The organism is Streptomyces sp. NPDC059169 (genome assembly GCF_042755225.1).
GTDB lineage: Bacteria > Actinomycetota > Actinomycetes > Streptomycetales > Streptomycetaceae > Streptomyces.
On the sequence record NZ_JBHZCF010000005.1, the window covers coordinates 310,221 to 475,681 of the forward strand.

At 71.6% G+C, this 165,461-nt stretch carries 141 protein-coding genes, 2 pseudogenes and 1 riboswitch; of the genes and pseudogenes, 106 read left to right on the forward strand and 37 right to left on the reverse strand.

The window, feature by feature from the left end:
- Window positions 1–202 precede the first annotated feature (202 nt).
- Window positions 203–931 (reverse strand): 3'-5' exonuclease, encoded by a 729-nt coding sequence (locus ACFXOM_RS12110; protein ID WP_384938134.1) that lies wholly within the window; start codon window positions 929–931, stop codon window positions 203–205.
- A 171-nt stretch (window positions 932–1,102) separates the two neighbouring features.
- Between ACFXOM_RS12110 and ACFXOM_RS12115 the strand changes: the two genes are divergently transcribed.
- The 3 genes from ACFXOM_RS12115 to thrS all read left to right on the forward strand — a co-directional run bounded on the left by ACFXOM_RS12115 (window position 1,103) and on the right by thrS (window position 5,211).
- Window positions 1,103–1,666 carry a DUF4365 domain-containing protein gene (locus ACFXOM_RS12115; protein ID WP_384938131.1) on the forward strand — a complete coding sequence of 188 codons (564 nt, stop codon included), beginning with the start codon at window positions 1,103–1,105 and terminating at the stop codon, window positions 1,664–1,666.
- Window positions 1,666–2,934, forward strand: a complete 1,269-nt coding sequence (locus ACFXOM_RS12120; protein WP_384943826.1) for a hypothetical protein — start codon at window positions 1,666–1,668, stop codon at window positions 2,932–2,934. Before ACFXOM_RS12115 ends, ACFXOM_RS12120 begins: the two co-directional genes overlap by 1 nt.
- A gap of 300 nt (window positions 2,935–3,234) precedes the next feature.
- Window positions 3,235–5,211: a threonine--tRNA ligase gene (gene thrS / locus ACFXOM_RS12125; RefSeq protein ID WP_384938126.1), complete on the forward strand. Its 1,977-nt coding sequence runs from the start codon at window positions 3,235–3,237 to the stop codon at window positions 5,209–5,211.
- Between the two features lie 14 nt (window positions 5,212–5,225).
- Here thrS and ACFXOM_RS12130 read toward each other — a convergent pair whose 3' ends face one another.
- Window positions 5,226–5,918, reverse strand: coding sequence for a potassium channel family protein (locus ACFXOM_RS12130; protein WP_384943822.1), 693 nt, complete (start codon window positions 5,916–5,918; stop codon window positions 5,226–5,228).
- Window positions 5,919–5,985: 67 nt separating this feature from the next.
- Here ACFXOM_RS12130 and ACFXOM_RS12135 point away from each other — a divergent pair, with 67 nt between their 5' ends.
- A complete protein-coding gene (locus ACFXOM_RS12135) occupies window positions 5,986–6,546 on the forward strand; it encodes an HIT family protein (RefSeq protein WP_384938120.1) in 561 nt (186 codons plus the stop codon).
- A gap of 42 nt (window positions 6,547–6,588) precedes the next feature.
- On the opposite strand, the gene ACFXOM_RS12140 is transcribed toward ACFXOM_RS12135, so the two are convergent.
- The gene (locus ACFXOM_RS12140; RefSeq protein ID WP_384938118.1) at window positions 6,589–8,244 is read right to left on the reverse strand and encodes a hypothetical protein; all 1,656 of its coding nucleotides are present in this window, start codon (window positions 8,242–8,244) and stop codon (window positions 6,589–6,591) included.
- A 167-nt stretch (window positions 8,245–8,411) separates the two neighbouring features.
- Window positions 8,412–10,619: an elongation factor G-like protein EF-G2 gene (locus ACFXOM_RS12145; protein ID WP_384938115.1), complete on the reverse strand. Its 2,208-nt coding sequence runs from the start codon at window positions 10,617–10,619 to the stop codon at window positions 8,412–8,414.
- A gap of 251 nt (window positions 10,620–10,870) precedes the next feature.
- Between ACFXOM_RS12145 and pgsA the strand changes: the two genes are divergently transcribed.
- From pgsA to ACFXOM_RS12220, 15 genes are all read left to right on the forward strand, one after another.
- Entirely contained in the window at window positions 10,871–11,542 is a 672-nt protein-coding gene (gene pgsA, locus ACFXOM_RS12150; protein ID WP_384938112.1) for a phosphatidylinositol phosphate synthase, read from the forward strand.
- A complete protein-coding gene (locus ACFXOM_RS12155; RefSeq protein WP_384938110.1) occupies window positions 11,539–12,444 on the forward strand; it encodes a phosphatidylinositol mannoside acyltransferase in 906 nt (301 codons plus the stop codon). Before pgsA ends, ACFXOM_RS12155 begins: the two co-directional genes overlap by 4 nt.
- A complete protein-coding gene (locus tag ACFXOM_RS12160; RefSeq protein WP_384938107.1) occupies window positions 12,441–13,601 on the forward strand; it encodes a glycosyltransferase family 4 protein in 1,161 nt (386 codons plus the stop codon). The genes ACFXOM_RS12155 and ACFXOM_RS12160 overlap by 4 nt, the downstream gene beginning before the upstream one ends.
- A gap of 122 nt (window positions 13,602–13,723) precedes the next feature.
- Window positions 13,724–14,269 carry a hypothetical protein gene (locus ACFXOM_RS12165; protein WP_384938103.1) on the forward strand — a complete coding sequence of 182 codons (546 nt, stop codon included), beginning with the start codon at window positions 13,724–13,726 and terminating at the stop codon, window positions 14,267–14,269.
- Window positions 14,270–14,310: 41 nt separating this feature from the next.
- Window positions 14,311–15,285 (forward strand): pyridoxal 5'-phosphate synthase lyase subunit PdxS, encoded by a 975-nt coding sequence (pdxS, locus tag ACFXOM_RS12170; RefSeq protein ID WP_384938100.1) that lies wholly within the window; start codon window positions 14,311–14,313, stop codon window positions 15,283–15,285.
- A 6-nt stretch (window positions 15,286–15,291) separates the two neighbouring features.
- A complete protein-coding gene (pdxT, locus tag ACFXOM_RS12175) occupies window positions 15,292–15,912 on the forward strand; it encodes a pyridoxal 5'-phosphate synthase glutaminase subunit PdxT (RefSeq protein WP_384938097.1) in 621 nt (206 codons plus the stop codon).
- 63 nt (window positions 15,913–15,975) lie between these two features.
- Window positions 15,976–16,728 carry a YebC/PmpR family DNA-binding transcriptional regulator gene (locus ACFXOM_RS12180; RefSeq protein ID WP_384938094.1) on the forward strand — a complete coding sequence of 251 codons (753 nt, stop codon included), beginning with the start codon at window positions 15,976–15,978 and terminating at the stop codon, window positions 16,726–16,728.
- Between the two features lie 140 nt (window positions 16,729–16,868).
- Window positions 16,869–17,399, forward strand: a complete 531-nt coding sequence (gene ruvC, locus ACFXOM_RS12185) for a crossover junction endodeoxyribonuclease RuvC (protein WP_384938092.1) — start codon at window positions 16,869–16,871, stop codon at window positions 17,397–17,399.
- Window positions 17,396–18,004 carry a Holliday junction branch migration protein RuvA gene (gene ruvA, locus ACFXOM_RS12190; protein WP_384938089.1) on the forward strand — a complete coding sequence of 203 codons (609 nt, stop codon included), beginning with the start codon at window positions 17,396–17,398 and terminating at the stop codon, window positions 18,002–18,004. Before ruvC ends, ruvA begins: the two co-directional genes overlap by 4 nt.
- A gap of 133 nt (window positions 18,005–18,137) precedes the next feature.
- Window positions 18,138–19,211, forward strand: coding sequence for a Holliday junction branch migration DNA helicase RuvB (gene ruvB, locus ACFXOM_RS12195; protein ID WP_384938239.1), 1,074 nt, complete (start codon window positions 18,138–18,140; stop codon window positions 19,209–19,211).
- A gap of 176 nt (window positions 19,212–19,387) precedes the next feature.
- Window positions 19,388–19,861: a preprotein translocase subunit YajC gene (yajC, locus tag ACFXOM_RS12200; protein ID WP_385037875.1), complete on the forward strand. Its 474-nt coding sequence runs from the start codon at window positions 19,388–19,390 to the stop codon at window positions 19,859–19,861.
- A gap of 147 nt (window positions 19,862–20,008) precedes the next feature.
- A complete protein-coding gene (secD, locus tag ACFXOM_RS12205; protein WP_385037805.1) occupies window positions 20,009–21,763 on the forward strand; it encodes a protein translocase subunit SecD in 1,755 nt (584 codons plus the stop codon).
- Between the two features lies 1 nt (window position 21,764).
- Window positions 21,765–22,895, forward strand: coding sequence for a protein translocase subunit SecF (secF, locus tag ACFXOM_RS12210; protein WP_384938083.1), 1,131 nt, complete (start codon window positions 21,765–21,767; stop codon window positions 22,893–22,895).
- Entirely contained in the window at window positions 22,892–23,434 is a 543-nt protein-coding gene (locus ACFXOM_RS12215; RefSeq protein ID WP_384938080.1) for an adenine phosphoribosyltransferase, read from the forward strand. The genes secF and ACFXOM_RS12215 overlap by 4 nt, the downstream gene beginning before the upstream one ends.
- Before the next feature lie 159 nt (window positions 23,435–23,593).
- A complete protein-coding gene (locus ACFXOM_RS12220; protein WP_384938077.1) occupies window positions 23,594–26,101 on the forward strand; it encodes a RelA/SpoT family protein in 2,508 nt (835 codons plus the stop codon).
- A gap of 65 nt (window positions 26,102–26,166) precedes the next feature.
- Here the strand turns inward: ACFXOM_RS12220 and ACFXOM_RS12225 are convergent, their stop codons facing one another.
- Together ACFXOM_RS12225 and ACFXOM_RS12230 are read right to left on the reverse strand one after the other, a co-directional pair.
- Window positions 26,167–27,396, reverse strand: a complete 1,230-nt coding sequence (locus ACFXOM_RS12225) for a DUF349 domain-containing protein (protein ID WP_384938075.1) — start codon at window positions 27,394–27,396, stop codon at window positions 26,167–26,169.
- 148 nt (window positions 27,397–27,544) lie between these two features.
- Window positions 27,545–28,333, reverse strand: a complete 789-nt coding sequence (locus ACFXOM_RS12230; protein WP_384938073.1) for a peptidylprolyl isomerase — start codon at window positions 28,331–28,333, stop codon at window positions 27,545–27,547.
- A 178-nt stretch (window positions 28,334–28,511) separates the two neighbouring features.
- Between ACFXOM_RS12230 and ACFXOM_RS12235 the strand changes: the two genes are divergently transcribed.
- The 4 genes from ACFXOM_RS12235 to ACFXOM_RS12250 all read left to right on the forward strand — a co-directional run bounded on the left by ACFXOM_RS12235 (window position 28,512) and on the right by ACFXOM_RS12250 (window position 33,173).
- A complete protein-coding gene (locus ACFXOM_RS12235) occupies window positions 28,512–29,219 on the forward strand; it encodes an MBL fold metallo-hydrolase (protein WP_384938070.1) in 708 nt (235 codons plus the stop codon).
- An 11-nt stretch (window positions 29,220–29,230) separates the two neighbouring features.
- Complete coding sequence (gene hisS, locus ACFXOM_RS12240; protein ID WP_385037808.1) at window positions 29,231–30,493, forward strand: histidine--tRNA ligase; 1,263 nt, start codon at window positions 29,231–29,233, stop codon at window positions 30,491–30,493.
- 603 nt (window positions 30,494–31,096) lie between these two features.
- A complete protein-coding gene (locus ACFXOM_RS12245) occupies window positions 31,097–31,753 on the forward strand; it encodes a vitamin K epoxide reductase family protein (protein ID WP_384947147.1) in 657 nt (218 codons plus the stop codon).
- Between the two features lie 52 nt (window positions 31,754–31,805).
- A complete protein-coding gene (locus ACFXOM_RS12250; protein WP_385037811.1) occupies window positions 31,806–33,173 on the forward strand; it encodes a replication-associated recombination protein A in 1,368 nt (455 codons plus the stop codon).
- Window positions 33,174–33,251: 78 nt separating this feature from the next.
- On the opposite strand, the gene ACFXOM_RS12255 is transcribed toward ACFXOM_RS12250, so the two are convergent.
- Window positions 33,252–34,142 carry a DUF2470 domain-containing protein gene (locus ACFXOM_RS12255; RefSeq protein ID WP_384938058.1) on the reverse strand — a complete coding sequence of 297 codons (891 nt, stop codon included), beginning with the start codon at window positions 34,140–34,142 and terminating at the stop codon, window positions 33,252–33,254.
- 56 nt (window positions 34,143–34,198) lie between these two features.
- Here ACFXOM_RS12255 and rpsD point away from each other — a divergent pair, with 56 nt between their 5' ends.
- Window positions 34,199–34,810, forward strand: coding sequence for a 30S ribosomal protein S4 (gene rpsD, locus ACFXOM_RS12260; protein WP_384938055.1), 612 nt, complete (start codon window positions 34,199–34,201; stop codon window positions 34,808–34,810).
- A gap of 138 nt (window positions 34,811–34,948) precedes the next feature.
- Here rpsD and ACFXOM_RS12265 read toward each other — a convergent pair whose 3' ends face one another.
- On the reverse strand, window positions 34,949–37,024 hold the full coding sequence (locus tag ACFXOM_RS12265; protein WP_385037814.1) for an ATP-binding protein: 2,076 nt from the start codon (window positions 37,022–37,024) through the stop codon (window positions 34,949–34,951).
- Between the two features lie 158 nt (window positions 37,025–37,182).
- Here ACFXOM_RS12265 and ACFXOM_RS12270 point away from each other — a divergent pair, with 158 nt between their 5' ends.
- From ACFXOM_RS12270 to nusB, 15 genes are all read left to right on the forward strand, one after another.
- On the forward strand, window positions 37,183–37,614 hold the full coding sequence (locus tag ACFXOM_RS12270) for a DUF948 domain-containing protein (RefSeq protein ID WP_384938050.1): 432 nt from the start codon (window positions 37,183–37,185) through the stop codon (window positions 37,612–37,614).
- A 6-nt stretch (window positions 37,615–37,620) separates the two neighbouring features.
- Entirely contained in the window at window positions 37,621–37,968 is a 348-nt protein-coding gene (locus ACFXOM_RS12275) for a DUF6167 family protein (protein WP_384938047.1), read from the forward strand.
- Window positions 37,968–40,652, forward strand: a complete 2,685-nt coding sequence (gene alaS, locus ACFXOM_RS12280) for an alanine--tRNA ligase (protein ID WP_384947134.1) — start codon at window positions 37,968–37,970, stop codon at window positions 40,650–40,652. Before ACFXOM_RS12275 ends, alaS begins: the two co-directional genes overlap by 1 nt.
- Window positions 40,652–41,116 carry a Holliday junction resolvase RuvX gene (ruvX, locus tag ACFXOM_RS12285; protein WP_384938042.1) on the forward strand — a complete coding sequence of 155 codons (465 nt, stop codon included), beginning with the start codon at window positions 40,652–40,654 and terminating at the stop codon, window positions 41,114–41,116. Before alaS ends, ruvX begins: the two co-directional genes overlap by 1 nt.
- Before the next feature lie 173 nt (window positions 41,117–41,289).
- On the forward strand, window positions 41,290–42,162 hold the full coding sequence (locus tag ACFXOM_RS12290) for a pentapeptide repeat-containing protein (RefSeq protein ID WP_385037878.1): 873 nt from the start codon (window positions 41,290–41,292) through the stop codon (window positions 42,160–42,162).
- A complete protein-coding gene (mltG, locus tag ACFXOM_RS12295; RefSeq protein WP_384938230.1) occupies window positions 42,047–42,979 on the forward strand; it encodes an endolytic transglycosylase MltG in 933 nt (310 codons plus the stop codon). Before ACFXOM_RS12290 ends, mltG begins: the two co-directional genes overlap by 116 nt.
- Window positions 42,957–43,799 carry a shikimate dehydrogenase gene (locus tag ACFXOM_RS12300; RefSeq protein WP_385037817.1) on the forward strand — a complete coding sequence of 281 codons (843 nt, stop codon included), beginning with the start codon at window positions 42,957–42,959 and terminating at the stop codon, window positions 43,797–43,799. The genes mltG and ACFXOM_RS12300 overlap by 23 nt, the downstream gene beginning before the upstream one ends.
- Window positions 43,800–43,986: 187 nt before the next feature.
- Window positions 43,987–45,171, forward strand: coding sequence for a chorismate synthase (aroC, locus tag ACFXOM_RS12305; RefSeq protein WP_385037820.1), 1,185 nt, complete (start codon window positions 43,987–43,989; stop codon window positions 45,169–45,171).
- 263 nt (window positions 45,172–45,434) lie between these two features.
- The gene (locus ACFXOM_RS12310; RefSeq protein ID WP_384938227.1) at window positions 45,435–45,917 is read left to right on the forward strand and encodes a shikimate kinase; all 483 of its coding nucleotides are present in this window, start codon (window positions 45,435–45,437) and stop codon (window positions 45,915–45,917) included.
- A complete protein-coding gene (gene aroB, locus ACFXOM_RS12315; protein ID WP_384947131.1) occupies window positions 45,914–47,008 on the forward strand; it encodes a 3-dehydroquinate synthase in 1,095 nt (364 codons plus the stop codon). The genes ACFXOM_RS12310 and aroB overlap by 4 nt, the downstream gene beginning before the upstream one ends.
- Window positions 47,005–47,445 (forward strand): type II 3-dehydroquinate dehydratase, encoded by a 441-nt coding sequence (gene aroQ / locus ACFXOM_RS12320; protein WP_384938032.1) that lies wholly within the window; start codon window positions 47,005–47,007, stop codon window positions 47,443–47,445. Before aroB ends, aroQ begins: the two co-directional genes overlap by 4 nt.
- Window positions 47,446–47,568: 123 nt before the next feature.
- Entirely contained in the window at window positions 47,569–48,384 is an 816-nt protein-coding gene (locus ACFXOM_RS12325) for an AAA family ATPase (protein WP_384947128.1), read from the forward strand.
- 153 nt (window positions 48,385–48,537) lie between these two features.
- Entirely contained in the window at window positions 48,538–49,653 is a 1,116-nt protein-coding gene (locus ACFXOM_RS12330; protein WP_384947126.1) for an aminopeptidase P family protein, read from the forward strand.
- Between the two features lie 57 nt (window positions 49,654–49,710).
- Window positions 49,711–50,277, forward strand: a complete 567-nt coding sequence (gene efp, locus ACFXOM_RS12335) for an elongation factor P (RefSeq protein ID WP_384938024.1) — start codon at window positions 49,711–49,713, stop codon at window positions 50,275–50,277.
- A gap of 2 nt (window positions 50,278–50,279) precedes the next feature.
- The gene (nusB, locus tag ACFXOM_RS12340; protein WP_384938021.1) at window positions 50,280–50,708 is read left to right on the forward strand and encodes a transcription antitermination factor NusB; all 429 of its coding nucleotides are present in this window, start codon (window positions 50,280–50,282) and stop codon (window positions 50,706–50,708) included.
- Between the two features lie 436 nt (window positions 50,709–51,144).
- Here the strand turns inward: nusB and bldD are convergent, their stop codons facing one another.
- Complete coding sequence (gene bldD, locus ACFXOM_RS12345) at window positions 51,145–51,645, reverse strand: transcriptional regulator BldD (protein ID WP_017945577.1); 501 nt, start codon at window positions 51,643–51,645, stop codon at window positions 51,145–51,147.
- A gap of 253 nt (window positions 51,646–51,898) precedes the next feature.
- On the opposite strand from bldD, the gene pyrR reads away from it, so the two are divergent.
- The 14 genes from pyrR (at window position 51,899) to ACFXOM_RS12415 (ending at window position 68,596) form a co-directional block, all read left to right on the forward strand.
- Complete coding sequence (gene pyrR / locus ACFXOM_RS12350) at window positions 51,899–52,513, forward strand: bifunctional pyr operon transcriptional regulator/uracil phosphoribosyltransferase PyrR (RefSeq protein ID WP_384938018.1); 615 nt, start codon at window positions 51,899–51,901, stop codon at window positions 52,511–52,513.
- 85 nt (window positions 52,514–52,598) lie between these two features.
- Window positions 52,599–53,585 carry an aspartate carbamoyltransferase catalytic subunit gene (locus ACFXOM_RS12355; protein WP_384938015.1) on the forward strand — a complete coding sequence of 329 codons (987 nt, stop codon included), beginning with the start codon at window positions 52,599–52,601 and terminating at the stop codon, window positions 53,583–53,585.
- Between the two features lie 3 nt (window positions 53,586–53,588).
- A complete protein-coding gene (locus tag ACFXOM_RS12360; protein ID WP_384938013.1) occupies window positions 53,589–54,884 on the forward strand; it encodes a dihydroorotase in 1,296 nt (431 codons plus the stop codon).
- Complete coding sequence (locus ACFXOM_RS12365; protein WP_384938011.1) at window positions 54,881–55,459, forward strand: hypothetical protein; 579 nt, start codon at window positions 54,881–54,883, stop codon at window positions 55,457–55,459. The genes ACFXOM_RS12360 and ACFXOM_RS12365 overlap by 4 nt, the downstream gene beginning before the upstream one ends.
- Window positions 55,456–56,634: a glutamine-hydrolyzing carbamoyl-phosphate synthase small subunit gene (gene carA / locus ACFXOM_RS12370; RefSeq protein WP_384938008.1), complete on the forward strand. Its 1,179-nt coding sequence runs from the start codon at window positions 55,456–55,458 to the stop codon at window positions 56,632–56,634. Before ACFXOM_RS12365 ends, carA begins: the two co-directional genes overlap by 4 nt.
- Window positions 56,627–59,935 (forward strand): carbamoyl-phosphate synthase large subunit, encoded by a 3,309-nt coding sequence (gene carB, locus ACFXOM_RS12375; protein WP_385037823.1) that lies wholly within the window; start codon window positions 56,627–56,629, stop codon window positions 59,933–59,935. The genes carA and carB overlap by 8 nt, the downstream gene beginning before the upstream one ends.
- Before the next feature lie 57 nt (window positions 59,936–59,992).
- A complete protein-coding gene (locus tag ACFXOM_RS12380) occupies window positions 59,993–61,105 on the forward strand; it encodes a quinone-dependent dihydroorotate dehydrogenase (protein WP_384938003.1) in 1,113 nt (370 codons plus the stop codon).
- Window positions 61,102–61,953, forward strand: a complete 852-nt coding sequence (gene pyrF, locus ACFXOM_RS12385; RefSeq protein ID WP_384938000.1) for an orotidine-5'-phosphate decarboxylase — start codon at window positions 61,102–61,104, stop codon at window positions 61,951–61,953. The genes ACFXOM_RS12380 and pyrF overlap by 4 nt, the downstream gene beginning before the upstream one ends.
- Before the next feature lie 309 nt (window positions 61,954–62,262).
- Window positions 62,263–62,586 (forward strand): integration host factor, encoded by a 324-nt coding sequence (locus tag ACFXOM_RS12390; protein WP_005319887.1) that lies wholly within the window; start codon window positions 62,263–62,265, stop codon window positions 62,584–62,586.
- A 38-nt stretch (window positions 62,587–62,624) separates the two neighbouring features.
- On the forward strand, window positions 62,625–63,188 hold the full coding sequence (gene gmk / locus ACFXOM_RS12395) for a guanylate kinase (RefSeq protein WP_384937997.1): 564 nt from the start codon (window positions 62,625–62,627) through the stop codon (window positions 63,186–63,188).
- 40 nt (window positions 63,189–63,228) lie between these two features.
- The gene (gene rpoZ / locus ACFXOM_RS12400) at window positions 63,229–63,501 is read left to right on the forward strand and encodes a DNA-directed RNA polymerase subunit omega (RefSeq protein WP_030810584.1); all 273 of its coding nucleotides are present in this window, start codon (window positions 63,229–63,231) and stop codon (window positions 63,499–63,501) included.
- Between the two features lie 111 nt (window positions 63,502–63,612).
- Window positions 63,613–64,815, forward strand: a complete 1,203-nt coding sequence (gene coaBC, locus ACFXOM_RS12405; protein WP_384937994.1) for a bifunctional phosphopantothenoylcysteine decarboxylase/phosphopantothenate--cysteine ligase CoaBC — start codon at window positions 63,613–63,615, stop codon at window positions 64,813–64,815.
- Between the two features lie 299 nt (window positions 64,816–65,114).
- Window positions 65,115–66,338: a methionine adenosyltransferase gene (gene metK, locus ACFXOM_RS12410; RefSeq protein WP_384937991.1), complete on the forward strand. Its 1,224-nt coding sequence runs from the start codon at window positions 65,115–65,117 to the stop codon at window positions 66,336–66,338.
- 113 nt (window positions 66,339–66,451) lie between these two features.
- Window positions 66,452–68,596 (forward strand): primosomal protein N', encoded by a 2,145-nt coding sequence (locus tag ACFXOM_RS12415; RefSeq protein ID WP_384937988.1) that lies wholly within the window; start codon window positions 66,452–66,454, stop codon window positions 68,594–68,596.
- A 183-nt stretch (window positions 68,597–68,779) separates the two neighbouring features.
- Here the strand turns inward: ACFXOM_RS12415 and ACFXOM_RS12420 are convergent, their stop codons facing one another.
- On the reverse strand, window positions 68,780–69,307 hold the full coding sequence (locus ACFXOM_RS12420) for a hypothetical protein (protein ID WP_384937985.1): 528 nt from the start codon (window positions 69,305–69,307) through the stop codon (window positions 68,780–68,782).
- 120 nt (window positions 69,308–69,427) lie between these two features.
- Here ACFXOM_RS12420 and ACFXOM_RS12425 point away from each other — a divergent pair, with 120 nt between their 5' ends.
- From ACFXOM_RS12425 to ACFXOM_RS12450, 6 genes are all read left to right on the forward strand, one after another.
- On the forward strand, window positions 69,428–69,589 hold the full coding sequence (locus ACFXOM_RS12425) for a hypothetical protein (RefSeq protein ID WP_384937982.1): 162 nt from the start codon (window positions 69,428–69,430) through the stop codon (window positions 69,587–69,589).
- The gene (locus tag ACFXOM_RS12430) at window positions 69,586–70,458 is read left to right on the forward strand and encodes an RNA-guided endonuclease InsQ/TnpB family protein (RefSeq protein WP_384937979.1); all 873 of its coding nucleotides are present in this window, start codon (window positions 69,586–69,588) and stop codon (window positions 70,456–70,458) included. Before ACFXOM_RS12425 ends, ACFXOM_RS12430 begins: the two co-directional genes overlap by 4 nt.
- 265 nt (window positions 70,459–70,723) lie before the next feature.
- Window positions 70,724–71,656, forward strand: coding sequence for a methionyl-tRNA formyltransferase (fmt, locus tag ACFXOM_RS12435; RefSeq protein WP_384937976.1), 933 nt, complete (start codon window positions 70,724–70,726; stop codon window positions 71,654–71,656).
- Window positions 71,657–71,814: 158 nt separating this feature from the next.
- A complete protein-coding gene (locus ACFXOM_RS12440; RefSeq protein ID WP_384937974.1) occupies window positions 71,815–73,248 on the forward strand; it encodes an RsmB/NOP family class I SAM-dependent RNA methyltransferase in 1,434 nt (477 codons plus the stop codon).
- 571 nt (window positions 73,249–73,819) lie between these two features.
- Window positions 73,820–74,503 (forward strand): ribulose-phosphate 3-epimerase, encoded by a 684-nt coding sequence (rpe, locus tag ACFXOM_RS12445; protein WP_384937971.1) that lies wholly within the window; start codon window positions 73,820–73,822, stop codon window positions 74,501–74,503.
- A gap of 75 nt (window positions 74,504–74,578) precedes the next feature.
- Window positions 74,579–75,625: a sugar-binding transcriptional regulator gene (locus ACFXOM_RS12450; RefSeq protein WP_384937969.1), complete on the forward strand. Its 1,047-nt coding sequence runs from the start codon at window positions 74,579–74,581 to the stop codon at window positions 75,623–75,625.
- 100 nt (window positions 75,626–75,725) lie between these two features.
- Here the strand turns inward: ACFXOM_RS12450 and ACFXOM_RS12455 are convergent, their stop codons facing one another.
- Together ACFXOM_RS12455 and ACFXOM_RS12460 are read right to left on the reverse strand one after the other, a co-directional pair.
- On the reverse strand, window positions 75,726–76,850 hold the full coding sequence (locus ACFXOM_RS12455) for an amidohydrolase family protein (protein ID WP_384947117.1): 1,125 nt from the start codon (window positions 76,848–76,850) through the stop codon (window positions 75,726–75,728).
- Window positions 76,851–78,197: a glutamine synthetase gene (locus tag ACFXOM_RS12460; RefSeq protein ID WP_385037826.1), complete on the reverse strand. Its 1,347-nt coding sequence runs from the start codon at window positions 78,195–78,197 to the stop codon at window positions 76,851–76,853. It abuts the gene before it with no gap.
- 141 nt (window positions 78,198–78,338) lie between these two features.
- On the opposite strand from ACFXOM_RS12460, the gene ACFXOM_RS12465 reads away from it, so the two are divergent.
- Entirely contained in the window at window positions 78,339–78,701 is a 363-nt protein-coding gene (locus tag ACFXOM_RS12465) for a barstar family protein (protein WP_384937961.1), read from the forward strand.
- A 105-nt stretch (window positions 78,702–78,806) separates the two neighbouring features.
- Complete coding sequence (locus ACFXOM_RS12470; protein WP_385037881.1) at window positions 78,807–80,249, forward strand: GuaB1 family IMP dehydrogenase-related protein; 1,443 nt, start codon at window positions 78,807–78,809, stop codon at window positions 80,247–80,249.
- 494 nt (window positions 80,250–80,743) lie between these two features.
- Here the strand turns inward: ACFXOM_RS12470 and ACFXOM_RS12475 are convergent, their stop codons facing one another.
- The gene (locus ACFXOM_RS12475) at window positions 80,744–81,769 is read right to left on the reverse strand and encodes a GDSL-type esterase/lipase family protein (protein WP_384947114.1); all 1,026 of its coding nucleotides are present in this window, start codon (window positions 81,767–81,769) and stop codon (window positions 80,744–80,746) included.
- A 559-nt stretch (window positions 81,770–82,328) separates the two neighbouring features.
- Between ACFXOM_RS12475 and ACFXOM_RS12480 the strand changes: the two genes are divergently transcribed.
- The 5 genes from ACFXOM_RS12480 (at window position 82,329) to ACFXOM_RS12500 (ending at window position 88,087) form a co-directional block, all read left to right on the forward strand.
- Window positions 82,329–85,085 carry a nitrate- and nitrite sensing domain-containing protein gene (locus ACFXOM_RS12480; protein ID WP_385037829.1) on the forward strand — a complete coding sequence of 919 codons (2,757 nt, stop codon included), beginning with the start codon at window positions 82,329–82,331 and terminating at the stop codon, window positions 85,083–85,085.
- On the forward strand, window positions 85,078–85,539 hold the full coding sequence (locus ACFXOM_RS12485; RefSeq protein ID WP_384937953.1) for a roadblock/LC7 domain-containing protein: 462 nt from the start codon (window positions 85,078–85,080) through the stop codon (window positions 85,537–85,539). Before ACFXOM_RS12480 ends, ACFXOM_RS12485 begins: the two co-directional genes overlap by 8 nt.
- A complete protein-coding gene (locus ACFXOM_RS12490; protein ID WP_384937950.1) occupies window positions 85,536–85,904 on the forward strand; it encodes a DUF742 domain-containing protein in 369 nt (122 codons plus the stop codon). Before ACFXOM_RS12485 ends, ACFXOM_RS12490 begins: the two co-directional genes overlap by 4 nt.
- A gap of 244 nt (window positions 85,905–86,148) precedes the next feature.
- Window positions 86,149–87,621 carry an amino acid permease gene (locus ACFXOM_RS12495; RefSeq protein ID WP_384937947.1) on the forward strand — a complete coding sequence of 491 codons (1,473 nt, stop codon included), beginning with the start codon at window positions 86,149–86,151 and terminating at the stop codon, window positions 87,619–87,621.
- Window positions 87,622–87,631: 10 nt separating this feature from the next.
- The gene (locus ACFXOM_RS12500) at window positions 87,632–88,087 is read left to right on the forward strand and encodes an Lrp/AsnC family transcriptional regulator (protein WP_384937945.1); all 456 of its coding nucleotides are present in this window, start codon (window positions 87,632–87,634) and stop codon (window positions 88,085–88,087) included.
- A 3-nt stretch (window positions 88,088–88,090) separates the two neighbouring features.
- Here ACFXOM_RS12500 and ACFXOM_RS12505 read toward each other — a convergent pair whose 3' ends face one another.
- Window positions 88,091–88,633: a Repetin gene (locus ACFXOM_RS12505; protein WP_384937942.1), complete on the reverse strand. Its 543-nt coding sequence runs from the start codon at window positions 88,631–88,633 to the stop codon at window positions 88,091–88,093.
- A gap of 276 nt (window positions 88,634–88,909) precedes the next feature.
- Here ACFXOM_RS12505 and ACFXOM_RS12510 point away from each other — a divergent pair, with 276 nt between their 5' ends.
- Both ACFXOM_RS12510 and ACFXOM_RS12515 read left to right on the forward strand, forming a co-directional pair.
- Complete coding sequence (locus ACFXOM_RS12510; protein ID WP_384937939.1) at window positions 88,910–89,722, forward strand: carbon-nitrogen hydrolase family protein; 813 nt, start codon at window positions 88,910–88,912, stop codon at window positions 89,720–89,722.
- A 35-nt stretch (window positions 89,723–89,757) separates the two neighbouring features.
- Window positions 89,758–91,464 (forward strand): flavin monoamine oxidase family protein, encoded by a 1,707-nt coding sequence (locus ACFXOM_RS12515; protein ID WP_384937936.1) that lies wholly within the window; start codon window positions 89,758–89,760, stop codon window positions 91,462–91,464.
- 288 nt (window positions 91,465–91,752) lie between these two features.
- Here ACFXOM_RS12515 and ACFXOM_RS12520 read toward each other — a convergent pair whose 3' ends face one another.
- On the reverse strand, window positions 91,753–92,457 hold the full coding sequence (locus ACFXOM_RS12520; protein ID WP_384937933.1) for a DUF5995 family protein: 705 nt from the start codon (window positions 92,455–92,457) through the stop codon (window positions 91,753–91,755).
- A 105-nt stretch (window positions 92,458–92,562) separates the two neighbouring features.
- On the opposite strand from ACFXOM_RS12520, the gene ACFXOM_RS12525 reads away from it, so the two are divergent.
- From ACFXOM_RS12525 to ACFXOM_RS12575, 11 genes are all read left to right on the forward strand, one after another.
- A complete protein-coding gene (locus tag ACFXOM_RS12525) occupies window positions 92,563–93,753 on the forward strand; it encodes a glycoside hydrolase family 6 protein (RefSeq protein ID WP_384937930.1) in 1,191 nt (396 codons plus the stop codon).
- Window positions 93,754–94,475: 722 nt separating this feature from the next.
- A riboswitch (FMN riboswitch) is annotated at window positions 94,476–94,606 on the forward strand.
- A gap of 151 nt (window positions 94,607–94,757) precedes the next feature.
- The gene (gene ribD, locus ACFXOM_RS12530) at window positions 94,758–95,846 is read left to right on the forward strand and encodes a bifunctional diaminohydroxyphosphoribosylaminopyrimidine deaminase/5-amino-6-(5-phosphoribosylamino)uracil reductase RibD (RefSeq protein WP_385037832.1); all 1,089 of its coding nucleotides are present in this window, start codon (window positions 94,758–94,760) and stop codon (window positions 95,844–95,846) included.
- A complete protein-coding gene (locus ACFXOM_RS12535) occupies window positions 95,847–96,458 on the forward strand; it encodes a riboflavin synthase (RefSeq protein WP_385037835.1) in 612 nt (203 codons plus the stop codon).
- Complete coding sequence (locus ACFXOM_RS12540) at window positions 96,455–97,105, forward strand: nicotinamide riboside transporter PnuC (RefSeq protein ID WP_384937923.1); 651 nt, start codon at window positions 96,455–96,457, stop codon at window positions 97,103–97,105. Before ACFXOM_RS12535 ends, ACFXOM_RS12540 begins: the two co-directional genes overlap by 4 nt.
- On the forward strand, window positions 97,102–98,436 hold the full coding sequence (locus ACFXOM_RS12545) for a bifunctional 3,4-dihydroxy-2-butanone-4-phosphate synthase/GTP cyclohydrolase II (protein ID WP_384937921.1): 1,335 nt from the start codon (window positions 97,102–97,104) through the stop codon (window positions 98,434–98,436). The genes ACFXOM_RS12540 and ACFXOM_RS12545 overlap by 4 nt, the downstream gene beginning before the upstream one ends.
- Window positions 98,437–98,456: 20 nt before the next feature.
- Window positions 98,457–98,942, forward strand: a complete 486-nt coding sequence (ribH, locus tag ACFXOM_RS12550) for a 6,7-dimethyl-8-ribityllumazine synthase (protein ID WP_384937918.1) — start codon at window positions 98,457–98,459, stop codon at window positions 98,940–98,942.
- Between the two features lie 33 nt (window positions 98,943–98,975).
- Window positions 98,976–99,248: a phosphoribosyl-ATP diphosphatase gene (locus ACFXOM_RS12555; RefSeq protein WP_011027788.1), complete on the forward strand. Its 273-nt coding sequence runs from the start codon at window positions 98,976–98,978 to the stop codon at window positions 99,246–99,248.
- Between the two features lie 52 nt (window positions 99,249–99,300).
- Complete coding sequence (gene hisG, locus ACFXOM_RS12560) at window positions 99,301–100,149, forward strand: ATP phosphoribosyltransferase (protein ID WP_384937914.1); 849 nt, start codon at window positions 99,301–99,303, stop codon at window positions 100,147–100,149.
- A gap of 25 nt (window positions 100,150–100,174) precedes the next feature.
- A complete protein-coding gene (locus tag ACFXOM_RS12565) occupies window positions 100,175–100,636 on the forward strand; it encodes a PH domain-containing protein (RefSeq protein WP_384937911.1) in 462 nt (153 codons plus the stop codon).
- A 182-nt stretch (window positions 100,637–100,818) separates the two neighbouring features.
- Window positions 100,819–102,159 carry a hemolysin family protein gene (locus ACFXOM_RS12570; protein ID WP_385037838.1) on the forward strand — a complete coding sequence of 447 codons (1,341 nt, stop codon included), beginning with the start codon at window positions 100,819–100,821 and terminating at the stop codon, window positions 102,157–102,159.
- On the forward strand, window positions 102,156–103,247 hold the full coding sequence (locus ACFXOM_RS12575) for a hemolysin family protein (RefSeq protein ID WP_384937907.1): 1,092 nt from the start codon (window positions 102,156–102,158) through the stop codon (window positions 103,245–103,247). The genes ACFXOM_RS12570 and ACFXOM_RS12575 overlap by 4 nt, the downstream gene beginning before the upstream one ends.
- Window positions 103,248–103,449: 202 nt before the next feature.
- Here the strand turns inward: ACFXOM_RS12575 and ACFXOM_RS12580 are convergent, their stop codons facing one another.
- The gene (locus tag ACFXOM_RS12580; protein ID WP_384947105.1) at window positions 103,450–105,345 is read right to left on the reverse strand and encodes an AAA family ATPase; all 1,896 of its coding nucleotides are present in this window, start codon (window positions 105,343–105,345) and stop codon (window positions 103,450–103,452) included.
- 359 nt (window positions 105,346–105,704) lie between these two features.
- Complete coding sequence (locus ACFXOM_RS12585; RefSeq protein ID WP_384937902.1) at window positions 105,705–106,343, reverse strand: uridine kinase; 639 nt, start codon at window positions 106,341–106,343, stop codon at window positions 105,705–105,707.
- A 205-nt stretch (window positions 106,344–106,548) separates the two neighbouring features.
- Between ACFXOM_RS12585 and ACFXOM_RS12590 the strand changes: the two genes are divergently transcribed.
- From ACFXOM_RS12590 to ACFXOM_RS12600, 3 genes are all read left to right on the forward strand, one after another.
- Complete coding sequence (locus tag ACFXOM_RS12590; protein ID WP_384937899.1) at window positions 106,549–107,898, forward strand: peptidase C39 family protein; 1,350 nt, start codon at window positions 106,549–106,551, stop codon at window positions 107,896–107,898.
- Window positions 107,899–108,019: 121 nt separating this feature from the next.
- On the forward strand, window positions 108,020–108,169 hold the full coding sequence (locus ACFXOM_RS12595) for an SCO1431 family membrane protein (RefSeq protein WP_385037841.1): 150 nt from the start codon (window positions 108,020–108,022) through the stop codon (window positions 108,167–108,169).
- A gap of 218 nt (window positions 108,170–108,387) precedes the next feature.
- Entirely contained in the window at window positions 108,388–109,560 is a 1,173-nt protein-coding gene (locus ACFXOM_RS12600) for an acyl-CoA dehydrogenase family protein (RefSeq protein ID WP_384937894.1), read from the forward strand.
- Window positions 109,561–110,231: 671 nt separating this feature from the next.
- On the opposite strand, the gene ACFXOM_RS12605 is transcribed toward ACFXOM_RS12600, so the two are convergent.
- Entirely contained in the window at window positions 110,232–110,633 is a 402-nt protein-coding gene (locus ACFXOM_RS12605; RefSeq protein WP_384937891.1) for a hypothetical protein, read from the reverse strand.
- A gap of 206 nt (window positions 110,634–110,839) precedes the next feature.
- Here ACFXOM_RS12605 and ACFXOM_RS12610 point away from each other — a divergent pair, with 206 nt between their 5' ends.
- The 4 genes from ACFXOM_RS12610 (at window position 110,840) to fxsA (ending at window position 114,878) form a co-directional block, all read left to right on the forward strand.
- A complete protein-coding gene (locus tag ACFXOM_RS12610) occupies window positions 110,840–111,280 on the forward strand; it encodes an Lrp/AsnC family transcriptional regulator (protein ID WP_384937888.1) in 441 nt (146 codons plus the stop codon).
- Window positions 111,281–111,290: 10 nt separating this feature from the next.
- On the forward strand, window positions 111,291–112,913 hold the full coding sequence (locus ACFXOM_RS12615) for an amidohydrolase (protein ID WP_384937885.1): 1,623 nt from the start codon (window positions 111,291–111,293) through the stop codon (window positions 112,911–112,913).
- Between the two features lie 545 nt (window positions 112,914–113,458).
- Window positions 113,459–114,250, forward strand: a complete 792-nt coding sequence (locus ACFXOM_RS12620; RefSeq protein WP_384947095.1) for a polyprenol monophosphomannose synthase — start codon at window positions 113,459–113,461, stop codon at window positions 114,248–114,250.
- 46 nt (window positions 114,251–114,296) lie between these two features.
- A complete protein-coding gene (fxsA, locus tag ACFXOM_RS12625; protein WP_384937879.1) occupies window positions 114,297–114,878 on the forward strand; it encodes an FxsA family membrane protein in 582 nt (193 codons plus the stop codon).
- Window positions 114,879–115,228: 350 nt separating this feature from the next.
- Here the strand turns inward: fxsA and ACFXOM_RS12630 are convergent, their stop codons facing one another.
- The 4 genes from ACFXOM_RS12630 to ACFXOM_RS12645 form a co-directional block, all read right to left on the reverse strand.
- Complete coding sequence (locus tag ACFXOM_RS12630) at window positions 115,229–115,603, reverse strand: RNA polymerase-binding protein RbpA (protein ID WP_003959706.1); 375 nt, start codon at window positions 115,601–115,603, stop codon at window positions 115,229–115,231.
- 267 nt (window positions 115,604–115,870) lie between these two features.
- A complete protein-coding gene (locus ACFXOM_RS12635) occupies window positions 115,871–117,241 on the reverse strand; it encodes an MFS transporter (protein WP_385037844.1) in 1,371 nt (456 codons plus the stop codon).
- Window positions 117,242–117,284: 43 nt separating this feature from the next.
- Entirely contained in the window at window positions 117,285–118,058 is a 774-nt protein-coding gene (locus ACFXOM_RS12640) for a glycerophosphodiester phosphodiesterase (protein ID WP_384942793.1), read from the reverse strand.
- Window positions 118,055–118,723, reverse strand: coding sequence for a YitT family protein (locus ACFXOM_RS12645; protein ID WP_384942791.1), 669 nt, complete (start codon window positions 118,721–118,723; stop codon window positions 118,055–118,057). Before ACFXOM_RS12645 ends, ACFXOM_RS12640 begins: the two co-directional genes overlap by 4 nt.
- A 101-nt stretch (window positions 118,724–118,824) precedes the next feature.
- On the opposite strand from ACFXOM_RS12645, the gene ACFXOM_RS12650 reads away from it, so the two are divergent.
- On the forward strand, window positions 118,825–120,324 hold the full coding sequence (locus ACFXOM_RS12650) for a PLP-dependent aminotransferase family protein (protein ID WP_384942789.1): 1,500 nt from the start codon (window positions 118,825–118,827) through the stop codon (window positions 120,322–120,324).
- Between the two features lie 91 nt (window positions 120,325–120,415).
- Here the strand turns inward: ACFXOM_RS12650 and ACFXOM_RS12655 are convergent, their stop codons facing one another.
- Complete coding sequence (locus tag ACFXOM_RS12655; RefSeq protein ID WP_384942787.1) at window positions 120,416–122,086, reverse strand: hypothetical protein; 1,671 nt, start codon at window positions 122,084–122,086, stop codon at window positions 120,416–120,418.
- Between the two features lie 55 nt (window positions 122,087–122,141).
- Window positions 122,142–122,336 carry a hypothetical protein gene (locus ACFXOM_RS12660; protein WP_351224353.1) on the reverse strand — a complete coding sequence of 65 codons (195 nt, stop codon included), beginning with the start codon at window positions 122,334–122,336 and terminating at the stop codon, window positions 122,142–122,144.
- Window positions 122,337–122,624: 288 nt separating this feature from the next.
- Here ACFXOM_RS12660 and ACFXOM_RS12665 point away from each other — a divergent pair, with 288 nt between their 5' ends.
- From ACFXOM_RS12665 to ACFXOM_RS12690, 6 genes are all read left to right on the forward strand, one after another.
- Window positions 122,625–123,017, forward strand: a complete 393-nt coding sequence (locus ACFXOM_RS12665; RefSeq protein WP_384942785.1) for an ankyrin repeat domain-containing protein — start codon at window positions 122,625–122,627, stop codon at window positions 123,015–123,017.
- A 219-nt stretch (window positions 123,018–123,236) separates the two neighbouring features.
- Entirely contained in the window at window positions 123,237–124,655 is a 1,419-nt protein-coding gene (locus ACFXOM_RS12670) for a HEAT repeat domain-containing protein (protein WP_384942784.1), read from the forward strand.
- A gap of 256 nt (window positions 124,656–124,911) precedes the next feature.
- Window positions 124,912–126,027 carry a glycosyltransferase family 4 protein gene (locus tag ACFXOM_RS12675; RefSeq protein WP_384942782.1) on the forward strand — a complete coding sequence of 372 codons (1,116 nt, stop codon included), beginning with the start codon at window positions 124,912–124,914 and terminating at the stop codon, window positions 126,025–126,027.
- Window positions 126,024–127,178, forward strand: a complete 1,155-nt coding sequence (locus ACFXOM_RS12680; RefSeq protein ID WP_385037847.1) for a glycosyltransferase — start codon at window positions 126,024–126,026, stop codon at window positions 127,176–127,178. Before ACFXOM_RS12675 ends, ACFXOM_RS12680 begins: the two co-directional genes overlap by 4 nt.
- Window positions 127,175–128,173 (forward strand): SGNH/GDSL hydrolase family protein, encoded by a 999-nt coding sequence (locus tag ACFXOM_RS12685; protein WP_384942778.1) that lies wholly within the window; start codon window positions 127,175–127,177, stop codon window positions 128,171–128,173. The genes ACFXOM_RS12680 and ACFXOM_RS12685 overlap by 4 nt, the downstream gene beginning before the upstream one ends.
- Window positions 128,170–131,790: a hydantoinase B/oxoprolinase family protein gene (locus ACFXOM_RS12690; RefSeq protein ID WP_385037849.1), complete on the forward strand. Its 3,621-nt coding sequence runs from the start codon at window positions 128,170–128,172 to the stop codon at window positions 131,788–131,790. Before ACFXOM_RS12685 ends, ACFXOM_RS12690 begins: the two co-directional genes overlap by 4 nt.
- Window positions 131,791–131,881: 91 nt before the next feature.
- Here the strand turns inward: ACFXOM_RS12690 and ACFXOM_RS12695 are convergent, their stop codons facing one another.
- The 4 genes from ACFXOM_RS12695 to ACFXOM_RS12710 are packed head-to-tail and all read right to left on the reverse strand — an operon-like array spanning window position 131,882 to window position 135,451.
- Window positions 131,882–132,775: a biotin-dependent carboxyltransferase family protein gene (locus ACFXOM_RS12695; RefSeq protein WP_385037852.1), complete on the reverse strand. Its 894-nt coding sequence runs from the start codon at window positions 132,773–132,775 to the stop codon at window positions 131,882–131,884.
- Complete coding sequence (gene pxpB / locus ACFXOM_RS12700) at window positions 132,772–133,398, reverse strand: 5-oxoprolinase subunit PxpB (RefSeq protein WP_384942773.1); 627 nt, start codon at window positions 133,396–133,398, stop codon at window positions 132,772–132,774. The genes ACFXOM_RS12695 and pxpB overlap by 4 nt, the downstream gene beginning before the upstream one ends.
- Window positions 133,395–134,159: a LamB/YcsF family protein gene (locus tag ACFXOM_RS12705; RefSeq protein ID WP_385037855.1), complete on the reverse strand. Its 765-nt coding sequence runs from the start codon at window positions 134,157–134,159 to the stop codon at window positions 133,395–133,397. Before ACFXOM_RS12705 ends, pxpB begins: the two co-directional genes overlap by 4 nt.
- A gap of 14 nt (window positions 134,160–134,173) precedes the next feature.
- The gene (locus ACFXOM_RS12710) at window positions 134,174–135,451 is read right to left on the reverse strand and encodes an MFS transporter (RefSeq protein WP_384942769.1); all 1,278 of its coding nucleotides are present in this window, start codon (window positions 135,449–135,451) and stop codon (window positions 134,174–134,176) included.
- A 209-nt stretch (window positions 135,452–135,660) separates the two neighbouring features.
- Between ACFXOM_RS12710 and ACFXOM_RS12715 the strand changes: the two genes are divergently transcribed.
- The 4 genes from ACFXOM_RS12715 (at window position 135,661) to ACFXOM_RS12730 (ending at window position 144,169) form a co-directional block, all read left to right on the forward strand.
- The gene (locus tag ACFXOM_RS12715) at window positions 135,661–136,371 is read left to right on the forward strand and encodes a GntR family transcriptional regulator (protein WP_384942767.1); all 711 of its coding nucleotides are present in this window, start codon (window positions 135,661–135,663) and stop codon (window positions 136,369–136,371) included.
- Window positions 136,372–136,455: 84 nt separating this feature from the next.
- The gene (locus ACFXOM_RS12720; protein WP_384942765.1) at window positions 136,456–137,982 is read left to right on the forward strand and encodes a hypothetical protein; all 1,527 of its coding nucleotides are present in this window, start codon (window positions 136,456–136,458) and stop codon (window positions 137,980–137,982) included.
- A 337-nt stretch (window positions 137,983–138,319) separates the two neighbouring features.
- Window positions 138,320–139,234: a hypothetical protein gene (locus tag ACFXOM_RS12725; protein WP_384949100.1), complete on the forward strand. Its 915-nt coding sequence runs from the start codon at window positions 138,320–138,322 to the stop codon at window positions 139,232–139,234.
- A 30-nt stretch (window positions 139,235–139,264) separates the two neighbouring features.
- Entirely contained in the window at window positions 139,265–144,169 is a 4,905-nt protein-coding gene (locus ACFXOM_RS12730) for a hypothetical protein (RefSeq protein ID WP_384949103.1), read from the forward strand.
- 71 nt (window positions 144,170–144,240) lie between these two features.
- On the opposite strand, the gene ACFXOM_RS12735 is transcribed toward ACFXOM_RS12730, so the two are convergent.
- Window positions 144,241–144,657: a hypothetical protein gene (locus tag ACFXOM_RS12735; RefSeq protein WP_384942757.1), complete on the reverse strand. Its 417-nt coding sequence runs from the start codon at window positions 144,655–144,657 to the stop codon at window positions 144,241–144,243.
- 422 nt (window positions 144,658–145,079) lie between these two features.
- Here ACFXOM_RS12735 and ACFXOM_RS12740 point away from each other — a divergent pair, with 422 nt between their 5' ends.
- The 4 genes from ACFXOM_RS12740 to ACFXOM_RS12755 are packed head-to-tail and all read left to right on the forward strand — an operon-like array spanning window position 145,080 to window position 149,263.
- Complete coding sequence (locus tag ACFXOM_RS12740) at window positions 145,080–147,839, forward strand: nitrate- and nitrite sensing domain-containing protein (protein WP_384942756.1); 2,760 nt, start codon at window positions 145,080–145,082, stop codon at window positions 147,837–147,839.
- Entirely contained in the window at window positions 147,836–148,267 is a 432-nt protein-coding gene (locus ACFXOM_RS12745; protein WP_384942754.1) for a roadblock/LC7 domain-containing protein, read from the forward strand. The genes ACFXOM_RS12740 and ACFXOM_RS12745 overlap by 4 nt, the downstream gene beginning before the upstream one ends.
- A gap of 5 nt (window positions 148,268–148,272) precedes the next feature.
- The gene (locus tag ACFXOM_RS12750; RefSeq protein ID WP_384942752.1) at window positions 148,273–148,677 is read left to right on the forward strand and encodes a DUF742 domain-containing protein; all 405 of its coding nucleotides are present in this window, start codon (window positions 148,273–148,275) and stop codon (window positions 148,675–148,677) included.
- Window positions 148,658–149,263: an ATP/GTP-binding protein gene (locus ACFXOM_RS12755; protein WP_384942750.1), complete on the forward strand. Its 606-nt coding sequence runs from the start codon at window positions 148,658–148,660 to the stop codon at window positions 149,261–149,263. The genes ACFXOM_RS12750 and ACFXOM_RS12755 overlap by 20 nt, the downstream gene beginning before the upstream one ends.
- A 209-nt stretch (window positions 149,264–149,472) precedes the next feature.
- Here ACFXOM_RS12755 and tnpA read toward each other — a convergent pair.
- Window positions 149,473–149,891, reverse strand: a pseudogene (tnpA, locus tag ACFXOM_RS12760) (IS200/IS605 family transposase).
- Between the two features lie 25 nt (window positions 149,892–149,916).
- Between tnpA and ACFXOM_RS12765 the strand changes: the two are divergent.
- Window positions 149,917–151,124: pseudogene (locus tag ACFXOM_RS12765) on the forward strand (RNA-guided endonuclease InsQ/TnpB family protein).
- A gap of 34 nt (window positions 151,125–151,158) precedes the next feature.
- On the opposite strand, the gene glpK reads toward ACFXOM_RS12765, so the two are convergent.
- The 4 genes from glpK to ACFXOM_RS12785 all read right to left on the reverse strand — a co-directional run bounded on the left by glpK (window position 151,159) and on the right by ACFXOM_RS12785 (window position 155,423).
- Entirely contained in the window at window positions 151,159–152,679 is a 1,521-nt protein-coding gene (gene glpK, locus ACFXOM_RS12770; protein WP_384943086.1) for a glycerol kinase GlpK, read from the reverse strand.
- Window positions 152,680–152,734: 55 nt separating this feature from the next.
- The gene (locus ACFXOM_RS12775) at window positions 152,735–153,496 is read right to left on the reverse strand and encodes an MIP/aquaporin family protein (RefSeq protein WP_385037858.1); all 762 of its coding nucleotides are present in this window, start codon (window positions 153,494–153,496) and stop codon (window positions 152,735–152,737) included.
- A 290-nt stretch (window positions 153,497–153,786) separates the two neighbouring features.
- The gene (locus ACFXOM_RS12780) at window positions 153,787–155,013 is read right to left on the reverse strand and encodes a lipid-transfer protein (protein WP_384949239.1); all 1,227 of its coding nucleotides are present in this window, start codon (window positions 155,011–155,013) and stop codon (window positions 153,787–153,789) included.
- Window positions 154,971–155,423, reverse strand: coding sequence for a Zn-ribbon domain-containing OB-fold protein (locus ACFXOM_RS12785; RefSeq protein ID WP_384949236.1), 453 nt, complete (start codon window positions 155,421–155,423; stop codon window positions 154,971–154,973). The genes ACFXOM_RS12780 and ACFXOM_RS12785 overlap by 43 nt, the downstream gene beginning before the upstream one ends.
- 227 nt (window positions 155,424–155,650) lie before the next feature.
- Here ACFXOM_RS12785 and ACFXOM_RS12790 point away from each other — a divergent pair, with 227 nt between their 5' ends.
- Both ACFXOM_RS12790 and ACFXOM_RS12795 read left to right on the forward strand, forming a co-directional pair.
- The gene (locus ACFXOM_RS12790; RefSeq protein WP_384943094.1) at window positions 155,651–156,493 is read left to right on the forward strand and encodes a M15 family metallopeptidase; all 843 of its coding nucleotides are present in this window, start codon (window positions 155,651–155,653) and stop codon (window positions 156,491–156,493) included.
- Complete coding sequence (locus tag ACFXOM_RS12795; RefSeq protein ID WP_384943096.1) at window positions 156,490–157,059, forward strand: NUDIX domain-containing protein; 570 nt, start codon at window positions 156,490–156,492, stop codon at window positions 157,057–157,059. Before ACFXOM_RS12790 ends, ACFXOM_RS12795 begins: the two co-directional genes overlap by 4 nt.
- Here ACFXOM_RS12795 and ACFXOM_RS12800 read toward each other — a convergent pair.
- Window positions 157,056–159,425 carry a TIM-barrel domain-containing protein gene (locus ACFXOM_RS12800; RefSeq protein ID WP_385037861.1) on the reverse strand — a complete coding sequence of 790 codons (2,370 nt, stop codon included), beginning with the start codon at window positions 159,423–159,425 and terminating at the stop codon, window positions 157,056–157,058. The genes ACFXOM_RS12795 and ACFXOM_RS12800 overlap by 4 nt on opposite strands.
- 255 nt (window positions 159,426–159,680) lie before the next feature.
- Between ACFXOM_RS12800 and ACFXOM_RS12805 the strand changes: the two genes are divergently transcribed.
- Both ACFXOM_RS12805 and ACFXOM_RS12810 read left to right on the forward strand, forming a co-directional pair.
- The gene (locus ACFXOM_RS12805; protein ID WP_385037864.1) at window positions 159,681–161,657 is read left to right on the forward strand and encodes an acetoacetate--CoA ligase; all 1,977 of its coding nucleotides are present in this window, start codon (window positions 159,681–159,683) and stop codon (window positions 161,655–161,657) included.
- Window positions 161,658–161,741: 84 nt separating this feature from the next.
- Complete coding sequence (locus tag ACFXOM_RS12810) at window positions 161,742–162,614, forward strand: hypothetical protein (protein ID WP_384943102.1); 873 nt, start codon at window positions 161,742–161,744, stop codon at window positions 162,612–162,614.
- A 192-nt stretch (window positions 162,615–162,806) separates the two neighbouring features.
- On the opposite strand, the gene ptsP is transcribed toward ACFXOM_RS12810, so the two are convergent.
- Both ptsP and ACFXOM_RS12820 read right to left on the reverse strand, forming a co-directional pair.
- Complete coding sequence (gene ptsP, locus ACFXOM_RS12815) at window positions 162,807–164,477, reverse strand: phosphoenolpyruvate--protein phosphotransferase (RefSeq protein WP_384943103.1); 1,671 nt, start codon at window positions 164,475–164,477, stop codon at window positions 162,807–162,809.
- A 77-nt stretch (window positions 164,478–164,554) separates the two neighbouring features.
- Entirely contained in the window at window positions 164,555–165,004 is a 450-nt protein-coding gene (locus ACFXOM_RS12820) for a PTS glucose transporter subunit IIA (protein ID WP_385037867.1), read from the reverse strand.
- Window positions 165,005–165,461 lie beyond the last annotated feature (457 nt).

The following is a 165,461-nucleotide window of genomic DNA, read 5'->3' on the forward strand; positions in this document are numbered from 1 at the left end:
GGTGACACGGGGGGTGGTGTTGGTGCGAACCAGTTAGCGCCCAAGGGGGGGGTCGGGTCCGTCAGCTGACGGACCGGCCCCACACGTATGTCCCCGCCCGCCGGCCCGTCCGGTTCCGCCGTCGGGTCCGACCGCCGCACGGTCCTCGTCCGCTGGGGACCGCGCACGGACCGGTGCGCACCGGCGGGCGTGCGGGCCCGGCTCAGGCGGCTCGTGCCGACAGGCCCGGCCGCACCGGCCACGCCGGGTCCACCGACTCCTCCGAGCCGTTGCGCGCGAACCACGCCTGCAGCCCGCGGGCCTGGGCGGCGTGCCACCCGGCCTGCCGCGTGTGCAACTCCGGCGGTGCCAACCGTTCCAGACGTGCGGCGAAGCGCCGCCCGACGGCGCGTACGACCTCCAGCGCAGCGGTCGCGTCCGCAGCGGCGTCGTGCGCTCCGTCGAGGGGGACCTCGTAGTGCGTACAGAGGTCAGTCAGCGTGCGGCGACCCTTGCGGTACCGGTCCAGATGCTTGTCGAGGACCCTCGGGTCCAACACGCACAAGGGCACGTTCTCCACGTAGTGCGCGAGCGACGAGGCACGGTGCCGGCGTAGTTCGCGGTCCAGGAGCGTCAGGTCGAACGGTGCGTTCATCACCACGATCGGCCTGCCCGCCGCGCACTGCTCGGCCAGTGCCCGGCCTATCTCCTCCATCACCGGTGAAGGCCAGCGGCCGTGGCGCTGCAGGTGGTCCTCCGTGAGGCCGTGCACGGCGGTCGACTCGGCCGGCACCGGTACGCCCGGATTGACCAGCCAGGAGGTGATCCGCGGACGACCCCCGGCGGAATCCTGGACGACCATCGCGGCAGATACGATCCGGTCCTGTTCCACGTCCACGCCCGTCGTCTCGGTGTCAAATGCGGCCAGGGGCCCTTCATACCAATGCGTCATCCCCGAACTCCTCGCCCATTTCTGGCAGATGGTGTGATCCGACTGCCCGGATCGGTGATACCCGCCCTGTTTGCGCACTACGCAGAGGGGTGACAACACAGTTGACGGACCGTAGAACCGACGGGCCGTCGTCCACCACTCACCGGCACACCCCGGAAGGCGGACGCAGCCATGGCGCTCGCGCAGCCCGAACCGGGTGCGCTGCCCGAGCGGGCCGAACCGCTGCGCGGAGCACTCGCCACCACCGCCTGCATGGAGACCCTCCAGGTGGGGTACTTGCACGCGGTCGCAGCCGCCGCGGGCTGCTCGCTGTCCCAGCCGTTCCCGGACAACGGGATCGACTGGCACGTCAGCCACAGCGCTCCCGGACACACCGTCGACGACGAGGTCACCATCAAGGTGCAGCTGAAGGCCACCTACCAGATCCCGCCGCACCCACCCGGTCCTGCGTTCTCCTTCATGCTCGACAACGACCACTTGGCGAAGCTCGCCCGCACCCCCGTGTCGGTGCACAAGATCCTCGTCGTCATGATCGTGCCGCGGGCCCGCGACGAGTGGCTGCGCGCCGGGCACGACCGGCTCGACCTGCGGCACTGCTGCTACTGGACCAACCTGGCCGGCCACCCGGTGACGGGCCGGCGCAGGACCACCGTGCGGATCCCGACCTCGCGCATCTTCGACGACCGGGCGCTCTGCGAGATCATGACCCGCGTCGGGACGGGAGGGAAACCGTGATGCACCGCCCAAGCGACGAACCCGCACCGCCGCGCTCCGGCGCACGCCCGTTTCCACCCGCGCGCAGCGTTCCGCTCCCGCTGACGGACGACGCGCCCGCGCTCTGGTACGACAGCGGGGGACCCGACCCCGCGCACGTCGACCCAGCCGTTCTGAGCGCACTCCTCGACCGGCACGGCTGGCGCCGGCGCGGGGGCGCCGCGGGAAGGTACGCACGCTGGACCCCGCCCGGACCCGGCAGCGGCGGCACGAGCCTCCTCGTCCCCGAGGACCGGGCCTTCCCCGACTGCGAGGACCTGCTGGGCGAGGCACTGACCGCCCTCGCCCGCTCGGCGGCTCCCTCGGCCAGGGAGGTGCTCGTCGGGCTCGCCGTACCGAGCGACGAGATCCGCTGGTGGCGCGACGTACCGCAAGGCCCGTCCGGTGCGGCTGCCTGGACGGCGCAGGATCAGTTGAGGTCCGCTGCGCGGCGGCTGCTGCTCGCCGCCGCGCTCGCCGTCCGCGGCCGCGCCGGGTACCACGGGGCGAGGCACCGGCGGCAGGCCCAAGCCGCGCTGGAGGGCGTCCTCGTCGGACCCGCGCCGGGCGGGCGCGCACTCACCGCCTTCGTGCCGGTGGACCCCGGCCGCTCCCTCGTCGTACGGCTGCACCACGCACTGCACGCCACCCGCGAAGCCGTCGACTACCGCCGGGCCACCGGCGGGATGGAGGCCTTCGACACCGCCGTCGCAGCCGGGGTCAGCCGTGAACTGACCGAGGCGGTCGTCGCGCTGGTGCGCGGCTCCGAAGGCGCGCGCATCGCGCTGGCCTGGGCGCCGGCGGGCGGCGTCCCCGAGGGGTGCGCCGCCCGTCCCGAGCCCGTCGAGTTCTCCCCGGGAGACCTGCCGGTGCTGCGCGAGGCGGGCGCGCGGTACCTGCGGGCCGAACCGTCCGTACCGGTCCGGATCACCGGAGCGGTGGTGCGGATGCGGCGGTCCGGTCCGCGCGGTGAGGGGACGGTGCGGCTACGGGTCCTCGCGGGTGCGGACGTGCCCCACGTACGCGCCGTGCTCGACGAGGAGGCCTACCGCACCGCGGGCCACGCGCACCTCGTGGGACTGCCGATCCGGGTCGTCGGGAGGCTGGAGAGCCGTGGCGGTTTCCGCCGTCTCAGCGATGCGTCCGGCGTGGTGCCGGTCCAGGTGGACGACGCGGAGCGGGACCGGCTGATGAAGGCGCTCCACGAGAACCTGGACTTCTTCGGGGAGGCGTGCGGCGCGGACGGCTGACGGGGCTGGGTGGTCACGGCGCCAGGAGGTACGGCGGTGCGCCGTGCCGGCGGGGAAGGCTGCCGCGTGGCGAGTACCCGGCCGGTGCACGACCCGGGTGTGCCGGGGCGCACCGACCCGCGCCCGTGCGGTTGCCGCGCGGTGCGCCACGGTGTGGGCAGTCGGAGGGGCGAGACGGCGGCCGCCGCCGACGGGGAACGGCGCGGGAACCGTTTCGCGGACAGCCTCCCCGGCTCGGTAGCATGGCGTACTGCGCGCGCACCACCGTCAGCGCGCTTCCCCACCAGGCAGGAGAGACCGGTGTCAGACGTCCGTGTGATCATCCAACGCGATTCCGAGCGGGAAGAGCGCGTGGTCACCACGGGCACCACGGCGGCCGAACTCTTCGCCGGTGAGCGCACGATCATCGCCGCCCGGGTCGGCGGGGAGCTGAAGGACCTGACCTACCAGGTGCAGGACGGCGAGGCGGTCGAGCCCGTCGAGATCTCCTCGGAGGACGGCCTCAACATCCTGCGCCACTCCACGGCGCACGTGATGGCGCAGGCCGTGCAGGAGCTCTTCCCGGAGGCCAAGCTGGGCATCGGTCCCCCGGTCCGTGACGGCTTCTACTACGACTTCGACGTCGAGAAGCCGTTCACGCCCGAGGACCTCAAGGCCGTCGAGAAGAAGATGCAGGAGATCCAGAAGCGTGGCCAGCGCTTCTCGCGGCGCGTGGTCACCGACGAGGCCGCCCGCGAGGAGCTGGCGGACGAGCCGTACAAGCTGGAGCTCATCGGCATCAAGGGATCAGCGTCCTCCGACGACGGTGCGGACGTCGAGGTGGGCGGCGGCGAGCTGACCATCTACGACAACCTGGACGCCAAGACCGGCGAGCTGTGCTGGAAGGACCTCTGCCGCGGTCCCCACCTGCCCACCACCCGCAACATCCCGGCGTTCAAGCTGATGCGCAACGCGGCGGCGTACTGGCGCGGCAGCGAGAAGAACCCGATGCTGCAGCGCATCTACGGCACCGCCTGGCCGTCCAAGGAAGAGCTGAAGGCACACCTGGACTTCCTCGCCGAGGCCGAGAAGCGCGACCACCGCAAGCTCGGCAACGAGCTGGACCTCTTCTCCTTCCCCGACGAGGTCGGCTCGGGCCTCGCCGTCTTCCACCCCAAGGGCGGTGTCATCCGCCGGGTGATGGAGGACTACTCCCGCAAGCGCCACGAGGAGCACGGCTACGAGTTCGTGTACTCGCCGCACGCGACCAAGGGCAAGCTGTTCGAGAAGTCGGGCCACCTGGACTGGTACGCCGAGGGCATGTACCCGCCCATGCAGCTCGACGAGGGCGTGGACTACTACCTCAAGCCCATGAACTGCCCGATGCACAACCTGATCTTCGATGCGCGCGGTCGCTCCTACCGCGAACTGCCGCTGCGTCTCTTCGAGTTCGGCACGGTGTACCGCTACGAGAAGTCGGGCGTCGTGCACGGCCTGACCCGGGCCCGCGGATTCACCCAGGACGACGCGCACATCTACTGCACCAGGGAGCAGATGGCGGAGGAGCTCGACAAGACGCTCACCTTCGTCCTCGACCTGCTGCGCGACTACGGCCTCACCGACTTCTACCTGGAGTTGTCCACCAAGGACCCGAACAAGTTCGTCGGCTCCGACGAGGTCTGGGAGGAGGCCACCGAGGTCCTGCGCCAGGTGGCCGAGAAGCAGGGACTTCCGCTGACTCCCGACCCGGGCGGCGCTGCCTTCTACGGCCCGAAGATCTCCGTCCAGGCGAAGGACGCGATCGGCCGCACCTGGCAGATGTCGACCGTCCAGCTCGACTTCAACCTGCCCGAGCGCTTCAACCTGGAGTACACCGGACCCGACGGCTCCAAGCAGCGCCCGGTCATGATCCACCGAGCGCTGTTCGGCTCCATCGAGCGTTTCTTCGCCGTGCTGCTGGAACACTACGCGGGTGCGTTCCCGGCCTGGCTGGCGCCCGTGCAGGCGCTGGGCATCCCGATCGGTGACGCCCATGTGCCGTACCTCCAGGAGTTCGCCGCCAAGGCCCGCAGGCAGGGACTGCGCGTCGAGGTCGACGCCTCCTCGGACCGCATGCAGAAGAAGATCCGCAACGCCCAGAAGCAGAAGGTGCCCTTCATGGTCATCGCGGGCGACGAGGACATGGAGAACGGCGCGGTCTCCTTCCGCTACCGGGACGGTTCGCAGGAGAACGGCATTCCGGTCGACGAGGCCATCGCCAAGATCGCGAAGGTCGTCGAGGAACGCACCCAGCTCTGATCGGGCGCGCGGCCCTAGGAAGACGCCCCCGGAGGACGCCCGTCCTCCGGGGGCTCCTTCTCGTCCTCCCGGGTGAAGACCTGGACCAGCCAGGACGAGAACGAGCCGGTCACCGCGCCCAGCAGGGCCAGCCCGCAGATCATCATCCCGACGGCGATCAGCCGACCCAGCCGCGTCACCGGCGTCACGTCCCCGTACCCGACGGTCGTCAGCGTCGCGCTCGCCCACCACAGGGAGTCGCCGAAGGTCCGGATCGTCGCACCGGGTACCGAGCGCTCCACCTGGTAGACGGTGAGCGCTCCCGAGTAGCCCAGCAGGACCGCCGTCACGCCCGCGTACGCGATCACCCGCGCGTGCAGACTGAGCCGCGGCTGTTCATGGCGTCGCTGCACCGCGGTGTAGACCTTGAGCAGACGCAGCGGACGCAGCAGCGGGAGCACCAGCACCAACGTGTCCAGCCAGTGCGTCCGCAGGAAACGGGGCAGCCGTTGTCCACTGATCCGGAGCCGCACCAGGTAGTCCGCTGCGAAGACCAGCCACATCAGCAGCATCACCGCGAGTGCGATCTCCCTCCACGCCCGATCGACGTGGTCGGCCAGGATGCGCACCGAGTACGCCGCGAGAAAGACCAGCGAAGCCCAGAACAGCGGCAGCTCGACCCGCCCCTCCCAGCGCTGGAGCGGGGACTCCCCTTCGTCGACGTCCATCGGCCCAGCATCGCGGGCCGTCCCCCGGGTCCGCCCCCGACGACACGTTCCGTACGGGCGAAGTCATATGCTGCACCACATGACGAGTGAGCCGGAGCAGCAGATCGGAGTCGGTATCCAGGACGCGTTCCAGCGTCTGTGGACGCCCCACCGGATGGCGTACATCCAGGGCGAGAACAAGCCGACCGGACCGGGGGCCGGGGACGGCTGCCCCTTCTGCTCCATCCCCACCGCGTCCGATGAGGACGGCCTGGTCATCGCGCGTGGCGAGAGCGTCTACGCGGTACTCAACCTGTACCCGTACAACGGCGGTCACCTGATGGTCGTCCCCTACCGGCACGTGGCCGACTACACGGACCTCGACGAGGCGGAGACCGTCGAGCTCGCCGCGTTCACCAAGCGGGCCATGACGGCACTGCGCACGGCCTCCGGGGCGCACGGCTTCAACATCGGTATGAACCAGGGCACGGACGCCGGCGCAGGCATCGCCGCGCACCTCCACCAGCACGTCGTACCGCGCTGGGGCGGCGACACCAACTTCATGCCGGTCATCGGTCACACCCGGGTGCTGCCCCAACTCCTCGCCGACACCCGGAAGATGCTCGCCGAGGCCTGGCCGCAGGCATGACCACGGGGCGCCGCCCACGCGTCGCGGGCGGCGCTGTGCCGCCTAGGCGTCGTACACGTCCGCCTTGCGGGGCGACGGGTCCTGCACCATACCGCTGACCACCATGGAGCGGTTGCTGAAGCGCTCCGTGTCCACGCCGTGCTCCTCGAGGACGCGCATCGCGGCCGTGTGCGTCACCCTCAGCACGGGAGTCGCCGCGCGCATGGCGTCGTCGGCCATGAACCGGTGCCGCCAGGGGGGCTCCGTCCAGACGTGCCGCAGTCCGAACGGCTCCGGAAGCACCAGCTTCCCCCCGAGGAAATCGAGCAGCGGCGGGTACCACGTGAAGGGTGCGCGGACGGCCAGCCGTACCACCTCGGGCGCATCCACCAGCGGCAGGTGCCGCTGGGTGGTCTCCCAGAACCGCAGGGTCTTGGCGACCTCGACCGTCTTGGGAGCGGGCTTGCCGCTGAACAGGGAGTGGACGGGACCGAGCGCGTGCCCGGTCACCTCGATGCGCAGGGTTTCGTAGAGCACCGTCACCGTGATCATCATGGTGATCACCAGCTGCCCGTCCCAGAGCGTGAACTGCACGCCCAGGTAGTGGCGGTTCCCGCTGCCGAACTGCTGGTGGTCGCAGATGCGCTGTATCTCGTGGCGCTTGACCTGGAACGTTTCCACGTCCTGGCCCGCGGGCCGGGCGACCTCGCCCGCGTTCTCCCCGACCGGCACCACGATCCAGTGCTTCACGGTGGGTGCGGGAAACCCCCCCGAGTTCAGCGGACCGCGCTGCAGGAGGGTCAGCTGGTCGTGGATGACCTTGATGACGTCCCAGCTGCGGAACTGGTGGAACTCCTTGTTGGGAGCCTTCGGCACCAGTTCCTCGGCGAGCTGCCAGCTGCCCCAGCGGGTGCCCATGCCGAGTATCGCCTTGGGGCCGGCGTAGAACACCGTGTTGGACTGCTGCTCGGCGGTGAGCTTCTCCAGGCCCTGCCGCAGTTGCTCGGCCGCGGTCTCGTTCGGATGACCCGGCACGGCCTCCGGCACCTTGGCGCCGATGCCGCCTCCCGAGAGGAGGTTGTTCCAGCGCTCGCGCAGGTCCTTCGCCGTGGACTCGCAGACCCGCTTCGCCACCAGCCATCCGATGGCCGGGGCGACGACCATCGCCCGGAGGTAGTACCCCCAGAAGCCGGTGAACGGCAGCTTCAGCAGGAAGATCACACCGAGGACGCCGACGGCGGCCAGCAACGCGGTGGCCAGTGCCCCCGCCTTCTTGTCCTTCGCCCCTGCGATCGTGCGGCGCAGCTGGAACACACCGACCCACAGCAGCGCCCCGGGCAGGAACAGCAGGCCGAACAGCACCGAGATCGCCGTCAGTTTGGCGTCCCGCTCCTTGCGGATCCGGGTCGCCGCGAGCGCGTGCTCGACCACGACCTGCGGCTCGGTGCCGAACGACTGGATGAGCGGCTTGCGGGCCCCGCCGAGCATCCGGACCTGGACCGCCCGGGAGAACGCCTCGCCCAGGTTCGGCTCGAAGAGCGTGAACTTGCCCTTCTTCACCTTCGATTCGTGCCACTCGCTGTTGGCCTTCAGGATCTCCTCGATCGAGCTGTCCCGGTAGGCAGCCGAAGCGAGGGCGTTCGTCGCGGCCGTCTGGCCGGCCGCGCCCTGCAACGGGACCTGTGCCCCGGGAGAGAAATCGAATGCCTGGTCCGCCACCGCACCGCCCCCATCGCCGCAACCGTCCGCACTGCGGCTGTTCCCGACTCCTGCGCCCCGCACACGTCGTCAGCAGGGCACTACAGCCTATCGGGCAGATGGTTCACCCGTCAGTACCGCCTCGGGTGCCGCCCGCCGCACGCGCGTACGACGGGCGGCACCGCCAACTAGGAGCCGGAGTCGGCCTGTTCGCGGATCTTGTCGGCCAGTTGGGGAGGCATCGGCTCGTGCCGTGCGAACGAGCGGTCGAAGTTCCCGGTCCCGTGCGAGATCGACCTCAGGTCCACCGCGTACCGTCCTATCTCCAGCTCCGGCACCTCGGCCCGGACCACGGTCCGCCCCGGGCCCGCCTGTTCCGTGCCGACAACCCGGCCGCGCCGTCCCGACAGATCGCTCATCACGGGACCCACGTACTCGTCCGGCACCATCACCTGCACCTCGGCGACCGGTTCCAGCAGATGGATCCGCGCCTCGGTCGCCGCCTCGCGCAGGGCCAACGCACCCGCCGTCTGGAAGGCCGCGTCGGACGAGTCCACCGAGTGCGCCTTGCCGTCGACCAGCGTCACCCGTACGTCGACGAGGGGATAGCCGGCAGCGACCCCGCGGGCCGCCTGGGCCCGGACCCCCTTCTCCACGGACGGGATGAACTGCCGTGGCACGGCACCGCCGACGACCTTGTCGACGAACTCGACGCCGGACCCCGGTGGCAGCGGCTCCACCTCGATCTCGCAGATCGCGTACTGCCCGTGTCCGCCGGACTGCTTCACGTGCCGGCCGCGGCCCGCCGAGCGGTCACCGAAGGTCTCCCGCAGCGACACCTTGTGCGGCACCACGTCGACCTGCACCCCGTACCGGCTGCGCAGCCGCTCCAGGGCCACGTCCCGGTGGGCCTCGCCCAAGCACCACAGCACCACCTGGTGGGTGTCCTGGTTCTGTTCGAGCCGCATCGTCGGGTCCTCGGCGACCAGTCGTGCGAGACCCTGGGACAGTCGGTCCTCGTCGGCCTTGCTGTGCGCCTGGATGGCCACCGGCAGCAGCGGGTCCGGCATCCGCCAGGGCTCCATCAGCAGCGGGTCGTCCTTCGAGGAGATCGTGTCCCCGGTCTCGGCCCGCCCCAGCTTCGCGACGGACGCGAGGTCGCCGGCGATGCACATGCCGACCGTGCGCTGTTGTTTGCCGAAGGGGGAGGAGAGCGCGCCGATCCGCTCGTCGACGTCGTGGTCCTCGTGGCCGCGGTCCGCGAGACCGTGCCCCGACACGTGCACCGTCTCGTCGGGGCGCAGCGTCCCGGAGAAGACCCGGACGAGCGAGAGCCGTCCGACGTACGGGTCGGAGGCGGTCCTGACCACCTCGGCGACCAGCGGGCCTTCCGGGTCGCAGGTGATCGCGGGGCGGGTCCGGCCCTCAGGGGTGGCGACCGCCGGGGCCGGCCGCTCCAGCGGGGTCGGGAACCCGCCGGTGATGAGTTCCAGCAGCTCCAGCGTGCCCAGGCCCTGCTTCGCGCCGTCCGCGGCCGGTGCCGCGGCCAGCACCGGGTGGAAGGAGCCCCGGGCGACCGCCTTCTCCAGATCGTCGATCAGCGTCTTGATGTCGATGTCCTCGCCGCCGAGGTAGCGGTCCATCAGGGTCTCGTCCTCGCTCTCCGCGATGATCCCCTCGATGAGCCGGTTGCGGGCCTCCTCGATCACCGGCAGCTGGTCGGGCGTCGGCGTCGTCTCCTTGCGTTCCCCGGACGAGTAGTCGAAGACCTTCTGCGACAGCAGTCCGATCAGACCCGTGACCGGCGCGTGGCCGTCCGCCGCCTCCGCCCCGTGCAGCGGCAGGTAGAGCGGCAGCACGGCGTCGGGGTCGTCACCGCCGAACAGCTGCCCGCAGACCCCGGTCAGCTCCTCGTAGCCGGTGCGGGCCGTTTCCAGATGGGTCACCACGATCGCCCGGGGCATGCCGACGGCGGCGCACTCCTCCCACACCATGCGCGTCGAGGCAGGCACCGCGTCGGCCTCCTGCGCTGCCGAGACGACGAAGAGGGCCGCGTCCGCGGCTCGCAGACCGGCCCTGAGCTCCCCCACGAAGTCGGCGTACCCCGGGGTGTCCAGAAGGTTGATCTTGTACCCGCTCCATTCGATCGGTACGAGGCTGAGCTGCACGGAACGCTGCTGGCGGTGTTCGATCTCGTCGTAGTCCGAGACCGTGCCGCCGTCCTCCACGCGACCTGCCCGGTTGACCGCTCCCGCCGCCAACGCCAGGGCCTCGACCAGGGTCGTCTTCCCCGATCCGCTGTGGCCGACCAGCACCACATTCCGTACGGATGTCGGCCGGTCGGCCGTCGTAGCCCTGCCGGCGGCCCCGGATTGTGCATTCGCCTTGTCGCCCATGGTGTTCCTCCCGACTGGTTGCACGGTGAGGTGAGGGCGCGGACCCGGGGGCCGAGATGGGGAGACCCCCGGCCGGAGGCCGAGAGGCTCCGGCGATGCCCGCGGTTGTCTTTCGAGCTTTCCACTCCCGTCACGGTGCGTCCATACGTCGTACGCGACCGGGGGAGGCCGCTGGCGCACCGACCGCCTGGCTACGATGGGGCCGCCGGTGGCCATCGGGGCCGCGCGGCCCACCGACCCTCGGGAAGGCCATGCTGAACAAGTACGCGCGTGCGTTTTTCACGCGTGTCCTCACACCGTTCGCCGCGTTTCTGCTCCGCCGCGGGGTGAGCCCGGACGCGGTGACCCTCGTCGGCACGGCAGGGGTCGTGGCGGGCGCGCTGGTCTTCTTCCCTCGCGGAGAGTTCTTCTGGGGCACGATCGTCATCACCCTGTTCGTCTTCTCGGACCTCGTCGACGGCAACATGGCCCGCCAGGCGGGGGTCTCCAGCCGGTGGGGCGCGTTCCTCGACTCCACCCTGGACCGGGTCGCGGACGGGGCGATCTTCGGCGGCTTCGCCCTCTGGTATGCGGGCAAGGGCGACGACAATGTGTTGTGTGCCGTGGCCATCTTCTGCTTGGCGAGCGGCCAGGTCGTCTCGTACACCAAGGCGCGGGGCGAGTCGATCGGCCTTCCGGTCGCCGTGAACGGCCTGGTGGAGCGGGCCGAGCGGCTGGTGATCTCACTGGTGGCAGCGGGACTCGCAGGACTGCACGCCTTCGGGGTGCCCGGTGTCGAGGTCCTTCTGCCGATCGCCCTGTGGATCGTGGCGGCCGGCTCGCTGGTGACGCTGGGGCAGCGGGTCGTCACGGTACGCCGGGAGGCGGTGGAGGCGGACGCGCAGACCTCCCCGCACGGGACCTCGCAGGGGAGTGGGGCATGAGCGGTGCCAGGGGGCGACTGACGGACGCGCTGTACGCACTGGGCTGGGGAGCGGTCAAGAAGCTTCCGGAGCCGGTGGCGACCGCGCTGGGCCGCACGATCGCCGACGCGGCGTGGCGCCGGCGGGGCAAGGGCGTGCTGAGGCTGGAGGCCAATCTGGCCCGGGTGGTACCGGACGCCGGGCCCGACCGCCTCGCCGAACTCTCCAGGGCCGGCATGCGCTCGTACATGCGGTACTGGATGGAGTCCTTCCGCCTGCCCACCTGGACCGCCGAACGTGCGAAGCAGAGTTTCGAGGTCGCCGACATCCACCGCCTGACCGAGGGTCTGGCCGAGGGCCGGGGCGTCGTCCTCGCGCTGCCGCACATGGCCAACTACGACCTGGCGGGGATCTGGGTCACCCGTGCCCTGGGCGTGCCCTTCACGACGGTCGCCGAACGACTCGAACCGGAGACGCTGTACGACCGTTTCGTCGCCTACCGGGAGGGCCTCGGGATGGAGGTGCTGCCCCACACCGGCGGCGCCGCCTTCGGCACCCTGGCGCGGCGGCTGCGCTCCGGCGGGCTCGTCTGCCTCGTTGCCGACCGGGACCTCTCGGCGAGCGGCGTCGAGGTGAAGTTCTTCGGCGACACCGCACGGATGCCCGCCGGTCCGGCGATGCTCGCGCAGCAGACCGGGGCGCTGCTGCTGCCGGTGACGCTCTGGTACGACGGCTCACCGGTGATGAGGGGGCGGGTGCATCCCCCGGTCGACGTACCGGAGACAGGTACGCGCGAGGAAAAGACGTCTGTGATGACACAGGCGCTGGCGGACGCCTTCGCCACCGGAATCGCCGACCACCCGGAGGACTGGCACATGCTGCAACGGTTGTGGCTCGCAGACCTGGAGGAGCACCGGACGTGAGGATCGGGATCGTCTGCCCCTACTCGTGGGACGTGCCCGGCGGCGTCCAGTTCCACATCAGGGACCTCGCCGAGCACCTGATCCGGCTCGGCCACCAGGTCTCCGTGCTCGCCCCCGCGGATGACGACACCCCGCTTCCGCCGTACGTCGTGTCGGCGGGTCGGGCCGTGCCCGTGCCGTACAACGGCTCGGTGGCCCGGCTGAACTTCGGCTTCCTGTCCGCCGCCCGGGTGCGCCGGTGGCTGCACGACGGCACGTTCGACGTCATCCACATCCACGAGCCCGCCTCGCCCTCCCTGGGACTGCTGTCGTGCTGGGCGGCGCAGGGGCCCATCGTCGCGACCTTCCACACGTCCAATCCCCGGTCGAGGGCGATGATCGCCGCGTACCCGATCCTCCAGCCCGCCCTGGAGAAGATCAGCGCACGGATCGCCGTCAGCGAGTACGCGCGCCGGACGCTCGTGGAGCACCTGGGCGGTGACGCGGTGGTCATCCCCAACGGGGTGGACGTCGACTTCTTCGCCGACGCCGAGCCGAAGGCGGAGTGGCAGGGCGGCACGCTGGGGTTCATCGGGCGGATCGACGAACCGCGCAAGGGCCTGCCGGTGCTGATGAAGGCCCTGCCCAGGATCCTCGCGGAGCGGCCGGAGACCCGGCTGCTCGTCGCGGGACGGGGCGACGAGCACGAAGCCGTCGCCTCGCTGCCCGTCGAGATGCGTTCCCGCGTCGAGTTCCTCGGGATGGTGAGCGACGAGGACAAGGCACGGTTGCTGCGGAGCGTCGACGTGTACGTCGCGCCCAACACGGGCGGCGAGAGCTTCGGGATCATCCTGGTCGAGGCGATGTCGGCGGGTGCGCCGGTGCTCGCGTCCGATCTGGACGCGTTCGCGCAGGTCCTGGACCAGGGTGCGGCCGGCGAGCTGTTCGCCAACGAGGATGCCGATGCGCTGGCCGCGGCCGCGGTCCGGCTGCTGGGTTCGCCGGAGCGGCGCGCGGAGCTCAGCGCGCGGGGGAGCGCGCACGTGCGGCGCTTCGACTGGGCGACGGTGGGTGCGGACATCCTCGCGGTGTACGAGACGGTGACGGACGGCGCGGCGTCGGTCGCGGCGGACGAACGGCCCGGGCTGCGGGCGAGGTTCGGGCTGGCTCGCGACTGAGCCCCGGGAGGTGACGACGGCCTCCCGGAGGGGACGACGGACCCCCCGGGGGGACCCGCCGGGCTCCGGGGCCGCGCCCCGTACCCCTGCACCGCCGGAGGCGCCCGGTAGCCTTGCCGCCCGTGATCGCAACCCTGATCTGGACCCTCGTCGCGCTGGTCGTGATCGGCCTCTACCTGAGTTGGACCGCCGGACGGCTCGACCGGTTGCACGCGCGGATCGACGCCGCCCGTGCCGCCCTGGACGCGCAACTCGTGCGACGCGCCTCGGTCACCCAGGAGGTCGCCACCTCGGGCGTGCTCGATCCCGCCGCCTCGATCGTCCTGTACGAGGCGGCGCACGCGGCACGGCAGGCGGACGAGGACCACCGCGAGGTCGCCGAGAGCGAGCTCAGCCAGGCACTGCGCGCCGTCTTCGCCGACCAGGCGCAGGTCGACGCGGTCCGCGAGGCACCCGGCGGCGAGGATGCGGCCGGTGAACTCGCGGCGGCCGTACGGCGCGTGCCCATGGCGCGGCGGTTCCACAACGACGCCGTGCGTGCCGCGAGGGCCCTGCGCAGGCACAGGACGGTGCGCTGGTTCCGGCTGGCCGGACACGCCCCCTTCCCGCTGGCGTTCGAGATGGACGACGAGCCCCCCGCCGCCCTCGCCGACCGCCCGGGCTCCTGAAAACGAGCCACGGGCTCCCCATTGGCCCTTGCAGTGGCCTGATGCCGGGGGGTTTCCTCGGCTCAGCACTACCCGTCTGTCGTCTTCGAGTGAGGTCATTCGTGTCCAGCACGCTTCCCACCACCCCCCAGGCCCCCGAGACCGGCACCGCGCGCGTCAAGCGCGGTATGGCCGAGCAGCTCAAGGGCGGCGTGATCATGGACGTGGTCACGCCGGAGCAGGCGAAGATCGCCGAGGACGCGGGCGCCGTCGCCGTCATGGCTCTGGAGCGGGTACCGGCCGACATCCGCAAGGACGGCGGCGTGGCCCGCATGTCCGACCCCGACATGATCGAGGGCATCATCGAGGCCGTCTCGATCCCGGTCATGGCCAAGTCCCGGATCGGTCACTTCGTCGAGGCCCAGGTCCTGCAGTCCCTCGGCGTCGACTACATCGACGAGTCCGAGGTACTGACCCCGGCCGACGAGGTCAACCACTCCGACAAGTGGGCGTTCACCACGCCGTTCGTGTGCGGCGCCACCAACCTGGGCGAGGCCCTGCGCCGGATCGCCGAGGGTGCTGCCATGATCCGCTCGAAGGGCGAGGCGGGTACCGGCAACGTCGTCGAGGCCGTCCGCCACCTGCGCCAGATCAAGAACGAGATCGCCAAGCTGCGCGGCTTTGACAACCACGAGCTGTACGCGGCCGCCAAGGAGCTGCGTGCCCCGTACGAGCTGGTCAAGGAGGTCGCCGAGCTCGGCAAGCTGCCGGTCGTGCTGTTCTCCGCCGGTGGTGTGGCCACCCCGGCCGACGCCGCGCTGATGCGCCAGCTCGGCGCCGAGGGCGTCTTCGTCGGCTCCGGCATCTTCAAGTCCGGCGACCCGGCCAAGCGTGCCGCCGCCATCGTGAAGGCCACCACCTTCTACGACGACCCGAAGATCATCGCGGACGCCTCCCGCAACCTGGGCGAGGCCATGGTCGGCATCAACTGCGACACCCTGCCCGAGACCGAGCGCTACGCGAACCGGGGCTGGTAAGCCCCGATGGGCAACACCCTCCTCCCGCCTGCGGCGGGGGCACCCCCACTGATCGGCGTTCTGGCCCTCCAGGGCGACGTGCGGGAGCATGTGACCGCCCTGGCCGCGGCCGACGCCGTGGCCAGGGCGGTCCGCCGCCCCGAGGAGCTCGCCGAGGTCGACGGTCTGGTCATTCCCGGCGGCGAGTCCACCACGATCTCCAAGCTCGCCCACCTCTTCGGGGTGATGGAGCCGCTGCGCGAGCGGGTACGTGCGGGCATGCCGGTGTACGGCACGTGCGCGGGCCTGATCATGCTCGCGGACAAGATCCTCGACCCGCGTTCCGGCCAGGAGACCGTCGGCGGCATCGACATGATCGTGCGCCGCAACGCCTTCGGCCGCCAGAACGAGTCCTTCGAATCCGCCGTCGACGTCAAGGGCGTAGCGGGCGACCCCGTCGAGGGCGTCTTCATCCGGGCCCCGTGGGTCGAGTCCGTGGGCGCCGCGGTCGAGGTGCTCGCCGAGCACGAGGGCCACATCGTCGCCGTACGGCAGGGCAACGCGCTGGCCACGTCGTTCCACCCGGAACTGACTGGCGACCACCGCGTGCACGCACTGTTCGTCGACATGGTGCGCTCCGCGCACTGACCTCGTCCCGGTAGGATCACAGGCGAACGCAGCAGGGATTGGTTACGCGAAGGAGACAGGCAGATGTCCGGCCACTCTAAATGGGCCACGACGAAGCACAAGAAGGCCGTGATCGACGCCAAGCGCGGCAAGCTCTTCGCGAAGCTGATCAAGAACATCGAGGTCGCGGCCCGTACCGGTGGCGCCGATGTGGACGGCAACCCCACGCTCTTCGACGCCATCCAGAAGGCGAAGAAGCAGTCGGTCCCGAACAAGAACATCGAGTCCGCGGTCAAGCGCGGAGCCGGTCTCGAGGCGGGTGGCGCCGAATACGAGACGATCATGTACGAGGGCTACGGTCCGAACGGCGTCGCGGTGCTCATCGAGTGCCTCACCGACAACCGCAACCGCGCGGCCTCCGACGTACGCGTCGCCATGACCCGCAACGGCGGTTCCATGGCCGACCCCGGTTCGGTGTCCTACCTGTTCAACCGCAAGGGCGTCGTCGTGCTCCCCAAGGGGGAGCTGACCGAGGACGACGTGCTGGGTGCGGTGCTGGACGCCGGCGCCGAGGAGGTCAATGACCTCGGAGAGAACTTCGAGGTCATCAGCGAGGCCACCGACCTCGTCGCGGTGCGTTCCGCGCTCCAGGAGGCCGGCATCGACTACGACTCGGCCGAGGCCAACTTCGTCCCGACCATGCAGGTCGAGCTGGACGAGGAGGGTGCGCGCAAGATCTTCAAGCTGATCGACGCGCTGGAGGACAGCGACGACGTGCAGAACGTCTTCGCCAACTTCGACGTCTCGGACGACGTCATGGAGAAGGTCGACGCCTGATCCCGCTCCGCAGACGGGCCGACGGGGACACGCCCCCGTCGGCCCGTCGCGTTCTCGGGCGTTGTCAGTGCGAGCCGATAGCCTGCACGGGCTGGGGGTGAGCTCCGGTGGTGGCCGGGGGAGAGCGAAGGAGGGTGGGCGTGCGCGTGCTGGGGGTGGATCCAGGGCTGACCCGGTGTGGCATAGGGGTGGTCGAAGGCGTCGCAGGCCGCCCGCTGACGATGATCGGTGTCGGGGTCGTCCGGACGCCGGCCGATGCCGACACGGGGCAGCGCCTGGTCGCCATCGAGCGCGGCATCGAGGAGTGGCTGGATGCCCACCGGCCCGAACTGGTCGCGGTCGAGCGGGTGTTCAGTCAGCACAACGTGCGAACGGTCATGGGCACGGCCCAAGCGAGCGCCGTCGCGATGCTCTGTGCCGCCCGCCGCGGACTGCCCGTGGCCCTGCACACCCCCAGTGAGGTCAAGGCCGCCGTCACCGGCAGCGGCCGTGCCGACAAATCCCAGGTCGGGGCGATGGTGACCCGGCTGTTGCGGCTCGATTCCCCTCCCAAGCCCGCCGATGCCGCCGACGCGTTGGCCCTCGCGATCTGCCACATCTGGCGGGCCCCTGCCCAGAACAGGCTCCAGCAGGCCGTGGCCCTGCACGCATCGAAAGGCCGCACGACATGATCGCCTTTGTGAGCGGCCCGGTCGCCGCCCTCGCCCCGACCACCGCCGTCATCGAGGTCGGTGGAGTCGGCATGGCCGTCCAGTGCACCCCCGGCACGCTGGCCGAGTTGAGGATCGGTCAGGAGGCCAAGCTGGCCACCTCCTTGGTGGTGCGCGAGGATTCACTGACCCTCTACGGCTTCGCCGACGAGGACGAACGCCAGGTGTTCGAGATGCTCCAGACCGCCAGCGGCGTCGGTCCCCGCCTGGCCCAGGCGATGCTCGCCGTGCACAGTCCGGACGCCTTGCGCCGCGCGGTGGCCACCGCCGACGAGAAGGCGCTCACGGCCGTTCCCGGCATCGGCAAGAAGGGCGCCCAGAAGCTGCTGCTGGAGCTCAAGGACCGGCTCGGCGAGCCGAGGGGAACCGCCCCGGCCGTGGGTGCACCGATCAGCCAGGCCTGGCGGGACCAACTGCACGCGGCGCTGATCGGCCTCGGCTACGCGACCCGTGAGGCCGACGAAGCCGTCACCGCCGTCACCCCGCAGGCCGAGGCCGCGGGCGGCGAGCCCCAGGTCGGGCAGCTGCTCAAGGCGGCGCTGCAGTCGCTCAACCGCACCCGCTGACGACCCCCGCCCCGCTGGGCGTCCCCGTACCCGAGACCGACCCCCTACGGTCCCTGCCCCCGCGCCGCGCCAAGTGCCGCGCGGGGCCGGGACCCGGCACGAGAAGAGCGCAGAGGCAGACCGCATGGACCCGATGGAGTGGGACGAAGCCAGCCACGAGACGCCGGCCGGCGCTGGGGCCGAGCGGCTCGTCGGCTCGTCGGCTGACGGCGAGGACCAGGCCGTCGAGGCGGCACTACGCCCCAAGTCGCTGGACGAGTTCGTCGGACAGGAACGCGTCCGGGAGCAGCTCGACCTGGTGCTCAAGGCGGCCCTCGCACGGGGAGCCACCGCCGACCACGTGCTGCTCTCCGGTGCGCCCGGGCTCGGCAAGACCACCCTGTCCATGATCATCGCCGCGGAGATGGGCGCTCCGATCCGCATCACCTCGGGCCCCGCCATCCAGCACGCCGGGGACCTCGCGGCCATCCTGTCCTCCCTTCAGGAAGGCGAGGTGCTCTTCCTCGACGAGATCCACCGGATGTCCCGGCCTGCCGAGGAGATGCTCTACATGGCGATGGAGGACTTCCGGGTCGACGTCATCGTCGGCAAGGGCCCGGGCGCCACTGCCATCCCGCTGGAGCTTCCGCCGTTCACGCTGGTCGGAGCAACGACCCGGGCGGGGTTGCTGCCGCCGCCGCTGCGCGACCGCTTCGGCTTCACCGCGCACATGGAGTTCTACGAGCCCGCCGAGTTGGAGCGCGTGGTGCACCGGTCCGCCCAGCTCCTCGATGTGGCCATCGACACGGACGGTGCCGCGGAGATCGCGGGCCGCTCCCGCGGTACCCCGCGCATCGCCAACCGGCTGCTGCGGCGCGTCCGGGACTACGCGCAGGTCAAGGCGGACGGTCGGATCAACCGGGAGATCGCCGCGGTGGCCCTCGGTGTGTACGAGGTGGACGGACGCGGTCTGGACCGGCTCGACCGGGCCGTGCTGCAGGCGCTGCTCAAGCTCTTCGGAGGCGGACCGGTGGGTCTGTCCACCCTCGCGGTGGCCGTGGGGGAGGAGCGCGAGACCGTCGAGGAGGTCGCCGAGCCGTTCCTGGTACGGGAGGGGCTGCTCGCCCGTACTCCCCGTGGTCGGGTGGCCACGCCCGCGGCATGGGCGCATCTCGGCCTCGTACCGCCCCAGGGCGGGGGTGCACAGCCGGGCCTGTTCGGCGCGTGACGGCGCGGACGGTCGCCCGGTCGGGAACCGGGGTGCCATGCTGGGCGTTGTTCCATCGATGCGGACTCGCTTAGACTCCGCCGATGCCGCCCGTCCAGGTCGGCACCCCACCCCCGTAGATCAGGCCGCGTCTCTCGCGGTCGTGCGAAGGACTCCGTCCCGTGAATAACATCGGCATGCTCCTCCCGTTCATCGTGCTCATCGGGGCCATGTTCCTCATGACCCGCTCCGCCAAGAAGAAGCAGCAACAGGCGGTGAACATGCGGAACCAGATGCAGCCCGGAACAGGTGTGCGGACCATCGGCGGCCTCTACGCCACCGTCAAGGAGGTCAACGACGACACCGTCCTCCTCGAGGCTGCTCCCGGTGTCCACCTGGTGTTCGCCAAGAACGCCATCGGCGCGGTCCTCGACGACGCGGAGTACAACCGGATCGTGCACGGCGACGAAGACGAGGGCGACCTCACGAGCCACATCGTTCCCGATGACGCCTCCTCGCTCACCGGTGCGGGGGCCGGCGATGACGCGGACGCCAAGGATGCCAAGATCGACCTGGGCAAGCCGGACGAGGCGGCCGACGCCGACGCCGCGCCTGAGGCCAAGGACGCCAAGGGCGGCGACAAGACGAACGGCGACACCGACGCGAAGTAGCCGCGACCGGGGACCGCGGGCGCCTGAGGGCGTGCCGCGGTCCCCGGTGCGTGCCCACTTCCTCCGCGGGGGCAGGTCCCCACAACACATCGTGGCCGCTCCGTCGCACACCCGGCGCGGGGCGGTTGGACAGGGAGAATCGAGAAGGTGGCAGCACCGAAGAAGGGCCGACGGGCCCCGGCGGGTCAGGGCAGGCCAGGGCGCACCCTGGCACTGATGCTGATCGTCATGGCCGGGCTGATCGGCGGGATGTTCTGGTCCGGGGACACCACCCCGCGCCTCGGCATCGACCTCGCGGGCGGTACGACGATCACGCTCAAGGCCGAGGCCGAGCCCGGCAAGGAAAGTGCGGTCAACGAGACCAATATGAACACGGCGGTCGGCATCATCGAGCGCCGCGTGAACGGTCTCGGCGTCTCCGAGTCCGAGGTCCAGACCCAGGGCCGCGAGAACATCATCGTGAACATCCCCAAGGGGACGAACTCGGAGCAGGCCCGCAAGCAGGTGGGCACCACCGCCCAGCTCTTCTTCCGCCCGGTCCTCAACGTGGCGCCCGCCGGTCCGGCGACGCCCCAGCCGTCCGGCAGCCCCCAGCCCAGTGCCTCGCCGTCCGGCAAGCCCGGAACCAAGCCCAACGACGGCAAGAGCGAGGTGACCGCACCGAGCCCCAGCGCAACGACGCAGGGCCGGGCCGTCACCGAGGCGCTGAAGGCCCCGTCCCCCGCACCGAGCGCCAGCCAGCCGAAGGCCTCCACGCCGCCGGCCCCGACGCCGCCGCCCACGGGTGACGCCGGCACGGCCGCGCTGGACAAGCAGTTCGCCACGCTGAACTGCCTCGACAAGACCGTCCGTGCCAACGTCGGGAAGGGCGCCAAGCCCGAGGCACCGACCGTCGCCTGTGGACAGAACTCGATCGGCCAGTGGGAGAAGTACCTCCTCGGTCCGGCCGAGGTCAACGGCCAGGACGTGGACGAAGCCCAGGGCGTGCTGGACCCGCAGCGCGGTCAGTGGATCGTCCAGATGGAGTTCACCGACGGCGGCTCCAAGAAGTTCCAGAAGATCACCAGCAAGCTGTCGCAGCAGCAGCCGCCGATGAACCAGTTCGCGATCGTGCTCGACGGCGAGGTCGTCTCCGCGCCCTCCGTCAACACGACCCTGAGCGCGAACGCCGAGATCACCGGCAACTTCACCCAGCAGTCCGCGCAGGACCTCGGCAACATCCTGAGCTACGGCGCGTTGCCGCTCACCTTCCACGAGCAGAGCGCCACCACCGTGACCGCCGCACTCGGCGGTGACCAGCTCCGGGCCGGCCTGATCGCCGGTGCCATCGGCCTCGCGCTGGTCGTGATCTACCTGGTCGTCTACTACCGCGGCCTGTCGATGGTGGCCCTGCTGAGCCTCCTGGTCTCGGCGATCCTCACGTACACCCTGATGTCCCTGCTCGGCCCGGCCATCGGCTTCGCGCTGAACCTGCCGGCGGTCTGCGGTGCGATCGTCGCGATCGGCATCACCGCGGACTCCTTCATCGTGTACTTCGAGCGCATCCGCGACGAGATCCGCGAGGGCCGCACGCTCCGCCCGGCCGTCGAGCGGGCCTGGCCGCGCGCCCGGCGCACCATCCTGGTCTCCGACTTCGTGTCCTTCCTCGCCGCGGCGGTGCTGTTCATCGTCACCGTGGGCAAGGTCCAGGGCTTCGCGTTCACGCTCGGCCTGACCACCCTGCTCGACGTCGTCGTGGTCTTCTTCTTCACGAAGCCGCTCATGACGATCCTCGCCCGCCGGAAGTTCTACGCGAGCGGCCACCCGTGGTCCGGACTCGACCCGAAGCGCCTGGGCGCCAAGCCCCCGCTGCGTCGCACCCGTCGTACCTCAGCCCCCGTCGACCACCCGAAGGAGGCGTGAGGTGTCGCGTCTCGGCAACATCGGTGCCAAGCTCTACCGCGGCGAGGTCGGCTACGACTTCGTCGGCAAGCGGAAGATCTGGTACGGCATCTCGATCCTGATCACCATCACGGCCATCGTCGGCCTGGCGGTGCGGGGTCTCAACATGGGCATCGAGTTCAAGGGCGGTGCCGTCTTCACCACACCGAAGACGAGTGTGTCCGTCACGCAGGCCCAGGAGTACGCGCAGGATGCCTCCGGCCACCCTGCCATCGTCCAGAAGCTCGGCAACGGCACGTTGCGCATCCAGGTCAGCGAGCTGGACACGAGCGAGGCCGACAAGGTGGGCGCCCAGCTCGCCGAGGACATGAACATCCCCAAGGCCAAGATCGCCAGCGAGCTCGTCGGCCCCAGCTGGGGTGAGCAGATCGCCAACAAGGCATGGACCGGTCTCGGCGTCTTCATGATCCTCGTGGTGATCTACCTCGCGATCGCCTTCGAGTGGCGCATGGCGCTCGCAGCACTGATCGCACTGATCCACGACCTCACCATCACCGTCGGTGTGTACGCACTCGTCGGTTTCGAGGTCACCCCGGGCACCGTGATCGGTCTGCTGACGATCCTCGGTTACTCGCTGTACGACACCGTCGTCGTCTTCGACTCCCTCAAGGAACAGTCGAAGGGCATCACCAAGCAGACGCGTTGGACGTACGGCGAGATCGCCAACCGGTCGATCAACAGCACGCTGGTCCGTTCGATCAACACCACCGTCGTGGCGCTGCTGCCGGTCGCCGGCCTGCTCTTCATCGGCGGTGGCTTCCTCGGCGCCGGCATGCTCAACGACATCTCGTTGTCGCTGTTCGTCGGTCTCGCCGCGGGTGCGTACTCGTCGATCTTCATCGCCACTCCGCTGGTCGCCGACCTGAAGGAGCGCGAGCCGCAGATGAAGGCGCTGAAGAAGAGGGTCCTCGCCAAGCGGGCCGCCGCGGCGGCCAAGGGCGAGGCACCGGAGTCGGCCGAGTCCGCGGAGCCGGCCGAGGCCACCGATGAGGACGGCTCTCGGGACGCCCTGCCGGACGGTGCCGCGTCGGCCGGCGCCGTCGTCGGGCAGCGCGGCCGCGGCCGCGGTCGCCCCTCGGGGAAGCGCCGATGACCGTCACCGTGCAGGAACTCCTGCTCAGCCGCATCAGGGACGTGCCCGACCATCCGAAGCCGGGAGTGCTGTTCAAGGACATCACCCCGCTTCTGGCGGACCCCGAGGCGTTCACCGCGCTCACCGAGGCGCTCTCCGCGCTGTGTGCGACGCACGGTGCGACGAAGGTCGTCGGTCTCGAGGCGCGTGGATTCATCCTCGCCGCCCCGGTGGCGGTGCGCGCGGGCCTCGGCTTCGTCCCCGTGCGCAAGGCGGGCAAACTGCCCGGAGCCACGCTGTCGCAGGCGTACGCGTTGGAGTACGGCACCGCCGAGATCGAGGTGCACGCCGAGGACCTGGGCGCGGACGACCGCGTCATGGTCATCGACGACGTCCTCGCCACCGGTGGTACCGCCGAGGCGTCCCTGGAGCTGATCCGCCGGGCGGGTGCCGACGTGGCGGGTGTCGCGATGCTGATGGAGCTGGGCTTCCTCGGCGGACGCGCCCGCCTGGAGCCGGTCCTGCGCGGGGCTCCGCTGGAGGCGCTGATCACGCTCTGAGCGGCTTTCCGAGGCGTAGCGGACGGGCACCCGGGAACACCGGGTGCCCGTTCCACGTTGTGAAGAGTCCCCCGTCCCGGGGCGAGAGGCGCGCCGGGGCTCGATACCATGGCCTTTCCGGGCCTGACCGCGGGACCCGGATCCGCCCGAGGAGCGCACTTGCCAGACAAGGCCAAGCCCGCCGCCGCGCAGCCCGACCAGCAGGCCGACAAGGCCGTCGCGGCGCCCGCCACGCCCGAGAAGAAGCCCGCGGACCAGGTTGGCCCCGCGGCACCGGTGGAGCGTGGCCACGGCTCGGCCCCCGTGACGGCCCCCAAGCCCGCGCCTTCGCCCGCGACGCGAACGTCCGCGTCCCCGGCACGCTCCGGAGGCTCGTCCAACCGGGTGCGCGCCCGTCTCGCCCGTCTCGGCGTCCAGCGCTCCAGCCCCTACAACCCGGTCCTGGAACCGCTGCTGAGAATCGTCAGGAGCAACGATCCCAAGATCGAGAGCTCCACGCTCCGGCAGGTCGAGCGCGCCTATCAGGTCGCTGAGCGCTGGCACCGAGGCCAGAAGCGCAAGAGCGGAGACCCGTACATCACGCATCCGCTCGCGGTGACCACCATCCTCGCCGAGCTCGGCATGGACCCCGCGACGCTCATGGCCGGCCTGCTGCACGACACCGTCGAGGACACCGAGTACGGTCTCGACACCCTGCGCCGCGACTTCGGCGACCAGGTCGCGCTGCTCGTCGACGGCGTGACCAAGCTCGACAAGGTCAAGTTCGGCGAGGCCGCACAGGCCGAGACCGTGCGCAAGATGGTCGTGGCGATGGCCAAGGACCCGCGCGTCCTGGTCATCAAACTCGCCGACCGGCTGCACAACATGCGGACGATGCGCTACCTCAAGCGGGAGAAGCAGGAGAAGAAGGCCCGCGAGACCCTGGAGATCTACGCCCCGCTGGCCCATCGGCTGGGTATGAACACCATCAAGTGGGAGTTGGAGGACCTCGCCTTCGCGATCCTCTACCCCAAGATGTACGACGAGATCGTGCGGCTCGTCGCCGAACGGGCGCCCAAGCGCGACGAGTACCTCGCGATAGTGACCGACGAAGTGCAGTCCGACCTGCGCGCCGCCCGTATCAAGGCCACTGTCACCGGTCGCCCGAAGCACTATTACAGCGTCTACCAGAAGATGATCGTCCGCGGCCGTGACTTCGCGGAGATCTACGACCTGGTCGGCATCCGTGTCCTCGTCGACACCGTCCGCGACTGCTACGCGGCGCTCGGCACCGTGCACGCCCGGTGGAATCCGGTCCCCGGGCGCTTCAAGGACTACATCGCGATGCCGAAGTTCAACATGTACCAGTCGCTGCACACGACGGTCATCGGACCCAACGGCAAACCCGTCGAACTCCAGATCCGAACGTTCGACATGCACCGCCGGGCCGAGTACGGCATCGCGGCCCACTGGAAGTACAAGCAGGAAGCCGTCGCCGGCGCCTCCAAGATCCGCACGGACGTTCCCAGGTCCTCCGGCAAGGACAAGGACGCCATCAACGACATGGCGTGGCTGCGGCAGCTCCTGGACTGGCAGAAGGAGACGGAGGACCCCGGGGAGTTCCTGGAGTCCCTGCGCTTCGACCTGTCGCGCAACGAGGTCTTCGTCTTCACCCCGAAGGGCGACGTGATAGCGCTGCCCGCCGGCGCCACGCCGGTCGACTTCGCGTACGCCGTGCACACCGAGGTCGGGCACCGCACCATAGGGGCGCGCGTCAACGGCCGGCTCGTGCCGCTCGAATCCACCCTCGACAACGGGGACCTGGTCGAGGTCTTCACCTCCAAGGCGACCGGAGCGGGACCCTCCCGGGACTGGCTGGGTTTCGTCAAGTCGCCGCGGGCCAGGAACAAGATCCGCGCCTGGTTCTCCAAGGAGCGCCGCGACGAAGCGATCGAGCAGGGCAAGGACGCCATCGCGCGCGCGATGCGCAAGCAGAACCTGCCGATCCAACGCATCCTCACCGGCGACTCGCTGGTCACGCTCGCCCACGAGATGCGGTACCCCGACATCTCGTCGCTGTACGCGGCGATCGGCGAGGGTCACGTCGCGGCCCAGGGCGTCGTCCAGAAGCTCGTCCAGGCTCTCGGCGGCGAGGAGGCGGCGACCGAGGACATCGCGGAGTCCGTAGCGCCGTCCCGGACGAGGGGACGCAAGCGCCGGGCGAACGCCGACCCCGGTGTGGTCGTCAAGGGCGTCGAGGACGTCTGGGTGAAGCTGGCCCGCTGCTGCACGCCCGTCCCCGGCGACCCCATCATCGGCTTCGTGACCCGCGGGAGCGGGGTGTCCGTGCACCGTGCCGATTGCGTCAACGTCGATTCACTGTCGCAGCAGCCCGAGCGGATCCTCGACGTCGAGTGGGCACCCACCCAGTCGTCGGTCTTCCTCGTCGCCATCCAGGTCGAGGCGCTGGACCGCTCCCGGTTGCTCTCGGACGTGACCCGCGTACTGTCCGACCAGCACGTCAACATCCTGTCCGCGGCGGTCCAGACGTCCCGTGACCGGGTGGCCACGTCGCGCTTCACTTTCGAGATGGGCGACCCGAAGCACCTGGGCCATGTACTGAAGGCGGTGCGGGGCGTGGAGGGCGTGTACGACGTCTACCGCGTGACGTCGGCGCGCCGCCCGTAGCGCAGCAGCGGAGGGTCCGGCAGGTTTCCTGCCGGACCCTCCGTGGTCTCCCGGCGACGGGCGCGTCAGCCGCCGAACTCCTCCAGGCCCTTCAGCGCCTGGTCCAGCAGCGCCTGCCGGCCTTCCAGCTCCTTGGCGAGCTTGTCGGCCTTGGCGTTGTTGCCCACCGCGCGCGCCGCGTCGATCTGCTCACGCAGCTTGTCGACGGCAGCCTGCAACTGGCCCGTCAGTCCCGCTGCCCGTGCCCGGGCCTCCGGGTTGGTCCGGCGCCACTCGGCCTCCTCGGCGTCCTGGATCGCCCGCTCCACCGCGTGCATCCGGCCCTCGACCTTCGGCCGCGCGTCACGCGGTACGTGGCCGATGGCCTCCCAGCGCTCGTTGATCGACCGGAAGGCGGCCCGCGCCGCCTTCAGCTCCGTCACCGGCACCAGCTTCTCGGCCTCGACTGCGAGCTCCTCCTTCAGCTTCAGGTTCTCGGCCTGCTCCGCGTCGCGCTCGGCGAAGACCCCGCTGCGCGCCGCGAAGAAGATGTCCTGAGCCCCGCGGAAGCGGTTCCACAGGTCGTCCTCGTGCTCGCGCTGCGCGCGGCCGGCGGCCTTCCACTCCGCCATCAGCTCGCGGTAGCGGGCGGCCGTGGGGCCCCAGTCCGTCGAACCGGACAGCGACTCGGCCTCCGCGACCAGCCGCTCCTTCGTCTGGCGGGCCACCTCGCGCTGCGCGTCGAGCGACGCGAAGTGCGCCTTGCGGCGCTTGGAGAAGGCCGAGCGCGCGTGCGAGAAGCGGTGCCACAGCTCGTCGTCGGACTTCCGGTCGAGCCGGGGCAGGCCCTTCCAGGTGTCCACCAGGGCCCGCAGCCGCTCACCCGCTGCGCGCCACTGCTCGCTCTGCGCCAGCTCCTCGGCCTCCGCGACCAGCGACTCCTTGGCGTGCCTCGCCTCGTCCGTCTGCTTCGCCTTCTGTACCTTCCGCTCCTCGCGGCGGGCCTCGACGCTCTTGACGAGCGCGTCGAGCCGCTTGCGCAGCGCGTCGAGGTCACCGACGACGTGGTGCTCGTCGACCTGCTGCCGAAGGTGGTCGATCGCGGTGATCGCGTCCTTCGACGAAAGGTCGGTGGTCTTCACCCGCTTCTCGAGGAGGCCGATTTCGACAACCAAGCCCTCGTACTTGCGCTCGAAGTAGGCCAGTGCCTCCTCGGGAGTGCCGGCCTGCCACGATCCGACGACCTGCTCGCCCTCGGAAGTCCGCACGTACACGGTGCCCGTCTCGTCGACGCGGCCCCACGGGTCGCTGCTCACAGCGCCTCCTCCACCTGATGCCTGCGAAGGGCTCCGCCCCGGGCATCGTCCACAGTTCCCTAGGGCGGGCTACGCCCGCCCTGCTCAACGCCAATCTAGGCGACCGGCTACCCGGCTGTCCGCACTCGGCGCCGCCGAATTCGCCGGGTCACCCCTTGCTGACTGCCGCCTTCTTCACCAGGACCGCCTTCTTGGGCGCTCCGTCGGCGGCTCCGCCGTCCACGCCGGCCTCCGCGACGTCCTTGACCGCCTTCAGGCCCGCGGCGTCGATCGTGCCGAACGGCGTGTACGAGGGGGGCAGCTTGCTGTCCTCGTAGACGAGGAAGAACTGGCTGCCGCCACTGTGCGGCTGCCCGGTGTTGGCCATCGCAACCGTGCCCGCCGGGTAGGTGACGTTGCCGTCCGAGCCCGCCTTCCCGAGCGCCGTCAGGTTCTCGTCGGGGATCGTGTAGCCCGGGCCGCCGGTTCCGTCGCCCTTGGGGTCGCCGCACTGCAGCACGAAGATGCCCTGCGTGGTGAGCCGGTGGCACTTGGTGTTGTCGAAGTAGCCCTTGTCCGCGAGGTGCTTGAACGAGTTCACCGTGTGCGGGGTCTTGGCCGCGTCCATCCGCACCACGACGTCACCCTGGGTGGTCTTCAGCGACATCGTGTAGCCGGCCTTCTGGTCGATGGCCATCTTGGGCTCGGGGACGCTGCTCTCGCTCGGCGAGGGGGTGGCGGCCGCGCTGCTGTCCCGTGCGCCGGAGTCGCTCCCGCCGTCGTCCGACAGGCCCACCGACGCGTACGCCGCGGCACCGGCCGCCAGGACGACGGCGAGGACGGAGGCGATGATCGTGTTCCGGCGCTTGGCCTTCTTGCGGGCCGCCTCACGGCGCTGCTGTTGCCGCTCGTACTTCTCCCTGGCGAGCTGGCGCCGCCGCTGATCGCTGCTGACCACCGGGTCTTCTCCTTGTCGGTCGTGTGGGCCGTGCGCGTCGCCGCGTGCCTTCCGGCCGGGCGTGCCCGTACCGTATACGGGTTGGCTGTGGGACGAGCTGCGCCGGTAGGCTCTGATCTGCTGCATTTCGGTATCCAGCGCAGCAGCTTTCCCGTCGGACGACACACTGAGGACGATCGTGCTTATTGCCGGGTTCCCCGCCGGGGCCTGGGGGACCAACTGTTACCTGGTCGCCCCCGCCGCAGGCGAGGAGTGCGTGATCATCGACCCGGGCCACCAGGCCGCCCAGGGAGTCGAGGAGACGCTCAAGAAGCATCGGCTCAAGCCCGTCGCCGTGGTCCTCACCCATGGTCACATCGACCATGTCGCCTCGGTCGTCCCGGTGTGCGGGGCCCACGACGTCCCGGCGTGGATCCATCCTGATGACCGGTACATGATGAGCGACCCGGAGAAGGCCCTCGGCCGCTCCATCGGGATGCCACTCATGGGCGAGCTGACCGTGGGGGAGCCGGACGACGTCCAGGAGCTGACGGACGGTGCCACGCTGGGCCTCGCGGGTCTGGAGTTCTCGGTCGCCCATGCGCCCGGCCATACCAAGGGGTCGGTGACTTTCCAGATGCCCGAGGCCGCGGACATCCCGTCCGTCTTCTTCTCGGGGGATCTGCTCTTCGCCGGCTCCATCGGACGCACCGACCTGCCCGGCGGTGACATGGACGAGATGCTCGAGTCGCTGGCCCGTGTGTGCCTCCCGCTCGACGACTCGACCGTGGTGCTGTCGGGCCACGGCCCCCAGACGACCATCGGCCGCGAGCGCGCCACCAACCCCTACCTGCGGGACGTGGCCGCCGGCCTGGGAGCGGACCCCGCTCCTCGACGAGGAATGTGACGAGACGTTTCGTGAGTACCTTCCAGGCCCCCAAGGGCACCTACGACCTGCTCCCGCCGGACTCCGCGACCTACCTCGCGGTGCGCGAGGCGATCGCGGCGCCGCTGCGGAACTCCGGCTACGGCTACGTCGAGACGCCCGGTTTCGAGAACGTCGAGCTGTTCGCACGCGGTGTCGGGGAGTCGACCGACATCGTCACCAAGGAGATGTACGCCTTCGAGACCAAGGGCGGCGACAAGCTGGCGCTGCGCCCCGAGGGCACCGCGTCCGTGCTGCGCGCGGCGCTTGAGGCCAATCTCCACAAGACCGGCAACCTGCCCGTGAAGCTCTGGTACTCGGGCTCCTACTACCGCTACGAGCGCCCCCAGAAGGGTCGCTACAGGCACTTCTCCCAGGTGGGTGCCGAGGCGATCGGTGCCGAGGACCCGGCGCTCGACGCCGAGCTGATCATCCTGGCCGACCAGGCGTACCGCTCGCTCGGGCTCAGCGACTTCCGCATCCTGCTGAACTCGCTGGGCGACAAGGAGTGCCGTCCCGTCTACCGTGACGCCCTCCAGGGCTTCCTGCGCGGGCTCGACCTGGACGAGGACACCCGTCGCCGCGTCGACATCAACCCGCTGCGGGTCCTCGACGACAAGCGCGAGTCGGTCCAGAAGCAGCTCGTCGGCGCGCCGCTGCTGCGCGACTACCTGTGCGACGCGTGCAAGGCGTCCCACGAGGAGGTGCGCGAGCTGCTGACGGCGGCGGGCGTGACCTTCGAGGACGACGAGAAGCTGGTGCGCGGCCTGGACTACTACACGCGCACGACCTTCGAGTTCGTGCACGACGGTCTCGGCTCCCAGTCCGCGGTGGGCGGCGGCGGCCGGTACGACGGGCTGTCGGAGATGATCGGCGGACCGGCGCTGCCGTCCGTCGGCTGGGCGCTCGGTGTGGACCGTACCGTCCTCGCGTTGCAGGCCGAGGGCATCGAGCTCGACATCCCCGCCGCCACCAGCGTGTTCGCCGTACCGCTCGGAGAAGAGGCGCGTCGTGTGCTGTTCGGCCTCGTCACCGAGCTGCGCAAGGCCGGTGTCGCGGCGGACTTCTCCTTCGGCGGCAAGGGCCTCAAGGGCGCGATGAAGAACGCGAACCGGAGCGGCGCGCGCTACGCGGTCGTCGCCGGTGAGCGCGACCTCGCCGAGGGCGTGGTCCAGCTCAAGGACATGCAGTCCGGCGAACAGAGCGCGGTCGCGCTCACCGGCCTGGTGGCGGAGATCCGGTCCAGGCTGTCCTGACGCGGGCCGTGCCCGGGCGGGCCCCGAAGGGCCCCCGCCCGGGCACGGCTGGAGCAGCCGGCCGCGGCCCGGACGGCGCTCGTCACGGCCGCCGTGCGCCCGGCGACGTCCAGCGTGTTGAGGATGCGCAGCACGTGCGTCTTCACCGTCGGCCCCGCCGCGTACCGGTGCCGCCCTGTCTCCGTCGTTGGTCGCACCCTCCGCGGCCAGGCGGAGCACCGTCACCTCGCGGTCCGGTGGTCGTGGGCGTTCCCGTTTCGTGCGGAGCCGGTCCACCAGTCGTGCGGCCACCGACGGCGGCAGGGGTCTCCCCGCGGACGGCCGCCGTACGGCGTCGGCGATCTCGGTCCGCGCCACGTCCTCCAGCAGGAGACCTGGCCCTGCCGGAGCGTCAGGTCCCGTCCGTCCACCGCGGTGACGCCGCCGTACCGCCGGCGAAGGCCGGGCACCTCCGCCACCGTTGCCGTTGGCAGGGGGGCCGCGCTGTATCCGGGCGTCGATCTCCCTCCGCGGGACGTCCTTATGCCCATCGAACGGTGGACACCGCCGTGCGTGCGGCAGAATGACCGTTGCCAGCAGTGACCCGAGTGATGGAACGGCGATATGACGACAGCAGCGGTTGACGGCGTGTCCTCCGGCCAGGAAACGGACGGCGCACGCGCCACGACCGGCGGCAGCCGGGCGTTCGCGTGGCTGCTCGTGATCACAGGTGCGGCCGGGCTGCTGGCCGCCTGGGTCATCACGATCGACAAGTTCAAGATCCTCGAAGCCAAGATCGCGGGCACCACCTTCACTCCCGGGTGCAGCCTCAATCCGGTCGTCTCGTGCGGCAGCGTGATGGAGAGCGACCAGGCCTCCGCCTTCGGCTTCCCCAACCCGATGCTCGGCCTCGTCGCGTACGGCATCGTGATCTGCGTCGGGATGAGCCTGCTCGCCGGCGCCCGCTTCCGCCGTTGGTACTGGCTGACGTTCAACGCCGGGACGCTCTTCGGAGTCGGCTTCTGCACCTGGCTCCAGTACCAGTCGCTCTACAACATCAACGCCCTCTGCTTGTGGTGCTCCCTCGCCTGGGTCGCCACCATCTTCATGTTCTGGTACCTCACCTCGCACAACATCCGCAACGGCTTGCTCCCGGCCCCGGCGTGGCTGAAGAACTTCCTCTCCGAGTTCACGTGGGTCCTGCCCGTGCTCCACACCGGAGTCATCGGCATGCTGGTGCTGACGCGCTGGTGGGACTTCTGGACGGGCTCCGCCGGCTGACGGAGACGGTGGCCCGACAGGGCTGTCGGTCCCCTCGCATAGGCTTCCTCACGTGGAGCCCGATCTCTTTACCGCAGCTGCCGAGGAACGCCAGGAGAAGGACCCGTCCGCGAGTCCCCTTGCCGTCCGGATGCGCCCGCGCACCCTCGACGAGGTCGTCGGCCAGCAGCACCTGCTGAAGCCCGGGTCACCGCTGCGCCGGTTGGTCGGCGAGGGTGGCGGTGGGCCCGCCGGCGCCTCGTCGGTGATCTTGTGGGGTCCTCCGGGCACGGGCAAGACGACCCTCGCGTACGTCGTCTCCAAGGCGACGAACAAGCGCTTCGTCGAACTGTCGGCGATCACGGCCGGGGTGAAGGAGGTGCGCGCGGTCATCGAAGGGGCTCGCCGCGCCGCCGGTGGCTTCGGCAAGGAGACCGTGCTCTTCCTCGACGAGATCCACCGCTTCAGCAAGGCCCAGCAGGACTCGCTGCTCCCTGCGGTCGAGAACCGCTGGGTGACCCTGATCGCCGCGACGACGGAGAACCCCTACTTCTCGGTGATCTCTCCGCTGCTGTCCCGGTCCCTGCTGCTCACCCTGGAGCCGCTGACCGACGACGACCTGCGCGCGCTCATGCGGCGTGCGCTGGCGGAGGACCGCGGGCTCGGCGGAGCGGTGAGGTTGCCGGAGGACGCGGAGACGCATCTGCTCCGGATCGGCGGAGGGGACGCCCGTCGGGCCCTGACGGCGCTGGAAGCGGCGGCCGGAGCCGCACTCGCCAAGGGTGACCGGGAGGTCTTCCTGACGACGGTGGAGGAGACGGTCGACCGCGCGGCAGTGGCGTACGACCGGGACGGCGACCAGCACTACGACGTGGCGAGCGCCCTGATCAAGTCCATCCGGGGTTCCGACGTCGACGCCGCGCTGCACTACCTGGCTCGCATGATCGAGGCGGGGGAGGATCCGCGGTTCATCGCCCGGCGCCTGATGATCTCGGCCAGCGAGGACATCGGGTTGGCCGATCCGACCGCACTGCCGACGGCCGTCGCCGCGGCTCAGGCCGTGGCCATGATCGGTTTTCCCGAGGCGGCCCTCACCCTCAGCCACGCCACCATCGCCTTGGCGCTCGCCCCGAAGTCGAACGCCGCGACGACGGCGATCGGCGCGGCTCTCCAGGACGTGCGCGAGGGCCTGGTGGGTCCGGTTCCGCCGCACCTGCGGGACGGCCACTACAAGGGCGCCGCCAAGCTCGGCCACGCCCAGGGGTACGTCTACCCGCACGACGTGCCGGGCGCGATCGCTCCGCAGCAGTACGCTCCGGACGCGGTCCACGGCAGGCGTTACTACGGCCCGACGCGGTACGGGGCGGAGGCCCGCTACGCCGACGTGGTCGAGAAGGTCCGCGAGCGACTGCGCGGAGAGGACCAGGCCGACAGCCGCTGACCGCCGGTGATCATCGTGGACCCCGGAGCCGCCGGACCGTCGGCGGGGTAGTCGGCTCCACGTGCCGCGCGGAGGGATTCATCCCGTGGCTGCGCTGAACAGGGCGTGCATGGCTCGGCGAAGGGCCCCGGTGTCGCGCACGGGTTCGGGGAAATCGAAGCGCGCGTCGAACGTACGACCTTCGGCACCGCTGAACCGCACCCGCAGGCCGAACCGGTCGAGTGCCAACGGCACCACGTCCTCCGCCGCCCTCCGGTCCGCGGCGTCGGCGTCCCGGAGCAGCGCGGACAGCGCGCGCACCTGCTCGCCGTGCGCGGAGTGCAGGTGCTGCAGCAGGTCCGCCTCGTGCCGTGCGATCGGATCGGGCTCCGTGCTGCCGAGGGCCCCGGGTTCCACGGTTCCCGCGCCCCACAGGTCCTCCAGCGAGATCTCCCCGACCTCAAGGCGCACCAGCATCCAGGACGGCTGTTCGTCGTCCGCTTCCAGGACGGCGCTCACGGAATGCCGCTCAGCGAGGAGCTCGCGGCACCGGGTTCGGTCTTCGTTGCGCACCGCGGTGAGCCAGCCGGTGAGTCGGGCGCGTCCACGGATCCGGCGGTGCACGGCGACCGGCGCCACGTCAGTGATGTCCATCACGGCGGCCAGGTCGTCGTCCTGGGCGTAGGCGGCTGCCCGGGCGGTGGGGGAGTCCCATGGCACCAGCAGGACCACGTCCCCGTCAGGGGTGACCGTGCGGGCAGCGGGTTCCCAGAAACCCGGACCGTGGTCGCGAGCACCCTGTGGCGTGAGGGATACTGAGTCGTTGAATTCAACGAGGGTTCGTACGCGCTCGGCCATGGTGGGCTGTCGAGCGCCTTCCCTGGGACGCGGCTGACCTTGTTCATCGTCGTCGTAAGCAGACCTCGGCTCGCTCGAGGTGTCTGAACTGCGATGCGCACTGGGCAGGGGGATCCCATGTGGTCGAGACATTACGTCCTCCTCGAATAAGGTAAGGCTCACCTAACTTACATGGAGGTAGGTTCCCCGTGAACCAGTCGCGACCCAAGGTCAAGAAGTCGCGTGCACTCGGCATCGCCCTGACGCCGAAGGCCGTCAAGTACTTCGAGGCTCGCCCCTACCCGCCGGGTGAGCACGGCCGTGGCCGCAAGCAGAACTCGGACTACAAGGTCCGTCTGCTCGAGAAGCAGCGTCTTCGCGCCCAGTACGACGTCTCCGAGCGTCAGCTGGTCCGCGCCTACGAGCGCGCCAGCAAGGTCCAGGGCAAGACCGGTGAGGCCCTGATCATCGAGCTCGAGCGCCGTCTCGACGCCCTGGTGCTCCGCTCCGGCATCGCCCGCACGATCTACCAGGCCCGCCAGATGGTCGTCCACGGCCACATCGAGGTCAACGGTGGCAAGGTCGACAAGCCTTCCTTCCGTGTGCGCCCGGACGACGTCGTCATGGTCCGCGAGCGCTCGCGCGCGAAGCACCCCTTCCAGGTCGCCCGCGAGGGTGGCTACGCGCCCGACGGTGAGACCCCGCGCTACCTGCAGGTCAACCTCAAGGCGCTCGCCTTCCGCCTGGACCGGGAGCCGAACCGCAAGGAGATCCCGGTGATCTGCGACGAGCAGCTCGTCGTCGAGTACTACGCCCGCTGATCCAGCGGTCGTCGTACCACCGGCCTTCGCGCCCCGGCCCGCCGCCTCCCGCCCTCACCGGCGCGGGAGCGGCGGGCTCTCGCGTTGACGCCCCCCGTTCGCCGTGGTGGCCGGGACCGGGTGCCCCTCCGGCGGGAGCTACGCCCGAGTCGAGGCAGCACACGCCGCCAACGCCCGCTCGACCGCGGCGTCCAGCGTCAGCTGGCGGCCCTCGTCCCGCAGAGCGGCGTACGCAGCCGCGCCCAGCGCCCTGATCGCCCGCTGCTCGCACTGCTCGACCGGAGCGCTGAAGCAGCCCGAACCGAAACCCCGCAGGCCCACCGCCTCCCGCACCGGCACCGCAGCCCCCAGGAGCACCGCCGCCTCGGCCGCGTCGCCCCCGCGGACCGTCACCAGGGCCAGCAGTTCGATCGCCGGAGCCAGACCCGCGGGATTCCCCAGGCGGTGGCTCGCGGCGATGCACCCGGCCAGCAGGTCCCCCGCCGCCCCGTGGCTCCCGCCGACCCAGCAGGCGTACGCCTGCACGTAGAGCGCGTACGCCCGCGTCCACTGCTCGCCGTGCTCCGCGCAGACCTCCCGGACGTCCTCGCACAGTCCAGACGCCGCCTCGGCATCGCCCTGCAGGACCAGGGACATGGCCAGGGCCACCTGGGCCATCAGCACGTGGCAGGTGAGCTCGCCCTGTTCCCGGTACGCGGCGAGGGCGCGCCGCAGCAGCCCCTCAGCGCTCCGCGGATCGTCCTGCAGCAGGGCGAGGCATCCCCTGCGGTGGGCCGCGCTGGCCTCCGCACCCGGATCCCCGGTCGCGGTGGCCCTGGCGTCGCACTCCTCCAGCGCGCGCACCGCCGCTGCGCCGTCCCCCTGCAGGAGGGCCACGTAGCCGAGCACCCACAACGTTTTCAACCGGGTGCCGTCGTGACGGGGGTTGTCCGAGCCGCTCCCTTCCAGGGCCACGGCACGCTCAAGCCAGTGGCGCCCCTCGGCGAGCCGCCCGCAGCCGACCCAGTAGAACCACAGGGTGCCCGCCAGGTACTGCGCCAGATGCGTTTCCTGCGGGGTCTCCATGCACAGCTCCAGTGCGGCCCGCAGATCGGGGAGCGCCGCGTCCGCGTCGACGGCGACCTCCGCCTGCCGCGGCCCGAACCAGTCGAGCTCCCACCACGTGGCGAGCCCCATGTACCAGTCGCGGTGGCGGCGCCGTAGCCGGGAGGCATCGCCCAGTGCGGCCAGGCGCTCGGCGCCGTACGCGCGCAGCGGCTCCGGCATGCGGTAGCGCACCCCGGCCGGTGTCTCCTCGCGGCACACGACGGACTGCGCCAGCAGCTCGTCGAGCAGCTCGGGGATGCGTTCGGGAGGTAACTCCGGGCCCGTGCAGACGTATTCCACGGCGTCGGGGTCGACGTGACCCGCGAACACGGACAGCCGGGCCCACAGCAGCTGCTCCTCGGGAGAACACGACGCGTGGCTCCAGCCGACCGTCGCCCGCAGCGTCGAGCCGGCGGTCCGTGCGTGTGCGGGGCCGGTGGTAGTGTCGCCCGGCTGCGCGCCGAGCCGGCGGAGCAGTCCGTCGGGGGAGAGGCCCCCCGGCAGACGCCCGGCCGCGAGTTCCAGAGCGAGCGGAACCCCGTCGAGGCGACGGCACAGCTCCCGCACGGCGTCGCCGTTCGCTCCGCCCAGCCGGAACCCCGGGGCCGCCGCGGCGGCACGGTCCGTGAGCAGGAGCACGGCGTCGTCGAACGCCAGAGGGGGCAGCGGCAGCACCGATTCGCGGGCCGTGCCGAGCGGACGGCGTCCCGTGGCGAGCACGTGGAGCCCCGGCGCCCGGCGCATCATGTCCCGGACCAACCGGGCGCACGGCGCGGCGATCGGATCGAACCCATCGAGGACGAGGAGGAGTTGGCGCTCCGCGAGGTGCTCGAGCAGCACGGTGCGCGGGGGGCGGCCGGTGCGGTCGTCGACTCCGAGCGCGGTGGTGAGCGCGTGGACCAGCAGCCCCGGGTCGTGCACCGTGGACAGGTCCGCCGTCCGTACCCCGTCGCAGTAGCGTTTCTCCCACACCGCTGCGGCGCGCAGGGCCAGCCGTGTCTTGCCCATGCCGTCGGCTCCCGTCACCGTGACGAGCCGGGAGCGCGCCAGCAGGCGTCCCAACGCGGACAGTTCGTTGTCACGCCCCACGAAACGGTCCTGCTTCGCCAGGAGATTGCTCCGTCGCATGGGACACGGAGCGTACCCACATGTAAGCAGTCCGTACAATCCTCTCGCGTAACTCCCGTACCACCGGCAGGTGATCGGGTTCAGGGCGTGACCTCTGGCGCGATAGGGTCGGAGGACAACTTGTGAAGTGCCCATCGACGAGCAGGGAGCGGTGCAGCGTGACCGGTGGAGAGGTTGCCGGGATCCTGGTTGCCGTCTTCTGGGCGATTCTGGTCTCCTTCCTCGCCGTGGTGCTGGCGAGGCTGGCCCAGACGCTCAGGGCGACCACCAAGCTGGTGTCGGACGTGACCGAGCAGGCGGTGCCCTTGCTCGCCGACGCCTCGGCCACGGTGCGGTCCGCGCAGACCCAGCTCGACCGGGTCGACGCCATCGCCTCCGACGTCCAGGAGGTCACCTCCAACGCCTCGGCGCTCTCCACGACCGTCGCCTCGACCTTCGGAGGGCCGCTGGTGAAGGTCGCGGCGTTCGGCTACGGCGTACGACGGGCGATGAGCCGCAACAAGACCGACGCGCCGCCGGCGCAGGCCCGGCGCACAATGATCGTCGGTCGTACCGTGCCCGCCGCCAGGCGGCGCAGGCAGAAGGGCTGAGCCGCGATGTTCCGTCGTGCGTTCTGGTTCACCGCGGGCGCCGCCGCCGGCGTGTGGGCCACCACCAAGGTCAACCGCAAACTCAGGCAGCTGACCCCCGAGAGTCTTGCTGCGCAGGCCGCGAACAAGGCCGTCGAGACGGGGCACCGGCTCAAGGACTTCGCCCTCGACGTACGGGACGGCATGGTCCAGCGCGAGGCCGAGCTGGACGAGGTACTGGGGATCGCCGGACCGCCCGGGAGGGGACTCCCCGCACAGCGGCAACGCGTCGCCCTGGAAAACCACAAGCAGGACATGAAGCACTACGAGATGCTTGACGAGAAGCGCTCGTACGACCGGAATGAGGACCACTGATGGAGTCGGCTGAAATCCGCCGCCGCTGGCTGAGCTTCTTCGAGGAGCGCGGGCACACCGTCGTGCCTTCGGCGTCGCTCATCGCGGACGACCCGACTCTGCTGCTGGTCAACGCGGGCATGGTTCCCTTCAAGCCGTACTTCCTCGGCGAGACCAAGCCGCCCGCCCCGCGCGCCACCAGCGTGCAGAAGTGCGTGCGCACCCCCGACATCGAAGAGGTCGGCAAGACCACCCGCCACGGCACGTTCTTCCAGATGTGCGGCAACTTCTCCTTCGGCGACTACTTCAAGGAAGGGGCCATCAAGTACGCCTGGGAGCTGCTGACCAGCCCGCAGGACAAGGGGGGCTACGGCCTGGATCCTGAGCGCCTCTGGATCACGGTCTACCTCGACGACGACGAGGCCGAGCGCATCTGGCGCGAGGTCGTCGGCGTTCCCGCCGAGCGCATCCAGCGCCTGGGCAAGAAGGACAACTTCTGGTCCATGGGCGTCCCCGGCCCCTGCGGTCCCTGCTCGGAGATCAACTACGACCGCGGCCCCGAGTTCGGCGTCGAGGGCGGACCGGCCGTCAACGACGAGCGCTACGTGGAGATCTGGAACCTGGTCTTCATGCAGTACGAGCGCGGTGAGGGCTCCGGCAAGGAGGACTTCGAGATCGTCGGCGACCTGCCGAGCAAGAACATCGACACCGGTCTCGGTCTCGAGCGCCTCGCCATGATCCTGCAGGGCGTGCAGAACATGTACGAGACCGACACCCTGCGCGTCGTCATCGACAAGGCCACCGAGCTCACGGGCGTGCGCTACGGCGACAACCACGACTCGGACGTCTCCCTCCGCGTGGTCGCCGACCACCTCCGCACCTCCGTGATGCTCATCGGCGACGGCGTCACCCCGGGCAACGAGGGCCGCGGCTACGTCCTGCGCCGCATCATGCGCCGCGCCATCCGCAACATGCGCCTCCTGGGCGCCACCGAGCCGGTCGTCTCGACCCTCGTCGACGTCGTCATCAAGACCATGGGGCAGCAGTACCCGGAGCTGGAGACGGACCGCAAGCGCATCGAGACCGTCGCGCTCGCCGAGGAGGCCGCCTTCCTCAAGGCCCTCAAGGGCGGCACGAACATCCTCGACACGGCCGTCACGGAGACCAGGGCCGCCGGCGGCACCGTCCTCTCCGGCGACAAGGCCTTCCTGCTCCACGACACCTGGGGCTTCCCGATCGACCTCACCCTCGAAATGGCCGCCGAGCAGGGCCTGACCGTGGACGAGGACGGCTTCCGCCGGCTGATGAAGGAGCAGCGGGAGCGTGCCAAGGCCGACGCCAAGGCCAAGAAGACCGGGCACGCCGACCTTTCCGCCTACCGCGAGGTGGCCGACACCGCCGGCACCACCGAGTTCACCGGCTACACCAGCACCGAGGGCGAGTCCACGGTCCTCGGCCTGCTCGTCAACGGCGTACCGGCGCCCGCCGCTTCCGAGGGCGACGAGGTCGAGGTCGTCCTCGACCGCACCCCGTTCTACGCCGAGGGCGGTGGCCAGCTCGCCGACCAGGGCCGGATCAAGCTCGACTCCGGTGCCGTCATTGAGGTCCGGGACGTCCAGCAGCCGGTTCCCGGAGTGTCCGTGCACAAGGGATCGGTGCAGGTCGGCGAGGTGACCGTGGGTGCTTCCGGCTACGCCGCCATCGACGTCAGGCGCCGACGGGCCATCGCCCGCGCCCACAGCGCCACCCACCTCACCCACCAGGCGCTGCGTGACGCCCTCGGCCCGACGGCCGCCCAGGCCGGCTCCGAGAACTCGCCGGGGCGTTTCCGCTTCGACTTCGGTTCGCCCTCCGCCGTCCCGGGCGCGGTCCTCACCGACGTCGAGCAGAAGATCAACGAGGTCCTCGCGCGTGAGCTCGACGTCCAGGCGGAGGTCATGAGCATCGACGAGGCCAAGAAGCAGGGCGCCATCGCCGAATTCGGCGAGAAGTACGGGGAGCGCGTACGCGTCGTCACCATCGGTGACTTCTCCAAGGAGCTCTGCGGCGGCACGCACGTGCACAACACCGCGCAGCTGGGTCTGGTGAAACTGCTCGGCGAGTCGTCCATCGGTTCCGGCGTGCGGCGCATCGAGGCCCTCGTCGGCGTCGACGCCTACAACTTCCTGGCCAAGGAGCACACGGTCGTCGCCCAGCTGCAGGAGCTCGTCAAGGGCCGCTCCGAGGAGCTGCCGGAGAAGGTCGCCGCCATGCTCGGCAAGCTGCGGGACGCCGAGAAGGAGATCGAGAAGTTCCGGGCCGAGAAGGTCCTCCAGGCCGCCGCCGGACTCGCCCAGGCCGCCAAGGACGTCCGCGGCACGGCCCTGGTGACCGGCCGGATCCCGGACGGCACCTCCGCCGACGACCTGCGCAAGCTGGTCCTCGACGTCCGTGGCCGGCTGCAGCAGCTGTCGGGGGCGGGCGACCGTCCGGCCGTCGTGGCCCTGTTCACCACGGCGAACGGCCGCCCGCTGACCGTCATCGCCACCAACGAGGCCGCGCGCGAGCGGGGGCTCAAGGCCGGTGACCTGGTCCGCACCGCGGCCAAGACCCTCGGCGGCGGAGGTGGCGGAAAGCCGGACGTCGCCCAGGGCGGCGGTCAGAACCCGCAGGCCATCGGCGATGCGATCGACGCCGTCGAGCGTCTGGTCGCCGAGACTTCCTGATGCGCCGAGGACGTCGCCTCGCCGTCGACGTCGGGGACGCCCGGATCGGGGTCGCCTCGTGCGACCCCGACGGGGTCCTCGCCACCCCGGTGGAGACCGTGCCGGGGCGTGACGTCCCGGCCGCCCACCGGAGGCTGAGGCAGATCGCCGAGGAGTACGAGCCGGTCGAGGTCGTCGTCGGGTTGCCCCGTTCCCTCAGTGGTGGCGAGGGTCCGGCGGCGGCCAAGGTCCGCGCCTTCGCCCAGGAGCTCGCCCGTGGTATCGCCCCGGTCCCGGTGCGACTGGTGGACGAGAGGATGACCACGGTCACGGCCGGCCAGGGCCTGCGCGCTTCTGGCGTCACGTCCAAGAAGGGCCGGTCCTTCATCGACCAAGCCGCAGCAGTCGTCATCCTCCAGAACGCACTGGAAGCAGAACGCGCCTCAGGAAATCCCCCGGGCGAGGCCGTCGAAGTGGTCATCTGATCGCGATACGGTAACGTTCCGCGCGATACGGCGTGTTCGAAGAGCAGCCGTACTACGTAGAGGCGGACCGTCCTATGCCCGTCTCGCGGCTCTAGGGGATCGATGACTGAGTATGGCCGGGGCCCTAGCTCCGAACCGTGGCATCCCGAGGACCCTCTGTACGGGGACCAGGGGTGGAGAGGGCAGGCCACCCCTGGCCAGCCGCCGTACGGCGGCCAGTCGCAGCAGCAGTACCCTCCGCAGCCGCAGGGCGAGACGACGTACTACGGAAACGATTCGCAACATCCGACGGGTTACCAGCAGCAGCAGTATCCGCCGCAGCAGTTCGACGGTCAGCAGTACACGCCGCAGTACGGCCAGCAGCACCCGTACGGCGGCCAGTACGACCAGATGGCGTACGGGCAGCAGACCTACGGGGAGCAAACCTACGGGGAGCAAACCTACGGGGAGCAAACCTACGGGGAGCAGACCTACGGCGGCACCTGGGACACCGCCCAGCAGGCGGTGATGCCCTACGACCCGACGGCCGGTGCGCCCGCCGCCCCCTACGAGCAGGACTACTACGGCACCCCCGACGCCTACCCGCCGCCGGAGCCCCCCGGCCGCCGTGCGACGCAGGAGCCGGTCCCCGAGCCGGAGACGGCCCTTCAGCAGGGCCCGGAGCCGGAGGAGGACCACCCGTTCTTCACGGGGGACGGGGGCCGAGGCGCCGATGGCGACGACGGGGAGCCGGTCGAGGACCCCGGCGGCGGTGGGCCGGCGGGGAGCAAGAAGAAAAAGAAGAAGAGCCGCAACGGCTTCGCGTGTCTCGTCGTGGCGGTGGTCCTGGTCGGCGGCGCCGGGGCCGCCGGCTACGTGGGCTACCAGTTCTGGCAGGGCCAGTTCGGGGCGGCGCCCGACTTCACGGGTGCGGGCACCGGCAACGTGCAGGTGGACGTTCCCGCGGGGGCGAGCGGAACGGACATCGGGAACCTCCTCAAGAAGGCCGGCGTCGTCAAGAGCGTCGACGCCTTCGTCGAGGCGCAGAAGCAGAACCCCAACGGTGACAAGATCCAGCCGGGCGCCTACTCCCTCAAGAAGGAGATGTCCGCGGCCGAGGCCGTCAAGGCGATGCTCAGTCCGAGCAGCCGGAACGGCCTGACCATTCCCGAAGGCATGCGGAACGCGGCCGTCTACCAGTTGATCGACACTCGTCTGCGCCTCACGCCGGGTACCACGAAATCCGTCGCCACGGAGCAGGCCGACAAGCTCGGCCTCCCCGCGTGGGCGAAGGGGCACAAGGACGTCAAGGACCCGCTTGAAGGTTTCCTCTTCCCGTCGACCTACTCCGTGTCCAGGGGTGCCAAGCCCGAGGACGTCCTCAAGCAGATGGTCGACCAGGCCAAGGAGCAGTACGGCAAGGTCGACCTGGAGGAGGAGGCCAAGAAGCGGGGCCTCGCCGGTCCCTGGGAGCTCGTCACCGTGGCGAGCCTGGTGCAGGCCGAGGGCAAGAACCACGAGGACTACCGCAAGATGTCGGAGGTCGTCTACAACCGGCTCAAGCCGACCAACACGGAGACCAACCAGCTGCTCCAGTTCGACTCGACCTTCAACTACCTGAAGGGTCAGAGCAAGATCAACATCAGTGAGCGCGAGATCAACAGCAACAAGGATCCGTACAACACGTACACGCGGAAGGGCCTCACCCCCGGGCCCATCGGCAATCCTGGTCTGGTGGCGCTCCAGGCGGCGATGAAACCCACGGCCGACGGCTGGATGTACTTCGTGGCGACCGACGGCAAGCACAAGACGGAGTTCGCCAAGACGAACGCCGAGTTCGAGAAGCTGAAGGACAAGTTCAATGAACAGTCGGGTGGCAACTGAGGGACGCAGGGCGGCGGTCCTCGGATCGCCCATCGAGCATTCGCTGTCCCCGGTGCTCCACCGCGCGGCGTACGCTGCGCTCGGCCTCGCGGACTGGTCCTACGGTCGCTTCGAGGTGGGCGAGGCGGAGCTGGCCGGCTTCCTGGAGGGGCTCGACGGCTCGTGGGCCGGGCTCTCGCTGACGATGCCGCTCAAACGGGCGATCATCCCGCTGCTCGACGCGATCACAGACACCGCCGCCTCCGTCGAGGCGGTCAACACCGTCGTCTTCGGCGAGGACGGGCGGCGGACCGGCGACAACACCGACATCCCCGGAATGATCGCTGCGCTGCGCGAGCGCGGCGTGGAGAAGGTGGAGTACGCCGCCGTGCTCGGCGCCGGTGCGACCGCGTCCTCGGCGCTCGCCGCGCTCGCCCGCGTCTGCACCGGCCCCGTCACCGCCTACGTGCGCACCCACACCCGCGCCGAGGAGATGCGCGGCTGGGGTGAGCGGCTCGGCCTCGAGGTGCACACGGCCGACTGGGCCGAGGCGGGCCACGCCCTCGACGCTCCGCTCGTCGTCGCCACCACTCCGGCCGGGGCGACGGACGCGCTCGTCCCGTACGTACCGGAGACGCCCGGAACCCTCTTCGACGTGCTCTACGACCCCTGGCCGACGCCGCTCGCGGCGAGCTGGGCCGAGCGGGGCGGTGCCGTGGTCGGCGGGCTCGACCTGCTGGTGCACCAGGCCGTGCTCCAGGTCGAGCTGATGACGGGCCGCTCTCCGGCGCCGCTCGCGGCGATGCGCGCGGCGGGCGAGGAAGCGCTCGCCGCACGTTGATCCGGCCACCGCCTCCCCGGGCAGCTGCCCGCCCCTACCCGTTCCGCGCGTCCGCCTGCTGGACCACTGGCCGGGTCCGGGCCCCGGGCGTGGGAGGATCGTAGGAGGCGGGCCGGGGCCGCGCTCTCGCTGGGAGTGCTCCCGACGGTCGCGCCGTCGCAGTTCGAGGCGAGCATGAGGAGCACCGTTGAGCAGGTTGCGCTGGCTGACCGCGGGGGAGTCGCACGGTCCCGCACTGGTGGCGACGCTGGAGGGTCTTCCCGCCGGTGTCCCGATCACCACCGAGATGGTGGCGGACCACCTCGCCCGGCGGCGCCTCGGCTATGGACGTGGTGCGCGGATGAAGTTCGAACGCGACGAGATCACGTTCCTCGGGGGCGTGCGGCACGGTCTCACCCTCGGCTCCCCGGTCGCGATCATGGTGGGGAACACGGAGTGGCCCAAGTGGGACAAGGTCATGGCGGCCGATCCCGTTGATGCAACCGAGCTCGCCGAGCTGGCCCGCAACGCTCCGCTGACCCGCCCCCGTCCCGGGCACGCCGACCTTGCGGGCATGCAGAAGTACGGCTTCGACGAGGCTCGACCGATCCTGGAGCGCGCCAGCGCGCGTGAGACGGCCGCACGAGTCGCCCTGGGAGCCGTCGCCCGCTCCTACCTGAGGGAGACCGCGGGCATCGAGATCGTCTCCCACGTCGTCGAGCTGGCCGCCGCGAAGGCTCCGTACGGCGTGTACCCGACCCCTGCCGACGTGGAGAAGCTGGACGCGGACCCGGTGCGCTGCTTGGACGCGGACGCGTCCAAGGCGATGGTCGCGGAGATCGACCAGGCCCACAAGGACGGCGACACGCTTGGCGGCGTCGTGGAGGTGCTGGCCTACGGTGTTCCCGTCGGGCTCGGTTCCCACGTCCACTGGGACCGGCGCCTCGACGCCCGATTGGCCTCCGCACTCATGGGCATCCAGGCCATCAAGGGCGTCGAGGTCGGCGACGGATTCGACCTGGCCCGGGTCCCCGGGTCCAAGGCCCACGACGAGATCGTCCGCACCGGGGACGGCATCAGGCGCACCTCCGGTCGCTCGGGTGGCACCGAGGGCGGTCTCACGACCGGCGAGCTGCTGCGCGTCCGGGCGGCGATGAAGCCCATCGCCACCGTGCCGAGGGCGCTGAAGACCATCGACGTGGCGACCGGTGAGGCCGCCGCCGCCCATCACCAGCGTTCCGACGTGTGCGCCGTACCGGCGGCCGGCATCGTAGCCGAAGCCATGGTGGCGCTGGTCCTCGCCGACGCCGTCGCCGAGAAGTTCGGCGGCGACAGCGTTCCCGAGGTCCGGCGCAACGTGCGGTCCTACCTCGACAACCTGGCCGTCAGGTGAGCGACGCGCGGGAGGCCGCCGGTCGGCGGGAGGGTGCCGAGTCGCAGGTGCGCCGAGCGGGCGGAGAAGCGAACGGTGGGGGCACGGTGAGCGACGCGCGGGAGGCCGCCGGTCGGCAGGCGGGTGCCGAGTCGCAGGTGCGCCGAGCGGGCGGAGAAGCGAACGGTGGGGGCACGGTGAGCGACGCGCGGGAGGCCGCCGGTCGGCAGGCGGGCTCGGTTCCCGTGCCGGGCCGGGGGCCGCAGGTGGTCCTCGTCGGCCCGATGGGCGTCGGCAAGTCCACGGTCGGCGTGCTCCTGGCCGAGCGCCTCGGCACCGCGTACCGGGACACCGACGCCGACATCGTCGCGGCCGAGGGCCGCGAGATCGCGGACATCTTCATCGAGGACGGCGAACCGCACTTCCGTGGGCTGGAGCGGGCGGCGGTGCGGTCCGCCGTCGCCGAACACACGGGGGTCCTCGCACTCGGTGGTGGGGCCATCCTCGACGAGGGCACCCGGGAGCTGCTGTCCGGGCTGCCCGTCGTGTACCTCTCCATGGACGTCGAGGAGGCCGTGCGCAGGGTCGGGCTGGGCGCCGCACGTCCGCTGCTCGCCGTCAACCCTCGCCGCCAGTGGCGCGAGCTGATGGAGGCCCGGCGCCATCTCTACACCGACGTCGCGCGGGTCGTCGTCGCCACCGATGACCGCACTCCCGAAGAGGTCGCCCAGGCGGTCCTCGACGCACTCGAATTGAAGGACGTATGACCGAGCAGGCAGTCACTCGCATCCAGGTCGGCGGTACGGCGGGCAGCGACCCGTACGAGGTGCTCGTCGGCCGCCAGCTGCTGGGTGAGCTCCCCGGGCTGATCGGCCCGCGGGCCAAGCGCGTCGCCGTCATCCATCCCGAGGCGCTCGCCGAGACCGGGGAGGCCATCCGCCAGGACCTCGCCGGGCAGGGGTACGAGGCCGTGGCCATCCAGGTACCCAACGCCGAGGAGGCCAAGACCGTCGAGGTCGCCGCGTACTGCTGGAAGGCACTGGGGCAGACCGGCTTCACCCGCACCGACGTCATCGTCGGCGTCGGTGGGGGCGCCACCACAGACCTGGCCGGGTTCGTCGCCGCGAGTTGGCTGCGCGGGGTGCGTTGGATCGCCGTACCGACCACGGTCCTCGGCATGGTCGACGCCGCCGTCGGCGGCAAGACCGGCATCAACACCGCGGAGGGCAAGAACCTCGTCGGGGCGTTCCACCCGCCGGCCGGTGTGCTCTGCGACCTCGGCGCGCTGGACTCGCTGCCCTTGCACGACTACGTCAGCGGCATGGCCGAAGTCATCAAAGCCGGTTTCATCGCCGACCCGGTCATTCTGGAGCTGGTGGAGGCGGATCCCGAGGGCGCCCGCACCCCGGCGGGACCGCACACCTCCGAGCTGATCGAGCGTTCCATCCGGGTCAAGGCCGAGGTCGTCTCCAGCGACCTGAAGGAGTCCGGGCTCCGCGAGATCCTCAACTACGGCCACACCCTGGCGCACGCCATCGAGAAGAACGAGCGCTACAAGTGGCGGCACGGCGCGGCCGTCTCGGTCGGCATGGTTTTCGCAGCTGAACTGGGCCGTCTCGCAGGGAGGTTGGACGATGCGACTGCCGACAGGCACCGAGCCGTGCTCGCCTCCGTCGGGCTGCCGTTGACCTACCGCGGCGACCAGTGGCCCAAGCTGCTGGAGACCATGAAGGTCGACAAGAAGTCCCGCGGTGACCTGCTGCGCTTCATCGTGCTCGACGGTCTGGCCAAGCCGACCGTGTTGGAGGGCCCGGACCCGGCGGTCCTGCTCGCGGCGTTCGGCGAGGTGTCCGCATGAGCCGCCGGGTGCTGGTTCTCAACGGGCCGAACCTCGGCCGGCTCGGTTCGCGCGAACCCGACGTCTACGGGTCGACCACGTACGCGGGGCTGGTGGACGCGTGCCGGTCGCTGGGCAAGGAACTCGGCTTCGACGTCGACGTGCGCGAGACCAACGACGAGGGGGAGATGATCCGCTGGCTCCACGAGGCGGCTGACGGGGCGATCCCCGTCGTGCTCAACCCCGGTGCGTTCACCCACTATTCGTACGGGATGCGCGACGCAGCGGCGCAGCGCACCGCGCCGCTCATCGAGGTGCACGTCTCCAATCCGTATGCGCGGGAGGAATTCCGCCACACCTCGGTCGTCGCGGCGATCGCCTCCGGCACGGTCGCGGGCTTCGGGATCGGCTCGTACCGGCTGGCCCTGCGGGCGTTGGCCGAGGAACTCGCCGGCTGAGCGGGCACGTCCTGTCGTCCCCGGCCGTTCCCACGGTGGCGGCCGGGGAGGGTACCGTTCGATGCGGGTCGGTCAACTGCCGCCCGACCAGCGTGAAGTCGTACGAGACGAAAGTGGCACCGGATGCAGCATGCAGTGGGGGCTCCGCTGCCGCCCAACAGGCCGGGGAACGTCCCTCCGTCCGGCTCGGGCACCGTGTGGGACCACCGTGCCCAGAGCCCCGGCCCGCCGCCCCCGCCGCAGGGCGCTCCCGCCCCCGGCTGGAGCGGCCCCGTCGTGCAGGGCGTCGTGGCTCCCGCTGGTGATGCCACCGGCCATGTGCCGCTGCCTCCGGGTGGGCCGGTTCCCGTCCCCGTACCGCCCGCAGACGCCGGCACCGGCACGGCCATGCTCGCGGTCCTCCTGATCGGCCCGGCGGGGGCCGGCAAGACCACTGTGGCCCGTCACTGGGCCGGGCACCGCAGGGTTCCCACCGCCCACATCAGCCTGGACGACGTGCGCGAATGGGTCTGCTCCGGTTTTGCGGACCCCCAGACAGGGTGGAACGACCAGTCCGAGGCCCAGTACCGGCTGGCCCGTCGCACCTGCGGCTTCGCCGCCCGGAACTTCCTGGCCAACGGCATCTCCTGCATCCTCGACGACGCGGTCTTCCCCGACCGTCCGGTCGTGGGGCTCGGCGGGTGGAAGCGCCACGTGGGCCCGGGCCTGCTGCCCGTCGTGCTCCTCCCGGGCCTGGAGGTGGTCCTGGAGCGCAACGCGGAGCGCAGCGGCAACCGCAGGCTCTCGGACGAGGAGGTCGCCAGCATCCACGGCCGCATGGCCGGGTGGTACGGCTCGGGGCTCCCGATCATCGACAATTCCACCTGCGACGTCGAGACCACGTCCCGCATCCTCGACGACGTCCTCGCCCGCGCGCTCGCCAGCCCTCCCGCCTGGTGACACGCACGGCCCCGTTCCCGGGGCCGCGCGCGGTGCGCCGTCGCTCAGGAGTTCGCAGTTCACGGGTAGGCGGGGCCGGCGGTGCGGGTGCGGTCCGCCCCGGTCGGACGCCCTCGACCGGCCGGATCGCGCCGTCGCTCTTAGGCTCGTGACATGTCCGAGGTGTTCACTGACCGCCGAGGCCGGCTGCGCGACCTGTGCGCGGTCGGAGGCAGTGGCGCAGCCCTGGTGTCCCGGCCCGCCAACGTCCGCTACCTCGCGGGTGGTGCACCGGCCGGCGCCGTGCTGCTGCTGGGGCCTGCCGGCGGGTCCGACGACGCCCTGTTGTGCCCGGACGCGCCCACCGGTGACACCGCCGAGGGACGTCTGGACGAGCGATTGCGGCTGACCGTGCTGCCCACCCGCGGCGGCGACCCAGCAGTCGCCGCCGCCCAAGCCGCTGCGTCCGCAGGGGCGGAGTGCCTGGCCGTCGAGGAGCACCACCTCACCGTCGCCCGCCACCGGGCACTGCGGGCCGTCGCTCCCCGGCTGCGTCTCACCGACCTCTGCAGCGCGGTGGAGCAGCAGCGGATGGTGAAGGACGAGGACGAGATCGCCAGCATGCGCATCGCGGCCGAGATCACCGACCAGGCGCTGAGCGAGCTGCTGGAGTCGATCCTCGTGGGTCGCACCGAGCGCCATCTCGCCCTGGAACTGGACCGGCGGCTCGTCGACCACGGGGCGGACGGACCGGCGTTCCCCACCTCCGTCGCCACCGGGTCCCACGCGGGACGGAGTGGGCACCGTCCGTCGGACCGGCGTGTCGAGGAGGGTGACTTCCTCTCGGTCTGCCTCGGCGCCAACTACCGCGGCTACCGCTGCGAGATCGGCCGGACGTTCGTCATCGGCACGACCCCCGCGGACTGGCAGATCGAGCTGTACGACCTCGTCTTCGCCGCTCAGCGGGCCGGACGTGAGGCGCTCGTTCCCGGCGCCGAGTACCGCGACGTGGACAGGGCGGCCCGTCACGTGCTCGACTCCGCGGGGTACGGTGGTGGGCTCGCACCGTGGACCGGGCACGGTGTAGGACTGGAAATCGACGAGGACCCGCAGCTGGCACCTGCGGCCATGGGTAAACTGGACGCTTGTGTGCCGGTCACCGTCGAACCGGGAGTCCACCTCCCGGGCCGGGGCGGGGTCCGGATCGATGACACGCTCGTCGTGCGCCAGGAGGCGGACGGCGGACCCGAGCTACTCACCATCACGACCAAGGAGCTGCTCGCGCTCTAGCGCGAATCTTCGCCTCCTGGGTCGTCCACCAGCGTCAGTCCAGGAGATTCCGCAACCGTGGCCACCACGAACGACCTCAAGAACGGCATGGTGCTCAAGCTCGACAACGACCAGCTCTGGTCCGTCGTCGAGTTCCAGCACGTCAAGCCCGGCAAGGGCCCGGCCTTCGTGCGCACCAAGCTCAAGAACGTGCTGTCAGGCAAGATCGTCGACAAGACCTTCAACGCCGGCGTCAAGGTCGAGACGGCCACCGTCGACCGCCGCGACATGCAGTTCTCGTACATGGACGGCGACTACTTCGTCTTCATGGACATGCAGACGTACGACCAGCTGCACGTCTCCCGCCCCGCCGTCGGTGACGCTGCCAATTTCCTGATCGAGGGCTTCACCGCCACCGTGGCGCAGCACGAGGGCGAGGTGCTCTACGTCGAGCTCCCGGCCGCCGTCGAGCTGACCATCCAGGAGACCGAGCCCGGCGTCCAGGGCGACCGCTCCACCGGTGGCAACAAGCCGGCGACCCTGGAGACCGGCTACACCATCCAGGTCCCGCTCTTCATCACCACCGGTGAGAAGATCAAGGTCGACACCCGTTCCGGCGACTACCTCGGCCGGGTGAACAGCTAACCGTGGCTGCCCGCAACAAGGCCCGCAAGCGTGCCTTCCAGATCCTTTTCGAGGCCGACCAGCGCGGGGCGTCCGTGCAGGAAGTGCTTGCGGACTGGATCCGGCACTCTCGGTCCGACGACCGCCAGCCGCCGGTCAGTGAGTACACGATGGAGCTGGTCGAGGGGTACGCGGAGCACGCGAACCGGATCGACGAGCTCATCGCCACGTATGCGGTTGGCTGGACGCTGGACCGCATGCCGGTGGTCGACCGCAACATCCTGCGGCTCAGCGCGTACGAGCTGGTGTGGGTGGACGAGACCCCGGACGCGGTGGTGATCGACGAGGCTGTTCAGCTCGCCAAGGAGTTCTCGACGGACGATTCGCCGTCGTTCGTGAACGGTCTGCTGGGCCGTTTCAAGGACCTCAAGCCGAGCCTGCGCCGGGCCTGACAGTCCCGGTCAGTCATGCCGAAGGGCCCGTAGCACCACGGGGAGACCGTCCGGTGCTTCGGGCCCTTCGGCATGTCCGGAAGGGCGTTGGAGCGCGGTCGCAGGGAGCCACGGGCCGGCGGTGCCCCTGCGGAGCACGACTGCCGACAGAGGACTCCCGTGCGGGGCGCCGTCCCGGGGAGGGACGTGCCGGTGCAGCCCGTCGCTCGCGGGGGGCGTCGGAGGGCCGTCCTGGGCCTCCCTCCCGGTTCTGGCCGGGGGGTGCTGCTCTCCCACGGCTCACCGGCGTGCGCCGCCGCGCTGGGGGCCAGTGCCGCTCGTACGATCACACCCCGCCCGCCGACGGCCCCTGGAGGCGGCGAAGCAGCCGGAAACGACGCAGGGCCGGGAGGAACGCCTTCCCCCGGCCCGGCGGCACGTTTCTGCGCTTGTGGCGTCAGCCCTCTTCGTGCGCGACTGCGCGACGCGCATCCGCGTCCAGCACGCCCCAGCTGATCAGCTGCTCGGTGAGCACCGAGGGCGACTGGTCGTAGATCACGGCGAGGGTGCGCAAGTCGTCCTGGCGGATGGACAGCACCTTGCCGTTGTAGTCGCCGCGCTGGCTCTGGATCGTGGCGGCGTAGCGCTGCAGCGGACCGGCCTTCTCCGCCGGGACGTGGGCGAGGCGCTCCAGGTCGAGGACGAGCTTCGGCGGCGGCTCGGCGGCGCCGCCGGGCGTGGTGCCCGGAAGGAGCTCCTGCACCGGCACACCGTAGAAGTCCGCCAGCTCGGCCAGACGCTGCACGGTCACGGCACGGTCGCCGCGCTCGTAAGAGCCGACGACGACGGCCTTCCAGCGGCCCTGGGACTTCTCCTCCACCCCGTGAAGCGAGAGCCCCTGCTGGGTGCGGATGGCGCGGAGCTTGGCCCCGAGCTGCTTTGCGTATTCGCTGGACATATAGCTCCCCGGACACTGTTTCGATGTGTTCGACGTGCGGCGATTCGATGTGTTCGACGTGCGGCTCCGCCGCGCGGCTGGTCACTCACTGTGAGGTTACGCAGAGTTACTTGGCTGCGTCAAGCCGAATGGTCCGTACGACCCTCCCGAGGGGGTGACCTGCGGGCGGTCCGGACCCTGGTACGGTTGAGGGCGCAAAATCCGACGTCCTTTAAGGTCCGTCCCGTGAGGCGGAGAAGGAGGTCCGTTTCGTATGGACACGTACAATCCCGATGCCGCGCGGCCCGTTCTCGAGGGCCCGGACATCGCGCGGGTCATGACCCGCATCGCCCACGAGATCGTCGAGCGCGCCAAGGGCGCCGACGACGTGGTGCTCCTCGGCATCCCGACGCGCGGTGTCTACCTCGCCCGCAGGCTCGCCGAGAAGCTCGCCGAGATCACCGGCCGCACCATTCCCGTGGGCTCGCTCGACATCACCATGTACCGCGACGACCTGCGGCTCCGGCCGGCCCGTGCCCTCGCGCGCACGGACATCCCGGCGGACGGCATCGACGGCCGCCTGGTCGTGCTCGTCGACGACGTGCTCTTCTCCGGTCGTACGATCCGCGCCGCTCTCGACGCGCTGAACGACATCGGCCGACCGCGCGCCGTCCAACTCGCGGTCCTCGTCGACCGCGGTCACCGCGAACTGCCCATCCGCGCCGACTACGTCGGCAAGAACCTCCCGACGTCGCTGCGGGAGACGGTCAAGGTCCAGCTCTCCGAGGAGGACGGTCGCGACACCGTGCTGCTCGGCGAACGACGCGAGACGGGGTCCGCTCCGGCCGAAGGCCGGGGCAGGGAGACCGCCCCCGCCGGCGAGCAGTAGCACCCCCGTACGGCCCCCTCCCGCCCTACGGGCCCTCCTGCGCGCCCGCACGCCCGCACACCTCCACACCCTGGAGCACACCCAGATGAAGCGTCACCTCATCTCGGCCGCCGACCTCACCCGCGACGACGCCGTTCTCATCCTCGACACCGCCGAGGAGATGGCCCGGGTCGCCGACCGGCCGATCAAGAAACTGCCCACCCTCCGCGGCCGTACCGTCGTCAACCTCTTCTTCGAGGACTCGACCCGGACGCGCATCTCCTTCGAGGCCGCCGCGAAGCGGCTCTCCGCCGACGTCATCAACTTCTCGGCCAAGGGCTCCTCGGTGTCCAAGGGCGAGTCCCTCAAGGACACCGCCCTGACCCTGGAGGCGATGGGTGCGGATGCCGTCGTCATCCGCCACCACGCCTCCGGAGCCCCCTACCGCCTGGCGAACTCCGGCTGGATCGACGGCGCCGTCGTCAACGCCGGTGACGGTACCCACGAGCACCCGACGCAGGCGCTGCTCGACGCCTTCACCGTGCGACGCCGCCTGGTCGGCCGGGACGCCGGCGTGGGCCGCGACCTCGACGGCCGCAGGATCACCATCGTCGGGGACGTGCTGCACAGCCGGGTCGCCCGCTCCAACGTCCACCTGCTGAACACCCTGGGCGCGCAGGTCACGCTGGTGGCCCCGCCGACGCTGGTGCCCGTCGGCGTCCAGACCTGGCCCTGCGAGGTCTCCTACGACCTCGACGAGGTGCTGCCGAAGTCGGATGCCGTGATGATGCTCCGGGTACAGCGCGAGCGGATGAACGCCGCGTTCTTCCCGACCGAGCGCGAGTACTCGCGCCGCTACGGCCTGGACGGCTACCGGATGGCCCGGATGCCGGAGCACGCCGTGGTCATGCACCCCGGCCCGATGAACCGGGGCATGGAGATCACCGCCGAAGTCGCCGACTCCGACCGCTGCACCGCCGTCGAGCAGGTGGCCAACGGCGTCTCCATCCGCATGGCCGTCCTCTACCTGCTGCTCGGCGGAGCCGAGCCCGCCGCCCCGTCCACCCCCTCCCGCACCGAGGAGACGAAGTAAGACATGAGTGAGCCGAAGAAGACGCTGCTCCGCGGCGCGAAGGTCCTGGGCGGCGAGGCGCAGGACGTGCTGATCGACGGCGGGACCATCGCCCAGGTGGGTGCGGGCATCGAGGCGGGGGACGCCACCGTCGTCGAGGCCCAGGGCAAGGTTCTGCTGCCGGGCCTGGTGGACCTGCACACCCACCTGCGCGAGCCGGGCCGCGAGGACTCCGAGACCGTCCTCACCGGCACCCGCGCAGCCGCCAGCGGCGGCTACACGGCCGTGTTCGCCATGGCCAACACCTTCCCCGTCGCGGACACCGCCGGCGTCGTCGAGCAGGTCTGGCGGCTCGGCCGCGAGCACGGCTACTGCGACGTCCGGCCCATCGGCGCCGTCACCGTCGGCCTGGAGGGCAAGAAGCTCGCCGAACTGGGCGCCATGCACGACTCGGCCGCCGGCGTCACCGTCTTCTCCGACGACGGCAAGTGTGTCGACGACGCCGTGATCATGCGGCGGGCCCTGGAGTACGTGAAGGCATTCGGCGGCGTCATCGCCCAGCACGCGCAGGAACCGCGCCTGACCGAGGGCGCCCAGATGAACGAGGGCGTCGTCTCCGCGGAACTCGGTCTCGGCGGCTGGCCCGCCGTCGCCGAAGAGTCGGTCATCGCGCGTGACGTCCTGCTCGCCGACCACGTCGGCTCGCGCGTCCACATCTGCCACCTGTCGACCGCGGGCTCGGTGGAGATCGTGCGCTGGGCGAAGTCCCGCGGCATCGACGTCACCGCCGAGGTCACCCCGCACCACCTGTTGCTCACCGACGAGCTGGTCCGCACGTACAACCCGGTCTACAAGGTCAACCCTCCGCTGCGGACCGAGCGCGACGTGATGGCGCTGCGCGAGGCGCTCGCGGACGGCACGATCGACATCGTCGCCACCGACCACGCGCCGCATCCGCACGAGGACAAGGACTGCGAGTGGGCGGCCGCGGCCATGGGCATGGTCGGCCTGGAAACCGCCCTGTCCGTCGTCCAGCGCACGATGGTGGAGACGGGCCTGCTGACCTGGGAGGGCGTTGCCGACCGCATGTCCTTCAAGCCCGCCCGGATCGGGGCCGCCGAGGGCCATGGGCGACCCGTCTCGGTTGGTGAGCCGGCCAACCTCGTGCTGGTCGATCCGGCATACCGTGGAACGGTGGACCCCGCGGGCTTCGCCTCCCGCAGCCGCAACACCCCCTACGAGGGGCTCGAGCTGCCGGGGCGCGTCACCCACACCTTCCTGCGGGGCCGGGCGACGCTCATGGACGGGAAGCTGGCGTGACACCACCGATCAACCTCGCAGCCGCAGCGGTCGAACAGAAGTCCGCTGAGGTGACCGACTGGGCCGCCCACCTCGGCTGGGTGGTCGGGCTGCTGCTCTTCATCGCCCTCGTCTACTGGCTGATGCGCCAAGGCTGGAAGTGGCGTGCCGAACTGCAGTCCGGCCTGCCGGAACTGCCGGTGACACCCGAGCAACCGGGAGCGGCGAAGCTGACCCTCTCAGGCCGCTACCACGGCTCGACGACCGCGGGCCAGTGGCTCGACCGGATCGTGGCCCGGGGGCTCGGCACCCGCAGCCGGGTCGAGCTGACGCTCACCGACGCGGGGATCGACGTCGTGCGGCCGGGGGCCGCCGACTTCTTCATCCCGGTCGCCGCCCTGCGCGGGGCCCGCCTCGACAAGGGCATCGCCGGGAAGGTCCTCACCGAGGGCGGGCTGCTCGTCGTCACCTGGGAGCACGGCGACCGGCGGATCGACTCCGGCTTCCGCTCCGACCGCGCGGCCGGGCACACGGCCTGGGTCGAGGCGATCAACTCGATACACACCACAGACACCACGGAAGGCGCCGCACGATGACGACCTCCAAGCAGGGGACTCCGGCCACGAAGGGGCTTCCCGCCGTACTCGTCCTGGAGGACGGCCGGACGTTCCGCGGCCGCGCCTACGGGGCCGTGGGGGTGACCTTCGGCGAGGCCGTGTTCTCCACCGGCATGACCGGCTATCAGGAGACCCTCACGGACCCGTCGTACCACCGCCAGGTCGTCGTGATGACCGCGCCGCACGTGGGCAACACCGGCGTGAACGACGAGGACCCGGAATCCTCCCGCATCTGGGTGTCCGGGTACGTGGTCCGCGACCCCGCTCGCGTCTCCTCCAATTGGCGCGCACGGCGTTCCCTGGACGAGGAACTGGCCCGCCAGGGCGTCGTCGGCATCAGCGGTGTCGACACCCGCGCCCTCACCCGCCACCTCCGCGAACGCGGCGCCATGCGGGTCGGCATCTTCTCCGGCAACGCGCTCCCCGACGAGGGCACGATGCTGGCCGAGGTGCGCCAATCGCCCGAGATGAAGGGCGCCGACCTCTCCGCGGAGGTCGCCACCAAGGAGGCGTACGTCGTCCCCGCGATCGGCCCCGACGGCGAAGCCGTCCCGATCGGCTCGGCGAAGTTCACCGTCGCCGCCGTCGACCTCGGCATCAAGGGCATGACCCCGCACCGGATGGCCGAGCGCGGCATCGAGGTGCACGTCCTGCCCGCCACGGCGACGGCCGAGGACGTCTACGCCGTGAACCCCGACGGGGTGTTCTTCTCCAACGGGCCGGGCGACCCGGCGACCGCCGACGGGCCCGTCGCGGTCATGCGGGCCGTGCTGGAGCGCAAGACGCCGCTGTTCGGCATCTGCTTCGGCAACCAGATCCTGGGACGGGCGCTCGGCTTCGGCACGTACAAGCTCAAGTACGGCCACCGCGGCATCAACCAGCCCGTGCAGGACCGTACGACCGGCAAGGTCGAGGTCACCGCGCACAACCACGGCTTCGCCGTCGACGCCCCGATCGGCGAGGTCTCCGAAACCCCCTACGGCCGCGCCGAGGTCTCCCACGTCTGTCTCAACGACGACGTCGTGGAGGGCCTCCACCTGCTCGACCAGCCGGCCTTCAGCGTCCAGTACCACCCCGAAGCAGCCGCGGGTCCGCATGACGCCGCGTACCTGTTCGACCGCTTCGTTTCCCTGATGGAGGGCCAGCGTGCCTAAGCGCACCGATATCCAGTCCGTCCTGGTCATCGGCTCCGGCCCGATCGTCATCGGCCAGGCCGCCGAGTTCGACTACTCCGGTACCCAGGCCTGCCGGGTCCTCAAGTCCGAGGGCCTCCGCGTCATCCTGGTGAACTCCAACCCGGCGACGATCATGACCGACCCGGAGATCGCCGACGCCACCTACGTGGAGCCGATCACCCCCGAGTTCGTCGAGAAGATCATCGCCAAGGAGCGTCCCGACGCGCTCCTGCCCACTCTGGGCGGCCAGACCGCACTCAACACCGCGATCTCCCTCCACGAGGCGGGGACGCTGGAGAAGTACGGCGTCGAGCTCATCGGCGCCAACGTCGAGGCCATCAACAAGGGCGAGGACCGCGACCTCTTCAAGGAGGTCGTCGAGGCCGTCAACCGCAAGATCGGCCACGGCGAGTCCGCCCGTTCGGTGATCTGCCACTCGATGGACGACGTCCTCAAGGGCGTCGAGACGCTCGGCGGCTACCCCGTCGTCGTCCGCCCCTCCTTCACCATGGGCGGCGCCGGCTCCGGCTTCGCCCACGACGAGGACGAGCTGCGCCGGATCGCCGGCCAGGGCCTCACGCTGTCCCCGACCACCGAGGTGCTCCTGGAGGAGTCCATCCTCGGCTGGAAGGAGTACGAGCTGGAGCTGATGCGCGACAAGCACGACAACGTGGTGGTCGTCTGCTCCATCGAGAACTTCGACCCCATGGGCGTGCACACCGGTGACTCGATCACCGTCGCTCCGGCGATGACCCTGACCGACCGCGAGTACCAGGTCCTGCGCGACATCGGCATCGCCGTCATCCGCGAGGTCGGCGTCGACACCGGTGGCTGCAACATCCAGTTCGCGGTCAACCCCGAGGACGGCCGGGTCATCGTCATCGAGATGAACCCCCGCGTCTCCCGGTCCTCCGCCCTCGCGTCGAAGGCCACCGGCTTCCCGATCGCCAAGATCGCGGCGCGCCTGGCCGTCGGCTACACGCTGGACGAGATCCCCAACGACATCACGGAGCAGACACCTGCCTCCTTCGAGCCCACGCTCGATTACGTGGTGGTCAAGGCGCCGCGCTTCGCGTTCGAGAAGTTCCCGTCCGCGGACAGCACCCTCACCACCACCATGAAGTCGGTGGGCGAGGCCATGGCCATCGGCCGGAACTTCACCGAGGCGCTGCAGAAGGCGCTGCGCTCCCTGGAGAAGAAGGGCAGCCAGTTCGACTTCACCGGTGAGCCGGGGGACAAGGACGAGCTGCTGCGGACGGCGGCCCGCCCGACGGACGGTCGGATCAACACCGTCATGCAGGCCATCCGCGCCGGTGCCACCCCGGAGGAGGTCTTCGAGTCCTCGAAGATCGACCCGTGGTTCGTGGACCAGCTCTTCCTCATCAAGGAGATCGCCGACGAGCTGGGCGCGGCGGAGAAGCTCCACCCCGAACTGCTCGCCGAAGCCAAGCGCCACGGCTTCTCGGACGCCCAGATCGGTGGCATCCGCGGGTTGCGCGAGGACGTCGTCCGCGAGGTCCGGCACGCCCTCGGCATCCGCCCGGTGTACAAGACGGTCGACACCTGCGCCGCCGAGTTCGCCGCGAGGACCCCGTACTTCTACTCCTCCTACGACGAGGAGACCGAGGTCGCACCCCGGGAGAAGCCCGCCGTCATCATCCTGGGCTCGGGTCCGAACCGCATCGGTCAGGGCATCGAGTTCGACTACTCGTGCGTGCACGCCTCCTTCGCACTCCACGACGCGGGCTACGAGACCGTGATGGTCAACTGCAACCCGGAGACCGTCTCCACCGACTACGACACCTCCGACCGGCTCTACTTCGAGCCGCTCACCCTGGAGGACGTCCTGGAGATCGTCCACGCCGAGTCGCTGGCCGGCCCGATCGCCGGTGTGGTCGTCCAGCTCGGCGGGCAGACCCCGCTGGGCCTGTCCCAGGCACTCAAGGACAACGGCGTCCCCGTCGTCGGCACGTCCCCCGAGGCGATCCACGCGGCCGAGGATCGCGGTGCCTTCGGACGCGTCCTCGCCGCCGCCGGACTGCCCGCGCCCAAGCACGGCACGGCGACCACGTTCGCCGAGGCCAAGTCGATCGCCGACGAGATCGGCTACCCGGTGCTCGTCCGGCCGTCCTACGTGCTCGGCGGCCGCGGCATGGAGATCGTCTACGACGAGACCCGCCTCCAGTCCTACATCGCCGAGTCCACCGAGATCAGCCCGGACCGTCCCGTCCTGGTCGACCGGTTCCTCGACGACGCGATCGAGATCGACGTCGACGCCCTCTACGACGGGCTCGAGCTGTACCTCGGCGGCGTCATGGAGCACATCGAGGAAGCGGGCATCCACTCCGGCGACTCCGCCTGTGCGCTGCCCCCGATCACCCTCGGCGGCTTCGACATCAAGCGCCTCCGGGCCTCGACCGAGGCGATCGCGAAAGGCGTCGGGGTCCGCGGCCTGATCAACATCCAGTTCGCGATGGCGGGCGACATCCTCTACGTCCTGGAGGCCAACCCGCGCGCCTCGCGGACCGTTCCCTTCACCTCGAAGGCGACCGCCGTGCCGCTGGCCAAGGCCGCTGCCCGGATCTCCCTGGGTGCGACCGTCGCCGAGCTGCGCGAGGAAGGCCTGCTGCCGAGGCACGGCGACGGCGGCACGCTGCCCCTGGACGCCCCGATCTCCGTGAAGGAGGCCGTGATGCCGTGGAGCCGCTTCCGCGACATCCACGGACGAGGCGTGGACACCGTGCTCGGCCCGGAGATGCGCTCCACCGGCGAGGTCATGGGCATCGACTCGGTCTTCGGCACGGCGTACGCCAAGTCGCAGGCCGGCGCCTACGGTCCGCTGCCCACCAAGGGCCGTGCGTTCATCTCCGTCGCCAACCGCGACAAGCGCTCGATGATCTTCCCGGCACGGGAGCTCGTCGCCCACGGCTTCGAACTGCTCGCCACCTCCGGCACGGCCGAGGTGCTCAAGCGCAACGGCATCAACGCCACGGTGGTGCGCAAGCAGTCCGAGGGCGAGGGCCCGAACGGCGAGCGGACGATCGTCCAGTTGATCCACGACGGAGACGTCGACCTCATCGTCAACACGCCGTACGGCACCGGCGGCCGCCTCGACGGGTACGACATCCGCACCGCCGCGGTGGCCCGCTCCGTGCCGTGCCTGACGACGGTCCAGGCGCTCGCCGCCGCCGTCCAGGGCGTCGACGCGCTCAACCACGGAGGAGTGGGCGTCCGCTCCCTCCAGGAACACGCGGAACACCTGACCGCGGCCCGCGACTAGCCACCCCGAGGGGGACACCGGAAACGGTGTCCCCCTCTTCGTGAGGACACCACAGAGATGTACAAGTTCTTCTTCACCCTCGTCTTCAAGCGGATGGACCCGGAGGACGCCCACCACCTGGCCGTCCGCTGGATCCGACGGGCGGCCCGCGTCCCCGTCCTGCGCACGTTCCTCGCGGCCGCCCTCGCCCCCCGCCACAAGACGCTGCGCACCGAGGCGCTGGGGCTGCGCATGCACGGCCCGTTCGGGCTCGCGGCGGGCTTCGACAAGAACGCCGTCGCCATCGACGGCATGGCGATGCTCGGTTTCGACCACGTCGAGATCGGCACGGTCACGGCCCAGGCCCAGCCCGGTAACCCCAAGAGGCGGCTGTTCCGCCTCGTCCCGGACCGTGCGCTGATCAATCGCATGGGCTTCAACAACGACGGGTCTGCCGCCGTCGCCGCCCGCCTCGGTGCCCGCCGCGCGGTCTTCCGGACCACCGTCGGCGTCAACATCGGCAAGACCAAGGTCGTCCCGGAGGAGGAGGCCGTCGGTGACTACGTGACGTCCACCGAGCGCCTCGCCCGGCACGCCGACTACCTCGTGGTCAACGTGAGCTCCCCGAACACCCCCGGTCTGCGCAACCTGCAGGCGGTGGATCACTTGCGGCCCCTGCTGTCCGCCGTGCGCGAGGCTGCCGACCGGTCCGTGCGGGACCGCCGTGTTCCGCTGCTCGTCAAGATCGCCCCCGATCTGGCCGACGAGGACGTCGACGCCGTCGCCGACCTGGCCGTCGAGCTCGGCCTGGACGGCATCATCGCCACGAACACGACCGTCGCCCGCGAGGGCCTCGGGCTGAGGTCGGAACCGGCGCTCGTCCAGGAGGCGGGCGGGCTGTCCGGAGCCCCCGTCAAGGAGCGCTCCCTGGAGGTGCTGCGCCGCCTGTACGCGCGCGTCGGCGACCGCATCACCCTCGTCGGGGTCGGTGGCATCGAGAACGCCGAAGACGCCTGGCAGCGCATCCTCGCCGGTGCGACGCTGGTCCAGGGCTACAGCGCCTTCATCTACGAGGGGCCGTTCTACGCCCGAGCCGTCCACAAGGGCCTGGCGGCCCGACTCGCCGCCAGCCCGTACGCCACACTCGCCGAGGCCGTCGGCGCCGAGACCCGAAAGGCAGCGACCGCATGACCTCCCCGGACACCGCCGCACCCTTCGGCGCCCGCCTGCGCCGTGCCATGGACACCCGCGGCCCGCTGTGCGTGGGCATCGACCCGCACGCCTCGCTGCTGACCGCCTGGGGCCTGAACGACGACATCGCCGGCCTCGAGCGATTCACCCGCACGGTGGTCGAGGCGCTCGCGGACCGCGTCGCCGTCCTCAAGCCGCAGTCGGCGTTCTTCGAGCGTTTCGGCTCGCGCGGCATCGCGGTCCTGGAGAAGGCCGTCGAGGACGCCCGCGGGGCCGGCGCGCTGGTGCTGATGGACGCCAAGCGCGGCGACATCGGCTCGACGATGGCCGCGTACGCGGAGACCTACCTGCGCAAGGACTCCCCGCTCTTCTCTGACGCCGTGACGGTCTCGCCGTACCTCGGCTTCGGATCGCTGCGGCCGGCGCTCGACCTGGCGCAGCAGACCGGCGCGGGCGTCTTCGTCCTGGCCCTCACCTCCAACCCGGAAGGCGCCGAGGTACAGCGCGCCACCGCCGCGGGTGGCGTGTCCCTCGCCCAGCTCATGCTGAACCACATCGCCGACGAGAACGCGGGTGCGGCGCCGCTGGGCTCCGTCGGAGCCGTCGTGGGGGCCACCCTGGGCCAGGCGGACGTCGACCTGGAGGTGGGCGGTCCCCTCCTCGCCCCCGGTATCGGAGCCCAGGGCGCGACGCCGGCGGACCTCCCGCGGGTCTTCGGCGCCGCCGTGCGCAACGTCGTGCCCAGCGTCAGCCGCGGAGTGCTGCGCCACGGTCCGGACGCAGCCGCGCTGAAGGAAGCGGCGACACGCTTCGCGGACGAGGTGCGCAGCGCCGTCGAGGCCGCCTGAGCACCACCGGCCGCTGCCCGACCGGTGCCCGGGGTAGGGCCGGTCGGGCACCGGCCGGGGCACTCGCCGGTGCATTCACCGGCTGTTTCTTGACAGAAACCCAGTCAGTATGTCTGGAATATCCTGGTCGGGCGATGCTGACCAGGACTTTTCCGCTGTTCTCGCTGACTGGAGCGGTCTTGGCCGCTAGTCTCCGTCGAGAGTTAGCGATGCAACGGCTACTGCGTTGCTCGTTGCTCGCCTGGTGTGGGGCTACTAGGTTCCTCACCGGTCCGTATCCGACAGTTCGACATCCGAGGTGACGTAGGCGTGGCTCTTCCGCCCCTTACCCCTGAACAGCGCGCAGCCGCGCTCGAAAAGGCCGCCGCGGCTCGCCGGGAGCGGGCCGAGGTCAAGAATCGACTCAAGCACTCCGGCGCCTCCCTCCACGAGGTCATCAAGCAGGGCCAGGAGAACGACGTCATCGGCAAGATGAAGGTCTCCGCCCTGCTCGAGTCCCTCCCGGGCGTGGGCAAGGTCCGCGCCAAGCAGATCATGGAGCGGCTCGGCATCTCCGAGAGCCGTCGGGTCCGGGGTCTCGGCTCCAACCAGATCGCGTCCCTTGAGCGTGAGTTCGGCGGCGGCGCCGCCTGACGTTCTCGGGCACTCCCGAGAACCTGGATAATCGCTGCATGGCAGCAGAGGTACGACCGCGGCTGACCGTGCTCTCCGGCCCCTCCGGGGTGGGCAAGAGCACGGTCGTCGCCCATATGCGCAAGGTCCACCCCGAGGTCTGGCTCTCGGTGTCGGCCACCACACGGAAGCCGCGCCCCGGCGAGCGCCACGGCGTCCAGTACTTCTTCGTCACCGACGAAGAATTCGACAAGTTGGTCGCCAACGGTGAGCTGCTGGAATGGGCGGAGTTCGCGGGCAATCGCTACGGGACGCCGCGGCAGGCGGTCCAGGACCGCCTCGAGGCCGGGGAGCCCGTGCTGCTCGAGATCGATCTTCAGGGGGCCCGGCAGGTCAAGGAGTCGATGGCGGACGCGCAGCTGGTGTTCCTCGCCCCGCCGAGCTGGGACGAGTTGGTCCGCAGGCTCACCGGTCGGGGCACCGAGGCCCCCGACGTCATCGAGCGCCGTCTCGACACGGCCAAGGTGGAGCTGGCCGCCGAGTCCGAGTTCGATACGACCCTGGTCAACACCTCCGTCGAGGACGTGGCGCGTGAGCTGCTAGCCTTGATGGCAGTTGTTTGATCTCTGATTATTCCCAGCAGTTTCTTCGGAAGGCTAGAGCGTGTCCTCTTCCATCACCGCGCCCGAGGGCATCATCAACCCGCCGATCGACGAGCTCCTCGAGGCCACCGACTCGAAGTACAGCCTCGTGATCTACGCGGCCAAGCGCGCGCGTCAGATCAACGCGTACTACTCGCAGCTCGGCGAGGGCCTGCTCGAGTACGTCGGTCCGCTGGTGGACACCCACGTCCACGAGAAGCCGCTCTCGATCGCCCTGCGCGAGATCAACGCGGGTCTGCTGACGTCCGAGGCCATCGAGGGCCCGGTCCAGTAGGCGCACCTCCCTTTTGCTCCAGGCCCGGCGGGGTGTCCGCCGGGCCTGTGGTGTGTCATAGGGGTGTACGGATCTGACAGGTACGAGGCGTCGGGAGCGGGGAGTTCCGTGGTGGACAAGCCGAAGGTCGTTCTGGGGGTGAGCGGTGGCATCGCCGCGTACAAGGCGTGCGAGCTGTTGCGGCGGCTGACGGAGTCCGGTCATGACGTGCGCGTCGTGCCCACGGCGTCGGCGCTGCAGTTCGTCGGTGCCGCGACGTGGTCGGCCCTCTCCGGGCACCCGGTCTCGACCGAAGTCTGGTCGGACGTCCACGAGGTCCCGCACGTGCGCATCGGCCAGGGCGCGGACCTCGTCGTGGTCGCACCGGCGACGGCCGACATGTTGGCGAAGGCCGCCCACGGCCTCGCCGACGACCTCCTGACGAACACCCTGCTCACGGCCCGGTGCCCGGTGGTCTTCGCGCCCGCCATGCACACCGAGATGTGGGAGCACCCGGCCACCCAGGACAACGTCGCGACCCTGCGCCGCCGTGGCGCGGTGGTCGTGGAGCCCGGGGTCGGCCGCCTCACCGGAGTCGACACCGGGAAGGGCAGGCTGCCCGAGCCCGGCGAGATCTTCGAGGTCTGCCGCAGGGTCCTGGCGCGGGGCGTCGCCGTACCGGACCTCGCGGGCCGCCACGTCGTGGTGAGCGCCGGGGGCACCCGCGAGCCGCTCGACCCGGTCCGCTACCTGGGCAACCGCTCCTCCGGCAAGCAGGGGTACGCCCTGGCGCGCACCGCCGCGGCCCGCGGCGCCCGGGTCACGCTCGTCGAGGCGAACACCGGGATGCCCGACCCGGCGGGCGTCGACGTCGTCCACGTGGGGACGGCGGTCCAGCTGCGCGAGGCCGTGCTGAAGGCGGCCCACGACGCCGACGCGGTGGTCATGGCCGCGGCCGTCGCGGACTTCCGTCCCGCCGCCTACGCCGAAGGTAAGATCAAGAAGAGGGACGGCCAGGAGCCCGCCCCCGTGGAGCTGGTGCGGAATCCAGACATTCTGGCGGAGATCTCGGCCGAGCGGGCCCGGTCGGGTCAGGTGATCGTGGGCTTCGCGGCGGAAACCGACGACGTGCTCGCGAACGGGCGGCAGAAACTCCAGCGCAAGGGCTGTGACCTGCTTGTCGTCAACGAGGTGGGGGAGCGCAAGACCTTCGGTTCCGAGCAGAACGAGGCCGTGGTCCTGGCGGCCGACGGCACTGAGACACCCGTGCCGTACGGGCCGAAGGAATCCCTGGCGGACGTGGTGTGGGACCTGGTGTCCCCGCGGCTCGTGTGACGTTTCGCTCACACTGAGGCGTCGGCGGGACACGGCGCCACGCCCATGAATTTGGGATGAATTTCTCATTCACCGGGTCGTTGCGCAATGCGCGGAAATCCCCCCGTGCGGCCGCAAGTGAGGAGCGAATGCCGCTGAGGACAAGGCGATTCTGCGGCAGTTTGCCTCCCGAAGAGCGAGACACCTGGTCCAACGGCCGGAAGCGACCGATAAACTGTCCCTCGGAACGACGCGGGGCGCAGCCCCCCGGCCGGTCCACCAATGATCAGCCAGCAGCCGCTGCAACCACAGGGAGCGATGTGTCCCGCCGTCTGTTCACCTCGGAGTCCGTCACCGAGGGGCACCCCGACAAGATTGCTGACCAGATCAGCGACACCATTCTCGACGCACTCCTGCAGGAGGACCCCACCTCCCGCGTGGCCGTGGAGACCCTGATCACCACGGGTCTCGTGCACGTGGCCGGAGAGGTGACGACCAAGGCGTGGGCGGACATCCCCACGCTGGTGCGCAACAAGATCCTCGAGATCGGCTACGACTCCTCCAAGAAGGGCTTCGACGGCGCGTCCTGCGGCGTCTCGGTCTCCATCGGCTCGCAGTCGCCGGACATCGCACAGGGCGTCGACACGGCCTACGAGAGCCGGGTCGAGGGCTCCGCCGCGGGCAGGGACACCGACGAGCTGGACAAGCAGGGCGCCGGCGACCAGGGCCTGATGTTCGGGTACGCGTGCGACGAGACGCCCGAGCTCATGCCGCTGCCGATCTACCTCGCTCACCGACTCTCCCGCCGGCTCTCCGAGGTCCGCAAGAACGGGACCATCCCGTACCTGCGCCCGGACGGGAAGACCCAGGTCACCATCGAGTACGACGGGGACAAGGCGGTCCGCCTCGACACCGTCGTGGTGTCCTCGCAGCACGCGTCCGACATCGACCTCGATTCGCTGCTCGCGCCGGACATCCGCGAGTTCGTCGTCGAGCACGTGTTGAAGCAGCTGGTCGATGACGGCATCAAGCTGGACACCGAGGGCTACCGACTGCTGGTGAACCCGACCGGCCGCTTCGAGATCGGCGGCCCCATGGGTGACGCCGGCCTGACCGGCCGCAAGATCATCATCGACACCTACGGCGGTATGGCCCGTCACGGTGGCGGCGCCTTCTCCGGCAAGGACCCGTCCAAGGTCGACCGTTCCGCCGCGTACGCGATGCGTTGGGTTGCCAAGAACGTGGTGGCCGCGGGGCTCGCCTCCCGCTGTGAGGTCCAGGTCGCGTACGCGATCGGCAAGGCCGAGCCGGTCGGTCTCTTCGTCGAGACCTTCGGCACCGCCGCGATCGACACCGACAAGATCGAGCACGCCATCGCCGAGGTCTTCGACCTCCGTCCGGCCGCGATCATCCGCGACCTCGACCTGCTGCGCCCGATCTACGCCCAGACCGCGGCGTACGGCCACTTCGGCCGGGAGCTCCCGGACTTCACCTGGGAGCGCACCGACCGCGTGGAGGCGCTGCGCGCCGCCGCCGGCTTCTAGGGGAACGGCTGATCCACGACGGCCCCGGACCGCCTGGTCCGGGGCCGTCGCCGTGCCCGCCCGCGGCCGTCGCCGGAGTCCCGCTGTCCGTGGGGTCTGATAGGTATGGGGCTGTGAGCAGCGACGACGACCGGCCCCAGGAGCCCGTGGACGGCGGTCCCGAGCAGCTTGCGCTCATCCGGGAGACCGTGCGGAAGGCGAAGGTGCCGCGGGCCAAACCCCGCACGTGGCGTGGTGCGGCCCTGGCCAAGGAGCGGCCGGTGGCCCGGGTCGTCGTGAACAAGGGCGTGCTCCACCTCGACCAGTTCTTCGACTACGCCGTGCCCGAGGAGCTTGACGCGGCGGCCCAGCCGGGCGTGCGGGTCCGTGTGCGGTTCGGAGCGGGGGCGCACCAAGTGCGGGAGGGGCGCCGGGAGGGCGGACGTCTGATCGACGGGTTCGTCGTCGAGCGGCGCGCCGAGTCGGACTACCCGGGACCCCTGGCCGCGCTCGCCGACGTCGTCTCGGCAGAGCCCGTGCTCAGCCCGGAGCTGCTCACCTTGGCCCGGGCCGTCGCAGACCGCTACGCGGGCAGCCTGGCCGACGTCCTGCAGCTCGCGGTGCCGCCCCGGAGCGCCCGCGCAGAGGCAAGGCCGTCCCCCGAGCCGCTGCCGCCGCCAGCGCCGCCCGAGGCGGGTAGTTGGGGGCGGTACGCCCGTGGTCCGGCGTTCCTGCAATCGCTGGCCGGCGGCGGTGCGCCACGAGCCGTGTGGACCGCGCTGCCGGGACCGCACTGGGCCGAGGAGCTGGCGCGGGCCGTGGCCGCGGCCCTGGCGTCCGGCCGGGGCGCCCTGGTGGTCCTGCCCGACGGGCGGGCGGTCGCACGGGTCGACGCGGCCCTCACCGGGCTGCTCGGCGAGGGCCGGCACGCAGTGCTGACCGCCGAGGCGGGGCCCGAGAAGCGTTACGGGCAGTGGCTCGCCGTACGGCGAGGCTCACGCCGGGCGGTGATCGGTACCCGGGCCGCGATGTTCGCGCCCGTGGCGGACCTCGGGCTGGTCGCGATATGGGACGACGGCGACACCAGCCACAGCGAGCAGCACGCTCCGCTCCCGCACGCGCGCGAGGTGCTGCTGCTCCGTGCGGCACACGACCGGTGCGCCTTCCTGCTCGGCGGTACGAGCTGCACGGTCGAGGCCGCCCAGCTCGTCGAGACGGGCTGGGCGCGGCTGTTGGCCGCCGACCGGGAGCAGGTGCGCCGTGCTGCACCGCTGGTCCGCACCGTCGGGGACGGGGAGCTCGCCAGGGACGAAGCGGCACGGGCCGCCCGGCTTCCGACACTGGCCTGGCAGACGGTGCGGGACGGCCTGCGGTCGGGGCCGGTCCTGGTCCAGGTGCCCCGACGCGGCTACGTGCCCAGGCTGGCCTGCGAACGCTGCCGCGAACCCGCGCGGTGCGGGCACTGCTCCGGCCCTGTGGAGGCGTCCGGCCAGCGGGACCTGAGGTGCGGCTGGTGCGGCCGGGACGCCACGGCGTGGCACTGCCCGGAGTGCGGTTCCGTCAGGCTGCGCGCCCAGGTCGTGGGGGCCCGGCGCACCGCGGAGGAGCTGGGCCGGGCCTTCCCCGCGGTCCCCGTGCGCACGTCCGGGCGGGACCACGTGCTGGACTCGGTGCCCGCGCACCCCGCGCTGGTGGTCAGCACGCCGGGCGCCGAGCCGGTCGCGGACGGCGGGTACGCGGCGGCGCTGCTCCTGGACGGCTGGGCGATGCTCGCCCGCCCCGACCTCCGGGCGGGCGAGGAGGCGCTCAGGCGCTGGATGGACGCGGCATCGCTGGTGAGGGGCCAGGCGGAGGGCGGGAGGGTCGTGGTGGTCGCGGAGCCGACGCTGAGGCCGGTGCAGGCACTGGTGCGTTGGGACCCGGTGGGTCACGCCCAGCGGGAGCTGGCCGAGCGTGCCGAGCTGGGTTTCCCGCCGGTGTCCCGGATGGCGGCGGTGACGGGGCGTCCGGACGCGGTGACCGCGTTCCTGGCCGGTGCGGAGCTACCCGCGGACGCCGAGGTGTTGGGGCCCGTGCCCTTGCCTCCGGTGGAGCCCGGTCGGCCGCGCAGGTCCGGTGACCCCCCGCCGGGTGAGCGTTGGGAGCGCGCGCTCTTGCGGGTGCCGCCGGGGAGCGGCGCGACGCTGGCCGCCGCCCTCAAGGCGGCCCAGGCATCCCGCCTCGCCCGTGGCGGCGGCGATCCCCTGCGGATCCGGATCGACCCTCCGGACATCGGCTGACGTCCCGTCCGCCGGCCGGGTCCGGTCGCGCCGGGGGTGCCGGCCGGCGCCTCGTCGTCCCCGACGCGTGGTGCCGGTCTCCCCGTGGTCTGCGGGCGGACGACGTCGTACCGTCAGCCGGCGTGCACGGATCCGCCCCGGCGCACCACGGGGGAAAGCGCGCCGGGGCGGCCGGGCGGGAGGTCAGCCGTTGCGCGGGCCGGGGAATGCGCTCGGCCGGACCTCCTCGCGTACCGGATGGACGCTCGGCGTCGGCTGCGGCGGCATGGAACGTGCGGCGGGGACCGCGGGCGCCACGGGCAGGGTGCGCGTCGCGCCCGGCTCCGCCACAGGGACGGGCTCGGCGCCACCGGGCTGCGGCGTGGTCCGCCGGGACCCGTAGCGACGGTGCACCGCCTGCTTCGTGACGCCGAGTGCCGAGCCCACCGCGTCCCATGAGAAGCCCAGGGATCGGTCGAAGTCCACCGCCGCGGTCACCAACGTCTCGACGCTGTCCCGCAGTTCCTGGGCCAGGCGGACGGTAGGGGCGGGAGCCCTGCCGTACACGACGAAGCCCGTGGAGGGACCGGAGCGACGTGGGCGGTACACGTTGCCCAACTGGGCCGTGAGCGTACGCAGAGCGTCCACCTGCCGGCGGACCCGCTCGATGTCCCGCACCAACAGATGCAGGCTTGCTCGGGCTTGGGCGTCGTGGGTTGCGTGGTCGGCCATCAGATCTCCTAGCAAGGGGACCACCGACTTGGGCCGGTGGGGGATTGCTTTGCAGCGCTGTTCTGACCTCGGCTGTGTGCACGGGTCCGCAGCGCATCGCGAAGTGGTAGCGCCTTGGTTGTGGCGAGAGGCGATCGTCGGGAGTCGCTGAACCTACGCGTCCCACCGGACGTCAAGCGGCGGTTCGAGGTACGCGCCGAGCGCGTGGACACCTCGATCAACGTCGCCGTCTGCGTGCTCCTCCCCGAGGGACTCCGCGCCGAGCGGAGGCGCGAGCGGTGATCCGCGCGTACACGTTCCTCCTGCGGCCCACCGAGAGCCGGGCGGCGGCGCCGGGCGAGATGCTGCGGGATCACTGCTCGCTGTACAACGGCGCGCTCCAGGAACGCCGGGACGCCTACCGGCACGCATCGAAGACGAGCATCACTCACGGGGGCCGGTCCGCCCAGCTCAAGGACGTCCGCGCGTTCGACCCCGAGCGCCGGGGCCGCTGGTCGTTCTCCGGCCGGCAGGCCACCCTGCGCCGCCTCGACGAGGCGTTCCAGGCGTTCTTCCGCCGCGTCAAGGCCGGGCGGACGCCTGGCTACCCGCACTTCGAGGGTATCGGCCACTTTGACACCGTGACCGTCCCCGGGGACGGCGACGGCTGCCGCTGGGACTCCACCCCCCACGATCCCGTCGCCCGCGTGCGCCTCCGAGGCATCGGGCACATCCGCGTGCACCGGCACCGCCGCGTGCGCGGCCGGAGCAGGACGATCAGCGTGAAGCGCGAAGGCAACCGTCGGCACACCGTCCTGGTCTGCGACGACGTACCCGCCGACAATCCCGGGCCCGACCTCGAGACCGACGGCGCGTTCCCGGTGAACGGCGCCGCCAAAGCCGGGCTCAACCGCGTTGCCCTCGAAGCGGGTTGGGGGGTGTTCCTCGCGATCCTCGCCGACAAGGCTGAAAGCGCCGGTCGGACCGTCCTCGCCGTGGACCCCCGCAACACCTCCCGCACGTGCCCGTCGTGCGGGCACACCGCGAAGGAGAACCGGGCCGGCCAAGCACAGTTCCCGTGCACGGCGTGCGGGTTCACGGCGAACGCGGACCACGTCGGAGCAACGAACGTCCCCGACAGGGCCGGGCCGGCCTTCTGCGACGTGGCCTAGCCACCGACCCAGGAAGCCCGCGCGCCTACGCGTGGGTGGAGTCACGAACAAGCCTCTCGAACCGGCGTTGTCAGGGGCTGGACCGCGTCGGGGCGGCCCGTTTCGGTCAATCTGTCTTGACCAACGCTCTACTGGGCGTTCTGGTCACGGTGCAGGTGTGTGAGGGCATATGCGCGGGGGCTCGCTGCTGTCCGTGCGCCCCCCGCCGCCGAGCCAAATAGACTGGTGCGTCGCGCTTCCCCGGCACACAGAGCGAGGTATTCCCGTGAAACTTGTCTTCGCAGGCACCCCCGAGGTCGCCGTACCCGCCCTGGACGCCCTGATCGCCTCGGACCGGCACGAGGTCGCGGCCGTCGTCACCCGGCCCGACGCCCCCGCGGGCCGCGGCCGTCGGCTGGTCGCCAGCCCGGTCGCACAACGAGCCGAGGAGGCCGGGATCGAGGTGCTCAAGCCGGTCAAGCCGCGCGACGAGGACTTCCTCGCCCGGCTGCGCGAGATCGCGCCGGACTGCTGCCCGGTCGTCGCGTACGGGGCTCTGCTGCCCCGCGTCGCCCTGGACGTTCCCGTCCACGGCTGGGTCAACCTGCACTTCTCGCTGCTGCCCGCGTGGCGCGGCGCCGCACCCGTGCAGCACGCGATCCTGGCGGGCGACGAGATGACGGGCGCGTCCACCTTCCAGATCGAGGAGGGGCTGGACTCCGGGCCGGTCTACGGGGTGATCACCGAGCACGTGCGGTCCACCGACACCAGCGGTGACCTGCTCACCCGCCTCGCCTTCGCGGGTGCGGGGCTGCTCGCCGCGACGATGGACGGCGTCGAGGACGGCACGCTCAAGGCCGTCCCGCAGCCCGCCGAAGGAGTCACCCAAGCCCCGAAGATCACCGTGGAGGACGCCCACGTCGACTGGTCCGCACCCGCGCTGCGCGTGGACCGCGTCGTCCGCGGCTGTACCCCCGCGCCGGGGGCCTGGACCGTGTTCCGCGGGGAGCGGCTGAAGCTGGTCTCGGTGAAACTGCTCCCGGACAGCACGGAACTGTCGCCCGGCCGGCTCGTCGCCGGCAAGAACAACGTCTACGCCGGGACCGGCTCGCACGCCGTCGAGCTGTTGTGGGTGCAGCCCCAGGGCAAGAAGCCGATGCGCGCGGCGGACTGGGCACGCGGGGTACGGATCGTCCAGGGGGAGAGGCTCGGCGTCTAGGCTCGCGTCCGGTGGCCGGGGACGCCTCGGTGCGCGCGACTCCCGGCGCCGTCCCGCACGCTGCGGCCGCGGGCGCCCGCCGCACGGACGAGGGCCGGGACTCTCCCGAGCAGGGACTACGCTGAGGGGGTTCGACCCTTTCGAAACGCGGAGCACCTTTGAGCGAGCAGAGCCGTCGCCGTCCCCACAAGCCCTACCGCCGCCCGAAGAAGGACCCCGTGCGGATCCTCGCCTTCGACGCGCTACGGGCGGTCGACGAGCGGGACGCGTACGCCAACCTCGTACTGCCCCCGCTGCTGCGCAAGGCGCGTGAGCAGGGCGACTTCGACAGCCGTGACGCGGCGCTCGCCACCGAACTGGTCTACGGCACGCTACGCCGCCAGGGCACGTACGACGCGATCATCGCCAGTTGCATCGACCGTCCGCTGCGCGAAGTCGACCCGCCCGTGCTGGACGTGCTCTCGCTCGGTGCCCACCAGTTGCTGGGCACCCGCATCCCGACCCACGCCGCGGTGTCGGCCAGTGTGGAACTGGCCCGCGTGGTGCTCGGTGACGGCCGGGCGAAGTTCGTCAACGCCGTGCTGCGCAAGGTCTCCCAGAACGACCTCGACGGCTGGCTGGAGCGCGTCGCACCACCCTACGAACAGGATGCGGAAGACCACCTCGCCGTGGTGCACTCCCACCCCCGGTGGGTCGTCTCCGCGCTGTGGGACGCGCTGGGTGGCGGCCGGGCCGGGATCGAGGACCTGCTGGAAGCCGACAACGACCGGCCGGAGGTGACGCTGGTCGCCCGTCCCGGGCGGTCCACCCGGGACGAACTGCTCGACCTGCTCGGCGAGGACTCCGGACTGCCGGGCCGCTGGTCGCCTTACGCCGTGCGACTTGCGGAGGGCGGCGAGCCGGGCGCGCTGGGCCCCGTCCGCGAGGGCCGCGCCGGTGTCCAGGACGAGGGAAGCCAGCTGGTGGCGATCGCCCTGGCCAACGCGCCGCTGGACGGACCTGACGCACGCTGGCTCGACGGCTGCGCGGGGCCCGGTGGCAAGGCCGCCCTGCTGGGCGCGCTGGCCGCCGAGCGCGGCGCCGCCCTGCTGGCCGCCGAGAAGCAGCCGCACCGGGCCCGGCTGGTGGAGAGGGCGTTGGCCGGCAACCCCGGTCCGTACCTGGTCGTCACCGCGGACGGCACGCGACCGCCGTGGCGGCCCGGATCGTTCGACCGGGTCCTGGTCGACGTCCCCTGCTCGGGTCTCGGTGCCCTGCGCCGCCGCCCCGAGGCACGGTGGCGGCGCAGGCCCGAGGACCTCGACGGTTTCGCCCCGCTCCAGCGTTCCCTGCTGCGCGAGGCGCTGAAGGCGGTCCGGGTCGGCGGTGTCGTCGGCTACGCGACCTGCTCGCCGCACCTCGCCGAGACCCGGGTGGTCGTGGAGGACGTCCTGAAGGGGCGTGGTGGCGCCCCCGCCGCGGCCGAGTGGATCGACGCCCGCCCCCTGATGACGGGCGTCCCGTCGCTCGGCGAGGGGCCCGACGTACAGCTCTGGCCACATCTGCACGGCACGGACGCGATGTACCTGGCGTTGCTGCGGCGTACCGCCTGACGGCTGCCGACGCCGGGCGGTACGGACTGCCCGGGGGCACCGCGCCCGTGGCGGGCGCGGCGGGGCCGCCCGCGCCGCATGCCGCCGTCGAGGGTGACAAGGACGATCCCGTCGGGTGTCGGGCCTCGGGTGTCGGGCGGCCGGCACGCCGTCGACCCGGACCGCGAGGTCCTGGGGGCCGCCGCGGACGCGGTTCCTCCGACGTGCTCCGGCCTCGGCGCAGCCGCCGGGAACCGGGCGGTGAAGGCCCTGCGGCGCATGGGGGCGCCCCTCCCGCGCGCGGCCCGGTCGCACCTCCGGCATCGGTGGGGCGCGTGGTCGGGGTCCGGCGGCCAGGTCGTCGCGAGGGCTGAGCCCCCGGACCGGCGGGGGCTGGACCCGACCGGTGGGGGCTGGACCCCGGACCGGTGGAGGACCGGGCCCCTGCCCAGTGGCGTGCGGGCGACCGGGCCCGGAAAAATGCCGGGATCGCACCGTCTGCGGGGATCCCGGCGTGCGTCCGGGCCGGGGGCCGCTCCCTTCGTCACCCACCGGGGCGGGGAAGCGGGCGGGAGCATGGCAGTCTTGGCACATGGCCCAGATCAATCCCAGCATCCTGTCCGCCGACTTCGCCCGGCTCGCCGAGGAGGCACAGGCCGTCGAAGGCGCCGACTGGCTCCACGTCGACGTCATGGACAACCACTTCGTGCCGAATCTGACGCTGGGCGTCCCGATCGTCGAATCGCTCAGCCGCGCCACCGGCACGCCGCTGGACTGCCATCTGATGATCGAGGACCCGGACCGTTGGGCGCCGCAGTACGTGGAGGCCGGCGCGGGCTCGGTGACCTTCCACGTCGAGGCCGCGGCCGCGCCCGTGCGGCTGGCGCGCGAGATCCGGGCCAAGGGTGCGCGCGCCGCGATGGCGCTCAAGCCCGCCACCCCCATCGAGCCCTACGAGGACCTGCTCCCCGAGCTCGACATGCTGCTGATCATGACCGTGGAGCCGGGCTTCGGCGGTCAGGCGTTCCTGGACATCATGCTCCCCAAGATCCGCCGTACCCGGGAGCTGATCAACAAGCACGGCCTGGAGTTGTGGCTGCAGGTCGACGGCGGAGTCTCGGAGGCCACCATCGAGCAGTGCGCCCAGGCGGGCGCCGACGTCTTCGTCGCGGGATCGGCCGTGTACGGGGCCGAGGACCCGTCCGAGGCGGTCCGCTCGCTCCGTGCCAAGGCGGACCTGACCATCGCCTCGGCACCCTGGGCGTGCAACCACTGAGCCACGCTTAAGTGAACGGAGCCCGACTGGGCTGATCAACGATCCCGGGATCTGACAGGATGACGGTTCCGGAGTGTGAACAGCAGTGAGGAGATCGCGGTGTCTGCTATGTCGGCGGGACGGTCGGCCCTGCGGATGGGACCCGCGGAGCTGGTGCAGGCGGCGGCCATGGCCCGACGCTTCTACCTGGAGGGAAAGTCCAAGATCCAGATCGCGGAGGAGTTCGGCGTCAGCCGCTTCAAGGTCGCCCGCGTCCTGGAGACCGCCCTCGAGCGCGACCTGGTGCGGATCGAGATCCGCGTCCCCGCCGAGCTGGACGCGGAGCGCTCCGACGCGCTCCGCGCACGCTACGGCCTGCGGCACGCGGTCGTCGTCGAATCCCCGGCCGAGGGCGAGGACGAGTCCCCCGACCCGGAGAACCTCGGCGAGACCGCCGCGGACCTGCTCGGCGAGCTGGTGACCGAGGGCGATGTGCTCGGCCTCGCCTGGGGGCGTTCGACCATCCACATGGCTGCCGCGTTGGACCGGCTGCCGCCGTGCACGGTCGTCCAGCTCACCGGTGTGTACGACGCCGGGACCGCCGAGCGCGGCTCGGTGGAGGCGGTGCGGCGTGCCGCCCAGGTTTCGGGCGGCGAAGCCCACCCCATCTACGCACCGATGCTGCTGCCGGACCCGGCGACGGCAGCCGCCCTGCGGAACCAGACGGGCATCGCCCGGGCCTTCGAGTACTTCGACAAGGTGACCGTCGCCTGCGTCTCGATCGGCTCCTGGGAGCCGGGCATCTCGACGGTGCACGACATGTTGACCGACGAGGAGCGTGCACACTACGCGTCGCTCGGCGTGGCGGCGGAGATGTCGGCGCATCTCTTCGACGCGGACGGCCGCCGGGTCGGCCGCGACCTGGGTGAACGGTGCATCACGGTGGAGGCCGACCGGCTGCGCCGGATCCCGGAGGTCGTTGCCATCGCGGGCGGCCAGCGCAAGGCGGCGGCGATCGGTGCGGTGCTCAGGTCCGGACTGGTGACCAGTCTGGTGACCGACATGGCCGCGGCGGACTACCTGCTGACGGAGACGGGCCCGGGACCGCGCCCGGCACTGGACCGGGCCGACCCCGACGACTGACGCCGCCCGCCCGCCTCGAGGCCGTGGCCGGCGGTCGGCCCTGCGCCCGTGCCCCGGCGTCCGAGCGGTCACCGACCGGGCGCCCGGTCGTGCCCCGGCTTCACGGCGCGGCGGCCGGCTCCAGGCGGTAGAGGCGCCGTGCGTTCCCCGCGGCCAGGAGCTCCGCCACGCGTCCTGCGTCCTCCTGCGACCAGGCACCGGACGACGTCCAGTCGTCCAGGAGACGGCCCAGCGCCTCGGCGAAGACCCGCGCGCCCACGACGTAGAGCTCGGGGAGCCCGAAGGCGTCGCTGGAGTAGAGCATCTTGCCGAACGGGGTGAGTTCCAGCGCCTCGGCGAGTACGGCGGCGGCCCGGGCCCCCGTGTGGGACAGGGCCAGCCCCACGTCCGCGTACACGTGCGGAAAGACGTTGGCAAGGTAGGCCGCGTGGCGGTGGTACGGGTAGCCGTGCAACAGCACCAGCGGGCAGCCGTAGGGTCCGACCGCCCGGATGAAGTCGGTGAGCAGGAGCGGGTCGCAACGGTCGAGCCGCAGGTCGGGGTCACCGAATCCGGTGTGGAGCTGCAGCGGCAGACCCGTGCGCACCGCCGACCACAGTAGGTGGCGCAGCAGCACGGGATCCGTGATCCGCCCACCCGGCCCACGGGACTCCAGCCAGCGCGAAGCCGCACCGAGCACGTCCCCGGTCGGCGGCGGATCGGGGTGCAGGCCCAGGCCGTGGCGGTACGCGGCGATCGACTTGAACCCCGTCGCGGTGGCCGCGGAAGCCGCGACCACCCTGTCGAAGACGGCGACGAACGCCTCGGCGTCCGGTTCCGCGTCCGCCGTACGCTCGGCCAGCGACTCCAGCCGCACGATCGTGCCCGCCCTGGCCCCGCCGAGCTCCGCCAGCTCTCCGGGGCCCGTGAGGTCGCCGGGCAGCCCGGTGTCGACGAGGTACGTGCCGGTGCCGCTCGCCCCCAGCAGCAGCCGCGTCGCCTCCATCGCACCGAGCTCCCGTCGGCGCGCCAGGTAGCTGTCGGGAGGGCAGTGGGCCTCCAATCCGAGCAGTGGGGGGCACCAGCGCCGCACCGCGAAGCCCAGCTGGGTGTCGAAGAAGCTGGTTCCCGGGGCGGCCGGGGCGTCGGACTCGGTCAGGTACGAGGTGAATTCCTCGTCGTCGGGACCGTGGCGCAGCACCCCGTGGCAGTGGTGGTCGACGAGGGAGGGCAACGCGGGCGCCATTCAGTACCGTCCGCGCGTCGCGTCGGCGATCTCCTGAGGGGTCTTCCCCTCGAAGAGCTCGGCCTCCGCCCGGCGCACAGCGACGACCGCGTCGAACAGGGCGTCGCCCAACGCCTCCCGCAGCACCTCCGAGCGGCCGAAGTGTTCCACGGCCTCCGGTAGCGATCTCGGCAGCCGCGGTGGTGCCGGGGTCCCGCTCCCCGCCGCCGGGTCGCCCTGGACGGGCGGCGGCAGGGAGGCCTTCCTTTCGAGGCCCGCCAGGCCCGCGGCGATGACCGCACCCGTGACCAGGTACGGGTTGGCCGCCGCGTCGAAGCACTTGACCTCCGCGTTCGCGCCGTTCGGGTCGTCCGGGGCGCCGGTGATGAAGCGCAGCGCCGCCTCGCGGTTCTCCAGGCCCCAGCATTGGAACGCCCCCGCCCAGCGGGAGGGTTCCAGCCGCAGGTAGCTCGCCGGGGTCGGCGCGCCGATGGCGAGCAGCGCGGGCAGGGCGTCGAGCACGCCGGCCAGGAACGCCTCGCACGCACTGGTCATCCCGAAGGGGCCGTCGCCGTCCCGGCACAGGTTGTGGTCCTCCCGCCACAGGCTCAGGTGCAGGTGCCCGCCGTTGCCGACGCCGCCGGCCGTCACCGCCGGCCCGAACAGCGCCGTGAGGCCGTGGCGCAGGGACACGGCGCGGATCGTCTCGCGGACGAGGACGGCGAGGTCCGCCGCGCCCACCGGGTCCGACGGGGCGACCGACACCTCGAACTGCCCTGCGGCGTACTCCGGGTGGATCTGCAGCACGTCGACGCCCTGGGACACCAGGGTGCGCATCAGCTCCCGCACGTAGTCGGAGAGCTCGACCACCCGCGCCATCCCGTATGCCGGTCCGGTGCACGGGACCGCTCCGTCGCGCAGCACGGTCCATTCGGTCTCGAAACCCATCCGCAGGTCGACCGCCTGGGCCGCGGCCCGTTCGGCCATGCGCCGAGCGAACAGGCGTTGGCAGGCGGCGTACGGCTCTCCCTGCTGGTCGTACCGGTCGACCGGGGCCCACGCCCAGCCCGGTTGCGCCGAGAGGACGGTCAGCCGTTCGAGGTCGGGGACGAGTCTCAAGTCGCCGTCGGGACCGCCGATGTGGGAGCTGGTGGTGATCGAGTCGTCCACGAGGTAGACGTCGAACACGGGAGACATGCCGACGCCGCGCGTGGCGGCTTGGGGCAGCCGGCCGGCGGGGACGGTCTTGACCCGGGTGAGGCCTGCGACGTCCACCCAGGTCAGGGCCACGCCGTGGACGTTCTCGGCCATCAGGCGGGCGGATTCCTGGCGGGCGCGCTCTGTGTCGTCACTGTGCTGCACGGGCATTGCCTACCCCTCGGGCACCGACTTCACCACCTTCACCACGCGACCGTGGGCGTGCCGCATGGCCGCCACGCGTGGAGGGGAGGTCTACTACGGAGGGTTCCGGTACGCAGGACCAACGACGAGACGTCAGGAGGTGTGCCGATGCGGAACGACCCCCTCGCGCCGCTGTTCGGCGCGGCTGCCGGTCGGAACATCACGGTGCTCGACCTCCACGGCGTCGTGGACAAGGTCGCCTTCATGGACCGGTGTGCGGTCGACCTCGGGCTCCCGGCGTGGTTCGGGCGCAACTGGGACGCGCTCGCGGACTGCCTCACGGACCTGCCCGGCGAGCAGGGCGCGCTCGTCCTGGTCCACCGCTGGCAGGGGTACGCGGCAGCCCGCCCCGACGAGTGGGGGACCGCCCAGGACGTTTTCGCCCGAGCGGTCGACACGATGCCGGGACGGCTCGTGGTGTTGATCGCTCTTGGAGGATCCGACGAGGGCACGTTGCGAGGTCCTGGATAATCGACCCGGGCGGTTCGAGCTCCCTGCCGTGGGAGAATGAAGTACGTGCGTCTTCCCCGGCTGTACTGCCCGGGGGTCACTCCGATCGACTGGGATGTTCTGCACGTGCGTTTCCTCAATGACCTCAAGCCGCCGTACGACCTGACGTACGACGATGTGTTCATGGTGCCGAGCCGCTCGGCCGTGGGCTCCCGCCAGGGCGTCGACCTCGCCTCCCCGGACGGATCGGGGACCACGATCCCGCTGATCGTCGCCAACATGACCGCGATCGCAGGCCGCCGGATGGCCGAGACCGTGGCCCGCCGGGGCGGCCTCGTCGTCATCCCGCAGGACATTCCGATCGAGGTCGTCACCGAGGTCGTCTCCTGGGTGAAGACGCGCCACCTCGTACTCGACACCCCCATCGTGCTGACCCCCCACCAGACCGTCGCCGACGCGCTGTCCCTGCTGCCGAAGCGGGCGCACGGTGCCGGGGTCGTCGTCGACGCGGAGCACCGGCCGGTGGGCATCGTCACCGAGCACGACCTGTCCGGGGTGGACCGCTTCACCCAGCTGTCCGAGGTCATGTCCAAGGACCTGCTGCGGATCGACGCGGACATCGAGCCGCGCGAGGCGTTCATCACGCTCGACAACGCCAACCGCAAGATCGCTCCTGCCGTGGACCGCGACGGCAGGCTGGCGGGCGTGCTGACCCGCAAGGGTGCCCTGCGCGCCACGCTCTACACCCCGGCGACCGACGCCGGCGGCAGGCTGCGGATCGCCGCCGCCGTCGGGATCAACGGCGACGTCGCGGGCAAGGCCAAGCAGCTCCTCGACGCGGGTGTGGACACCCTCGTCGTGGACACGGCCCACGGCCACCAGGAATCCATGATCTCGGCGATCAGGGCCGTCCGCGGTCTCGACCCGCAGGTGCCCGTCGCCGCGGGCAACATCGTCGCCGCCGAGGGCGTCAGGGACCTCGTCGAGGCGGGCGCGGACATCATCAAGGTCGGTGTGGGTCCGGGCGCCATGTGCACCACCCGCATGATGACCGGCGTGGGCCGTCCGCAGTTCTCCGCCGTGCTGGAGTGCGCCGCCGAGGCGAAGAAGTTCGGCAAGCACGTGTGGGCGGACGGCGGTGTCCGCCATCCCCGCGACGTCGCCATGGCGCTCGCCGCGGGCGCGTCCAACGTGATGGTCGGCTCCTGGTTCGCCGGCACGTACGAGTCTCCCGGTGACCTTCAGCAGACCGCCGACGGGCGGCTCTACAAGGAGTCCTTCGGCATGGCGTCCGCCAGGGCGGTCCGCAACCGCACGAGCGAGGAGTCGTCGTACGACCGGGCGCGCAAGGCCCTGTTCGAGGAGGGCATCTCCACCTCGCGGATGTTCCTCGACCCGGCCCGGCCGGGCGTCGAGGACCTGATCGACTCGATCATCGCGGGCGTCCGTTCCTCCTGCACCTACGCCGGCGCCGGCTCGCTGGAGGAGTTCGCCGAGAAGGCCGTCGTGGGCGTACAGAGCGCCGCCGGATACGCCGAGGGCAAGCCGCTGCACGCCAGCTGGAGCTAGGGCGTGTTGCGAAAGCAGCTCCGTCCGCCCTGGTAGGACCCGCAACGGCCCGTGGGCACGCTGGGCCGTTGCCGTTGCCGTTGCCGTTGCCGTTGCCGTTGCCGTCCGCCGGTCCGGGGACCACGCTGCTTGAGGTCCTTCCGGCACGGTCGGCGGCCCGCCCGGGGGTTTCCCGCCCGGGCCGGACGGTCGTCCGGTCGTGCTCGCGCAGCGTGCTGCCGGAGAGGTGCGCCGGTCGCCTCGACCGCTCGGGGACGACCCCGGCTGCCCGGAGGGTGGTGACCGGTCGGCGCCGGGCGTGCGGCCCCCGGTGGTCGTCGAGCACGGCACGGCGGCATCCAGGCCGTCCCCTCGGTGCCTCTGATCCCGGTGGGCATCGACCGCCGGGATCAGAACGACCAGGTGCGCCGGAGACGGTGACTGGTGGTCAGTGCGAAGCCCGCCCCGACGCAACGTGCCGTCAGCTCCGTTCGGGCCGGCCGCGACCGGCCCGCTCAGGCTGCGATCCGGCAGGTCCGTCCGGTGAACCCCGCGGTCCGCACGGCGTCCGCGACCGCCGCCGCGATCAGGGCGTGCCCTGCGTCGTTGGGGTGCAGCCCGTCCGCCAGGTGCCCGGCCGTCAGCAGGTCGAGCCCCGACAACAGCGCCAACCGTCCGTCCCCCGCAGCCACCAGTCCCCGGACGGCGTCCTCCATCGCCGTGCGCAAGTCGGCGAGGGTGGCGCCGAGGGGGTTCTCCGTCGATTCGGCCTCCGGGCGCAGCACGGGGGACAGCAACAGCAGGGGAGTGTCCGGATGCCCCCGGCGCACGAGCGTGATGAAGGCGCGGACCGTCTCGTAGAGCAGGGGCGCGCTGTACGGGGTGCGGGACCAGCAGTTGGTGCCGAAGGCGAGGGTGACCAGGTCGCCGGGGAGGCCCGCCAGGTGCTGTGCGACGGCGAGTTCGCCGCGCGCCCCGCCCGCGTAGCCGAGGTTGACGGTCTCCAGACCGAGGGTCCGGCCCGCCGTGGCGGGCCAGCTGTGCGCGGGACGCGTGGACCACCAGCCCTCCGTGATGGAGTCGCCGTGGACCAGCCAGCGGGGCCGGGCCGGGGCGGGGGCCAGGTGTCCGCCGACGCCCCGCAGGCCGAGGATCACCGGAGCCTGCGACTCGGGCGGATGGATCGTGAACGGGCCTTCCCCGGGCGGCAGCCCGATCGTCACCGTCGCCTCCTCGGCCGGTTCGGTGAATGACTCGTGCACGCACCGGTCGCCCTGCCACAGGGCGAAGCAGTGCGCGATGTCGCGTAGGGCGTCGGTCGCCCCCGGTACCTCGGCGCGGTAGCGCAGCTCGATCGCCCGCGCGGCGCCGGGCGAGGTGAACTCGACCTGCATGCCGATCGGCAGTGCGGCGCGCTCGCAGGTGTCCCACGGCAGTCCCGCCATGTCCGCCGGATCGGCCCGCACCGCACGCCGGCCGTCCCACCAGGCCACCCCGCGCAGGAAGGGGCGGGGGTCGAGCCAGCTCGTCTCGGGCGTCACGTCGCGCCTCCGATCGTCGGGTACGGAGACTTAGGTGCTACCCCGATGCGGACATTTCTGTCCCGTCACGTCCCCGGTTCCGCGACGGCGCCCGCATCGGACGGCCCCGGGCGCGGCGGCGGTCGCCCCCGGCATCGGTCCCGGTGCCGGCGGCCGTTCCTCCGTCGAAGCCTGCGGGCTCCCGGTCGGAGGGTCCGGGCAGCGACGACGCGCACGGTCCCCGGTGTCGCGTCCGGGTGGGGACGCGCCGGGGCGACCCCGCGTCGTGCGGCGGGGCGGAGGCCCCACCCGCGGCCACGCATCGGGAGGGGCCGCGACCACCGCTCCACCGGCCGATGGGGCGCCGAGGAGTGGCCGGATCGGTACGATGCACCATGCCGTCCGTGGCTTCCGCGGTGTGCTCCGGCAGGTCTGCCGGGGTGCCCGTGGACGAGTGGGGTCGCCCCGATGGGGTTACCGGCGGGAGCATTGCGCCACGCAGGAGGGATCGCGTAGCTTGACTGCCCCTACCGCGTGGTAACCGCCGCTGGCCGGTTGTCCCGATCGCCCTGGGGAGTTCATGCGCCGGCGTTTGCGCTATCCCACGATCCGTGGCCGGATCGTGGCCCTGACCGTCCTGCCGGTCGTCGCCCTGATGACGCTGTGGAGCTTCGCCATGGTGTCGGTCACGGGGGACCTGCGAGCCCTGATCCGGCTCCAGAGCGTCTACGAGGCGTTCGGCACCCCCGTGGACACGGCCGTCGGACAGATCCAGATCGAGCGGAGGATGACCGCCGCATACCTGGGAGCCGGACCGCGCGCTGGTGCGGCCACCGCCGGGCTCCTGGAACAGCAGCGCGCGACGGACCGCGCGGTGGACGCCATGCGCAAGGCGGTCGGCGACGAGGAGATGCGCGAGGAACTCTCCGACCGGCAGCGGCAGTCACTGGACACCATGGTCGGCGCGGCCTCGCGGCTGGAGCGACTGCGGGGACAGGTCGTCGACAGGTCGGTCACCTGGAACCAGGCCGTCGACGCGTACACCGCGATCATCGAGCCGACCTTTGACGTCCAGTCCCAGCTCACGGCGCTGCAAGCGGGGCAGCTCGCGCGCGAGGCACAGGTCGTGGTGGAGCTGGTGCGGGTACGGGAGTTCGTGTCACGGGAGGACGCGCTCGTGGCCGGAGCGCGCGCCGCCCGCCGACTCACCGACGCCCAGTACGACACGCTCACCGCCACCATCGAGGACCGGCGCGTCTTCCACCGCACCTACGTGGCCGACCTCCCGGAGGACTCCCGCGCGCTCTTCCGCGACTTCGAACGCGGCGCCGAGTACCGTGCGCTGACCACCGGCGAGGACGCCCTGCTGCGCGCGGGTGCCTCCGGCGCGGGCAGGGCCATGGCGACCGAGTCGTGGCGGACGACGACGGACCGGGCCGTCCAGCGCTACATGCTGCTGTGCACCGATGCGGCCCTCAACGCGGCGGAGCGGGGCCGGGCCTTCGCCTACCGGGAGATGGTCAAGGCGGCGGTCGTCGGCGTCGTCGGGCTCGTCGCGGTCGTGTTGTCCATCTGGCTCTCGGTCAGTGCGGGCCGGCGCATCGCGCGGCGGCTGGTGGCGCTCCGGGACGCCGCGGACGTACTGGCGACCCGGCAGCTTCCCGACGTCATGGAACGGCTCGGGGCGGGCGAGGCAGTCGACGCCGCCGTGGAAGCGCCTCCGATCGACTTCGGCGACGACGACCGCGAACCGGACGAGATCGCCCAGGTCGGACACGCGCTGAACACGGCCCGCCGCGCAGCCGTGGAAGCCGCGGTCAAGCAGGCGACGCTGCGGCGCGGCATCTTCGCCGTGCTGCTGAACATCGCCCGTCGCAACCAGGCACTCGTGCACCGTCAGGCGAAGCTGGTCGACACGCTGGAACGCCGGACCACCGACCCCGACACCCTCGAGGACCTCTTCCGGATCGACCATCTGACGACCCGCATGCGCCGTCATGCGGAGGGGCTGATCATCCTCTCGGGCGCCGCACCGGGGCGGCGCTGGCGCAAGCCGGTCCCCCTGGTCGACGTCGTGGCCGCGGCTGTCGGCGAGATCGAGGACTACACCCGTGTCGTCGTCCCACCGATGCCCGCCGTGGGCGTGGCCGCCGAAGCGGTGGCCGACGTGGTGCACCTGGTGGCCGAGCTCGTGGAGAACGCGACCGTGTTCTCCCCGCCGCACACCCAGGTGACGATGCGCACCGGGGCCGCCCGCAACGGTTTCGTCCTGGAGGTCGACGACCGCGGCCTCGGTATGGACAGTGAGGAACTCGCCCTCGCGCAGCGGACCCTGGCCCACCCGGGCGACTTCGATCCGGTCCAGGACGAACGCCTGGGCCTGTACATCGTGGGGCGGCTCGCGGCGCGGCACGGCATCACCGTCACGCTCACCCGCTCTCCGTACGGGGGTACCACCGCGGTCGTGCTGCTGCCGAACGCGATCACCGAACCGGTCGAGTCGCGGGACGGGTCGCCGGTCGAGGCACGGGACGGGTCGCAACCGGACACCGTGCCCCAGCCGGCACCGGCCGCTCCCCCGGTCCTCCTGCCCGAGCACGGTCGGCCGGACCCGCGGCCGGTGGCGGGCGGAGCGGTCATTCGCGCCCTGCCCGTACGGGGACGGCGGCGGGCGGGGGACTCCCCGTACGGCGACGGGGCGGAGCAGCACCGCGCTGCGGGCGACGGACCCGAGGCCGCGGCATCGCCCGGCGAAGCGGACGACGGCGTCCCGGTGCCCCGGGTGCCGACCAGCCCCACCCGTAGCTCCTCGCCTCCGGGCGTTCCCCGCGGGAAGGCCGCCGAGCCGGCGGGCACGGGCGACGGGGCCGCCGGCCGACCGGGCGGCGGCCCCACCACGGGCGGTGTTCCGGAGGCCGGACCGCGTGCCGCGGGACGACCGGACGGCGCAGAGGGCGACGCCGCGGCTCCCGGCCCACCCGGGCTCCCCGTGAGGACGCGGCAGACTGCCCCCACGGAGGCGCAGCAGGACCCTCCGGCGAGGTCCGGTGCGTCGAGCGGGTCCGGTGCGTCGGGCTCGGCCGGCACGCCGTCTCCGGATTCCGGTTCCCGCGCAGGGGCCCTGCCCACCCGGGTGCGCCAGGCATCCCTCGCCGCGCCCCTGCGGGAGGAGCCGGTCGAGCCGGCACAGGACCGCCCCAGCCGGGAGGTCAGCCCCGAGGAGATGCGCGCCATCTTCGGCGCGTTCCAACGAGGCCTCGACCGGGGCCGCAACGCCGATCCGGAACAGGCCGGGGGCTTCCGCACCAACGAGGAAGGGACGGGCCACGATGGCTGACCCGAACGACAGAGACCACACCGGCGATGCCGACCACACCCCCGCGGGCGACCTCGGTTGGCTGCTGGACGACCTGCTGGCGCGGACGGACCACGTCCGGCAGGCGGTGCTGCTGACCTCCGACGGCCTGGTCACCTGTGCTTCCCGTGGGATGCCCGCGCGTGACATCGAGCATCTCTCCGCCGTGTGCGCGGGATTCCACAGCCTGGCCAAGGAAACGGGTTCCCGCTTCGCAGCCGGGAAGGTCCGGCAGACCATGGTCATGCTCGACGGCGCGTACCTGTTCATCACCCCGGCGGGCGACGGCAGCAGGCTCGCCGTCCTCAGCGACATCGAGACCGACGTCGGGCAGCTGGCCCATGAGATGTCACTTCTGGTCAAGCGGGTCGGTCGGCACCTGGCCGTGCCCGTGCGCTCGGTCTCCGAGGCGAGGCCGTCGACTCCTAGCCCGTGAGCGACCACTGGTACGAGGAGGACACCGGGTCGATGGTGCGGCCCTACACCGTGACCCGGGGCCGGACCCGGCCTGCCGCAGAGCACCACGTCGATCTGATGTCCCTGGTCACGGCGGTGGAATGGGACCGGCCCACCCCGCAGCTCGACCACGCCCGCAGCGCGCTGCTGGAGCTGGTCCGCCGAGGTGCGCGCCCGGTCGCGGAGGTCGCCGCCGACGCCGATCTGCCCCTCACGGTGGTCCGGGTGTTGGTCGTCGACCTGGTCGAAGCCGGACTGGTCCGCGTGTCGGCGCCGACCGGTCCGCAGGGAGTGCGCGACCCCCTCCTCCTCAGGGAGATCGCCGACCGACTGCGCGAACTCTGAACGCTTTTGCGCAGCTGTGCAACGTTCCTCCGTGGCATCCGGAACCACGCAACGATCTTGCGCTGGTGCGCAAAGCTCGTCCATTACGAGCGGGAACGCCTGCCTCGTAAGGTCCTCGCTGTACGTGGAGTGGCGGGGACCGTCTGCTCGGCGGTTCCCCGCGCTCAGGGCTGCTCAGCCATGCCCGCGCACGGGCCGCCGCGGTCGCCGCCCTCGATAGGCAGCGATAAGGAGCCTCCCCAAAGTGTTGGACAACGGCGCAGCGCCCCCCGTCACTCCCCAACAGGACGCCACCGTCCCGGCCGCCGGCCTCGGTGGCCGCCTGATGCGCCGCAAGCCGGTCGAGCAGCTCGTCGCCGAGGGCGGCCAGGGCGAAGGCGGCAGTCTGCGCCGTTCGCTGACGATGTGGCAGCTGACGATGATCAGCATTGGCGCCACCCTCGGCACCGGGATCTTCGTCGTGCTGGGCGAAGCCACCCCGCTGGCCGGCCCGGCCGTGGCGATATCGTTCGTCGTCGCCGGACTCACCGCCCTGTTCTCCGCACTGTCGTACGCCGAACTGGCCGGCGCGGTCCCGGTTTCGGGCTCTTCCTACTCGTACGCCTACGCGACGATGGGCGAGCTCATCGCCTGGATCTGCGGCTGGTGCCTGGTGCTGGAGTACGGGGTGTCGGTCGCGGCCGTCGCGGTCGGCTGGGGCGAGTACCTCAACGAACTGCTGGACGGCACGATCGGCGTGACCATCCCCGAAGCGGTTTCGGCGCCGATCGGGGAGGGCGGCTTCATCAACCTTCCCGCGCTGGTCGTCGTGTTGCTCTCCATGGTCTTCCTGATGGGCGGCGCCAAGGAGAGCGCCCGAGTGAACTCGATCATGGTCGGCGTCAAGATCGTGACGCTGGTGCTGTTCATCGGCATCGGCTTCATGGGGATCAAGGCGGGCAACTACACCCCGCTCGCCCCGCTCGGCGTCTCCGGCATCAGCGCTGCTGCGGCCTCGCTCTTCTTCTCCTACATCGGCTTCGACGCCGCGTCCACCGCCGGCGAGGAGGCGAAGGACCCGAAGCGGGACCTGCCGCGCGCGATCATGCTGTCGCTGTTCATCGTCACCGGGCTCTACTGCCTCGTCGCCCTGGTCGCCGTCGGAGCCATGCCGTGGAAGGACTTCGCGGGAACCGAGGCTGCGCTCGCCCAGATCATGAAGGACGTCACGGGTCAGAGCTTCTGGGGCGTCGTCCTGGCCGCGGGTGCGGTCATCGCCATCGCCAGCGTCGTGTTCGCCGTGCTCTACGGCCAGACCCGCATCCTCTTCGCGATGTCCCGCGACGGCCTGGTGCCCAAGGTGTTCGCCAAGGTGGACGGCCGCACCGGCGCCCCGAAGGCCAACACGGTGATCGTCTCCCTGTTCTGCGGCGCCCTCGCCGCCTTCATCCCGCTGGGCGAGTTGGCCAATGCCACCAGCATCGGCACCCTCTTCGCGTTCGGCCTGGTCAATGTCGCCGTGATCATCCTGCGCTACAAGCGGCCCGACATGAACCGCACCTTCAGGGTGATGCTCTTCCCGGTCACGCCGGTCCTGGGCTTCGCCTTCTGCGCGTACATGATGTTCAGCCTGCCGCCCGTCACGTGGATGTGGTTCGGTGGCTGGATGGCCGCCGGGCTCGTGTTCTACTTCCTGTACGGCCTGCGCCGCTCCCGACTGGCAACAGCAGAGAAGTGATCCACCCCCTGTGCGACTGAACGATCTCGACGAACGCATCGTCCACGCCCTCGCCGAGGACGCCCGCCGTTCCTACGCCGACATCGGTTCGCTCGTCGGCCTGTCCGCGCCCGCCGTCAAGCGGCGCGTGGACAGGCTGCGGGCCGAGGGAGCCATCACCGGCTTCACCGTCCGGGTCGACCCCGCCGCCATGGGCTGGGAGACCGAGGGCTACATCGAGATCTACTGCCGCAGCAACACCTCGCCCGAATCGATCAAGCGCGGCCTCGAGCGGTACCCGGAAGTCGTGTCCGCCTCCACCGTCACCGGGGAGGCGGACGCGATCGTCCAGGTCTTCGCCGCCGACATGCGCCACTTCGAGCACGTGCTGGAACGGATCGCCGGCGAGCCCTACGTGGAGCGCACGAAGTCCGTTCTGGTGCTGTCCCCGCTGCTCAGGCGGTTCTCGTCGGGCTCGCCCGGCTGACCGTCAGGGCGTCGGGTACTCCGGGTGCCACGGCAGGACCGCGAAGTCGCCCGTGCCCGCCTTCACGATCTCGAAGGGGGCCGAGCCCAGGCACCTGGGAACGTCCTCGATGTCCTGCCCGGTGGCCCAGCTGTAGCCGAGGCGGTCGTGCCCGCCCCGGTCGTGGACGGTGACGCCGACCCGCTTGCCCTTGAAGGGCGTGTCCGAGTCGGTGACGACCCCCGTCACCACGGCCACCTTCCCCCCGGTCATCAGGCAGTCGACCTTCGCCTTCGCCCAGCCCCCCTTGCCGTTCACGTAGTGGCTGAAGCGGAAGGTCCCGTAGGCCTTCTCCGGGTCCTTGTTGTCCTTCGCGGCGAGATGGGCGTCGAAGGAGAACGTGATGTCGTCGCCTGCCGGGCGGTACAGCTTGGCCGTGCCGGTCAGGGAGGCGGCCTCCCGGGTGCTTCCTCCGTCGCCATCCCCCGAGGCGGCGGCGGAGCCCACGGCACCGGCGCTGATCAGTAGGGCCGCGGTGAGTGCGGCGACCTTCGTGCGACCGTTCATGCGAGCGTCCTTTCCGGAGGTGATCGGGCACGCACCACTGTTCCGCGCGGGGGTCCGCCGGACATCGCTCCCGGGGGCCGATCCATCTCCGCCGCCCGGCGGGGCGCCGATGGGCCCCGGGGAGGACCCGGACGCAACGAATCACCGCCGGGCAGGCCATCCGCGCAATGGATCGGCACGCGGAACGCAACGGTCTCGCCTTGTCCGGGCCGATCGCCGGAACGTACCTTTTCAACGTCGTCCCGACACCCCCGCCACCCTTCCCGAGGTCCGCCCATGCCGCCGCTGCGCACCGCCCTGCTCCAGAGCTCCGGGACACCCGGCGACGTCGCGAAGAACCTCGAGATCCTCGACAGCCACGCCGCCCGTGCCGCAGCCTCGGGAGCGGGGCTCCTCGTCTGCCCCGAGATGTTCCTCACGGGCTACGCCATCGGCGCCGACGTGCCGCGGCTGGCCGAGCCGGCCGGCGGCGACTCCGCCCGGGCCGTCGCGGAGATCGCCCGTCGCCACCGGATCGCCGTCTTCTACGGCTATCCCGAGCGCGGCACCGGCGCCGAGGACGGGCTGGTGTACAACGCCGCTCAGCTCATCGGCCCCGACGGCACCCGCCGTGCCAACTACCGCAAGACCCACCTCTTCGGCTGCTTCGAGCAGCGGTGGTTCACGCCGGGCGACGAGCCGGTCGTCCAGGCCGACCTCGGCGGCCTCCGCATCGGGATCGTGATCTGCTACGACGTCGAATTCCCCGAGAACGTCCGCGCCCACGGCCTCGCCGGGACCGATCTGCTGCTCGCGCCGACCGCGCTGATGCACCCGTTCCAGTTCGTCGCCGAGAAGCTCGTCCCGGTGCGTGCCTTCGAGAACCAGATGTACATCGCGTACGTCAACCGGGCCGGCCGTGAGCGCGAGTTCGACTTCGTCGGACTGAGCTGCCTCGCCGGCCCGGACGGAGTCACGAGGGCCCGCGCGGGCCACGGCGAGGAGATGGTGATCGCCGACGCCGACCCGGAAGCGCTCGCAGCCTCGCGCGCCGTCAACACCTACCTGCGCGACCGCCGGCCAGGCCTGTACGAGTCGCTCGCCCGCTAGCCCTCTCGCCCCGCCAGACCAGGAGCAACACCCCCATGACGTCCACGGTGCCCACCTCCGTCCCGCACACCGACGCGCAGCCGCCGATCACCATGTTCGGGCCGGACTTCCCGTTCGCCTACGACGACTTCCTCGCCCACCCGGCGGGCCTCGGCCAGGTGCCCGCGACCGAGCACGGCACCGAGATCGCCGTCATCGGCGGCGGACTCTCCGGCATCATCGCGGCCTACGAACTGATGAAGATGGGGCTCAAGCCGGTCGTCTACGAGGCGGACCGGATCGGCGGACGACTGCGCACGGTCGGCTTCGACGGATGCGACCCCTCGCTGACCGCGGAGATGGGCGCGATGCGCTTCCCGCCCTCCTCGACCGCGCTACAGCACTACATCGACCTGGTGGGCCTGGAGACGAAGCCGTTCCCCAACCCGCTGGCCGAGGCCACCCCGTCGACCGTGGTGGACCTCAAGGGCGAGTCGCACTACGCGGAGACCATCGACGACCTGCCACAGGTCTACCGCGACGTCATGAACGCGTGGAACGCCTGCCTGGAAGAGGGTGCGGACTTCTCCGACATGAACCGCGCCCTGCGCGAGCGTGACGTCCCGCGCATCCGCGAGATCTGGGCGAAGCTCGTCGAAAAGCTCGACAACCAGACCTTCTACGGCTTCCTCTGCGACTCCGAGGCCTTCAAGTCCTTCCGGCACCGCGAGATCTTCGGCCAGGTCGGCTTCGGTACCGGCGGCTGGGACACCGACTTCCCGAACTCCATCCTGGAGATCCTCCGAGTCGTCTACACCGAGGCCGACGACCACCACCGCGGCATCGTCGGCGGCTCGCAGCAACTGCCGCTGCGGCTGTGGGACCGCGAGCCCAGGAAGATCGTCCACTGGGCGCAGGGAACCTCGCTCGCGACGCTGCACGACGGAGCGCCGCGGCCCGCGGTGACGCGCCTGCACCGCACCGCCGGTAACCGCATCACCGTCACCGATGCTTCGGGCGACATCCGCACCTACGCCGCGGCCATCTTCACCGCGCAGTCCTGGATGCTGCTGTCGAAGATCGCTTGCGACGACTCGCTCTTCCCCATCGACCACTGGACCGCGATGGAGCGGACGCACTACATGGAGTCGTCCAAGCTGTTCGTGCCGGTCGACCGGCCGTTCTGGCTGGACAAGGCCGTCGACGACAAGGGGAACCCGACGGACCGTGACGTCATGTCGATGACGCTCACCGACCGCATGACGCGCGGCACGTACCTCCTCGACGACGGCCCCGACAAGCCGGCCGTCATCTGCCTCTCCTACACGTGGTGCGACGACAGCCTCAAGTGGCTGCCGCTGTCCGCGAACGAGCGCATGGAGGTCATGCTCAAGTCCCTCGGCGAGATCTACCCGAACGTCGACATCCGGAAGCACATCATCGGCAACCCGGTGACCGTCTCCTGGGAGAACGAGCCCTACTTCATGGGTGCGTTCAAGGCCAACCTGCCGGGCCACTACCGGTACCAGCGCCGTCTGTTCACCCACTTCATGCAGGACCGGCTGCCCGCGGACAAGCGCGGCATCTTCCTCGCGGGCGACGACATCTCCTGGACCGCCGGCTGGGCCGAGGGAGCCGTCCAGACGGCACTCAACGCGGTGTGGGGTGTGATGCACCACTTCGGCGGTGCCACCGACGGCACCAACCCCGGCCCCGGCGACCTGTTCGACGAGATCGCCCCCGTGGAGCTTCCCGAGGACTGAGGCGCCCGCCGGGCCCGGGTCCGGCCCCCAACGAACCCCCGCCGCCTGCCGCGATCCGGTCGGCCCCGGGTGGTCGCACCAGCCGCCGCCGGCCGGACACCCCGGCCGGCGGCGGCTCCGCACGCGGGCGGAGCCCGCCGGTGCGCCCTCGTGCACCACCGCCGCCCCGCGTACCGCCCGGTCACCCGGGTCGGCCCGTCCTGGGCCGGATGCCGCGAGGATCACCCGGCCCCGTCCGGTGCCTCCGCGGGCGCCGGGTCGCCGGAGGTCGGAGGGGAAGCGGGGCGCTCAGGGCCAGGGGGTGAGCAGGCAGCGTCCGACGAGCCCGACGCCCGCGTCCAGCCGCACGGTGAACTCGCGCGCCACTGAGGGGAGATCCCTGAGTCGCCAGAGCAGCAGCGCAGCGGACCAGGCTCCCTCGCGGGCCTTCTCCAGGCTCCACGATCCGACGAGATGCGTCAGGGGATCGGCGACCTCCAGGAGATCGGGCCCCGGCATCACATCTTCGCGGATGCGCTCCTCCAGCAGGGTGAGGACGTCACCTACCCGGTCGAAGTCCCCCTCCAGAGCCGCCGGTTCGCAGCCGAGCGTACGGCAGGTGTCCACCACGGCGAGTGGAAGATCGTGCCCGATGTGCGCGTTGATCCCGGCCAGTGCGAACTGCAGCGGGCGTACGCCGGGATGGCGGCGGTACTCGAACAGCGGACGCCAGCAGGCGGGCGGCCGCCGGTCGGCCGTGACGGCGTCGACGGCCGCCAGGTAGCGCTCGGCGAAGAGAACGCCCAGCGTGACCGCCGTCCTCCGGTCCGGGAACTCGCCGCAGCCGATCCGCCGCCCGAGCTCCTCCGTCACCGCGAGGTAGACGCGGTTGAACACCGCAACTCCGTCCGTCGCCGGCCAGCGAGAGCGGAACGTGCGCATCCGCTCCACTACCGGACCGATCGAAGGACGGCGGAAGTCGGTCTGCGCCGCGAACTGTTCGATCTGCGCCATGGGGGCAGCGTTCCAGCCATAGGCTCGGGCGCGTGCCGCCTGGCCGAGGCCTTCCCCAGAACGGGGGAACGGCCCCGTCACGGCGGCGGGGGAGGGAGCACGCACGTGTCAGGCGTACGCACGAAGCGCCGGGCGGAACGGGACGAGCGGCGGAGCGCCGCGCGCCACGGCCTGATGGCCGCGGCGGCCTCGGCGGTCGTCGCCGTGGGCACGGCCACCGGCCTGGTGAGCGCGATCGGGGGAGCGGAGGACGACCGGGACACGGCACGTCCCGAGGTCAGCAGCTCACTGTTGGAGGTGCCGCTGCCGGCGCGGCCCAGTCCCACGCGGTCCACTGCCGTGCCGTCGTCTCCGGCGGCCTCACCCACGGCCCCGGCGAAACGCGCTCCCCGGCCCGCACCTCGCCCGACGCGGCGCACGGAGGTGTCGACCGTCGGCTCCCGGCTGTACCTCGATCCGCGGTCACAGGTCATCGACTGGGTGCGGGCCAACCGCGACGACCCTCGGCGTCCGCTCATCGAAGCCCGGATCGCCGCCCAGCCGACCGCCGTCTGGTTCACGTCCGCCGATCCGGGCGCCATCACGGGCCAGGTGCGTTCGGTGACGTCGGCTGCCGCAGCCGCGGGGCGCGTGCCGGTCCTCGTGCCCTATGCCATTCCTGACCGCGACTGCGGAGGCGCCTCCCAGGGCGGCGCACCGAACCTCGCGGCCTACGACGACTGGATCCGGGCCTTCGCCGCCGGCCTCGGCGGGAAGCCGGTCATCGTGGTCCTCGAACCCGACTCGATCGCGCAGGCGAACTGCCTCTCCGCCGCCGAGCGGGCCGCCCGGTTCGCCTCACTGGGCCGTGCCGGTCGCACGCTGAAGGCCGCGAACCCGCGGGCGAAGGTCTACTTCGACGCCGGCCACTCCGGCTGGAACCCGGCGGGCGAGCAGGCCGCGCTGCTGCGCGCGGCCGGTGCCACGACCGCCTCGGACGGCATCTTCACCAACGTGTCCAACTTCCACCGGACGGCGGACGAGGTCCGCTACGCCCGCCGGGTGCTGGCGGCGCTGGGCGGACCCGGGCACCTGGGCGCCGTCGTCGACACGAGCCGCAACGGCAACGGCGCCCCCGCGGCGGGGGATTGGTGCGACCCTGGGGGCCGGGCGATCGGCACGGGGCCGACGACGGCCACCGGAGAGGCTCGCATCGACGCCTACCTGTGGGTGAAGCTGCCGGGAGAGTCGGACGGCTGCAAGGGGGAGCCGGGGACGTTCACCCCCGACTACGCCTACGAGCTGGCAAGCGGCTGACCGGCGGTGCGGCTCGTCCACCCTTCGGGGCGTCCTCGTCCCGGGCGGGGAACCGACCGACTCACCTTGCCGTGCTGGTCGCGGACGCTTCGACCCCCGGCAGCGCCGGTCCGGCCGCCGTGCCGGAGCGTGCCCGCGGCCAGCACCAGGCCGAAGGCCGGCACGGTCACCAGCGTGAACGACACCGCCGGCGACGTCAGGTCGGTGATCGCACCGATCCCCGGGGGTGTGACGAGCCCGGAGGCGTAGGCGATCGGGGCGACCCCGGCGATCGCGAGGCCCGCGCCGGAGGTCCACGTGGCGGGGGACCCGGCGGCGGCAAGGGCCGGGAACCGCCGCCGGGCGTCTGTGCGGGGCGACGGGGCGGGCCCGCTCCCGCTCGTGGTCCCGGATTCCCCGTTCCCCGTGCACCAACCCGCCCGTGGACGGGCGGTGTTGCCCCGGCCGCAGTCCTTTGCCGCACAGCGGCGGGCGGGGCCCGCTCCCTGACGGTGGTCGGGTGGTGTGGCCGCCGCTCGACAGGGTGGCGGGCGGGGCGTGTTGGGGCCCGGAGCCCGCGGCTGCCCGAGCTCGCGGAGGGGTGACGCAGAGACTAAGAGGACTAGACCACTAGGTCAATGGTGCGGATCGGAGTCGGGGTGGGACACCTCTGTGAGCCAGCACACAGGGGATCGCCCGCGTGGCTCAGTGGCGGGCGTGGCACACTTGCCCTGTATCAGCAGCAGCGCACTCCGGGGTCGGTGTAATTCCGAACCGGCGGTTACAGTCCGCGACCCGTCCGCATCCAGCGGCCGGTTGACCAGGTGAAATTCCTGGACCGACGGTGAAAGTCCGGATGGGAGGCAGTGCGCGGCGGGCGGCCCTCGTGGTCCGTCGGCCGTCTGTGGCCGGTCGTCTACGCGACGAACGGCTTCCGTCGGCGCAGGCGTTCCCGTAGATGTCGTTCCGCTCCCTGTCGCTATCGACAGCCCCGGAGTCCGTGCCCGAAGAGGCAGGAGGACCCGGTGGCCACCGCAGCCGACACGGACGCCATGCGCCGAGCCGTTGCGCTCGCCGCCGGCGGACTCGGCTCCACCAGCCCCAACCCGGTCGTCGGGTGCGTCATCACCGACGCCACCGGCCGGACCGTCGGCGAGGGGTACCACCAGCGCGCCGGCGGACCGCACGCCGAAGTCCACGCCCTCCGGGCGGCGGGCGAGCGCGCCCGAGGCGGCACTGCCTACGTCACCCTCGAACCCTGCAACCACACCGGCCGTACCGGTCCGTGTGCACGGGCGCTCGTCGACGCCGGGATCGCCCGCGTCCTGTACGCGGTCGCCGACCCGAACCCGCAGGCGACCGGTGGTGCCGACACCCTGAGGGCGGCCGGCGTCGAGGTCGCGCAGGGACTCCTCGCGGACGAGGCGGAGGCCGGCAACACCGCCTGGCTCACCTCCGTGCGCCTCGGCCGCCCGCACGTGGTCTGGAAGTACGCCGCCACCCTCGACGGCCGGATCGCCGCCGCCGACGGGACCAGCCGCTGGATCAGCTCGCCCGAGTCCCGTGCCGACGTGCACCGGCTGCGGGCCGAGGTCGACGCGGTGGTCGTGGGCTCGGGAACGCTCCACGCCGATGACCCGCACCTCGCCGTCCGCGGTGTCGAAGGTGCCACCCAGCCGCTCCGCGTCGTCCTCGACAGCCGCGCGACCATCCCGCCGACCGCCCGGATCCTGGACGGTGCGGCCCCCACTCTCGTCGCCGTCGCCGAGGACGCCGACACCCGACACCTGCCCGACGTCGAGTGCGCCAGGCTGCGCGCCGACGAGCGCGGCATCTCCGTGCACGCGCTGCTCGCCGAGCTGTACGGGCGCGGTATCCGGTCCGTGCTGCTCGAAGGCGGCCCGCGTCTTGCCGGGTCCTTCGTCGCCGCGGGAGCCGTCGATCGAGTCGTCGGCTACCTCGCGCCCGTATTCCTCGGCGCAGGCCCGGCGGCCCTCGCCGACGCCGGAATCACCACCATCACCGACGCCTTGCGACTCGACCTGATCGAGACCGTGGCGATCGGCCCCGACCTGCGGATCACTGCCGTCCCCACCGCCCAGAAGGAGCGCTGAGTGTTCACCGGAATCGTCGAAGAGCTGGGTGAGGTCACCGCGGTCGAGGACCTCGGCGACGCGTCCCGCTTCCGCCTGTCCGGCCCCGTCGTCACCGACGGCGCCCGGCACGGCGACTCCATCGCCGTCAACGGCGTCTGCCTCACCGTGGTGGAGTCCGGCGACGGCGAGTTCACCGCCGACGTGATGGCCGAGACGCTGAACCGTTCCAGCCTGGGTGCACTCACCGTCGGGTCCCGCGTCAACCTGGAGCGGCCCATGGCCGTCGGCGGTCGCCTCGGCGGGCACATCGTCCAGGGACACGTCGACGGCACCGGCACCGTCATCGACCGCAAACCGTCGGAGAACTGGGAGATCGTCACGATCTCGCTCCCGGCCGGGCTCGCCCGCTACGTGGTCGAGAAGGGCTCCATCACCGTCGACGGCATCAGCCTCACCGTCGTCGACGCGGCCACCGACCACTTCACCGTCAGCCTGATCCCCACGACCCTCGCGCTGACCACCCTGGGCATCAAGCAGCCCGGTGACCCGGTCAACCTCGAGGTCGACGTCATCGCCAAGTACGTGGAGCGGCTGATGGGCGCGTGCGCCTCCGAGGAGGCCGCCGAGTGAGCGCCGTTCAGTGGCTGAACTCGGAGGCGTTCACCGCCTTCGACCAGCAGATCAAGTGGTCCGACATGATCGGCAACGTGATCGGCCTGACCGCCCTCGCGCTCGGCTGGCGCCGCTCGGTGTGGACCTGGCCCGTCCAGTTCCTCTCCGGCCTCGTCCTCTTCGTCGCGTTCGCCTCCCACCTGACCGGGAGCGCCGGCAAGCAGGTCGTCGTCATGGCCGTCGCCACCTGGGGCTGGTGGAAGTGGACCCGCGGCAGGGGACAGGCGCAGGACGGCTCGATCGCCGTCCGCTTCGCCACCTGGCGCGAGCGCGGCGCGATGGTCGCCGGGGCCGCACTCGGCACCGTCGCCGTGGCCCTGCTCTTCACCGCCTACCCGAATCTGTCCTGGGACCCGTGGCCCGACGCCTACATCTTCGTCGGCACGCTCGTCGCCATGTACGCCCAGGCCCGGGGCATGGTCGAGTTCTGGTTCGCCTGGCTGCTGGTCGACCTCGTAGGGGTCCCGCTGAACTTCGCGAACGGCTACGCCTTCTCCGGATTCGTCTACGTGATCTACGGCGCGCTCGTCCTGTGGGGCATGCGCGACTGGTGGCTGCGCTCCCGCCGCAGCGCCGAGCCCTCCCTGGAAGGAGCCCCGGCATGACCGTCCGCCCCGCTTCTGGCACCGTCCCGTCCACGCCGATCGGCACCGACCCGACCGGTACCTGGTACGCCGACGGTGCCGAGGACCTCTCCCTCGACCCCGTCGAGCAGGCTGTCCGGGACATCGCCGCGGGCCGCCCCGTCGTGGTCGTCGACGACGAGGACCGTGAGAACGAGGGCGACCTCGTGATCGCGGCGGAGAAGGCTACGCCCGAGATAGTCGCCTTCATGATGAGCGAGTGCCGTGGGCTGATCTGCGCCCCCATGGAGAGCGACGAGCTGGAGCGTCTGCAACTGCCCCAGATGGTCGAGCACAACACCGAGTCGATGAGCACGGCCTTCACCGTGTCCGTCGACGCCTCCGCCGCGCACGGCGTGAGTACCGGCATCTCCGCCGCCGACCGGGCCACCACCCTGCGGCTGCTGGCCGGCGGCACCGCGGAGGCGTCCGACTTCGTGCGCCCCGGCCATGTCTTCCCGCTGCGCGCCAAGCCCGGCGGTGTCCTCGTACGCAACGGTCACACCGAGGCCGCCGTGGACCTGGCCCGGCTCGCCGGGCTCCGCCCGGCAGGAGCGATCGTCGAGATCGCCGGCGAGGACGGCGAAATGCTCCGGCTGCCGGAACTGATCCCGTTCGCGCGCAAGCACGGGCTGACGATCATCTCCATCGAGGACCTCGTCGCCTACCGGCGCAGCTCCGAGCCGACGGTCCGCCGCGAGGCCGAGACCAGCCTCCCCACCGCCCACGGGGCCTTCACCGCCTACGGCTACCGGTCCACCGTCGACGGCGTCGAGCACGTCGCCCTCGTCCACGGCAGTCTCGGTGACGGCGAGGACGTCCTCGTCCGCGTCCACTCCGAATGCCTGACCGGCGACATCTTCCATTCGCTGCGCTGTGACTGCGGCCCCCAGCTGCAGGCCTCCATGGAGCGCATCGCCGAAGCAGGTCGCGGAGTGGTCGTCTACCTGCGGGGGCACGAGGGCCGCGGCATCGGTCTGATGTCCAAGCTACGGGCGTACGAGCTCCAGGAGCGTGGTCGGGACACCCTGGACGCCAATCTGGAGCTGGGCCTGCCCGCCGACGCCCGGGACTACGCGGCGGGAGCGCAGATCCTCGACGACCTCGGCGTACGCAGCCTCCGACTGATGACCAACAACCCTGACAAGATCACCGCGCTGGTCCGCCACGGCCTGCGGGTCACCGGCCGCGAAGCCATGCCGGTGCAGGTGGGCGAGCACAACCTGCGGTACCTGCGCACCAAGCGGGACCGCATGGGACACGACCTGCCCTGGCTCGACGGCGCAACCGCGTCGACCTGCGGCAACCAGTAAGAAAAGGAACGAGGAGACACGTGAGCGGCAAGGGCGCACCCGAACTGTCCGTACGGAACTGCGGAGACCTCCGTGTGGCCGTCATCGCGGCCCAGTGGCACGAGAAGATCATGGACGGCCTCGTCGACGGCGCCCTGCGCGCCCTGCACGAGCTGGGCATCGACGAGCCGACCCTGCTGCGGGTCCCCGGGAGCTTCGAGCTCCCGGTCGTCGCCAAGGTGCTGGCGGGCCGGGGCTACGACGCCATCGTGGCGCTGGGCGTCGTCATCCGGGGCGGCACCCCCCACTTCGAGTACGTGTGCCAGGGAGTCACCCACGGCCTCACCCAGGTGTCGGTCGACACCGGCGTGCCCGTCGGATTCGGGGTACTGACCTGTGACACCGAGGAGCAGGCCCTGGACCGGGCCGGGCTGGAGGGCTCCAACGAGGACAAGGGGCACGAGGCGGTCACCGCTGCCGTGGCCACCGCGACCATCCTGCGTTCAGTATCTGAACCCTGGCGCTGAGGGGAGCGCAGTTCCGCGTAGGGTGGGACCACCATGTCCAAGAAGACGTTCGAGGAGCTCTTCACCGAGCTCCAGCACAAGGCCGCCAACGGCGATCCCGCCACCTCCCGCACCGCCGAGCTCGTCGACAAGGGCGTCCATGCCATCGGCAAGAAGGTCGTCGAGGAGGCCGCCGAGGTCTGGATGGCCGCCGAGTACGAGGGCAAGGACGCGGCAGCGGAGGAGATCTCCCAGCTGCTGTACCACGTCCAGGTGATGATGGTCGCCCGGGGGATCTCCCTCGACGACGTCTACGCCCACCTCTGAGCACACTCGTTCCCCACGCACACTCCCTCCGCACACAAAGGAAGCCCACCTCATGCTGCGCATCGCCGTCCCCAACAAGGGTTCACTCTCCGGACCTGCGGGGGAGATGCTCCATGAGGCGGGCTACCTCCAGCGCAAGGACTCCAAGGAGCTCGTCCTCGTCGACCCGGAGAACGAGGTCGAGTTCTTCTACCTGCGCCCGCGTGACATCGCGATCTACGTGAGCTCCGGGCGCCTCGACATCGGCATCACCGGACGGGACCTGCTGCTGGACTCGGGCGCCAGCGCCGAGGAGATCCTCCAGCTCGGCTTCGCTCGCTCCACCTTCCGGTACGCCACCAAGCCGGGCACCGCCGCGGGCGTCGAGGACTTCGACGGGCTGACGGTCGCCACCTCCTACGAGGGCATCGTCGCCAAGCACCTCGCCGACAACGGCATCGACGCGTCCGTGGTCCACCTCGACGGAGCCGTGGAGACCGCGATCGAACTCGGCGTCGCCCAGATCATCGCCGACGTCGTGGAGACGGGCACCAGCCTGCGTAACGCGGGACTCGAAGTGATCGGCGAGCCCATCCTCACGTCCGAGGCCGTCGTCATCCGGCGGACCGGTGCCGGTGTCGAAGAACCCAAGGTGCAGCAGTTCCTGCGTCGCCTCCAGGGCGTCCTCGTCGCCCGCTCCTACGTGATGATGGACTACGACTGCCGAGTCGAGCACCTGGAGCAGGCCGTCGCCCTCACGCCCGGACTGGAGTCGCCAACCATCTCCCCGCTGCACCACGAGGGCTGGGTGGCGGTCCGGGCCATGGTGCCCGCCAAGGAGGCCCAGCGGGTCATGGACGACCTCTACCTGCTGGGTGCCCGCGCGATCCTCACCACGGCGATCCACGCCTGCCGCCTCTGAACACGCAGTGGAGAGCGCACCACAGATGTCCGAAATCGAACAGCAGGAACCTCCTGCCCTCCCGGTCACGTTCAGACCGTCGCGCACCCGCGCCGTCCTGCTGTCGGCCGGAACGGCGATGGTGACCGTCATCACAGCCGTGGCACTGGCGCTGGAGAAGCTCGGGCCGGGGGAGCGGATCAGCTTCATCCTCACCGCGCTGGTCTTCTTCGGCGTCCTGGCCCTGCTCAGCCGTCCCAAGGTCGTCGCCGACGACCAGGGCGTCACGGTCGTCAACCTCACCCGTAGCCGCCGGCTCGCATGGGCGCAGATCCTCCGGGTGAACCTCCGACCGGGTGATCCTTGGGTGTTCCTCGACCTCAGCGACGGAACGAGCCTGCCGGTCCTCGGCATCCAGCCCGGAATCGCCCGGGAACGAGCCATCCGCGACGCACGCGCCCTGCGGATCCTCGCGGAAACGCGCGGCACCGGCACGGACAACGGTTGAGCCCCTGCCCTTCGGGGCGGGGTCGTGATTACTCTTGACGCGGAGGCGCCGGGTGCGCCTCCGCCTCACACCCGCGTGGCCGATGACGGCCCGTGAGGCAACCTGCGACCCGAGGAGTGATTCCCTCCGGCAATGGACGGATCGTCCGGTAGTACCTGCGCCGCCCCCTCGGAGGCGGCGGCATGATCATCCCGCTACTGCTGCTCTTCGCGGCATTCCTGCTCATCCTCGCCAACGGCTTCTTCGTGGCGGCCGAGTTCGGCCTCGTCACCGTGGAGCGCGCCGACGCCGAGCGCGCCGCGGCCGAGGGGGACCGCCGTGCGGGGAGCGTCGTGCGCGCGTTGCGCGAGCTGTCGTTCCAGCTCTCCGGAACCCAGCTCGGCATCACCATCACCTCGCTCGTCGTCGGCATGCTCGCGGAGCCCGCCCTCGCGCAGCTCCTCAGCGGTCCGCTCGCCGCGGTACGGCTGCCCGAGGCGGCCGTACCCGGCGTGGCCGTCGTCATCGGCATGTTGCTCGCCTCCGCCGTCCAGATGGTGGTCGGCGAGCTGGTCCCGAAGAACTGGGCGGTCTCCAGGCCGCTTCAGGTCGCCCGGTTCGTGGCCGGCCCGCAGCACCGGTTCTCGACCGTGTTCCGGCCGGTGATCGCCCTGCTCAACACCGTCGCCAACCGGCTCGTGCGGATGCTCGGCGTCGAACCCGCAGAGGAGCTGGCGTCGGCCCGTACCCCGGGCGAACTCGTCTCCCTGGCCCGCCACTCGGCCCGTGCCGGTGCGCTGGAGGAGGACACCGCGGACCTCTTCGTGCGGACCCTGTCACTCGGACGGCTCACCGCCCAGCACGTGATGACCCCGCGCGTGAAGATGAGCGCCCTCCAGTCCGATGCGACGGCGGCGGACGTCCTCAACCTCACCCGTGCCACCGGTCTGTCGCGCTTCCCCGTCTACCGGGACCGCATCGACGAGATCGTCGGCATGGTCCACCTGAAGGACGCCCTGGCCGTGCAGGCGCACCAGCGGATGCGCACCCCGGTGGGCCGGATCGCCGTCCCCCCGCTGCTGGTGCCCGAGACCCTGCCCGTGCGGCAGCTGCTGGAGCGGCTGCGCAGCGAACAGCCGATCGCCGTCGTCGTGGACGAGTACGGCGGCACGGCCGGCGTGGTCACCCTGGAGGACATCGTCGAAGAGCTCGTCGGCGAGGTGCGCGACGAGCACGACGCGGAGGGCGACGGGCGACCCGAGCTGGCGCCGGCGGCCCCCGAGGACGGCCGGCCCGCGTGGGACGCCGACGGCAGCTGCCGGGTGCTCACCCTACGGCGGATAGGCCTCGACGTCCCGGACGGTCCGTACGAGACCCTCGCCGGGCTCGTGGCCGACCTCCTCGGCCGGATCCCGGTACCGGGGGACCGGGCCGAGCTGCCGGGGTGGCGGTTGTCGGTGCGCCAGGTCGACCGCTACCGCGCCGAGCGGGTCAGGCTGGTGCGCACCGCTGACGTGCCGGCCGCTGCGGAGGCTGCCCGATGAGCCTCCTCCAATTGGTGTTCGCGGTGCTGCTGGTGCTCGCCAACGGGTTCTTCGTGGGTGCCGAATTCGCCCTGGTGTCCGTGCGTCGCAGCCAGATCGAGCCGCACGCGGCGAAGCGCGGCGCAGGATCGGTGCGAGCCCGCCAGGTGCTCCACGGCCTGGAGAACCTGCCGCAGATGATGGCCGCGGCGCAGTTCGGCATCACCATCTGTTCGCTCACGCTCGGCGCGGTCGCGGAGCCGACCGTGGCGCAGTTGGTGGAGCCGTTCTTCCACGTGCTCCACGTGCCCGAGCCTCTGATCCATCCGCTCGGCTACGTGATCGCCCTCGCCGTGGTGGTCTTCCTCCACCTCGTGATCGGCGAGATGGTCCCCAAGAACCTGGCGATGGCCGCCCCGGAGAAGACCGCGCTGTGGCTCGGGCCGGCGCTGGTCGGCTTCGCACGGCTCTGCCGGCCGGTGACCGTGGGCCTCGGCGCCTGCGCCCGGGTGGTGCTGAAGCTGTTCAGGGTCGAGCCGAAGGACGAGGTCGAGGCCGTCTTCACCAGTGACCAGCTGGGTCAGCTGGTCGAGGACGCGGGCCAGGCGGGTCTGCTCGATCCCGAGGAGCAGGAGCGGTTGGAAGACGCCCTGGAGCTGGGCAGCCGTCCGGTCGCGGACGTGCTCATCGCCCGGTCGGCCCTGGTGACCGTGCCTCCGTCGGTCACGCCCCGCCAGGTCGAGGAGCTGACCGTGCGCACGGGCTACTCCCGTTTCCCGGTGCGGGGAGAGGGCAGCGGACCGTTCATGGGATACCTCCACGTCAAGGACGTGCTGGACCTGGAGGAGCGCGAGCGGGCCGTACCGCAGCAGATCTGGCGCCCCATGGCGACGCTGCGGTCGGAGCTGCCGCTGGACGACGCCCTCACGGTCATGCGCCGGGCGGCCACCCACTTGGCGCAGGTCGCCGACGCATCGGGCCGGGTGCTCGGGCTGGTGGCGTTGGAGGACGTCCTGGAGATGCTGGTCGGCGAGGTCCGCGATCCGAACCACCGGGCTCCGGCTCCCGCCCCACGCCGCGCGCCCGCGGAGCAGGCCATGGCCGGCTGACGCACCCCCGGCCCCGCGGCGACGACCGGAGGGGCCGGGAGATCGGGGACGCCGGGGGATCGGGGAGGCCGGCGCCCCGCGCTCCGCACGGCGGGCGGTCCGGCGCCCGTGGGGCTTCTGCCCGTCCGGGCACGCGGGCTGGTGCCGCGGTCCGCCGTGACCTGCGGCCGGCGCCACGCGGCTCGGCTCGGGCTGTGCGCCCTCACGGACCCGTGGGTCCCTGCGGATCCCCGCCGACGGGTCCGCGACCCGACAGCACCTCCCCGTAGGCCTGCATCAGGTCGGCGAGCCGCAGCGTGGCGAGGTCCTCGCGGGTCGGGGTGCCGGCGTAGCCGGACAACCGCAGATCGCGGTAGGCGCAGCTCTTCTCGTAGAGGGTGCGCAGGAAGCGCCCGTTGCCCAGCTCGTCGATCCAGCCCTGGTCCACCACGTGGCCGCTGATCGACCGGAGCTCGTCCAGGGCTTCGTCGTCCCACAGGTCTCCGTTCGCCGCGGCGAGCACCCGCCCGATGGCCGTCAGCTCCAGCGGACGGTACGAGGGGAAGTCGACGCGGGTGGTGAACCGGGAGGACAGCCCGGGATTGGCGGCGAGCAGCCGGTCCATGCCCTCGGGATAGCCTGCGAGGATCACGACCAGGTGGTCGCGGTTGTCCTCGGCGCGCTTGAGCAGCACCTGTAGCGCCTCGTCGCCGTACGCGTCGCCCTTGCTGTAGCCGGAGTTCGAGAGGGAGTACGCCTCGTCGACGAAGAGCACCCCGCCGAGGGCCGAGTCGATCAGCTCGTTGGCCTTCACGGCCGTCTGGCCGAGGTACTCGCCCACGAGGTCCGACCGCTGCGCCTCCACGAGGTGGTCCCCGCCGAGCAGCCCGAGTGCATAGAACACACGTCCGAGTATGCGCGCCACCGTGGTCTTGCCGGTGCCGGAAGGTCCCGAAAAGACGAAGTGGCGCTTCGGGGGCTGCACGGGAAGCCCCTGGCCGGCTCGCAGCCGCGCCATGTTCAACTGTGCGGACAGTGCCTTGACCTGGCGTTTCACCGGCTCCAGCCCCACCATCCGCTCGAGCTCCGCCAATGCCTCGGCCAGCAGCACCGGGTCGGTGGGGCCGGACGGGAACGGTGCCGGCTGTTGCGGCGGTACGGCAGCCTTCTCCCGCACACCGCCGCCCGGGGCCACGGTCGGCCCCGTCGTTCCGAACTGCCCCTGCGGATCCGTGCCCAGTCGGGGCTCCGCGGCCGGCGGCGGGTCCGCCTCGCCCTGCGCGTCCGCCGCGTCCTGACCCAAGCCGGCCAGTGAGACGGTGGCCAGCCCCGCCGACTCGTCGGCGGGGTCGATCCCGTCGTACTCGGCGATGGCGGTGAGCCGGGCAGCCGTGTCCATGAAGGCCGGATCGACCCGGTGCACCGCCCGGTACAGCGGCAGCGCGGCGGCGCTGCGCCCGGTCCCCTCGTGCGCGCGGGCCAGCCAGTAGCGAAGCTCCTTGCGCTGCGGCTGCTCGCTGCGGCAGCGCATCAGCGCCGTCGACAGCAGGGGCTCAGCCTGGCCGTACATCTCCAACCGCACCCGCGCCATCCCGCCGAACAACCCCGCCTCGATCCCGAGCAGCGGGTCGTCGACGAGCGGCTCGGTGTGCCGCACGAGCTGCTCCCAGTCCTTGACGAGGTAGGACCGACAGGCGTGCAGGAAGCGCACCTGGGGGTCGGCGTCGACGGGGGGCAACCCGGCGAGCGCCCGATCGAGCTCCGGTACGTGCCGCCCGTCCAGCCAGTGCGAGGCGTGCGCGAGTAAGAGGTCTCGCGGGTTCTCCAGCACGGGCTGCACCCACCACCCAAGCCAGTACCAGGAGTTCAGCGTGCGTCGGTATCGGGCACGCTGCTCGCCGAAGCGCTCCCGGTTGCGGTACATCCGCAACAGGGCCGTGGTCGTGTCGACGCGCAGGGCGTGCAGGCCGAGCCAGCCGTCGGCCATTCCCGGGTCGAGGCGCACCGCCGCCCTGAATTCCTCTTCCGCCTGCGGATACGCGCCCACGGTGTAGGCGTCCACGCCGCGCACCCAGGCGAGGTCGGCCGGAGCCAGCGCGCCCTGCGTGCCGATGTCCATCGGTCCCCCACATACCGTGCCCCCGTGACCTCCCGGCGGGCGGGCGCCCGTCGGAGCGTGCTGAACCGCCTTGTCTCGGACGGGATTTGACCGCACCGAAGTGCATCGTACCTGCGCAGGCATGGGCGAATAAGGGTGACCCGATCGCCTCCCGGGTGGTGACCCTGGGTGAGCACATGGTCCGCGAATGGTGCTGGGGGGAGGGGCGTGAAGGCAGAACGAAGCCCCCGATCACGGGGGAACAACCGGGGGCTTCGCGTCAGGGCGGCTCCGGAAAGCCGCATATTGAGAACGTAAGACCTGTATGGGCCCTGGGTCAAGCGGAGTTGGGGTACTCGGCGAGGCGGATTCCTGACTGCTCAGTACGGAGGGGACAGACGGTTACTTTCTGTGATGTGCCGGGCGGTGCCCGCTGTCTTCCCAGGTCCCGGACGCCACTCGTAGCCCTCAGGACACTCGCGTATCAGGTCGTCGGCGTACGAACGCGAGGGATCGACGGCGAAGTGGCGGATCTCCGCCACGGTCCAGCCGTCCCAGAAACCGGACAGTGCCGGCCCGTCGCGGCGGCGGCCGCGCGCCCAGGACTCCTGCGCCGCACGGTCCATCCAGAGCAGTCGCGCGAGGTGGGGACGCAGTGCCCGGCGGCCCGAACCCACCCCCTCTACCAGGACGACCGGGGCGGCGGGAAGCGGCCGCGAGGGCCCGAAACGGCGCAGCTCCCAGTCGTACGGCGGGTAGCCGGCGTCCTCCCCGCGTGACAGGGGGGCGATCACCTGGTCGAGCAACCGCCCGGTCCATGCGAAGAGTTCATCGTGGGTGGCGATGTCGTCGAGGTGGAGCACCGGCGCTCCACCGAGCGCTCCGGCCAGCCGGTCCGCGAACGTGCTCTTGCCCGACCCCGCGTGCCCGTCGACCGCGATCAGCCGCACCGGGCCGCAGGACGCCGGAAGGGCGCGCAGCGCGGCGGCGGCGCCGTCGAGGGAACGGTCGGGACTCATGGGCGCCAGCCTACGGGGCGCCCCCATGGATGTCGTGGACACCGCAGGTCGCAGCACCGGACGACCTCGGACGCCGTGCCCGTGGCCGGGCGCACGGGCCGCCCGCCGGCCATTCACGGGGCGACGCGGGCCGAATGACCGACAGCCGCCCGGCCCGAACCGGGATAGTTGCCCCACTGCAGCGCCCCCGACCTCTGGAGTCCGCATGCCCAGACCTGCTTCGCGCCGCACCCTGCTGACCGCCGCCCTGGCTGCCGCGGCCGGTGGGAGCACGCTGTCACCGGCCGTCCCCGCAGCCGCCGCACCGGGCGCCGCCGCGGCCCGGCCGCTCGTGGACAACCACTTCTGGACCTCGTACGCCGACTGGCTGAGCGGCGGCCACACCGGTACCCGCGCCGTCCTGGGCAGCCGCCCCGGCATCGTGATCGCGACCCCCCTGGGGCGCACGAACTACACCGATCCGTACACCGGGAAGGTCACATCCTGGGAGTACGCGATGTGGACCTCGCCCGTCCACCGCCCGAGGGTTCCGGCCACCGAGGCCGTCGCGTCGTGGAACGCCCACACCCCGCCCGGTACCTGGCTGAGGATCCAGCTCTCGGGGACGTACTCGGACGGCACGTCCTCCCCGTGGTTCGTCATGGGCCGCTGGGCGGCCGGGGACGGCGACATCCGCCGGAACTCCATCGACCGCCAGACCGACGGGAAGGCCACCGTCCGGACCGACACCCTCGCCCTCCGCGCCCCGGCGAGCGGGCTCAGGCTGACCTCGTACCGGCTGCGCCTCACCCTCTACCGCAAGCCGGGCACCGCCCTCAGCCCCACCGTGTGGCGCACCGGGGCGATGGTCTCCGACGTCCCGGACCGCTTCTCCGTCCCGGCCTCGGCGCCCGCCTTCGCCGGGGAGCTCGCCGTGCCCCGCTACTCGCAGAACGTCCACACCGGCCAGTACCCCGAGTACGACAACGGCGGCGAGGCGTGGTGCAGCCCCACGTCCTCGCAGATGACGGTCGAGTTCTGGGGCCGGCGTCCCACGGCGCGGGACCTCGCCTGGGTGAACCCCTCCTTCAGCGACCCCCAGGTCTGTCACGCCGCCCGCCACACCTACGACTACCAGTACAAGGGGTGCGGCAACTGGCCGTTCAACGCCGCCTACGCCGCCACGTACCGGGACATGAACGCGGTAGTGACCCGGCTGGAGTCCCTCGGGCAGTTGGAGTCGCTGGTACGGGCCGGAATCCCGGTGATCACCTCGCAGTCGTTCCGCAAGGAGGAGCTCACCGGGGCCGGGTACGGCACCTCCGGCCACCTGATGACCGTGATCGGCTTCACCCGGGCCGGCGACGTGATCGCCAATGACCCGGCGTCCCCGAGCAACGCCGCCGTCCGCCGCGTCTACCGTCGGGCGCAGTGGGAGACGATCTGGCTCCGGACGAAGCGGTACGACGCGCGGGGGAGAGTTGCGTCGGGCACAGGGGGCGTCTGCTACGTCTACTGGCCCGAGAGCCCGACCGCCGCGCAGCGCAAGGCCCTCGCCGCCCTCGGCATCCGCTGACGCGGGCCCGGCGCGCTGATTCCCCGGGAGAGGGGTGACCGGTGTCACTGCCCTCCCGGGGATCCCCTGGCACCGTGGTCGGCCGGGGGACGCACACTGCCAGCCGAACGAGCGAGATGCCATGACCGCAAGCGCCACCACCGCTGCCCGAACCCGCCGCCGGACCCGTTCCGGCGGCCCTGACAACGGCCCCAGGATCGTGGAGCACGTCCTCGGCTGGACGCTGGTCGTCGTCTTCGCCATGCTCGTCACCCAGACCGGGCTCATGTGACGCTCCGCGGGGGCCGTCCTGCACCGGGACGTCTGCCCATGCGGGCGAAATCGGCTCGCCCTCCGTGACGGCCCTGCCGGACGGGGCATACTCACCACGCAACGGCAGCCGGCCCCGGCGACTCCCGCGAACAGTGAGCGCACGCTGGCTCTCCGCAGGCCGGCGTCGCCGGCCCCCGCGCGACCGCCGAAGCGCCCGCAAGGGGAGGAGTGCGCCCCATGTCCGACCGCCCTGGGCAGCACGTGGAACGCATGCTGCCCACCGAGGAGGCCGGGGACCTCATCGCCCTGGTCCGTGACCTCGCCCAGCGGGAGATCGTTCCCCGCGCGGCCGAGGAGGAGAACGCGGGCGTCTTTCCCCGCGGGACGTTCTCGCTGCTCTCGCGTGCCGGGCTGCTCGGTCTCCCGTACGGATCCGCATACGGCGGCGGGGACCAGCCCTACGAGGTCCACCTGCAGGTCATTGAGGAGCTCGCCGCGGCCCGGCTCACCGTGGGGCTCGGGGTGAGCGTGCACTCCCTCGCCTGCCATGCGCTCGCCCACTTCGGGACGGAGGAACAGCGGGCGGAGCAACTGCCCGCGATGCTGGGCGGCGAGCTGCTCGGGGCGTACTGCCTCTCCGAGCCGTCATCGGGCTCGGACGCGGCCTCCCTGCGGACGAAGGCGGTACGGGACGGGGGCGAGTGGGTGATCACGGGTACCAAGGCCTGGATCACGCACGGCGGCGTCGCCGACTTCTACACCGTCCTCGCCCGCTCGGGCGGCGAGGGGGCGCACGGGATCACGGCGTTCCTGGTGCCGGGGGACGCGGGCGGGCTCAGCGCCGCGGAGCCCGAGAAGAAGATGGGCCTGAAGGGGTCCCCGACCGCCCAGCTGCACTTCGACGGGGTTCGCGTGGCGGACTCCCGCCGCGTGGGGGAGGAGGGGCAGGGCTTCGCGATCGCCCTGTCGGCGCTGGACTCGGGGCGTTTGGGCATCGCCGCGTGCTCGGTGGGAGTCGCCCAGGCGGCGCTGGACGAGTCGGTCGCGTACGCCAGGAGCCGGCAGCAGTTCGGGCACCCCATTGCGGACTTCCAGGGGCTGCGCTTCATGCTCGCCGACATGGCGACGAAGATCGAGGCGGGCCGTGCGCTGTACCTGGCCGCAGCGCGGCTGCGGGACGCCGGTCGCCCCTTCTCGGCACAGGCCGCCATGGCGAAGCTGTTCTGCACGGACGCGGCGATGCAGGTGACGACGGACGCCGTGCAGGTCCTCGGCGGCTACGGCTACACCGCGGACTTCCCGGTCGAGCGGCTGATGCGCGAGGCGAAGGTGCTGCAGATCGTCGAGGGCACCAACCAGATCCAGCGCATGGTCATCGCCCGTCACCTCGCGGGGCCAGAGTCCCGCTGACCCATCCCGTCCTTTCGATCCACACCGGGGCGGCCGTCAGCCTGTTCCACTCCTGGTCCCGGCGACCGGGAAGAGTCCGTCCGTCGCTCGCCCAACGGCGGATCAGATCACGGTAGATGGGCGGATCGGCCGAACGCGGAACCGATTCTTCGTGACGCGGTGTCAACAGTCGTCGGCGGCCCTGGCCGCCCGTGGTGTACTGCGGACTCATGCCCGGGCAACGCCGATCGGCCGTTCGGGGTCACCGGTGCGCCGAATCGGGCGCCAGTTCGCCACGTACCCGGGACGGCGCCCCGGAACGCCCCGGCCGCGATGAGCAGCCGGGATGGGGTGCCCAGAGCGCCCCGGCGACCGTGGCGGCTGCAGTCCCTCGGGGTGACGCCGACCACGAACGGGGGTGTGGGCCCTGCGCGTGATTGACGTATGCCGAGGCCGCACCGTCGGCGGGGCTCGCGACGCCCCACCGGGCGCCTGAGCGCTCCGCCGGCAGGGGCTGACCGCGCCGCCCGCCCGGAGATCGGGGCGTCGCGCCGTGCCCCGCGGCACGGCGGGGCGACCTCCGTGCCGCGGGGGATGTCACTGCCGACGGAAGTGGCCGGTCGGATCGGAAGCGGCCGGCCGGACCGCAACGGGGCCGAGCGGGACCTGGGACTGCGGACGTCCGAGCGGGCTCATGCGGCCCGGCGGACCACCGGGACTCTGATCGGACGCGAACCCGGTCCGCCCACGTGGGAGAACGGCTGCATCCGCCAGTCGAGCCCCTGAGGGAGCGTCAGCAGCAGCGAGGTGTCCTGCTCCTGGACCTCGCGGGTCTCGTCGGCGGGACGTGCGTCGGCCGCCGGCCGGCCGGTGCCGGCGCACACCGAGAGCACGAACGGGTTCCAGGGCGTCGGGCACAGGGCGTGCTCGGGCAGCACGTCCTCGTCGGCGAGCAGCGCGATCGGCTGCGCACAGTCCGGGCAGATCACCCGGTACATCTCGAATGTGTCGTAGAAGTCCTCGCCGTCCTCGTGGGATCCGACGGAATCGACAGGCTCCGGTTCGGTACGTCCGGTGCGCTTCACACTCTGCATGGAGATTCTCCCCCTCGGGTGGGGCCGACCAGGCGCTTGCGGCCTCGACCACACCAAGCACTTCCCTCCGGGATCCGGAGGTAACCGTAGGGTCTCGAAGGACACGGCCGGGAGGCTGTGGTGTTGGTCACATCACCTGCCGCAGGCGCCCCGGCGGGGAGCGGCCGACTGTGCCGGAAGGGCCCGGTGGCCATAGGTTGATCCGCATGGAGGAGCTGGATCGTCAGATCGTCGAGTTGCTCGTCAGGGACGGGCGCATGAGCTACACCGACCTGGGCAAGGCCACCGGCTTGTCCACCTCGGCGGTGCACCAGCGGGTGCGGCGGCTCGAACAACGCGGTGTCATCCGCGGGTACGCAGCCGTCGTGGACCCCGAGGAGGTGGGACTGCCCCTCACGGCGTTCATCTCGGTGAAACCGTTCGACCCGAGCGCCCCCGACGACATCGCCGAGCGGCTCGCCGGGGTGTCCGAGATCGAGGCTTGCCACAGTGTCGCCGGCGACGAGAACTACATCCTCAAGGTCCGTGTCGGCACACCCCTGGAACTGGAGGAACTGCTGACCCAGATCCGCTCGCTGGCCGGTGTGTCCACCCGCACCACCGTGGTCCTCTCGACCCCGTACGAGGCACGGCCGCCGCGAATCTAGGCTGTCCTGCATGAGTGACAGCGTGCCCCCGGCAGAACACCGCACCGTGCTGCTGCGCGGTGGAGACATCCACAGCCCCGCCGATCCGTTCGCCACCGCCATGGTCGTCGAGCGCGGGCACGTCGCCTGGGTGGGCTCCGAGGGGGCGGCGGACGCGTTCGCCGCCGGGGTCGACGAGGTGATCGACCTGGAAGGCGCGCTGGTCGCCCCCGCGTTCGTGGACGCGCACGTCCACGCGACGGCGACCGGGCTCGCTCTCACCGGGCTCGACCTCACCGGTACGGCCTCGCTCGCCGAGGCCGCCGCGCGCATCCGGGACCACGCCGCGGCCCGTCCCGCGGACCGCATCCTCATCGGGCACGGCTGGGACGCGTCCCGCTGGCCCGAGCAGCGGCCGCCCCGCCGTGACGAGCTGGACGAACTCACCGGCGGTCGCCCGCTCTACCTCACCCGGGCCGACGTCCACTCGGCGGTCGTCACCACCGCGCTGCTCGACCTCGTGCCCGGTGTCCGCGACATGCCCGGCTTCCGGGACGGCGAGCCGCTCACCAAGGCCGCCCATCACGCCGTGCGTGCCGCCGCGTACGCCGCCGTGTCGCCCGGGCAGCGGTCCGAGGCACAGTCGGCCGCGCTCCGGCGCGCCGCGTCCCTCGGCATCGGCACCGTGCACGAGTGCGGCGGCCCCGACATCTCCTCCGAGGACGACTTCACGGGACTGCTCGAGACGGCGGCGCAGGAGCACGGGCCGCGGGTCGTGGGCTACTGGGCGGACACGGACGTGGAGCGTGCGCGTGCCCTCGGGGCCTCAGGTGCGGCCGGCGACCTCTTCGCCGACGGCTCGCTCGGCTCCCACACGGCCTGCCTCCACGAACCGTATGCGGACGCGGGGCACGCCGGGGTCGCGTACCTGGACGCGGCAGCCGTCGCCGCCCATGTCACGGCCTGCACCGAGGCCGGGATCCAGGCCGGCTTCCACGCCATCGGCGATCATGCGCTCGCCAACGTGGTCGAGGGGATGAGAGCCGCCGCGTCCGCCCTGGGGCTGGACCGCATCAGGGCCGGTCGCCATCGGATCGAACACGCCGAGATGCCGACCCCGGAGACGGTCGCCGCCTTCGCCGAGTTCGGGCTCACCGCCTCCGTCCAGCCCGCCTTCGATGCCGCGTGGGGCGGTGACACCGGCATGTACGCCAGCCGCCTGGGCGTCGAGCGGGCCCGCACTCTCAACCCGTACGCCTCGCTGCTGCGCGCGGGAGTGCCGCTCGCGTTCGGTTCGGACAGCCCGGTCACCCCGCTCGATCCCTGGGGCGCGGTACGCGCCGCCGCCTTCCACCGCACCCCCGAGCACCGGATCTCGGTACGCGCCGCGTTCGCCGCCCACACCCGGGGCGGCTGGCGGGCGAGTGGACGGGACGACGCGGGCACGCTGGTGCCCGGCGCGCCCGCGGACTACGCCGTGTGGCGTACGGGCGACCTCGTCGTCCAGGCCCCGGACGACCGGGTCGCCCGCTGGTCCACGGACCCCCGCTCCGGCACTCCCGGGCTGCCCGATCTGAGCCCCGGTGCGGCCCTCCCCACGTGTCTGCGGACCGTTGTCTTCGGACAAACGGTCTACGTGCGACCGAACGAGTGACATCGGGGTATTTCGCCCCCTCGGTCACTGCTCCATGTGCTCCGTCGCGACCTGCGGATCTTCTGCGCTGACCAGCCCGTTCGATCAATCGCTCCAGTTTGCACGACTGTTGACAGAGTCCGCCCGAAGGCGGGTAGGTTCGGCCGAGTCCACCACGGGACGTCCGACCGGTCGAGTCTCCACGCAGTCGTCGAACGCCGCTGGGTCAGGGGGTGAGGCGCCGGACAGGCGCAGCACCACTGGGAGCCAGGTTCAGCGCCCGCGCCTCGGGGCGAGGGAAGGCTCCGGCCGGTAGGGGTCCCCCCTGCTCCGCGTGAGCTTGGGGGAAGGTGCGACCCGGGTGGGGCCCGGCGTTCAGTAGACAACGGCTCTCGGGCGATCCGCAGCCAGCGGGTCCCAGGCCGGCCCGAAGGACGCCGGGTCCGATCCGTTCGTGGCGGTGTCCGCGGTACCGCCCCGCCCGCCCGTCCCGCCCGTGCCGTCGCAGATCCGTCACCGCCGCTCGCTATGGTGGGTCTTCGCGTACGGACGTTAAAGGGGCAGAAGTGAACGACGGCGGTCAGAGGCGGTACGGCCCGCTGGGCAGAGCCTTGGTGATCATCCCGACCTACAACGAGGCCGAGAACATCAAGCCGATCGTCTCGCGGGTTCGCTCCGCCGTACCGGATGTGGACATCCTGGTCGCCGACGACAACAGCCCCGACGGCACCGGGAAGATCGCCGACGAGATCTCCGCCGAGGACGGCAGGGTGCACGTTCTGCACCGCAAGGGCAAGGAAGGGCTCGGCGCGGCCTACCTGGCCGGTTTCCGCTGGGGCTTGGACCACGGGTACGGCGTCCTCGTCGAGATGGACGCCGACGGCTCCCACCAGCCGGAGGAGCTGCCGCGGCTGCTCACCGCGCTCAAGGGCGCCGACCTCGTCCTCGGCTCCCGCTGGGTTCCGGGCGGGCGGATCGTGAACTGGCCGAAGTCCCGCGAGTACATCTCGCGGGGCGGCAGCCTCTACTCGCGGGTCCTGCTCGACGTCCCCATCCGCGACGTCACCGGCGGCTACCGGGCCTTCCGCAGCGAGACCCTGGCGGGGCTCGGGCTGGATGACGTGGCGTCCGCCGGCTACTGCTTCCAGGTCGATCTGGCCCGCCGGGCCGTGGCAGCCGGGTTCCACGTCGTCGAGGTCCCGATCACCTTCGTGGAACGCGAGCGCGGCGACTCGAAGATGAGCAAGGACATCCTCGTCGAGGCGCTGTGGCGGGTCACCGCCTGGGGCGTCGGAGCGCGGGCGGGCCGACTGCTCGGCAAGCGCCCGGCCGGGCCGTCCTCACCGCCGTCCTCCTGATCCCGCCCTTACGCCGTCCCGGCGGGCGGCCAGGCACACTGGGGGCATGACGACCGGCGTACGCACCCCGACCGCCCCGAAGCGCTCACGCGCCCGCACCCTCGTCCCGCTGGGCATCGCCGCGTGGCTGGTGCTCGAGATCTGGCTGTTGACCCTGGTGGCCTCGGCGGCGGGCGGGGTCACCGTCTTCGCCCTGCTCGTGGGCGGTGGCGTGCTCGGCGTGGTGGTCGCCAAGCGGGCCGGGCGGCGGGCCTTGAGGAACCTCACCGAGACCCTGCAGCGCCAGCAGCAGCCGGGTGCGGCACCCTCGATCACCGCCGAGCGCCAGGGGCCCGGCAACGGCTTCGTGATGCTGGCGGGGCTGCTCCTGATGATCCCGGGACTGATTTCCGACGTCGCCGGACTGCTGCTGCTCGTGCCCCCGGTCAGGTCGGTCGCCGGCCGCCTCGTGGAGGGGTCGCTGGAGCGCCGGATGCGCAAGGCCGCTCCCGGATCCCTCGGCGACGTCTTCCAACAGGCCCGCATGCACCGTCCGGACGGCAAGGTCGTGCCGGGCGAGGTCATCCGGGAGGACGTGACCAGCCCGCCGCGTCCGGACGAAGGCCCGCGCCCGCCGCTGGTCCGGTAGACGCGGTCGGACGGGCTGGCCGCGTCCCGTCCGAGGGGCCGGGGCGCGCCCGGTGCCGCCACCCGTGCCGTGCGTGCGCCGCCGCTCGGCCCGGTGCGTCGCCACCGCCGTGCAAGCCGCCCCAGTCGAGTCGCCGAGCCGCCGGACGGCCCCGAGGGGCCGGGAACCGTGCGGTGCCGTTCCCCGGGCCCGGCGAGCCGCTCGCGACGGCCAGGGGTGCGCCGTGGACGTCCGGGGCGGCCCCGGCCGCACAGGGCGGGGGATCCTCCGGAGAACGAGCCGCGGGCTGCGGCACACGTGGTGTGTGCGGCAGCCCGCGGCTCGTTCTCCGTGCGCTGTGGTGGTCGTCGTTAGGCGGACTTCCTGCTGTCACGCGGATGCACGGCGATGTTCATGGCTCCGGAGCGGAGGACGGCCAGCCGCTCGGCCAGCACCTCCTCGAGCTCCTCGCGGGTGCGCCGCTCCATGAGCATGTCCCAGTGCGTACGCGCGGGCTTGCCCTTCTTCTCCTCGGGGCCGTCCCCGTCCACCAGGAGTGCCTGGGCGCCGCACGCCTTGCACTCCCACTCCGGCGGAATCTCCGCCTCAACCGAGAACGGCATCTCGAAACGATGTCCGTTCTGGCATGCGTACTCCACCGCCTGGCGCGGGGCCAGATCGATGCCGCGGTCGGTCTCGTAGCTGGTCACCACGAGGCGCGTGCCGCGAAGAGCTCGCTCACTCATGAATCGTGCCTCCCGGGCTTGTCGCCCACAGGACAGGTGTCGCTGTCGTCGTCATCCGGTCAACGTCCGGTCGGCGGTAAAGATTCCCGTTGCGGGTCATGCGTCGTCGCCCGTCGTGCCGCTCTTTTCCAGGGTTTGGGTACCCACCAGTGACCGGTTTGTCACATCTGGCAGAAAGTGTCACCCAGCGTTTTGAGTCCTTCAGCACGCAGTAACGGTCCGCCTGGCAGGCCAAAGGCGTACACTACCGGCCTTTCACTTCGGCGTCTAAATCCGCTTCGGTACGGGGTTCCCCGCAGCGGCCACCGCACGCCTCACGGGAACCCGCGCGAGCAGCACGAACCCCAGTCCGAAGAAGATCACCAAAGAGACGATGGCATCCCGGTAGCTGCCCGTCAGCTGGTACGTCAGACCGAACACCAGTGGCCCCAGCCAGCTCAACCCGCGGTCGCTCATCTCGTAGGCGGAGAAGTACTCGGCCTCCTTGCCGCGCGGCACCAGATGTGAGAACAGCGAGCGGGACAACGCCTGGCTGCCACCGAGCACCAGACCGATCCCGGCGGCGAGGACGTAGAACCACACCGGGGTCCGGGCGGGCAGGAAGTAGCCGAAGCCGAGGATCAGGGCCCAGATCGCGAGGGAGCCCAGGATGGTGCGCTTCGCGCCGTACGTCCCTGCGAGCCGTCCCATGCCCAGGGCTCCCGCCACCGCCAGGACCTGTACCAGCAGCACCGCCGTGATCAGCGTCGTCTGGTCCAGGCCCAGCTCCTCCGAGCCGTACACCGAAGCCTGCGAGATCACGGTCTGCACCCCGTCGTTGTAGACGAGGTAGGCGAGCAGGAAGGACAGCGTCAGCGGGTACCGCCGCATGTCCCGCAGGGTTGCCACCAGCTGCCGCCAGCCCGCCCCCACGGTGCCGCCGCCGTGCGGGCCGTCCTCCGCGCGCGCGGCTGCCCTTCGGTCGCGCAGCCGCCGCATGGGGACGAGCGTGAAGGCGCCCCACCAGAGTCCCGCCGAGGCGAGGCAGATGCGGACGGCTTCCGACTCCGACAGTCCGAAGGAGTCGTGACCGGAGTAGAGCACGAGATCGAGTACGAGGACGAAGGCACCGGAGGTGTAGCCGAAGGCCCAGCCCCGCGAGGACACCGTGTCGCGTTCCTCGGGGCCGGCGATCTGCGGCAGGTAGGCGTTGTAGAGCACCATGGACACCGACAGCGAGGCGTTCGCCACGATCAGCAGGAACGCGCCCAGCAGATAGCGGTCGCCGTCCAGGAAGAACATCGCCGCGGTGGCGCACGCCCCCAGGTAGGCGCACACGGCGAGGAGCGGTTTCTTGCGGCCGGTGCGATCCGCGATGGCGCCCACCATCGCCATCACCAGCACCGCCAGCACCACTGATGCGGAGACGGCGTACGCGAACAACGAGCCGGCGCGGACCGGTATGCCCAACGGATGGACGAAGCCGTCCGCATCCGCCGCGGCCCGTGCCACGGCCGTCAGGTAGGGGCCGAGGAACACCGTGAGCACGCTCGTCGAATAGACGGAGCAGGCGAAGTCGTAGAAGTACCACCCATGTTGCTCGCGCCGACGATCGGCGTCGTCCGTTCCGGCGGTTCTGTCCGCGGTGCCAGCGGTCACGCCGCGCCCCCCTCACTCCTGCCGTGGTGGAGACGCGCGGTGCTCAGGCCCAGACTCCCCGGTCCGTCATCACCGTGCGCAGCATCTCCAAATGATCGGTCATGATGCCATCCACCCCGAGGTCGAGGAGAGTGGCCACCCGTTCCGGATCGTTCACGGTCCACACGTGCACCTGGAGCCCGCGGGCGTGCGCTTCGCGGACGAAGCGCCGGTCCACCACCCTGATCCCGCCCTGGGATTCCGGAACCTGCGCACACACCGCCCCGGAGCGCAGCGCGGCGGGGAGGCCGAGGGACCTCAGTCGGAGCCCCATCACCCCGCGCACGCCGAAGGAAGTCGCCAGCCTGGGCCCCGCCAGCCGCTGTGCGCGTGCGACCCTGCCCTCCGAGAACGAGCCGACGCAGACCCGGTCCCAGGCGGCGGTCCTGCACACCAGGTCGACCAGCGGCTCAAGCGCGCCCTCGGCCTTGATGTCCACGTTCCAGCGGGCCTCGGGGAACTCCTCCAGAAGGTCCTCGAAGAGCGGCAGCGGCTCCTGGCCGGCCACCCGTGCGCGGCTCACCTCGCCCCAGGGCAGGTCCGCGATCCGCCCGCGGGCATCGGTCACCCGGTCGAGGGTCGGGTCGTGGAACGCGACGAGCTTCCCGTCGGCGGTCGTGTGCACGTCCGTCTCGAAGTACCGGTAGCCGGTCGCGGCCGCGCGCCGGAAGGCAGCCGCGGTGTTCTCCAGCCCGTCGGCAGTGCCGCCGCGATGGGCGAACGGGATCGGGAACGGGTGGTCGAGGTAGGGGTGCCTGGAGTGCGATGCGCGAGTCACGGACGCAGTATGACCTGCTCGGGTTTCGTCCCGGCGACCACCGTGCTGCGGCTGCCCGCCCCAGGGGCGGCGAAGACGCGCAGGAAGAGCTGGGCCAGCGGGCCGATGGCCAGGGCGTAGGCGACCGTCCCCGCGCCGACCGACCCCCCGAGTGCGAAGCCGGTGGCCACCACCGCCACCTCGATCGACGTCCGTACCAGCCGTATGGAGCGGCCCGTGAGCCGGTGCAGGCCCGTCATCAGCCCGTCCCGCGGCCCCGGGCCGTACCGAGCCGAGATGTACAGGCCGGTTGCCGCGCCGTTGAGGACGATCCCCGCGATCATCAGGGGGATCCGTGCGCCGAGGCCGTGCACGGTGGGCACGAGGGCCAGGGTCGCGTCCATCGCCACGCCGATCACCACGACGTTGGAGACGGTTCCGAGCCCGGGCCGCTGCCGGATCGGGATCCACAGCAGCAGGACGACCGCGCCGACGACGATCGAGACGACGCCGATGCTCAGCCCGGTCCGTCCCGCGATCCCCTGGTGCAGCACCCCCCAGGGCTCCAGCCCGAGACCGGCCCGCACCAGTGCCGCGGAGCTTGCCCCGTAGAGCGCCAGGCCGACGTAGAGCCGCAGCAGCCTGCCGGCGACGTTCGTGGCGCGCAGGCGGGACGTGATGGACAAGGAACTGCCCCCCAGTGGTGAGAGTGGACTGATGCATGACACTCTGTGGCGGGGGAACCGATGCCAACCATGGCCAATTCGGGGAAGGTGGACTGACTTTCATGGCGCAGTGGACTTCAGCGGTCGGAGCGGCGCAGCTGGCCCGACAGCTCAATGCGCAGGCGCCGCGCCCGGCCGGCCCCGGCACGCGCAAGCCGCCGGCCTACCGCGCGCTGGCGGACGGCATCCGACTCCTCGTGCTGGAAGGCAGGGTGCCGGTCGCCGCCCGGCTGCCCGCCGAGCGCGAGCTCGCGCTGTCGCTCGCCGTCAGTCGTACGACCGTCGCGGCGGCGTACGAGGCCCTGCGCTCCGAGGGGTTCCTGGAGTCCCGCAGAGGCGCGGGCAGCTGGACGGCGGTGCCCGCGGGCAATCCGCTCCCCGCACGCGGTCTGGAGCCCCTCCCGCCGGAGTCGCTGGGGTCCATGATCGACCTCGGCTGCGCCGCACTCCCGGCCCCCGAGCCGTGGCTCACCAAGGCCATCCAGGGCGCCCTGGAGGAACTGGCGCCGTACGCGCACACGCACGGCGACTACCCCGCCGGACTTCCGGCGCTGCGCAGGATGCTCGCCGACCGGTACACCGAGCGCGGCATCCCGACGATGCCCGAGCAGATCATGGTGACCACCGGGGCGATGGGGGCGATCGACGCGATCTGCCACCTGTTCGCGGGGCGCGGTGAACGCATCGCCGTCGAGTCGCCCAGCTACGCCAACATCCTGCAGCTGATGCGGGAGGCCGGGGCGCGGCTGGTGCCGGTCGCGATGGCCGAGGGGCTGCAGGGTTGGGACCTGTCCCGTTGGCGGCAGGTCCTGCGCGACGCGGCCCCCCGGCTCGGCTACGTGGTCGCGGACTTCCACAACCCCACCGGTGCACTGGCCGACGAGGACCAGCGGAGGCAGTTGGTGGACGCGGCACGGTCCGCCGGAACGGTCCTCGTCGTCGACGAGACGATGTCCGAGCTCCGACTCGACGACGGCGTCGAGATGCCGAGGCCGGTCTGCGCCTTCGATCCGGCCGGTTCCACGGTCCTCACGGTCGGGTCGGCGAGCAAGGCGTTCTGGGCGGGCATGCGGATCGGGTGGGTCCGTGCCGCGCCCGACGTGATCCGTTCGCTCGTGGCGGCTCGCGCGTACGCGGACCTCGGCACCCCCGTGCTGGAGCAGCTGGGCGTCAACTGGCTGATGCATACGGGTGGTTGGGACGAGGCGGTGGGGCTGCGCCGCACCCAGGCCCGCGAGAACCGTGACGCGCTGGTGGCGGCGCTCCGCCGGGAACTGCCCAGTTGGGAGTTCGAGGTGCCACAGGGCGGTCTGACCCTGTGGGTCCGGGCCGGGGGGCTCTCCGGCTCGCGCCTCGCCGAGGTCGGCGAGCGGGTCGGCGTCCGCGTCCCGTCGGGGCCGCGCTTCGGGGTGGACGGTGCGTTCGAGGGGTACGTGCGGCTGCCGTTCACGGTCGGCGGCCCGGTTGCCGAGGAGGCGGCGGCGCGGCTGGCCTCGGCCGCGCGATTGGTCCGGACGGGCGTGACCACGGGCACGGAGGCCCCCCGGACGTTCGTGGCCTGAGCCCGTGCGTCCGGCCGGCTCGTACGGCCTGCTCGGCGGCGGACGGACCCCGCGCTCCGGCGGACGGACCCCGCACTCCGGCGGAGGCTGCTCAGCCCTCCGCCGGAACGGCCGTCGTGGCCGGTCGCGTCCGGGCCTCGGGCGCGGCTTCCGCCGGGGGTCCTGCGGCCGGCTCCCCCAGGGGTTCCGGCCGGGCCTCGCAGGCCGGGTCCGCCGCCCCGAGGCGTTCCGTCGCTGTGGGCTCCGCGCGCGGGGTTTCTCGCTCCGGCAGCATCGCCAGCACCGCCCGCCGGTGCGCCTCGCTCGTCGCGTCGTCGAACGGGTCGGGCGTGGCCGGCACCTGCAGCCTGAGGACGCCACTCGTGCCCAGCCGTACGTAGCCGCGTCCCGGCGGCACCTCGGTCGTCGGCGTGGTGCGCGGAGGCGCGCCCAGCACCGCTCGGACCTGCTCGGGGGTGGCGGCGCCCAGGACGACCCGGGCGCGGGTGTGCGCGTCGACCGCTTCACAGAGCAGGTCCACGCTGTCGAACTGGTCGGCCACGACGACCGTGACGTGCGCGGCCCGGCCGTGCCGCAGGGGGACTCGGAGCAGTTCCTGGGGATCGGTGCGCCCGTCGGCGGCAGCGAGGTGGCTCAGCACGGTAGGGCGGTCCAGCAGGATCCACAGCGGGCGCCGGGTGTCCTCGGGGGTCGGCCGGCCCGCTTGCCTGGCCCGGTTGGCGGTGATCAGCCGGCGCTCCGTCTCGTGTGCCGCCCACTCCAGGCTGGCGAGTGCCCCGGCGAGGGCGCACTCGACGGCCAGGACCCCGTCCCGGCCCGTCAGGCAGGCGTACTCCCCGGTCCCGCTGCCGTCGATGATCAGTACGTCGCCGTACGGCAGGACCTGCAGGGCGAGTGAGCGGAGCAGGGTCGTCGTGCCGCTGCCCGGTTGGCCGACGGCCAGCAGGTGGGGCTCCGTCGACCGGGGGCCGGTGCGCCAGACGACGGGGGGCGCGTCCGTGGTCCCGTCGCCGTCGGCCACGGGCACCGTGCGCGGGACGGCGTCGGCGTCGGTGAAGCCCAGCACCGCTTCGCCGGGCGCGGTCACGAAGCGCTGGGCGGCGATCGTCGTGGGGAGGGCCGGCAGGACGCTCATCAGGAGCTGGTTCGCCTCCTCGTCCCAGTCGAACCGGTACTCGCGGCCGCGACCCGATTTGGCGTGCAGCAGCTGTTCGATCCGGGTGCGTGCCTCGGCCTCGCCGTCGGGGAAGTAGGCGGGGTAGCTCACTCGGAGTCGGGTCAGCCGGCCGTCGCCGTCGAACCGGTGGTCGCTCAAAGCCTTCGCCCACGCCCCTCCGTGTGCGTACAGCGGAGCGGGGTCCTCGGGGACGGCGAAGTACGGCACGAGGGCGTCGTAGAGGGCCTGGAGCCGTGCCAGCTCTGCCTTGGCGGGCCCGGTGCGCACGGGTGTGCGCGCGCGTCCCTTCCAGGCAGCCACCGCCATCACCGAGATCAGTCCGAGCAGCGGTCCGTACGGCACCACGACGGTCATCACCAACACGCAGGCCGCCGCCAGGAACAGCGTGGGGCCACGTCGCTCCTTCGGCGTTTCGGCCCACTTGTGCCGTCCGGCGGCGGCCATCAGCCGGAGGCCGCGGCTGATCGTGATGAGCGGGTGGAGCACGTCCGTGGCGCTGTCGGCGGCCGTCCGCGCGAGCTCCCGGCTGCGGGCGATCCGGTCGTTGCCGCTGCTCAGCATGCGGGGAAGTGGTCGCCGGGCCACATCGTCCTCCTGCTCCTGGAGTTGTCGAAGAGGTCAAAGGGATCGGGGGCGGAGGTCAGAACTTGATCCCGCCCAGCAGGCTGGCGAGGCTGGCGCCCCCCGCGGTGATGCTCGGGGCGATGGCGGTGCCCGCGAGGTAGAAGCCGAAGAGTGCGGAGACCAGCGCGTGCGACGCCTTCAGCCCGTCCTTCTTGAAGAACAGGAAGACGATGATGCCGAGCAGCACGACGCCTGACATGGACAGGATCATGAGGTGTTCTCCTGGGTGAGGGGACGGTCACCTTGAGTTCTTCCATGCTCACAGGAGGTATCTATGCGATAAAAGGTGCATTCGAGTGAAAAAGCCTCCTTTTCACTCGAACGGCCGATGCGGGATTGTTGCCCCGGGCGTGTTGATCTACGCCGGGGGCCGTGCCCGATCTTTGCCGCGACGCCGCGCAGTCATGCGCCCACCCGGGCAGTACCCTGTCGGTTCACTCGTACGGTGCGGCCCGCCCGTACACCGGTCCGGTCAGCACAGTGAGAGGCGGTACTTCGGATGAGTGAAGGCGCGGACCCCGAGGTGGTCGAGTTGGCGTCGAAGGTCTTCGACCTCGCTCGCCGCGGCGACGCCGAAGCGCTCGCAGCCTACGTGGACGCCGGCGTTCCGGCCGACCTCACCAACGACAAGGGCGACACCCTCGTCATGCTCGCCGCATACCACGGCCACGCCGCGGCCGTGGCCGCCCTGCTCGCCCGGGGCGCCGACGTCGACCGTGCCAACGACCGGGGCCAGACCCCGCTCGCCGGCGCCGTCTTCAAGGGCGAGGACGCGGTGGTCCACGCTCTGCTGGACGGCGGAGCCGATCCGGAGGCAGGAACTCCGTCCGCCGTGGATACTGCGCGGATGTTTGGGAAGGGACACCTCCTGGAGTTGTTCGACGCCCGGTGAACGGGCCTGGAACACCAGGTGGGAGTCGCGGGATAAATGTGGTCGCGGCTGCGAAACGGCTGGGTCATCATGACGTCGGGCCCGCAAGGGGCCATCGACGAGAGGCAGAGGAAGATGGACTTCATCAAGCGGAAGACGACAGACAGCCGATCATGTTGCCGCGCGGCCTAGGCGAACACACCACCGGTTGCGTCGACAGCTTGATGTGAGGCATTTGCCATGTTCGAACCAGTCATAGCGCCGAGCGGCACCTTGCTCGGCCTGCTGCAGAGAGGCCGCGGCGACGGCACGCTGCACGCGCTCGCCGCGCCGCGTACCGACGCCCTCGCAGCCCTCAACCACTGCGTGCTGAGCGACCCCCGCCACGACTGGCAGGTCGAGAACCGCTCCCTGTACTACGCACGCCTGTACCTGGACCTGGGCGGCGGCCTCGACGAGATCGAGACCCACCTGTTCAGCGCCGAGGACACGTTCGACACCGATGACTCACGGACCGGGCTCGCGCTCTCCGTGCTCGGCCACCTCGCCTCGTACGGCCGGGACGACGCACTCGTCCTGCTGCGCCGGTATGCGGCGACAGGCTCGAACTGGGCCTGGGCCCTCGACGAGCTCGCCCTGCGCGACGACGACTCGGGCCTGCGGTCCCTCGCAGGACCGGTGCTCAGCCGGTTCCCGGCCACGGCAGAGGGCGACGTCGAACTGGCCGCCGCCGTGCGGGACGCCTTCGAACCGCGGCCGTGGCGGTTGTGGGCCGAGGACCACCGGGAGGCCGTCGGCGCGCGGGTGCGCGCCGCACAGGAGCGGGGCTCCTTCGACCGCTGGCAGCGACAGATGCGACCCAGCGGTCCCCGACCCGGCTGGAGCGTCCAGGCGGTGTTCGAGTGGGCGCAGCAGGGGCTGGACCGCGGAACCGCGCTGCACGTGCCGGCGGCCCGCTGTCTGAGCGCGGTGGCCGGTCCCGAGGACCGCGCGATGATCATCGAGACGGCGCGCGGTGGAGCCGACGGAGCCCGGTGCGCCGCGCTCCACTACCTGGCCGAGTCGCGGGACTCCGCCGTACTCGACCTCATCGAGGCCGCGGTGGCCGGTGCCTCGCGCACCGTCGCCGACGCGGCCGTGGCCGCCTTCGAGCGGATGTGCGGCGAAGCCGCGGTGGACCGGGCACGCGGCTGGATCCACCGTCCCGACGCACTCGGTGCCTCCGCCGCCGGAGTCCTCGCCTGCCGCGGCGCTGCGCAGGACGCCGAGCTGGTGCTGGGCGCCCTGCGGGAGACCGTCCGGGCCGACGGACCCGACGCCCCCCTGCTGTGGACGCTCGTCGACGGGACCGGTCGCCTCGGCATCGGCTGCGCGGCTCCCGTCCTGCGCCACGTCTACCGCGAGACCACCTCGTCCCAGCTGCGCGGGCGCACCGCCCGCGCGCTCGCCGCGACCGATCCCTCGTTCGCCACCGGCTTCGCCGTCGAGTGTCTGTGGGACTGCGAGGAGACCACGAGGGAGATCGCCGCGCTGCACGCCGAGACCGGCGACGCGCGGGTCGCAGAACGCCTGCGCAGGCTGGCCGCCGACCCGGCTGAAGAGGCCGAGGTGCAGACCGCCGTACGCAGCCGCATCACCCCCGACGCCCCTCCGCTCTGACTCCGAGGAACTGCACGCGGGACGCCGGTACGAGGCGTCCCGGAACGGCCCGAGCAGGACCCGCGGCGACCGCCCGTCGCGCTGCCGCCCCACGCCCGGGCCGGAGCACCGTCCGCGACCGGAGGCCGGCCACCGGGGCGTCGCGGGGCGGACCGCAGGCTGCTCCCGCGGGACGTGGCACAAAACTCACGGGACGTTCCACGGACGGAAAGATCCACGTTGGCCGCGCCACTCCCGGTGCGACGAGAACACCCCCATGCGTGTCGTCATCGTCACCGAGTCCTTCCCACCCGACGTCAACGGCGTGGCGCACTGCGCCCTGCAGACCGCCCGGCACCTCGCCGCCCGCGGCCACGCCCCGCTCGTCATCGCCCCGGCTGCGGCCGGGACCGATCCTGCGGCGCCGTGCCCGGTCGTGCGCGTGCCTTCCCTACCACTGCCCGGCTACCCCCAGGTGCGGGTGGCCCTGCCCAGCCGACGGCTGACCGCGGCGCTCACCGCGCACCGGGCCGACGTCGTCCACCTCGCCAGCCCCTTCGTCCTCGGGGCGCGCGGGATGGGCGCGGCGGCGAGGCTCGGACTGCCCGCCGTCGCCGTCTACCAGACCGACCTCGCCGGATACGCCCGCACGTACGTGGGCGCGGGCGAAGGTACGGCGTGGCGCCGCATCCGTGCGGTGCACGCGTCGGCGGACCGGACGCTCGCACCGTCGACCGCAGCCGTCCGCGACCTGGAGGCGCACGGGGTGCCCCGGGTGCGCCTGTGGCCTCGTGGTGTGGACACCGTGCGGTTCCGACCCGGGCGGAGGGACGGGGCCCTGCGCCGCGAGCTCGCCCCGAACGGCGAAACGATCATCGGCTACGTCGGCAGGCTGGCGCCCGAGAAGTGCGTCGAACTCCTCGCGGGCGCATGCGGGATCCCGGGGGTCCGGGTGGTGGTCGTGGGCGACGGCCCCAGTGCTCCCGCACTCCCGGCGGCCCTCCCCGGAGCCGTGTTCCTGGGCCGGCGCACCGGTGACGACCTCGCGCGGATCTTCGCCTCGCTGGACGTCTTCGTGCACACCGGACCGTACGAGACGTTCTGCCAGACCGTGCAGGAAGCCATGGCCAGCGGGGTACCGGTGATCGCCCCCGCAGCGGGCGGACCGCTGGACCTCGTCGACCACGGGCGCACCGGCCTGCTGGTGCCGCCGCGCGATCCGCGGTCGGTGCGGGACGCAGCGGCGGCGCTCATCGCGGACCCGGCGCGCAGGGAGTCCTACGGACGGGCCGGGCGCTCCACGGTCGAGGGCCGGACCTGGGACGTCGTCGGGGACCAGTTGCTGGGCCACTACGACGAGGTTCTCACCCGGCGGACGGCGGTGGCAGCATGAGCGCGCTGCGGATCGTCCGGTTGGCGAACTTCGTGACGTCCGCGTCCGGGGGACTACGCACCGCCCTGTCCGAGCTGGGCCGCGGCTACCTCGCTGCCGGGCACGAGCCGGTGCTCGTGGTGCCGGGCGACGCGCCCGGCGACGACCTCACGCCACAGGGCAGGGTCATCACCCTCCCGGGGCCCCTGCTGCCGGCCACCGGCGGCTACCGCGTCCTCGCCGGCCGCTCCCGCCTCCGGGCGCTCCTGGAAGAACTGGCCCCCGACCGGCTCGAGGTCTGCGACCGCACCACGCTGCGTTGGACGGGGGAGTGGGCGCGCCGCCACCGGATCCCCGCCGTGATGGTGTCCCACGAGACGGCGGACGGGGTGTTGCGCACCTGGGGGGTGCCGCGTGCGTTCGCCGGGGGCGCCGCGGACCGGCTCAACCGGCGCAGCGCCTGGTCGTACGCACGGATCGTGTGCACGACGGAGTGGGCGGAGCGTGAGTTCGTGAGGATCGGCGCGCGCAACGTGGTCCGCGCACCGCTCGGAGTCGACCTGGCGCGCTGCCGGCCCGACCGGCGCAGCACGGCCCTGCGCGCCCGGTACGCGGAGGGTGCCGACGTCCTGCTCCTGCTGTGCTCACGGTTGTCCGTGGAGAAGCGGCCGGGAATGGCCCTGGACGCGCTCGCCGCGCTGCGCGCGGGCGGTGTGCGGGGCACGCTGGTCGTCGCGGGGGACGGTCCGCTGCGGGGCGCGCTGGCCCGACGGGCGCGGGCTGCCGGGCTGCCGGTGCGCTTCCTCGGCCACGTCTTCGACCGGGAGTCGCTCGCGGACCTGCAGGCCGCGGTTGATGTCTGCGTGGCCCCGGGCCCTGCGGAAACCTTTGGGCTTTCCGCGCTGGAGGCACTCGCCTGTGGCACACCCGTCGTGGCCAGCGCGTCCTCGGCACTGCCCGAGGTCATCGGCGACGCAGGGGCCGCCGCGGTCGACACCCCGGAGGCCTTCGCCGCGGAGGTGCGGGAAGTCCTGTCCCGCCCGGAGCCGGATCGCCGCAGCGCCGCCCGTGCCCGCGCAGCGCTCTTCGGCTGGGACCGGGCGGTGAGGGCCTTCCTCTCGGCCCACGACGCCCCCGTCCGGGCATCCGGCCACCCCGAGGTCGCGGCATGAGCGGCCACTCACCGGGTCGACCCGGTCCGACCCCTCCGCCCCTGACCTTCGCCCCGGGGACGGCGGACGGGACCGGGGGCCCCGCCGCTCAGGACCCCACGGCCCCGCCGGACGTTCCGCGCGACCGGGGGACCGGACGGCCACTGCGCTACGCAGCGCTCGGCGACTCCCTCACCGAAGGGGTCGGCGACCGGGTCGCCGGAGCCTGGCGCGGGTGGGCGGCACTGCTCTCCGCCGGGATCGGCGACCCCGCACGACCCGCGGAGTTCCGGAACTTCGCCGCCAGCGGCGCTCTCACCCGGGACGTCGACGAGCAGCAGGTACCGCCGGCCGTCGCCTTCCATCCCGACCTCGCCTCCGTCGTCGTCGGAGTCAACGACACGCTCCGGTGCACGTTCGACATCCACGACCTCGCCGTGCGCCTCGACTCGGTCTGCTCCGCGCTGGCCGGCTGCGGCGCCAGGCTGCTGACGGCGTGCCTGCCCGACCCCGGCGCACTGCTCGGCCTGCCCGCTCCGCTCGCCCGTCCGCTCGCACGACGCCAACGCGCCGTCAATGTCGTCGTCCATGCGCTGTCCGAACGCTACGGAGCCGTCCACCTGCACATGGCGGATCCCGTATGGACCGGCGACCGGACCATGTGGAGCGCGGACCGCCTCCACCCCGGCGAGCGGGGCCACCGTCTGATCGCCGCCCGCTTCCACGCGCTGCTCAGCGCCGAGGGGATCGCCTCCGGCCCGGTACCGGGCGCCGAACCCCAACAGCCGGCACCCGGTCCGATCGCGAAGGCGATGTGGCTGGCCACAGCCGGCACCGGCTGGGTCGCGCGGCGCTGTACGGACCTCCTGCCGCAACTGCTGGGACTCGCGGGCGCAGAGGTGCGGCACTGGGCCCGCGGCACGAGCGCCCGACTCGACCTCGTCGCAGAAGACGCCCTGTCGTCCGCGCTCGCCGCCGTGTCCACGGGGCCTCCTCTTGTCAGAATGGGGGAATGAGCGGGCGCTGGGAATTCTGGATCGACCGTGGTGGGACGTTCACCGACGTCGTCGCCAGACGCCCCGACGGACGACTGGTCACCCGCAAGCTGCTCTCCAACGACCCCGAGCACGACCGTGACGCGGCCGTCGCCGGGATCAGACTCCTCCTCGGTCTCGGTCCGCAGGACGCGGTGCCCGCGCACGAGGTCGACGTCGTGAAGATGGGCACGACCGTGGCCACCAACGCCCTCCTGGAGCGCCGGGGCGAGCCGACCGTCCTCGTCATCACCGAGGGCTTCCGCGACGCCCTCCGCATCGCGTACCAGAACCGCCCGCGCCTCTTCGACCGCCGCATCGTCCTCCCGGAGGCCGTGTACGACCGCGTCATCGAGGTCCCGGAGCGGCTCGACGCCCGCGGTGGCGTCCTCCGGCCGCTGCAACTCGGCCCGGTCGAGGCACAGTTGGCCGCGGCACGGGAAGCGGGCTTCCGGAGTGCCGCCGTCGTCCTCATGCACGGCTACCGGAACCCCGCCCACGAGAAGGCCGTGGCCGAAGCGGCCCGGGCCCTCGGATTCACCCAGGTGAGCTGTTCCCACGAGGTCAGCCCCCTGATCAAGCTGGTTCCGCGCGGCGACACCACCGTCGTCGACGCGTACCTCTCGCCGATCCTGCGCCGGTACGTGGACGAGATCGCCGGTGAACTCCGGTCCATCCGACTCATGTTCATGCAGTCCAACGGAGGGCTGCGGGAGGCCTCGCACTTCCGCGGCAAGGACGCCGTCCTGTCCGGACCGGCCGGCGGCGTGGTCGGCATGGCCCGGACCTCGGAACAGGCGGGCTTCGGCCGGGTGATCGGCTTCGACATGGGCGGCACCTCGACCGACGTGTCGCACTACGCGGGGGAATTCGAGCGGGAGCTCGGCACCCAGGTGGCCGGCGTACGGATGCGCGCCCCCATGATGAACATCCACACCGTGGCCGCCGGTGGCGGCTCGATCCTGCACTTCGACGGCCAGCGCTACCGGGTCGGCCCCGATTCCGCCGGTGCCGTACCGGGGCCCGCCTGCTACCGCCGCGGCGGTCCGCTCACCGTCACCGACGCCAACGTCATGCTCGGCAGGATCCAACCCGCCCACTTCCCCTCCGTGTTCGGGCCCGACGGGGACCAGACGCTCGACGCCGACGTCGTCCGCGAGCAGTTCGAACGACTCGCCGCGCGGGTACGCGATGCCACCGGCTCGACCGCGACCCCCGAGGAGGTCGCGGCCGGCTTCCTGCAGATCGCCGTGCTCAACATGGCGAACGCCGTCAAGAAGATCTCCGTCCAACGCGGTCACGACGTCACCCGCTACGCGCTGACCAGCTTCGGCGGCGCGGGCGGACAGCACGCCTGTGCCGTCGCGGACGCCCTCGGCATCGGCACCGTCCTCGTGCCGCCGCTCGCCGGAGTGCTCTCCGCCTACGGCATCGGTCTCGCCGACGCCACCGCCATGCGGGAGCAGTCGGTGGAGGCGGAGCTCGACGGCGAGACGGCGACGTCCGTCGCGGACCTCTGCGACCGCCTCGCCGACCGCACACGCGCGGAGCTGCGCGCCGACGCCGTCGCCGACGGCGCGATCAGCACCCGTGCCCGTGTGCTCATCCGGTACGCCGGTACGGACGCGGGACTCGCCGTCGACCTCGGCACGGAGCCGCAGATGCGCGAGGCCTTCGAGACGGCACACCGGGCTCGCTACGCATTCACGATGGACAAGCCCCTCGTCGTCGAGGCCGTCACGGTCGAGGCGGTCGGCACGGCCGGACCCCACGGGGACGTGGTCGTCGAGGAAGCGGAACCGGCCGCGGCCCAAGGCCCTCGACCGTGCGCCACGGTGGAGGTGTTCACGGCTGGCCGGAGCAATCCGACGCCCCTGTACCGGCGCAACGACCTCTCCCCGGGCGACGCCGTCCAAGGGCCCGCGATCATCGCCGAGGCCGATGCGACGACCCTCGTCGAGCCCGGCTGGCGGGCGGTCGTCGGCGAACTCGGGCACCTGTTGCTCACCCGCGTGCAGCCCCGCCCCACGCGCAGGGCCGTCGGTACCGACGCCGATCCGGTCCTGCTGGAGGTCTTCAACAACCTCTTCATGGCGATCGCGGAGCAGATGGGAGTGCGCCTGGAGAACACCGCCCACTCCGTCAACATCAAGGAGCGGCTCGACTTCTCCTGCGCCCTGTTCGACGCCGAGGGCAACCTCATCGCCAACGCTCCCCACATCCCGGTCCATCTGGGATCCATGGGCGAGTCCATCAAGGAGGTGCTGCGACGCAACGGGGACACCCTGCGGCCGGGCGACGTGTACGCCGTCAACGACCCCTACCACGGGGGCACGCACCTGCCGGACGTGACCGTCGTGACTCCGGTGTTCGGGGACGGCGAGCTGCGATTCCTGGTGGCCTCGCGCGGTCATCACGCGGAGATCGGCGGCATCACACCGGGCTCGATGCCCGCGTTCAGCCGGACCATCGACGAAGAGGGGGTCCTCTTCGACAACTGGTTGCTCGTGCGGGACGGACGACTGCGCGAGGCCGAGACCAGGCGTCTGCTGACCGGTGCCCCCCACCCGTCCCGGGATCCCGACACCAACCTTGCCGACCTGCGGGCCCAGATCGCCGCGAACGAGAAGGGCATCGCCGAACTGGCCCGGATGGTCGACGAGTTCGGACTCGACGTGGTCCAGGCCTACATGCGGCACGTCCGGCACAACGCATCAGAGTCCGTACGACGCATCGTCGTCGGACTGGCCGACGGTGCCTACCGCTACGAGACCGACGCAGGCGCGGTCGTCGAGGTCGCGGTCCGCGTGGACCGGCAGGCACGCTCCGCGTGTCTGGACTTCACCGGCACGTCGCCGCAGCAGCCCGGCAACGCCAATGCGCCCACGTCCGTGGTGATGGCCGCGGTCCTGTACGTCTTCCGGACGTTGGTGGCCGACGACATCCCCCTCAACAGCGGCTGCCTGGAGCCGCTGGACGTGCGCGTGCCCGACGGGTCGATGCTCGCGCCCGTCCACCCCGCCGCCACGGTGGCGGGCAACGTCGAGACCTCCCAGGCCGTCACCGGGGCGCTGTACGCGGCGCTCGGGGTCCAGGCGGAGGGTTCGGGCACGATGAACAACGTCACCTTCGGCAACGACCGCGTGCAGTACTACGAAACCCTGGCCAGTGGGTCCGGCGCCGGCGACGGGTTCGACGGTGCCGACGCGGTGCAGACCCACATGACCAACTCCCGGCTCACCGACCCCGAGGTGCTGGAGTGGCGCTACCCGGTGCGGGTCGAATCCTTCTCGGTGCGCGACGGCAGCGGGGGTGCCGGGCGGTGGCGGGGTGGATGCGGCGTGGTGCGCCGTCTCTGCTTCCTGGAGCCGATGACGGTGGCCCTGCTCACCGGCCACCGGAGGGTGCCGCCGTACGGCATGTCCGGAGGCGGGCCGGGAGCACTCGGCGTGAACGAGGTCGAACGGGCCGACGGGACGGTCGAGGTACTGCGGGGTGCGGACTCGGTGGACGTCGGGCCGGGGGACGTCCTGGTCGTCCGGACGCCGGGCGGCGGCGGCTATGGGCGGCCGGGCGCAGCGCGTCCTCCGGGTCCATGAGGACCACCTCGCCCCCCGGTGCGCCGCCGCAGGAGAACGGCCGACCGCACCCGGGCGGGTTCGGCGGCGGACGCGGCCGTGGCGCCGCGTCTCAGCACCCGTGCCGTGCGCCGAAGCCCTCCGCCCCCACCGGAACGAAGCGGACCGGAGTGCCCGGCACGGCCTGGGCGGCCGCCGCGAGATCCGACTCCCGGACCACGGCGACCACCGGGTAGCCCCCGGTGGTCGGATGGTCTGCGAGGAACACCACCGGCTGCCCGTCCGGGGGGACCTGCACCGCGCCCAGCACCATGCCCTCGCTGGGCAGTTCGGCGTGCACCGCCCGCTCCAGCAGCGGGCCCTCCGTGCGCAGGCCGATGCGGTTGCTCGCCGCCGACACCCGGTAGGTGGCTGTGGTGAGCGTGCGCCGGGCAGCGCCCGTGAACCAGTCGTCGCGGGGGCCGAGCCTGACCCCCAGCACCAGCTCGTGGGGAGGGGAGGGCCACGGCGCGAAGTCGACCCGCTCGACCGGACCTGCTGCCGGACCCAGCGGAAGCACCGCGCCGTCGCCGAGCGGGTCCGGCCCGAGACCGGAGAGCAGATCCGTCGACCGGCTGCCGAGGACGGCTTCCACGGCGATCCCGCCGGCGAAGGCGACGTAGCTCCGCACACCGCGGACAGCCGGCCCCACCTCCAGCAGCGCCCCGGCGGTGAGCCGTACCGGCGTACCCCAGGGCACGGCCCGCCCGTCGGCGCGTACGTAGCACGGTGCCCCGCCCACCGCGACGGTCACCGTGCAGCGCGGGCGCAGGGCACACCCGGTGAGCGTCGTCTCCAGCACGGCCGTCGGCTCCGGATTGCCGACGAGCCGGTTGACGAGCCGCGCGGCCGGAGGGTCGAGCGCCCCGGAGCGGGGGACGCCGAGATGGGCGTGTCCCGGGCGGCCGAGGTCCTGCACGGTGGTGAGGGCACCGGCCCGGACCACCGCCACGGCGCGGTCGGTCATCGGTGCGTCCCGACGTCGGGGACGAAACGGACACGGGTGCCGGGTGCCAGCAGGGCGGCCGGATCCCGCGCCGCGTCCCACAAGGGCACGTCGGTCGTCCCCACCAGTTGCCAGCCCCCGGGCGAGGCGCGCGGGTAGACGCCGGTGAACGGGCCGGCGAGCCCGACCGACCCGGCGGGTACGGAGGTCCGGGGCGTCGCCCGGCGCGGGACCGCGAACCGCTCGTCGAGTCCGGTGAGGTACCCGAATCCCGGGGCGAACCCGCAGAAGGCGACGTGGAATTCGACCGCCGAGTGGATCCCGGCGACGTCTTCGGGCCGCACGCCCCACACGGCCGCGACGTCGGCCAGGTCGGGGCCGTCGTACCGCACGGGTATCTCGAGAGCGTCCCCGGTACCTGCGGCGAGCGGGGGAACGCGCCAGCCCGCCAACTCCGCCGCGAACCGCTCGGGTTCGTCCAGGCCGTCGAGCAGCACGGTCCGTGCCGCGGGCACGACCTCCCGGACCCTGGGGAGCGTGCCGGCCCGGCGGCGGCGGAGCAGCTCGGCATGGAGCGCCCCGGCCTGTGCGCCGCTGTCCAACTCCACCAGCAAGGCTCGGTCGCCGACCCGCAGCAGCCTCATGCGAAGGCCTCCACCGGGACTCCTGAGCCCTCCAGTCGGGTGCGCACACGACGGGCCAGGGCGACCGCTCCCGCGGTGTCCCCGTGGACGCAGAGGGAACGGGCGCGGACGCCGATCGACGTGCCGCAGTGGGAGATGACGGTCCCGAACCTCGCCATGGACACCGATCGCTCGACCACGACATCCGGGTCGGTGAGGACCGCCCCCTCCTGCCCCCGCGGCACGAGCGTGCCGTCCGCCGTGTAGGCGCGGTCCGCGAACGCCTCGGTGACGGCCGGCAGCCCCGCCTTCTCCGCCATCGCGTGCAGCGCCGAGCCGGGCAGCCCCAGCAGCGGGAGCCGTCCGCCGGCGAGCCGCGCGCCTTCGACGACGGCCGCGGCCTGCTCCTCGTCGTGCACGACCCGGTTGTACAGGGCCCCGTGCGGCTTGACGTACGAGACGCGGGAGCCGGCAGCCCGGGCGAACACGTCCAGCGCACCTATCTGGTAGGCGACCTCTGCGGCGAGCTCGTCGGCCGGGACGTCCATGGAGCGCCGCCCGAACCCGGCCAGGTCGCGGTAGGAGACCTGGGCGCCGATCCGCACCGAGCGTTCGGCCGCGAGGCCGCAGACGCGCCGCATGGTGGCCGCGTCGCCCGCGTGGAAGCCGCACGCCACGTTCGCGCTGGTCACCACGGAGAGCAGCTCTTCGTCGTCGGTCAGCCGCCAGCGGCCGAAGCCTTCGCCGAGGTCGGCGTTGAGGTCGATCGAGCCCCAGGTCACGGTGGGAGGTCCTTTCAGGTGAGCTCGCGGCCGCGCGTTTCCGGCAGGCCGAGGAGGGCGAGGCCGGCGAGGCCGTAGCCTATGGCGCCGAAGACGAGGGCGCCGCCGACGCCCCAGCTGTCGGCCAGGAATCCGACGAGCGTGGGGAAGAAGGCCCCCACGGCCCGGCCGGTGTTGTAGGTGAACCCCTGCCCGGTGCCGCGCACCTCCGTCGGATACAGCTCGGCGAGGAACGAACCGAAGCCGCTGAAGATGGCCGACATGCAGAAGCCGAGGGGGAACCCGAGGACGAGCAGCAGCCCGTCGGACCCGGCCGGAATGTTCGTGTACGCGAGGATGCAGGCCGCGGACAGCACGGCGAAGAGTGCGATGTTCCGCTTGCGGCCCAGCACGTCGGTGAGGTAGCCGCCGGTGAGGTAGCCGATGAAGGCGCCCGATATGAGGAACGTCAGATAGCCGCCGGTGCCGACGACCGTGAGCCCGCGCTCCGACTTCAGATAGGTCGGGACCCACGTCGCCAGCGTGTAGTAGCCGCCCTGCACGCCGGTGGAGAGCAGGACGGCGAACAGCGTGGTGCGCTGCAGGCCCGTCCGGAATATCGCCGAGAACGAGCCGCGCTCCCTGCTGGAACGGCGCCGCTCGGCGGCCTCCGGGGCGTCCGTCACGTTCCGCCGGACGTAGAGCACGAGCAGGGCGGGCAGGGCTCCGGTCCAGAACATGACACGCCACGCGGTGTCGGCGTCGAGGAACTGGAAGACCAGTGTGTAGACGATCACGGCGAGGGCCCAGCCGGCAGCCCAGGCGCTCTGGACGGCCCCGAGCGTGCGCCCGCGGTGTTTGGCCGTGGCGTACTCGGCGACGAGGATGGCGCCGACCGCCCATTCGCCGCCGAACCCGAGACCCTGCAGGGCCCGGAAGAGCAGCAGCGTCTCGTAGTTGGGCGCGAATCCACACAGGACGGTGAACAGGGCGTAGGTGATCACCGTGATGAGCAGGGCCCTCACCCGGCCGATCCGGTCGGCGAGGATGCCGGCGAGTGCGCCGCCGACGGCCGAGACGACCAGGGTGACGGTGGTGAGCAGTCCGGTCTGGCTGCTGTTCAGACCGAAGTAGGCGGCGATGGCCACCATGCTCAGCGGCAGGGTGAAGAAGTCGTAGGAGTCCAGCGCGAAACCGCCGAAAGCGCCGCCGAAGGCTCGGCGGCCGCGCGGTCCGAGAGCGCGTAGCCAGGCGAACGGCCCCGATTCCTGGGGGAGTCCGTCCTGCGTCGTCGAGGTCTGGGTCGTGCTCATCTGCACCTCGCAGAGGGGAGGGAGGGCGCGGCTGACGGGTGCTGCTGCGTCATGTGGTGGTGCCGCGGGGTGATGCTCGGCACAACGTAGAGGATCGTTGAACAATCCGACAAGAGTCAGGTTCGCCCCTTCTTGCTTCTACGATGGGGGTCGGGAGCCGCCGACGGGATCGGTGGTCACGGAGAGCGGAATAGAGGGCGGCTGTGGGGATGGCGGGATCCGGGCCCGGGGAACTGGCCGACGACCGTCGGTTGCTGGGGCGCACGAGCACGGCGGAACGGGTCGCGGACATCCTGCGCACCCGGATCGCGGAGGGTTTCTTCCCGCCCGGTGCACGGCTCTCCGAGGACAGCATCGGCAGCGCGCTGGGCGTCTCCCGCAACACGCTGCGCGAGGCGTTCCGGCTGCTCACCCATGAGCGTCTGCTGGTCCACCAGCTCAATCGGGGGGTGTTCGTCCGGATCCTGGCCGTCGAGGACGTGGAGGACATCTACCGCACGCGTCGACTCGTCGAATGCGCCGTCGTCCGAGGTCTGGGCGAGCCGCCGTACGCCCTCGACGGCCTGCGCGACGCGGTGGTCGCCGGTGAGCGGGCGGCCCGCGAGGAGGACTGGAACGGTGTCTCCACGGCCAACATCCACTTCCACCGGGAGCTCGTGGCGCTGGCCCGCAGCCTCCGCGCCGACGAACTGATGCGCGGCGTCCTCGCCGAACTCCGCCTCGCCTTCCACGTCGTGGACGATCCCCGCGGGCTCCACGAGTCGTACCTCGTGCGGAACCGGGAAATCCTGGAAGCACTCAAAGCGGGCGAACGGGACGGAGCGGAGCGGCTGCTCGTCGACTACCTCGACGATTCGCGCACCCGGCTGGTGCAGGTCTACTCCGGGATCATCGCGGACGGCGGCGCCGCACGGCCCTGAGGCGGACCGCCGGAGACCCCGGACGACGCCGGGGTTTCTGCGCCGTTTCGACCGGTGTCAGTGAGAGGACCTAGTCTGTGCACCGTGACTTCGCCTGCCTCGACGGAATCCGTTCCGCCCCAGCTCACAGCGGGGCCGCGCCCCGCCCAGGGCCCGGCCGCCGACGAGGGGCTCGCGCGTAGGCTCCGTGCGCTCGCGTGCACCGCGCCGCTCCACGACCTGGACACCCGCAAGGCGAATCTGGCCGGGGAGTACTCGATCTACGCGATGGCCGAGGTCGCCCTCGCCGCGATCGATCTCGTCACGCTGCACATGGACTTCGACACGGGCGCCGACCACGACCAGATAGTGGCCAAATTGCTGCCGCGCATCGCCGCGCAGGCGCCGAAGCGCCCGGCTTCCGAGCACGAGCGCGTCGCCCGCTGGGTCCTCGAGAACTTGATCAACGTCGGCAGTGTCGACCGCGGCTTCCGCGCGGTGTACGGCACTTTCGGTCCGGACGGCGCGTACGTCCGCCGGGACTACGACTTCAAGCTCATCGAGGAGGTCCCCGGCTACGGCGGCACCGTGTACCTCAGGACGACGGACGAGGCGGTCAACGTCCTCGTCGGCGCCCTCGACACCGACGTCACCAGCGCCCAGATCGCCGCCGAGGTGAAGCTGGAGATCCTCATCAGCCGAGGCCGGCTCGCCGATGCCCAGCTCGCCGCCGAGCAGGCCCGCTACCGGACCGTGCAGTACGCGGAGACCCTGCGCAAGACGCTCGAAGCGACCCGGCGCAACGTGCGCGCCGTCGACTGGCTCCAGGCCGTGCCCGACATGATCGCCGAAGCGCTGGACCACGTCGCCGACCGCTACCGCCACGAGAACGCGATCCTGACGAACATCCGCAAGGCGCGCGACGAAGCGGAGGACCCGGAGCACAAGCGCCGTGCCGCGGAGCTCGTCGACATCGTCAAGGACTGCATCCGCCGGCACACCCAGCTCCAGTCCCGGTTGCTGGAAGCAGGCCCGCTCTTCCGCGCCGAGCAGGACCGCCAGGCGTTCGCCGCGCCCGCCGCCCGTTCCGGCATCGACCTGTACGGCCACCTCGTCGCACCGCTGCTGCCGCTCTGCGTCGAGCAGGCGATCCGCGTCACCGACGCCTTCTTCGCCCGCGGCACCGGACTGCGCACCCCCACGTCGGTCCGGGTCGGTGACCTCGTGGACATGCTGCTCACGCCCCCGGTCGAGCGGGACCACCTGGGTGCGGAGATGCCCGAACCCGACCTCATCGCGACCCCGGACGACAGCCGCTTCAGCGAGGAGCAGCTGGCGAGTGCCATGGAACTGCTCGACCTCGAGCACGACGCACCACGGCGTCTGTCCGGACTCCTCGCCGACGCCCGGCGCCGGGATCCGGACCTGCCCTACCTCGTCGCCCTCCTCGCCGTCCACGCGGCGAGCCCCCCGGTCGGCACGGCCTACCGCCAGGGCGAACAGCGCCTGCTGTTCGCCGTCGACGACGGAACCCAGCTGGACGACCCCGAGTTCGGCGGAGCCGACCTGATCGTCGGGACGGCCCTGCTGGACGCGGCGGGCATGGCGGCGGACCGCACGGAGGCGGCATGAAGACCCTGCCCGCAGCGCCGCCGGTCGACCGCGCCCTCCGCGGCGTGCCGCATCCGGCAACGGCGCCCGACGCAGCGGGGCGGAGTGCGTCCCGGCACCAGCCCTGCGCCACGGCCGCCGAGCGGCCCCGGCACCGGGCCCGTTCCGCGCCGTCGGCCCGCGGCGGGAACGTCCGCCGCCCGGCGCCCCGGCCCGACCCGGCGCTTCCCGGACCCGCGCCGTTCGGCCCCTGCCCGGCCGGGTGCCCCGTCCCGCCCGGCGCCGGGGCAGCACCCGAGCCGGCGACCGCCCGATCCGATTCCGCACCCGACGTGAACCACCGCGAGGAGCAGCAGCAGTGAGCGATCAGCACCCAGAGCACGCCGGGCCGTGGCGTGACCCGGACGTGCCGCTCGGGCCGCCGTCGGGACCGATCTCCGCCTCCTCCACCGGGGTCACGCCCGCGGACACCGCCGACGCCGCACGGCTCGTCTCCTTCGGTCTGCAGCCCAAGCTGGTGCCCGCGAGGGACGTCGAGTACGCCGACCTCCTGCGGCGCTACCGGGAGGAGCCCGGCTTCGCGAGGCTCGCCGACGCCGTCGCCACCGGCCTCGGCCTCGTGGTCCTGGAGGTGTCGCCGCGCGCCGGCATGGCCGTGACCGCCGGTGAGGACTCGGTCTTCGCCGTGCGCATGGGCGACTACGCACGCCGCGCCTCGGCGGACTCCGTCGACCGCTTCCTGCACGGTCTCGCCCACCTCGCCGTCGCCGCCATGGCGTTCCCCCGCCCGGAAGACCTCGCCGACGACGGCTACATCGGCCGGATCACGGTCAACGGCGTCGACGCCTTCGTCCGCCAAGCCTGTCGGCGCCTCGAAGAGCGGGCCGAGGAACAGGGGGAGAACACCGACCCGGCATCCGACGCCCCCGGTCTGGAAGCCGCCTGGCGGATCTACGCCCGTCGCAGCGCCACCGGCGCCACCAAGGACGCCCGGCGTCTCGCGGGTTCCACCACCGGCATCGTCGGCAAGGCCGTCGCCTTCCTCACCGACTCCGGCTTCCTGCAACGCACCGGGGACGACGCCGGCGGTGCCTACCGCACCACCGCCCGCTACCAACTGCAGGTCCGTGACATGGCGTCGGGCGCGGCCATGGCCGAGCTGCTGGAGCTCGGAATCGTCCCCGTCACCGACGGCGGCGCGACGCTGGTGCCCCCGCCGGACGCCGACGACCTGGAGCTGGCCGCCGAGGCCGGCCTGCCCTTCCACGCCTGATCCTCCGAGCCACGACGAAAGTCCGCCGCCATGTACGAGCTGTCCCGGGTCCGCCTCTACTCCATCGGGCCCGCCGGTGCGCGCTACGCCGACACTGTGCTGGACCTGCGGGGAGTGGGCGAGCCGGTGCCCCACCCGGCCCCCACACAGGCCGAGTTCTTCGAGGAAGAGCCCGTCGGACCGCCGCGCCGGCCCGCACCCGCCGGGGTGCTCTTCCTGGAGAACGGCGGCGGCAAGTCGGTACTGCTCAAGTTGATCTTCTCCGTGATGCTGCCAGGCCACCGCAACACCCTGGGAGGCGCCAGTTCCGGTGTGCTGCGCAAGTTCCTGCTCGCCGAGGACTGCGGGCACGTGGCCCTGGAGTGGCAGCACACCCTCACGGGCGAACTGGTCGTCGTCGGCAAGGTCAGCGAGTGGCGCGGCCGCCAGGTGTCCAACGACCCCCGGAAGTTCGCCGAGGCCTGGTACTCGTTCCGGCCCGGGCCCGGGCTGAGCCTCGACTCCCTGCCGGTCGCCGAGTCGACCGCCGTGCGCGCGTCCGTCGAGGGAGCGTCCGGCGCCCAGGGCCGCCGCCGCACGATGAAGGGCTTCCGCGACGCGATCACGGAGGCCGGCAAGGCGTACCCCCACCTCGACGTCCACTGGGAGGAGATCCACGACCGCTGGAACGAGCACCTCGGTGACCTCGGACTCGACCCGGAACTCTTCCGCTACCAGCGGGAGATGAACGCGGACGAGGGTGAGGCCGCGGGCCTCTTCGCGGTCAAGAAGGACTCCGACTTCACCGATCTGCTGCTGCGCGCCGTCACGGACACCCGCGACACGGACGGACTCGCCGACCTCGTCAGCGGCTTCGGGAACAAGCTGGGCCGCCGGTCCGAGCTCACCGCCGAGCGCGACTTCACGGCGGGCTCGGTCGACCTGCTCGGCCGCATCGTGGAAGCCGCGGGCACACGAGCCCGGGCTCGCGACGTCCATGCCGGGGCCGAGCGCCGTACCCGTACGCTGGCCCACCGGCTGTCCGCGCGTGCCCGGGAGGAGCGGGGCCGTGCCGCCGAGCTCGCGCAGCAGGTCACCACCGCCGCGCACACCGTCACCGAAGCGGAAGGCTCTCGCAGCCGCGGCTCGCTCATCGCGGCCGAACTGGCCTACCGGCACGCGTCGCTGGCCCTGGCCGGCGCGGAAAAGAGCGCCGCCGCACAGCGCCGCGAGCTGACCGAAGCCCGCACCTTGTACTCCGCCTGGCAGGCTGCGGAAGCGGTACTCAGGCACCGCGCCGCCGCGGACCGCTCGGCACGGGTCGCCGCCGCCATCCGTGAGGCAGAGAGGGACGCCGCCCCCGCTCTGGCCGCGCGTGCCACGGCCGCAGCCGACCTGGTGCGGGCCCTGCACGCGGCGGCCGAGGACGGCGAGCGCCTCGCCAACGAGGAGGAAGAGCGCTCCGCCGGCCTCCAGGAAGCAGGCGAGTCCGCCCACCGCGACGCCACGGCCGCGGCCACCGACGCCCAGCGGGCCCGCAGCGAGGCCGGACATCTGCGCCAGCGCCTGGCGGAGGTCGAGCAGGAAACCGCGGAAGCGGTTCGTGCGGGCTGGCTCGACGACTCCGCGCCCGACGCAGACCCGGCGAGGGCGGCCCTTGCCGCCAGTGATGCCGAGAAGTCCGCGGTCGCCGCGTGGGACGCCGCGCGCGACGCCGCCCGCACGACAGGGGACCGGGCCCGCGAGGCCGCGGCCGCCGAGTCCCGGGCCGAACTCGCCGCGGCGCGCGCCGCGGACGCCGCCCAGGCCGCGGAGCACGCGTACGAGGCCGAGCGTCTGGCCGCCGCTTCCCTCGCCGAGGACGAACGGCTCGCCGAGCTGCTCAGCCTGCCCGCGGCGTCCGGTGGCGGTCGCGGCGTGCCCGGCCAGCGTCGCGGGACGCCCGGCCCCGTGGCCGTGCCCGGCCAGGTCCACCCGGACCCCGGTGCCAGCGCCGAAGATCGAGCGCCCGGAGCGCGGGGCGACGATTCGGCACCCGCCGGCACTGCGGAGGCAGCCGCGGCGGACGACTCGCCACCCTCGGAACGGCGCGCGGCGGGAGCGGGCGCGGCCGGGCACGCGGACGAAACGCGCCGCACCCCCGCCCGGCCCGGCGAAGGACCGCTCACGGCGGAGCAGCTGGATCGGTACGCGGACGAGCTGCTGGAGTTGCTCGACCACGGCGTGACCGCGGCGGAGCGACAGCTGTTCGACCTCAGGACGGCTGCCGCCGATGACGCCCGCATCCTCGGTGCCCTCGGCGACGGCGGGCTGCTGCCACCGGGACCCGACGTCCTCGCGACCGTCGAGTACCTCGGTGAGCACGGCATCCCCGCACTGCCCGGCTGGCGCTACCTCGCCCAGTCCGTCGACCCCGCCGACCACGCCGCCGTGCTCGCCGCCCGCCCCGAGCTGGTCGACGGCATCGTGATCACCGACCCGGTCTCCTACGCCCGCGCGCGCGACGCCCTGGCGGGTGCCGCCCTGCTGCCTCGCTCGGCCGTCGCGGTGGGGACGGCTGCCGCGTTGCTCGCCCCCGTGCCCGGCCCGGGCACGGAGGGTGGCGGCGAGGTGTTCCTCGTGCCGCCGAACCCCGCGATGCACGACGAGCACGCGGCGGACGAGGAGCGCCAGACGCTGCGTGCCCGGGCGGCCGCCCGGGACGAGGGGATCAGGGCGTTGGCCGCCCGTCTCGCGGGCGACCGCGGGCTGGCGGCCCGTCTCGGCTCCTGGCGCACCGACTGCCCGCCCGGGATGCTCGACGAGCTCGCGGACGCCGCACGGGCCGCCGTGGCGGCCGCCGAGGCTGCCGAGGCGGCCCTCGCCGAGGCCCGCGCCGTGCGTGCCGAGGCGGAAGAGGCCGCCACCGACGCCGCGCGCGTGCGGGACGAGCGGCAGGAGGCCGCACAGCGCGCCCGCCGCGCCGCCGATGTACTCGCCGGCCTGGCGCACCGGCTTCGCGAGCGTGCGGGATGGCAGGCCACGCTCCGCGAACTCGCCGACGAGACGGCCGAGTCCGATGCCCGCGCAGCGACCTGCCTGGAGCGTGCCCGTGCCGCGGACGAGGACCGGCGTGCCGCCCAGCGCGCCGCCGACGATGCCCGCCGCACCGCCCGCGCGCTGCGCGCCGAGCGCGCAGAGATCGCCGGTGCCCCCGAACAACTGCCCGAGGCAGATCCGGACGCGCCGCGCGTGGCACTTCCGACCTTGCGCGAGGCGTACCGGGCCGCGTCGCAGTTGTACGAGAAGGTCGGGGTGGGGGCGGACCTCAGGGCGGAACAGGCCCGCGCAGAGAGCGACGAGAGCGCGGCGCTGGCCGAACTCGACCGGTTGACCAACAAGGTCCGCACCCGCGCCGCCCAGTTGCTGGAGGGCACCGACGGCGCGGACGGCCCGTCCCGTCAGGCCGCCGCCGCACGCGCCGAGTCACTCGTCCAGATGTTGGAGTCCCGAGCCTCCGAGGCGAGCGAGAAGCTCGGCCGACTGCGCGGCGACGCCGAGCGGCTGGCCCCGATGGACGGCGAGGCGCACACCGAGCTGCCCGAGGACATGGTCCCCTCCGACGTCGAGCAGGCCCAGGCGCTGCTGCGTACGGCCACCGGTGAACTCGCCGCCCGCACGGGGTTGCTGGAGTCGGCCCGCGCCACCCACGCCGAGCTGCTGCACGCCCACCGGGCCGCCGAGGACGCCGCTGGCGGTTTCGACGAGACGGCCTCGCTCCTGCGCGACCTGCTGCGGGACCACGCCGAAGACGAGGGGGAGGAGCCGGAACCCTACCCGGCCAGCCTGGAGGAGGCCCGTACGTCCGCGGCCGAGGCCAGGCGCTCGCTGCGGGGCTGTGCGGCCGACCTGTCCGCCGCCGAGTCCGCCGTCCGTGAGGCGAGTGACGTTCTCGTGCGCCACGCCAACTCCACGCGCTACGAAGCGGTGCGCACGCCCGCGCGCCAGCAGATCCGCGAACTGCCCGCAGCCGCGCTGCCCGAGCACGCAGCGAAGTGGGCGGAGGCGTTCGCCCCCCGGCTGCGCGTACTCACGGACGAGCTGGCCCAGTTGGAGCGGAACCGCGACTCCATCGTGGACCGGCTGCGCGGCCTGGTGGAGTCATCGCTCACCACGCTCCGCTCGGCCCAGCGGCTCTCCCGGCTGCCCGAGGGCCTGGGCGAGTGGTCCGGGCAGGAGTTCCTGCGCATCCGTTTCGAGGAGCCGGACCAGGCGACCCTGATCGAGCGGCTCGGCGAGGTCGTCGACGAGGCGACCAGGGCTGCCCTGAAGAAGAACTCCGATCTCCGCCGAGACGGCATGTCCCTGCTGCTGCGCGGCGTACAGGCCGCGCTCCAGCCGAAGGGCGTCGCCGTCGAGATCCTCAAACCGGACGCGGTGCTGCGGGCCGAGCGCGTGCCCGTGGGGCAGATGGGAGACGTCTTCTCCGGCGGGCAGCTGCTCACGGCAGCCATCGCGCTCTACTGCACCATGGCGGCACTGCGCAGCAACGACCGTGGCCGTGACAAGCACCGGCACGCCGGCACCCTCTTCCTGGACAACCCGATCGGCCGTGCCAACGCCACGTACCTGCTGGAGCTGCAGCGTGCGGTGTCCGACGCCCTCGGCGTCCAACTGCTCTACACCACCGGTCTGTTCGACACCACGGCACTCGCGGAATTCCCGCTGGTCATCAGGCTCCGCAACGATGCGGACCTGCGTGCAGGACTCAAGTACATCAGTGTCGAGGAGCATCTGAGGCCCGGTCTGCCGCAACAGCGCGCCGAAGGCGAGACGGTTCACGGAGAGATCACCGCGACGCGGATGTTCCGCCGCCAGGCGGAGCCCCCCGCGGTGGCCGGCGGATCAGCCGCCCCGGGTGCACCGTCCGCTGAACGGGCGACAGTCGGGGAGCAGCACCCGGGCGACGGGGCGTAGCCGCCGTCGCCGCAAGGCCCTCACCGCGGCAGACCGACCGCTCGTGACGGGGGCCCGGGTGCCACGGGGCGTCACGCCTCCGAGAGCCGGCCTCCCGGGCCCCGCTTCCGTATCCGTGCGTCCTCACGGGACTGTGCTCGAGCCAGCCGCCTCGCCTGCCGTCGCTCACGGCGCAGTTGACGTGCCGTGCTGCTCGGCATCGACACCACACCGTGGCGCTGGTTCCACACCTGACGGGTGACCCAGACGTCGAGCACCGCCCAGGTCGCCAGGACCGTGCTGCCCACACTGCTCAGGACCATGGGGAACGCCAGCCACGACCCCGTCAGTGTGCAGAAGAACGCCACCATGGCCTGTATCAGCGTCACTGACGACACGATCACGGCGCGCACGGCTGCCGTGCGCACCGGATCCGGCATCCGCCGACGTGCGACCGGCTCCTCGACCCACAGTCGCCGACGCACTCCCGTCTCGTCCGCCGTCTCCATGCTCCGTACTCACTCCCCACCACGGTCGCCTCTTCAGGGTGGTTGCCCGGCGTCCGTTCATTTACGCCGAGGCGTTCCCACGCGCCTCACCTGTCGCAGCGCGTCGCCCCGTACACCAGGACGAACGGAGGAGCGGGAAGATTCCCATGGAACACACCATTCCGGCCATTCGTCCCAGGAGGGGCGTGTGACCCGTCCTGCCAGGTGTCCTCAGCCACAAGGTGGAGGGGCATCTCACTGAATACCAGGACAACTCCTGTTCAACGCACTCCCCTGCGGCCGAAATTCGTCCGGACGCGCCTTCGAGTTGTCACCGTGTCAGTAGTAGGCTCACGCCGTTTGTTGGCGCAGCACGTACGACAGGGCACACGCAAGCGGACCATCACCCCCCGCGGACCCGCGGGGCCGAGCTGGGGGAGGCCATGCGCTTTCGCGGGAAGTCCATCCGCAGGAAGATCGTGGCGTTGCTGCTCGTGCCGCTCGTGTCCCTCACCGCGCTGTGGGGCTTCGCCACCGTGCTCACCGGCCGCGAGGCCAAGCACCTGCTGGATGTCCGCTACGCGGTCCAGAAGGTCGGAGGGCCCGTCGAGGACACCGTCCGGGTCGTCCAGAAGGAGCGGCGACAAGCCCTCGTCTATCTCGCGGACCCCCGGGCCGCCGACTCGCTCACCGCATTGCGGAACCAGCGCGCGACCACCGACAGGACCGTGGCCGAAATCCGGACGCGGGCCGGCGACTCCGCCGTGCGCGAGTCACTCAGCTCCGACGCCTCACGCCGGCTCACCCGACTCGTCGGCGCGCTCGACGGGCTCGCCTCGCTGCGCCGCAACGTGGAACAGAGCGCGATCACCCGCGCGCAGGCACTCGAGTCCTACAACCGGCTGATCGATCCCTGCTTCACCTTCCTCACGTCCCTGCACGCCCTGGAGAACGTCGAACTGGACAAGCAGGGAAGGGCGCTCGTCGGCGTGGCCCGCGCCCGCGAGCTGCTCTCACGCGAGGACGCCCTCGTCACCTCGTCGCTCATCACCCGCCGGGTGACCGCCGAGGAGATCCGGACGGTCTCCGACCTCGCGGCGAACCGCAAGCTCCTCTACGAGGTCAACCTGGAGGTCCTGCCCTCCATCGAGCGCGAGAACCTCGAGCAGTTCTGGAACAGCCCGAACGGCCAGCCGCTGCGCGAGGCCGAGGCGAAGCTCATCGCCGCCGGCCCCACCAAGCAGGCGCGCGCCGTCTCCGCCGAGCGGTGGCAGCAATTGGCCACCCCCGTACTGGACTCCCTCGTCCGAGAGGCCTCCGACGCCGGGACCCGCTACCAGGACCGTGTGAAGCCCGCCGCGTACAGCGTCCTCGTCAAGGCGGGAATCGCCGGTGTCCTGGGCTTCCTCGCACTCCTCGTGTCCGTCGTCGTCTCCGTGCGCATCGGGCGTGAACTGGCGCGTGACCTCTCCCGGCTGCGCAAGGAGGCCCACGAGGTCTCCGGCGTCCGGCTGCCCAGCGTGATGCGGAGACTCGCCGCCGGCGAGCACGTGGACGTCGAGACCGAGGCACCGCACCTGGAATACGAGAAGGACGAGATCGGGCAGGTCGGTCAAGCGCTCAACACCCTCCAGCGCGCCGCTGTCGAAGCCGCGGTGAAACAGGCGGACATGCGGCGCGGCGTCTCCGAGGTCTTCGTCAACCTCGCCCGCCGCAACCAGGTGCTGCTGCACCGCCAACTCACCCTGCTCGACACCATGGAGCGGCGCACGGAGGACGCCGAGGAACTCGCGGACCTCTTCCGTCTCGACCACCTCACGACCCGCATGCGCCGCCACGCGGAGGGGCTCGTGATCCTCTCCGGAGCGGCCCCCTCCCGCCAGTGGCGCAAGCCGATCCAGCTCATGGACGTCGTACGCGCCGCGGTAGCCGAGGTCGAGGACTACGAACGCATCGAGGTGCGGCGCCTCCTCCGGGTCGGCGTGCGGGGCCCGGCCGTCGCCGACCTGACCCACCTGATCGCCGAACTGCTGGAGAACGCCACGGTGTTCTCGCCGCCGCACACCGCTGTCCAGGTGCACGGCGAGCAGGTCGCGAACGGCTTCACCCTGGAGATCCACGACCGCGGCCTCGGCATGACCCCCGAAGCCATGCTCGACGCCAACCTCCGCCTCGCCGAGACGCCCGAGTTCGAGCTCTCCGACACCGACCGGCTCGGGCTCTTCGTCGTCAGCAGGCTCGCCCAGCGGCAGAACGTCCGTGTCTCGCTACAGCCCTCGCCCTACGGCGGGACCACCGCGGTGGTGTTCATCCCGGCCGCGCTGCTCACCGACGCGCCGGAGACCGAGGGCACCGGATTCCGTCTCGACCGCACCAGCCGCGGGGCCGACCGGGAGCGTTACCGCGCCGGGGGAAGCAGGCTCACCGCGCTCTCCCGGGCGCCCGCGGGGCCCGGCCGCTCGGTGCTCGACGGGCCCGTCGAGCTGGAGGCGCCCGTCGGCACACTGGGCTTCGCAGAACGTCCGGTCCTCGGCGACATCGACACCACCGACCCCATCAACACCCTCGCGGACGTCGAGGACACCGAGAGCGAGCGCGGGGGAATCTTCCGCGCCCGCGACTTCCGGCGCCCGCCCGCGGAGGAGCAGCACCAGCAGGCCCCCGACCAGACGGCGGGGAGGCCGCCGGAAAGGGTGCGGAAGGACGGATCCCGGCCGACGGAGCCCGTGCCGTTGCCACGGCGCAGGCCGCCGACCCTGGTCGCGGACCGTGGTCGCCGCCTCGACGAGCCGGGCCGTTCCCACCCGACTGCCGACCGTGACCCCCACGAGCCGTCCGGCCTCAGGCCCCTCAAGAGCCCCCCGTCACCCGCGGCAGAGACACCCGCGGGCCCCGGCCCCGACCCGGCGGGGACCGATCCGGCCCAGGGGGACGCGCCCGCCGCGACCCCCCTCGGCGGACTGCCCCGCCGGGTCCGCCAGGCCAACCTCGCCCCGCAGTTGCGCGCCACCCGGGACGCCGGGGGAACGCGCGGCCCGGACGCCCTCGGACTCGAGGACGTCGAACGTGACGCGGAAGAAGTACGCGACCGCATGGCCTCGCTGCAACGCGGCTGGCAGCGCGGACGTCGCCAGAACGCCGAGGACACCACCGGCCCCGGCGAAACAGCACCAAGAACGACACCGGAGGGGGACGGTCGATGACCGCACCGAACGCCGCAGCACCCGATACGACCCGCAGCGAGCTCAACTGGCTGCTCGATGAACTGGTCCAGAGGGTCGGCTCCATCCGCAAGGCCCTCGTGCTCTCCAGCGACGGGCTGGCGACCGGTACGTCCAAGGACCTCACGCGGGAGGACGGCGAGCACCTCGCCGCCGTCGCTTCCGGCTTCCACAGCCTCGCCAAGGGAGTGGGCCGCCACTTCGACGCCGGACGCGTCCGCCAGACCGTGGTCGAACTCGACGACGCGTTCCTCTTCGTGACCGCAGCCGGCGACGGCAGTTGCCTCGCCGTGCTGTCCGACGCCGACTCCGACGTGGGCCAGGTCGCGTACGAGATGACCCTGATGGTCAAGCGCGTCGGCGCCCACCTCGTGACCGCACCACGGACCGGGCTGTCCGCCGGGGGGTGACCGGCATGACGGAAACCAGACCGGACCTCGGACACCAGCACCACTGGTTCGACGACGACGCGGGTCCCGTCGTCCGCCCGTACGCCATGACCCGCGGTCGTACGAACAGTGCGACCCGGCAACGGCTCGACCTGATCGCCCTCGTCGTGCCCCAACCGGCCGCCGAGGATCCAGGCCGGGACCAGACGCTCTCACCCGAGCACGTGGAGATCGTCGAACGCTGCAGCGCCACCCCCCAGTCGATCGCCGAGCTCGCGGCGGGCCTCGACCTCCCCGTCGGGGTGGTCCGCGTCCTCGTGGGCGACCTGGTCGAGGATGAACTGGTCCACGTAACCCGTCCCGTTGCGCCGGCCGAACTGCCGGACGTGAGTATTCTGCGCGAGGTGATCAATGGTCTTCGGGCGCTCTAGCCGGAAGGAGCCACCGATGGAGCCCGTGACACTGAAGATCCTTGTCGCGGGTGGCTTCGGGGTCGGCAAGACGACCCTGGTGGGTGCGGTCAGCGAGATCAAGCCGCTGCGCACCGAGGAGACACTCAGCGAGGTCGGCCGTCCCGTGGACGACCTCGAAGGGGTCGAGTCGAAGAGCACCACCACCGTCGCCATGGACTTCGGGCGGATCACGCTGCGCGAGGACCTGGTGCTGTACCTCTTCGGCACCCCCGGCCAGGACCGCTTCTGGTTCCTGTGGGACGAGCTGGCCCAGGGCGCGCTCGGCGCGGTCGTCCTCGCCGACACCCGCCGCCTCGAGGACTCCTTCGCGGCCATCGACTACTTCGAGCGCCGCGGTATCCCGTTCACCGTGGGCGTGAACTGTTTCGAGGGCGCGGACCGCTTCCCGGTCGAGACCGTGCGGGCCGCGCTCGACCTCGATCCCGAGGTGCCGCTGATGATGTGCGACGCCCGGGAGCGCGAGTCGGTGAAAGCGGTGCTCGTCGCGGTGGTGGAACACGCGCTGGTGCGGTCCACGCGCGACCGTGAGCCGGCAGCTCCCTGAGGGCGCGCAGCCTCCGCTGACCGGTACGTAAGCCCCGTGCCCCTGCCGACAGGGGCACGGGGCGTGGCCCACGGGCCCTACGGGCACCGCGCGGTGCTACCGGGACTATTCGGAGTGCACCGGGCCTTCAGCCCGGTGGTGAAGCGAATCTGAGAGCTGCTCTGGCCTTTGCTGTGTGCACGGATCTGTACTGTTCAGCTCAGCCCAGGTCAGAGCGGCCGGTTCTGTTGCTCGTTGTACTGCTTCATGATGCTGAGCGGTGTGCCGCCGACGGAACCGGCGAAGTGCGAGCCGGACCAGAGTCGTTGTGCCCGTCAGTAGTGGCGGACGAGGTCGGGGAACTTTTGGCGCAGCCTGCGGGAGCTGACGCCCTTGAGGCTGTTGACCAGCTTGGACACGGCGACCTTTGGCGGGAAGTTCACGAGCAGGTGGACGTGGTTGTTCTCGCCGTTGAACTCGACCGGCTCGGCCCTCGAGGGTCCTCGCGCACGGCCCGCATGATCTCCTTGCACCGTGTCAGGTGTCGATCGGCGAAGGCCTTGTGCCGGTACTTCGTCACGAAATCCAAATGGACATGTATGCGGAAGACATAGTGATGACTAGTATGAATGTTCTCATCAATACCTATAAGCCAATTGTGTATCGTGATCCGCGTGCAGCTTCGGTACAGCTTCCGCCTGTATCCGAGCGCCGGTCAGCGCAGCGCGTTGGCGAGGGCGTTCGGGTGTGTGGGGGTGGTCTACAACGACGCGCTCCGCGCTCGGGAGACCGCCCGCAGTGAAGGCATGCCGTTCCCGAAGACCGGGGACCTGTCCACGGCGCTGATCACCGAGGCGAAGAACACCCCGGAACGGGCCTGGCTCGGCGAGGTCTCGGTGGTCGCCCTCCAGCAGTCCCTGCGCGACCTGGACGCCGCGTACCGGAACTTCTTCGACGGCCTCAAGGGCAAGCGCCCCGCATGGGCGCACCCCGGTTCAAGTCGAAGCGGGACACCCGGCAGTCGGTCCGCTTCACCGCGAACGCCCGCTGGTCGATCACGACCGGCGGGAAGCTGCGCCTGCCGAAGATCGGCGATGTGCAGGTGAAGTGGTCCCGGTCGCTGCCGTCCTCCCCGTCCACGGTGACGGTGGTCAAGGACAGCGTGGGCCGGTACTTCGCGAGCTTCGTCGTTGAGACCGGCCCGCAGGAAGTCCTTTCCCAGACCACGCCCGAGCTGGGCATCGATCTCGGGCTCGGGCACTTCGCGGTCCTCTCGGACGGGACCAAGGTCGACAGCCCGCGCTTTCTGCGCCGGGCCGAGAAGCGCCTGAAGAACGCCCAGCGTGCCCTCTCCCGCAAGGAGAAGGGCTCCAGCAACCGGAACAAGGCCAGGCTGAAGGTCGCCCGCGCACACGCGCGGGTGGCCGACGCGCGCCGCGAGTTCCACCACCGGCTCTCCATGAAGCTGATCCGCGAGAACCAAGCGGTAGCCGTGGAGGACCTGGCGGTGAAGGGACTCGCCCGCACGCGCCTGGCCAAGTCCGTCCACGACGCCGGATGGTCGGTGTTCGTGAACATGCTGGAGTACAAGGCCGCACGGTACGGGCGCACCTTCGTGAAGATCGGCCGCTTCGAGTCGACCTCGCAGGTGTGCTCGCTGTGCGGCGTGAAGGACGGCCCGAAGCCGCTGCACGTCCGTGTGTGGACGTGTGGGGCGTGCGGGGCGGTCCTGGACCGGGACATCAACGCGGCGGTCAACGTCGCCAAGGCGGCCGGACTGGCCGTGTCAGCCTGTGGAGCGCAGGTAAGACCGGGACTCGTCCCGGCACCGCGCAGCGAAGCAGGAACCCACCCGACACCGCAGCCTTCAACGGCGCGGTAGGCGCAAATCGCCGTCCTTCAGGGCGGCGAGGATGTCAATCACCGTTCTCCCGGTGCCAGCCGAAGCTGCGCTCCACCGCACGGCGCCAGTTGTCGTACTCCCGTTCGCGGACGTCGGCCGCCATCCGCGGTGACCACTCGGCGTCGCTCTGCCAGTGCGCCCTCAGCTCGTCCAGGCCGCCCCAGACGCCCGTGGCCAGGCCAGCCGCGTACGCCGCGCCCAGGCAGGTCGTCTCGGACACCCGCGGCCTGACGACCGGCACCCCGAGCACGTCGGCCTGGTGCTGCATCAGCAGCTGGTTGGCGGTCATTCCGCCGTCCACCTTCAGCGTGGTGATCGTCACCCCGGAGTCCTGGTACATCGCGTCGACGACCTCCCTGGTCTGCCAGCTCGTCGCTTCGAGCACGGCCCGTGCCAAGTGCGCCTTGGTGACGTACCGGGTCAGCCCCGTGATGACACCCCGGGCATCGGAGCGCCAGTACGGTGCGTACAGACCGGAGAAGGCGGGCACGACGTACGCGCCCCCGTTGTCGTCGACACTGCCGGCGAGTGTCTCGATCTCGTCGGCGCTGCGGATGATTCCCAGCTGGTCCCGGAACCACTGCACCAGGGCGCCGGTGATCGCGATCGAACCCTCCAGGCAGTACACGGGAGCGCTGTCGCCGATTTTGTAGCCCACGGTCGTGATCAGTCCGTTCTTGGACGGAACGGGCCGGCCGCCGGTGTTGAGCAGCAGGAAGCTGCCCGTCCCGTACGTGTTCTTCGCCGTCCCCGTGTCGTAGCACGCCTGGCCGAACAGGGCCGCCTGCTGGTCGCCCAGGGCGGAGGCGACCGGTACCCCCTGGAGCTGGCCGGTGGCTCGGCCGTACACCTCGGCCGAGGACCTGATCTGCGGGAGAACCGCCTCGGGCAGGTCCATCGCCGCCAGGATCGCGGGATCCCATTGGAGGGTCTCCAGGTCCATCAGCAGGGTGCGCGAGGCGTTGGTGACGTCGGTGACGTGCACGCCGCCCTCGATTCCGCCCGTCAGGTTCCAGATCAACCAGGAGTCGATCGTGCCGAACGCGATCTCGCCCTGCTCGGCCCGGCGGCGCAGCCCGGGCACGGTGTCGAGCAGCCAAGCGGCCTTGGGGCCGGAGAAGTAGCTGGCGAGCGGCAGTCCGGTCGTCTCCCGGAAGCGGTCCTGTCCGTCCGTCCCGCCCAGTCGGGTGCAGAGCGCGGAGGTGCGGGTGTCCTGCCAGACGATCGCGTTGTGCACGGGCTGGCCGGTCACCCGGTCCCACAGCACGGTCGTCTCGCGCTGGTTGGTGATGCCGAGCGCGCTCAGTTGTCCGGACCGCAGCCCGGCCTGGGCGAGCGCTCCCGCCACCACGGCCTGGACCTTGGACCAGATCTCCGTGGCGTCGTGCTCCACCCAGCCGGGTTTGGGGAAGATCTGCCGGTGTTCGCGCTGGTCGACGGCGACGACGGCACCGTCCCGGTCGAAGATGATGCAGCGGCTGGACGTGGTGCCCTGGTCGATTGCGGCGACGTACTTCTGGGTGGAGTCCGTCATGGCATTCCCTTGTCGAGAAGGTGCGGAGGCGAAGCCCCCGTGCGGAGGAGCGTGGTCAGAAGGCCGCGTTGACGATGACGCCCGCGAGGAGGCCGCCGACGAGCGGTCCGGCCACCGGGATCCAGGCGTAACGCCAGTCGGAGGTGCCCTTGTGGGGGATGGGCAGCAGCGCGTGGGCGATGCGCGGCCCCAGGTCACGCGCCGGGTTGATGGCGTAGCCGGTGGGGCCGCCCAGTGACAGGCCGATGCCGACGACGAGGAGTGACACCAGCAGGATCGAGATTCCCGAGCCGTAGATCCCGGTCGGTTGACCGGTGATCTGGCCGATGCCGATGCCGGTGTTCCGCCCGAAGGCCAAGATCGGCAGGACCAGCGCGAGCGTCGCGATGACCTCGGTGAGCAGGTTGGCGACGGGGCTGCGGATCTCCGGTGTCGTCGCGAAGACGCCGAGCGTGGGCTGGGCGTTGGCCACGTCCGCGTTGGCCTGGAACTGGGCGTAGTAGGCCAGCCATGCCAGTACGGCACCGGTGACCGCCCCGGTCATCTGCCCCAGGACGTAGACGGGCACCGTGCTCCACTCGCCGGTGTCGACGGCGACGCCCACCGTCACGGCCGGGTTGAGGTGGCCGCCGGACAGGGGCGCCGCGGTGTACGCCCCGGCCAGGACCCCGAAACCCCATCCGAAGGTGATCACGATCCACCCGGAGGCCTTCGCCTTGGAGTGGTGGAGGGTGACCGCCGCACACACGCCCGCGCCGAAGAGGACGAGTATCGCCGTGCCGATGACCTCACCGAGGAAGATGTCAGCGTTGCTCATGGCGGCTCCTGGGCTGGGCGAAGGCTTCCCATGGCTACGACGGCGGGGGAGTGGCGGGGGTGTCCCGCGGCCCCGTCCGGCGTCCGTGACGAGCGTGGTGAGCGTTGCGTGTCCGTCGGCGGTCGCGGTCGCGGGACCTGCGCCGACGAAGAGGCAGTTTTCACCCGTGCCCATGCACCGTCAAGGTGGTGGAGAGCAAACGCAGTTCACCGCACGTGTTCACTGCGTCACAGTGCCGTGTCGGGTCGGGCGGACCGTGCGCCGCCCGTTCGCCGTACCGGGCCCGGTGGTCAGCGGACGGCGATGATCGCCGAGCCGTGGCCGAACAACCCCTGGTTCGCCGTGATCCCGGCCCGCGCCCCGGGCACCTGGCGGTCCCCCGCACTGCCACGCAGCTGCCAGGTCAGCTCGCACACCTGGGCGATCGCCTGCGCCGGGACCGCTTCGCCGAACGACGCCAGCCCCCCGCTCGGATTGACCGGGATGCGGCCCCCCAGCGCCGTGGCGCCCTCCCGCAGCAGCTTCGCGCCCTCGCCGGCGGCGCACAGCCCGATGTCCTCGTACCAGTCCAGCTCCAGTGCCGTGGACAAGTCGTACACCTCGGCAAGTGACAGGTCGCCGGGGTCCAGTCCTGCCTCCTCGTACGCCGCGAGGGCGAGGGAGGCACGGAAGGGGTGCGGTGACGGCTCGACGCCGGCCGCGGAGTCGGTGGCGATGTCCGGGAGGTCGAGGACCGTTCTCGGATAGGTGGGGGTGACGGTGGACACCGCGCGGATCCTGACCGGATCGGACGCACCGTGCCGGCGGGCGTACGCCAGGCTCGACAGGACGAGCGCGGCCCCGCCGTCCGACGTCGCGCAGATGTCGAGCAGCCGCAGCGGATCCGCGACGACGGCGGACGCGGCGACCTCCTCGGCCGTCACGGTCCTGCGGTAGCGGGCGTAGGGGTTGAGCGCCCCCGCTGCCGCGTTCTTCACCTTCACCCGGGCGAAGTCCTCGGCGGTATCGCCGTGCAGGGCCATGCGGCGACGGGCGAAGAGCGCGAAGTAGGCCGGATTCGTCGCCCCGAGCAGCCGGAAGCGCAACCAGTCCGGATCGTCCGGCCGGTCCCCGCCGGCGGGGGCGAAGAAGCCCTTGGGAGCGGAGTCGGCGCCGACCACCAGCACCACGTCGGCCGCGCCCGCCAGGATCTGGTCCCGTGCCGCGCCGATCGCCTGCGCGCCCGACGCGCACGCGGCGTACACGCTGGCGACTCTGGCGCCCTGCCACCCCAGCGCCCGGGCGAACGTGGCACCGGCGACGTGCCCGGGGTATCCGCAGCGGACCGTGTCAGCGCCGACCACCGACCGGACCTCGGGCCAGCCGATCCCGGCGTCCGCGAGTGCCGCCCTGGCCGCGGCCGTGCCGTACTCGACGAAGTTCCGACCCCATTTGCCCCATGGGTGCATGCCCGCGCCGAGCACGGCGACGTCGTTCACCGGACCGTCCCCACGGGGCGCCAGTTCCAGGTGGTCCACGCCGTGTCCTCGTCCTCGTTGAGGATGCCCGGTACGACTTCCACCTCCATGCCGACGCTCAGGTCCGCGACCGTGACCCCCGGTGCGGCCTGTCCGAGGACCACCATGCGTTCGATCGCGAGTTCGACGGCGACCAGTGTGTACGGTTCCCACGCCGCGCCGGCGTCGGAGACGTACGGGGCGGGCGGCCGGTAGCGGCCGTCGGTGTACGACCACACGCGGCCGCGCCTGGACAGGGGCACTTCGGCCAGTTCGCCGCCGGAGCAGACCGGGTTGCGGCAGAAGGCGTCCTCGCGCGGGAAGAACACCGCGTGGCAGCCGGTACACCGCGTGCCCAGCAACCGGAACTCCCGTTCTCCGCCGCCCTCGGTGAACCAGCCGGCCACCACCGGTGTCCGTGTGCGGGTCAAGGTCCCTCCCCTGGAAATTAATTGACGAAGCGTCAGAATCTTTAGTGTGCCACGGTCGGACCGGGCAGGACGAGACCCCGGAACACGCACGGAGCTCCGGGGCCGACGACGGGGCTCCGCCACAGACGGGAGAACCGCGCGGCCCTCCCCGGCGTCCGATACGCATGAACGGGGGGCCGGAGCCCGCGGGGGTGGTCCCGGCCTCCTGTTCCTGATAGACGGACCGCATGAGAGCACCCGCCTTCGCCCTGCGAGCCCTGGCCCTCACCACCGCGGCGCTGCTCGCCGCCCTGACGCTCCCCCCGTCGGCCGCCCGGGCGGTACCCGAGCCGCATGCGCCCCGGGAGTTCGTCGCCCTGCGCACCGTGGACCCGACGATCCTGCAGGACATGCGCTACACCACCGCGCACAACTTCGTCGGCGCCCCCGTCGACGGCTACCGGCAGCCGGTCTGCATCCTCACCCGCCCCGCGGCCCTGGCGCTCCGCCGGGCCCAGCGGACTCTGCTGCGCCGGGGCTACTCCCTCAAGGTCTACGACTGCTACCGGCCGCAACGCGCCGTGGACCACTTCGTGCGCTGGGCGGAGGACCTGACGGACGTCCGCACGAAGCAGGAGTTCTACCCCCGCGTCGACAAGACGAGGCTCTTCGTCGACGGGTACATCGCGCGCAAGTCGGGTCACAGCCGCGGCAGCACCGTCGACCTGACGATCGTCAGGCTCCCGACCGCGCCGCCGCCGCCCTACGTCCCCGGACAGCCGCTCGTCCCCTGCTACGCCCCGCAAGCCGAGCGCTTCCCCGACGACTCCCTGGACATGGGCACCGGCTTCGACTGCTTCGACACCCTGTCGCACACGGACGACCCGCGCATCCGCGGCACCCAGCGCACGAACCGGCGCTTCCTCGAGGACACCCTCAGCGCCTTCGGATTCGTCAACCTCCCGGAAGAATGGTGGCACTTCACCTTCGCCCCGGAACCCTTCCCGGACACCTACTTCGACTTCCCGGTGTCGCGGACTTCGCTGGACCAACCCCGGCGCCACCGGCCGTCACGTACATTCCCGATGTGACAGAGCACCACGAGACCCAGGCCGGCCGGACCGGTGGCGCACCGACGTCCGCCCCCTGGGCGTCCGGGAAGTACTCCCACTGTTCGGGCTGCGGTACCCCCTACGGGACCGTCACGGGCTGGCCCCGCACGTGCCCCCGCTGCGGCGACACGGCCTACCGCAACCCGCTGCCGGTCGCCGTGGCCCTCCTGCCCGTCACCAGCACCCTCGGTACCGGCCTCGTCGTCATCACCCGCACCATCGAGCCGCAGCGCGGCGGGATCGCGCTGCCCGGAGGATTCATCGATTACTCCGAGGAGTGGCAGCACGCGATCGTCCGCGAACTGGAGGAGGAGACCGGCATCGAAGCCGGCCAGGAGGACGTCGTCCTGGCCGACGCACTCAGTTCGCCCGGAGGACACCTCCTCCTCTTCGGCCTACTCCCGCGGCGTCCCGCATCCGCGCTGCCGCCGCCGACCCCGACCGACGAGACCGAGGGGTGGCACCTGCTCCACGAGCCGACGGAGCTGGCCTTCCCGCTGCACACCCGGGCGGTGCGCAACTGGTTCGCCGGACACTACGGCTAGGACCCGCCCCCGGCCCGCACCCGAACCGGGCGTTCCGGCGGTACCGCACCACCGCCCACCACCCGCTCCACCACCACCCGGCCCCCCACCCACTTCGACGCGTACCGCTCCACCCGGGGCCGCACGCTCCCACCCTCGCGGCGGCCCCCGCCGTCCTCGACCACGAACCCGCCGCCGGTGCGTCCCGGCACGGGCGGCCACACCTCCAGCTCCGTCCCGCCGTCCGCACCGCGCACCGGGACCACCGCCCCCGCCCGTACCAACACCGGGATGCGGGACAGCGGCGCGTGCAGCAGCACCTGCCCCGGGCCCTCGTGGGCCTCCCCGGACACCGTGTCGTACCAGCGCCCCCGCGGCAGCCGCACCGCCCGACGGTCCGCGCCGGCCTCCATGACGGGTGCGACGAGATACGCATCGCCCAGCAGGAACGCGTCCTCGCAGTCGCGCAGCGCCCGGTCGCCCGGGGCCCCCCACCACAGCGGACGCACGTACGGGGCACCCGTGAGCCGGGCCAGGTGCGCCAACGTCACGAAATAGGGCCGCAGCCGCTCCCGCTCGAGCAGCACCGCCTTCGCGTGGCCCAGCACCTGCGGCCCGAACTCCCACGGCTCCCGCCGGCCGGCGTCGACCGCCGCGTGGGTACGGAACAACGGCAGGTAGGCCCCCAGTTGGAACCACCGCAGGTAGAGCTCAGGCGACGGGTTGCCGTCGAAGCCGCCCACGTCCGGGCCCGAGTACGGCACCCCGCACAGCCCGAGCCCCAGCACCAGCGAGAGCGACGCCCGCAGCCCGGGCCAGCCCGTCGCCACGTCGCCGGACCACGTCCCGCCGTACCGCTGCATCCCCGCCCACCCCGAGCGCGAGAACAAGAACGGCCGCTCGTCGGGCAGCAGCCGCCGCAGTGCCTCGTACCCGGCCCGCGCCATCGCCAGCCCGTACACGTTGTGCGCCTCGCGGTGGTCGCCGCCCCGGCCCTCCAGCGAGTGCCGGGACGAACGCGGCAACGTCATGTCGCCGAACGGGACGAACGACACGGGCTCGTTCATGTCGTGCCACACCCCGGAGAAGCCCTGTGCGAGCCGTTCCTCGTACCACCCGCCCCACCACTCCCGTACCCCGGGATCGGTGTAGTCCGGAAACACGCACTCGCCCGGCCACACGACCCCCCGCACCTCACGGCCACGGCCGTCCCGTACGAACGCACCGACCCGCACGCCGCTGTCGTACACCGCGTTCCCCGGCTCCGCCTTAACGGCGGGATCCACGATCGACACCAGCCGTACCCCGCCGTCCCGCAACTCCTCGGCCAGGCCCGGCAGATCCGGGAAACGCACGCGGTCGACGGTGAACACGCGGTGGCCGTCGTAGTGGTCGATGTCCAGGTGCAGCGCCGCCAGCGGCAGGCCGCGCTCCCGGTACCCCGCCACCACCCGGCGCACCTCCTGCGCGCTGCCGAAACCCCAGCGCGCGTGCTGGGGGCCGAGGGCCCACGACGGCGGGAGCGCGGGCGCTCCGGTGAGCGCGGTCCAGCCGCGCAGGACGCGCGCCGGCGTACCCACCACGACCCAGCAGCGCAGCGGACCCCCCGCCATCCGCACCTCGATCGTCCCGGGCCTGTCATGGCCCGAACCGGCCCCTTCCTCGCCCTCCCGCAGGGCGACCGCGCCCTCCCAGGTGTTGTCGAGGAACGCCAGGTGCGTACCGGCGTCCGCGACCACGAGCTGCACCGGCATCGTGATGTACAGCGGATCGTCGCCCGGCCCGAAGCGGCCCCGAGGATCGGTGTTCCACAGCCGGTACGTGCCGTCCCGCAACCGAGGCCCCGCGGAGCGCCCGCCCAGCCCGAAGAACCGGGCGTCCGCTGCCACTTCGGTGCGCTGGATCCAGCGCACCGGCCCACCCCCGGCCGGCTCCCACCAGCGCGGCGGCAGGTCTCTGCGCAGCACCACCCCGCCCGGCGTGAGGACCTCGACCCCGCCGGTCCGAGAGACCGCCACCGTGACCCGCTTCGCGACGATCCTCCAGCCACCGTCCTTGTCCGGCTCCAGCACGGCGCGCGGATCCGGCGCGGGCGGAGCGCCGCCCAGCGCGTACGACGGCTCGGGCCCGGCACCGTCCCACCCCCAGAACACGGTGCCGCCGGCCGTGACCCGCACCTGCAGCACCGCTCGGGTGAAACGGACGGTTCCACCGCCCGGCTGCGGCTCGACCCCGGTCACGGTCCCCGGTACCCGCGCGCGCTCCGGCCCCCTCGGCGGTAGGTCCCGGGCGTCCGTCCGCCGCCGGCGCCAAGCGGAACGCATCACGCGCAGGCCCTGCACCGCTCCGAAGACCCTCATCGAACGCACCAGCTCACGAGCGACCATGCTGATCACCCTGCCATCCGCCGAGGGTCCTGCGCGGTCCTGTTCAACTCCCGTTCACTCCTCTTCGGCGCCCACCAGGGACTGCAGCACACGATGACCTGCCCCACCACGGGCGGCGGGCCCTGGTGCGGAAGACGATCACATGGCATCGTCCCTGTCAGCCGTGCAGCCGGCACACCCACGCCCCTGCTCGGAACGGCACGTGGACCACGTGCCGACCCAAGCACCACCACACAGCCGCCCGGGAGACGCCCCATGACTTCAGCAGCGCACCCTGCCCCCCTCTGGCAGCCGGACGCGGACCGCATCGCCGCGGCACGCGTCACCCGTTTCCAGACATGGGCGGCCGAGCGGTACGGAGCACCTGCCGAGGGCGGGTACCCGGCGCTGCAGCGTTGGTCGGTCGACGACCTGGAAACCTTCTGGCGGGCGGTCGCCGACTGGTTCGACGTACGGTTCTCCACGCCCTACGAGCAGGTCCTGGGCGATCACACCATGCCGGGTGCCCAGTGGTTCACCGGTGCCACCCTCAACTACGCGGAGCACGCGCTCCGCGCCGCGGAGGACCCGGCACGAGCCCAGGAGCCGGCTCTGATCCACCTGGACGAAACGCACGAGCCGGTCCCCGTGAGCTGGTCCGAGCTCCGCCGCCAGGTCGGCTCGCTCGCAGCCGAACTGCGTGCGCTCGGCGTACGCCCCGGCGACCGCGTCAGCGGTTACCTCCCCAACATCCCCCAGGCCGTGACCGCGCTCCTCGCCACCGCGGCCGTCGGCGCCGTCTGGACCTCCTGCGCCCCCGATTTCGGCGCACGCAGCGTCCTTGACCGGTTCCAGCAGGTCGAGCCCGTCGTCCTGTTCACCGTCGACGGCTACCGCTACGGCGGCAAGGAGCACGACCGCCGGGACACCGTCGCGGAACTCCGCAGCGAGCTGCCCACCCTCCGAGCCGTCGTCCACGTCCCGCTCCTGGGCACCCCGGCCCCCGACGGAGCACTGTCCTGGTCCGACCTGACCGGCTCCGCCGTCGAGCCCGTCTTCGAGCAGGTCCCCTTCGACCACCCGCTGTGGGTCCTCTACTCCTCCGGGACCACCGGACTCCCCAAGGCCATCGTCCAGTCCCAGGGCGGCATCCTGCTCGAACACCTCAAGCAGCTCGGCCTCCACTGCGACCTGGGCCCGGAGGACCGCTTCTTCTGGTACACCTCGACCGGCTGGATGATGTGGAACTTCCTCGTCTCCGGACTGCTCACCGGGACCACGGTCATCCTGTACGACGGCAGCCCCGGCTTCCCGCAGACCGACGCGCAGTGGGCCGTCGCCGAACGCACCGGAGCCACCCTGTTCGGCACCTCCGCCGCCTACGTCATGGCGTGTCGCAAGGCCGACGTCCACCCCTCGCGCGACTACGACCTCTCCCGTGTCCAGTGCGTCGCCACCACGGGCTCCCCGCTCCCGCCCGACGGATTCCGCTGGCTCCACGAGGAAGTGGGCGAAGATCTCTGGATCGCCTCGGTCAGCGGCGGAACGGACGTCTGCAGCTGCTTCGCCGGCGCCGTACCCACGCTCCCCGTCCACATCGGCGAACTCCAGGCGGCCTGCCTGGGCACCGACCTCCAGGCGTGGGACCCGCACGGCAAACCCGTCGTGGGCGAGGTCGGGGAACTCGTCGTCACCAAGCCCATGCCGTCCATGCCGATCCACTTCTGGAACGACCCCGACGGCAGCCGCTACCGCGACAGCTACTTCGAGATGTTCCCCGGCGCGTGGCGGCACGGCGACTGGATCACCATCACCGACCACGGCTCCGTCGTCATCCACGGCCGCTCCGACTCCACCCTGAACCGCCAGGGCGTCCGCATGGGGTCCGCCGACATCTACGAAGCCGTCGAACGGCTCCCCGAGATCCGCGAGTCCCTCGTCATCGGGCTGGAGGAGCCGGAAGGCGGCTACTGGATGCCGCTCTTCGTCCACCTCGTCCCCGGCGCGACTCTCGACGACGCTCTGCGCGACAGGATCAAGCGGACCATCCGCGAGGAGCTGTCCCCGCGCCACGTCCCGGACGACATCATCGAGGTCCCCGGCGTCCCGCACACCCTCACCGGCAAGCGCATCGAGGTACCGGTGAAGCGACTCCTCCAGGGCACCCCCCTCACCAAGGCGGTCAACCCGGGCTCCGTCGACGACCTGGACCTGCTCCGCTTCTACGAGAACCTGTCCCGCGACCGCGCCTGACCCCCGCCACGAAACCCGCTGTCAGTGCCCGCGATTACGGTGAGTGAGCACTGATCGACAGGGCGCACGAGGCCAGGGGGACCCATGACGCACACCAGGGGAAACGAGCAGTCCATCCGCCGCGCGCTGCGCCGCGACGTACCCGCCACCGTCGGCATCGTCGTCGACGAGCAGGACTTCGCGGCCATGCGCGCGTACCGGAGCTTCACCTTCGACGATCACGCGGGCTACCTCGACCACGTGGAAGGCCTCCTGCGCACACTCCGCGACGAGGTCGGCCACACCACCGTGGCCCTCTTCGACCCGGAGGACTTCGCCCGGTACTGCAGCGAAGCCGGCCTCGACCCGGACACCTCCGCCAGCCGCAGCCGCTACACGGCGGAGGTAGCCGCCGCGGGTGCCACCGTCGCCTACGCCGGCCAGCCCCTCGACAGCATCGTGCCCCTTCTCGTCAACCGCTCGGTCCGCCTCGCCACCTGGGAATACGCCAGGTCGCTCCTGGGCGACCTCGGCAGCTCCACGGACTGCGACGAGGACGTCGGGCGCGCCGCCTTCGATCGTGCGTCCCAGTTGCTGGACAAGCTCCTCGATGCCGCAGGTCCGGGCGTCCACCATCTCGTCTGCAGCGTTCCCGCCCGCGACGAGCACCTCCTCGCCGTGCTCCACGCTCAGCGCACCCCCTCCGCACCCGCCGTGCTCGACTCCTCTGAGGGCGCCGAATTCGCGACGGTCCTGGCCGTCGGCATCGCGCTGGAGAGCCCCGGCGGAGTGGTGCTGCGCACGTCGACGCCCGACACCCCCGACCGGCTGCACGGCTGGCGCCTCCACCACGGCCGCCTCGTCCCGCTCACGGAGGCCGAGGTCTTCAGCGCCTACTGCACGGATGCGGACACGGGAGAGCCCCTGTCGCCGGAGCCGGGCGTCGACTACTGCGCCGGCTTGGAACTGGACGACTGAGCCGAGCACGACGAGGGGAAGCGAGGACGGGGCGGCCAGGAGGAACGTCGTCACCAGAACGAAGTCGCCACCAAGAACGAAGAGGAGAAGAACGAGAAGCGGGGATAGGGCCTTCTTCGGAAGGGACCCGGGACAGGGGGCTTCCCGCTGCACCGGCGGGAAGCCCCTACGCGCCCGGGCACGTCCGGCAGATCACTCGCCGGAGAGCACCGCCTGCGCGGCCCGCCGCGCTTCGTCGGCGGTGTCGACGGCACGCGCCGCGGCCGCGGCACGCTCGCACTGGGCCATCGTGAACGTCGCCAGCATTGCCCGAACGTACGGAATCGACGCCGCCCCCATCGAAAGGGAGGTGACACCCAGGCCCGTGAGTACGCAGGCGAGCAGCGGGTCCGCAGCGGCCTCGCCACACACGCCGCAGCTCTTGCCCTCGGCCTTGGCGGCCTCCGCTGCTGACGCGACCAGGTCGAGCAGCGCGGGTTGCCACGGGTCCTGCAACCGGGACACCGCCCCCACCTGCCGATCAGCGGCAAAGGTGTACTGAGCCAGGTCGTTCGTACCCAACGACAGGAACTCCACCTCCTGCAGCACCGAGCGCGCGCGCAGTGCAGCGGACGGGATCTCCACCATCGCGCCGAACTTGGCCCTCAGCCCCGCTTCACGGCACGCGTCCGCGAAAGCCTTCGCGTCGGTGCGGTCCGCCACCATCGGAGCCATGACCTCGAGGTAGACGGGCAGCCCCTCTGCGGCCTTGGCCAGGGCCCGCAGCTGTGCCCGCAGAACATCCGGGTGGTCGAGCAGAGCCCGCAGCCCCCGCACGCCCAATGCGGGATTCGGCTCGTCGGCGGGGGTCAGGAAGTCGAGCGGCTTGTCCGCACCGGCATCCAGCACCCGCACCACGACCCGGCCCTCGGGGAACGCGGTCAGTACCTCGCGGTAGGCCGTGACCTGCTTCTCTTCCGAAGGGGCGCGCGTGCTGTCGTCCAGGAACAGGAACTCGGTGCGGAAGAGCCCCACACCCTCGGCGCCCGCCTCCAGGGCAGCCGCCACATCAGCGGGTCCACCGATGTTCGCCAGCAGTGGGACCTTGTGCCCGTCCGACGTCGCTCCCGGCCCGGTCGACGCGGTCAGCGCCGCCTTCCGTTCGGACGCGGCCTGCTCCAACCTGGCTCGCCGGTCGTCGCTCGGCTCGACGAAGATCTCGCCGGTGCTGCCGTCCACGGCGATGACCGTGCCCTCGGCCAACTCGCCCGCACCCGGCAAGGCCACCACGGCGGGAACCCCCAGGGCACGCGCCAGGATCGCGCTGTGGCTGGTCGGCCCGCCCTCCTCGGTCACGAACCCGAGAACGAGCGTCGGGTCGAGCAGCGCGGTGTCCGCAGGCGCCAGGTCCCGCGCGATCAGTACGTACGGCTCGTCGCTGTCCGGAACCCCCGGCATCGGAACGCCGAGCAGCCGCGCCACGATGCGGTTCCGTACGTCGTCGAGATCGGCCACCCGTCCGGCCAGGTACTCGCCGGCGCCTGCCAGAAGGGCGCGGTAGGCGGCGAACGCGTCGTAGACGGCGCGCTCCGCCGTACTGCCCACGGCGATCCGGCGCTCGACATCGGCCATGAGCTCCGGGTCCTGGGCCATCATGGCCTGGGCCTCCAGCACGTGCTGTGCCTCGCCCCCCGCCAGGTTGCCGCGTGCGACCAGGTCGGCGGCGACCGCTTCGACGGCCTGCCGGGCGCGACCCTGTTCGCGCCCGGCATCCTCCGTCGGGATCTGCTTGGCCGGCGGCTCCAGCACCGCGGTCCCCATGTGCCGGACTTCGCCGATCGCCACACCATGGCTCACGCCGACGCCTCGCAGCGTTGTCTCCATTTCACCCTTCTCCGATTGAGCGGCGGTCTCCGCCGCCGCGATGGAAGTTCCACTGGTCCGCCATGACGACGGTGCCGTCAGCGCCAGTCGAACAGGGCGTCGCCGGCCGTCACGTCACCGCTCTCGACCAGGCCGACGAGCAGGTCGGAGGTGGCTTCGAGCGCCACGACGGGGCAGATCGGAGACTTGCCCGCGGCTTCGACGGCAGCCGGGTCCCAGCGCACGATCGCCTGGCCGCGCGTGACCGTGTCGCCCTTGCTGATGAGGAGTTCGAAGCCATGGCCGTTGAGCTGCACGGTGTCGATGCCGAGGTGGGTGAGCACTCCGTGCCCCTCGGGGTCGACCACGACGAACGCGTGAGGGTGGAGGGAGACGACGATGCCGTCGACCGGAGAGACGGCCTCGGAAGGCTCTCGATCGGGGTCGATCGCGGTGCCCGGCCCGACCATCGCACCGGAGAACACCGGATCCGGCACGGCGGCGAGCCCGATGGCACGGCCGGCCAGCGGCGACGTCACAGCGGTCATGGGAGCCTCCCAGGGGTGGAGATCCTGCAGCCGCCGCCACTCCCTGTATCGGGCGGCGTACTGCTCAGAAGCGTATGTCATAGGAAGTCCAGATTCCGCATGAGAACTGCCAGTTGGCGGACCTGGAGCGCACCGGGGGCGATTTGCCTCGCCCTCCGGCGACCGGTACTGTCGTAGATCTGCCTGGCCACGGCACGACAAAGTGCCGCAGGTCGGCAGCACCTACTGAAGCCACATCCTAAACTGGTCTACACCATCTGCGCACGAGTGTGTCCGCAGACAGGTGGGTGGTCGGGACCCCGGGAAAAGGCTGGTAAGGTTTGAACCCGCCGGAAGGGAATTCGCGAAAGCGGAGGAACGGCCCGGCAGCCCGCTCCAGCGGGTGGCGGAAACGGAAATCGGATCTGCTAGGCTGGAAACACCGAAGGGAAGCGCCCGGAGGAAAGCCCGAGAGGGT

What these genes read in the sequence shown, in the direction of transcription:
- rpe (WP_384937971.1), top strand. Translation starts at nt 73,820, where the DNA reads ATGGCCCAGATCAATCCCAGCATCCTGTCCGCCGACTTCGCCCGGCTC.
- ACFXOM_RS12750 (WP_384942752.1), top strand. Translation starts at nt 148,273, where the DNA reads ATGACGGAAACCAGACCGGACCTCGGACACCAGCACCACTGGTTCGAC.
- ACFXOM_RS12455 (WP_384947117.1), bottom strand. Translation starts at nt 76,850, where the DNA reads ATGGCGCCCGCGTTGCCCTCCCTCGTCGACCACCACTGCCACGGGGTG.
- aroQ (WP_384938032.1), top strand. Translation starts at nt 47,005, where the DNA reads ATGAGCCGCCGGGTGCTGGTTCTCAACGGGCCGAACCTCGGCCGGCTC.
- ACFXOM_RS12665 (WP_384942785.1), top strand. Translation starts at nt 122,625, where the DNA reads ATGAGTGAAGGCGCGGACCCCGAGGTGGTCGAGTTGGCGTCGAAGGTC.
- ACFXOM_RS12660 (WP_351224353.1), bottom strand. Translation starts at nt 122,336, where the DNA reads ATGATCCTGTCCATGTCAGGCGTCGTGCTGCTCGGCATCATCGTCTTC.
- ACFXOM_RS12310 (WP_384938227.1), top strand. Translation starts at nt 45,435, where the DNA reads ATGGGCGTCGGCAAGTCCACGGTCGGCGTGCTCCTGGCCGAGCGCCTC.
- ACFXOM_RS12330 (WP_384947126.1), top strand. Translation starts at nt 48,538, where the DNA reads ATGTCCGAGGTGTTCACTGACCGCCGAGGCCGGCTGCGCGACCTGTGC.
- ptsP (WP_384943103.1), bottom strand. Translation starts at nt 164,477, where the DNA reads ATGGAGACAACGCTGCGAGGCGTCGGCGTGAGCCATGGTGTGGCGATC.
- ACFXOM_RS12130 (WP_384943822.1), bottom strand. Translation starts at nt 5,918, where the DNA reads ATGGACGTCGACGAAGGGGAGTCCCCGCTCCAGCGCTGGGAGGGGCGG.
- ruvX (WP_384938042.1), top strand. Translation starts at nt 40,652, where the DNA reads ATGCGCCGAGGACGTCGCCTCGCCGTCGACGTCGGGGACGCCCGGATC.
- ruvA (WP_384938089.1), top strand. Translation starts at nt 17,396, where the DNA reads ATGATCGCCTTTGTGAGCGGCCCGGTCGCCGCCCTCGCCCCGACCACC.
- ACFXOM_RS12565 (WP_384937911.1), top strand. Translation starts at nt 100,175, where the DNA reads ATGTCCGAAATCGAACAGCAGGAACCTCCTGCCCTCCCGGTCACGTTC.
- ACFXOM_RS12790 (WP_384943094.1), top strand. Translation starts at nt 155,651, where the DNA reads ATGAGAGCACCCGCCTTCGCCCTGCGAGCCCTGGCCCTCACCACCGCG.
- ACFXOM_RS12520 (WP_384937933.1), bottom strand. Translation starts at nt 92,457, where the DNA reads ATGGCGCAGATCGAACAGTTCGCGGCGCAGACCGACTTCCGCCGTCCT.
- ACFXOM_RS12110 (WP_384938134.1), bottom strand. Translation starts at nt 931, where the DNA reads ATGACGCATTGGTATGAAGGGCCCCTGGCCGCATTTGACACCGAGACG.
- ACFXOM_RS12355 (WP_384938015.1), top strand. Translation starts at nt 52,599, where the DNA reads ATGAAGCGTCACCTCATCTCGGCCGCCGACCTCACCCGCGACGACGCC.
- ACFXOM_RS12120 (WP_384943826.1), top strand. Translation starts at nt 1,666, where the DNA reads ATGCACCGCCCAAGCGACGAACCCGCACCGCCGCGCTCCGGCGCACGC.
- ACFXOM_RS12555 (WP_011027788.1), top strand. Translation starts at nt 98,976, where the DNA reads ATGTCCAAGAAGACGTTCGAGGAGCTCTTCACCGAGCTCCAGCACAAG.
- ACFXOM_RS12755 (WP_384942750.1), top strand. Translation starts at nt 148,658, where the DNA reads ATGGTCTTCGGGCGCTCTAGCCGGAAGGAGCCACCGATGGAGCCCGTG.
- ACFXOM_RS12215 (WP_384938080.1), top strand. Translation starts at nt 22,892, where the DNA reads ATGACCGTCACCGTGCAGGAACTCCTGCTCAGCCGCATCAGGGACGTG.
- pxpB (WP_384942773.1), bottom strand. Translation starts at nt 133,398, where the DNA reads ATGAGGCTGCTGCGGGTCGGCGACCGAGCCTTGCTGGTGGAGTTGGAC.
- alaS (WP_384947134.1), top strand. Translation starts at nt 37,968, where the DNA reads ATGGAGTCGGCTGAAATCCGCCGCCGCTGGCTGAGCTTCTTCGAGGAG.
- hisG (WP_384937914.1), top strand. Translation starts at nt 99,301, where the DNA reads ATGCTGCGCATCGCCGTCCCCAACAAGGGTTCACTCTCCGGACCTGCG.
- ACFXOM_RS12745 (WP_384942754.1), top strand. Translation starts at nt 147,836, where the DNA reads ATGACCGCACCGAACGCCGCAGCACCCGATACGACCCGCAGCGAGCTC.
- ACFXOM_RS12675 (WP_384942782.1), top strand. Translation starts at nt 124,912, where the DNA reads ATGCGTGTCGTCATCGTCACCGAGTCCTTCCCACCCGACGTCAACGGC.
- ACFXOM_RS12325 (WP_384947128.1), top strand. Translation starts at nt 47,569, where the DNA reads ATGCAGCATGCAGTGGGGGCTCCGCTGCCGCCCAACAGGCCGGGGAAC.
- ACFXOM_RS12730 (WP_384949103.1), top strand. Translation starts at nt 139,265, where the DNA reads ATGTACGAGCTGTCCCGGGTCCGCCTCTACTCCATCGGGCCCGCCGGT.
- ruvB (WP_384938239.1), top strand. Translation starts at nt 18,138, where the DNA reads ATGGAGTGGGACGAAGCCAGCCACGAGACGCCGGCCGGCGCTGGGGCC.
- ACFXOM_RS12155 (WP_384938110.1), top strand. Translation starts at nt 11,539, where the DNA reads ATGAGCGGTGCCAGGGGGCGACTGACGGACGCGCTGTACGCACTGGGC.
- ACFXOM_RS12805 (WP_385037864.1), top strand. Translation starts at nt 159,681, where the DNA reads ATGACTTCAGCAGCGCACCCTGCCCCCCTCTGGCAGCCGGACGCGGAC.
- ACFXOM_RS12595 (WP_385037841.1), top strand. Translation starts at nt 108,020, where the DNA reads ATGACCGCAAGCGCCACCACCGCTGCCCGAACCCGCCGCCGGACCCGT.
- ACFXOM_RS12575 (WP_384937907.1), top strand. Translation starts at nt 102,156, where the DNA reads ATGAGCCTCCTCCAATTGGTGTTCGCGGTGCTGCTGGTGCTCGCCAAC.
- ACFXOM_RS12740 (WP_384942756.1), top strand. Translation starts at nt 145,080, where the DNA reads ATGCGCTTTCGCGGGAAGTCCATCCGCAGGAAGATCGTGGCGTTGCTG.
- fxsA (WP_384937879.1), top strand. Translation starts at nt 114,297, where the DNA reads ATGACGACCGGCGTACGCACCCCGACCGCCCCGAAGCGCTCACGCGCC.
- ACFXOM_RS12710 (WP_384942769.1), bottom strand. Translation starts at nt 135,451, where the DNA reads ATGAGCACGACCCAGACCTCGACGACGCAGGACGGACTCCCCCAGGAA.
- ACFXOM_RS12180 (WP_384938094.1), top strand. Translation starts at nt 15,976, where the DNA reads ATGTCCGGCCACTCTAAATGGGCCACGACGAAGCACAAGAAGGCCGTG.
- ACFXOM_RS12360 (WP_384938013.1), top strand. Translation starts at nt 53,589, where the DNA reads ATGAGTGAGCCGAAGAAGACGCTGCTCCGCGGCGCGAAGGTCCTGGGC.
- ACFXOM_RS12545 (WP_384937921.1), top strand. Translation starts at nt 97,102, where the DNA reads ATGACCGTCCGCCCCGCTTCTGGCACCGTCCCGTCCACGCCGATCGGC.
- ACFXOM_RS12615 (WP_384937885.1), top strand. Translation starts at nt 111,291, where the DNA reads ATGAGTGACAGCGTGCCCCCGGCAGAACACCGCACCGTGCTGCTGCGC.
- ACFXOM_RS12585 (WP_384937902.1), bottom strand. Translation starts at nt 106,343, where the DNA reads ATGAGTCCCGACCGTTCCCTCGACGGCGCCGCCGCCGCGCTGCGCGCC.
- gmk (WP_384937997.1), top strand. Translation starts at nt 62,625, where the DNA reads ATGGCAGCAGAGGTACGACCGCGGCTGACCGTGCTCTCCGGCCCCTCC.
- ACFXOM_RS12300 (WP_385037817.1), top strand. Translation starts at nt 42,957, where the DNA reads ATGAACAGTCGGGTGGCAACTGAGGGACGCAGGGCGGCGGTCCTCGGA.
- bldD (WP_017945577.1), bottom strand. Translation starts at nt 51,645, where the DNA reads ATGTCCAGCGAATACGCAAAGCAGCTCGGGGCCAAGCTCCGCGCCATC.
- ACFXOM_RS12810 (WP_384943102.1), top strand. Translation starts at nt 161,742, where the DNA reads ATGACGCACACCAGGGGAAACGAGCAGTCCATCCGCCGCGCGCTGCGC.
- ACFXOM_RS12265 (WP_385037814.1), bottom strand. Translation starts at nt 37,024, where the DNA reads ATGCGACGGAGCAATCTCCTGGCGAAGCAGGACCGTTTCGTGGGGCGT.
- ACFXOM_RS12590 (WP_384937899.1), top strand. Translation starts at nt 106,549, where the DNA reads ATGCCCAGACCTGCTTCGCGCCGCACCCTGCTGACCGCCGCCCTGGCT.
- ACFXOM_RS12255 (WP_384938058.1), bottom strand. Translation starts at nt 34,142, where the DNA reads ATGTCTCGACCACATGGGATCCCCCTGCCCAGTGCGCATCGCAGTTCA.
- pdxS (WP_384938100.1), top strand. Translation starts at nt 14,311, where the DNA reads ATGCCGGGGGGTTTCCTCGGCTCAGCACTACCCGTCTGTCGTCTTCGA.
- glpK (WP_384943086.1), bottom strand. Translation starts at nt 152,679, where the DNA reads ATGACGGACTCCACCCAGAAGTACGTCGCCGCAATCGACCAGGGCACC.
- ACFXOM_RS12420 (WP_384937985.1), bottom strand. Translation starts at nt 69,307, where the DNA reads ATGGCCGACCACGCAACCCACGACGCCCAAGCCCGAGCAAGCCTGCAT.
- ACFXOM_RS12515 (WP_384937936.1), top strand. Translation starts at nt 89,758, where the DNA reads ATGACGTCCACGGTGCCCACCTCCGTCCCGCACACCGACGCGCAGCCG.
- ACFXOM_RS12480 (WP_385037829.1), top strand. Translation starts at nt 82,329, where the DNA reads ATGCGCCGGCGTTTGCGCTATCCCACGATCCGTGGCCGGATCGTGGCC.
- ACFXOM_RS12570 (WP_385037838.1), top strand. Translation starts at nt 100,819, where the DNA reads ATGATCATCCCGCTACTGCTGCTCTTCGCGGCATTCCTGCTCATCCTC.
- pyrF (WP_384938000.1), top strand. Translation starts at nt 61,102, where the DNA reads ATGACCTCCCCGGACACCGCCGCACCCTTCGGCGCCCGCCTGCGCCGT.
- ACFXOM_RS12145 (WP_384938115.1), bottom strand. Translation starts at nt 10,619, where the DNA reads ATGGGCGACAAGGCGAATGCACAATCCGGGGCCGCCGGCAGGGCTACG.
- ACFXOM_RS12135 (WP_384938120.1), top strand. Translation starts at nt 5,986, where the DNA reads ATGCTGCACCACATGACGAGTGAGCCGGAGCAGCAGATCGGAGTCGGT.
- ACFXOM_RS12775 (WP_385037858.1), bottom strand. Translation starts at nt 153,496, where the DNA reads ATGAGCAACGCTGACATCTTCCTCGGTGAGGTCATCGGCACGGCGATA.
- ACFXOM_RS12680 (WP_385037847.1), top strand. Translation starts at nt 126,024, where the DNA reads ATGAGCGCGCTGCGGATCGTCCGGTTGGCGAACTTCGTGACGTCCGCG.
- ACFXOM_RS12600 (WP_384937894.1), top strand. Translation starts at nt 108,388, where the DNA reads ATGTCCGACCGCCCTGGGCAGCACGTGGAACGCATGCTGCCCACCGAG.
- ACFXOM_RS12605 (WP_384937891.1), bottom strand. Translation starts at nt 110,633, where the DNA reads ATGCAGAGTGTGAAGCGCACCGGACGTACCGAACCGGAGCCTGTCGAT.
- pgsA (WP_384938112.1), top strand. Translation starts at nt 10,871, where the DNA reads ATGCTGAACAAGTACGCGCGTGCGTTTTTCACGCGTGTCCTCACACCG.
- aroB (WP_384947131.1), top strand. Translation starts at nt 45,914, where the DNA reads ATGACCGAGCAGGCAGTCACTCGCATCCAGGTCGGCGGTACGGCGGGC.
- ACFXOM_RS12465 (WP_384937961.1), top strand. Translation starts at nt 78,339, where the DNA reads ATGCGGAACGACCCCCTCGCGCCGCTGTTCGGCGCGGCTGCCGGTCGG.
- ACFXOM_RS12800 (WP_385037861.1), bottom strand. Translation starts at nt 159,425, where the DNA reads ATGGTCGCTCGTGAGCTGGTGCGTTCGATGAGGGTCTTCGGAGCGGTG.
- ACFXOM_RS12670 (WP_384942784.1), top strand. Translation starts at nt 123,237, where the DNA reads ATGTTCGAACCAGTCATAGCGCCGAGCGGCACCTTGCTCGGCCTGCTG.
- ACFXOM_RS12650 (WP_384942789.1), top strand. Translation starts at nt 118,825, where the DNA reads ATGGCGCAGTGGACTTCAGCGGTCGGAGCGGCGCAGCTGGCCCGACAG.
- pyrR (WP_384938018.1), top strand. Translation starts at nt 51,899, where the DNA reads ATGGACACGTACAATCCCGATGCCGCGCGGCCCGTTCTCGAGGGCCCG.
- ACFXOM_RS12820 (WP_385037867.1), bottom strand. Translation starts at nt 165,004, where the DNA reads ATGACCGCTGTGACGTCGCCGCTGGCCGGCCGTGCCATCGGGCTCGCC.
- yajC (WP_385037875.1), top strand. Translation starts at nt 19,388, where the DNA reads ATGCTCCTCCCGTTCATCGTGCTCATCGGGGCCATGTTCCTCATGACC.
- ACFXOM_RS12485 (WP_384937953.1), top strand. Translation starts at nt 85,078, where the DNA reads ATGGCTGACCCGAACGACAGAGACCACACCGGCGATGCCGACCACACC.
- ACFXOM_RS12115 (WP_384938131.1), top strand. Translation starts at nt 1,103, where the DNA reads ATGGCGCTCGCGCAGCCCGAACCGGGTGCGCTGCCCGAGCGGGCCGAA.
- ACFXOM_RS12695 (WP_385037852.1), bottom strand. Translation starts at nt 132,775, where the DNA reads ATGACCGACCGCGCCGTGGCGGTGGTCCGGGCCGGTGCCCTCACCACC.
- ACFXOM_RS12610 (WP_384937888.1), top strand. Translation starts at nt 110,840, where the DNA reads ATGGAGGAGCTGGATCGTCAGATCGTCGAGTTGCTCGTCAGGGACGGG.
- ACFXOM_RS12460 (WP_385037826.1), bottom strand. Translation starts at nt 78,197, where the DNA reads ATGCCCGTGCAGCACAGTGACGACACAGAGCGCGCCCGCCAGGAATCC.
- ACFXOM_RS12505 (WP_384937942.1), bottom strand. Translation starts at nt 88,633, where the DNA reads ATGAACGGTCGCACGAAGGTCGCCGCACTCACCGCGGCCCTACTGATC.
- ACFXOM_RS12580 (WP_384947105.1), bottom strand. Translation starts at nt 105,345, where the DNA reads ATGGACATCGGCACGCAGGGCGCGCTGGCTCCGGCCGACCTCGCCTGG.
- ACFXOM_RS12245 (WP_384947147.1), top strand. Translation starts at nt 31,097, where the DNA reads ATGACGACAGCAGCGGTTGACGGCGTGTCCTCCGGCCAGGAAACGGAC.
- carA (WP_384938008.1), top strand. Translation starts at nt 55,456, where the DNA reads ATGACGACCTCCAAGCAGGGGACTCCGGCCACGAAGGGGCTTCCCGCC.
- ACFXOM_RS12690 (WP_385037849.1), top strand. Translation starts at nt 128,170, where the DNA reads ATGAGCGGGCGCTGGGAATTCTGGATCGACCGTGGTGGGACGTTCACC.
- ACFXOM_RS12275 (WP_384938047.1), top strand. Translation starts at nt 37,621, where the DNA reads ATGTTCCGTCGTGCGTTCTGGTTCACCGCGGGCGCCGCCGCCGGCGTG.
- ACFXOM_RS12715 (WP_384942767.1), top strand. Translation starts at nt 135,661, where the DNA reads ATGGCGGGATCCGGGCCCGGGGAACTGGCCGACGACCGTCGGTTGCTG.
- ACFXOM_RS12380 (WP_384938003.1), top strand. Translation starts at nt 59,993, where the DNA reads ATGTACAAGTTCTTCTTCACCCTCGTCTTCAAGCGGATGGACCCGGAG.
- ACFXOM_RS12735 (WP_384942757.1), bottom strand. Translation starts at nt 144,657, where the DNA reads ATGGAGACGGCGGACGAGACGGGAGTGCGTCGGCGACTGTGGGTCGAG.
- ACFXOM_RS12510 (WP_384937939.1), top strand. Translation starts at nt 88,910, where the DNA reads ATGCCGCCGCTGCGCACCGCCCTGCTCCAGAGCTCCGGGACACCCGGC.
- ACFXOM_RS12630 (WP_003959706.1), bottom strand. Translation starts at nt 115,603, where the DNA reads ATGAGTGAGCGAGCTCTTCGCGGCACGCGCCTCGTGGTGACCAGCTAC.
- ACFXOM_RS12685 (WP_384942778.1), top strand. Translation starts at nt 127,175, where the DNA reads ATGAGCGGCCACTCACCGGGTCGACCCGGTCCGACCCCTCCGCCCCTG.
- pdxT (WP_384938097.1), top strand. Translation starts at nt 15,292, where the DNA reads ATGGGCAACACCCTCCTCCCGCCTGCGGCGGGGGCACCCCCACTGATC.